Here is a 228,608-nt window from a genome sequence, read left to right on the forward strand (position 1 = left end):
CGAAGAAATAGCCGGCCGCCACCAGGCTGCCCACCCACAGGATGGCGCCGGTGATATTGAAGAGCTGGAAACGCGCCACGCTCATTTCCGCCACGCCGGCGACGAAGGGCGCGAAGGTGCGCACCAAGGGAATGAAGCGCGACAGCACGATGGTCTTGCCGCCGTGCTTTTCGTAGAACGCATGCGTGCGCATCAGCGCGGCGCGGTCCAGGAAGCGCACGTTCATGGAGAACACGCGCGGCCCGATATAGCGGCCGATCGCATAGTTCAGGGTATTGCCGGTGATTGCCGCCACGATCAGGAGCACGGCCAGCAGCATGGGGTCGATGTGGCCCGATGCGCCGAAGGCGCCGGCGATGAACAACAGCGAATCGCCAGGCAGGAATGGCAGAACGACGAAACCCGTTTCACCGAAGACGATCAGGAACAGGACCAGATAGACCCAGGCGCCATATTTGGCGACCCAGATCCCAAGCGTCTGGTCGACGTGCAACACCATGTTGAGTAGATCGAGCATGCCGGCGAAATCAGGTAAGTAAGGATGGGCGTAGCCCGCGACTATAGCCGACCCGGCAGCCCGGCTAAAATCGATCGCAAACCCTGAGTTATCTTTGTCCATGTCCGATCGCCGCCCCATCGCCGCCCTGCCCGACCTGTTGATCAGCCAGATCGCCGCCGGCGAGGTCATTGAACGCCCCGCCTCCGTGCTGAAGGAGTTGCTGGAGAACGCCATCGACGCAGGCGCGCGGGCCATTGAAGTGCGGCTGGAAGGCGGCGGGATCCGGCGCATCGCGGTCACCGACGACGGCGGCGGCATCCCGCCGGACGAACTTCCCCTGGCCTTGCGCCGCCACGCGACCAGCAAGATCGCCACGTTGAATGAACTGGAAGCGGTGGCGTCCATGGGTTTCCGCGGCGAAGCGCTCGCCTCCATCGCTTCGGTCGCGCAGGTCACCTTGATTTCGCGTACGCGCGACGCCTCCCACGCGTCGCAGATCGACGCCGGCACCGGTGAGATCGCGCCGGCCTCGGGGCCGGCAGGGACCACCGTGGACGTGCGTCAGCTGTTCGACGCGGTGCCGGCGCGGCGCAAATTCCTGCGGTCCGAGGCAACCGAGTTCGGCCATTGCCTGGACGCCATGGAGCGCATCGCGCTTGCTCATCCACGCATCGCCTTCCGCCTGTTCCACCATGACCGGGCGCACCGTCAATGGCTGCCGGCGGACCCACCGCAGCGGATCCGCGACGTGCTGGGAGCGGAATTCGCCGACCAGGGGCTGCTGATCAGCCGCGCGGTCGGGCCCGTTGCGTTGAGCGGCATGGTGACCCGGCCCACCGCGGCGCGGGCGCGCGCCGACCGGCAATACCTCTACGTCAACGGCCGCTTCGTACGCGACCGTACCGTCAGCCATGCGTTGCGCAGCGCCTATGCGGACGTGCTGCATGGGGATCGCCAGCCGGCCTATGTGCTGTTCCTCGACATCGATCCCGCCGCGGTGGACGTGAATGTCCATCCCGCCAAGCATGAAGTGCGTTTCCGCGATAGCGGCGCGGTGCATCGCTTCGTGTCGCAGTCCGTGGCGGATACGCTGGCGCAGACCGGCGGACAGAGCGTCCCGGGCGTGGCGGGGCCGGCTGACGCCCCGGATCGGGCGCCTGACGGCGCCGGCGAGACCGCCGCGGCCGGCAGCGGCGGGACGGGCTGGGCCGGCGGCGCCGCGGCGTCCCCGAGGACGAACCCGGCGAGTCCGGCATATCGGCAGCACACGCAAATGCCTTTCCGTCTGCACACGTCGCCCGCAAGCGGCGGCTCGAGCGACTGGCAAAGCCTGTATCGTCCCTTGGACGATGGCACGGGCGCTGGCGGCAATGGCGGTTTGGCAGGCGCCCATGGAGCGGCTGGCGCCAATGGCTTGGGCGGCGCAGGTGCGGCGCACGCGAAGGCTCCCATGCAGCACGGCGGCGGCGACATCCCGGCGGCGGTGGTCGACTACGCGGCGGCGATGGCGGAAGCCGCGGGCATGCAGCCCACCCCATCGCTGCGCGAACCCGCCCCCGGCGGCAGCGCCCTGCCGGCGGACGAGGAATATCCCCTGGGCATGGCGCTGGGCCAGTTGCACGGCATCTATATCCTGGCGCAGAACAAGCGCGGCCTCGTGCTGGTGGATATGCACGCGGCGCACGAACGCGTCGTATATGAACAGCTGAAGAACGCGCTCGACGCGCGCAGCATGCCGCGCCAGGACCTGCTGGTGCCGGTCGTCTTCAATGCGCAGGAAAAAGACGTGGCCCTGGTGGAGGAATGCGAAGAACAGCTCGAAGAGCTGGGTTTCCGCATGCGCCCCGCGGGGCCGGCATCCATCGCGGTACGTTCCGTGCCGGCGCTGCTGGCGCGCGGCGATGTGGAATCGCTGGCGCGCGCGCTTCTGCGCGACCTTGCGACGGTCGGTGTGTCGAGGCTGCTGACCGAACAGCGCAACGAGCTGCTGGCGACCATGGCATGCCACGGCTCGGTACGCGCCAACCGGCGCCTGACCATCGAAGAGATGAACGCCCTGCTGCGCCGCATGGAAGCGACGGAGCGCGCGGACCAGTGCAACCATGGCCGCCCTACCTGGGTGCAATGGTCGGTGGCGGAGCTGGACCGGCTTTTCCTGCGCGGGCAATAAGGGGCATGGCCATGTGTATGCGCGCCTGCGCGCACGGCGTCACGGCATGACCCGCCGTACCATCCTCTGCCTGACCGGCCCCACCGCGGCCGGCAAAAGCGCCGCCACGCTGGCGCTGGCGCGTCGCTGGCCGCTGGAAATCGTCAATGTCGATTCGGCGACCATCTACCGCGGGATGGACATCGGCACCGCCAAGCCCAGTGCCGAAGAGCGCGCCCGCGTGCCACAGCATCTGCTGGATATTCGCGATCCCGCGCAGGCCTATTCGGCCGCCGAGTTCCGCGCCGACGCCTTGCGCCTGATAGACGACATACATGCGCGCGGCCGCATTCCGCTGCTGGCGGGCGGCACCATGCTCTACTTCAAGGCGCTGCGCGACGGGCTGGACGATCTGCCGTCGGCGGACCCGGCGCTGCGGGCATCGCTGGAAGCACGCGCCGCGCAGGTGGGTTGGCCGGCCATGCACGATGAGCTGGCCCGCCTGGACCCGGTGACGGCGGCGCGGCTGAAGCCGAACGACAGCCAGCGCATCCAGCGGGCGCTGGAGGTCTGCATTGTCAGTGGAAGGCCGATGTCCTCGCTGTTCCGGCGCTCCGCCGCGCGACCGGCGCCGGCCGAGCGCAATGGTCAGGATCCGGCTCCGCATCGGGAGCCGGAGCAGGCGCGGGACCATCACTACGTCACCATCAGCATGGAGCCCGCCGACCGGGCCGCGCTGCATGCGCGCATCGCGCAGCGCTTCGACACGATGCTGGAACAGGGACTGGTCGATGAAGTCGCCGCGCTGCGCGCCCGTGGCGATCTGCATACGGGCTTGCCGTCGGTACGCTGCGTGGGCTACCGCCAGATCTGGGCCTACCTGGATGGCGAAATCGACCTGCCGACGGCGCGCGAGCAAGGCATCGCCGCGACGCGGCAGCTGGCCAAGCGCCAGATTACCTGGCTGCGCGCGCAGCCGGACCGCCGGATCGTGGATAGCCTGGCGCCGGATGCGACGCTGCAGGTGGAAAGAATCTGCGCGGAGATCCTGGCGCAACCCTAGGAGCGCATTCCCTGGCGGAGACAGGGCCTCGCCGGTTCGCGCGATTGCCCGTGGCAGGCTTGCCGTGGCAAGCTGACGATACGGCGTCGTGCCTGGCACGACGCCGGTCCGGCGCTCAGCGGACCACGGTCTGCGGCGCGTCGCCCTGGCGCGCGACCACGACACCGATACGGTCGACGGTTTCGCCCTGCTCGCGCAAGGTGGCCGCGACGGCATCGGCCTGCGCCGCGTCGACGACGATGGCCATGCCTATGCCGCAATTGAACACGCGATGCATCTCCGCGTCGGCCACGCCGCCCTGCTGCTGCAGCCAGCTGAACAAAGGCGGCATTTTCCAGGCGTCCCGGTGCAATTCGGCGGCAACGTCCGCCTGCAGGATACGCGGCACGTTTTCCACCAGGCCGCCGCCGGTGATGTGCGCCATGCCCTTGATGGCGGCGCCATGGCGCGCCAGCGCGGCCAGCACGGGCTTGACGTAGATGCGGGTGGGCGCCATGACGACGTCGCCCAGCGGCTGACCCTGGAAGTCCTGCTGAGGCGTGGCGCCGGCGCGGTCCAGGATCTTGCGCACCAGCGAATAGCCGTTGGAATGCGCACCGCTGGAGGCCAGGCCCAGGATGGCATCGCCGGGCCGGATCGATTTGCCGTCCAGAATGGCGGATTTTTCCACCGCGCCGACGGCGAAGCCCGCCAGGTCGTACTCGCCATCGGGATACATGCCCGGCATTTCGGCGGTTTCACCGCCGATCAGGGCGCAGCCGGCCAGCTCGCAGCCGCGCGCGATGCCGCCCACCACGGCCGCGGCCGTATCCACCGCCAGCTTGCCGCAGGCGAAATAGTCCAGGAAGAATAGGGGCTCTGCGCCCTGGACCAGGATGTCGTTCACGCTCATCGCGACCAGATCGATACCCACGGTATCGTGCCGGTTCCACTGGAAAGCGAGCTTGAGCTTGGTGCCCACGCCATCCGTGCCGGACACCAGCACCGGTTCGCGGTATTTCCCGGGGACTTCGAACAGCGCGCCGAAGCCGCCTATGCCGGCCAGCACGCCGGGCCGCATGGTGCGGGCCGCCAGCGGCTTGATGCGATCGACCAGGGCGTCGCCCGCGTCGATGTCGACACCGGCGTCGCGGTAGGTCAGCGGGGCGGAAGGTTGATTTGTCATGAGGAAAACCGTGGGGTATGTAAAAATTGCGGGATTTTTTCGAGTCAGCTTTCCGGATTTTACGATGAGCCCACCTTTTCTTCGCCAGCGGATGTCCGAACGGCGCCCCGAACGGCGTTCGGGTGCGGCCTCGCCAGCCGGAGGCGCCCCAGGCCGGACCGCGCGCAGGTCAGTGCCCGGCTGGACCGCGCGCCCACGCGCGGCGTCCTGCGCAGCCGCGCAAGACCGGGCCGCCCCGGGCCGAACCGCATTCCGCGCGAAGAATCGCCCGGTCAACCTGTCCACATGAATCGCCAGCTGCTGCTAGACGTTCTGCCCGAGCCCGCTCCCTCGCTCGGCAACTACATCCCGGGACCCAACGGGCAGGCGCTGGACGCGGCGCGCCGCCTGGCGCCCGGCCACGCGCTGTACCTTTGGGGCCCGGCCGGCTGCGGGCGCAGCCATCTGCTGCGCGCCATCGCCGGCGCGCCCGGCGGCCGCTATATTGGCGCCCAGGACGCGCCCGCGGCGCTGGCCGGCCTGGCGCAGGCCAGCCCCACCGACCCGATGCCGCGCATCGTGGCGGTGGACGACCTGCACCGCATGGACGAAGCCGGACAGGCGGCCCTGTTTGCCTTGTACAATCGCTGGCGCGAGTCGGCGGCCACCCAGCATGCATTCGCGCTGGCCGTCGCCGGAGACCGCGCGCCGCTGGCCATGCCGCTGCGCGAAGATCTGCGCACCCGGCTGGGCTGGGACCTGGTGTTCCGCCTGGATCCGCTGTCGGATGCCGACAAGCTGGCGGCGCTATCCGCGCAGGCCGCCGAACGGGGTTTGCACCTGGCGCCGGAAGTCATCAACTGGATGCTGACCCATTACGAACGCGACATGCGCCGCCTGGCCGCGCTGCTGGACGCACTGGACCGCTATTCGCTGGCGACGCGCCGGCCCCTGACCATACCGCTGCTGCGCGCGATGCTGGCGGACCCGGATACTCCTACTTCATGACTGCTGCACGCCTGGCCCTCTTCGATCTCGACCACACCCTTCTACCCCTGGATAGCGACTACCAGTGGGCCGACTTCCTGGCCCGCACCGGCCGCGCCGGCGATCCGGACGAAGCCCGGGCGCGCAACGAAGACCTGATGGCCCGCTACAACCGCGGCGAGCTGACCGCCGAGCAATCGGCGGAGTTCATGCTGGGCCTGCTGGCCGCCCATACGCCCTTCGAACTGGCGCTGTGGCATGAGGAATACATGGCGGACGTAATACGACCCGCCATCGAGGCGAGCGCCGTGCAGCTGGTCCGGCAGCACCTGGAAGCCGGCGACCTGTGCGCCGTGGTGACCGCCACCAACCATTTCGTCACCGCGCCCATCAGCCGCGCCTTCGGCATTCCGCACCTGATTGCCACCGATGCGGAATACATCGCCGGCCGCTACACCGGCCGCATCGCCGGCACCCCCAGCTTCAAGGAAGGCAAGGTGGTGCGGGTGAAGGAATGGCTGGCCGGCATGGGGCTGGGCCTTGCGGATTTCTCCGAAACGTTTTTTTATAGCGACTCGATCAACGACGTGCCGCTGCTCGAAGCGGTCACCCGGCCGGTGGCGACCAACCCCAGTCCCGCGCTGCGCGAGCTCGCGCAGGCGAACGGATGGCAGGTGCTGCAGTTGTTCGCCCATATGGAAGATGCGAAGTCCTGAATTCGATGATCACGGAAACCATAAAAAAATTCGTCGCCCGGCTATTCCCGGCGCGCGGCCCGCAGCGCATACCCAGAGAGCGCCACGGCATTGATCGCCGCAACGTTTCGCGGCACGCCATCAAGGTCTGCGAAGTCCTGCGACAGGCGGGCTTCGAGGCCTATATCGTCGGCGGCGCGGTGCGCGACCTGATCGTCGGCATGGAGCCCAAGGACTTCGACGTGGCCACCAACGCCACGCCGGAAGAAATCCGCCCCCTCTTCCGCCGCGCCCGCATCATCGGCCGCCGCTTCCAGCTGGTACACGTGGTGTTCGGCCAGGAGATCATCGAGACCTCCACCTTCCGCGCGCTGGCCACGGGCGACCAGGAAACCGACGAACATGGCCGCATCCTCCGGGACAACGTCTTCGGCAGCCAGGAAGAAGACGCCGCGCGCCGCGACTTCACCCTGAACGCGCTGTACTACGACCCGCTGACCGAGGTCGTCATCGACTATCACCACGGCGTGGCCGACCTGAAAAAGCGCGTAGTCCGCATGATCGGCGACCCGGCCCAGCGCTATCGCGAAGACCCGGTGCGCATGCTGCGCGCCGTGCGCTTCGCGGCCAAGCTGAATTTCGTCATCGACGAGGAAACGCGCGCCCCTATCCGTTCCATGGCCAGCCTGATCGAGAACGTGCCCGCCTCCCGGCTGTTCGACGAAATGCTCAAGCTGCTGACCTGCGGACACGCCATGGACTGCCTGCGCCAGTTGCGCGCTGAAGGCCTGCATCATGGCGTGCTGCCCTTGCTGGACGTCGTGCTGGAACAGCCCCAGGGCGAACAGTTCGTCGAACTGGCGCTGGAGCGCACCGATGCGCGCGTGCGCGCCGGCAAGACCATCAGCCCCAGTTTCCTGTTCGCGTCGTTGCTGTGGCAGCAGGTGGAAGTGCGCTGGCGCGACCTGTGCAAGCAAGGCGAGCTGCCCATCCCGGCGCTGCTGCAGGCGGCGGACTCCGTGCTGGATGAACAAACCGAAAAGCTGGCCATCCAGCGCCGGTTTTCCGCCGATATGCGGGAGATCTGGTTCATGCAGCCGCGCTTCGAGCGCCGCGTGGGCAAGACCATCTACCGCATGCTGGAGCAGCCGCGCTTCCGTGCCGCCTGCGATTTCCTGCAGCTGCGCGCGGCGGCCGGCGAATTCGACAGCGTGCTGGCGCAGTGGTGGATGGACCTGGCCAATGCCGACGACATCACACGCGCGCAGATGATAGACGAGGCGTCCCGCGCGCCCCGCGCCAAGGGCGAGGACGCGCCGCCCCGGCGGCGGCGCACGCGCCGGCGTAGCGGTAGTGGACAAGGCGGCCCGGCCGTGGCCGCGCACGGCGGCGACGAGTAGTCCTCATGGAAGCGTCCGCGCCGCCTACGGACGCCGCCGCGTCGACCAGGGACGACGCTGACCACGCGGGACGCCACCATCGCGGCGTCATCGCGTATATCGGCCTGGGCGCCAACCTGGGCGACAGCGCGGCGACCCTGCATGCCGCCTTGCGCGAACTGTCGGCCACGTCCGGCATCCAGGAATGCCTGGCATCGCCGTTCTACCGCTCGGCACCCGTCGATGCCACCGGCCCGGACTTCGTCAATGCCGTCGCCCGGCTGCGCACGAGTCTGGCGCCGCTCGATCTGCTGGAAGCCCTGCAAGCGATAGAACGCAAGCACGGCCGCGAACGGCCTTACCGCAACGCGCCGCGCACGCTGGACCTGGACCTGCTGCTCTACGATGACTTGCGCCTGGATACGCCGCGCCTGACGCTGCCGCATCCGCGCATGCACGAACGCGCCTTCGTGCTGCTGCCCTTGCGCGACCTGGCGCCGGGCATGATGCTTGGACAGGAAACGCTGGACGGCTGGCTGGCCCACTGTGGCGCGCAGGCCATACATCGCATGATGGACCCGACGGATCAACCGTCATCCGGGGCTGGCTGAACCCCGGGGCGGCACGCGCCCGGGGCTTTGGCGCATCAGGCCACGGCGACCGGGATCTTGCCGATCTTCGCCTGCCACTCGCGCGGACCGGTCGTATGCACCGACGTGCCCTGCGCATCCACGGCCACGGTCACCGGCATATCCTTGACCTCGAATTCGTAGATCGCTTCCATGCCGAGGTCTTCGAAAGCCAGCACCTTGGCGGCGCGTATGGCTTTGGACACCAGGTATGCCGCGCCGCCCACCGCCATCAGATACGCCGATTGATGTTTGCGGATCGCTTCGATCGCGACAGGACCGCGCTCCGACTTGCCGATCATGGCGATCAGCCCGGTCTTGTCCAGCATCATGTCGGTGAACTTGTCCATGCGCGTGGACGTGGTGGGGCCGGCGGGACCGACGACTTCATCGCGCACCGGATCGACCGGGCCGACGTAGTAGATGACGCGATTGCGGAAATCGACAGGCAGTTGCTCCCCCTTGGCGAGCATGTCCTGGATGCGCTTGTGCGCGGCGTCGCGCCCGGTCAGCATCTTGCCCGACAGCAGCAGGGTCTGGCCCGGCTTCCAGCTGGCCACTTCTTCCTTGGTCAGCGTGTCCAGGTTGACCTGTTTGGACTTGTTGTAGTCCGGCGCCCAGCGGACCTCCGGCCATTCCGACAGCGCCGGCGGCGTCAGGTGCGCGGGACCGCTGCCGTCCAGTTCGAAGTGCGCATGGCGGGTGGCGGCGCAATTGGGAATCATCGCCACGGGCAGCGAGGCCGCGTGCGTCGGGAAGGTGGCGATCTTGATATCCAGCACGGTGGTCAGGCCGCCCAGGCCCTGCGCGCCTATGCCCAGCGCATTGACCTTTTCATAGAGCTCGATGCGCAGTTCTTCCAGCTTGTTCTGCGGGCCGCGCTGCAGCAGCTCGTACATGTCGATGTCTTCCATGAGCGACTGCTTGGCCATCAGCATGGCTTTTTCGGCCGTACCGCCGACGCCAATGCCCAGCATGCCGGGCGGACACCAGCCCGCGCCCATGGTCGGCACCGTCTTCAGCACCCAGTCCACCAGCGAATCGCTGGGATTCAGCATGGCGAACTTGGATTTGTTCTCCGAGCCGCCACCCTTGGATGCCAGTTGCACGTCGATCTTGTCGCCTGGGACCAGCTCGACGTTGACGATACAGGGCGTGTTGTCCTTGGTATTGCGGCGGGCGAACAGCGGATCGGCCAGCACGGACGCGCGCAGCGGGTTGTCAGGATTGGTGTAGCCGCGGCGCACGCCTTCGTCGCACAGCTCCTGCAGGCTGCGCGACGTCTCGAAGCGCACGTTCATGCCGATCTTCAGGAAGACGTTGACGATGCCGGTGTCCTGGCAAAGCGGCCGCTTGCCTTCGGCGCACATGCGCGAATTGGTCAGGATCTGCGCGATGGCGTCGCGCGCCGCCGGACTTTCCTCGCGCTCGTAGGCGCGCGCCAGATGGCGCAGGTAGTCCACGGGATGGTAATAGCTGATGAACTGGATCCCATCCGCGATGGACTGGATGAAGTCTTCTTCCTTGATGACGGTCATGACGTGCTTTAGCGTAAGGTTGAGCGATGAAGGTTATTTGCCCTGCCAGACCGGCTTGCGCTTTTCGGCGAAGGCCAGTGCGCCTTCCTTGGCGTCGGCGGACGTGAATATATGCGCAATCAGGGGCCGCTGGCGATCGAACATGCCGGCCTGCTCCCAATCGACCGCCTGCGACACGATGCTTTTGGCGGTCTGGACGGCCAGGGGGCCGTTTTCAACGATGGTACGGGCCAGGGCCTTGGCGTCGTCCAGCGCCTTGCCCGGCTCGGCCAGGCGATTGACCAGCCCGTAGGCGTAGGCGCGTTCCGCGCCCAGCATATCGCCGGTCAGGATGATTTCCATGGCGATGTGGTAGGGCAGCCGGCGCGGCAGCCGCAGCATACCGCCCGAACCCGCCACCAGGCCGCGCTTGACCTCCGGCAAGCCGAAATTGGCATTGCGGGCGGCGACGATCAGGTCGCAAGCCAGCGCCATTTCGAAGCCGCCGGCCAGGGCGTAGCCTTCCACGGCGGCGATCAGCGGCTTTTTCGGCGGCGCTTCGTTCAGGCCGGCAAAGCCGCGGCCCGGGATCAGCGGCCGTTCGCCGCGCTGCCCGAAGGCCTTCAGGTCCATGCCGGATGAAAACGTATGGTTGGCGCCGGTCAGGATGCCGATGCGCACGGCCGGATCCTTGTCCAGCCGGTCCAGCGCGGCGGCCATCGCCTGCGCGGCTTCCAGATTGATGGCGTTGCGGGCATCCGGACGGTTGATGGTGATGGTCTGGATGCCGTCTTCGACTGCCACCTCGATCAGGTCGGCCATGTGTTGTTCTCCTTCCAATTGGCGGTATGCGCGCCGCGCGGCGGGCGCCAGGCGCGGAAATGGAATGATACGACCAACGCCGCGCGACGATTTCCCGGCAAGCCGGCCGGCTCCAGTAAAATGCCGGGTTTGTCATCGGCAGGCCCCATCGGGCGGTTTCCCCAGCACCATGCTCACCTTTCAGCAAATCATCCTAAAACTCCAGGAATACTGGGATAAGCAGGGTTGCACGCTGCTGCAGCCCTACGACATGGAAGTCGGCGCGGGAACGTCGCATACGGCCACTTTTCTGCGCGCGATCGGGCCGGAGCCCTGGCGCGCCGCCTATGTCCAGCCGTCGCGCCGCCCCAAGGATGGACGCTACGGCGAAAACCCCAATCGGCTGCAGCACTATTACCAGTACCAGGTCGTGCTCAAGCCCGCGCCGCCGGAAATCCTGGACCTGTACATCGGTTCGCTGAAGGCGCTGGGCATCGACCCGACCCGCCATGACATCCGCTTCGTCGAAGACGACTGGGAAAACCCCACCCTGGGCGCCTGGGGCCTGGGCTGGGAAGTCTGGCTGAACGGCATGGAAGTCACCCAGTTCACCTATTTCCAGCAGGTCGGCGGCTTGAATTGCACGCCGACCACCGGCGAAATCACCTATGGCCTGGAACGGCTGGCCATGTATCTGCAGGACGTGCAGAGCGTCTACGACCTGGTCTGGACGATCGGCCCCGATGGCCGCCCGGTCAAATACGGCGACGTGTTCCACCAGAACGAAGTGGAACAGTCCACCTATAACTTCGAATACTCATCGGCCGACATGCTGTTCGCGCATTTCAACGATTACGAATCCGAGGCCAAGCGGCTGATGGAAGTCCCGCTGGCCCTGCCCGCCTATGAGGCGGTGCTCAAGGCGGCGCACACCTTCAACCTGCTGGATGCGCGCGGCGCCATCAGCGTCACCGAGCGCGCCGCCTATATCGGCCGCATCCGCAATCTGTCGCGCGCCATTGCCCAGGCTTATTACGATTCACGTGAACGGCTGGGCTTCCCCATGCTGGCCGGCCGCGCCGCCGCGGAGGTCGCGCAATGAGCGACATTCGTCCGCTGCTGGTCGAACTGCTGACCGAAGAACTGCCGCCCAAGGCCCTGCGCAAACTGGGCGAGGCTTACGCCGAAGGCATCCGGCAGGGCCTGGAAGCGCGCGGCCTGTTGGGCCCCGGTTGCCGGATGCAGGCCTATGCGACGCCGCGCCGCCTGGCCGTGCACCTGTCCGCCGTGCTGGCGCAGGCCCCGGAACAGGCCTACGCGGAAAAGCTCATGCCGGTCAAAGTGGGCCTGGACGCCGAAGGCCGCCCGACGCCCGCACTGCTGAAGAAGCTGGCCGCCAAGGGCCTGGACAACATCGATGCCGCGGCATTGGCGCGCGAATCCGACGGCAAGCAGGACTACCTGGTCGCCCGTGGCACCGCGCCCGGCGCCCAACTGGCCGATGGGCTGCAACAGGCGCTGGACGCTTCCATCGCCGGCCTGCCCATCCCCAAGGTCATGAGCTACCAGTTGGCCGATGGCGTAACCACCGTCAAATTCGTGCGCCCCGCGCACGGCCTGGTGGCGCTGTTCGGCGCCGACGTGGTCGATATTGCCGTGCTGGGCCTGACGGCCGGCCGCGAGACGCTGGGCCATCGCTTCATGAGCGAAGGCGCGATCGCCATACGCGACGCGGACTCGTATGCCGGCCAGTTGGCGGACACCGGCCGCGTGATCGCGTCCTTCGACGCACGCCGCGACGAGATTTCCCGCCAGCTGGAAGCCCACGCGCGGCGGCTGGGCGCCACGCTGGGCGACGACCCGGAAGTCCCGGCGCTGCTGGACGAAGTCACCGCGCTGGTCGAGCATCCCACCGTCTATGTCGGCGAGTTCGAACCACGCTTCCTGCAAGTGCCGCAGGAATGCCTGATCCTGACGATGCGGCTGAACCAGAAGTACTTTCCCTTGTTCGCCCCGGACACCGGCAAGCTGACGCACCGTTTCCTGATCGTCAGCAATATGCAGGTGGCCGATCCGGTAAACATCGTCGAAGGCAACCAGCGCGTCGTCCGGCCGCGCCTGGCGGATGCGCAGTTCTTCTTCGAAACCGATCGCAAGACGCCGCTGGCCGCGCGCGTGGAACAGCTGGGCGCCATCGTTTATCACAACAAGCTGGGCAGCCAGCTGCAACGCGTGGAGCGCGTACGCGCCGTGGCGCGCGGCGTGGCCCAAGCCCTGGGCGCGGATCCGCAAGCCGCCGATCGCGCCGCGCTGCTGGCCAAGGCCGATCTGGGCACCCTGATGGTGGGTGAATTCCCGGAGCTGCAGGGCATCATGGGCGCCTACTATGCCGAAGCGGACGGCGAGGCCGCCGACGTGGTGCGTGCGCTGCGCGAACAATATCGCGTCCGCCTGGACGCCCCGGTGGACCGCGCCAGCCTGACCATGGCGGCGCTCTTCATCGCCGAGCGCGCCGAAACCCTGGTCGGCATCTGGAGCATAGGACTGGCGCCGACCGGCGAACGCGACCCCTTCGGCCTGCGCCGCGCGGCGCTGGGCCTGATCAGCGCCTTCGAACAACTGGCCGCGGGCGGTTGGCTGAAACCCAGCCAGAACGGTCCCTTGACGCTGCAAGGCGTACTGCGCCTGGCCGCCGACAGCTTCGGCGCCGGCCGGATCGCCGACAACGTACTGGCGGAGGTCGCGGATTTCACCTATGAGCGCTACCGTAACCAGCTGGCCGTGGAATTCGACCGCAACGCGGTCGATGCCGTGGTGGCGCTGGCGCCGCCGCTGCACCAGGTGGCCGCGCGCGTGCGCGCCGTCACGGCCTTCGGCGCGCTGCCGGAAGCCGCCAGCCTGGCCGCCGCCAACAAGCGGGTCGGCAATCTGCTGAAGAAGGCCGAAGGCGACATCCGCGCCGTCGATGCCGCCCGCCTGCAGGAGCCGGCGGAGCGCGCACTGGCCCAGGCCATCGAAAACCTGAGCCCGCGCGCGCAGGCGCAGTTCGACGCCGGCGATTTCGCCGGCAGCCTCAGCACGCTGGCCCAGGCCCGCGAACCGGTGGACGCATTCTTCGCCGACGTCATGGTCATGGCCGACGACCCGGCCGTGCGCGCCAACCGCCTGGCCTTGCTGGGCCAGCTCCATGGCCTGATGAACAAGGTCGCAGACATTTCCCGGCTCGCCCAGTGAAAATCATCATCCTAGACCGCGACGGTGTCATCAATCAGGACAGCGACGCCTTTGTGAAATCGCCGGACGAATGGATCGCCCTGCCCGGCTCGCTGCAGGCGATCGCCCGCCTGCACCAGGCCGGCTGGACCGTCGTCGTCGCATCCAACCAATCGGGCCTGGGGCGCGGCCTGTTCGACATGAGCACGCTGACGGCCATCCACGCCAAGATGCGGCGCGAACTGGCACAGATGGGCGGCGCCATCGACGCGTTTTTTCTTTGTCCGCACCTGCCGGAAGACAACTGCCGCTGCCGCAAGCCGCTGCCCGGCATGTACGAGCAGATCGCCCAGCGCTATGACGTCGATCTGGCCGGGGTCCCGGCCGTGGGCGATTCGCTGCGCGACCTCCAGGCCTGCGCGGCGGTGGGATGCACGCCGTGGCTGGTCAGGACCGGCAATGGCCTGAAAACGCTGGCGTCCGGACAGCTGCCGCCAGGCACACGGGTGGCGGACGATCTTGCCGCCGTCGTCGATACACTGCTGGAAGAAAGCGCCGCATGAAGGCCGTATTGTTCCTGCGCTCGCTGCTGTACCTGATCTTCCTGAGCGTTACGGTCATCCCGTACGCGGTGGCGTGCCTGCTGTGGGCGCCTCTGCCCCTGCACTGGCGCTATCGCCTGACGGTGGGCTGGCCGCGCCTGGCCATCTGGGGCGCCCGCGCTTTCTGCGGAATACGCTGGCAGGTGCGCGGCTGGGAAAACCTGCCGGACGGCCCGGCGATTCTGCTCTCCAAGCACCAGTCGGCGTGGGAAACCCTGTGCTTTCCCGCCCACATGCCGCGTGAAGTGTGCTTCGTCTACAAGCGCGAATTGCACTATGTGCCTTTTTTCGGCTGGGGCTTGGCGCTGCTGCGCATGATACCCATCGATCGCGCCAAGGGACGAGACGCCTTCGAACAGGTGGTGCGGCAGGGCCAGCGCCGCCTGAACGAAGGCCGCTGGCCGCTGCTGTTCCCGGAAGGCACGCGCATCGCGCCGGGCAAGAGCGGCCGCTTCAAGATGGGCGGCGCCCTGCTGGCGTCGCGCACCGGCAGCGTGGTGATTCCGATCGCGCACAACGCCGGTGAATGCTGGCCGCGCAACGCTTTCATCAAGCGCCCAGGCTTGATCACCGTTTCGATCGGGCCCGCGATAGAATCGCAAGGCAAATCCCCGGAAGACCTGAACCGCCAGGTGCAGGCCTGGATCGAAGCCGAAATGCGCCGCCTCAACCCTGAAAGGTATGTCTCGGAATAATCAGCTCGAACTGCTGTTCGATACGGCCGGTTCAGGCGCGCCGCCCGGCGATACGGGCGGCGGCGATGCCGAGTCGCCGCTTCACGAGCCGGGAACCTCGGCGCGGCATACGGCGGATTCGCCAGCGCTGGACATGTTGGATTCGTCGGCGCGGGCTACCTCGGATTCATCGGCACGCGTCGCGCCGGATGGCTTCGACCTGAAACCCTCTTCCGCCAGCCCCTTCATCGTCGCAACGCCCTGCCCGCCCAGCCTGCCGCCGAACGCGCGCTGGCGCGTCGTAACGACGCCGCAGCAGGATATCGGCTTCGTGCTGCTGCGCTCGCGCCGGCGCACGATAGGTTTCGTCGTCAGCGACGACGGTCTGCGCGTGACGGCGCCGAACTGGGTCACGCTGCGCCAGGTCGATGAATCGGTCGTCGAAAAATCAGGGTGGATCCTGGCCAAGCTGCGCGACTGGCAGAAACGCAGGGAGCAGTTGGCGCTGTCGCAGACCCAGTGGCGCGCCGGCGGCGAGCTGCCTTATCTGGGTAAACGCATCGTGCTGGAGCTGGGTTCGCGCGAACGGCATCCGATGCTGACCGGCGACGCGGACGCGCCGCGCGACGGCGACGCTCTGCGCCTGGCGCTGCCGGCCGACGCCGCGGCATCACGCATCCGCGATGCCGCCCAAGCCTGGCTGCAGCAACGCGCCGGCATCTGGTTCGGCGCGCGGCTGGCTCATTTTCTGCAAGCCAGCGGACTGAAGATCCGCCGCTGGCGGCTGTCGTCCGCGGCCACGCGCTGGGGATCGTGCACCAGCGACGGCAACATCATGCTGAACTGGCGCCTGATCCATTTCGGGCCGGCCATCATCGACTACGTGATCGCGCACGAGCTGGCGCATTTGCGCGAGATGAATCACAGCCCCAATTTCTGGACCGAGGTCGGGCATATTCTGCCGGACTACGAGCAGGCCCGCGATGTCCTGCGGCGCCACGACCCCGCCATGCTGCCGCAGCTCTGATTTCGGGGCGGACACGCCCCCAACATGGCCGCGATGCCTGCGTGACCACCGCGCTGCCGGATGACCGCGTAGCGCGCGGGATCAAGCTACGGCGAAGGCTGGACCTTGCGCGTTTCCAGGATGGCCGTCCACCTTTCCGTCTCCTTCGCGATCAAGTTGCCGAAGGCTTCGGGCGTGTCGGGCGACGGCGGCACGTAGGCCATTTGAAGAAGAGCCTCCCGCAGCTCCTGCCTGGCGAGCGCCGCGTTCATGGATTGATTGAGCCGAGCCACCACCCGCGGCGGCGTAGCGGCCGGCGCCACCAGCCCGTACCAGGCATCAAGCGCCAGGGAAGGAAAACCGGCTTCGGCGATGGTGGGAGTATGCGGCAGACTGGAAGTCCGCAGACGCGACATGACTGCCACCGCGCGCAGATTTCCAGCGACGATGTGCGGCAATGCCGCCGGCAACGGAGCGAAGAACATGTCCACTCGTCCGCCGATTACATCGGCAAATGCGCGCGCGCTGCCACGATAGGGAACATGCGCGATGTCCGTCCCGGTTTCCTGCTGGAACATCAAGCACAGGAGGTGATCGCTGGTCCCGACTCCCGCCGATGCGCAGGTAGGCGCACCTGGATAAGTTTTCGCCAGCGCAATGACATCGTCGAGGCTGGACATGGGCGTATCCTTACCGACGGTAACCACGTAAGGCATCGTCGCCACCAAGCCGACAGGCTGCAGATCTCTCACAAAATCGTAGTCGAGCTCCGGATACATTGCCTTATGGATCGTATTCGGACGGCCGCTCAGATAAATCGTGTAGCCATCCGCCGCCGCATTGGCCACGGCCTTCGCACCGATATTGCCCGCTGCTCCGGGGCGGTAATCGACGATCATGTTCTGCCCTAGTTCCTTCCCCATATGTCTTGCCACGAGACGGGCGAGCGCGTCCGCGCCACCACCTGGCGGGAACCCTATGACGAGAGTGATCGGGCGGCGCGGATATTCGAGGTCGGCGTCAGCCGCCATGGCGCCCAATGGAATGAAACTGCTCAGCAAGGCTACGACCGCGAGCCCTGGCTTGCAAAAATGCATTCTTGTCTCCTGTTCCGCTGTTGTGGGAACCCGCACCAACCGTGAACCGCTGACGCGCAGTCCATCGCGGCGGGTTGGGTGCCGGCGGGGCGGCACGGGTTCCTTGCGGGATGGGCGAGGAAACACGGAGCGGACTGGCAGCCTCTACAATGTCGAATACCCCGCGCACCCGCGCGGCCGCCATGATCCGCCCGCTGAAAGGAAACCACCATGCGACTGCTCCACACCATGCTCCGCGTCGGCAATCTGGACCGTTCCATCGATTTCTATACCAACGTCCTGGGCATGCGCCTGCTGCGCCGCAAGGACTACCCGGACGGCAAATTCACGCTGGCCTTCGTCGGCTACCAGGACGAAAAAGACGGCGCGGTGCTGGAACTGACGCATAACTGGGACACCGAGCGTTACGACCTCGGCACGGGCTACGGCCACATCGCCATCGACGTACCGGACGCCTATGAAGCCTGTGACCGCGTGCGCGAACGCGGTGGCAAGGTCACGCGCGAAGCCGGCCCGATGAAGCACGGCACCACGGTGATCGCTTTCGTCGAGGATCCCGACGGATACAAGATCGAGTTCATCCAGAAAGGATCGCAGAACGATTGAAGATGCGGGCTCGAAGGATTTCAGTGCGGTGATTTCAGTGCGATGACTTCAGCGCCATGAGCATTCACCGCGATTGATCCGACTTTCCGCGGCACATGGACGCGCTGCGACGTCGCCGCCTAGAATGCGCCGCTGAATTTTCTTCACTACTTGCGATCCCGACGCCATGATCCACGAAATCCTCAAAATGGGTGATCCGCGCCTGCTGCGCGTGGCAGCCCCCGTCCGCGACTTCGACACCCCCGAGCTGCATGCACTGGTCCAGGACATGTTGGAAACCATGAAGCACGCGAACGGCGTGGGGCTGGCGGCGCCGCAGATCGGCGTAGACCTGCAACTGGTCATCTTCGGCTTCGAACGCAGCGAACGCTATCCCGACGCCGAGCCCGTTCCGCAAACGGTCCTGTGCAACCCCATCATCACGCCGCTGTCGGACGACCGTGAAGACGGCTGGGAAGGGTGCCTGTCGGTGCCGGGACTGCGCGGGCTGGTGCCGCGCCATACGCATATCCGCTATACCGGCTACGATCCGGCCGGCAACATGATCGAACGCGAAGCCCGCGGTTTCCACGCGCGCGTCGTCCAGCACGAATGCGATCACCTGATCGGCCGCCTGTATCCCACCCGCATGACGGACCTGACCAAGCTCGGATTTATCGAGGTGCTCTTCCCGGGACTGGATCCCAAGAGCGACGACTGAGCACTTGATCGCCGGATCAATGTAGCGGCTTCCTATTGCCGGACCGAGTACATGCATTGTCAGTCTCCCAATCCACGGAGTTTCCGCGGTCGAAGGACGCCCCGCTAGCGGGGCGATGAGTACAGCCCCGGTTGAACGGATTCCTTGACCGTCATGACCCTCGTATAGAATGGGGTCGCAAAATTGACAGGTTTCCAAGGACGCGCCTACCGATGCTCAATCACGTATGGCTAGCTTTCTTTTTGACGAGCGGCCTGGTGGGCGCGATCCGGTGGCTGATCGGGGGACACACGGAAGTCTTCGCCGCCATGGTCGCAGCGCTATTCGATATGGCGCGCCTGTCCGTGGAGATCATGGTGCTGCTGTTCGGCACGCTGACCTTGTGGCTCGGCCTGCTGAAGATTGCCGAGCAGGCGGGAATAGTCAGGGGTTTGGCTTGGCTGCTCGGGCCGCTGTTTGCCAGGCTTATGCCTGAAGTGCCCCGAGGCCACCCCGCTGTCGGCCTGATCACGCTGAACTTCGCGGCGAATGCGCTAGGCCTGGACAATACTGCCACTCCCATCGGGCTGCGAGCCATGCGGGAGCTCCAATCGCTCAATCCGCGGCCGGACACCGCTACGAATGCCCAGATCCTGTTTCTCGTATTGAACGCCTCTTCGTTGACCGTGCTGCCCGTCACGATCTTCATGTACCGTGCACAGCAAGGCGCAGCGGATCCAACCCTGGTCTTCCTGCCCATACTTCTGGCCACGAGCGTTTCGACGTTGACCGGCCTGTTGACCGTGGCCGCATGCCAGCGCCTGCGACTCAATGACCCGGTCGTGCTGGCCTGGCTATTATCGGGGCTGGCACTGTTCGGAGGTCTCGCCGCGCTGCTTGCCACCCTCTCGGCCGCTGCCCTCACCACACTATCTTCGCTGCTTGGCAACCTGACGCTGTTCGGCGTCATTCTTGCATTCCTGCTGTTGGGCGCGTGGAAAAAGGTCCCGATATACGAGTCGTTCATCGAAGGCGCACGGCAGGGCTTTGATATAGCGAAGGATCTATTGCCTTATCTGGTGGCCATGCTGTGCGCCGTCGGCGTGCTGCGGGCATCCGGCGCCCTGGACGCGGTGCTGGACGGCGCGCGCTGGCTGGCGCATGCGGCGGGCTGGGATACGCGCTTCGTCGATGCCTTGCCCACCGCGCTCGTCAAGCCATTCTCGGGTAGCGCGGCGCGCGCCATGATGCTGGACACCATGTCGCATTTCGGCGTGGACAGTTTTCCGGCGCTGCTTGCCGCGACGGTGCAAGGCAGCACGGAGACCACCTTCTACGTACTGGCCGTGTATTTCGGCGCGGTCGGCATACGTCGCGCGCGCCACGCCGTGGGATGCGCGCTGCTGGCCGACCTGGCCGGGGTGCTGGCGTCCATCGGCGTGTGCTATTGGTTCTTCGGCTAGGCCGGCCGGGGCGCCGTGCCGGCAGCCGCTGGAGCTTCCCGCTCCACCGGCTACCGTTGGCCCAATCCGCTATTCCACCGGAAGCAGCTTCATCCCATTGGTGCCGCCGCTGTCGCGATAGAAGTCTCCCTTCGTCAGGATGACCCAGTCGCCGACCTCGACGCGGCCGCGCTGCTTCAGCTCCTTGATGGCGGCGTTGCTGAGCTCCGCGGGATCGTACGATGAGGGGTCGAAAGGCACGGTGTACACACCGCGGAACAGTGCCGCGCGGTTCTGCGTCACGGGATGCGGGCTATAGCAATAGATCGGCACGCCCGATCGGATCCGCGACATGATGAGCGGCGTATGCCCGCTTTCCGTCATGGCGATCACCGCCTTGACGACGGGGAAGTGATTGGCCGCGTACATGGCCGCCAGTGCAATGGTTTCGTCGCAGCGGGAAAAGGTTTCGCCCAGCCGGTGATGCGAATGCGTGGACGTGGGATGTTTTTCCGCCCCCAGGCAAACGCGCGCCATGGCCTCGACCGCTTCCACCGGATACTGCCCGGAAGCGCTTTCCGCGGACAGCATCACGGCATCGGTGTAATCGAGTACCGCATTGGCGACATCCGATACTTCCGCGCGCGTGGGCAAGGGATTGCTGATCATCGACTCCATCATCTGCGTGGCCGTGATGACGACCTTGTTCAGCGTGCGTGCGTGCTGGATGATGCGTTTCTGGATGCCGGCCAGTTCCGCGTCGCCGACCTCGACGCCCAGATCGCCGCGCGCCACCATGACGCCGTCGCTGGCCCGGATCAAGGCATCCAGGGCTTCATCGTCGGCCACGGCCTCCGCCCGTTCGATCTTGGCGATGATCCACGCCTGGCTACCGGCCGCCCGCACCAGTTCGCGCGCTTCATCGATGTCGGAGCCGTGGCGCGGAAAGGATACCGCCACGTAATCCAGCTGCAATTCCGCCGCCACCTTGATGTCGGCGCGGTCCTTGTCCGTCAGGCTGGGCGCCGACAGGCCGCCGCCGCGGCGGTTGATGCCTTTGTTGTTGGATAGGGTGCCGCCGACCATGACCGTGGTCTGCACGGAGTCGCGGTCTATGCTGTCGACGCGCAGCACCACGCGCCCGTCATCCAGCAGCAGCTCGTCGCCCGGCCGGCAGTCCTGCACCAGTTCCGGATAGTCGATGCCGACGATCTCCGCGTTGCCCTCTTCATAGGGATAGCTGTTGGACAGGGTGAACGTAGCGCCGACCTTCAGCGTGACCTTGCCGTCGGTAAAGCGCGCGATGCGGATCTTCGGACCTTGCAGGTCGCCCATCAACGCCACGAAACGGCCCTGTTTGGCGGCGGCCTCGCGCACCAGTTGCGCGCGCTGCCGATGGTCCTCGGTATCGCCGTGCGAAAAGTTCAGCCGAGCTACGTCCATGCCGGCCCGCACGAGCGCTTCGATCCGCTCCGGCGACGATGTCGCGGGACCCAGGGTGGCGACGATTTTGGTGCGACGCAGCACTGCCATGACGGGAATCCTCTGGAAGTTGAGCAAGCACACTATGGTACGCCTGCCGGACTGCAATGGTTATTGCAGGCACCGCGGGCGTTATCATGGGCGCCTCCCGGCCGGGCCCCGGCCACGCAGCCCGCATGCAACGAGACCAATCGTGAAAATCGTCATCGCGCCTGATTCCTTCAAGGAAAGCCTGTCCGCCCCCGATGCCGCCGCCGCCATTGCGCGCGGCGTGCTCGCGGCTTGCCCGCACGCCGACATCGTGGAAATTCCCATGGCCGACGGCGGCGAAGGAACGGTGGCGGCCGTGCTGGCGGCGGCCGGTGGACAATGGCGATCGACCGACGTGACCGATGCACTGGGCGCCACCGCATCGGCGGCCTGGGGCTGGCTGGACGACGACACGGCGGTCATCGAAATGGCGGCCGCCGCGGGCCTGGAACAAGTGCCGCCGGAACGGCGCGACGCCTTGCGCGCGACCAGCCGCGGCGTGGGCGAATTGATACGCGCGGCCCTGGATGCCGGTGCGCGCCGCATCATCCTGGGCCTGGGCGGCTCGGCGACGAACGACGCCGGCGCCGGCATGCTCTCCGCGCTGGGCCTGCGCATACTGGACGCGCGGGACCATCCCGTCGCCGACGGCGGCGCCGGCTTGGCCCAGGCCGCACGCATCGATACCAGCGGCCTGGATCCGCGACTGGCGAACGTACGTGTCGAAGTCGCATCCGACGTCGACAATCCATTGTGCGGACCGCACGGCGCGTCCGCGGTTTTCGGTCCGCAGAAAGGCGCGACGCCCGATCAGGTGCGGCAATTGGATGCGGCGCTCGCGCATTTCGCCGATCTGTGCGCGCACACGCTAGGGCATGACGAACGCGACCGGCCTGGCGCCGGCGCGGCGGGCGGGCTGGGCTTCGCGGCGCATGCATTCCTGAATGCAGCCTTCCGGCCCGGCGTCGAGGTGGTCGCGGAACTGGGCAAGCTCGCGCAAGCCATGCGGGGCGCGGCCTTGGCCTTTACCGGCGAAGGCCGTATGGACGAACAGACCTTGCACGGCAAGACCCCCGCCGGCGTCGCCCGCATCGCCAGCCATGCCGGCGTGCCCGTCGTGGCGCTGGCGGGCTCCTTGGGCGAAGGCTACGAAAAACTGTATGGCGTCGGCATCACCGCCGCGTATAGCCTGGCGGCGGGGCCGATGACCCTGGCCCAGGCCTGCGCACAGGCGGCGCAACTATTGTCCGATCGCGCCCGCGATGCGACGCGCCTGTTCCTGGCTGGAGCCCGGTTGCCGGCAACCCGATAGCGCGACCGGACGTAGCGACCTAGCGCCTCAGCCGTCCAGCTCCGCGCTATGCGGCCGTTCCGGCCCCACCAGGCCGGCATCGAACAGGACATCGGCCAGGGCAATGAACCTGGCCACCGGCACTTCTTCCGCGCGCGCGGTGGGTGCGATGCCGAGATCCTCCCAAGGCACGTGCGCCGCCCAATCGCCCAGCGCGCGCCGCAGCATCTTGCGGCGCTGCGCGAACGCCCGCGCCACCACCTGCTCCAGCGCGGCCTCGCTGCGCGGCCTGGCCCGGTCCGCCGGCAAGGGCACCATCCGCACCACGGCGGACACGACCCGCGGCGGTGGATCGAAAGCCTCCGGCGGAACGTCGAACAGCTTGTCGATGCGATAGCGTGACTGCAGCATCACGGACAACCGCCCATAATCCGAGGACGACGGCTGCGCCGCCATACGGTCGATGACCTCTCGCTGCAACATGAAATGCTGGTCTCGCACCGTATCGCTGACCGTCATCAGATGGAACAGGATGGGGCTGGAGATGTTGTACGGCAGGTTGCCGACGATGCGCAGGCCTGTTCCGAATTGCGAGAAATCCACGGTCAGCGCATCGGCTTCCACCACCACGAGCCGATCCGCCGAATGGTCGCGCCGCAGGCGTTGCGCCAGATCCCGGTCGATCTCGACCACATTCAATTGCCGGACGCGTTCCAGCAATGGCCGCGTCAGCGCGGACAGCCCTGGACCGATCTCCACCATGCGGTCATCGGGCGCGGGCGCGATCGCCCGCACGATGGCGTCCACGACGCCTTCGTCGACCAGGAAATGCTGTCCGAAGCGCTTGCGCGCCTGATGTTGGGGCATGGACTCTAAGGACCGGGGTTACCGCGTGCCGCTATCCTGGCTATTCTGGCGATCCTGCTTTTCCAGGCGATTGTCGATATATGCCTGATCACGCAGTTGCTCCAGATAGTCGTCGAAGGCCAGTTCGGAACGCCGCTCGAACAGCACGCGGCGAGCCTGCATACGCTGGACTTCGTCCCTCACGTCTTTTTCGCGACGCTCCAGGACCTGGATCAGGTGCCAGCCGAAGCGGGTATGGACGGGTTCGCTGATCTGGCCGGGCTGCAGGGCATTCATGGCCTGCTCGAATTCCGGCACGGTTTCGCCCGGATTCAACCAGCCGAGGTCGCCGCCCTGGGGCGCGGTGGCGTCTTGCGAGTTCTGGCGTGCCAGCGCCGCAAAGTCTTCGTGGCCTTCGACGATACGCTGGCGCAGCAGCTCCAGGCGCTGGCGAGCCTCATCATCCGTCATGACGGTGGAGGTCTTGATCAGGATGTGGCGGGCGTGCGTCTGGGTAACCTGCACCGGCCCTTGCGGCAGCGGGATCGCGCCGTCCGAGCTGGGATTGGGCGGCATGGCAGGCGGGGTGGCCGGCGTCTGGGCCGGATTGCGTGCCGGCGCGGGCGCACCGGCACTGCGGCGATCCAGCACCTTCAGGATGTGGAAACCATTGCCGCTCTGGACGATGCCGGACACATCGCCCTTGCGCAAATTGGCGATCGCATTGACGAACAGGTCGGGCCAGCCTTCCAGGGGACGCTCGCCCATCACACCGCCCTGCAGGGCTTCCGGGCCGTCCGAACTGGCGGCGGCAACGCTGGCGAAATCAGCGCCGCTTTTCAGGCGGGCGAGAATGTCTTCCGCCTTTTTGCGCAATGTGGCGACCGCGTCGCGCGTGGCGCTTTCGGGGACGCGGATCAGGATCTGGGCCAGGGCCACGACTTCCGGGCCGGCGGGCACCTGGGATTGGGGCGCGGCCGCGGCGGACGGCGCGGGAGCGGCTGGCGCGCCGCCCGCAGCGCCCTGACGGCGCTCCTGTTCCTTCAGAAAGGCATCGACCTCGGCGTCCGAGACCACCAGATTGGCGTCGACGGTGCGCTGGCGGAGCCGGTCCGACAGCACTTCGTTGCGTATATTTTTACGGTACGTCTGCCAGGTAAGACCCTGCTTTTCGATGGCCTGGCGCAATTGGTCGGTGGACATCTTGTTGCGCGCGGCAACGGTGCCAATGGCCTGGTCGACCTGCGCATCATCGACACGGATGTTCAGGCGCTGGGCTTCCTGGCGCTGCAGATCTTCCATGATCAGGCGCTGCAGGACCTGACGCTGCAGGACCTTGGGATCCGGCAGCTGGATGTTCTGGCGGGTCAATTCCTGCGTGGCGGTCTTCACGCCTTCATTGACCTCTCGCATCGTGATGACGTCCTTGTTCACCACCGCGGCGATGCCGTCGGCGAACTGGTCCGTCTGCGGCGCGGCCGCGGGCTGCCGTGCCGAGGTATCCGCGGGCGCGGGCGCAGCCGGCTTGGCGGCCGGCTTGCGCGGCTGCGAGGACGGACGTCCCTGCGATTGTGACTGCGACTGCGCGACAGCCGAGAGCGGCAACGCGGCGCACGCGACCACGACCACGATGTCGCGCGCCAGGCTGGCCGGCGAAAACACACTACGCATCATTCATACCTTTCGAAAGTCGTTCCGGAAGCCGGAGGCGGATTGACCGGCTCGTAACCCGGGATGCTGCGGCGCAAGAGCTTCAGGGGATCGGTTCCCAGCGCGCCTAGTCCGGTCAGCTCCAGCTGAAGGAAGAAGGCGGTGTTGGTCTCATCGGCCGCCACGGCATAACGCTGGAACACCGCCCGCCCGGTCCAGCAGCAGTCGCCTTTGTACTCCACGCCCAGGATAGCCTGCGTAATACGACGGGAGTCTTGCGTAGGCACGCCGTCGGAATTGGTGGTCGGCCCGGTGTGCAGAGAATAATCTATCCGGCCCACGCCAAATATCCGCTGGCTGAACGGCCACTGGAACGCCAGGCTGACCTGGTTCTGGCCTTGCACGTAGGATTGCTGGGCACCCGTGCTGACCGTCGGGGGGTCGCGCTGGTAGCGATAGGATGCGGAAATGGAGGTCAGGCGCTGCGGCGACCAGCGGGCCGACACCAGCCCCTGCTGGAAGCGGCTATTGTAAGGGTCGTATTGCGCGCTGATCGTCGTGGTCAGCGTATCGGTCAGCGCGGCGCTGGTTTCAGCCAGGAAGTTGGAACGGACGTTCGTACGCGGCGTCTCGTTCGGCAGCGTGACGCGCTGGTCCTGGAAGTAGATCTGCTGGCCTATCGAGGCGGACAGGCGCTCGAAGCCGGAATTGGCGTCCAGCCAGCGCGTGGTCAGCGCGGCCGTGATCTGGTTCGCATTGGCGATGCGATCCCAGCCGCCCGTGTAGATGTTTTCCTCAAAGGCTTGCGCGAAGCTGAAGTCCGCCAGCGCCGTGTCGTAGTTCGGCAGCTTCGACTGGTCGCGATAAGGCACGCGCAAATAGAAAAGGCGGGGCTCAAGGGTCTGGATGGAGTCTTTGCCGAACAGCGTGGTATCCCGTTCGAACGTCATGCCGCTATCGACGGAGAAGATAGGCAGGCCGCGGGACTGGCTGCGCGGATAGTCCGTCGTGCCTAGAAAATTCCAGTCGCCGCCATACCAGCTCGTGCTCTGGTACTGCGTGAAGTTGTAGCCGACCTTGGGCGTGATATACCACCCGGGGCGCACGATCGGGAATGCGATCGTGGGATACATCTGCAGGCGATCGCCGTTCGGCCCATAATGCCCGTCGATGGCGCCTGAAATATTTTCCGCGGGTCCCACCAGACTGCGTTCGAAGCGCGTCGCCGTGCTGGTGAAGTTCGCGTCGAATCCGTAGAAGTTGTAGCGCTGTCCGCGCAGGGATAGTTCAGGAACCTTGTCGTAAGGCGGCAGGATCAAGGAATTTACGTCCTGCAGCGTCTGGTACTTGTAGACCTGCGCAGAGGTCTGCCAATACTGATTGCTCCAGCCTACCATCCCCTGGCGCGGCAGATACGTCGTCGACGCCTCGTTGAGCCCGATCGCGGAAAAATCCCGGTAGTAGTCGTTATCGGACACCCCGTTGATATTCCAGCTGGCATAGAAGCCATTGCCCAGGGTCTGCCAATGCTTGCTGCTATACATCCAGCGGTTTTCGCCCGTCTGGTTGTCGCTGGGCAAGTAGGTACCCTGCAGAATTCCAGAGTACGAAGCACCAGCGTAGCGGAATTCACCGCCCAGTTGCAGCCCGCGCTTGGACAGATAGCGCGGATACAAAGTGGCGTCGTAATTCGGCGCGAGGTTGAAGTAATACGGCGCCGTGAGTTCGAAGCCGCTCCGGCTGGTGGAGCCATAAGTCGGGATCAGGAACCCCGACTTCCGCTCCTTCTTGACCGGAAACGTCATATACGGCGACGCAAGAATGGGCACGTCCTTGAAGTACAGCACCCCATTGCGCGCCACACCTTCGTTCTCATCGAAATCCAGGTCGGTCGAGTCGGACTTGATATACCAGGAATCGGCGCAGTTGCAGCCGGCATAGGTCATGTTCTGCAGCCGCATCGTCGAGCGGCTGAAAATATCGGCATGCTCGGCCTTGGCGTAGCCGCCGGAAGCCCCCAGCCAGAAGTTCGGCTCGGTCAGCTGGCCACTATCGGTGTCGACGTTGTACTGCAGGGCCGGGCCGGTGACGACCGTGCCGTCGCGCATCAGGCGCGCGCTGCCCTGGGAATCGACCAGGCCCGAGGCCCGGCGATAGGTGATCGTGTCGCCCTTGAGCACGGTATCGAGGCGGCGCACCTGGGCGCTGCCGGTCAACGTGACATTGGAATCCGGGTCGCCGTCTATGGTGTCGGCTTCCAGATAGGCCGGCATCTGGTCGCTGGTGAGGCGATGCACCCGCAAGCCGGGCGACGACCGCAAGCCCAGGACCTCGACGTCCTGGCTGGGGTTCTTGGAAACGGACTGCGTCGCCGACGACTTGGAATCCGCTGACGTATCCGTTGCGACTTGGGCCTGGGCGACAGAGACCGCGCCAGCAAGGAATAGGATCAACGACCGGACGATGCGCACGTACGAAGGAACCTGAAAAAAGGGCAATGCGGCCGGAAACGGCGATGGTCGCCCGCCCCGTGTAACCCGCGAAGAGCCGGTATTATAGATAAGCTCGGCGTCAGCGCGGCCGGCGATCGGCCGGCATGCGCGTTATTCCGTACGGCCGGCCTTCCACGCCCCGCAATCGCCCTTTTTTCACACAGGTCGCTTCCCTTGTCTTCAACCGCCGACTCCCGCCTGGATGCGCTGCGCCTATGGCTGCGCGGCCTGCCCGCCTCCCTGGCGCTGCAAACCGAAACCCTGCGCCCGGCATCCAGCGATGCCAGTTTCCGCCGCTATTTCCGCCTGGACGCCGGCGCCGGCTCGGTCGTCGTCATGGACGCGCCGCCGCCCCATGAGGACACCCGCCCCTTCCTGCACGTGGCCGCGCTATTGCGCGACGCCGGGCTCAATGTGCCGGCCATCCTGGCCGAAGACCAGGCCCGGGGCTTCCTGCTTCTATCGGACCTGGGCCCGCACACCTATTACCAGCGCATCCAGGAGGGCCTGGACGACGCCACGCTGCAGACCCTGTACCGGCAGGCGCTGGCCGCCCTGGTGCGCATGCAGCAGGCCTCGGTCAGCGGCCTGGCCGCCTACGACAGCGATAGGCTGATGGCGGAACTGGAGCTATTCCCGGAATGGTACGTGGCGCGCCATCACGGCCTGGCCCTGGACGCCGACAGCCGCGAAGCGCTACGGGGCGTCTTCACGCTGCTGTCCACGTCCAACGGCAGCCAGCCCACGGTACTGGTCCACCGCGACTTCCATTCGCCCAACCTGATGGCGTGCGAAGATCCGCGCCATGGCCCCAACCCGGGGATCATCGACTTCCAGGACGCCCTGGCAGGCCCCATCACCTACGATCTGGCATCGCTGGTGACCGACGCCCGCACCACCTGGGAAGAAGCGCAGCAGCTGGACTGGGCCATCCGCTATTGGGAAATGGCGCGCGCCGCCGGCCTGCCCGTCGCGGCGGACTTCGCCGAATTCCACCGCGCCTACGAATGGATGGGCCTGCAGCGCAACCTGCGCATCCTGGGCGTGTTCGCGCGGCTGCACCACCGTGATGGCAAACCGGGGTATCTGGCGCACATCCCGCGCGTCAATGCCTATGTCCGCCAGGTGGCGGGCCGCTACGGCCTATTCGCCCCGCTGCTCCGCCTGCTGGACACGCTGGACGATCGCCAGCCGACGGTGGGATACACCTTCTGATGCGCGCCATGATCCTGGCCGCGGGCCGCGGCGAGCGCATGCGTCCGCTTACCGACACCACGCCCAAGCCGCTGCTGCCCGCCGGGGGCAAGCCCCTGATCGCCTGGCATATCGAACGCCTGGTCGCGGCCGGCATGGACGACATCGTGATCAATCACGCCTGGCTGGGCGACCGGCTGGAAGCCGCCCTGGGCGACGGCGGCGCCTACGGTGCCCGCCTGCGCTATTCCCGCGAAAGCACGGCGCTGGAAACAGCGGGCGGTATTGCGCTGGCGCTGCCCATGCTGGGAGACGCCCCCTTCCTGGTCGTCAACGGCGATGTCTGGTGCGACTGGGACCCTGGCGTCGCGCCCGATCTGGCACGGGACATCGACGGCATCGGGGCGCAGGCCTGGCTGCTGCTGGTCGATAACCCCGATCATCATCCCGCGGGCGATTTCCACGTCCGCCCGGATGGCGTCCTGGACCCGGTCGTGGGCCAAAGGCTGACCTTTTCGGGTATCGGCATCTACCATCCGGCGCTGTTCGACGGCATTGTTCCCGGCACGGCGGCTCGCCTGGGGCCTTTGCTGAGCACCGCCATCGCCCGGCATGCGGTGCGCGGACGACGCCACGACGGGCGCTGGATCGACGTAGGCACGCCTGAACGCCTGGCCGCGCTGGACGCCGATCTGCGCAAGACGGTGGCGCCGCCACCGCGGCCCGCCCGAGCGGGATAGCCGGCCTGAACGGGATGCCGGGATGCCGGGATGCCGGGATGCCGGGATGGCCGGGATGGCCGGGTTGGGCGGCACGCTCGCCCGCCGCCCCTGGCGCGACGCGCTCCACCCCGGGAAAGCCGGTCAGGAAAGCCGCGCCCAATGGGCCGCGCGCCTTCCTGACCGGATATTTCACAATATCAAGGTAGGCAACCATGCTTGTCGAAATGGCTAAGCCATGGCCTGCCGGGTTATCCTTTCACGCTTTCAACGATCGGCCCGCCTCCGGCGGGCCGATCGCGTGACAAAGCACACTTGCTTCCGCGTCCGGTCAAGACCGCCGGCATGGCGACATGAGCCGCCGCGGAGTGATTTTTCTGTTTGGATGGATGGGGATGTTCGGACGCTCGCAGCGCGCGGTTTTCAAACCTTCGGTTTATCAACCTGGGAAACGTTCGCGGCGCATGCCGCGCTGGCTGGTCCTGCTGCTCGCCGGCATCGTGCTGGGCGCCGGCGGGGTATTGTTTCTGCAGACCAACTACGGTCCGCAGCGCCTGACGGTGGAACAATCCGAACAGCTGCACGGGGAACTCAGCGCCGCCAATATCGACCGCCAGCGCCTGCAGGGCCAGGTCGAGGAACTGACCCAGCAGCGTGACGCCGCGCGCGCCACGCACGACAAGCTGACCGCCGATCTATCGCAGGCGCGCCAGCAGATCCAGGCGCTTAACAAGGACCTGGCGCTGTTCCAGGACGCCGTGCCGCCCGATCCCCGCGGCGGTCCCATCGGCATACGTTCGGCCACGCTGTCGCGCCAGCCCGGCCAGTTGACCTACCAGGTGCTGGTCATGCGGGACAAGGACAATACCGGCGTGCCGTTCAAGGGCACCCTGGCCTTCGCGATCGAGGGCCGCTATCCGAATGGCCGCAGCGGCACCATCACGCCGGATGCCTTGCCCATCGATATGGATCGCTTCGACAACCTGAGCGGCACCCTGCAGCTGCCCGATGGCTTCATCGCGCGCGGCGTCACCATCAAGGTCCTGGATTCGGCGCAGAAGCAGCAGGCCATGCGGATTTATTACGTCCGCAGCTGACGCGGCCGCCTGCTCTCACAGCATCTTGCGCAGCGTGCCGTCCTTGCGCACGTACTGGTGCCACAGGGCGGCCAGCGCATGCAGGGCTATCAGGTAGTACAGCGCATTGCCCATGAACTCGTGGATCTCTTTCACGACGTCGCGGGCATCGCTGTTCGCGCCGGCAATGGTGATCGCGATGCCGGTGCCCATCAGCCTGACGGCATTGCCGCCGAAGTTGATCATCAGAATGCCCAGTAGCGGCTGAAGCAGCAGCACGATATAGAAAAGCCAATGCATTGCCCGCGCGAGGGCGGGCAGCATGCCGCCGCCCTGCTCAGCCGCGGGCACGCCGTGCACCAGGCGCCAGACCAGCCGTACCGCGGTCACACAGAGCACGGACACGCCCGCCCACATGTGTATGCCGGTCCAGAAAGCACGCGAATCGCTGCCACGCGGACCACGGATTTCGATCGCGAACAAGGCCAACGCGACCAGCAGAAAGACCAGCCAGTGCAGGATGATGGCCGGGCGGCTGTAGCGAACCGGCGCGAGCGAAGTAGCGGAAGGCGTGGCGGACATCGATGTAGCTCCTGTCTGTGGTGGAAAAATGAACCGTGCGTTACGACGCCCAGTGGGCGGCGCTGTCCAATAAAGCCTGGTCATGGCCGCGGGCCGCTATCAGTGACAGCCCGACCGCGCACTGGTTCCCCGCCATGGCCGGCATGGTCAACTGCGGCAAGCCCGCCAGGCTGGCGATACAAAGCAGGCACAGGGCACGCGTGCGATCCTCGGCGGCGGTGGTCGATCCCTTGACGGGAGCAACGAAGGACACCGTGGGGATGCACAGGACGGCGTCCTGCAGCAGATCGTCCAGCCGCGCCGCGATGCGCCGGCGTTGCACCGCGGCGGCATCGGCCTCGTCCGCGGCGATCGTGGATGCCCATTTGAAGCGTTCGGCGATGTCCGGGCCGAAGCGGGGCGCGTGGCGGCTTATCCATTCGCCATGCGCCGCCCAGACTTCGCGGCCCTGGATGACGCGAAAGACCTGTTGCCAGGCCAGCAGGCCTTCGGCCGCCAGCGTTACGTGTTCGACCTGGCCGAATCGCCCTTTCGCCCGGTCCAGCGGCGCCGCCAGGCCCTGTCGCACATCGTCGGACGCCAGCGACCAGGCGTCGTCGGCGATCAGCAACCGGCCGGATATGGCAACCGCCGCCTCGGGACGCTCTCTATCGCCTTGGGACGCCGCGCGCCCCGCGGGCGGCAACAGTGTTTGCCCCACGCGCGCCAGCGTAGCGGCATCACGCGTGATCCAGCCGACTACGTCATAACTGGGCGCCAGCGGAACGACACCCGCGCTGGAGACCGCGCCATGGGTGGGACGGAAACCCCAGGCGCCGCAGAACGTCGCGGGCAGGCGGATGGAACCCGCGGTATCCGTACCCAGCCCGATATCGCATAGCCCGCTGGCCGCCGCGACCGCCGAACCGCAGGACGAACCGCCCGGAATGCGTTGCGGGGTCACCGGATTCACCGGCGTCCCGTAATGGAAGTTCTCGCCATTCAGGCTGTAGGCGAGTTCATCGGTCAGCGTTTTGCCGATGACGTCCGCGCCGGCGTCCAGCAGTTGGCGCACGACCGGCGCATGCTGCCCGGCCGGCCCATGCGTGGCGCGCCAATCCGGATTGCCGGTGCCGGTGATGCGACCCTGCACATCGATCATGTCCTTGACGCCGACACGCAAGCGGGCCAGCGGGCCGGTGGCCGCGCCGGGCAGGTCGAAGCGGCCTTCCGGCGCGAAGGCGCCGCTGGGATTCGCCGGGTCGGACGGCCCCGGCTTGCCGCCGGTAGTGGCGGCGCCGGCGGCCTGGGCCGGCGCGATATTCGCTTGTGTCATTGGGTCACCGATACAAAAGAGTTCCGATTACGTTCACTTCATTGCGCAGCAAAGGATAGAGCTCGGCCTGACGCGCCGGTGTCATGCGGCTGGAAATCGCCGCGATGGCCAGCGCCGCCACGGGCGCGCCAAAGGGATTGCGTACGGCCAGGCCGATGGCCGTGACGCCCGGCACCGCCGTTTCGCCGATGGACGCATAACCCTGGGCCCGGCCGGCCGCGATCGCTTCCTTCAGGTCCCGCTCGTCCAGCTCGCCATATGCGCCTATGCGGGGGCGTATGGCTTCGACCACGCGGTCGACCTCGGCCGGCGCGAGGGCCAGCAGAATCGCCAGCCCGCCGGCGTTCACGCCCAGCGGCTGGCGGCTGCCGACCGTGACGACGGGAGTTTGTATGGGGTAATGGCCCTGCACGCGGCTGATGCATACCGCGTCGTTGCCGCGGCGTATGAACAGGAATGCCGTATCGCCCGTCGCTTCGGCCAGGCGCTGCAGCGATGCCGCGCACAGCTCGCGCAGATTGAACTGTGGCGCCGCCACCAGCCCCAGCTCGAAAACCAGCGTACCCAGACGATAGCGGCGGGCCCGGGCGTCCCTGGACACCATGCCTTCGGCCACCAGGGCCTTGAGCATGCGATGCGCCGTCGGCGCTTCCAGGCCGCACAGGCGTGCCACATCGACGAAACGCAGTCCGCCTTCCTGGTGCTGCGCCAGGACCTTCAGCACATTGACGACTCGGCGGATCGACTGGGTGCCCGCGGGCGCGCTGTCCGCCCGGGCGACCGCCGATGGCGCAGCGCCGGCCTCGGAGCCGGCGCCCAGTATGTCGCCGTTGTCCTGGGGTGCCAGGAAATCAGGGTTTACCACGACCATGAATTTCAATACGTGGATAGTTTATTGCACCGCATTGACAGCCCATTTCCTGCTAAATACATTGGCCTCGAACAATACATAGGCACAAGGCCCGGGTCAAACATCCATTATATGGACTATCAATGATACCCAAGCAACGTATCGATTACTCCGCGATCATCGATCGCAAGAAGCTGGCGCCGCCCGACGGCGCGCGCGTCATCGTCTGGCCCATCGTCAATGTGGAAGACTGGCAGATCGAGCGCTACATGCCGCGCCAGGTGCTGCCCCCACCGACCGGCGTCACCACCCTGCCCGACATCGCCAACTGGGCGTGGCATGAATACGGCATGCGCGTCGGCTTCTGGCGCCTGAAGGCCGCGCTGGACCGGCTTGGCATCGTACCGACGCTATCCATCAACGGCAGCGTCTGCCTCAACTATCCGCGCGTCGCGGAAGAAGCCAATAAATCCGGCTGGGAATTCATGGGACACGGCTTCATACAGATGCCCACGCATCAGGTCGAAGACCAGCGCGCCATGATCAGGCAAACCGTCGAAACCATAGCGCAGTTCACCGGCAAGAAGCCGGTCGGCTGGCTTGGACCGGGCCTGACGCAGACGCTGGAAACGGTGGACTACCTGCACGAAGCCGGCATCCGTTATATCGGCGACTGGTGCCTGGACGACCAGCCGTGCAAGGTGCGCACGGCCACCGGCGATATGGTCGCCATGCCGTACGCCCTTGAACTCAACGACATACCGGTCGTGGCGGTCCAGCATCATTCATCCGACGAACTGCTGATACGCGTCAAGGACACCTTCGACCGCCTCTACCAGGAAGGCGCCGAACACGTGCGCGTCATGGGTATCGCCGTGCATCCGTTCCTGAGCGGCGTGCCGCATCGGATCAAGTATTTCGAAGAAGCGCTGGCCTACGTCGCCGGCCACGAGCACGTGAAGTTCATGACCGGTGCTCAAATTCTGGAGTGGTATCAGGCGCAGCAGGCCTGAGCGCGGCCAACACCAGCGCTATCCGGACAGCGGTGCAGGCCTGCCAGGCCGTCACCGCGCCGAAAAAATCAGGGGGTCAGGGCGGTGGGGGAAAACAAAGGACGCTAGCGTCCAGATTCATTGCGCGGCGCGCCATGCGAGCCGCGTTACCGCCCTAGTTATTCAAATCAGTTCGGAGCTTTTATGCGTACCCGCAGTCTACTCGGCGCCTTCGCCTGCCTTTTCGCCTTATCGGCCAGCACGGGGGCATTGGCCCAGGCCGACGATTATCCCAACCGGCCGATCCGGCTGTTGGTGGGTTTCCCGCCCGGCGGCATTTCCGACGTCATCGCGCGCACGGTCGCATCCAAGGCCAGCGCCATCCTGAAACAGAACATCGTGGTGGAAAACCGGCCAGGCGCGGGCACCACCATCGCCGCCGATACGGTGGCGCGCTCGGCGCCCGACGGCTACACCCTGCTGCTGCAGGACACGACCACGCATGCCATCAACGCCAGCCTGTATCCCAAGCTGCCTTTCGATACGGTCAAGAGCTTCACGCCGATTTCGCTGGTGTCCAGCTCGCCGCTGATGCTGGTGGTCAAGGAAGACTCGCCGGCCAAGACGGTGAAAGAACTGATCGCCCTGCTGGCATCCAAGCCGGGCAGCTATGCCTACGGCTCGTCCGGCAACGGCACGATCATCCACCTGGCCAGCGAAATGATGGATCGCGCGGCGAACGTGCAGGCGGTGCACATCCCCTACAAGGGCAGCGCGCCGATCATCCAGGCGCTGCTCTCGGGTGACGTCGCCTATGCATGGAGCAGCATGCCGCCCGCCATTTCGCAGGTGAAGGCGGGTAAGCTGCGCGCGCTCGCCGTCAGCACGCCCAAGCGCATCGCGGCCGCGCCGGATGTGCCGACGATTGCCGAGGCCGGCGTGCCGGCGGCGGAAGTGGTGCTTTACAACGGCGTCCTGGCCCCCGCCAATCTGCCGCCCGCCATCGTCAAGAAGTTGAATGCCGCCTTCAACGAAGCGGCCAATAGCGACGAGGTCAAGACGGTGTACGCCACGCTGGGCGCCGAGCCGGTGGCCGTCACGCCGGAACAGATGCAGGCGCAGATCAATGCCGACATACCCAAGTACGGCAAGGTGGTGAAGGAAGTCGGCGCCAAGGTGGACTGAGAGGCGCCTTAATAAAAAAAGCCCGGATTCCAATTGGAACCCGGGCTTTTTCATATCACCGCGCCGCGCCGCCGGAATCAGCTGAAGAACTCCTTCACCCGATCCGTCCAGGACTTGCTTTGCGGCGAATGGCGGTCGCCGCCGTCGTTCAGCGACGCCTCGAACTGGCGCAGAATGCTCTTCTGCTCTTCGCTCAGGCGCACCGGCGTTTCCACCACCACATGGCAATACAGGTCGCCCGGATAGCTGCCGCGCACCCCGCGTATGCCCTTGCCGCGCAGACGGAAGGTCTTGCCCGACTGCGTGCCTTCGGGAATGGTGATTTCCGCCTTGCCCCCCAGCGTCGGCACTTGCAATTCGCCGCCTAGCGCCGCCGTGGTGAAGGGTATGGTCAGCTCGCAATGCAGGTCGTCGCCGTCGCGCTGGAAGATCTTGTGCTGCTTGATGTGGATTTCCACATACAGATCCCCCGGTGGCCCGCCGTTCAGGCCCGGCTCGCCGTTGCCGGCCGAGCGGATACGCATGCCATCATCGATGCCGGCGGGAATCTTCACCTGCAGCGTCTTATTGCGGCGGATGCGGCCCACGCCATCGCAGTTCACGCAGGGATCGGTGATCTCCTTGCCGCTGCCATGGCAGGTCGGGCAGGTCTGCTGCACGCTGAAAAAACCCTGCTGCATGCGCACCGCGCCGGAGCCGCCGCAGGTGCGGCAGGTCTTGGGCGTGGTGCCCGGCTTGGCGCCGCTGCCGTGGCAGACTTCGCAGTTCTCCCAGCTGGGCACGCGGATTTCGGTATCGAAACCGTTGGCGGCCTGCTCCAGGGTGATCTCCAGCGCGTACTTCAGATCCGCGCCGCGATAGACCTGTGGACCGCCGCCCCGCCGCGCGGCACCGCCGAAAATCTCGCCGAAGATGTCGCCGAACGCATCGGCGAAACCGCCGCCCATGCCAGCCCCCATGCCGCCCGCGGCGTTGGGATCGACGCCGGCATGGCCATAGCGGTCATAGGCGGCGCGTTTCTGGTCGTCGGTCAGGACCTCGTAGGCTTCCTTGGCCTCTTTGAACTTTTCCTCGGCCTCTTTGTTATCCGGATTGCGGTCCGGATGGTATTTCATCGCCAGCTTGCGATAGGCCTTCTTGATGTCGTCGTCCGAAGCGTTTTTGGCAACGCCAAGGATCTCGTAATAGTCACGTTTTGCCATGATCTTCCAAAGGCTTTTCTTCTGCGAGGGCGCCGATCAAAAACCCTGTTTTCATACGACCGCGCCCGGAGCCGGAAAACTTCCGGCCCCGGGCGTTTTACACCATCACTGTACGCGGTGGTTCATCACTGGTCGCGCTTGACTTCCTTGAAGTCGGCATCGACCACATTGTCGTCAGCCGGCTTGGCGTTGTCCGCCGCGTTTTGCTGCTGCGCGGCCTGCTGCGCCTGCATGTCGGCGTACATTTTCTCGCCCAGCTTCTGCGACGCGGTGGACAGCGCCTGCACCTTGGCATCGATCGCGGCCTTGTCGCCATCCTTCAGGGTGGCTTCCAGGTCCTTGATCGCCGCTTCGATGCTTTCCTTTTCGGCGGCATCCAGCTTGTCGCCATACTCCGTCAGCGACTTGCGCGTGGCGTGCACCAGGGCGTCGGCCTGGTTGCGCGTCTGCGCCAGCTCGGCGATGCGGTGATCCTCGTCGGCATTGGCTTCGGCGTCCTTCACCATCCGCTGGATCTCTTCTTCCGACAGACCCGAGTTCGCCTTGATGGTGATCTTGTTTTCCTTGCCCGTGCCCTTGTCCTTCGCCGACACGTGCAGGATGCCGTTGGCGTCGATGTCGAAGGTCACCTCGATCTGCGGCACGCCGCGCGGCGCGGGCGGAATGCCTTCCAGATTGAACTCGCCCAGCGCCTTGTTACCCACCGCGATTTCGCGCTCGCCCTGGAAGACCTTGATGGTCACCGCCGGCTGATTGTCGTCGGCCGTCGAGAACGTTTGCGAGAAGCGGGTCGGGATGGTCGTGTTCTTCTGGATCATCTTGGTCATGACGCCACCCAGGGTTTCGATACCCAGGGACAGCGGCGTGACGTCCAGCAGCAGCACGTCCTTGCGGTCGCCCGACAGCACGGAGCCCTGGATCGCGGCGCCGGCGGCGACGGCTTCATCCGGGTTCACGTCCTTGCGCGGATCGCGGCCGAAGAATTCCTTGACCTTTTCCTGCACCTTGGGCATGCGCGTCATGCCGCCAACCAGGATCACGTCGTGGATTTCCGAAACCTTGACGCCGGCGTCCTTGATCGCGATGCGGCACGGTTCGATGGTGCGCTCGATCAGGTCTTCCACCAGCGCTTCCAGCTTGGCGCGCGTGATCTTCAGGTTCAGGTGCTTGGGACCGGAAGCATCGGCCGTGATGTACGGCAGGTTGATTTCGGTCTGCTGGCTCGACGACAGTTCGATCTTGGCCTTTTCGGCGGCTTCCTTCAGGCGTTGCAGCGCCAGCACGTCCTTGGACAGATCGACGCCCTGCTCTTTCTTGAACTCGCCGATGATGTAGTCGATGATGCGCTGGTCGAAGTCTTCGCCACCCAGGAAGGTGTCGCCGTTGGTGGACAGCACTTCGAACTGCTTTTCACCGTCGACGTCGGCGATTTCGATGATGGAAATATCGAACGTACCGCCGCCCAGGTCATACACGGCGATCTTGCGGTCGCCCTTTTCCGACTTGTCCAGGCCGAAGGCCAGCGCGGCCGCGGTCGGCTCATTGATGATGCGCTTGACTTCCAGGCCCGCAATGCGGCCGGCGTCCTTGGTGGCCTGGCGCTGGCTGTCGTTGAAGTAGGCCGGCACCGTGATGACGGCTTCCGTGACTTCCTCGCCCAGGTAATCCTCGGCGGTCTTCTTCATCTTGCGCAGCACTTCCGCCGACACCTGCGGGGGCGCCAGCTTCTTGCCATGGGCTTCCACCCACGCATCGCCGTTGTCCGCCTTGGCGATCTTGTAGGGCATCAGGTTGATGTCCTTCTGCACTTCTTTTTCGTCGAACTTGCGGCCGATCAGGCGCTTGACGGCGTACAGGGTGTTCTTGGGATTGGTGACGGCCTGGCGCTTGGCGGGCGCGCCGACCAGGATTTCACCATCGTCCATGTACGCGATGATGGAAGGCGTCGTGCGGGCGCCTTCAGCGTTTTCGATGATGCGGACCTGGCCACCGTCCATCACAGCCACGCAGCTGTTGGTGGTGCCCAGGTCGATGCCGATGATCTTGCTCATGATGGTTTACCTTGAATGGATCTAAGGTTGAATTGGTAAAAAACTCGGTTAGCGGATAAGTGGGGCTGCCGTCAGGGTTTTCAAGCGCAATATTCAGCTCTTTTCCGACCGCAGCCGCTGCACGGCTTCGGTGAACTGCGGCAGGCCCGGCCAGCCGGTGATCCGGCCCAGCCGCTTGCCCGCGCGGTACATTACGAAAGTGGGGACGCCATGCAGGGAGAAACGCCGGCCCAGCGCCACGTCGTCGTAGACGTCCGCCTGGAACCAGCTCAGTCCCAGCGCCAGCAAGGCGTCCTTATGCAGCAGGGCCGTCTGCTTGAACAGATTGCAGTTGTAGCAATCCGTGCCCCATAGGAACACGCAGCGCAGGTCGTCGCCGGGCGCCTGCACGACATCGCGGTCAAAGCCGTCGCTGGCGACGGGACGCATGCCGAACAGCTCGAACACCTGGGAGGGGTCGAAAGCCTGGGACGTGGCCACGGCGCGCCCCGTCAGCCCTGCTGGCCCGCGGACACCACGACCAGCGCCGGACGCAGGACACGGTCGACGATCAGGTAACCCTTTTGCAGGGTCTGCACGACGGTGTTGGCGGGCTGGTCGGAGGGGACCGACGAAATGGCCTGGTGCTGGTGCGGATCGAACTTGTCGCCCGCGGCCGGCGCGATTTCCATCAGCTTGTTGCGCTCGAAGGCGGAGGTCAGCTGTTTCAGGGTGGCTTCGACGCCCTCGCGCAGGAACTGCACCGTCTGCTCCTGCTGGGCCAGGGCGGCCTCCAGGCTGTCCTTGACCGGGACCAGGCTCTCGGCAAAAGACTCGATGCCGAACTTGTGCGCCTTGGAGACATCGTCCTGTGCGCGGCGGCGGATGTTTTCCGCGTCCGCGCGGGTGCGCAACAGTTGATCGTAGTGTTCCGCGGCCTTGGCTTGCGCGGCTTCCAATTCGGCGCGCAGCGTCGCCAGCAAGTCCTGCTGGCCTTCGGCCGCGCCCCCGGGCGCGCCGGTACCGGCGGCGCTGGTGCCAGCCGCTGCGTCGATGTCGGGCCTTTTCTCGGCAGGCTCGTTCTGTGCCGTCATGGGATGGATCCTCCAGGTATTGAATAACGTTGGAGAGCAGTGTGGGGGCCAATGCCCCCATTTCAAGGGGGGTTTAAACAAGCGGTCGAACATTCCCGACGCGCCGCGTCGGGCGATGCGGCGGGCGCTAGAGGGGCCAGCCCTGCAAATGGCGTTGAACCAGCTCGGACAGCGCGGCGATCCACGCCTCGTCATCGTTGAGGGCCGGGATGTAGCGCAGGCGCTTGCCGCCGGCCTCGATGAAGGCATCGCGGCATTCCACCTGGACTTCTTCCAGGGTTTCCAGGCAGTCGGCCAGAAAACCGGGACAGACCACGTCCACCTCGGTCACGCCTTCCCGGGCCAGGGCCATCATGGTAGGAGCGGTGTAGGGCTCCAGCCAGCGAGCCGAGCCGAAACGGCTCTGGAAGGTGACCAGCGCCTGCTCGGGCATCAGCCCCAGGCGTTCGCGGAGTAGCCGGCCGGTGCGCAGGCAGTCCTGATAGTAAGGATCGCCCAGCTCCACTGAATAACGCGGCAGTCCGTGAAAGCTCATCACCAGTTTCTGGGGCCGGCCATGTTCGGCCCAGTAGCGCTCGATGCGCCCGACCACGGCCTGCAGATAGCCTGGATCGTCATGGAAACGCTTGATGAAACGCAATTCGGGCTGGTCGCGCAGCCGCGCGGCATGACGGGTAACGGCATCGACGGCGGTGGCCGTCGTGCTGGCCGCGTATTGCGGGTACATGGGCACGACGAGAATGCGTTCGCAGCCGCGGCGCCGCAGCTCGTCCATGGCCTCGGGCACCGAAGGACTGCCGTATCGCATGCCCAGCCCGACCTCCGCCTGCACGCCACGCTGCCCCAGCAGGCGGCTCAGGCCTTCGGCCTGCCGGCGACTGTAGACCATCAGCGGCGATCCGCCGTCCATCCAGATGCCGCGATAGCGGGGCACCAGTTTCCGAGGCCGCAGCGTCAGTATCAGCCCATGCAGGATGGGCCACCAGAGATAGCGGGGAATTTCGATCACCCGCGGGTCGGCCAGGAACTCGCCCAGATAGCGGCGGATTTCCACGGCCGTCGGCGCCTGCGGGGTGCCCAGATTGACCAGCAGCACGCCCGTCTTGCCCAGGCTGGGCACCGCGCGCTCGGCGAAAGGATCGGCCTGCTCGGGTTCCGGCAGGAACCGTTCGGGCCACAGATATTTGAACGCACGCAGGAACACGCGGATACCTCGCCAGCCGTACGCCCCCGCCGGGACGCCGGAATTATTTAGTGTTATGACTCAGGGCGTTGGACAGCAGGCGTGCCGTGATGTCCACGATCGGGATAACGCGTTCATACGACATGCGGGTAGGCCCGATTACGCCCAGCGTGCCTACGACCTGGCCGTCGACACCGTAGGGCGCGGTGATGACGGAGACCTCTTCCAGGGGAACCAGCTGCGAATCGCCGCCGATGTAGATCTGGACTCCCTGCGCGCGGCTGGACACGTCCAGCAGCTGCAGCAGGTCGGTTTTCTTTTCGAACAGCGCGAACATCTTGCGCAGCCTATCCATGTCCGACGCGATGTCGGTGACGTCCAGCAGCTTGCGTTCGCCCGAAATCACCACGGCATCGCCGTCTTCGATGGCCTCCGTGCCGGCTTCGACGGCGGCCTGCATCAGCCGCGAGATGTCGTCGCGCAGTTGCGCCAGCTCGGTCGCCAGCGTGCGGCGGACGGCGTCGAAGGACTTGCCGGCGAAGTGCACGTTGAAGAAATTGGCCGCCTCCAGCAGCTCATGTTCGGCATAGTCGCGCTGCACGAACAGGATCCGGTTCTGCACATCGCCATCCGGCGTGACGATGATCAGCAGCACCCGCTTTTCCGACAGGCGGATGAATTCGATCTGGCGGAAAACCTGCGCCCGCTTGGGTGTCAGCACGACGCCGGCGAACTGGGTCAGGTTGGACAGCAGGGCCGCGGCCGCATTCACCGCCCGGGCCGGCTCGGCGGCCGGCAGGCTTTCGCGGATATGCTCCGGCTGGATGGCGTAGCTGCGCACCGCAAGGAGCGAATCGACGAACAGCCGGTAGCCGCGCGGCGTGGGTATGCGCCCGGAGGACGTATGCGGGCTGTGGATCAGCCCGGACTCCTCCAGATCCGCCATCACGTTCCGTATGGTGGCCGGCGAAAGATCGAACACCTTCGATAGCGTGCGCGATCCGACCGGCTGGCCGTCGGCGATATAGCGTTCTATCAACGCCTTGAGCAGTGCGCGTGCGCGGTCGTCCATCTCGCTATTTTATGGAAACTTTTTTGCAACGGTGCCAATTTTGTCCCGCAAAGGCAAATATGGCCCCATATAATCGTTGAATCCTAGCCTAAACCCACACCGGACGCCGCTCCAGCATGCATTTCCCGACTGTCGCCCTTATCGGCAGATACCAGGACACCGGACTGGACGCGCCGCTACGCGCCTTGGCCCAGATGTTGACCGAGGAAGGCCGCAGCGTGCTTGTCGAAGAGGACACGTCGCGCAACACCGGCCTGGCGGAATTTCCTATTGCCGATATCGACGAGATCGGCCGGCGCGCCGATCTGGCCGTGGTCATGGGCGGCGACGGCACCATGCTGGGCGCCGCCCGCTACCTGGCCCCCCACGGCGTGCCGCTGATCGGGGTCAACCACGGCAGGCTGGGTTTCATCACCGACGTGCCCCTGCATGACGCCAAGAGTGCCCTGTCGCGCGTGCTGGCGGGCAACTTCAAGGCCGAGGACCGCATGCTGCTGGAAGGCAGCGTCTGGCGCGGCGACCAGCAATTGTTTTCCTCTTCCGCGGTGAACGATGTCGTGCTCAACCGCGCGGGTCGCGGCGGCATGATCGAAGTCCGTGTCGAACTGGACGGGATTTTCATGTACACCCAGCGGGCGGACGGGCTGATCGTCGCCACGCCGACCGGGTCCACGGCCTACGCCCTGTCGTCCAACGGGCCCATCCTGCATCCCGGCCTGCAGGCCATGGTGCTGGTACCGGTGGCGCCGCAGACATTGTCGAACCGGCCCATCGTCATCCCGGACAACGGAGAACTGGCGATGACCCTGACCGGCATGGGCCGCGTCGAACACGGAGCTTCCTGCCACTTCGATATGCAAACCTGGTCGGACCTGCAGCCGGGCGACCGGATCGTGGTGCGGCGCGCGCCGCACACCATCCGCTTCCTGCATCCCGAAGGCTATAGCTTCTTCACGACCCTGCGACGCAAGCTGCATTGGAACCTGATGCCGCAAGCCACGGATAGCGGAGAATGACGCCGCCATGCTGCGCACGCTGCATATCCGGGATTTCGTTATCGTCGAAAAGGCCGACATCCACTTCGGTGCCGGCTTTACCGTGTTTTCCGGCGAAACCGGCGCCGGCAAGTCCATCCTGATCGACGCGCTGGCCCTGACGCTGGGCGAGCGCGCCGATGCTTCCGTACTGCGCGAAGGCGCGGCGCGCGCCGACATCAGCGCGGTCTTCGACACGCCCGACCATCTGCGCGCGTGGCTGGCCGAACGCGCGATCGACGCGGAAGAAGAACTCGTCCTGCGCCGCGTGGTGGATGCGCAGGGCCGCAGCCGTGCCTTCGTCAACGGCGTACCGTCGACCATCGCGCAACTGCGCGAACTGGGCGACAGCCTGGTCGATATCCACGGCCAGCATGCCCATCAGAGCCTGATGCGGCCGGACGCGCAGCGCGACCTGCTCGATACGCAGGGCGGCCACGGCGAGTTGCGGCAGACGGTGGCCCAGGCCTGGAAGCGCTGGCGCCAACTGGCCAGGCAACTGGAAGGCGCCGAACGCGATAGCGCCACGCTGGAAGCGGATCGGGAACGCCTGCAATGGCAGGTCGACGAGCTGGACAAGCTCGATCCTCGCCCCGGCGAATGGGAGACCCTGCAAACCGAACACACGCGCCTCTCGCATGCGCAATCGCTGCTGGATGGCGCATCGCGCACCGTGCAGGCGCTCGACGGCGACGATGAATCCGCGCACAGCAGAGTGGTCGCGGCGGTGCACGTATTGGAACAGCTCAAGCGCCACGACCCCGAGCTGGCGGGGGTATACGACGAACTGGAGTCCGCCCGGATCGCCATCGCCGAGGCCGTGTCCGACCTGAACAACTATGTCAGCCGCGTCGAACTGGACCCGGCCCGGCTGGAGCAGGTCGAAGAAAGAATGACCGCGGTATTCGAGCTGGGACGCAAGTTCAAGGTCGACCCCGACGGCCTGCCCGAACTGCGTGAGTCGCTGCACGCGCAACTGGCGGACATGGCGGCGGCTGCCGACGTGGACGCCCTGCGGGCGCAGACCGAAGCCGCCCAGGCCGAGTACACCAAGGCCGCGACGAAGCTATCGACGGCCCGCCGCAAGACCGCCAAGGATCTGGGCAAACTGATTACCGAAGCCATGCAGACGCTGGCGATGCAGGGCGGTCGCTTCGAAGTGGCGGTGGAAAAAGCCTCCGCCCCGTCGGCGCAGGGGGATGACGTCGTGGAATTCCTGGTGGCGGGACATGCCGGCACCACGCCCCGGCCGCTGGCCAAGGTCGCGTCGGGCGGCGAACTTTCGCGCATTTCGCTGGCCTTGTCGGTCATCGCCAGCCGGGCCGCCCGCGTACCCACCCTGATATTCGATGAGGTCGATAGCGGCGTGGGCGGCGCGGTGGCCGAGGTCGTGGGCCGCCTGCTGGGAGAGCTCGGCCAGCGCCACCAGGTGCTGTGCGTGACCCACCTGCCCCAGGTCGCCGCGCGCGGCGGCGCCCATTATCAGGTCAGCAAGGCGGAAAAAGCCGGCACCACGCATTCGCGCATCGTGGAACTGGATGCCGAAGCGCGTGTCGAGGAAATCGCGCGCATGCTGGGCGGGATCAAGATCACCGCCACCACGCGGCAGCACGCCCGGGAGATGCTGGGCGCCTGAGGCACAGTCGCGCTACCGCGCATGGGCGGCGCGGCCCGGCTCCCGGGCCCTACGGCGCATGGTCCCGCCTGACGCCGGGCCATGCCGGCCGCCATGCGCCTAGCGGCGGGTGGCGCAGTCCCCGCACGTACCGTACAGCACCATCGCGTGGCTTTCCAGCATGAAGCCGTTGTCCTTGGCGATCTTGTGCTGGCGCTTTTCGATGTCGGTATCGTTGAATTCGACGACCTTGCCGCAGTTGGTGCAGATCAGGTGGTCGTGATGATCGCCGTCGTTCAATTCGAAGACGGCCTTGCCGCTATCGAACTGGCTGCGCGCCAATATGCCCGCCTGCTCGAACTGCGTGAGCACCCGGTACACGGTGGCCAGGCCGATTTCGACGTTTTCGGCGATCAGGGCGCGATAAACGTCTTCCGCGCTAAGATGGCGCTGCTCCGCTTTGCGGAAAATATCCAGGATCTTCAGGCGCGGAAAGGTGGCCTTCAAACCCATGGTCTTGAGGTCGCTTTGATCGCTCATTGGTCCAATAGGAAAATTTCCGGGCGGTCAGGCGGGACGGGAACGGACCGGCGCGGCCGCCGACCCATCCCCTGCGCTTGCGTTCGGCCGAGCGCTCCGGCGCCTGCGCCACGCGGAATGACTTGATAAGCCTTTATGATAACGGTTTTGCCAGTATCAATTACGGGGAACCCCGAGTGTCCACGATCCTACGTCCCACATCCCGCCGCTTGAAAGCGGTAATCGCCATAGGCGCGATCGCCGCCGCCCTGGCGGGATGCAGCTCCGGTAAATGGGGTTTCCCGTACAAAGCGCCGGTTCAGCAAGGTAACTGGATCACCAGCGAGCAGGTCGCCCTGCTGCGGCCCGGGATGACCCGCGAGCAGGTGCGCTTTGCCCTGGGCAGCCCCACGCTGACCAGCGTGCTGCATGCCGACCGCTGGGATTATCCCTACTACTACAAGCCTGGCTACGGCGCCGTCCAGGAACGCAAGTTCACGGTGTTTTTCGAGAACGACAAGCTGACCCGCTGGCAAGGCGACCAGCAGCCCGCCGTCCAGCCCTACCAGTTGGCCGACGGTCCGTCCAATTCGGCCGGCACCAATGTTCCGCCGCCGCAGGCGCCCGCCCCGGCAGGCACCGCGCCGGCCAGCCCGACGGGCGCCGGGCTGCCCGCCGGCGTCAGTGGGGGCAATGGCGCACCTGCAACCGTCAACGGCACGGGCGGCACGCCCACGACCATCAATAGCGGCGGCGCCCCCGCCGGCGGCGGCCAGCAGTAGCGGTTTCCGCGGTGGGCGGTTCGGGGGGCGGTCTCCTGACCAGCCGCCGACCCGCCTGGCATTCCGTTTCGACGGCTGTTTCGACAGCCGTCCACAGCAGTCAACGACGAGGATTTCACATGCGCATCGCCATTGCCGGCGCCGGCGGCCGGATGGGCCGCATGCTTATCGAAGCGGTCCTGAACCATCCCGACATGACGCTGGCCGTCGCCCTCGACCGCGCGGGCAGCGACCGGATCGGCCAGGACGCCGGTGCGTTCCTGGGCCGCGATACCGGCGTGGCGATCACCGGCGACCTGCAGGCGCTGGCCGGGGCCGACTGCCTGATCGATTTCACCCGCCCGGAGGGCACGCTGGTCCATCTGCAGGCCTGCGTCCGCCACGGCGTCAAGGCGGTGATCGGCACCACGGGCTTCGACGAAGCCGGCCGCGCCGCCATCGCCAAGGCCGCCGAAAGCATAGCCATCGTGTTCGCGCCCAACATGAGCGTGGGCGTGAACGCGACGCTGCGCCTGCTCGACATGGCGGCGCGCATCCTGAATTCCGGCTACGACGTGGAAGTGTTCGAAGCGCATCACAACAAGAAGGTGGATGCACCTTCGGGCACCGCGCTGAAGATGGGCGAAACGGTCGCCAATGCCTGGGGCGTGGACCTGCCCGATGTCGCGACCTGGACCCGCCACGGCGACACCGGTGTGCGCGAACCGGGCACCATAGGATTTTCCGTGGTCCGCGGCGGGGATATCGTCGGCGATCACACGGTGTACTTCTGCGGGATCGGCGAACGCATCGAGATTACGCATCGCAGCACCAGCCGGGCGACCTATGCGCAAGGCAGCCTGCGCGCCGCGGCTTTCCTGCGCGACAAGGCGCAGGGGCTGTTCGATATGCAGAAGGTGCTGGGGCTGTAAAAAGGCTCAGAGCCGTACCGGCTCGGGCTCCAGATCCACGCCATAACGTGCCCGGACGTCGGCGCGGATGGCGTCGGCCAGGGCCGTGATGTCGGCGGCCCGCGCGCCGCCGCGGTTGATCAGGACCAGGGCCTGGCGATCATGCACACCCACCGGTCCCAGGGAGCGCCCTTTCCATCCGCATTGGTCGATCAGCCAGCCGGCCGCCAGTTTGTAGCGGCCATCGGCCTGCGGATACGACACCAGATCGGGAAAGCGATCGCGCAGGGCGGCATGCTGTCCGGCCGTCACGATGGGGTTCTTGAAGAAGCTGCCGGCGTTGCCGACCACCGCGGGGTCGGGCAATTTCTGGCGCCGGATCCCGCATACGGCGTCGAAGATTGCCCGCGCCGCCACCGGCGCGCTGTCGCGGCCGGACGGCGTGGCGGTGGCGGCAGCGCTGTCGGACGACGCGCCGGCGGGAAGGCCGCCCGCCAGCGCGGGATGCCGGCGCAGATCGGGATAGTCCAGCACCGGCCGCCAGGGCCGCGGCAGCGCGAAACGCACCGAGACGATGGCCCAACGACCGGGCTCATCGTGCTTGAAGCGGCTATCGCGATAGGCGAAGCGGCAGTCTCGCGCCGACATCTCCACCATTTCGCCACGCGTGATATCCCAGGCGGTCAGGCTCAGGAAACGCTGATCCAGCTCGACGCCATAGGCACCTATGTTCTGCACGGGACTGGCGCCTACCGTACCCGGTATCAAGGCCAGGTTCTCCAGTCCGTCCCAGCCCTTGCGCAGGCAGCTCTCAACGAAGCCATGCCAGTTCTCGCCGCCGCCGGCTTCGACGATCCAGGCGTCGTCGCGCGCTTCCACCAACCGGATGCCGGGGATGGCCATGTGCGCCACCAGCCCTTCTATCGAGGACGGCAGCACGACGTTGCTGCCGCCGCCCAGGACGAAGACGCGTCCGTGCCGCCTGGCAAGCGCCGACAAGGCCGGCAGCTGCGCCGGCGAAACGATGCGGACGTAGGCCTGCGCCGTGGAAACCAGGCCGAAAGTATTCAGCGCGGTAAGGTCCGCTGCTATCGGCGTGAGTGCGTCGGTGTGGGGAGCTTGCACCGATGGGTTTGACATCGCTTTTCGTGATCTGATATAGTTTCTGTCTTCGCTGATTTTACGCGATGCATGTGAAACGCTGCATGCATAGCACTAGATGCGTGGCACTAGACACGTAGCACTACACGCGTAGCACTACACGTGCAGCAAACTCAGCACATGCGGGAATAGCTCAGTTGGTAGAGCGCAACCTTGCCAAGGTTGAGGTCGCGAGTTCGAGACTCGTTTCCCGCTCCAAATTCATGGCCTGCGGATATCCACTCGCATCCGCGGCTAGCTGAAAAAAGGAGCCTCGGCTCCTTTTTTCGTTTCAGCGCCACTGCGGAAACCCGGCCCTTCCTATCCGGCGGCCGACCCCTTATTGCAGTTTGACGTTCGCATCGCGCACGACCTTGCCCCAGTACGCGGTTTGCTCGGCCATCCAGGCGCCGACCTCGGCGGGACGCTTGCGCACCGGCTCCGAACCCAGGTCAGCGAACTGCTTCAGGACTTCGGGCTTGGCCAGGACCGATTCAATATCCCGGTGAATCTTGTCGATGACCGCGGCGGGCGTGCCGGCCGTGGTCATCAAGCCCTGCCACGAGCCGGTCACGAATCCCGGAATGGTTTCGGCGATCGCCGGCGTATCGGGAATCGGGCCGAAGCGCTGCGGACTGGCCACCGCCAGCAGTTTGATCTTGCCGCCCTTGACCAGCGGATAGGTGGCCAGGAAACTGTTCATCGTCGCGTCGATCTGGCCGCCGGCCAGGTCCGACAGCACCTGCGCACCGCCCTTGTAGCCGACGTAATTCCAGCTGAACCCTTCCTTTTGCGCCAGCACGATGCCGGCCAGGTGCGTAATGGCGCCCGAGGTCTCGCCAAAATTGAGCTGCCCCGGATGCGCTTTGGCATACGCGACCAGCTCGCTCACGTTGCTGACCGGCAGGCTGTTGCGTACGACGAGGATATGGGGCGAATAGGCGACGATGGCTATCGGCGCCAGATCCTTGGACGGACTGTAGCTCAGATCGGGATACAGGCTGGGCGAGATCGCCAGGCTGCTCATATCCATCATCAACAGCGTGTAGCCGTCCGGTTCGGACTTCGCGACAAAAGCGGCGCCGATGTTGCCGTTCGCGCCGGCGCGGTTCTCCACCACCACCGGCTGGTGCCATACCGCGTTCAGCTCTTTCGCCAGCAGGCGCGCCAGCACGTCGGACGCACCGCCGGCCGGATTCGGCACGACGATCCGCACGGGCTTGTCAGGGTAGGCGCCGGCCGCGATCGCAGGCGATGCCGCGCATGCCGCGGCGAACATTGCCGCCCCGGCCAGTAATCGCCGCAGGATGCGCGGACGTCTTCCCTTGCCATCAACCGTTTCGTACATCGTTGTCTCCTGTTTTTAGTAATGTCCGTCGCGCCTCGCGACCTTGGCTCAGCGTCCCTGGCGCACGACGTTCTCCAAGGGTTCGCCGGCCTGCAGGCGGCGGATATTCGCCGCCATGAAGTCGTAGCGGCGCTCAAGCAGTCCCGGGGTCATGGCCGAGATATGCGGCGTGGCCCGCACATTCGGCAATTGATGGAACGGCAACCGCGAAGGCGCGATCGCGGTTTCGCCCGTCTTGGGATAGCGGTACCAGACGTCCAGCGCGGCACGTCCCAGCCGTCCTTGCTCCAACGCGTCGTACAGTGCCTGTTCATCGACCACTTCCGCGCGGGCCACGTTGATCAGCAAGGCGTCGGATGGCAGCATGTCCAGTTCGCGCCGACCGATCAGGCCACGGGTCGTATCGTCGAGCGGGCAGCACAACAGCAGCACATCGGTGGCTGGCAGAACGTCCGCCAGATTCGCTATCGCGACGTGGCGGTCGACGGGAACATCGCCGCGTGGACGGCCCCCGCGCGTCAACGCGATGATCTTCATGCCGAACGCGCCGGCGCGGCGCGCGACCTCCTGGCCGATATGGCCATAGCCCACGATGGCCAGCGTCCTGCCGGCGACCTCGCCATGCAGGGCCCGCCGCGCGTAGGCGCGCGGCCAGGCGGCATCGTCCAGCACGGCCGGATAGCGCCACGGCGCCAGCGCGTGCTCCAGCATGGCATGCATGGCGAACTCGGCGATCGGGACTTCATGCCCGTGTACGTTGCACACCCAGCTATCGGGCGGCAAAGCCTGGACGGCGACCTGTTCGACTCCCGCGCCGGGCACCTGGAACAGGCGGCAGCGGGTCCGGGCGGCTTGTTCCGCCGTAATCTGGTTGGAGATAACGACGTCGCAGCGGATTTCTTCGCCGTCAGGAAAGGCTGTGCCGGCTTCGACGCGGTAGCCGGCGCCCAGCAGTGATTGCAAGCGAGGCGCATGCTGCGCGTGCAGGCCGACGATACGGATATGCATGGCGGTCTCCCGGTTCAGTCGGCGTTGCCGCCGTTGGGTTTCCGGCCGGCGTCCGCCGGCTTGCCGGCCTGGCTTCCAGCCGTTGCGGGACCGCTTTCCCGCACGATCATGCCGGCGGACTGCCTGAACGCCGGTGTCAGGGCGGTACCCAATCCGGGCGCGGCCGGCGCCAGCGCCATGCCATCCCGCACCACCGGCAGCGCGGTCACGAGATCCTGGTACCAGGTCGCCATCGATGCACGCACGACCTCCTGATAGATGGCCGTGGGCGCGTGCAAGGCCATATGCAGCCCGGCCATCAGCGTTACCGGTCCCGTGCAATCGTGCGGGGCCAGCGGCCGCGCATAGGCCTGCGCGAAAGCCGCGATCTTGCGGCCTTCGGTGAAGCCGCCGCACCACGCCAGGTCCAGCATGACGACATCCAATGCATCGGCGGCCAGCAGATCGCGGAACGCCCGCAGCCCGCCCAGCGTTTCGCTGCCGCAGATCGGCGTGCGCGTCTGGCGCCGCAGGTCGGCCAGGCCGTGCACGTCATCCATTTTGGCAATGGGATCCTCGGCCCAGAAAACGCCATAGTCCTCCAGCGCCCGGCAGATGCGGATGGCCGCGTGGCTGCCCCACAGGCTGTGCATCTCGCACATGACCTCGATGCGGTCGCCCACCGCCGCGCGGATCTTGCGGAACGGCTCCAGGCCCGCTTTCAGGTCCGCCAGCCCGATGTTCTGCCCGCCCGTCGCCGGCGCATAAATATCGAACGGCCATATCTTCATGGCCTTGTACCCTTCCGACAGCAGGCTCTCGGCCAGGGCGCCCGCGTCGCGCATGAACGCAACCTGGTCGTCGTAAGGACCGGCGCTGCGATCATCCGCGCCGATATCGCGGCGCACGCCCGTCGTGTTGTAGGCATAGCCGGCGCAGGTGTTGTACACGGGCACGCTCATGCGCGCGCCGCCGCCCAGCGCGATATAGAGCGGCACACCCTGGCGCTGCGCGGCCAGGTCCCACAGGGCGATGTCGATGGCGCTGGCCGCGCGCACTTCGGCACCGGAACCATTGAAGCCGACATAAGGGTTCAACAGATGACGGGAAATCGCCTCGATCTGGGCGGAATCGCGGCCCAGCAGCCAGGGCGCGATCTCCTCGTGCAGCAACGCTTCGACCGTGGGCGCGCCACGGAACGTCTCGCCCAAGCCCGTCAGGCCATCTTCGGTCTCCAGCTCGACCCAGATCAGGCTGGGCCGCTGCGGTGTGCGCAGGGTGCGCACGCGTGTGACTCTCGACATCCGAACCTCTGCATCAAGCGGCAGCCGCTGACTGCCCGTGGGCGCCTATCATCGGGATATCGCCACAAGTTGTCAACACATGGCAATAGGCATGCCATAATCTGTCTTACAGCTTTCCCGCATAACAAGAGGACTCCGCCATGCCGACCTCCACCACCGACTTGCTGCTCGGCGACAAGGTCTATCAACAACTATTGGCATTACTGGGCACAGGGGACTACACCACGGGCACGAGGCTGCCCGGCGAGATGGCGCTGGCCAGCCAGTTCGGCGTTTCGCGCCCGGTATTGCGGCAGGCCTTGGCCCGGCTGCGTTCGGAGGGCCGCATCCAATCGCGCAAAGGCTCCGGCCATTTCGTCGGCGACACGCAGCCGCAGACCAGCCTGGTCAGCTTCGGACAGCTGGCCAGCATCCCGGACATCCGCAACTTCCTGGAATTCCGCTGCAGCGTGGAAGGCGAAACCGCCGCGCGCGCGGCGGTTCACCATGGCGCGGAAGACCTTGCCCACATTGGGCGCCGCCGCCGCGCGTTCGAAGAGGCGCTACGGACCGGCGCATCCGGCATCGAAGAGGACATCGCCTTTCACCTTGCCATCGCGCGGTCCTGCGGGAATCGTTTCTTCGCCATGACCATGGAAGCGCTGGTGGCGCAAACCCGCTTCAGCATCGAACTGGTTCGCAAACTGTCGGACAGCCCCGCGGCGCAGCGCTATACGCAGGTCTGCGCGGAACACGCCGCCATCGAAGCGGGGATCGCATCCCGCGATGCCGACGCCGCCCGCGACGCGATGGTCGCGCACCTGCGTGGCGGCATCGCGCGCCTGTTCGGGCAGGCGCCCGATCAGGCGAGGCAGGTCTAAAACGGCGAGCCCAATTCCTGAAAGTCCGCTACCCGGCGCACATGCCGGCCATCGCCAGCATCACGCGACCGGTCCATCGTCTGGTGTTCAAGCAGGGTCCGATAGCGGCCCCCTTCGATCCGTACCAGCTCATCGTGGCTGCCCTGCTCGACGATGCGGCCTTTGTCCATCACCAGCAACCTGTCCAGGGCGCGCACCGTCGATAGACGGTGCGCGACCACCAGCGTCGTCCGTCCTTCCATCAAGCGGCCCATCGCCTGCTGGATCAGGCCTTCGCTTTCGCTGTCCAGGCTGGACGTGGCCTCGTCCAGGATCAGGACGGGCGCATCGGCCAGGAACGCCCGCGCGATGGCGACCCGTTGGCGCTCGCCGCCGGACAGCTTGACGCCGCGTTCACCCACCGGCGTGTCATACCCCTTGGGCAGGCGCATGATGAACTCGTGCGCGCTGGCCAAGCGGGCGGCACGCTCGATATCCGCGCGGCTGGCGTCGGGGCGCGCATAGGCGATGTTCTCCGCCAGCGTGCGATGAAACAGCAGCGGTTCCTGCTGCACCAGCGCGATCTGGCGGCGCAACGAGGCCTGGGTCACTTTGGCGATATCCTGTCCATCGATGGTGATGCGGCCCGCATCCACGTCGTACAGCCGCTGGATCAGCTTGATGAAGGTGGTCTTGCCGGAACCGGATCGGCCCACCAGGCCCACGCGCTCGCCGGGCTTGATATGGACGTTGAAGTCGCGAAACAGCGGCGTGGCGTGCGAGCCGTAGCGGAAGGTGACGTCCTCGAAGCGTATGCCGCCGGCTGTGATCGCCAATGTGGTGGCGCCCGGGCTATCGCTGACACCCAGCGGCTGGCGATCCAGCATGACGAGTTCTTCCATATCGTTGACGGCGCGCTGCAGGTCGTGCAGCTCCATGCCCACATCGCGCAGATAGCCTTGCAGGACGAAGAACATGGTCATGGCGAAGGTGACGTCGCCGACCGTCGCCTGGCCGCGCAGCCAAAGGTACAGGGATGCGCCTATCATGGCCATCTGCAACAGGGTCAGCAAGGCACCCTGCGCGCCTCCGGTCACCGTGGAGCGAAACCAGGTGCGGCGCGTACGGCGATGCCATTTGTCCATGACCCCGCGCAGATGCGCTTCTTCACGCTCCTCGGCGCCAAAGGCCTTGACCACGGGATTGCAGCCGATCGCATCCGCCAGCACGCCGCCCATGCGCGTATCCCAGGTGTTGCTCAGCGTGGCCGCCGGCGCGACATAATTGAGCGTCATCGACACGGCGACAGCGATGTAGGCAATGCAGCCGGCACCAACGATCAGGCCCATCAGCGGCCAGTAGATCGCCAGCAGCGCCGCCGCACCCACCAATACGGCGAAAGAAGGAAGCAGCGTAAGGAACAATGTGTCGTTCAGCGAATCGGCCGCCCACATGCCGCGAGTGATCTTCCGCACCGTGGAGCCCGCGAAGCTGCTGGCGTGCCATTCGGCCGACAGACGCTGCACATGGCGGAAACCGTTGGCCGCCATGCCGCGCATCATCGTCAACGTAAACGGAATGACCTGATGATAGGCGACCTGTCGCAGCAGCACGGCACTGGCGCCGAACGCCGCCAGCAACCCGAATGCGGACAACGCCGCCTGCTGGCCGCTGTCCGCGTCCGGCGTATTTCCGGAAAGCGCATCCATCAGCCTGCCGGCGAAGAGCGGAATCAATGCGTCCGCCAAAGCGGACAGCAGGATCAGGATGATCAAGGCCGAGGCGCGCCATGGCTGCTGGCGCCAGTATCGGGATGCGAAGCGCAATACCTGTATGAACGTGCGGCCGCGCCGCTCGCCGGGGGATAAGGTCGTATTCATATTGATTGCGGCGCGCTCGTGCGCGCCGGTCCTTCCATGCGTAAGGGCCGTGCACGTCCGTGCCGTAAGGCGCGGGCGTCAACTGGCAAGATGCATTGCAGCGGGGTCAGGCCGCCGGCCTACATGCTGGCGCACGCGTCGCCCGCTATGCGGTCGACACTAGCCGAGCAAGGATGTCGGATGTAGGGGCGTGGCGGACCCGTCGCCGGACAACAGACGGGCGACGGAACCGCGCGGCGGACGACTTAATGTCGTCGCGGAGACATGCGCGGGATGGCGGCTTGGACGATTGTGGTTTGCATCATGCGCCTCCCTGAGATGTTGGATGTATGACAGTGACGAGATGGGAAGCCGCGGGGATGGCTGTTTGGATACCCGCGGCCCGGCGACGAATTATGTGGCATCAGCATCAATGCCGTCAACAACGGGTAGGCCGAAAGCACCACGTTGCTTCCATGCGGCATCGCAATGAACGCTGCCTGACGGCGCGGCTGAACTCACTCGGCGACGATGCCTTTTTCCCTGATCAGTTTCCCCCAGACCTCGCTATCCGTGCGCGCGCGGCTCAAGAATCCGGCCGCGTCGCCTTGCCACAGGACCAGGCCCTGCGCGTCATAGAAGGCCTTGACCTTGGCGTCCTGCTGCGCCTTGTGCATCGCGCCGGCGAGCGTCGCCGAGATCTCCTCCGGCAAGCCCGCAGGCCCCACCAATCCTATCCAACCCGCGATCCGCGGCAAGGCATAGCCCTGTTCCGACGCCGTGGGCACATCGGGCAGTAAGGCACTGCGCTGTTCCGAAAAGACCACGATCGGTATCAGCTTGCCAGCCTTGACCGGACCCTGCACCGCGCCGACTACGTTCGAAAGCAGGTCCGTTTCGTTACTCATGACGCTGGTCAACGCGGGGGCGGTGCCCTTGTAAGGCACGTGCAGCAGCGACACCGCCGCGCGCTGTGCAAGCATTTCCACCGACAGCTGGGAAGCCGAGCCCACGCCGGAACTCGCGAAGGTAATACGTCCGGGCGCGGCCTGCGCCTTCTTGACGAGCGTCTCCAGGTTCTGAATGCCGCTACCGGCACTCGCGGTCAGCACCATGACGACGTCCGCCGCGGGGGCGATATACGTGAAATCCTTGAACGGGTCATAGGCCGCTTTCTTGAAAAGATGGGGCCCGAGGCTGAGCTGGGATGCGATGCCCATCATCAGCGTGTATCCATCGGGCTTCATCTGCGCGACGCTGGCGGCGGAGATCGTGCCGCCGGCGCCGGCCTGGTTCTCGACGACGAGGGGCTGCCCCAGGTACTTGCCCATCTCGGTCGCGAGCAGGCGTGCAACGCCATCCGCGGCCGAACCAGGGGATTGTCCGACTATGAGACGAATCGGCCGCTCCGGATAATGGTTATCGGCATGGGTAGACGGATGCATGGCGATCAACGCCCAAAATGCCGCGCAAACCACTGAACGTTTCATGATTTCCCCTTGTGTGGATCGGGCGGCGGACGAGAGCCGCCTCTGGCCGCCAAGATAAGTATTGTTGCAGCGATCGCCTTCGTAGATTCGTGACAACGTGCAGTACAAACGGGACAGGCAGCGGAAAGCGCGCATTGTTTGTGACACGGAGGCCTGATGGATTGGGAAACCCGATTGGAAGACTCGGTCCGCGAAACCGGCCGGCCCGACCTGGCCGTCGGCTTTGTCCTCCTCCCGAATTTCACGCTGATGGCGCTCAGCTGCTTTGTCGAAGTCCTCAGGCATGCCGCCGACAAAGGCGACCGCGGCGGCCAGCTGCTTTGTTCGTGGACCATCATGACGCAGGATGCCGCGCCGGTCCGCTCGAGTTGCGGCATACAGATCACCCCGACCTGCGGATTGCTCGACCCCGGCAATTTCGATTATGTCGTCGTCGTCGGCGGACAGCTGCCTGGCGGGCTTGAGTACGACGGCCGCATCCTGTCCTATGTGAAGCGGGCCGAACGCGAAGGCGTCGCCCTGATCGGCGCCTGCACCGGGTCGTTCGTCCTGGCCAAGGCAGGACTGCTCGACGGGGTGCGAACCAGCATACATTGGTACCACTACGAAGATTTCCTGAGCAACTTTCCCACTGCCCTGCCCGTCACCGACGAGATATTCACCCTGGACCGACGCATCATCACCTGCGCGGGTGGCGCCTCGACGGGCGATCTGGCCATGTATCTGGTGGAACGTCATTGCGGCGCCGAACGCGCATTGAAATGCATGAGGCAGCTGGTTCTCGGCCAGCTCCGGCCTCCCGCGCACCCGCAGTTCCACTCTGTCTCACGCGGCGCTGTCCCCCCCGATCCCCGGCTCAGAAAGGCCATCTTCCTGATGGAGAGGCACTTGCATAACCCGCTGTCACTGGAAGCCCTGGCGAAGAAGGTGAACGTCAGTCCGCGCCAGCTCGCGCGGCTTTTCAAGTGCCAGTATGCAGAAACCGTCACCCAGCACTACCGGTCATTGCGCCTGACGTACGCGCGCTATCTTCTGGAGAACACCCGCCACACGCTGGAGCAGATCGCACACGAATGTGGATTTACCGATGCCTCGCACATGAACAGGCTGTTCCGCGCGAAGTTCTCGCTGTTACCGAGCCAATGTCGCGCTTCGCGGCCCGGCAACGCGTAGCAATCCGCGGCTACGGACGCCTGGGCGCAGCGATCCTGGCCGCCGCCGGCCCCCAGGTATCGGCCAGCACGTAGCCATCGGGGTAGGGATCGTCCGGATCGCGGCCATACTGCTCCATCGAATAAATCCATGCCCGTCCCGATATTCCAGGGATCACCGCGGCACGCGACCCTACGCGCGTCGTGCGCGCGATCCGGCAATCGAAGCGGCTATCGATCAGGCTGTACATGGCGGCCTGGTCGCCCACGTCCAGAAGACCGCGTGCGTGCATCACCGCCAATCTGGCGGCGCTGCCGGTGCCGCAGGGAGAGCGGTCGATGCGGCCGGGAAAAATGATATTGCAGTTGCGGAACCCTTGGGGATGAGACCCGGCGAAGAGCGCATACTCGATTTCACTTGCTTGCTCCAAGACCGGATGCCGGACCGAGATCTGCGCGGCAGCAGCCTGTTGGATCGCCGCGCCGATCTCCACCAGCCGGCGCGCCTCCGTCCTATCCAACGCCAGGCCCAGCTGGCGCGGGTCGACCAGGGCGAAATAGCAGCCTCCGTACGCCACGTCCACGGTGATCCGGCCCAGCCCCGGCACCTCGATCGGGTGGTCGAGATATTCGACGAAACTGGGCACCATCTCCAGTGAAACGCGCTGGCATTTACCGTCCTTGCATTGTGCGGCCACCTGGATCAGTCCGGACGGCGTCTCAAGGATCAATCGGGTTTCCGGTTCGTGCATGGGCACCATGCCGGTTTCCAGCAGCGCGGTGGCGACGCACATGCAGTTCGAACCGGACAGGGCGTGCGCGCCGTCCGGTTGCAAGGGAATAAAGGCCGCATCCGCGTCAGGGTGCACCGGGGGCAATAGCACGTTCACCGTCATCTGAGCGGCGCCCCTGGGCTCGAACAGCAGGAAGCGCAGAAGCGCATCGTCGGCTGTGTTGATGTAATGCATTTTTTCCAGCAGCGTTCTGCCTGGAATATGCGGCAGCCCGCCGGTAATGACGCGGCCGATCTCGCCTTCCGCGTGCACACCCAGTGCGGAAATCACTCGGTTCCAACGCATGGCTCTACATCCTCATCGCGATTCATTGAACTGCCATCAGGATAAGAGACGCGGCATTATTCCTCGTTGGTAGATTTCGGCCATGTTCGAGTACCGCGGGGACGCCATGGCGCGCGCTAACATTGCTTGATATTGATGGCCAATCCGCCACGCGACGTTTCCTTGTATTTCGTCTTCATATCCTGGCCGGTCTGCCACATCGTCTGGATGACCGCGTCCAGCGATACATGGTGGGGAACGCGGCTGCGCAGCGCCAGCCGGGCCGCATTCACCGCCTTCGCGCTGGCCACCGCATTGCGCTCGATGCATGGGATCTGGACCAGCCCGCCCACCGGATCGCAGGTCAGGCCAAGGTGATGTTCCATTGCGATCTCGGCGGCCTGCTCGACCTGTCCAGGCGTACCGCCGAGCACCTCACACAAGCCGCCCGCGGCCATGGAGCACGCCACCCCCACCTCGCCCTGGCAGCCGACCTCCGCTCCCGAAATCGATGCATTCAGCTTGTAGAGCATGCCGATGGCCGCGGCGGTCAGGAGGAAACGGCGGACGCCGTCGATACCCGCGCCGTCGATGAAGCGCATGTAGTAATGGAGGACCGAAGGAATGATGCCGGCGGCGCCGTTGGTTGGCGCCGTCACCACCTGCCCTCCGGATGCGTTTTCCTCGTTTACCGCCATCGCCCAAACATTCAACCAGTCCATGGCATGCAGGGCATCCTTTGCGCCCGCGCTGCCCGAAAGGAGAAAGTCGTGAAGGTCCTTCGCACGCCTGCTCACCTTGAGCGGACCGGGCAATTCACCCTCGGCCGCCACGCCGCGGCGCACGCAGTCCTCCATCGCACGCCAGATCGCATCCAGGCGCGCATGGATTTCACCGGCGGGGGTCATGCACGCTTCGTTGGCGTAGACGAGCTCCGAGACCGAACATTGCCGATCCTGGCATAAGCGCAGCAATTCCTGGCCCGAGCCAAAGGGATGAGGAAGGCACACACGCGGCGGGCTCTCGTTGCCGCTATCGTCGCCATGGAGCAGCGCGCCTCCACCGATCGAGTAGTAGGTCCGCTGCATCAATTCAGCGCCCTCGACATCGAATGCGTGGAACGTCAGGCCGTTGGGATGTCTGTCCAGCGGCCTGACGCGAAAAACGATATCCGTGCGCGGGTCGAAGGCTATCCGCCGGCTTCCCGACAGCACCAGGGAAGATGTCGTGCGCAGCATGTCCAGAATGCCGCTGATCTCCGGTCCCGTGACCGTTTCCGGCATCTTGCCGGCCAGGCCCAGGATGACACCCCGGTCCGTCCCATGCCCCCTTCCGGTGGCACCGAGCGATCCATACAGCACAATGCTGACCCGGGCAACGCGTGGCAGCATGCCGGGGTCCTTTAGTTCACGAAGAAACGCGGCGGCGGCGCGCATCGGGCCGACCGTATGCGAACTGGACGGACCGATGCCGATATGAAAGATATCGAAAACGCTGAACCGCGCGACCGCGGTACCGCCAGGCGGCGCTGCCGAAGTCCGCATCACCAGGCCAGCGCGTAGGCTTCCCGACGCGGGTCGGCGCCGGCATGGAACAAACGGGTATGCGGATCGCGCAGCACGGCGCACACGGCGCCGCTCATCGCGGGCAGGACAGGGATAGTCTGCACATCATGCCCCAGCGCCCGCATCGCATCGAAAACCGCCTGCGGCATATTTGCCTCAAGGCAGAGGCGGCCCGGCATATAGTCGTGCGGCGCGAACGAATTGGGAAAGTTCGCGCTGGAGAATCGGGGCGCCTCGACGGCCTGCTGCACCTGCATGCCGAACTCCGTGATATTGAGGAAGACTTGCAGCATGGCCTGCGATTGCACATCGCCACCCGGGGTGCCGAAGCAAAGGTAAGGCTTTCCATCGCGTAGCGCCATGCCCGGACTCGGCGTCAAGCGCGGCCGTTTGCCGGGCTCGACCCTGGCCGGGTGGCCGTCCTGTAGCCGCGACTGATGGCCACGCGTGGAAACGACTATGCCCAGTCCCGGCACCACGGGGGCATCATGCGAGGTATCCGACAATGTCGCCGAATAGGCGTTGCCGTACTTGTCCATCACGCAGGCATAGATGGTGTCCGGCGACATGCCCACGGGTCCGGATGAAGGATGGTCCGCGACAGGACCGCCCTTCCACATTCCGTGGACATCGCCCGGATCGGGCATTTCGCCGAAACAGGCATCGGGCCGGATGCGTGCACGCTGCGCCCGCGCATAGGCATCCGAGAGCAGCGTTGCCGTCGGGACGTCCACAAATTTCGGATCTCCGATATACGCCTCCCGGTCCGCGAAGGACAGATTCAGGGCCTCGGCCAAGAGATGGACATAGGCTGGCGAGTTCCGGCCCAGCGCGCGCAGATCGTCGTGCTCGAGGAGCTTGAGCGTTTGCAGCAATACGATGCCCTGGCACCAGGTATCGCAGGAGTGAACCTCCGTGCCATGGTAGACGGCGTGAATGCTGTCTTCCGGCTCCACTTCGAACGCGGCCAGGTCCTCATGGCGAAGGAATCCCCCGCTCTCCTGCTGGAACCGGACGATCGCATCGGCGATCGGCCCGCGGTAGAAATGGTCATGCACGGCTCGCAGTTTTCTATCGCGATCACCATGCGTGCTACGTTCGGCGTCGGCCAGGCTCGCCAACGTCCGCGCAAGATCACGCTGGACGAACAGCTCGCCGACGTCGGGCGTCCGCCCGCCCGGCACGAAAATCTCCCTGCTGGAAGGCCAACGCTCGTATCTCCATTTGGCCTGGCGCAGGCTTTCGGCCAGGAAGGGATAGGTGGCGAAGCCGTCCCGCGCAAGCTCCAGGGCGGGCGCCACGGCCTCGGCGAACGAGATCGTGCCGTACCTGCGCAAGGCGGTAATGTGGGTAGCCGGGGCGGCCGGCACCACCGTGCGCAGCACCCCGTCCGGCACGGAAAACCCGTCCCCTTCGGCGAGCAGGCGCCGGATATCCGTGGCGGCCGGCCAGTGTCCCAGGCCTGGCAGGGATACGACGCGGCCCAGCTTCTGCACATAGATCAGTGTCGGCGCCACGCCGGCAACCGATACGATGTCCGGCTGCAGCACCGCCAGCGCGAAAGCGGCCGTCACGCCGGCATCGATCGCATTACCGCCGGCGTCCAGCACGCGATTCGCCGCAATGCTTGCAAGATAGTGCCCGGACGACACCGCATGCTGCCTGCCCATGGGAGTGGGCCGCATACTGACGGCGGGAATGGCCAGCGACACGGGTCCGCTTTCGGTTTGCTTGGGATGTTCCATGTGTCAACCCCTGGTGTTCAGTAGCGTAGGTTTGCCTGCTGGATCGGCTTATAGGCGTCAAGCAACATCAGCATGAGGTACTCCGCGAAGCTGCGCCTGATGATCAGGTCGTAGATGCCGGAGCCACCGGCGCAGACTATGACTGGCGCCTTGAAGCAAACGCTTTGCGCGCACGCTCCCATGGCGAACGCCCGTGCGCTCAGGTCCAGTGGGCAACCGCGCGCAAGGACAAGCGGTGCTTTCCTGCCGCTCAGCGTCACGCTGGTATAGCCGCTGGTCACGTCGACGACCGAATAGTGCCCTGGACCCAAAGCATGCCGTAGCCTGGATTCCATATCGCGTGCCGGCCAGACGGCGGATGCCAGCATCCATTCGTCCGGCCCCAGCCATATGGCGCGGGCATCGGCGCCTTGCGTGTACGTATTCGGCCGGAGCGGTAATCTGATGCCTATCGCGGAGGCCACGCCAGCGTGTAGCGCGGTTTCATCCGGCGAGGCCCGGAATATGCAGAAGCCGACCAACGGGCGGCTATCCACCTCGAACTCGCCATTCGGCGGCCCGTGTTCCGCCAGCAGTTGCCCAATACCCGTGAGCGGAGACTCATGCCGCGGAGCCGGCCAGGCGGCTTTCCGTTCATTCAACATTTTGGCGCAGCCCCTCTTTGTCGAAAAACACCGTGTCGCAGACTTTCGCGGCTACGCTGGAACCGTTCGCCAGCGCGACCATCACGGTCTGGCCCTTCATGTTCGATCCATCGCGCAACATGGCCAGCGCAATGGATCGCCGCAATATCGGACTGAAATAGCTGGACGTCACATGACCGGCGGACTTGAAGGCGTGTCCGGCGCCGGGGCCTTTTGCCGGCAGTATCTGGCTGCCCTCGGGCAACACAAGGGACGCATTCTCGGTCAGCAGGCCGACATACTGTCGTCTTCCTTCGCCGGCCGTATCCGCGCGGGACAACGATCGTTTTCCCAGGCATTCCTTGTTCTTCGATACCATCCCGCCCATACCCATATCGGCCGGCGTCATCGATCCATCCGTATCCTGGCCGACGATGATGAAGCCCTTTTCCGCGCGCAGAACGTGCAGCGCTTCGGTACCGTAGGGAACGATGTCGTACTCCGCGCCAGCCGCCATGAGCGCTTCCCATACCGCCCGGCCATAGTCCGCGGGAACGTTGACTTCATAGGCGAGCTCGCCGGAAAAGCTGATCCGCATGACGCGGGCGGAAACACCGGCGACAGTACCTTCGCGGTAGCTCATGAAGGGAAAGGCCGCATTGCCGAAGTCGATGTCATCGCAGACCTTGCGCAGCACCTCGCGGCTGCGCGGCCCGGGTACGGCGATCGTGCACCAGTGGTCGGTGACGGAAGTCAGGCGCACGCGCATATCCGGCCACTCGGTCTGCAACCACAGCTCCAGCCAGTTCATGACGGTAGCGGCATTGCCCGTGGTCGTGGTCATGAGGAAATGTTCCTCGCCCAGCCTCACCGTCACGCCGTCATCGAAGATCATGCCGTTTTCATTGAGCATCAACCCATAGCGGGCGCGCCCGACGGCAAGCTTGCTCCAATCGTTCGTATAGACCCAGTTCAGCAGTTTGACCGCGTCCGGTCCCTGGATGTCGATTTTTCCCAGCGTGGACGCATCCAGCAGGGCGACCGAGCGCCGCACGGCCAGGCATTCGCGCGCCACCGCGGCGTGCATATCCTCGCCGTTCCTGGGGTAATACCAGGGCCGTTTCCACGCGCCCACGTCTTCGAATACGGCTCCGTGTTCGGCATGCCAGTCATGCAGGCAGGTTTTGCGGACAGGCTCGTGATGTAGCCCCAGATCGCGGCCGGAGAACGCGCCGAAGCTCACCGGCGTGTAATTAGGGCGGAACGTCGTGGTGCCGACATCGGCGACCGGCTTGCCCAGCAGCCCGGCCAGAATCCCCATGCCGTTGATGTTGCCGAGTTTCCCCTGATCGGTACCGAAGCCGAGCGCGGTGTACCGCTTGACATGCTCGACCGATTCGAAGCCCTCGCGCACAGCCAGCATGATGTCGGCGGTGGTCACATCGTTCTGGAAGTCCACGAACTGCTTGGGACCCCGGCTGGCCGTGACATCATCGGTCACCCGCCACAATGGAAGAATCGGCATTCCCTGGTCTGCATCGACACGAGTCCGCGGTTCCTGCGCCGGCGGTTCGTAGCCGCATGTGGACGCCGCCGCGCGGCCCGCGGCGACGCCTTCGTCCATCGCGGCGGCCAGCGCGAAGGTGCCGTTGGCCGCGCCTACGCTCTGTTCCGCCTGTCTGCTCGCACCCGGAACGAAGCACGACCGTGCGTCGTCCCACCGCGCCTTGCCGCCCGACTGGCTGAACAAATGTATGGCCGGGTTGAGTCCGCCCGACACGGCAACCAGGTCGCACGGCAGGACGACGTCCTCTCCTTCACCGTCGTGGGTGTGCCGGCGCACCTTCACGCTGCTTACGCGCCTATCGCCCGAAGCCGCCACGACCACGGATTCATGGTAGACCCTGATGCGCGGCCGCAGCGCCGCGTCGATCAGTGCGCCGTGTCCCGCCTTGCGGGCGTCGACCAAGGCCACGTTCGCGCCCACCGCCGCCAGCGCGCCCGCGGTACGGTAGCCCTCGTCGTTATTGCAGAACACCACGACGTCGCGGCCGGGCAACACGCCATAGCGATGGATATACGATGACACGGCCGACGCCAGCATGATGCCGGGCAGGTCGTTGTTTCCGAACACGATGGGACGCTCGTGGGCACCCGTCGCCAGGATGACGCGCCTGGCGCGAATCTTCCACAACAGCTCGCGGGTACCGATGCGCTCGTCGAGCGGCAGATGGTCGTGCAGCCGTTGCGTCACCGTGACCAGGTTGTGGTCGTGATAGCCGAACGCGGTGCTCCGGTTCAGGATCGTGACGGAGGTCGAGGCCGCCAGTTGCCGCCGCGCCCTGGCGATCCACGCCGCGGATGACTGCGTCCCTATCGCACAAGGGCTGGATAACAGGAAGCCGCCCAGTTCCGCCTGATCGTCGACCAGGACAATCCGTGCACCGGTGCCTGCCGCGGCCAGCGCGGCGGAAAGCCCCGCGGCACCTCCCCCCACGATCAACAGATCGCAATGGGCGAACCGCTTGTCGTAGCGCGACGGATCGCGCGCCGACGGCGATGTCCCGAGACCCGCGGCATCGCGAATACGGCGCTCGTACCTGGGCCAGAAGGAGCGCGGCCACATGAATGTCTTGTAGTAGAACCCCGCGGGGAGGAGTCGCGCGATGCGCTGGTTGAACGCCATGCGGTCGTTTTCCAGCGTCGGGAATGCGTTGACGCTGCGCGCGACCAGGCCTTCATACAGCTCGATCTCGGTGGCCTTGGCGTTCGGTACGGTATGCGCGCCATCTTCCAGCTGCACAATGGCGTTGGGCTCTTCGGGACCGGCCGAGACGATACCGCGCGGCCGGTGATACTTGAAGCTGCGCGCGACGAAATGCACGTCGTTCGCGAGCAGGGCCGACGCCAGGGTATCGCCGTGGAAGCCGATATACCGCTTGCCATTGAAGGTGAACGCAACGGGCCGGGCCCGGTCGATGGTGCCGCCGCTCGGGATTCGATTTTGCTGCTTCATTATTTATCTTCCTGGGCGCCGTCGTCGGCGGTTGGACCCGAGCCGAACCGCGCTGTCCGCAAAATTTCGTAAGTCACCGTGTCCCGCTCCACCTTGAACCAGCGCCGGCAACCCTGGGCATGCAGCCATTGCTCCTCGCCTGGCCCGCGGTGGTTCTTGCGCATGAACAGGTAGTCGGCCCATTCGATGTCCGTCACTTCGGCCGCCGGCGCGGGACGGCGGATATTCGCCTCGCCACCGCAAGAAAACTCGATCTCCGCGCGAGGCCCGCACCAGGGACATTCAATCAATAGCACGTCTATCCTCCGTCAGTGCGCAACGTTCGCGGCGCCATACTCGTCGATCAGCCTGCCGGTGGTGAACCGGTCCAGGCTGAACGGCGCGTTCAAATCGTGGGGGCGATCCAGCGCCACCGTGTGGGCGAAGACCATGCCCGATACAGGCGTAGCCTTGAAGCCTCCCGTGCCCCAGCCGCAGTTGAAATAGAGGCCCTTGACGGGCGTCTTAGTGATGATCGGGCACGAATCCGGACTCAGATCCACGATACCGCCCCACTGGCGATTCATGCGGACCCGGGAGAAGACGGGAAACATCTCCACGATGGCCGTGATCGTGCTTTCTATGGTCTGGAAGCTTCCGCGCTGGCCATACCCCACATACTGGTCCGCGCCGGCGCCGATGACCAGGTCGCCTTTGTCCGATTGGCTGATATAGGCGTGCACGGCGTTGGACATCACCACCGTATCGAGCACAGGCTTGATCGGCTCCGAGACCAGCGCTTGCAGGGGGTGGCTTTCCAGGGGCAGGCGTATCCCCGCCATATCCGCCAGGACGGTGGTATTGCCCGCCGCGACCACCGCCACCTTTCTGGCCTTGATCGTGCCCCGTTCGGTTCTCACACCGGTGACCTGGTCGCCATTCCGGTCGATACCCAGGACGGCGCAATTCTGGATGATGTCGACACCTGCCCGATCCGCCGCCCTGGCATAGCCCCACGCCACGGCATCGTGACGCGCCACGCCGGCCTTCCTCTGCATGGCTCCGCCCCATACGGGAAAGCGGCAATCCAGATTCAGGATGGGGATTTCGCGCTTGAGCGCTTCCCGATCAAGGTATTCCACGTCGATGCCGAGCAGCCGGTTCGCATGAATGCGACGCTGCACATCACGGAAGTCCTTCTGGGAATGAACCAGGCTGACCACGCCACGCTGGCTGAACATGACGTTGTAGTTCAAGTCGGCGGACAGGTTTTCCCACAGCGCGATGCCGGCGTCATACAAGGCCGCCGATTCTTCCCATAGGTAGCTGGACCGGACGATCGTGGTATTCCGTGCGGTGTTGCCGCCGCCTATCCATCCCTTTTCGACGACCGCGACATTGGTGATCCCATGATTCTTCGCCAGGTAGTAGGCCGTCGCCAGGCCGTGCCCGCCGCCACCGACGATCACCACGTCGTATTCCGGCCGAGGATCGGGACTGCGCCATTGCCGCTCCCATCGCTCGTGATAGGACATGGCATTCCTGGCGATACTGAAAATCGAATACTTCATCCGTTACTCCCGGGCTGCGGCCCGACATGCCGTCGAGGATGCGTACGCCCCGGCCCGCAGGGCGGCGGCATACGTGTTTTTCATCAACATGGCGATGGTCATGGGACCGACGCCCCCAGGCACCGGCGTAATAAAGGATGCGACTTCGGCCGCCTCGTCATAGGCCACATCCCCGGCTATCCTGTGCGCGCCCGCCTCGCCGGCGATGCGGTTGATGCCGACGTCGATAACGACCGCGCCGGGCTTTATCCAGTCGCCCCGAACCAGTCCGGGAGAACCGGCGGCTACCACGAGAATGTCGGCGGTGCGGCAGAGTTGTTCGATATTCCTGGTATGGATGTGAGCGACACTGACCGTGCATTCCGCGTGCATCAATAGCGTCGCCATCGGCCGGCCGACGATGTTGGACTTGCCGACGACAACCGCGTTCAGGCCCTTGAGCTCATGCCCGATGGCCCGCCGGATCAGGTGCATGCAACCCAATGGCGTACATGGGACGAAGGCGGCGAGGGTCGACCGGATCGTCATGCGGCCGACATTGACCTCGTGAAAACCGTCGACGTCCTTCCCGGGCGCGATCTCGCAAGCGACCGCCTCGGCGGATAGATGCGGCGGCAGCGGCAACTGAACGAGGATGCCGTGGACGGATGCATCAGCATTCAGGCGCTGTATCACGGCGGACAGCTCCGCGCTGGATGTCTGTGCTGGCAGGCGGATCTGCAGTGACGCGAAGCCGATACGCTCGGCCTGCCTGGCCTTGTTCGCGACATAGACCGCGCTTGCCGCGTCCTCGCCCACCAGGACGACCGCCAGTTTTGGGATCACGCCCGACTCGCGCATTTGCCTGGCGACTTCGGCGGTCACTTCGGCCGCGGCCTCGATGCCGCTGAGCGCAACGGCAGTCCGGGCATCAGAAGATGATGGTGCGGTTTTCATTCAACAGGATCCGGTGTTCAACATGGGTCTTGACGGCCTTGGCCAGCACCTGGCATTCGGTATCCCTTCCGATCGCGACCATTTCGTCGGGACCGGTCGCATGGTCCACGCGCCGTATGTCCTGCTCGATGATCGGCCCTTCGTCCAGGTCGGCGGTCACGTAGTGGGCCGTCGCGCCTATGAGCTTCACCCCGCGCTCGTAGGCCTGGTGGTAAGGCTTCGCGCCCTTGAAACTGGGCAGAAAGGAATGATGGATATTGATGACCTTGCCCGGCAGCCTGCGGCACAGGTCATCGGACAGAATTTGCATATACCTGGCCAGCACGACCAGATCGACCTCCAGGCTATCCAGCAAAGCCAGGAAGATCCGTTCCTGCTCCGCCTTATTATCCGGCGTCACGGGCAGATGGTGGAACGGGATGCCCTCGTGCTCGACCCGCGCCCGGTATACCGTGTGATTGGAAACGACGCCCACCAGCTGCAAGGGCAACTGATCGATGCTATTTCGATAGAGCAGATCGTTAAGGCAATGGCCCAACTGGGAAACCATGATGAGAACCCGCGGCTTTTGCGACAGATCGAATGTCTCCATCCGCATCCGGTAACGCTGCACGACCGGTTCGAAATGCCGCTCGAGCACTTCCCGCGACACATCGCTGTCGAACTGGAAGCACACACGCATGAACAGGCGGCCGGTCGTCGGATCGACGAATTGGCCGCTTTCCGTGATGCAGCCGCCCAGCGCGGCAATGCACTGCCCTACCGCCCCGACAATGCCACGCTGATCCTGGCACGTCACCTTGAGTACGAATTTTTTCATGGCCCCGTGGTTACCCATTCCTGTCGAGAATGACTTTCTCAAGCTTTTTATTCGGCTTGACACTTGCTATGATGGCCTTCGCCGCGCCAAACCACTAGCGAATTGCGCGCACCACTCATTCCCTAATGGAATCGATACCTGGGTCTTGCCATGCTTGATATCAACGGTCCGCGCCTCTTCTCCAGGCTGCCCTCCATGGAAAACCTGGTCTGTTTCGAAGCGGTTGCGCGCTGCGGAAGTTTCACCCGTGCCGCCCAGGAGCTTGCCCTGACCCAAAGCGCGGTCAGCAAGCAAATGGCCATGCTGGAGGACAGCCTCAAGACCTCGCTGTTCGACCGCGTAGGCCGCGGCATACGCTTGAGCGCGAAGGGCCGGGAGCTGCAGGCGGAACTGCAGCCGCTGCTTCTCAGGCTGAACGATGTGGTGGCGCGGCTCCGCAGCACGAATGCCGAACAAACCGTTACCGTCCGGTGCACACAGGCTGTGGCGCATAGCTGGCTGTTTCCCCAGGTGGTTTACTTCAATCAGGACCATCCTGAAATCAACGTCAATATCATCGCCAGCAACTCGATCAACGAGGAGAGCTGCAGCGACGGTTCGTTCGGCATCCTGTATGGCGACGGCGACTGGAATTCACTGGACGCTACCCCGCTATTTCAGGAAGTCGTATACGCGGTCTGCCGGCCGGATCTTCCTTTGCCTTCCATTGAAACCGTCGAGCAGCTGCGGGAAGCGCCGCTCATCCAGCTCGACTCCCGAGAATGGAATTGCATGGATTGGCCGGCCTGGTTCGAGCAGTTCGGCGTCGAGTACACCGCGCCGACTCGCGCATTGACGTTCAACCAAGTCACGCTGGTGTTCAACGCCGCCCTGCAGGGACTCGGCGTAGGGCTGGGGTGGGACTACATGGTGCGCGAATCGATCGACCGGGGGCAGTTGCGCGCAATCGGCGATTTCGCCTGCCGTACGGGCCGCTATGACTATCTCGTGCACTCGCGCCACAGGACGCTCAGCCCCGCGGCCCGCTTGTTCCGGGATTGGCTGCTGCAAAGGAAGCCGCTTTGGACTCATTCGTAGGTGATCGCCAGTTCCTTGCCAAGCGGCACCCATTTCTTGATTTCCGTGTCGATGTCGGCCGCGAATTCGGCGGATGATTCCGGCGTCAGCTGAATACCCAATTGGGCAAACCGGCTCGCGACTTCTGGATCCGCCAGCACCCGATTGATCTTTGCATTGAGCAGCGCCACCACTTCCGGGGGAGTGCCCGCCGGCGCAACAAAACCGAACCACTGCATGACCTCGAAGCCCGGCAGACCCTGGGATGCAATCGGCGGAATGTCGGGCGCGATGGACGCAGGCGCCAAACTCGTCACGCCGAGCGCCTTTAGCTTGCCTGACTTGATAAGCGGCAGCGCTGCCGACAGGCTGGGATAATTGAGGCTGATCATGTGGCCCACGACATCGCTCATGGCCTGCGCCGCGGATTTGTAGGGCACATGCATGATGTCGATATCAAGCCGCTTATCCACCAGGGCGCCTATCAGGTGGGAATAGGTGCCTATGCCAGCGCTCGAATAGGTCAACTTTCCAGGATGCTGCTTGGCGTATGCCGCCATGCCGGCGATGTCTCCAAAGGGGGCGTCAGGCGCGGCCACGAGAACACTGGGCGCCGCGCCGACTTTGGCGACCGCGACAAAATCCTTGGTGGGCTCGTACGGTACCCGCTTGAAGAAATACGGCGTATACGCCCATGGAGAGGCGGCGAACATCAGCGTGTAGCCATCCGGTTTGGCGCGCAGGACGTACTGCGCGCCGATGAAGCCGCCGGCGCCGTCCTTGTTCTCCACCACGAGCGATTGGCCAAACGCCTCGCCCAGCTTGGCGCCTATGACACGGGCATAGGTGTCGCTCGCGCTACCGGCCGAGAACGGCACGACGACGGTAATCGCACGCGCAGGATAGGCCGGCTCGCAGCGAGCGGGGGTGGACAGGCCAAGGATGGCGAACGCAAGCGCGCCGCCGAGCAATTTGGGAATTCGGATGTCCAAGATAACCCCTTGTATGCGTGCATGACGGATCGTCGGTGCCCGATGCAATCTTTTCTTTATGTAGTGGATACAGCATACAAATGCAGGGCCGGCAGGACTAATGAAAGAATCGCACGACTCATTCCCGGGAGAAATGTGTCATTCGGCCCTGCGCGGAGCGACCGGGCGCTTGCGAGCGGCTGCCCCCCCCGCCGCACGCATGTTCTTCAAGGGGTCTATAGGCAATCTCGCCACCCCACCGTGAAATGCCTGAAAGCCTCGCTCCGGTCAGCCCATAGGAAAAGGCGAGACCAGGACTGGCTCCGTGCGCAGGATCTGCTCGATGAAATGCCGCACCGTGGGCGAGCGCTCATGACGCCGGTATATCGCGGCGATGGACGACGGGATGTCCGCGCCCGCGACCTGGCGGAACACGACGTTGGGCAAGGCCAGCACGTCCTTGACGATGGTGGGCAGGACGGCGACGCCCACGCCCAGCGACACATGCGTCACCACCGCCAGCAAGGAGCCGGGCACGGCGGCGATGCGCGGCGTGAAACGGCCGCGCCGGGCGACCTCGCGCAAGCCGAGATCCTGTTCGGGCACAATGAAATCCTCTCCTGCCAGGTCGCGCGCCTTGACCGCCGGACCGTGCCGGCGCCCGCCCTCCCCGGCCAGACGATGACCGGACGGCAAGGCCAGGCAGAATCCGTCGCGCACCAGCACATGGCTGGCGATGCCGTTGGGCAGCGGCACGGGCAGGCGAACGAAGCCGATATCCACCGTGCCGGCCTCCACGCAGGCCGCGATCTGGTCCATGAGCAGCTCGCGCGCATGCAGCGTGACGTCCGGCCACTCGGTACGGAAGCGTTGCATCTGATGCTGCAGCACACCCGAATAAGCCGCCGAGCCGACATAGCCAAGCGCGATACGGCCCAATTGTCCACGGCCCGCCCGACGTCCGACGTTGACCGCGCGGTCGAAGCGGTCGAGCACGGCCAGCGTCTCGTCAAGGAAGGCCTCGCCGGCCTGCGTCAATGCCACGGAACGCTTGGTGCGGTTGAACAGGCGCGCCTGCAGCGCGCGTTCCAGCTCCTGGATCTGCAGGGTCAGCGTGGATGACGAGACGCCGAGCGCTTCGGCCGCCCTGGCGAAGTGCAATTCACGCGCGGCGACGACGAAAGACCGTAGATGGCGCAGCTCCATGATGCATGCCTCCAACATGGGCGAGTCGTAATGGCCGAAGCGCCTCGATCGAGACACCGAGTCGTGACGTCGGGACGTGGTTCAAATATTCGATTTTCTCGAATTATCTCGCCAGAATACTTTATTGAACTCAATGATACCGTCGTGCTGCAATGAACGCTTTCAACCCCTTGTGCAAGGTATCCATGGAAGCCACCATCGCCGCGCGGCCGGCCAACAGGCAGACCGCCGTCCTGCTGATCGCGTCGTGCGGTTGCGCAATGACGGTGCTCGACACCAATGTCGTGGGCATCGTGCTGCCGACGATCGCGCGCGACCTGCAGGCGACCTTCGCCGAGATCGAATGGGTGATCAGCGCCTATGTTCTGTGCTTCGCGTCGCTCCTGCTGCCGGCGGGTTCGATCGCCGACCGCTATGGGCGCAAACGGGTGTTCCTATGGGGGATCGCACTGTTCGCCCTGTCTTCGCTTGCTTGCGGGCTGGCGCCTTCGCCGGCTGCGCTCTATGCGGCACGGGCGGCGCAGGGCGCCAGCGCGGCCTTCCTGCTGGCCCCGGCGCTGGCGATCGTCGGCCACACCTTTCATGACGAACATGCGCGGGGGCGCGCGTGGGCCGTATGGGGCGGCATCATGGGACTGACCATGGTGCTGTCGCCCTTGCTCGGCGGTGTCATCAACAGCCTGCTGGGATGGCGCTGGGCCTTCCACATCAACGTACCGATCTGCGCCGTGCTGGGCACGGCCGTATTGCGGCGCGTGGACGAATCGCGCGATCCCACGCCGCGGTCGCTGGACTTTGCCGGGATCGCGCTGTTCGCCGCCGCCATGTTCGCCGTGACCTGGGCGTTGATACTGGGTCCGGGGCTCGGCTGGGGCAGCGTTGCCGTGCTAGGCCGCGCGGCCGTCGGGCTGATGCTGTTCGTCGCATTCTGCCTGGTGGAGCGCGCGCGGCCGCACCCCATGCTGGACCTGACCTTGTTCAAGGCCTGGCCCTTCGTGGGCGCGGTTATCGCCATGTTCGCCTATGCCTCGTCGGCCCAGGTCATGGCCTCCGTGTTGCCGCTGTTCCTGCAGAACGGGCGCGGCGATACCGCGCTGATGGCAAGCGTCGGCATGCTGCCTTTCGCCCTGGCCATGCTGGTCTTTCCCCAGGTCGGGCGCCGCCTTTCCCGATGGCTGGACAGCAAGGGCATCCTGACGCTCGGCCTGGCGATCGTGGCCCTCGGCAACGCGCTGATGGCCTATGCGGCCTTGCAGTCCGGCCAGGCCATGGTGATTATCGGGATGGCATTGCTTGGCACCGGTGGCGGGCTGCTCAATGGCGAAACGCAGAAGGCCATCATGGGCAACGTGCCGCCGCATCGGGCCGGCATGGCGTCGGGCATCAGCACGACGGCGCGCTTTTCCGGCATCCTGCTGGGCTTTGGCGGACTGGGCGCGGTGCTGGCGAGCAATACCGGCGCGGCCATCCGCGCGGCGGCGGAAGCGGCCCACCTGCCGGTCGACGACGCCTTTATCGGACGCGTGGTGGCGGGCGACATCCAGGACGCCGTCGCGGCCTATCCATCCAGCGCGTGGGATGCGCTTGCCGACATCGCCCGCGTCGCCTACGGGGCCGGCTTCTCCGGCGCATTCCTGCTGGCCGCGAGTAGCGCGGGGATCTGCGCGTTGCTTGTTTTCCTGTCGATGAGGCGATCAGGCAAACGCCCTACGCTGGTCCGATAGGAAGGGCCGATCGATCTGGCGCTCCAGCGTCGCGATATCGGCCGGATTCACACCGAGCCGGACGCAATGGTCTTGTCAGTATTGTCGATCAGGATATTGAAAACCATGCGCCTGAAGAGCTCCTGCATCTGCTCCAGATTGCGATGATTTGCGGCCACCCCTATCGTGTTCCGGGGCCGCGATTTCGGTAAGCGCCTGCGAGCGACCCATCATCCATAGCGCCGTTGCGTAAACACCCATCGAAACGCTGGGATCGCCTTTCTCCATGCGTATAAGCGTCGGCTCGGAAACGCCTATCCGTTGGGCCCGGGACTTAAGGGCCTCCCGGCGTCGTTTCCGCGCGATAGCAAGTCCTCGCCCAGCGCACGCTTAGCTATGCGGCGACGAGGCTCGTACGACCCCTTGTGCCCGTACGCGAGTCACTTGCCCAGCCGTGCCGGTTGAGCCGCTACTGGACGCTACTGGCCGGCCACTTTTCGCCTATGACGCCGACTGCCCAGCGGCACGCAGCCATCCCAGGCCGGCGCGGGTACCGTTGGCGGGCCGGTATTCGCAGCCTATCCAGCCGTCGTAGCCGAGTTCGTCGAGCACGCGGAACAAGTGGGGATAGTTGACTTCTCCGGCGTCCGGCTCGTGGCGCGCGGGCACGCCGGCGATCTGCATATGCCCTATCCGGCCGGTGGGCAGGTATTGGCGTATGCGCATTTCCAGGTCGCCCTCCACGATCTGGCAGTGATACAGGTCCAGCTGGACTTTCAGGTTGGCCGCGCCGACGGCGTCGATGATGGCGTGCGCGTCGGCCTGGCGGTTGAGGAAATAGCCCGGGATATCGCGCGTGTTGATGGGTTCTATCATCACGTCGCGCCCTGCCTTGGCGGCGGCTTCGGCGGCCCAGGCCAGGTTATGCACATAGGTTTCGCGCAGGCGCGCGCGGTCGGCGTCCTGTGGGACCAGCCCGGCCATGACGTGGATGCGCGGGCATGCCAGCACATCGGCGTATTCCAGCGCCCGCTCGATGCCGGCGCGGAATTCCGCTTCGCGCCCGGGCAGGCAGGCCAGGCCGCGCTCGCCGGCGTCTTCCCTGCCGGGCGGGCCGTTGAACAACGCCTGGATCAAGCCGTTTTCACGCAGCCGGGCGGCGAGTTCGGACGCCGGCCAGGCGTACGGGAACAGGCATTCCACGCCCTTGAACCCGTCTTCCGCGGCGGCCTGGAAGCGATCCAGGAAGCCGTATTCGTTATAGAGCAGGCTGATATTCGCGGCGAACTTCAACATATGGGGTCCTCCAACCTTAGCGGGTGGCTTCCAGCACCGAGCCCAGCGCCGCGCCATCGACCGTCACGGATTGCTTGTCCAGCAGGCCCTGCAAATAAGCCTGCGCTGCCTGCTGCTGCCGTTCCTGCCGCATGCCCAGCCGGAGGCGGTCCCGCACCTGCGCGAAGGTGGCGGTCTGCTGCGGGCGTTCGTCCACCAGCTTCAGGATATGGAAACCTTGCGCCGACTGCACGGGCGCGGATACCTGACCCTTGCGCATCGTGGCGACCACGGGCCGGATCTCGGGCAGCAGCTGGGACAGGGCGATCATGCCGGTGTCGCTTCCCTGCTGGGCGCCCGGGTCCTGCGAGTACTTCTTCATCAAGGCGGTGAAATCCGCCTTCGGCGCCTGGGCCTGCCTGGCGACATCGTCCGCCTGCTTGCGGGCGCGCGCCACGGCGGCGGCGTCGTTGATCGGCGCCGGCAGGAAGATCTGCGCCACGCGATACATGGCGGGATCGACCCAGTTCGATCTGGTGCGCTCGTAGGCGGCGTTCAACTCTTTGTCGGAGGGATAGTCCGCGGGAACCGCGCTGACCGAAGCCAGATAGGAACGGAACACGATCTCGCGCGTGGCGGCCTCGATCTGTGCCTTTACCTCCGGACGCTGCGCCCAGTTCTGGCTCTGCGCCTGCTGCAGCAAGGCCTTTTCCGCCAGGCGCCCACGGACCATATTGTCCAGCAGCGTGCGGTTGGCCTTGACCTGCGCGCGGGCCTGCGGCGCCAGCGCGTTCAGCATGGCCTGGACTTCGCCACGCTGCACTTCCACGGAGCCCATCCTGGCCACGACCGCGCTGTCGGCGCTGTCCGCCGCCGAGGACGCCTTGGCGCCGGGCTTGGCGGCATCCGCCGCCTGGGCCTGCCCGGCGCAGGCCATGCAGATCGCCGCCGCGGCGATCCATCCGTAGTTCTGGATTTTCATCGGATTCGTGTCGATATGTGGACGCGGGAGCGGCAACGATAACGCGAATACGATAGGCCGGCCTCTGCCGTGTGTTGAAATCAAAACCCGGTGAACGCGACGCTGAGCGTCGATCCGCGGCCGCCACGCCGCCCCGGGCGGACCGCCGTCGGCAGAGCCATAGATATCGTTTTATCCAGGATAACCAGATATCTATAGCCGCCCATGGCAAGACATGGTGTTTGATTTCCGTCATAAAACTCGGTTTAATTGAAATAACCCGATATTTATGATGACCCAATGCCGAAGAAGATCCAATTGCCGGCCTCTGTACCCACTCTGGTGGCGGAGCGCCTCCGCATCTGGGGACGCTGCATAAGGACGCAGCGGGTGGCGCAACATATCCCCGCCGCTGATCTCTGCGCCCGGATGGGTATATCCGACGCCACGCTCCGTCGCGTGGAGCGCGGGGACCCCGGCGCCGGCGCGGCCGTGTATTTATCCGCCCTCTGGGCTCTGGGCATTCTGGACACTGCCGTCCCGCCGCTCGATCCGCGCTACTGGTCGGCCGATCCCAACGCGCGCGCGCGCACCCCGGCATCCGAGGCGGACGATGACTATTTCTAAGCCCCTGTATGTCTATCTGCAGCGCCCCGACACCGAAGAATGGGTCACGGTGGGGCGATACGCCAGGCGCGACGCAGTAGGCGTCTTCCGCTATGCCCCCAGCTATCTCGACGCCCGGCTGCCCTGGTCCATAGACCCGGTGAACATGCCTTTGCTGCGGGATGTCGATTTGCCGGCCCACCGCTACGGCGGACTGCACGACGCCCTGCGCGATACCTGTCCGGATTCCTGGGGCAGGCTGCTACTGCATCGCGAATACGGCATGGCGGACAACGCGCCCGACGTCGAATATCTGCTTCGCGCGCGCAACGGCGACTTGTGGGGAGCGCTCGCGGTCGGCACATCGCGTAAGCCCTCGATCGATATTATCCAGAGCCCGAAGCTGCCTCAACTGGAGGAGCTGACCACTGAGCTCCTGGCGTTGTACGATCGGCGCCCGTCGGTGCATCCCCGGTTGCGCAAGATGCTCATGGCTACGCCCAGTCTGGGCGGCGCGCGCCCCAAGGGCACGCTCAAGGACGGAGACGACTACTGGCTGGTCAAGCCTCTGCTCCCCAGCGATATCGTCGACATCCCCGCTCTCGAGCACTTCACGATGAAGTGGGCCGCGACGGCTGGTTTGAACGCGGCGTCCACTGTTCATCATCGGGAAGGCATGAGCGTGTTGCGCGTGCATCGATTTGACAGGCACGGCGGACGCCGGACCATGGCCGTCAGCGGTGCGACGTTATTGAGCACCGAGTATCCGGGCGCGGCGCGTGCATCGTGGAGCTACCCCCGCCTGGCGGAACAATTGCGCCAGATCGGCGCGCCACACGAAGACCAGGTCGAGGTTTTCGACCGCATGGTGTTCAACGCCATCGTCGGAAATGATGACGATCATCCGCGCAACCACGCGGCGATTTACTGCGTCAGTGAAAATCGCTGGCGCTTGTCGCCGGCCTTTGACATCGTGCCCAATGCGGAAGAAACGCCGCGTACGCTATCGATGCAATTGTCGGCGGGCCGCTTCGACATTGCGCGCGACGCCGTCCTGGCCGGCGCAGCGCAGTTTGGCCTATCGGATGAACAGGCGAGGGTACATCTGCACGCATTGATTCAACGTATTGCCAATGCGTACGGCACGGTGGACGCGACGCTGCCGAAGGACCTGCGCGAGCTGCTCGCCGCCAGGCTGGCACACAACGTCCATATCCTGGGGGCATAGCTCGCCGCGCCAGCACCGACCACCTGCGGGCGCCGACGGGCGTGAGGCGCCGCCCGGCAGCGCCGCACCAGTGCGGCCCCTGCGCGCCCCGAAGGCTGACGAAAGGGTCCCGAAAGCAAACATCGGGCACCAAACCGCGGCGTCGCAGGCACCACTATCGCGCCATCACGGGCATGACACGCCTCTTGTTGGTGCGCGATTTCACGATGACGTGCGTACCGCCGAGCATGGACCACGCCGCTGTCGACCGGCGCGCTCCCGATCCCTATCCATTGCCGTCCGACCGCGGCGCGCCCCAAAGACACGCCCGCTTTGCGACAAAAAATTGGCATACGTTTTGCTTTTCATGCTCGTGCCCCGCGCATCGACCGACGCGCGGGCAGCGGCTGTACGACGCTTTGCACGCACTCCTGCCGGCCCGGACCGGCTCACCGTTAAGGATCCCGACAACATGAACCGCAGACACGTACTCAAACAATTGACGGCCGCCAGCGTGATGGCGATGACGGGATGGCTGCCGGAGGCCCTGGCCGCCGAAGACACCATCAAGGTCGGCATCCTGCATTCGCTGTCCGGCACGATGGCCATTTCCGAAACGTCGCTGAAGGACGTCGCCCTGATGACGATCGAAGAGATCAACGCCGCCGGCGGCGTCATGGGCAAGAAACTCGAACCCGTGGTGGTGGATCCCGCGTCGAACTGGCCCTTGTTCGCGGAGAAGGCCCGCCAGCTGCTGTCGCAGGAAAAGGTCGCCGTCGTATTCGGCTGCTGGACCTCGGTATCGCGCAAGTCGGTGCTGCCCGTCTTCAAGGAACTGAATGGCCTGCTGTTCTACCCCGTGCAGTACGAAGGCGAGGAACTGGAACATAACGTTTTCTACACCGGCGCGGCCCCCAACCAGCAGGCCATCCCGGCGGTGGAATACCTGATGAGCGAAGACGGCGGCGGTGCCAAGCGCTTCGTGCTACTGGGCACCGACTACGTCTATCCCCGCACCACCAACAAAATCCTGCGCGCCTTCCTGCATTCCAAGGGCGTCAAGGACGACGACATCCAGGAGGTCTACACGCCCTTCGGTCACTCCGACTACCAGACCATCGTCGCCAACATCAAGAAATTCGCCACCGGCGGCAAGACAGCCGTGGTGTCGACCATCAATGGCGACTCCAACGTGCCCTTCTACAAGGAATTGGGCAATGCCGGCCTGAAGGCCACCGACGTGCCGGTCGTGGCGTTCTCCGTGGGCGAGGAAGAACTGCGCGGCGTCGACACCAAGCCGCTGGTCGGCCACCTGGCCGCCTGGAATTACTTCGAGTCCATCAAGAACCCGGTCAACGCCGAGTTCATCAAGAAATGGAAGGCCTACGCCAAGGCCAAGAACCTGCCCAACGCGGATACGGTCGTCACCAACGACCCGATGGAAGCCACCTACATCGGCATCCATATGTGGAAGCAGGCCGTCGAGCAGGCCAAGACCACCAACGTCGACAAGGTGATCGCGGCGGTGGGCGGGCAGAAGTTCAACGCGCCGGACGGCTACACCATCGAGATGGACAAGACCAACCATCACCTGCACAAGCCCGTCTACATCGGCGAAATCCGCGCCGACGGCCAGTTCAACGTGGTCTGGAAGAGCAAGGGCCCGATCCGCGCGCAACCGTGGAGCCCCTACATCCCCGGCAACGAAGGCAAGCAAGGCCTGTAAAGGTGATCCTTGCCGGGACGGCCCGCAAGGCCGGCCCGCAAGGACGCCGCCAGGTACGGAAACGCATAGGAAGGAACGGCATCGCCATGCGCCTAGCGCTCTTCGCAATCACGCTGCGCCGCCTGCTGGCCGCCTGGCTGCTCGCCCTGCCCATGGCGGCGGCGCTGGGCGCGGGGCTCGATGCCTCGCTGCTCGCGCCGCTGGCCGGCGACGATACCGACGCCAAGCTGGAGGCGATCGGCAAACTGGGCCAGTCCACCCAGCCCGAGGCCGCCGATGTGCTGGCGGCCATGGGTTCGGATCGCCTCTATGCGACCGCCGACGGTCGTGTGCTGGTCGACACCGGCAAGGGCGCGCTCGATCCGGCTACCGGACAGACCTTGTCCATGCCGGCCGATGCAAGCTCGGTCATGATCAATAACCGGCTGCGGCGCGCCATCGACGGCGCGCTGGCGGAGTCGCGGCTGCATGCCGCCGACCCCACCCAGCGCCTGGCCGCCGCTCAGCGCCTGCAGCAGACCTCGCAGGCCAGCGTGCTGCCGCTGATCGTGGCCGCGCTGGACAAGGAAAAAGACCCGCAGGTGCGGGCCGCGCTGGAAATCGCGCAAGCCAATCTCGAACTAAAAAGCCCGGACGCCAATGTGCGCCGCCACGCGGTCGACATCCTGGGCCGCAGCCTGAACACAGGCTTCATCCCCGTCCTGACGGCGATGACCGGCCGCGATGCGCAGGGCAACTACACGGAAGCGGATGCAGGCGTTCGCGATGCGGCGGCCGCCGCGCTGCGCGCCATCGATCGCCACCTGGCCGCCATCGAATGGGCCGGCAATCTGTTCTACGGCATCAGCCTGGGCAGCGTGCTGCTGCTGGCCGCGCTGGGCCTGGCCATTACCTTCGGCCTGATGGGCGTCATCAACATGGCGCACGGCGAACTGCTGATGATAGGCGCCTACGCCACCTTCGCCGTGCAGGGCGCCTTTCGCGCCTGGGCGCCGGCCTGGCTGGACTGGTATGTGATCGCCGCCCTGCCCGTCGCCTTCGTCGTGACCGCGCTGGTGGGCATGGCGCTGGAACGCACCGTCATCCGCTGGCTGTATGGCAGGCCGCTGGAAACGCTGCTGGCGACCTGGGGCATCAGCCTGATCCTGATGCAATTGGTGCGTTCGCTGTTCGGCGCGCAGAACGTGGAAGTCAGCAACCCTGGCTGGATGAGCGGCGGCGTCACCGTGATGGGCGGCCTGGTGCTGACCTACAACCGGATCGTGATCATCGTGTTTTCGCTGCTGGTGCTGTTCTTCGTGTGGCTGCTGCTGAATCACACCCGGCTGGGCCTATTTGTGCGCGCCATCACGCAGAATCGCCGCATGGCGGACTGCGTGGGCGTGCCCACCGGCCGCATCGATATGCTGGCCTTCGGGCTGGGATCCGGCATCGCCGGGCTGGCCGGCGTGGCGCTGTCCCAGTTGGGCAACGTGGGGCCGGACCTGGGCCGCGGCTACATCGTCGACTCCTTCATGGTGGTCGTGCTGGGCGGCGTCGGCCAGCTTGCCGGCACCGTCATCGCGGCCCTGGGCCTGGGCGGGCTGAACAAGATCATGGAGCCCTATGCGGGCGCCGTGCTGGCCAAGATCGCCATCCTGGTGCTGATCGTGCTGTTCGTGCAAAAGCGGCCGCAAGGCCTGTTCGCCCCGCGTGGCCGGAGCGTCGAATGAAGATGTCGCCTTCCATGGACCTGGCCGCGATGGCGCGGCCGCCCCTGTATTCCCGGCGCGCCTGGACGGCACTGGCGCTGGTCGCGCTGATCCTGGCCCTGCCCCCGCTGCTGAACCTGGCGTTTCCCCCGGGCAGTCCGCTGCACATGTCCTCGTACATGGTGGCGCTGCTGGGCAAATTCATGTGCTATGCGCTGGCCGCGCTCGCGCTGGACCTGGTCTGGGGCTACGCGGGCATCCTGTCGCTGGGCCACGGCTTGTTCTTTGCGCTGGGCGGTTATGCCCATGGCATGTACCTGATGCGCGCCATCGGCCACGATGGCGTCTACAAGAGCGACCTGCCGGACTTCATGGTGTTCCTGAACTGGAAGTCCTATCCCTGGTACTGGTCGTTCACCGAGCACTTCTGGTACGCCGCGCTGCTGGTGGTGCTGGTGCCCGGTGTGCTGGCCTTCGTGTTCGGCTACTTCGCCTTCCGCTCGCGCATCAAGGGCGTGTACTTTTCCATCATTACCCAGGCGCTGACCTTCGCCGCCATGCTGCTGTTCTTCCGCAACGATACGGGCTTCGGCGGCAACAACGGCTTCACGGATTTCAAGCGCATCCTGGGCTTCGACATTACGTCGGCGGGGACGCGGGCCACGCTGTACTGGATCACGCTGGCCTTCCTGGCCGGTTGCCTGGTGCTGGCGCGCGCGGTCACGCAGTCCAAGCTGGGGCGTGTGCTGACCGCCATACGCGACTCGGAAAGCCGCCTGCGCTTCATCGGCTACGAGCCGCTGGGGTTCAAGCTGTTCGTCTGGACGCTGTCGGCGGTGATGTGCGGCATTGCCGGCGCCCTGTATGTGCCACAGGTCGGCATCATCAACCCGGGCGAGATGTCGACGGAAAACTCCATCGAAATGGTGATCTGGGTGGCCACCGGCGGGCGCGGCACGCTGATCGGCCCCATCCTGGGCGCGGGCGTCGTCAACGGCCTGAAGACCTGGTTCACCAGCGTATTTCCCGAGTTCTGGCTGTACGCGCTGGGCCTGATCTTCGTGCTGGTCACGCTGTTCCTGCCGCAGGGCATCGTCGGCCTGGTGCGGCAACTGGCGGCGGCGCGGGCCGACCGGCGGGCACGCGCGCAAGGCACGCCACCATCCGTCGACGCGGGTCCGAACGGTGAAAGGAGGGTCACGGAATGAGCCGCGAAGCAATACCGCCGCACGTGCCGGTCGAGCCGCCGCTGATGGAAGGCGACGGCCCCAGCGGCAGCGCGAGCTATGGGCGCGTCAACCCCAAGGACGTCGACACCGCGCATGGCGCGATCCTGTATCTGGACGGCATCACCGTCAGCTTCGATGGCTTCAAGGCGCTGAACAACCTGACGCTGGACATCAGCGTGGGCGAACTGCGCTGCATCATCGGGCCCAACGGCGCCGGCAAGACCACGATGATGGATGTGATCACCGGCAAGACGCGCCCCACCTCCGGGACCGCCTTTTTCGGCCAGAACATCGACCTGACGACCTTGAACGAAGCGCAGATCGCGCATGCCGGCATCGGTCGCAAGTTCCAACGCCCCACGGTTTTCGAGAACCATACGGTGTTCGAGAACCTGGAACTGGCGATGAAGACCGACAAGCGCGTGCGGCCCACGCTGTTCGCGCGGCTGGACAGCGCGCAGGCGGACCGCATCGCCGACACGCTGGCGCTGATCCGCCTGACGGCGGAAGCCTACCGCCCCGCCGGCCTGCTGTCGCACGGGCAGAAGCAATGGCTGGAGATCGGCATGCTGCTGATGCAGGAACCGCGCCTGCTGCTGTTGGACGAGCCCGTGGCCGGCATGACGGATGCCGAAACCGAACGCACCGGCGAACTGCTGAACGAACTGCGCGGCCGCCATTCGCTGATGGTGGTGGAACACGATATGGACTTCGTCACCGGTATCGCAGGCGACGGCAAGGTCACCGTGCTGCATGAAGGCTCGGTGCTGGCCGAAGGCAGCATGGCCGACGTGCAGTCCCATCCGCGCGTCATCGAAGTCTATCTGGGGCGCTGAGGATGCTTGACGTACAAGCCATCAATCAATACTACGGCGGCAGCCATACGCTGCGCGGCGTGTCGCTGGACGTCAGGCAGGGCGAATGCCTGGCCCTGCTGGGCCGCAACGGCGTGGGCAAGACCACGCTGCTGAAATGCCTGATGGGCGTGCTGCCGCTGGCCAGCGGCAAAGTGCTGTTCGACGGGCAGGACGTTTCGAAGCTGCCGCCGCACCGGCGCGCCGCCATGGGCATGGCCTATGTGCCGCAGGGGCGCGACATCTTCGCCCGCCTGACGGTCGAAGAGAACATCGTCATGGGCATGGCGGCGTTCTCGGGCGCCAAGGCGCGCCGCATCAAGGACGAGGTCTTCGATCTGTTTCCCGTGCTGAAGACCATGCTGGCGCGCCGCGGCGGCGATTTGTCCGGCGGCCAGCAGCAGCAACTGGCCATCGCCCGGGCACTGGTCGCGGAACCTAAACTGATCATCTTCGATGAGCCGACCGAAGGCATCCAGCCTTCCATCATCAAGGACATCGGCCGCGTGATCCGGTTGCTGCGGGAACGCGGCGACATCGGCATCCTGCTGTGCGAGCAGTACTTCGACTTCGCGCACGAACTGGCGGATCGTTTCGTCGTGATGTCGCGCGGCGAGGTGGTGGCGCGCGGCGAACAGGCGGCGATGGGCGACGCGGAAGTCCGGCGCCATCTTTCCGTCTGAAGCTTAGAAATTCCAGCCCACGCCCGTACCGTAGATCGACTCATTCATGCTTTCGCGCGTACCGGTGACCAGGTCGCGCGCATATTTCACGTACAAGGACAGCGTGCTGTTGATGTTGTAGCGCAGGCCGACCTCGCCATTCAGGCCGAATCCCGAAGTGTCCAGGGCCCGATAGAACTCACCGCTGGTGTACACCTGGAACTGCTTGCCACGCAGATAGCGCGAATAATTCCAGCGCAAGCCCCCGGCATAGAAGCCGTCATGGCCGCCATCGCTATAGCCGTATTCCACCCGGCCCACCAGCGCCGATAGCGCGAACGCGCCCAGCTCGTCATCCCAGAACTGATAACCCGGTCCGGTGCCGTAGGCGGTCTGCCGGCTGACCTCTTCGACGAAATCGCGCTTGTAGCGGATGCGCCCTTGCCAGAAGGCCTTGTCGGTCAGGAAGCGATCCAGGGCGTAATCGCCGCCGTAGTTGTCGGTGCCGACATCGTCGCCATCCTTGCTGCGGTTGTACGCGGCGCTAAGGACATTGCGCCACAGGCCGCGGCGCGCATCCAGCGAGAACGCGCCCGCGAAGTTCTGTGAATTGACGGACGCGGTCTTCTGCGCCAGGGAAACGTCCAGTTTGCCTTTCACCGCGGTTTCGCCGAGCAGGGACTTGGGCGCCGTCATGCTGTCCAGCGATGACAGCGCCACGTCGGTCTTGACGTCGTTCTCGCCGTCGGGCCTGCGCTCCACGCCTTCGACCACCACCTTGCCCTGGTCGGCGCGCACCAGCTTGGCGTAGTAGTCGTGCTCCACGGACTTGTCGCGTATGACCAGCTCCTTGTCGCTCTGCAGGGTCTTCACGTGCTTGAATTGCAGGCGCACTTCCCCGCCGTAGGGAGTGTTTACCAGCAGGACGCCGCTGTCCAGGGACAGGATATCGCCGGTGATGCGGTCGCCGTTGTCCATCCAGACCGTAGCGGCCTGCGCGCAGGCGGCGAACAAGGCCAGCAAGGACAGGAGCAGGAAACGGGCAATGCGGCGGCACGTCGCCGCGTAGGCGTGATTCGGCATGGCGTATTCGAGAGGTGTGGCGTGTTTGGAAGGGCGAGCCGCGCGCTGCCAGGCAGCTCTGCCATCAGAGCCCACATCCTAAAGACTCCACAGGGATGGATGTAACGATAGGCTGAGCAGGTAAGCGGTCGTAGCCCGACGCGCGCCCCCGTTCCAAGGGGCATACGCGGCTGCTGATGCTTCTTGTATCTTCCCCGTTGCCCCTGTGTGACGCCGGAAAGACAGCCGCGAAGATTTATGTATAATGCCGGTCTTGCTGCTGACCGAGGCCCCGCGCCAGGGCAGCCAGTATGCGGGAATAGCTCAGTTGGTAGAGCGCAACCTTGCCAAGGTTGAGGTCGCGAGTTCGAGACTCGTTTCCCGCTCCAGATTCCAAAAAGCCCAGACTTCGGTCTGGGTTTTTTTATGCCCTGGCGACACTCAGAACCGCATCGCCACCTTGAACACCCCCGCCTGCTGCCGGTTGCCGCCGCCGAACTGCGCGTCGTAGCTGATGGCGGCCGTGGTGTTGCGGGTGATGGCCATTTCGATGCCCAGCCCAAGGACGGCGGCGTCGCGGGCGATGGGGACGCCGGCGACGGTGAAGGTACTGCCGCCGTCGAATGCCAGGTCCTGCCTGGGCGTCACGTCGCCCATGGCGTGGCGCCAGCCCAGCGTGGCGGTCAGACGGCCCGGCGCGCGGGCGGATTCGAACAGCCACGCGCCGCGCAGGCCGAGCGTGGTGCTGGTCACGTCGCTGGAATCCGCCGACCCATGCAGGGCCGCCGTGCCGCCCGACTCGTCGAAAGCGCGCGTGCGCAACTGGTTCCACGCCACGCCGGCGAACGGTTCTATGGTGTAGGCCTCGCCCAGCGGCAGGTTGTAGCCGAGCTCGCTGAACAACTGCGTCGACGATGCGTGATAGGAGGACTCCAACTGCTGGTTCAGGCTGCCCGCCGCCACGTCGCGCTTCGTGTCGATATCGTGCCAGGTGTAGGCGGCGCCGGCCGTGAAGCGGAAATGGCCGGGGCCGGCCGGGAAGTTCCTTCCGCCGAACACCGTCGCGGTATAGCTGTCGATGCTGCTGCGCGAGGACACATCATCGATGGAACTGTGGCTGCCGATGTAGCCCACCGCGCCGCCCAGTCGCCAGCCGCCACCCACCGCGCCGTCCCCGCCGACGAACAAGCCGCCATCGGATTGCCGCACGCGTGACGCGTTGCCGTCGCCCGAAAACGTGCGCCAATTGCCGAATACCTGCGCCCAGACCGGCAGCGCGCCGCTCTGCGGTAACGCATCGGATGACGGCGCTCCGAGTTGAGCCGTCGGCCGCCCCGCCACCGCCGGTGCGTCGAGATTGGCGCGCAAGTGGGCCATGGGCAGGGCGCGGACGGTATCGCTCAGGCCCTGCAGCACACTGGCGTTGCTGGCGTAGGCCTCGCCGGACAGCATGTTCAGGGCCGAGCGTGCCTGATCCGGCGTCATCGCAAGAACCGCCTCGGCTACCTGGCTGGCTCCGGTGCCGCTGGCCGCGCCGGCCACGGACCCGGCGAGGCCGTTGCCGCCAGCCGACCCGGCACCCGCCGCGCCCGCGCCGCCAGTCCCGCCGGAACCGCTTGCGCCGCCATTGCCCGCCGAAGGCGAGCCGCTCCCGCCAGCAGGCGGCGCTTCGTTGTCCAGCGCGCCGCCCACGCTGCCCTGGTTGCCGGTGTTGCCGACGCTGCCGATAGGCACGTCGTTGCGCGTCAACGTCATGAAGGCGTTCTTGGGATCGTAGGTCAGCGTCGGCGTCAGGAACGCATAGTTGCTGGATACGCCCGCAAACCGGCCTTGTATGCCCCCATCCGCCGTCAGGATGTTGTACGTGGCGCGTGGCGCATAGTTGCCATCGGGCCCCACATGCGCCACGGTGCCGTCCAGGTAGGCGATGCCGGTGACATGGATGTGGTCGCTGGCGCTGCTGGCCGGATCGGCGTGCACGCGATAGATCGAGTCCTGCCCGAAGGTGAGATTACCGTTGACCGTCAGCGTACCGATCGGGGAAGCATCGTTGCCCGGCGAAATGACGGCGGTGGGATAGAGCGTGGTGGTTCCCACCTGGCCCACACCCGCCAGCACTACCTCACGGCCGATATCGACGGGACCGTTCAGCTTGCCATTGATTTCCAGCGCGCCGTCGGCGATCAGGATGGGGCCGCTCAGCCCGCTGCTGTCGGCGTTCAGGATGACCGATCCAGGGCCGGTCTTGACGAAGCCGCTGGTGCCTTGCAGGGGGTTATCGATGGTATCGACGAACTGGCCCGAGGCGTAGGTGCCGTCGCCGACGACGATGGCCGGGGGATTGCCGCCGCTGGCGACCAATGTGATGGGAGCCCCCTGCAGCCGGTATCGGTCGGTGGCGAACTGCAGTCCCGACACGCGGACCGGGCCGGCGCCGCCATCGACGGTCACCAGGCCGGGCGCGCCGGTAAAGATGGCGTATGCCCCGTCAGGCAGCGCTCCGGTGGCGTTGGCGGGGCTGTTCCAATTCGTGCCGGATGCCGTCCATGTGCCATCGCCGCCGCCGGCGCGGGTGGCGGACGCCAGGCCATTGCCGTTCCACAGATTGGTCGTGCCTGGGCCGAGGATAAGGTTGACCTGCTTGTCGCCCGTCAGCGATTGGATGGTCGCGGCGGGCAGCGAGTCGCCAGTGACCGTGCCCAGGGCAAGGCCGCTACCGCTCAAGGTTCCGCCGTATGACAGGATGCGGTAATAGCCGGCGTTGACGCCAAGCGTATTCACCGAGACATTCAGCGTCGCATTATTGAGGGCGACGTTGCCGCCGACGGTGATGTTATCGCCGGTGCCGGGCTGCGTGATGGGCAGCCCCGCATAGCCGGTTTCGAAGTCGAATACGGCATTGTTCATCGACAGATTGCCGGTAACCACCATATTGCCGTTGGACACGCCCGTAGGCGTACCGACGGGATACCCGGGCGCGATACGTGAGCCCCCGGTCATGCTCAGATCGCCGTTGATCGAACCAAACCCGCCGATGGTCGCGCCGGACGTCGCCGCAACGCCGCCGGTGATGGAAACACCCGCGCCGGGACCATTACTGCCCACCACCAGCGTGCCGCCATTGACATCGACGCCGCCTGGAAAGCTGGCCGAGCCATCGAAGATGCGCGTATCGCCCGGTCCTATGACGAGGTCCGCGGCCATCGCGCCGCCGCAGCAGGATGCGCCGAGCGCGAGCGTCGCCTTGAGCAGTTGCTTCGTTTTCTTCATCGAGGTGGATCCCCTTCTACGCTTGCCGCCGCCTCCGCGGGACGGCGTCCATGGATTTGCCATACCCCCAACACTCCCCGGAAGGATGAGCATTCGCAAAAAAGCGCAATGTATATGTCTTTTTTGGCAATACCAAGCATTTAGTGCGTAGATACCATCCATTTCGTCGAAGATACATACTAGATAGCATCCGAACGATGTATGCGGGCACACTGGATACCATCCGGACCGGCCGGGCTGCGGCCCCTTGCCGGGGCAGTTCGGATTCCCGGATTGCGAGAACCCGGGGAGCACTCCGCGCAGGAAGGCGCGCCAGGACGCTAATCGTTTTCCCGAGAATTTATTGCTATCTGGGAAAAGCCCATATTCCCCTTTGACCGTGTTTTCGCCACGCCACTAGGATCGATTCCGACAGTGCAGCCGCCCGTCCCCACGCATGGAAACGCGACGCGACCGAGGCTGCCTCTCACCCATCCAAGCCTGGGAGTCGGCACATGGCGGAAGCGCTACTGATCGATCAAGTCACCGATGTCACGCATGGCGTATATCAGCCTTACGGCTGGCATCACTGGCCCAATTACCCCTGGATGAGCTATCAGTTTCGCCGCGCGCTCGGTGAAACCCAGGAAGGCGGCGGCGCGGTGTCCGAATGCTTTCTGGCGGCCAGCCGCATGGTGCCGGGCGACAAGGAAAGCTGGCACCGGGAATGGCAGCGGATCGCCGATTTCAACCAGGCGCGGGGCGACGAAGCCTATGCCAAGGGGCACATCCGCACCGCGATGAACTGCTGGCTGCGCGCCGCGAACTATTACCGCCACACCGAGTTCTGGCTCGAGTATTCGGACCCGCGCCGGCTGGTCGCCTTCACCAACATGGAGGAATGCTCGCGCAAATTCATCGAAAACCTGAACCCCGCGGGCGAGGTCGTGCGGATCCCCTACGAAGAGGGCAAGCCGCTGTACGCCTACTTCGTGCGCGCGCCTTTCGACAACGGCAAGCAGCCGGTCCTGATCTGCATGGGCGGCCTGGACTCCATCAAGGACGAGATGTGGTTCATGCAGGCGCACAGCGCGTTGCAGCGCGGTATCTCGGTCCTGATGATCGATGGTCCGGGCCAGGGCGGGACCCTGCGCCGCCACAAGATACCGACCCGACCGGACTACGAAGTACCGGTCGGCAAGTGCATCGATTATCTACTGACGCGCCAGGACGTCGATCCGGCGAGGATCGCCGTCTGCGGATCGTCGCTTGGCGGCTACTACGCCGCCCGCTCAGGCTGCTATGAGCACCGGCTGGCGGCCGCCATCTCGCATGGCGCGATCTGGTCCATCACCGAACTGTGGGCCAATGCCGGGGAAGACCATGGCCTTGCCGACCACATCAAGACCGTGTTCGGCGCGGCCTCCATGAAAGAGGCGCTGGAAAAAGCGCGGCCCTTCACGCTCGAAGGGCACCTCGATCATATGCAATGTCCTTACCTGATCGTCCACGGCGGCCATGATGTGCTTGGCGTCGCCGCGGCGCAAAAGGTCGCCGATTACGCGCAATCGAAGGGCGTCGACGTGACGTTGCGCTTCGTCACCGAAGACGAAACCGGCGCCGACCACTGCCAGCATGACAACCCGACCATAGGCCAGGAATTGATGATGGACTGGCTTGCCGACGTGTTCGGGATCGATGAGCGCGAACTGCGCAAGTCGGCGATGTATCCATTGATCTGAAGTCGACCAGCGGCGGCACTGGTCCTGCCGGCGTCGCCGACCGGCCGCGCCGCGAGCCGTCCCCAAGGGAGAAATATCATGCAGAACCGCTACGCCGCGCTTGCCATGTTCCTTATCCTGCTGTTGTCCTACGTGCTGAACGCCGTCGACCGCACCCTGTTCTCCGTCCTGGCCATCGAGGTGCGTAACGCGATGAATCTATCGCTGCCGCAGGTAGGCCTGGCGTCGACCTTGTTCACCCTGGGCATGGGCCTGGCCGCGATACCGACCGGCTATCTGCTGGGCATACGCTCGCGCAGATCGGTGGTGATCCTGGGCCTGGTGATTTTCTCCCTGGCCACGCTGATGACGGCCTATGCGCAAGGGCTGGCGGACCTGCTGGCCTATCGCTTCATCTCCGGCCTGGGCGAAGCCATGCAAGCCACGGCGATCATCGCCATCGGCGCCAGCTACTTCTACAAGCATCGCGCGCTGGTCACGGGGTCTGTTTCGTCCGCCTATGGCGTCGGCGCGTTCCTGGGCCCGACCAGCACGGCCGCCCTGCTGAACGCATACGGCTGGAAGCAGCCCTTCATCGTCTTCGGCGCGGTCGGCGTCGTTGCGATGGTGATGGTCTGGCTATGGGTCAAGCCGTGGTTCAGCGAAAGCCGTGCAAACGAATCGTCGACGAACAGCGCGGACAATCGCACCCCATACCGCGCCAATGAAACCATCTGGAATCCGACCACGGTCACCTTGGGCCTGGCCGCGATCTGCGCCGGCGTCGCGGTCTATGGCTTCTCGGGCCTGTACCCGACCTATCTGCGCAACGCGCTGGGGTTCACACCGGCGCAGGCGGCCTATGTAATGAGCGCCATCGGCATCGGGGGCTTCGTGGCGCCGCTCAGCGGCTGGCTGGGCGACCGTCTCGGCTATCACAAAGTGCTTTTCCTGGCGCTGCCGCTGGCGGCGCTGTCCGGGGGCATCGCGTTCACCGAACTGGACCGTTCGGTGTTTCTGCATGCCCTGGCCGCCGGCGTGTTCGGCGTGTCGGTGTTGAGCCTGCTCTATTCCAACCTGTCCGCCATCATCATCGAATCCATGACCCCGGCCAAGACGGCCCAGGGATCGGGCATGTTCATCGCCAGCTATTACATCCCCGCTGCCTTCGCCGGCTACCTGCTGGCCGAGCTGAAGGAAGTATTCGGCTGGACGGCGGCCGGCATTATCCAGACCTCGGGCTTCGCGATCCTTTCCATGATCCTGGTGCTGATCGCCACCACGATGCGCCACAAGGCCGCGCGCCCGTCCGCCGCGGTCGAGTTGAGCCCGGGACACCAGCCGGCGCACAGACTCTAGGTCCAAGCGCCACCATCCACAGGAGATCCACAATGGCGGAAATCGACGATCAAGCGCTTGCTTCAGGGACCGATGCCGAACGCATCGTCGGCGTCATGCCGGGTGGGGGCACGGTACCCCTGCGGCTGCCCGCCGGCGCCTTGAACTATCTGGACCGGAACCAGTACATCTCGAACATGGAGGTCATCGACTTCTTTCCGTCGATCAAGCTGACCATCTTCGGCGACGAACACTCCTGCATGTGGGCCAAGGGCGAACGTCGCCTGATCGCCTTCGAGGGCGGCTGGGTCGACATCACCGATCCCCGCAAGGCGACCGTCATTCCGGAAGGCAAGCTGTCGACCTTCCAGAGCTGCGTCTACAACGAAAACCTGAAGAAGTGGATACGCGTCGTCGCGCATCAGATGCCCTTAACGCCCGGCACGATGGAGTATCCCCGCGGCAAGTACCACCAGGAGTACGCCGACAAGGCGAAAAGCCATGCCGGCTTTCGCGGCATCAAGACGTATGACGTCACCGATCCCGAAAAAACGGTGCTGTTGAACGAGTTCGAAACGGGCAGGACCGGCCATGGCGTGCACCTGCCCTTCTACGACGGCGGCAAGTATGCCTATCTGGCCTGCGGCTGGGACGACCAGTTGCGCATGGAAAGCACCGAGCGCGTCTACAGCAACGGGCTGATGATCGTCGACATGTCCGATCCGGCCAACGTAAAGGAAGTGTCGCGTTGGTGGGCGCCGGGCCAGCGGCTGGAGGAAGAGGAGTATTACCGGGCGACCTATCCCTTCGCCGGCGACCAATGTTCGTGGACCTGCAACCGCACGCCCTGCATCGTGCCGGTCCGCGTCGAAGATGGCGGCACCGTGGGCTACGGCGGCTGGGGGCATTTCGGCATGTACGTCCATGACCTGTCCGACATCCGCAATCCCAAGGTGTATGGCAAGGTCACGCATCCGCTGGAAGCGATCGGCGGCATCCCCTACCACCATGTCGTGCCGGTGACCGCCGATCCGCGGCGCTATCCGCAATTGCAGAACCTGGTGATCGCGATACCCGAGTCGCTGGAATCCGACTGCCGCGAGCCCTTCCACACCAGCTACGTCGTCGACGTAAAAGATCCCGCCCATCCACGCATCATCGGCCTGTTCCCGCGTCCGATGCCGCATCCGGATGCGCCCTACAAGGACTTCGCGATGGCGCGCGGCCGCTTCAGCTCGCGCGTCATGCAGCATTGGATTGCACCTGGCCAGGCGCGCCCGGATATCGTGGCGTTGTCCTATCTGAATGCGGGCCTGCGTCTCTTCGATATTTCCGATCCGACGGCACCGAAGGAAGTCGCGTACTTCGTGCCGGCGCGCGACGGCGACATCCACGACTACATGAGCTGGCGCCGCGGCACATCGGAAGCCGTCTTCATCGAATGGGACCGCAAGCTGATCTGGCTATCGACGCATGCCGGCCTCTATCTGCTGTCCGCCCCCTTCCTGGGTACGCCGGTACTCAAGCCCATGGCCGTGAGCCAGTGGTCGGTGCCGCACGTGAACGTGGGCTGGGAAGGATAACGAGCGGGAGCGCCGCAACGCCATGCAGATCGATATCCATAGCCACGTCATTCCCGATCGCATCGTCGCCGCAATCGCCGCCGATCCCGGACGCTTCCAGGCGCGGATAGTCGGCGATGGCGCCGCGCGCAAGGTGATCCACGACCAGGGCTACGTCTATCCCCTGTTCGACGAATTCCACGTCGTCGATGCCAAGCTGGACGCAATGGACCGCAAGGGCATCGAGATGTCGGTGATCTCGCCGGCGCCGCCGATGTTCTATTACTGGGCGGACGCCGATCTGGCGCTGGAAGTCGCCGGGCTGGTCAATGACGGCATCGCCGACATGGTGGCCGAGAAGCCCGGCAGGCTGCGCGGGATGGCAACCGTGCCCATGCAGCATCCCGACGCCGCGGTCGCCGAACTGGAGCGCGTGGTCCGCGAATTCGGCTTCAAGGCGGTGGAGATCGGCACCTCCATCGAAGGCGCCCAGCTTGCCGAGGAGCGTTTCCGGCCTTTGCTGCGGCGCGCCGCCGAACTGGGCGTCTTTCTATTCGCGCATCCTTACTACGTCGGCGCCAAAAGCGGCCTGGAAAACTACTATCTGACCAATCTGATCGGCAACCCGCTGGACACGACCGTGATGCTGGCCAACCTGATGTTCTCCGGCCGGCTGGACGAACTGCCCGACCTGCGGATCGTGCTGGCGCATGGCGGCGGCTTCGCACCCTACCAGATCGGCCGGCTGGTCCACGGACACGCCGTGCGCGCCGAAACGCATGGCGCCAGCAAATCATCGCCCAAGGAATTGCTCAAACGCATCTACTTCGACAGCCTGGTGTTCGAACCCCAGGCGCTGCGTTATCTTATCGATCTGGTCGGCGCCGATCAGGTCTGTATCGGCACGGACGCACCATTCGACATGGCCGATGACGATCCGGCGGCTACGCTGGACGCGGTGCCCAGGATGACACCCATGGAGCGCCATTGCGTCTGCTGCGGTACGGCCTTGAAGCTGCTGCGCGAAGGTTGAAGCCATGCATCGGCGCCGCCCGGTGCGTCGGCATGAAGCAGGAGGAAAGCGTGACCGGCGCCACATCGACTTCCCAAACCGTCGGCCGGGCCATCCAATTGATCCGGTTGGTCGCATCGAGCAAATCGCACAACCTGCGCCTGATCGACATCGCTGAAATGGCGTCGCTGGACAAGTCCACGGCGCACCGGCTGCTGCAGCGGCTGGTGCAGGAACGCATGCTGGCGCGCGATCCGGGCAGGCGCGGCTACCGGCTGGGACCGCTGCTGCACGAGCTGGGCCTGGGCGCCCTGCCGGAAACGAATGTGGAAGAGGCCGCCGAGCCCGCCCTGCGGCAACTGGCCCGGATCACGGGCGACATGGCATTCCTGAGCGGCCGCAGCGGGCTCGAAATTGTCTGCCTGCGACGTATCGCCGGCAATTTCGAGATCCAGACCCTGGCTCGCAATGTAGGGGACCGGCATCCGTTGGGCATAGGCGCCGCCGGCCTGGCGATCCTGGCGGCGATGAACAATAACGACGCGGACGTCGCGATCGAGGCCATCGCCCCGCAACTGGGCCGCTACAACCTGACGGAAGAAGTCCTGCGCGAGCGGATCATACAGACCCGCCGGCGCGGCTACGCACTCGATGAAGGCAGCGCCGCGCTGGACATCGTTGCGCTGGGCCGGGTCGTGCGCAACCGCGGCGGCGTGCCGAGCGCGGTGGTCTTCGTGGCCTCCATCAGCAGCCGCATGACGGAAATGCGACAGCGCATGATCGACAAGCACGTCCTGGAATGCGTCGCTTCGATCGAGGCCGCGTTGGTCCGATAGCGATCCGGGCCGCGTCCTTGTCCGCCGCAGGTCAATCGTCTTGCTCGTCCTGCCAGGGAATGATCCGGGCGCGCAGCGCCACCAGCCCCCTGTCCAGCACGACACCGGACAGCAGCATCAACACAATGCAAACGAACACGGTAGGCGTTTCGAAGAAGCGCTGTGCATACATCAGCACCGCTCCCAGTCCGCCGCCGCCGGCGACCATTTCCGCCGTATAAGCGGTGATCAGGGCCACCGGGACGGTAACGCGTATGCCGCTGAAGATGGCGGGGACGGCCGCGGGCAGGACGACGCGCCACAGCACACGGCGCGGCGTGGCGCCCATGGCGCGGGCCGACCACAGCATGACTGGGGGCACCGAAATCGCGCCTTCGTACGCCGCGATAATCATGGGAAACACGCAGGTGAACGCCACCAGCAGCACCTTGGACAGGCTGTCTATTCCGAACCAGAGAATGAAGATGGGCATGAACGCGATCTTCGGCGCCGGAAAAGCCACCGCCACCAAGGGGTCCAGCACACGCCGGAACCAGCGGATGCGAGCCATGCCCAGCCCCAGCGCGATACCGGCGGCGACCGCCAGCAGCAGGCCCAGGAAGGCGCGATACAGGCTCAGCAGGACCGGCTGCACGACTTCCTGCGAGGACAACAAGGCAAGGAACTGGCGCGCCACGGCCATGGGCGAAGGCAGGAACATGGGACGCGCACCGCCCCACTCCGTCATCGCGAACCACGCGGCGATGACCAGGGCGAACGGATAGAGCCCGAGCAGCCCCCGCCATAGACGGCGCAGCACGGCGCCGCCGGACCGGTGGGCGGAGGCGCCGGCATCGACCTGCGCGGACATCACCGGGCGCTTCGATCCGGCCATCATGCGGCCTCCCGCGCCTGCGAGGATTCATGCCACCGCAGCAACCGCCCGGTCAGCAACACCATCAGCCTGTCCATGGCATAGGCCAGGATCACAATGGCCAGTATGCCGGCGAACATATAGGCATAGGAGCCGTTCTCGCCATACTGGAACACCAGTTTTCCGATGCCCGACTTCGCGGCGATCATCTCGGCCGACAGCGTGAGCACCCAGGAAAAACCCAGCGCAATGCGCACGCCGGTCAGGATATGGGGGGCGCTGGCGGGCAGCAGTACGCGCGTCAGTATCCGGTGGAACGGCGTCCCGAAGGCGCGCGCGCTCCACACCAGGGCGGATGGCACCGCCTTCACGCCGTGATAGGTATTGACTACCACCGGAAGCAGGCTGGACAGGAACACCGTCAACATATTCGTCGTGTCACCCACCCCGAACCACAACACGAATAGCGGCACCAGGGCTGCCTTGGGCAAGGAATAGGTCGCGGCGACCAGCGGCCCGAAGAAACCGTTCGCGCGGCGCGACGTCGCCATGAGCAGCCCCAGCATCACGCCCGCCGCGGAACCCAGCACCAACCCGCCCAGCGCGCGATACGCGGATATCGACAAGTCGCGCCAGATGTCGCCTTCGCCCACCAATTGCCAGAACGCCGCCGCCACCTGGTGCGCGGGCGGCAGGAAGGCCGGATTGACGAGGCCCGCCACGACCACGGCTTCCCATAACAGCAGCAGGCCCAGCAGCGGCAAGGCGCGGCGCAGATGGAATGCGGCGGAAGTCATGCGGGCTCCGTGTCCACCACGGCCTGTCGGCGCACCGACAGCCATACCCGGTTGCGCAAGGCGTTGAAGGCGTCGGACAGCATCAGCGCTTCGCGTCCCTGCGCGCGGTCGAGGTCGACGTCGAATTCCTCCACCACCGTACCGGGACGGCGGCTCATCACCACGATGCGGCTGGACAGGTATACCGCCTCGCTGACGTCATGGGTGATCATGATGACGGTGGTCGACGTAGCCTGCCAGATGCGCAGCAGCTCGTCCTGCAGGCCTTCGCGGGTTTGCGCATCCAGCGCTCCCAGGGGTTCGTCCAGCAGCAGTATGCGCGGCCCGCAGGCCAGCGTGCGGGCAATGGCCACGCGCTGCTTCATGCCGCCGGAAAGCTCCTTGGGATAGCGGTTCTCAAAGCCGGCAAGCCCGATCAGGCCGACGTAATGCCGGACGATGCGCTCGCGTTCCGGCGCCGGCTTGCCAGCCTCTTTCAGCCCGTATTCGATATTGCCCGCGACGGTCAGCCAGGGAAACAGCGCGTACTCCTGGAACACCACGCCGCGGTCCACGCCGGGACCGGTCACGGGCTTGCCGGCCGCCTCGATGGCGCCCTGCTCCGCTTGCAGGAAACCGCCGATCAGGTACAGCAGCGTGCTTTTGCCGCACCCCGAGGGACCGACGATGGAGACGAACTCGCCTTCCCGTATGGAAAGATTGACGTCGCGCAGGGCCATGACGTCGCCATGGCGGGAGCCGTAGCGCTTGGAAAGATTGCTGACGGCGATGAAGCTCATGACCCGCAGGTTCCTGGCAACAGGCTGGAATCCAGATAGTCGGCGATCTTCAAGGGCCTGGGTATCAGGCCTTGTTCCACCATCGCGTCCACCGGCCGCTGGATCAGGTCGGCATTGACGCAGGCATTGCGGTCGCGGTAATAGTCCTTGCCTGTCATGAAATACGAGTCCAGCACTTCGGGCGGCGACTTGGTGAACGCCGCGGTCAGCGCGATAGCCTGCTTGCGATTGGCGGGATCGTAGAACCACTGCAGTCCGCGCACATAGTCGGCCAGGAAGGCGGACACCGCGGCGCGGTTGGACTTGATGAAGCCGCGCGTCGCCACCTGGAAAATCGGCGCATAGGTGCCGAAGGCATCGCCGCCGTTGAACAACGCGCGCAGGCCGCCCTTGGCGGTTTCATTGACCATGAAGGGGATCACCAGGACGCCGCAGTCGATGCGCTTCTCGCGCAGCGCCGCGCCGATGTTGGGAAACGCCACCTCGACGATTTCCACGTCCTTGCGGGCATCCAGGCCGCTCTTCTTAAGCCGCACGCGCAGCCCCAGGTCCACCGCCGAGCCATAGGCATTCACGCCTATGCGCTTGCCGCGCAGGTCTTCCACCTTCCGGATCGGCGAACCGTCGAGCACGAAGAAAGTGTTCGCCGCATAGCCCGGCTTGGCGTCCTGGTAGTTGTCCGCGACGATGGACAGGCCGTCCGGCACCGCGCCTTTCAGCATCAGCGTCGCGAAAACGGAAAACGATAGGGTGGCCATGTCGGCCTGGTCCGCCGCCAGCAAGGTGGCGGCCTCGGGCGTGCCGCGCGTATAGGTCATGTCGACCACGTAGGCTTTACCGTACTGCCGCAGGACGTTCTTCTGCATCCAGTCCAGGAAAATCACGGTCTCCATTTCGTTGGGACCTATGCCGCCGCCGGTGGCGTAGCGGATTTTCACCGGTGACGGTTGGGCGACCGCCCATGCCGGCAGGCCCAGGGCCGCGCCGCCGATGGCCGTGGCGCCCGCCCGCAGCAGCGCGCGCCGGGACCGCATGATTCCACTGTTGTTTCCGCTCATCGTCGTTTTCCCTTGTGTCGTATTTTCTTCGGGCCCGGCCGCCTTGCCCGCGCAAATCGCGGCAGGGTTCCCGCTACTGGTTCCCGCTGCAATGCCGGGATATTTCCTATGGATGCGTCCGTTCCGCCGCTTACGCCGTCGGCGGCGCGAGGACGGCCATTGCTTCTATTTCCACCATGAAATCCGGATGCGATAGCCGGGTGACCTCGACGGTGGTGCTGGTGGGCAGACTGGTCCCCAGGTACTCATGGCGCGCATCGACGTGGCGGAAGAACTCATCGATCCTGGTGGTGTAGGTGGCCGTGCGCACCAGGTCATCCAGCGTCGCTCCCACCGACGACAAGGCAATCTTCAGGTTGGTCCCGACCTGGTGTATCTGCGCGGCCATATCACCGGCCCCGACGATATCGCCATCGGCGTTGCGGGCCAGCAGCCCCGACACGAACACCAATTTATAGCCGCCCAGATCGACCGAAACCACCGGCGAATAGAGCGTCCTCCCCCCTACGATGCGTTTGGACAGGCCGTCCGGAAACACATTGGCGCGCATGAAAATCTCCGCATTGGTGCGCCAGGCACTGATACAGTGCGGCGCGAGTCGCCGCGCGCGGCGGCATGGATGGCTTGCGGAAATTCTATGGGCGCGCGGCGGCTGCGATAAGCCGTCCGCCTGGAATTTATCTTTTTCCATTCGTTGACGAATCGGCGCACCGTTCGTAACCTTTGCGAGAGCTGAATGCCGCCGCCCTGCTCCGCCGATTCGCTTCGCCGCCGTTACGCCACGGGTACAAGCCTGTATGCACAATCCCATCGACATGATCGTGTTCGCCAAGGTCGTCGAACACGAAAGCTTTTCGGCTGCCGCCCAGCATTTGCAGATGTCCGCGTCGGCGGTCAGCAAGCATGTATCGCGCTTGGAGCAGTCGCTGGGCGTGCGGCTGCTGAATCGCACCACACGCCGGCTGAGCCTGACCGAAGTCGGCGAAGCCGTGTTCGCCCACTGTGCCCGCATGTCCAGGGAGGCCGAGGCCGGCGAGCGGGTGGCCGGCCATTTCGCGGCGGAGGCGCGCGGCCTGCTGCGCATCGGGGCGGCGTCGGCGTTCGGACGGCTGTACGTCGCGCCCGCCATCCCGGAATTCCTGCGTCTGCATCCCCATCTATCCATCGAACTGACGATGAGCGATCGCCTGGCGGATTTCGTGAAGGAGCGCTTCGATCTGGCCATCGGGGCCGACGTGATACCGGGCGCGAACCTGGTCGCCCGCAAGCTTGCCGACGTGCGGTGGGTCGTGTGCGCCAGCGATGAGTACCTGGCGCGCCACGGCACCCCACGCACGCCCGCCGACCTGGAGGCGCACAACTGCGTGTTTTATCGGTCTTCGGTAACGTCGGGCGAGGTATGGCGCTTCCGCGCCGGCACCGCGGAGTTCGCGATTTCCGTGCGCGGCCGCTACCTGGTCAACGATAGCGAGGCCGTCTACCGCGCCACCCGGGCGGGCGTGGGCGTCGGTCTGATGCCGACCTTCGCCATCGGCTCGGATGTCAAGGATGGCCGGCTGCGGGTACTGCTAAGCGAGTACGAGGCCCTGGGCACGTTCGGTTCGCATGTGTGGCTGCACTACGTCGCAGGGCCCTTCGTATCGCCCAAGATACGGGCATGCGTGGATTATTTCGCCGAACGCTTCCGGCATGACCTGTATTGGGACAAGCTGGAGTTGACGGCCGCGAGCTGACGCCGCCCATGGAGCCGGCCGCGACCGCCCGCGTCGCGCTGGTCACGCCTGGTCCGGCAAGGTTCTTGCCGGGTTCCACCCCATGGCGTTGTAGACATGGTAGCGCGCGATGCCGATGAATTCATGCAACGCGAAATCCGCCACGGCAAAGTTGTACGACAGCGGCAGCCAGGATCCCACCGCCTGCAGGTATTCCGCCCGCACCGGCACCGGGGCCACGCCAAAATGCGCGAAGTACATCAGGCCGCGGCGCAGATGTATGCCCGACGAAACCAGCACCACCCTGCCGGCGCCGTAATTGGCCAGCGTCAAACTGGAAAACTGCGCGTTCTGCCAGGTGTTCATGCTATTTGCTTCCGACAGAATATCCGCCGCGGGAATGCCGATATCCATAAGGGCGGTTCGGTAGACGGTGGCTTCCGGCATGCCATGGCGCCGGGCGTCGCCGCCGCTGACGATGATCTTGCAATCCGCCTGCGTCGCATGGCAGTTCCGATAAAGCGCGGCGGCCTCGACCAGGCGCGGGTATGAAAAGAAGCCTGGCTCTATGCCTTGCGAGCCGGGTATCCTGGCGGTGCCGGCCCCCAGCAGCACGATGGCGTTGCGTTCCACCCATTGCACCGTGGGCCGCGCCGCGTAGGGGGATTGCAGATCCCCCAGCAGCCAGGCGGGAATGGGACCGCAGCCGACCGCCAGGAATAGCGCGACCGCGCCGCCATAGCAGGCTTTGCCGGTGCGCCGCCATCCAAGAAAAAGAAACAAGGTGGCGATCGCGACGATGGCGACAAGCACAGTAAGCGTCATACGAATTCAGCGTGTTTAAAGGAAGAGCGCCTGAGTGCCGCGACTCCGCGCCGGGTTCATATCCGCGGCGCCGGAACTGACAGCACCATGAATCCATTTCAATCGCTGCTCAGCATTTTGACAAGGCCCGGGTCCATGGCGAGAATGTAGGCCGCCCGGGCCCGCCGCCCCCCGGCTGCGCGGTGCCCGGCGCCCAGGGAGCCCGGCCGTGGACCTTGAACCCCACCATAACGATCTGTGAATCCGCATAGCAACTTTCGCATCATCGCCGTGGTGGTCGCCACGACACTCTTCATGCAGAACATCGACAGCACCGCCATCGCGACGGCGCTGCCCGCGATGGCGCGCGACATGAACGTGAACGCCGTGCACCTGAGCGCGGCCATCACGTCCTATCTGGTCGCGATGACGGTTTTCATCCCGGTCAGCGGCTGGGTGGCCGACCGCTTCGGCGCCAAGCGGATTTTCATGTGCGCGATCTTTCTGTTCACCGCGGCGTCCTGTTCCTGCGCCCTGTCCAATGGCTTGGGTGAACTGGTCATCGCGCGCATCGTACAGGGCGCCAGCGGCGCGATGATGGTGCCGGTGGGCAGGCTGGTACTGCTGCGCGGCGTGCGCAGGGAAGACCTGCTGTCCGCGACCACCTGGCTTTCCATGCCGGCGATGGTGGGACCGGTGATCGGGCCGCCGCTGGGCGGTTTTCTGACGGACACGTTCTCCTGGCGCAGTATCTTCTGGATCAATCTGCCCATAGGGATACTCGGCCTGGCGCTGGTCTGGCGGCTGATTCCGCGCTCGGACACCGAGCGGCCGCCCAGGCTCGACATCCCCGGGATGACGCTGATGGGCATCGCCATCAGCGTCTTCATGATCGGCGTGGAGACCGTCGGCAGAGGCATCGTGGCGCCGCAGCTGCCCTGGCTGGCGATCACCGTGGGCCTGCTGTTCTTCGGTTTGACGGTATGGCATTGCAAGCGCGTGCCCAATCCGGCCATCGACTTTTCGCTGCTGTCCATTCCGACCTTCAAGGCGGCCACGGCGGCGGGCAGCCTGTTCCGCGCGGGGGCGGGCGCCCTGCCCTTCATGGTGCCGCTGACGCTGCAACTCGGCTTCGGGCTGTCGGCTTCGCGTAGCGGCATGCTGACACTGGCCAGCGCCGTGGGGGCGTTCTGCATGCGGCCGATGGCGCAGTTTTTCCTGCAACGCTATCGCGTGCGCACCATTCTGTTGGGCGGCTGCTATGCCTTCACCGCCACACTGCTGATCTGCGCGACGCTGACTTCCGCTTGGCCGGAGAGCGCCATCTTCGTGCTGTTGTTGTGCGGCGGCCTGGCGCGCTCGCTCAACTTCGCCTGCATGAATGCGCTGACCTATGCGGACATTCCACCGCCCAAATTGTCCGCCGCGACCTCGTTTTCCGGCACGGCGCAGCATCTGCCGCGCGCCGCCGGCGTCGCCGTGGCCGCGGGCGTGATGCAGCTTTCCATGCTGGCCGCCGGGCGCGACCATGCGGAACATTGGGACTTTGCGTGGTCCTTTATCGCGATCGGCGTCGTGGTGCTGGCTTCCGTGCCGGGCTATGCCGCGCTGGCGCCGGAAGCCGGCGCGGGCATTTCACGCGGGCGGTCACGCAAGGTGACCTGACCAGCGCCGCCTCTACCACCGTGCCACTTCGAGGATCGCATCCGCGAACTCGCGCGGCGCTTCCTGCGGCAGGTTATGGCCCACGTCGCCGGGCAGGTCGATGTGCCGGTACTTGCCCGTGAACTTCTTCGCGTAGGCGGCGGGCGGCGGGTGCGGCGCGCCATTGGCCGCGCCCTCCANTGGTGATGGTCGGCACGCCGATGGCCGGCAGCTCGGCCAGGCGCTTTTCCAGCACGTCGTATTGCGGCTCGCCTTCGGCCAGGCCGAGGCGCCAGCGGTAATTGTGTATGGTGATGGCCACATGGTCGGGATTCGCCAGCGAAGCCGCGGACCGTTCGAACGTCGCGTCGTCGAAGCGCCATTTCGGCGAGGCGGTTTTCCAGATCAGCCTGGCGAAGTCATGCCAGTTCTTTTCGTAGCCCAGGCGGCCGCGCTCCGTCGCGAAATAGAACTGATACCACCACGCCAGCTCCGCGTCCGGCGCCAGCGGCGCCTGGTTCAAGGCCTGCGTGCCGATCAGATAGCCGCTGACGGACACCATGGCCTTGCAGCGCTCGGGCCACAACGCGGCGATGATATTCGCCGTGCGCGCCCCCCAGTCGTAGCCGCCGATGACCGCGCGCCGGATCTGCAGCGCATTCATCAGCGCGATGATATCGGCCGCGACCGCCGCTTGCTGGGCCGTGCGCCCGGTATCGGCGGACAGGAAGCGCGTCGTGCCATAGCCGCGCAGATGCGGGACGATGACGCGATAGCCCTTGGCCGCCAGCATGGGCGCGACGTCGACATAGCTATGGATGTCGTAGGGCCAGCCGTGCAACAGGATCACCACCTGGCCGTCGCTCGGGCCCGCCTCCGCATAGCCGATGTTCAGCGCGCCGGCGTCTATCTGCTTGATGACGGGGAAAGAACCGGCGGCACGCCCCGTCCTGGCGTTCGGAACGCGGGCGTTGCCGGTGTCGGGGCTGCTCGCGGGTGGCGTGGCGTCGGCGCGCGCCAGTGCGGTCATGCCCAGCTCCACGGCGCCGATACCGGCGGCCGCGGTGCCCAGGAAACGGCGGCGACGTTTGTTGATCTGATCCGACATCGGTGGTGCTCCTGTACGTGGTGGTTGCGGTGCGAATCGCGTCTTGCGGATTGCAGGCATTACAGCGGGCCGATGTATCAGGCGTTTCTTCGGTTGGTATGGTGCCGGTATCGACGTGTACCGTCCCGGGGCGTCCGTATACAGTGCGATACATTGCGACGCGGCCAGCGGCTAAGATGGGCGGTCGTCCGCCGCGATGGCCGGTCACGTCCCACACAGTTGAGCGCGGGAGGATAAGCGCATGCATGCAACGACGGTATTCCCCCGGACCGGGCTGCCCCGGCTGACCGCATCGGCTGTTTTGGCGGCTTCGGCTGGATTGGCCGCTCTGGCCATGTGCGCCGGAAACGCCGCCCGGGCGCAGCCGGTAAGCTGGCAGGAAGCCATGGTGTGCGGCGCCGATCCGCAACGTCCCGACGCCCAGCCAGGTCGCGGCGGCCAGCTTTCCCAGCGCTACGTGATCACGCCGCAGGCCACCATCGGCTATTACCGCTTCGGCCAGGGTACTCCCATCGTACTGGTCACGGGCTATCGCGCCACCATCGCCAACTGGAATGCGTACTTCCTGGGCGAACTCGCCAAACGGCATGAGGTCATCGTGTTCGACAATCGCGGCATCGGCGCTTCGGCGCCGCGCACGGCGGACTACGGTATCGACGACCTGGCGCGGGACACGGCCACGCTGATGCAAACCCTGCGGCTGCGGGACGTGACCGTGGTCGGATGGTCCATGGGCGGCATGATCGCGCAGACGCTGTTGACGCATCAGCCCGAGCAGGTCCGCAATGCCGTGCTGATGAACACGGCGCCGCCCGGTCCGGCGGGCGTGCCGGTGCCGGAACAGGCCATGCACGTCCTGTCCGGCGGACCCGGCATCACGTTTTCGCAGGTCATGGCGGTGCTGTTCCCGGCGAATGTCCGCGAGCAGGCGGACCGCTGCTTCGTCCGCGACATGTTCCGCCCCGCCGACTATGGCGCGGTACAGGTTCCCGCACAGGTCGCCCAGGCGCAGGATGCCATCCTGCGGGCATGGACGGCGGACCGCCAGGCCTTTGCCGCGCTGGAGCACATCGGCGTGCCGGCGCTCGTCGCCTACGCAAGGGACGACGCCATCCTGGCGCCCCGCAATAGCGAGGCCTTGCTGCAGGCGCTGCCGGGCTCCGCGTCGCTGGAAGTCGACGATGCCGGCCACGCGATGATGTATCAGTATCCGCGCGCGCTGGCGCGCCGCATCAGCGAATTCGCCGATACGGGCCGCTAGGGTTGCGGGCTACCGCACCAGAAAGCCGTTCTTCAGCGGATCGCGATCGTCCAGCACCCAATTGGCAAATCCATGGATACTGGCCTGCCCGGACACCTCCGGGACCACGGCTTCGTACGGTCCCACCGCGGTACGACGGAGCGCCCGCCCGCGCATCAGGGTGCCGATAACGGACTCGTTCTGGAATGGTTCATCCATCGCCAGCTCGCCGCGCGCCACCAATTGCGCGATACGACCCGCGGTGCCGGACCCGGTCGGCGAACGATCGACCTGCCGGTCGGCGAAGATGCAGCAGTTCGCCTGCGTCGAGCCGGCATGGCGCGGCGCGCCACTGATGATGGTGCCGTAGATGTGATTCAGCTCCGGCACCAGCGGATGCACCACCGGATATGCCCGGTTGGCGGCGGCCTTCACCTCCGCGCCGAAGCGGATCAGTCTTTCGATATCGGATTCATTGACGACCAGGCCGTGCGGCGCGCCGTCGGTATAGAAATAGAAAGCGCCGCCGAAGGCGATATCGCCGGTGACCCGGCCAAAGCCGGGCGTATCCACCGATACATCGCGCATTACCAGGAAAGACGGCACATTGACGAAACGCACGTCGCCCGCGCGCTCGCCGTCCCATTGCACGAAGGCCTCGATATAGCCGCAGGGCGCGTCTATGCCTACGCGCGTTTCCGGCTTCGTGCGTGCCACCCAGCCCAGCTCTACCGCGGCCGTCGCCAAGGCAATGACGCCGTGGCCGCAGTGATCGCTATAGCCTTCGTTGTGCACGAAGATCACACCGAAGTCCGCGCCCGGCGAGACGGGGTCGGTCAAGTATCCGGCATACATATCCGCATGGCCGCGCGGTTCGAAGATCAGCGCCCGCCGCAGCTCGTCCAGGTTTTCCTTGACCCAGGCGCGCCGCTGCACGATGGAAGCGCCCGGAAAGCGCGGCAGCCCGCTGGTGACGATGCGGAACGGCTCGCCTCCCGTGTGCGTTTCCACGGTGCTGATCATGCGTTCGAATTTCATGCGGGTTTCCGGGCGGTCAGTTCGGCTGTATGCCGGCGTCCTCCGCCACCTTCTTCCACAAGGGGATTTCTTCGGCGATGCGCGCGGCGAATGCCTTGGACGTACTGCTTACAGGCGTGATGGACATGCCTTCCACCCGCTTGCGCACGTCGGGATCTTCCATGATGGTCTTCATGGCGGCTTCCAGTTTACCCACCACGGCGGGCGGCGTGCCAGCCGGCACGAACAGGCCGCTCCAGAGCTCCACATTCATGTCGATGCCCAGTTCTTTCAGCGTGGGCGTGTCGGCCAGGAAACTGGTCCGGCTCGGCGACGTGACGGCCAGAGGCCGCACACGGCCGCCTGACACGCCCTGCATGGCGGGCCCGGAATCCGCCAGCGTCATCGTGGCGTCGCCGGTGCTGACGGCCATCACCGATTCGTAGCTGCCCTTGTACGGGATGTACTCGAACTGCGTATTCGTGCGGCGCTTGAACAGCTCCGTGATCAGTTGGAACGATGCCGAACTGGCGCTGTAGTTCGACTCGCCGGGATGTCCCTTGGCATAGGCGATCAGATCGGGCAGCGACCCGGTGTCGGGATTGGACTTCTGCGTCAGCAGCACAAGGGGAAAGGTGCCGACCAGCGACACCGGCGTCAGGTCTTTCTGCGGGTCGTAGGGCAGCTTCTTGTACAAGGAAGGATTGAAGGAAATCGGGCCGCTCGCGCCCATCAGGAGCGTGTAGCCGTCGGGCCTGGCCTTGGCCACGAAATTCGCGCCGATGATGGAGCCGGCTCCGGGCTTGTTCTCCACGATCACCGGCTGTTTCAGCAAGGTGGACATTTTCTCCGCCACGACGCGTGCCAGGAGGTCGTTGGCGCCGCCGGTGCTGTAGCCGACCACGATCGTGATCGGCTTGGAAGGATAAGCGTCATCGGCGCGGGCCGACGGCGCGGCCAGCATGGCGCCGGCCAAGGCCAGCATGCCGAGGCCGCGCAGGGTGCAAAGCATCTTCATTCATGTCTCCAGGGTTTTGTATGGTTCGCCGTCTTATGGCGACGGCTTGGGTGACGGCTTCTTTGGCTGTCGTGCGTCTCGCGTCGGCCCGGCCGAGGTCGCGAGCTGGCGGACGGATCGGGATCGGGATCGGGATCGGAAGAAGGCTAAGCCGGTGGCGCGCCCTCCTCCAGCTGGATCCTGCGCGCCAGCTCCAGGCCCTTGACCAGGCGATAGACGGTACGGCATGCCGTCACGTCCACGCCCAGGCGATCACCCTCGCGCACGACAAAGCCGGTCAGCTCGTCGATTTCAGTCGCGACGCCACGCGCGATGTCCAGCGCCATGGAGCCCGCATGACGAGTAATCGGCCGCTCGCCCGCGCGCGTCTGCTTGACCAGCTGCATGGGGTCGAAGGCCAGCCGGCCGCCCAGCGCGGCAACCACATTGGTGCATTCGCGCGCCAGATCGTCGATCAGGTCGCGCACCTCGGGCGTTTCATAACGCGCGCGGTTGACGCCCAGCAGCAGGGCGCCGACGGGATTCATTACCGCGTTGAACACGAACTTGGACCAGACCGCATCCATGGGGTCGGTGATCGCCTGCGCCGGCATGCCGGCCTCGCTCAGCAACCGTGCCAGCCATGCGCAATCGTCCAAGGTGCCGCGCACGGGGCCGATCCAGGTCGTATTGCCGTGGATCAGGTGCTGGACGCGGCCGGGGCCCAGATAGCGGCCCGCGTCCAGCGTGACGCCGCGCGCCACCGGCGCATCGCCACCGTCCCGCAGGGTTTCGCTATTGCCCATGCCGTTCTGCAGCGTGAGCAGCAGCGGCGCGCCGGCCAGGACCCGCCGCAGCGCCGACCACGCGGCGCCGGTCTGGCCCGACTTGGTCAGGAAGATCAAGGCATCGAAGGACTCGCCGGCGATCTCGTCGGCCGACGCCACGGCGCGCAGCGGGACGGTACGCGATTCGGGGCCTTCCACGCGCAGGCCGTCCGCGCGTATCGCCCGGACATGTTCCGCGTTGACGTCCAGGGCGGTGACGTCCGCGACCTTGGCGAGATGGGCGGCGAAGATGCCGCCCATGGCGCCGCAACCCACGATCAATATGCGTCGCATCGCCGCTCCTTTACAGCGCCGCGATGCGCACGTGCATGACCGCGGCCTGGCCCGCGTCCACGGCGGCCAGGCAGCGCGCGATCGCGGCCTCCAGCTGTTCGGGCTCGGTGACGTACTCGCCATGCGCCCCGAAGGCCGCCGCCACCTGGTCGAAGCGGCGCTCGCCGTGGTCGGCCAGCCGGGCCTGGAAGTTGTCCACGCCGGCCGCCTCGCCGTCGGGATACACGCGCAGCACGGCTTCCTTGACGGCCTGCCAGCCGCCGTTGTCCAGCACCACCGTGAAGATAGGCAAGCGATATTGCTGCGCGACGGCGTAGACCGATGTCGGCGTGGAGAAATGGAAGCCGCCATCGCCGACGATCTGCACCACGCGGGCATCCGGGCGCGCCAGCTTCACGCCCAGCGCCATGCCGCCGCTATAGCCCAGGCCGCCGCCCGAACACCCAAGCAAGGTCAGGGGCTGGCTGCGCGGAATTTGTCCCAGCACCGCGGGCGAATTGCGGATCGCCTCATTGACGACCACATCGTCGCGCGCGATGGCGCGGCCGACTGCGGCGCAGACATACTGCGCGGACAGCGCGCGCGACGAGCCCGGCTGTGATGCGGCGCGCGCCAGCGTGGCGTTGCGCCGCTCGTTGTCCGCCGCCCAGCCGTCGCGGCGCTGCCGCGCGCGTGCATCGAATTCTGCCGTCGCCAGCCGCTCGACCGCCGCCAGCACCTGCTCCAGGGCGCGTCCGCAATCGGCCTGCAGGCGCCGGTGCGTGGCGAAGCCCCACATCGGAAAGTCCTGCTTGACCGCATCCACGTCGATGTGGGTCCACGCGGTGCGCGGGTTTGCCTCGGCGAAGGCCGGCAGCCATGGAACGTCGACGTCCAGCAGCATGCCGAAGTCCGCCGCCGCCAGCCCGGCCTTGGGATCGAACCCGCCGAAGCAGGCCGCGTCGCGCGGCACGCTCATGTAGGTCGGCATGAACTCATAGACCCGCATGCCGCAACGGTCGGCCAGCCGGGTCAAGGCCGCGACCGCCGCGGGATTGCGGCCCAGGTAGGCGGTCACGGCGATGGGCGATTGCGCGGCGATCAATTCACGCGCGATCGCCTCGGCCTGTTCGGCGTCGATGCCGCCGCGCGCCACCGCGCCATAACGATCGGCCGGGAAGGCCGGCATCTTCGTCTCCGGCCAGGACTCGGCCAGCGTTTCGCGCGGCAGCGTCATATAGACCGGGCCCGGCGGATCGCTTTGCATCATCGTATGGGCGCGGCGCAGCGCTTCCTTCGCCACCACGCCGGACGGCAGCGTGTACTCCCATTTGACGTAGGGCCGCACCAGGCTGCCGATATCGAAAGGATCCTGCACGAAATGCACATAGTTGTCGCGCGAGGCCGGCAGCTCGCCCCGCAGCGTATAGGGCGCCTTGCCGGCCATCAGCATGACGGGCAGGCGGCTGCGGAACATGTTGTGCATGCCCATGGCGGCGTTGGCGGTGCCGGCATCCACGTGCACCATGACCGCCTGTCCGCGCCCCGTCATGGCCGCATAGCCGGCCGCCATATGCATCGCGACGTTTTCGTGCGGGCACAGCACGGTGGCTGGCGCGCGCCGGCCTTCGCGCTGCCAGCGGGCCAGCTCTTCGATCAGCGTCACATGGTCGGTGCCCAGGTTCGAGAAAATATATTCGACGCCCGTATCGGCCAGGCCTTCCAGGAAATAGTGCGCCGTCGTGCGCCGGATTTCCGCGCTGGAAGCGGTTTGCTGCGTGTCCATGTCGTCTCCGCTGTGGTTGTTTTCGTTGTGGTCGTGTCGTTGTGGCTGTCGTGGCTCAGGCGCCCGTCTCGAAGTAGTAATGCTTGGTTTCGAGAAAATCGTTCAAGCCTTCCACCCCATGCAGGCGGCCATAACCGCTGTCGGCATGGCCGCCTGTTTCCGCTTCGGCGAACAGGCGGTTGTGGGTATTGGCCCAGACGGTGCCGAAGCGCAGCCTGGCGGCCACGCGCTCGCCGCGCATGGCGTCGGCCGTCCACACGCTGGACGCCAGGCTGTAGCGCGTGGCATTGGCGCGGCGGATGGCGTCTTCTTCGTCGCTGAAGCGTTCGACCACCAGCAGCGGGCCGAACAGCTCGCGCTGCACGTACTCCGATTCCAGGTCATCGATGGCGACCAGGCTGGGCGCCAGGAAAGCGCCCTTGCCCAGCGCGCCGCCAGGGATTTCGCCGTGGACCAGGACTTCGCCGGCATCGCCGGCGCGCGCCACGAGCGCCGCGACGCGGTCGCGGTTGGCGACATCGATCAGACTGCCCATCTGCGATCGGGGATCGCTGCCCGGGCCCACCCGTACCGCACGAAAGGCTTCCGCCAGGCGACGGGTGAAGTCGGCATAAATGCTGTCCTGCACCAGCACGCGGCTGATGGCCGTGCATTGCTGGCCGGCGAGTATCAGGCTGCCCGCGGTAATCCCCTGGACGGTGGCATCGGAAGCGCCATCCGCGAACACCAGGGCGGGGGCCTTGCCGCCCAGCTCCAGCGACAGCCGCTTGAGCTTGCCCGCCGCGGCGGCGGCGATTTTCTTGCCCACGGCGGTGGATCCGGTAAAGCTGACCACGTCCACCTCCGGCGACGCGCACAACGCCTCGGCGACCGCCGATCCGCTTTCGATCACGGAATTGACGATGCCCGCGGGCACGCGCGCATCCACGGTCAGGCATTCCAGCGCGAGGTTGTGAGCCAGCGCGGTCTGGAACGCCGGCTTGATGACCGCGGAGCAGCCGGCCGCCAGCGCCGGCGCCAGCGACCGCACCAGCAGCGTGATGGGCGCATTCCACGGCAGGATGATGGCCGCCACGCCCGCGGGCTCGCGCCGCAAGGAGGCATGGCAGCCCGGCTCCACTTCGATGATGCGGCCGAACACATTGCGCGCCAGGCCTGCGTAGTACTTGAGTTCGGATACACCCGCCAGGATTTCGCCCATCGCTTCGCGCCGCAGTTTGCCGTTCAGCGTCACCAGCCAGTCCGCGATTTCATCCTTGCGGGCGTCCAGGCGCATGGCGAAGTCCCACAGCACGTCGGCGCGCAGCCGTGGCGACCGGCGCCAGGTGGTCTGTTCGAAAGCGCGCCGCGCCGCGGCGATGGCGGCCTGGGCGTCTTCGGCGCCGCCGTCGACGTAGCGCGCCGCCGGCTCCGACGTCGCCGGATTTCCGGACAGGCCCTGCCGGTCCCGCCCGGCGATGGATTCGGTCCACGTCCCGTCTATGTAGTGTTTGGCAAGCTGCATGCGCATGGTCCTGTAGGTGTCTCGATGTAGAGGGCCGCGCCCGGCGTGGCGGCAACGGACGCACGTAGCCATCGCGCTCGACGCCCATGGATGGGCGCCCGAGGCACATGGCGTTCAGATAGCGGCGTGGCGATGCGGCACCGCGGGCGGTGCCATGTCGACAGGGTCGGGAGGACCCGGGATCAACTCCGCGGCCGTGGCGCGGCGCGCCTCGGCGACAGCAGCGCGGCGCGCGAGCGGTATCTCGGAATGAGCTGGGCGCGACGAAGCCGCGCGCGGCGAAGCATGGCCATGACTGTCTCCATATAGCCGGCCGCATGGCGCGGCTGCTATGTCCGCCACCTACGGCATTGCGCGCCGTGGTTGGCTTTCGCCGGACGGATCGCGTGCGCGGCCGTGCCGCCCCGATCCCCGTGCTGTTATGTCTTTCGTCTTCGCGGAATTATCCGGTCGGAGCCATGCAGTCTGAAATGAATTTAAATTATCAACCATAACGCCCCGCATATACCCCACGGAGCGCCATGGCTCACTTGATGACGCCCAGGGCCTTCAGGCGGGCATCGACCCAACTGGTGTCGTGCTTGCCGGACGCGATGTTGGCGAAGGTTTTTTCTTCGGCGGCGTGCTTGGCCTTGGCCGCTTCATAGACGGCATCGACCTGGTCGAACGGAATGCACAACAGGCCGTCGTCGTCGCCGACGATCAGGTCGCCTGGCTCGATGGTCATGCCGTCCAACGCGATGGTGCAGTTCACTTCGCCCGGGCCATCCTTGTATGGACCGCGATGGGTGACGCCCGCCGCGAACACCGGGAAATCGCCACGCCGCAGCGCGCCGGCATCGCGGATGGAGCCGTTGATGACGATGCCGCCCAGCTTCCGCGATTTGGCGTACGACACCATGATCTCACCGATGATGGCGTTGGTCAGATCGCCGCCGGCATCGACCACGATCACGTCGCCGGGCGCCGCCAGGTCCAGCGCCTTGTGCACCATCAGGTTGTCGCCCGGCCGCGTACGGACAGTCAGGGCCGGGCCGGCCATGAAACTGCCGTCGTGCATGGGCCGCAGCCGCGGACCGCCGGCGGTCATGCGCGACATGACGTCGCTGATGTTGGCGACCGGCAGGTCGACGTACCTGGCGACGATGTCGGCGGCGACGGCGCGGCGGCGGGCATGGATTTCAAAACCGATCATGGGAAGTTCTCCGTGTGTGGGACGACAGATTCGGGCAGGCGACGCGCCCATGCCGGCGCGGCCTCCTGGCCGCCATGCGGCGCATCCGCGACATCGTAATCGACGCAAGCTGGCAGCACGCTTGCAAGGGCGCGGACGTCGATCGGCGGCCGCGAACACCCGGCAATGGCAATGGCGGGATGTCAACCGACGTTCGATTGACAAGTTGTACTTGTCAATAAAATCAGCGTTCCGTGGCTAGGCCGGCCACGGCCCAACTCCTACAGTGGCATCCAACGCGGCACCGAGCTTCAGGCACATAACACGCCGCGCCCTTCAATCACGATCCCGATGCCTACTGGAGAATTGCCATGACGACCCAATCCTCTTCCTCTTTCAAGCGCGTGTGGTTCATCACCGGCGCCGCCCGCGGCCTGGGCGCGCTGATCGCCGACGCGGCCCTGGCCGACGGCAATGCCGTGGTGGTGGCCGGCCGCAACATCGCCACCCTGGCGGAACGTTTCGGCGAGGTGCCCAACGTGCTGCCGGTCCAGCTCGACGTTACCGACGAAACCCAGGCCCGCGCCGCCGCGAGCGCGGCCATCGCGCGCTTCGGCCGCATCGACGTCCTGATCAACAACGCCGGCTTCGGCCTGCTCGGCGCGGTCGAAGAAGCCGACGACGCCGACGTGCGGCGGATGTACGACACCAACGTCTTCGGCCTGTTGAACGTGACGCGCGCCATCCTGCCTTATATGCGCGAAAAGAAGGCCGGCCACGTCATCAACATCTCGTCCATCGGCGGTTACCGCAGCGCTGCGGGCTTCGGCGTGTACTGCTCCACCAAATTCGCGGTGGAAGGCCTGACCGAAGCGCTGCATGACGAACTCGCGCCCCTGGGCATCTACGCCACTGTCGTCGAGCCCGGCTACTTCCGCACGGATTTTCTGGATGCGACGTCGCTGGTGAAGTCGCCGACGGTCATCGCCGACTACGCCGAAACCGCCGGCCAGGTCCGCGAGCGGGCGGCGCGGCTCAACCACCAGCAGCCCGGCGACCCCAAGCGCCTGGCCACGGCCATGCTCAAGCTGGTCGACGCCCAGCGTCCCCCGCTGCGCATGCCGTTCGGCACCGATACGCTGGCCGCCATCGCCGCAAAGAATGCCTACGTCACGCAGGAAACGGCGGCGTGGCGCGAGCTGGCCGCGTCGACGGACTTTCCCAAGTAAACAGCTTGCGGGGCGCCGGCCCGGATCTCAGCCTGCGCGCTGCCGACGCAGGCGCGCGGGCTTGCCGGCGCGCAATTCCTCCGCGCCCAGATGCCACTCCGTACTGGCCAGCAGCCGCTCCGTCATGAAGTCGATGAACAGCCGCGCCCGTTTCGGCATCTGCGCACGGCGCGCGTAGTACAGGTACATCGCGATGCGCTGCACCGTATGGGGCAGCAACAGGGGTACCAGTTGGCCCGCGCGGATCAAGGGCACGGCGTTGAAGCTTCCCAACTGCCCTATGCCCAACCCCGCCAGCACGGCGCGCGTCTCCAGGTCGGGATCGTTCATGCACATGGCGGGCTGCAGGTCGCGGTAAACGATCTCGTCACCCACCTGGAATTCCCAGGGCGCCACCTTGCCCGTATTGGGCTGCAAATACCCGGTGCAGCGATGCGCGGCCAGATCGTCGATGACAGCTGGCGCGCCATGCCGCGCCAGATAGTCCGGCGACGCGCACACGATCAGTTGTATGGGCAGCACCCGCCGCGCGATGATGCGTCCGTCCGGCTGCTGCCCGGCACGAAACCCCACGTCGATGCGCTCGGCCACCCAGTCCTGCAGGCGATCCTCCAACTGTATGTCCAACTGCACATCCGGGTGCGTCCGAGCGAAGGCCTCGAACAGCGGCCACAGCACCGAATATCCCAGGCTGCGCGGCGCCGTCACCCGCAATGGCCCGCTGGCCAGATCGGCGTGCCGGGCGCTGTGCATGGCCTCGTTCAAGGCTTCCAGCGGCGACTGCACGGACTCCAGGAAGCGGCGGCCTTCATCGGTCAGGCTGATCCGCCGGGTCGTTCGATGGAATAGCCGTATGCCCAGGTGCTTTTCCAGTTGCGTGACGGCCAGGCTGGCCGCCTGCGGGGTCACGCCCTGCTCGATGGCGGCCTGGCGCAGACTGCCCAGCGTGGCCGTCCTGACGAAAAGCGAAATGGCGCGGATCTCGTTCACGGAATCCCCTCGGCTGTTCCGCGCGGATTTTATGCAAGCGGGCGGCGCGATTACATGCCGGACAACCGGCGCTGCAAACCGGCCACGGATGATGTTAGAATGCCGGGCTTCTCTCCGGTGATCCAAACGCCGGCGACGGATATTGCGGTACCGCGGTATTGAAGGGCAATATCCGAAGAGCAGTACCCAAGAGTACTCAAAGCAAGCTAAGCCATGGGCGACCACAGCCCACGGCAACAGCCAAGGCGCAATGGCAGAGTGGTTATGCAGCGGATTGCAAATCCGTGTACGTCGGTTCGATTCCGGCTTGCGCCTCCAGAATTCGTTCCCGGCACTTCGTCGCCGCGGACCTTAGCCCCAAAGCACGTCAAGAAGACGGCTTCCCCGCGGAAGCCGCCAGCAGCGCACGCCCGGAAAATTCCCTTACGGAAACTGTCACGGCCGTGCGACGCATAGGGGATTGTCAATGCCCCAGCACATTGCTCTTGCTGCCTCGCGTACCCGCCGTACCGCCGGCCGGATCGCCGACCGAACCCGGCGCTCCCTTGCTGCCCTTCACGGTGCCCTGCCCCGGCATGGAAGAGGATGGCGCGCCGGAGGGCACTTTGGACGTGGGCGGCGCCGTGGTGCCAGCCGCCGGGGCCGGCGTGCCGGGCCGCTGCCCGGTCGGCCCCATGGTTGAGCCGGGCACCGGCTGGTTCAATCCCGTTCCAGCCGGCTGGTTGCCCGGCATCAATGGACGCGACGAGCCGGAGGACGAACGCTGGTCGGCGGCCTGTACGCTGGAGGCCGCCCAGGGCGCCATGGCAAGCGCCACGGCCGTGGCGATATAGAGCGCGATCAGGACGGCCGGATGTTTTCTCGCCGGATGCTTTCTCGTCTTTTTCATGGTTGGGCTCCCTGCACATAATGACGTCGCACACCTGCTTCCCGCAACCTGCAAAACCTGTTCCCGCCGGGCGGAGGCGGGCAATCGAGCGCCAGGGGGATGGGCCATAATCCCGTCATGGACGACACCACACTGCGGCTGCAACACGGCGACGCCAGCGTCGATATCTGCCCGGCCCTGGGCGGCACCATCCTGCGCTACACATGGCGTGGCATCCCCATCCTACGCCCTAGCGACGGCGTGCCCGACATCGCCAGGCTGACCGCCTGTTACCCGCTGCTGCCCTACTCCAACCGCATCGCCGGCGGGCGACTGACTTTCGGCGGCAAGACTTACGCCATTCCGCGAACGGTCGATTACGCGCCATTGCCCATGCACGGTCTGGCCTGGCAGCGCCCCTGGCGCGTCGCCTCCCGCACGGACGACCGGATGGTGCTGGAGCAGAACCACGTGCCCGAGAGCGCGTCTCCAGCCTGGCCTTTTCCTTACGCCGCGCGGCAGAGCTTTCAACTGGACGCGGACGGATTGCACATGACGCTGTCCATGCGCAATACCGGCGCCACGCCGCAGCCGGCCGGCCTGGGCTGGCACCCGTATTTCCCGCGCACGCCGCAAACCTGGATACGCGCCGGCGTCGGCGACATGTGGGTCAACGACGGCGCCAACCTTCCCATAAGCCTCTTGCCGCCCCCGGCGTCGCTGGCTACCGGTATGCCGGCGGCGGGCACGGACTACGACAACGTGTTCCGCGACTTCGATGGCCACGCATACGTGGCATGGCCGGAACGCGACACCGCGGTGACGCTGCGCGCCGACTCGACGTTCAGCCATCTGGTCATCTTCACGCCGCCCGGCAAGCCGCATCTGGCCGTCGAACCGGTATCCCATATGACCGATGCCTTCAATCGATACGCCGGCGCTTCGGGCGGCCAGGCCGCCGCCACGGCCGGCGGCACCCTACCGGTGGTCGACCGCCACACCGGTACCTTCGTCCTGCCCCCGGGGGCAACGCTGACCGGCAGTATTTCGCTGTTGCCGTCGCCATTGCCTGAAGCCGGCATGGCCTGGACGCCGACACCATAAGGAAAGACCAGGAGCCCCCATGGACGCATCCGTGCTGGAAGCCATCGCCCGCTGGCCCAATGTCCCCGCCGTGGCCGGCTGGCTCTCGCTGGATGCGCAGGGACGCTGGAAACTGCATCCGCGGGGTGACGCCGCGAAAGGCGAACCGGGTGTCTCCATCGGCAATACGGCCATCCTCGCCTTCATGGACCGCAACTACGGCCATGACGATCAGGGCCGCTGGTTCTTCCAGAACGGCCCCCAGCGCGTCTACGTCCGCCTGGACGCGGCGCCCTACATTCTGCGCACCGGCGCGGACGCCTCGATGCTGGAAACCCATACCGGCCAGCCCGTGCGCGACGTCCGCGCCTGGTATCTGGACGAATCGCACCGGCTGTATGCCCGGACGGACGTGGGACCCGGCATGGTCGCGGGGCGTGACGTTGCCGTCACGATGGAATCGATGCGACTCGAGGACGGCAGCGACGCGCTGGAAGCGGCGGCCGCGCTGAATGAGGGCGCCATGCTGCGGGTATGCCACCCGGCGTCGAAAGCTTGCGTGCCCCTGCGCCGCATACCGCGCCATGAACTGCCGCGTGAAATGGGCTTCGTCGCCCATCCCGAACCCGGCGATGACCCAAGCCGGTAGAATCGGCATCATGAGTGAAAAGCCCCCACACTACTTCCCGGCGCCGCGCCGCGCCAAATTCTGTAGCCAGTGCGGATCGCCGGTCGACCGGCGCGTGCCCGAGGGCGACAACCGCGAACGCGACATCTGCGACCATTGCGGCGCCATCCACTACCAGAATCCGCGCGTCGTGGTGGGCACCGTGCCGGTATGGGAAAACCGCATCCTGCTCTGCCGCCGCGCCATCGAACCGCGCTACGACACCTGGACGCTGCCGGCCGGTTTCATGGAACTGAGCGAAACTTCGGCGCAGGGCGCCGCCCGCGAAACCCTGGAAGAATCGGGCGCCCGGGTGGAATTGGGGGAGCTCTTCACCGTCATCGACGTGCCGCAGGTGGACCAGGTCCACATCTACTATCTGGCGCGGGCCTTGGGGCCCGAGCTGGATCCCGGGCCGGAAAGCCTGGAAGCACGCTACTACGACGAAGCGGAAATCCCTTGGGACGACCTGTCGTTCCGCACTGTTGTCACGACGTTGCGGCACTACCTGGAAGATCGTCGGCGCGGCGTCTTCACCACCCACCGCTACTCGCTCGAACATCATTGAAACTGCCCTGGGTCGATCCCGACACGCCGCTGCCGCCGGTTGAGTGCGCGATGAGCGAGCCCGACGGCCTGCTCGCGGCCGGCGCCGACCTGTCGGTGGAGCGCCTGACCGAAGCCTATTGCCGCGGCATTTTCCCCTGGTATTCGGCAGGCGAACCGGTGCTGTGGTGGTCGCCGGATCCGCGCATGGTGCTGGCCTGCGCGGACTTCGCGGTGTCGCATTCGATGGCCAAGCTGCTGCGCCGCCTGGCGCGCGACGAACAGCAGCCTGATCCGCGCGTCCAGGTGCGCGTGGACACCGCGTTCGAGCAGGTGCTGGAAGCTTGCGCGGCACCGCGCGACCCCTTGTCCGGCACCTGGATCACGCCCGAAATGCGCGAAGTCTATACGGACTGGCACCGTGCCGGCGCCGCCCACAGTGTGGAAACCTGGATCGACGGCCGACTGTGCGCGGGACTGTACGGCATCAGCCTGGGCGCGATGTTCTTCGGCGAATCGATGTTCACACGCGTGACCGACGGGTCCAAGATCGCCCTGGCGCATCTGGTGCGCTTCCTGTCCGCTCACGGCGTGCCCTGGATAGACTGCCAGCAGCAAACCCGCCATCTCGCCAGCCTGGGCGCGCGGCCGCTCCCGCGCGCGCAATTCGTCGCCCGGGTGGCCGAACTGGTGGCGCGCCCCGCGCCGCCATGGCGTCCTGGCCGGCTCGACACCCAGGGCCGCCTGCTGCCGTTGCCGGCGGCGCAAGGCGATGGCGCGCGCTAGCGTCGTAGGCGTTATCATGTCCGCACCGCCGCCGGGCCTCACACCGGCCGGCGGGCGCGCATGAGCCAGCTAAAAGAACTCCCTTTTTCTACCCTACAGTTCTATGCCACGGCCCCCTACCCTTGCAGTTATCTGCCAGGGCGTCAGGCGCGCTCGCAAGTGGCCGCCCCCGGCCACCTGATCCATGCCGGCACGTATTCGCAACTGGTGGAGCAAGGCTTTCGCCGCAGCGGACTGTTCACTTACAGGCCGCACTGCGACGGCTGCCAGGCGTGTATTCCGGTGCGCGTCGACGCGAAGGGCTTCACGCCCAGCCGCTCCCAGCGCCGCGCATGGAAACGTCACGGCGACCTGCGTCCCTTCGTGGCGGAGCTGGCCTGGTCTCCGGAACATTACGACCTGTACACCCGCTACCAGCAAGGCCGCCATCCCGGCGGCGGCATGGACGAAGACAGCCGCACGCAATACGCGCAGTTCCTGCTGACCAGCCGCGTCAACACCCGGCTGGTCGAGTTCCGCACCCCGGACGGTACCCTGGCGATGGTTTCCATCATCGATGTGCTGGACGAAGGCTTGTCGTCGGTCTACACCTTCTACGATCCGGAAATCCCCGGCAGCCTGGGTACCTATAGCATCCTGTGGCAGATCGACCAGTGCCGCGTGCTGGATCTGCCCTGGCTGTACCTGGGCTACTGGATCGCCGCCAGCCGCAAAATGGCCTACAAGGCGGGCTTCCGGCCTTCGCAGTTGCTGATCGACGGCCACTGGCAAAGCCCGCCCGCGCAAGACGCCGCGCCGCGCTGATACGCGCCACGCCACGGGCGGATGGCTCTACAATGCCGCCCCATGTCTATCCTGTTCCATGCCTATCCCCTCGCGCGCCAGGCCTTGTTCGCCATGGACGCCGAAACCGCGCACGAAGTCACGCTGAAAAGCCTGCAGCGCGCCTATGAATGCGGCCTGACGCGCTCCCTGCTGCACGCCGCGCCGCTGGCGCCGGTGACGCTGATGGGCCTGCGCGTGCCGAACGCCGTGGGGCTGGCCGCCGGCCTGGACAAGAATGGCGCTTATATCGATGCGCTGGGCAATCTGGGCTTCGGCTTTGTCGAGGTCGGCACCGTGACGCCGCGTCCGCAGCCGGGCAACCCCAAGCCGCGGCTGTTCCGGCTGCCCAAGGCGCATGCGCTGATCAACCGGCTGGGCTTCAACAATCTCGGATTGGATGCCTTCATCGCGAACGTCACGCGCAGCCAGTGGCGGGCACGCGGCGGCATCCTGGGATTGAATATCGGCAAGAATGCCGATACGCCTATCGCGCAGGCCGCGGACGACTATCTCAAGGGTTTGCGTGGCGTCTTCCCGCATGCCGATTACGTGACGGTAAACATCTCGTCGCCGAATACGCAGAACCTGCGCTCCCTGCAGGGCGGTGACGAACTCAGCGACCTGCTGAGCCGCCTGCGCGATACGCGCAAGGAACTGGCCGACATGCATGGCCGCGACGTGCCGCTGGCCGTCAAGATCGCGCCTGACCTGACCCACGAACAAGTTGACGCCATTGCCGACATATTGACCCGCTATGGCGTGAATGGCGTGATCGCCAGCAATACCACCTTGTCGCGTGCGGCGGTGACCGGGCTGCCGCATGCCGATGAGGCGGGCGGGCTCTCCGGTCCGCCGGTGCATGAACTCAGCCTGGCGGTCATCGCCCGGCTGAAGCAGCGCCTGGGGTCCAGCCTATCCATCATCGGCGTGGGCGGCATCCATAGCGGCCGCCAGGCCGCGGAAAAGATGGCGGCGGGCGCGGATGCGGTACAGCTGTACACCGGCCTGATCTACCGCGGCCCCGAGCTGGTCCGCGAATGCGTGGACGCGGTAGCGAAGCGCGGCGGCTGACGCCTGTCCCCTCCGTGCAGGGAAAAGCCCCCGACGGGGGCTTTTCGCTTGTCGGGCGGCGAGCTGGCAACAGAGAAAGCCCCGGGTTCCGGTAAGCGGCCTACCCCGCTTCGGGCGCAAAAAAGGGCCGCCCATTGGGCGGCCCAGCTCCAGCTCTGCTCAAACTGGCTTACTTTCTTGACGCCGCAGTGCGGCGCGCCCTGTGCCTGATGAATCTCAGGCGGCGGCGCGGCGGCTGCGAGGCGTGGCGACCTTGTTCGCTACGTCGGCGGCATCCGAAGCAGCTTTGAAGGTCGCGTTGGCGGCGGCATTCAGGTTCGATTCGGCGACTTCGGCAGCCTGCTTGGCGGCCTTGGTCATCGAGTCATATGCGCTGGTGGCGGTCGCCAGCGACGACTTGATCAGGGCCACGGCGCCTTCGGTGCCGGTGGGCGCGTTCTTGGCCAGCTGGTCGATGGCTTCCGACAGCTGCGCCTGGTTGTCGGCGATGTGCTCTTCGCCGAGCTTGACCAGCTCGCCTTGCACGCCGGCGACGATGTCATAGACATGCTTGCCGTAGGCCAGCGCCTTTTCCGCGCTGGGCTGCACCAGGCCGGTGGAGAATGCCAGGGCTTCCTGGGGATCCTTCACATCGGCGGCTTGCTGCGAACGCAGGGCGACTTCATCGATCGTGGCCTTGATGACCTTCAGGTTCAGATCGACCAGCTTTTCGAAACCGGAGAACAAGGCCGACTGGGTGGCGATCAGGGTATTGACGCTCGCTTTCTGGCGGGCGAACACTTGTTGCGGAATAGCGCTCATAGGGATCTCCTCGAATGCCCCTTCGCGGGGGGCGGATTGACGTCGGATGCGGAAGACTAGGGGGGCCCGTACTGCTGGAAACACCCCCGGCTCGCGGCCTACCACATATCCCGAGCCGTTGTTGCACTGCACAATTCACATTGTAGGCAGTCCGGTTTCGATGTCAAGGCTTTTTGGTGCATCGCAACAAAGAAAAACAAATCCCTGGCGGCATAAAGCAAAAACGCCCCGACGAGCAAATATGGCGCCGCAATATGACGACCTCACTACTCGAACGAAAGATAGAGACAGCGTGGAGCAGGCGCAACATGGGGAAACAACTAAGGTGACGTGTCCCTGCTTATTCCCTAGACTGGCTGCAGAGTGAGCCTCGACGGGTGCCCCCCGGCGGGTAGTCCCCACAGGCGCTCATGACCATAATGCATCCGCAAATCCAGGAGACAACATGCCTTTTCCTACCCGTCGGCTAGCCGCCGTCCTCGTGGCCGTCACGCTGTCCGCCGCAGGCGCCGCGCACGCTGAATATCCGGACCACGTCATCAATATGGTGGTTCCGTTCGCCGCCGGCGGGCCGACCGACAACGTCGCACGATCGCTGGCCGAAGCCATGCGGCCCTCGCTGGGCCAATCGGTCATCGTCGAGAACAAGGGCGGCGCCGGCGGCACGATAGGCACGACCTTCGCCGCGCGTGCGCCCGCGGACGGCTACACCGTCCTGCTGATGCACGTCGGCTTTTCGACGGCGCCGTCGCTCTACAAGGATCCGGGTTACGACCCCTTCAAGAGCTTCGAGCCCATCGGCCTGGTGGTCGACGTTCCCATGACGATCCTGGCCCGGGATAACTTCCCGCCCAACAACATCAAGGAACTGGCGGACTACGTCAAAAAGAACGCCGACAAGATCACCCTGGCCAATGCCGGTATCGGCGCCGCCAGCCATCTGTGCAGCACCATGCTTAACGAAGCTTTCGGCGTGCAGCTGCTGACGGTGCCGTACAAGGGGACCGCGCCCGCCATGAACGACCTGCTGGGCAAGCAGGTGGACATGCTGTGCGACCAGACGACCAATACCACCCAGCAGATCAATGCCAAGAAGGTCAAGGCCTATGCGGTCACCAGCCTGAAGCGCGTGGCGACGCTGCCGGACCTGCCAACGATGGACGAATCGGGCTACAAGGGCTTCGAAGTCGGCATCTGGCACGGCATGTGGGTCCCGAAGGGCACGCCCAAGCCCGTCGTCGACAAGCTGGTCCAGGCGCTCCAGGCCGGTGTAAAGGATCCCAAGTTCCAGGAACGCATGCAGACCTTGGGCGCCGCCGTGCTGGTCGACCAGGCCAACCCGCAGGCGCTGGACGCCAAGGTGAAACAGCAGGTGCCGCAATGGGCCGAGCTGTTCAAGAAAGCCAAGGTCGAAAAGCAATAACGACCACGCCGCGCGACCCGCGAATCCCGGGCTCCCGGGGTTCGCGCCAAGCTAGATCAACCCCGCGTTCACCATGCCCGCATTGGCCAGCGCCTCGCGCAATCGAGGCACGGCCGGGTTGATGCCATCCTTTCGATAGGCCGCGTACAGGGTCGAACACGGCAGGACCTTCGCCCTCAGCGGCAGGTACCTGACACCGCGCGGCCGCAATTCGCTGATCGATGCCGGCACCACCGCCACGCCCACGCCGGCCTCGACCGGTGTCAGCAAGGTCGGCAGCAGGCTTTCCATGACGATGTCGGGCGCAACGCCGTTCGCCCTGAACAGCTCGTTCAGCAGCGCGTGGAAGTATTCCGATTTCGCTCGCACGAAGCCTACCAGCGGCATATCCGCCAGCTCGGTGATGTCGATCTCGTCCCGTGCGGCCAGGGGATGGCTCGCGGGCAGGGCCACGACCAAGGGCTCGGTATCGACCGGCTCCATGTGCAGGTCGTCATCCGCGATGTTCTCGTGGCGACGCGTCACGGCGATGTCCAGCCTGTCGCTGCGCAGCAGCGCATGCAGGTGCGCGGTATCGGCCTCGATCATGGATAGATGCACGCCCGGGTACTGCCGGCGGTACATCCCGACCGCGGCGGGCACCAGCCGATAGGCAGCCGTGGGCGTAAAGCCGATGCGCAGCAGGCCGGCTTCCCCGACGGCCACGCGCCTGGCGGCGGTGAGCGCGGCATCGCCATCGTCCATCAGGCGTTGCAAGGCGTTGCGCAGCGCCAGCCCCGCCGCCGTCAGCCTGACGGTGCGGGTGGAACGCTCGATCAGCGGCACGCCGACTCTTTCTTCAAACAGGCGGACTTGCTGGCTCAGGGGCGGCTGGCTGACATGCAGGCGTTGCGCCGCGCGGCCGAAATGCAGTTCCTCGGCCACCGCCATGAAGGCAATCATCTGACGGGAAAAGAGCGCCACGGGTTCTCCGGATCATTGGGCAAGGCTGCCCGGTCACGCAACGGCGCGAGCCGGCCGATTGAGACGATTATCGTATCAACGGCCGCAGAATTTTATATTGGATATATGGACGGCCCTTTCCTACCATGCCGGAATCTCAGGGCGCGAATCGTTCGGCCCATGGATCCAGCCATCAAGGGAAAACACATGTCCATCCGCAAACGCCGCCTGGCCACTCTCGCCGTCGGCCTGACGCTGGCCCTGGCCGCCGCGCCGGCCACCCACGCGCAGGCTCCCGCCTATCCCGCCAAGCCGATCCGGCTGATCGTGCCGTTCGGTCCCGGCAGCGTGACGGACCAGTTGGCGCGCATCGTCGCCTCCGGCCTGGCGGAACGCCTGGGGCAGTCCGTCGTCGTGGAGAACAAGGCCGGCGCGGGCGGCAATATCGGCGCAGGCTATGTGGCGGAGAGCGCCCCGGATGGCTATACCTTGTTGATGGGCGCGGCCAGCACGAACGCCATCAATCCCAGCCTGTACTCGAACCTGAAGTTCGACCCGATGAAGGATTTCGTTCCCATCGCGAATGTCGCGTCGGTCACCAATGTGCTGGTCGTCAATCCGCAAGTGAAGGCGCGCAGCGTCGCGGCCCTCATCGAGGAGCTGAAGGCGAACAACTACAGCTATGCGTCCGGCGGCGCCGGCGGCAGCCAGCATCTATCGGCGGAGTTGTTCAAAAACATGTCCGGGACCGATATGGTCCACATCCCCTACAAGGGAGGCAGCGAGCCCTTGCCCGACTTGATGAGCAATCGCGTACAGGTGATGTTCTGCAACCTGCCCGTCTGCCTGCCGCATATACAAGCCGGCAAGCTGGTGGCGCTGGGCGTCACGTCCACGCAGCGCTCGCCTTTGCTGCCGAACGTTCCGACGATCGCGGAGGCCGGCCTGCCGGGCTACGCCGTGGATGGCTGGTTCGCCTTGTTCGGACCGGCCAGGATGCCGCCCGAGATCGTCGCCCGCCTGCATGACGAGACCGCCAAGGTATTGGCCTCGCCCGCGACCGCGGAACAGATCCGCCGCCAGGGCGCCGAGCCGAACTCCGGCAGCCAGCAGGACTTCGCGCGCTTCGTGCAGGCTGAGCACGACAAGTGGGCCAAGGTCATCAAGGACGCCAACATCCGCCTCGAGTAGTAGAAGATGGAACGATCGAATGTATTGCCCGGCATCGCGGAGGCGCTGCGCCGGATGGAGGCTGGCCAGCTACGCGCGCGGGAATTGGCCGAGATATGCCTGGCGCGTATGGCGGCGCGCGATGCCCAGGTGCGGGCCTATGCCGCCTGCGATCCGGCACGCGTACGCGCACAGGCCGACGAGGTCGATGCGGGCCGTCGCCGCGGCCTGCTGCACGGCATCCCCTTCGCCGTCAAGGATGTTATCCAGAGCGCCGATTACCCCACGACCTATGGCTCGGCGATCTATGCCGGGCATCGCACCGGCCGCGACGCGGCCTGTGTGGCCCTGTCCCGCGAGCAGGGCGCGGTCCTCATGGGCAAGGTCGTTACCAGCGAGTTCGCCACGCAAACGCCCGGTCCCACGCGCAATCCCTTGAATCTGGCGCACACCCCGGGCGGTTCTTCCAGCGGCTCGGCGGCCGCGGTGGCGGACGGCATGGCGATGGTGGCCTGGGGCACGCAGACCACCGGCTCCATCACGCGTCCCGCCATCTACTGCGGCGTGGTCGGCTACAAGCCCAGTTTCGGCCTCGTGTCGACAGCGGGCGTGGGGCTGCTGAGTCCCATGCAGGACACCGTGGGGGTCCTCGCGCGCGATGTCGGCGATGCCGCGGCCACCGTGCTGGGCATCCATGGCCGCCGTTTCGAATCGGCGCCCGCGGATAGCCGCTACAGGCTCGGCATCTGCCTGTCATCGCAGTGGCGATACGCCAGCCCGCGGGCGGTTCAGGCCCTGCGGTCATGGGTCGACCGGCTGGCGTCCGCGGGTTTCGCGATCAGCGAGCGTTCGCTGCCCGCCGACTTCGAAGCGCTGATAGAGGACCAGGGCCGCCTGGTGGCCTATGACGCTCGCCACGCCCTTGCCCACGAGCGCCGCGCGGATGCCGGCCGGCTCAGTGCACGCCTGACCGCGCGCATGGCCGGCGGCGAGGACATTGATTTGCCCTCCTATATGGCCATGCAGCGGCGCGCGGCGCTGGCCCGCGCCCGCGCCGGGATGCTATTCGACGACGTCGATGCCCTGGTCTATCCGGCTACCGATGGGGAGGCGGAGGCCGGGCTGGAGAACTCCGGCTCGCCGCGCTATGGCGCACTGTGGACCCTGCTGCATCTGCCCACCGTGGCCCTGCCGGTCACGCGCGGACCGGGCGGTCTCCCTTTGGGCGTACAGCTGGTGGGTCGCTATGGAGAGGACGAAGACTTGCTGCGGATTGCCGAGCATGCCGCGGCACGCGGTGGAACCATCGACGGCTGATCCTGCGGGCGCGCGCGGGATCTTCCGCCGCCCTGCTGGGCCGTCCTCCGGCGTCATTTCCGACCGCGCCTGTTCTTAGCGGCCGTCGCCATTTCCCGCGGCACCGATCTGTCCGAACCCGGCGTCGACCGAACGGATGTCATAACCCAGCGACGCCGAAATCCGCGCGGCGGTATCCCTCAGCCGCCCGATCCATTCGTCCCGCATGCGCTCGGCAGGCGCGGAAATGGACAGGCCCGCCACCAGCTTGCCGCTGTCGTCGTGGATGCCGGCGGCGATACAACGCACGCCCACTTCCAGCTCCTCGTTGTCGCGCGCATAGCCGTGGCTGCGTACCGTGGAGAGCTCCTGCTCCAGCTGGTCCAGCCGCGTCAGGCTGTTCCCGGTATGGCCGGCCAATCCCGTGCGCGAGGCGTAGGCGCGCACCTGCCGCGGCTCCGCCATGGACAGGAACAGCTTGCCGGTGGACGTCAGGTGCAGTGGCGCGCGTCCGCCTATCGCGCGCACCACTTGCATGCCGGAGCGCTCGCTCCAGGCGCGATCGATATAGACGATTTCGTCGCCCTGCTGCACCGAAAGATTGATGGTCTGTCCGGTCAGCTCGTGCAGCTCGTGCATGGGCGCCTTGGCGGCATCGCGCACGTTCAGGCGCCCTTTCACCAGCGAGCCCAGTTCCAGCAACCGCATGCCCAGCTGGTAAACCCCGTTGTCCACCCGCTCCACATATCGGCCCACCACCAGATCGTTCAGGATCCGGTGCGCCGTGGACGCGTGCAGGCCGGTGGTCGATGCAAGTTCCTTCAAGGTCACCGGTTCCGGCTGCGCCGCCAGTGCGTCGAGCAGCCGCATGGCGCGCTCGATCACCTGGATCGCAATGGTCGTGTGACCATCGCCTTGCTGCTGGGCGGGGTTGCCTTGGGAGGAGAGGCGGGTCATAAGCTCTATGCGCCGGTCCCGCGTACCGGCCAGGGTGGCAGGCCTATGCGGCGGCGCAACAATTCGTTATTTCCCGTATTGTGAAATACGCGACCCGGTTTGGCAACTGGCCCGCGGCACCGTTCCCTGCTGCCCCGCCGCCCTGCATCTGCCCGCGCGCCCGCCGGCGCGCGGCGCGGGGACCGGGGATCGGCTCCGGCGCGAGACCCAGGCGAGGCTCACACGGGCGGCGTCAGCCGCCCGCCCAGACGTTCGACTTCCGCCCGCAGATGATTCATGGCTTCGGCGGCGGCCGTCGGCTCCCCCTTGACGCCCAGATCGATATGCGGCGATCGGCCGTCTTCGCCGACGCTGGGGAGGCTGAAGGCCTTCACGCCCGGCCAGCGCGCCTGGATTTCTTCCATGACCGGCGCGATGCGGGACTCCGGCAGCCCGTAGACCAGAAAGGCATGCTCGGCATGCGCCGTCTGGTGCTGCAAGTGGCGGTAGCGCGTATCCAGCGTCCATTCCAGCATGGGCCAGGCCATGACCGGAAAACCCGGCACAAAGGTATGGTCGCGGATGAAGAACCCGGGTATCCGGTTATAGGGATTGGGCACGACTTCGCAGCCTTGCGGAAATCGCCCCATCTCCAGGCGGCGCTGGTTCTCCGGGGTGCTCATATCCGCGGAGCCCTGCCCTTTCTCGGCCATCTCGGCACAGCGCAGGGCGATCTCCCGTTCGGCGTCCGGATGCAAGACCAAGGGCAGGTCCAGCGCGGCGGCCGCCGCCTGGCGCGTGTGGTCGTCGGGCGTGGCGCCGATGCCGCCGCAGGAAAACACGATGTCGCCACTGGCGAAGCTGCGGCGATAGCCGGCGATCAAGGCCTCCCTATCATCCGGCAGGATTTCGGCCCAGGCCAGGCGCAGTCCGCGCGCGGAAAGCAACTCCACCACCTTGGAGAAATGCTTGTCTTGCCGGCGGCCGGACAGGATTTCGTCGCCGACGATGATCAGCCCGATGCGGGGCGTGGCGGGATCGAGAGACATTTTGGATTCCGGTAGGGCATGAAAATGGGCCGGTGGCGCGATGGCCGCCGACCCGCATTATCGCCCCATGGCGGACGATCAGCGCGGCGCCATTTCGATGACCTTTTCCTGCCGCAGGCGCTGCAGCGCGTCCAGACCATAATGGGCGAATACCAGCGCCGAGAACACCGGCAGGAACACCCAGGCCGGCGGCAGCAGATTGATCAGCGAACATATCAATCCCACGGTCCAGAAGCCCAGGTTGTTCCGGCGCAGCAGGATGCGCCGTTCTTCCGGACTGGCGTGCTCGACGATGGCATCGACGCGCATCATGCGCGAAAACGCGAAGGCCCACCAGAAGACCGACAACAGCACGGCCATGGGGGGCACCAGCCACAGGGGCAGCGTCAATAGCCACCCCAGGGCGAAGGCCAGGCTCACCCACAAGGCATTCCAGACGCTGACCGCGGTGCCAAACCTGCCTTGCTTGCTGACCGCCGCGTATTCCCGTTGGCTCACGTGGCGCAGTACCAGGGGCATGACGAATATCGCCGCGATGGCCAGTCCCAGTATTCCCGACACCGGCAGCAGAATGGCGGCGGCGACCACCGGCACCAGATAGACCTTCAGCGAGAACAGTCCCACCGTGACCAGCCACTCGTCGACATTGTTGACGACGCTCCAGTGGGACGCTTCGTCGCGCAGCCAGTCCGTCAGCGGGGTCCAGCAGAACCACAACAGCAGGATCGCGCCCACCAGCGCGATCAGGAAAGGCAGCAGTACCGCGAACAGCATCGCCGGATGGCACTGCGACACAGCGGCACGTTTGAAGGCTTGCCACACGCCGGCCATGCCGGCGGAGAGCGGCGGCGGGTTCGGCGATGGATAGGAGGATGCGGGCATGAGGATGGTCCGGTTGTGCATCGCAGGTATGATAAATAAATACTCGTCCCGTCGCCCCGTATGTTCGATGCATACGTTCGACCCATATGCCCGCCCCCCATGCCCGCCCTAGAACCCGGTAACGATACGGCCGCCCTGCGCGCCCTGCTTCAACGCCCCGACATCGACCTGGTCGCTTGCTTCTGTGCCGCCTGGTGCGATACCTGCCGGGAATACCGGCCGAAATTCGACGCGCTGGCGGCGCAGACGCCGGCCGCGGCTTTCGTGTGGGTGGACATCGAAGACCATCCGGATCTGCTGGGCGACGAAGAGGTGGAAAACTTTCCTACGCTGCTGGTGCAGCGCGCCGGCAAGACGGTCTTCTACGGCCCCATGCTGCCGCACATCGGTCATCTGGAACGGCTGCTGGCTACGCTGGGACCGGATAGCGCCGCCGTGGCAACGGGCTTGCCGGACGTGCGCGCACTGCTGGCGGCGTAGCGTTGCGGCTCCGCCGCCGCCCGCACACGGGCGCCGGACGGTAGCGCCGCGCTGTGGCGCCGGACTCGTTGCCGGCGTCGCTGTCGGATCAGGAAGGCTTGCGGCTGCCGCCCAACAGCACGGCGACCTTGCGCTTGGGCGCGGCACGCTCGGACGGCGCCTCCGCCGGCGCCGACTCGGGCGCCGGATTGCTGGGCACGTAGGGCTTGAAGAAAAAGTCGTCCACCGGCGCCTGGCGCGGCCCCGATTGACGGGATCCCGATTGACGTGAACCGCCCTGGCGGGCGCTGGACTCGCCATAGCGGCGATCACTGGAACCTCGTCCCGAGGACTCGCGGCCTTCGCGGCCGCCGCGCGCGTCGTCGCCGTGTCCACGGCTGCGCGCGATCAGTTCGGCCGGCACGTCCAGATGGCCGCGCGGCACGGGCCGCTTGATCAGTTTTTCGATGTCCAGCAGCAGGCGTTCTTCGCTCGGCGTGAACAGGGCGATGGCCTCGCCCGAGGCGCCCGCGCGGCCGGTGCGGCCGATGCGATGCACGTAGTCTTCGGCGTTGTACGGCAGATCGTAATTGATGACGCAGGGCACGCCCGCGACGTCCAGTCCGCGCGCGGCGACGTCGGTGGCAACCAGTACTTCCAGCTGTCCCGCCTTGAATGCTTCCAGCGCCTTCATGCGATCGGCCTGGCTTTTATCGCCGTGGATGGATTCCGCCTTGACGCCGTCGCGTTCCAGCTGCCGGGCGAGCCGCGCCGTGCCGATCTTCGTATTCGAGAACACGATGACCTGGTTCAGGTTGCGCGACTTCACCAGGTGCACGACCGCGGCGCGCTTGCCTTCGCTGCTCATTTCGTAGGCGATCTGCGTCACGGTATCGGCCGTGGCATTGCGCGCCGCCACTTCGATTTCCACCGGCTGGTTCAGATACGAACGCCCCAGCTTGCGGATTTCATTGCTGAACGTCGCGGAAAACAGCAGGCTTTGACGCTGGGCCGGCAGCAAGCGGATGATGCGCTCCAGATCGGGCAGGAAGCCCATATCGAGCATGCGATCCGCTTCGTCCAGCACCAGTATGCCGACCTGTCCCAGGTTGACGTTCTTCTGCTCCACGTGATCCAGCAGGCGGCCCGGCGTGGCAACCAGGACTTCGCAGCCGTTGCGCAGCGCTTCCTTTTGCGGACCGATATCGACGCCGCCGAATACCACCGCGGAACGCAGGGGCGTGCGCTTGCTGTAGCGCTTGACGCTTTCGGCGACCTGATCGGCCAGTTCGCGGGTCGGCGTCAGGATCAGCGCGCGCACGGGATGGCGCGCGGGGGACGCGCTGCTATTGGCCATCGGCATCAGGCGATGCAGGATGGGCACGGTGAAAGCGGCCGTCTTGCCGGTACCGGTCTGCGCCGCCCCCATCACATCGCGGCCGGATATCACGACCGGGATGGCCTGGGCCTGGATGGGGGTGGGGGTGGTGTACCCCGTTTCAGTGATCGATGCCAGCAGCAGCGGATGCAGATCGAAATCCGAAAACGCCATAGTCGGCGCATCCGTTGAAGGCGCTGCGGAAGAAGTGGTTTCAGTCATGGAGTAGGCAGATTCCGAGGCCACGTGCAAGCACGAAAACAGAAGGAATCAGGCCCGGATTGCTGTGGATAACTGGATTTTAACGCAGGTAGCACCGCTTGACAGTCCGGCACCCGATTTATGAGGGACGCAACAGGCGCGACACCACGGCGGCGGAGGTGCGCGCCGGGTGGCGGCCGGCGCGGTGCCGCGCATCAAGCTGACATCAGGGCGCCAGCCAGCGCAGGCCCCACAACACTAGCATGCCCGCGACAATCACCAATACGGCGCTGCGGGTGCGCAGAAACACCAGCACCCCGACCACGCCGGCCAGCAGCCTCATGTCCAGCTGAGGGCCCACGCCCTCCTTCCAGGGCAACAGATCCGGGATGATGATGGCGGTCAACGCGGCGGCGGGCGCATAGCGCAAGGCACGGCGCACGCCATCGGACAGCGGCAGATAATCGCCGAACAATTGGTATCCCGCGCGCGTGATGACGCTGCAAAGCGTCAACAGCGCGATGGCGGCGTAGACATAGGCGTCTTCCGAGGCCAGGTCCAGGTTCATGCCCGCCCCCGCGCATAACGTTCGGCCAGCATGCCCGCCGCCACCCCGGCGACCACNGNCGCCGTCAGCCCCAGGCGCAGCGGGAATACCTGTCCAACCCAGGCGGTCGCGGCCGCGGCGATCATGGCCGCCAGCATGGGCCGCGTGGTGGCCAGCGGCACCACGATCGCCAGCAGCGCCAGCACCGCGGCGAAGTCCAGCGACCAGGCCGAGGGCACCAGCGCACCCAGGTAGATCCCGGCGATGGAAGAGCCCTGCCAGACGAACCAGCCCGGCGCGATCGCGCCGACAAAGAACCACAGCTGTTCGCGCGTGCCGCGCACGCGGGCGTCGCCGTAGCGCGGCACGAACATCACGAAGCCCATGTCGGTGGTGAAGTACCCCAGCGCCAGACGGCGCGGCCAGGACAGATGGCGAAAATAAGGATGCAGCGCCGCGCCGAAAATCAGGAAGCGCAGGTTGACGATGAAGCCGGCGGCGAAGATCAGCCACAGCGGGGCGCCGGAGGCGATCAGCGGCAGCGACGTCAACTGCGCCGAGCCGGCATACAGGGCCAGCGACATCAACAGCGCCTTCGATTCCGTCAGGCCTGACTTGACCATGGCGACGCCGGTCACCAGGCCCCATGCACCGGTCGCGATCAGCGTGGGCGCGACGGCCCGCACGCCTTGGCGGGCGGCGCTCCACCGCTCCTGCCGGATTGCTAGCGTATCGGTATCGGAAACTGTCGGCTCGGACGACAACAGCGGACCTGATCGAGTGGTTGATGCCGCTACCAGGGGCGGACAAAAATGGCGCATAGCGGGGCATGACCCGCACCGGAATGGGGCATATTGTAGCCGGCTGCTTGATACAATACCGGCCACTCAAGGAGAACGAACATGTCGATGGCCGACCGCGACGGATTCATCTGGTATGACGGCAAGCTGGTTCCCTGGCGCGATGCGACGACGCACGTGCTGACCCACTCGCTGCACTACGGCCTGTCCGTGTTCGAAGGCGTCCGTGCCTACAAGACGGCCAACGGTACGGCGATCTTCCGTCTGCGGGATCACACCAAACGGCTGTTCAACTCCGCCCACATCTATCAGATTCCCATTCCCTACGACGCCGAAACGCTGGAAGCCGCGCAGTGCGAAGTGGTGCGCGCCAACCGGCTGGAATCCTGCTACCTGCGTCCCCTGGTGTTCTACGGCTCGGAAAAAATGGGCGTATCGCCCAAGGGTGCCAAGGTGCACGTCGCCATCGCCGCCTGGCCCTGGGGCGCCTACCTGGGCGAAGAGGCCCTGGCCGAAGGCATACGCGTCAAGGTGTCGTCCTATTCGCGCCAGCATGTGAACGTCACCATGCCGCGCGCCAAGGTGGCCACCACCTACGCCAACTCCATCATCGCCAACTCGGAAGCGCTGCAGGACGGCTATGACGAGGCCCTGCTGCTGGACACCGAAGGCTTCGTCGCGGAAGGCGCCGGCGAAAACATCTTTATCGTCAAGGACGGCGTGCTGGTCGAACCCGAAATCGCCTCGGCGCTGACGGGCATTACGCGCTCCACCATCCATGCGCTGGCGGCCGACCTCGGCATCCAGGTGCTGACCCGCAGGCTGACCCGCGACGACGTCTACATCGCGGATGAAGCCTTCTTTACGGGCACCGCGGCTGAAGTCACGCCGATCCGGGAAGTCGACAATCGCCGCATCGGCGCCGGCCGCCGCGGCCCCGTCACCGAACGCCTGCAGAAAGCGTTTTTCGACCTGGTGCAGGGCCGCAATGCCAAGTACCAGGCGTGGCTGACCCAGGTATGACGCCCGCACCTACCCGTACACCGAATCCTCCGCTATCGTTGCGCTATTCGAAGCACCCATCGTTTCAGGACCTGCCATGACCGCTGCCGCCACTGCCTCCAAACATGAAATCATCGAGGTCGGCGCCGAAGACGTGCCCGTTTACTGCCCCGGCCCCAAGGCACCGCTGTGGAGCATGCATCCACGCGTGTTCCTGGATGTCGCCCATACCGGGTCGACGCGCTGCCCGTACTGCGGCGCCGAATACCGCCTGAAGCCGGGCACCGTGCTGAGCAGCCACGGGCACTGACCACCCTGCCCGCCTGCCCGCCCTTGATTCGCTGATCGCGATACGCCGGCCCCGGGCCGACCCTTTCGCCATCGGCGGCAAGCCACGCCGGCTTCGCTTTCCGTCCACTTCGTTTTCGTTCGACCAGCCCATGTTCGCCACGCCGCAAGAAACCGAAGACGCCTTCTACGAAGCGCTGGAACACGCCGACCTGACCCGCCTGATGCAGGTCTGGGCCGACGATGAGGAAATCGTATGCATCCACCCCGGCGGCATGCGCATCGTCGGCCACAAGGCGGTGGAAGAATCCTGGCAGACCATCCTGGCGGCGGGCCCGCTGCACGTACGGCCGATGCGGCCGCTGATCATGCAAAGCATGGGCAGCGCGGTGCACATCCTGGTCGAACACGTCGGCTCTTCCAGGGGGCCGCATGACGGCTATGTCAGTTGCTACGCCACCAACGTCTACCACAAGGGACCGACCGGTTGGCGCATGGTCATGCACCATGCATCCGCGGCTCCGGCGGAAGCCGGGCTGCTGGACCTGCACGACGTCCCCGACATGCTGCATTAGGCGGGTGACAGCTTTTGGCCTCCGCCCGCCTGGATACCACTCCCTGCCCCGTGCCCCGCTGGCTGCCCGACGGGCATAGCCAGACCTTGTACGCCGCCACGCTGGCGCGCTATCACCGCATTGCTTTCGTGCGGGAACGCGTCGACACGCCGGATGGCGACTTCATCGACATCGACTGGACCGGCCCCGGCCTGTTCCCCCATAAATCCGCGGACGGGCAACCCGCCGTGGCGCCGCCGGTCGTCACGGCCAAGACCGCGGCGGCGCGCTGGATCGTCGACGCCGATTGGGCGTCGCTGCCGCAGTTGCCCGGGACGCCGGCGCTGGTCCTGTTCCATGGGTTGGAAGGCGGCAGCCTGAGCCGTTATGCGCAGGCCATCGCGCACTATTTCCGCGCCCGCGGCTGGATTGTCGCGATTGCGCATTTCCGTGGCTGCTCCGGCACGCCCAACCGCCTGGCGCGCGCCTACTATTCCGGCGATTCGGAAGAAGTCGGATTCATGCTGGCCAGCGTGCGCGCGCGCGTGCCGCATGCCCGCTGGCATGCGGTGGGCGTATCGCTGGGCGGCAACGCGCTGCTGAAGTACATCGGCGAACAACAACAGGCGGTGGATTGGCTGGCGGCGTGCGCCGGCATTTCGGTGCCCCTGGACCTGGTGGCGGGCGGCAACAGCCTGTGCCGCGGCTTCATCAATCGCCGTATCTATAGCGCGTACTTCCTGCGCACCATGAAGCACAAGGTCCTGGAAAAGGCGCGGCGCTTTCCCGGCGCCATCGACGTCATGCGCATCGCGCATGCGCGCAACCTGCGCGATTTCGACGATGCCTATACCGCGCCCATGCACGGCTTCCGCAACGCACTGGACTACTGGACGCGCGCCTCCAGCAAGCCCTGGCTGGCCGCGATCGCGGTGCCGACGCTGGTGCTCAACGCCCGCAACGACCCGTTCTTCCCGGAGCCCGCGCTGCCGGGGCCGGCGGATTGCTCGTCGCAAGTGCTGCTGCACCAGCCGGCCAACGGAGGCCACGCGGGCTTTCCCACGGGAGCCTTCCCCGCGCATCTGGGCTGGCTGCCTCAACGGTTGGGGCGCTTCTTCGAAACCGGCGGCTGAGCCGCCGCCGGGCCGGTCAGCTCTTGAACCGCTGCAGCAGTTCGCGCTGCTCGTCCAGCTTGTCCCTGACCTGCTTGATCTGCACGTCGATCTGCGACGAAACATAGAAATCGCGCGACATATCGCGCGCCTGGCGCAGCTGCGCCTCGGCGGCGGGGAAGGCGCCGATCGCGGTGTAATAGGTAGCCATATCACGCCGCGCCTGCACGCGGTCGCCGGCCTTTTCCTCGCTTTGCGCCAATAGCTGGTAGAACACCGGCTCGTCTTCACCCCATTGCTTGATGCGTTCGCGCAGGAAAGCCTGCGCTTGCGTATCCCGCCCGGCCTGCTGCAAGGCCTGCACGTAGGCAATCGCGATCGCGTAGCGGCCCGGCCAGGCCTTCCACGCCGCCTCCGCCAGCGACAGCGCGCGCGCCGGATCCTTCTGCGCATTGGCCAGATCGATGGCCAGCCTGTCCAGTTCCGCCGAAGAACGGCCGCCCGCCATCGCCTGCTTCAGATAGCGGTCGGCGCCGGCCAGATCTTCGCGCCGCAAGGCGCCCAGCGCCAGGCCGTAATAGGCCGCCGATTGCTGCACGCCGGTGAGCGTGCGCGCTTCGTCCTGGAACTGCTGCGCCGACGTGCGCAGGCCCGCCGTATCCTGGCCCTGGATAACGCGCAGCTTGGCACGCACGTACCAATAGTCGTCGCTATCGATATGATGTCCCGGCGGCAGGTTGCGCACGCGGTTCTCGATATCGGACATACGGTCGATGGACAGCGGGTGCGTCGACGCCCACGCGCCGCCGCCTATGCCTTCGTTAAGGCGCGAGGCGTTCATCAGGCGCTCGAACATGTGCGACATACCGCTGGGGTTGTAGCCCGCGCTGGTCAGCATCTGGAAGCCGGCGCGGTCCGCTTCGCGTTCGGCATCGCGCGAGAAGCCCAGTTGGCGGTCGATCGCGGCCGCCTGCCCGAAAGCCGCCACGCCCACGGCCAGATTGCCCCCGCCTCCGGCCAGCCCCGCCAGCAGCGCCGCCGCCAGCGAGGCGAGCATGATGGCGCCGGTCTGCTTGCCCTGCGTCATGCCTCGTGCGATATGCCGCTGTACGACGTGGCCGATTTCGTGGGCCAGCACCGCGGCCAGTTCGGATTCGCTTTGCGTGGCGACGACGAGGCCGCTGTTCACGCCGATATAGCCGCCCGGCATGGCGAAGGCGTTGATCTCCGGATCACGTACCCCGAACAGATCGACGGTCGGGACCGTGCCGGGCGCATAGGCCGCCAGCTTGCGGCCCATGGAGGTCAGGTACTGGTTGACTTCCGGGTCGCTGATGTACGTCGGATCACGGCGGCCTTCAGCCATGATCAGGTTACCCAACTGCCGTTCCGCGTACGGCGACAACTGGTCCGCCGACGCGGCGCCCATCGAAGGTAGCCCAACCGGCTGAGCCCAAGCAGCCGATGGCGGCCCGGCCAATAATGAAGCACAAAGCAACAGCATGAGCGGCTTGCTTACGCCGAACGATGGCCGCGGGGTACGGCGTTTCATGCGAGTATCATAGCCACGCACAAAGATCCCTTTCCTAGCGATACCGATATTCCATCATACCGAGGTTCCAATGCGACCCATAAGAAAAGCTGTCTTCCCTGTTGCGGGCATGGGCACCCGCTTTCTTCCGGCCACCAAGGCCATGCCCAAGGAAATGCTGCCTGTCGTTGACAAGCCCCTGATCCAGTACGCCGTGGAAGAAGCCGTGGCGGCCGGCATCACGGACCTCGTATTTGTCACTGGCCGCAACAAGCGGGCCATTGAAGACCATTTCGACTCGGCGCCCGAATTGGAATCGGATCTGGAAAAGAAGGGCAAGGTCGAGCTGTTGAACATGGTCCGCGGCATTCTGCCCCCGGGCGTCAATTGCATTTATATCCGCCAATCCGCGCCGCTGGGACTGGGCCACGCGGTACTGACCGCCGAGCCCGCGGTGGGCAATGAGCCCTTCGCGGTGGTGCTGGCGGATGACTTGATCGACGCCGACACGCCGGTGCTCAAGCAACTGGTCAACACCGCCATCAAGTATGACGGCAGCGTGCTCGGCGTGCAGGACGTGCCGCGTGCGGAAACCAAGAAATACGGCATCGTGGCCGCCCGCCAGGTCGACGAGCGCACCGAGCGCGTCACGCATATCGTGGAAAAACCCGAACCGGATCAGGCGCCTTCGACCCTTGCCGTCGTCGGCCGCTATGTGCTGGAACCGGAGATATTCGAACACCTGCGCGCGACCAAGCTGGGTGCCGGCAATGAGATCCAGTTGACCGACGGTATCGCGTCGCTGATGCGCGAACGCGCTGTGTTCGCGCATCGCTACGAAGGCACGCGATACGACTGCGGCAACAAGCATGGCATGTTCGAAGCCACGGTGGCGCTGGGCCGCAAGTACCACGGGCTGGAGCCGAAGTAACGCAGCCACTGACGCCCGTCCCGGCTTGCAGGCGCGGCCGGGACCGAGCCGGCCTCGCCGAATCGCGGACGACTGCGCCCGGCAAAGCGTGGCCCGGTATGTCCAGGCTAACGGGCGGCCGGCGGCGCGGCCACTCCCATCCTTCCGCGCCGTCCGCGCACCGGCAGCCGGCCCTTGCCGGACAAGCGCATCAGATTGCCCAGGGCGACCAACAGGCCGACCAGCTCCACCAGCGCCGCGGGTATCCACATGGTCAAGCCGCCTATGCTCTGATCCATCAAGGCGGGCATCGGTATGGCGCGGCCGCACAATTCGAACAAGGGATACAGATCGTTCTGGGTCAGCGCGATATAGGCCCCCGCCACCATTTGCGGCGCCATCGTCAGGATGGGAGAGATGACGCGGCCTCCCGGCGACATCGCGGCGGGCGGGCTGGGACGGCGGTCCAGGATCAGATTCCAGTACAGGAAACCGGTGATCACGACCGACCAGTTCATCAGGCGGTACAAGCGCCAATCCAGCATGGAGTAGAACTGCACGGTGGGCAGCAGCCACACCACGACCAGGAACACGAATAAGGCCGGCACCAGGATCTTGTGCGTCAGCGTGGCTTCCACCAGGCGCCCCAAGCTTGTGGCGCGAAAGCCGTGCAGCCAGCGGCGCGCGCCAGCCGGCAAGCCGGCGCGCATCGCGGACCCAGGATAGGCGGCCATGATCACCAACGGACCGAGATGATGCAGGACCAAGTGCTGGATGCGATGGATGAAGAACATCCGCTCCGCGTAATAGTCCAGCCGCGTATGCAGCGACAGGTAGAGCAGCGCCATGCCGGACCAGAACAACGCCTTGCGCGTGGCCGACACGTGATGCACGCGACCGCCGCGCACGAACAGCACTCCGCCGGCGACGAACAGCGCCACCAGCGTCGGCGAAAATTCCCAAGGGGTGAGCCAATCGAGCAGCAGCAAGAGCGGGATCCCGAAATGCGCCGCGCCTGCATGGCGGCGGACGAAAAGCCATTGTAGTCGCCGCGACCGTCATCGCGCCGAGCGTCCTCAACCATGCCGCGCGACGGCGCCCCCGGCCAGTCACGGACCAGCCACGGTCAGAACTGATGCGTCATACCCACCGCGACACGCGTCGTGTGGGAGTTGCCCGGATCGAACTGATTGTCCAACGTGTAGTTACGCGCGTAGCCGACGAAGGAATACAGGCTGGTGCGCTTGGACAGCGGGTAGATATAGCCCAGCGTGGCCACCTGCGCGGTGCGGGCATGCTGGCCGTCTTCCCATGACCAGGACGGCTTGGCGGGAGACCATTGCGCGACCAGGCTGCCAGGCCCCATCGGCACCGTGGCGCCAAGGTACCAGGCATCGACCCGCCCGCCGTGCACGAAAGCGGCTGGCCCCAGATCCAGGCCCAGGCCATCCGGATCGGCGCCGTCCAGGCCCACGAACCCATCCTGCTGGCGCGTCCATGCCACGGCGATCTTCACCACCTCGAAGTCATAGGACAGGCCAAGCTGCAGCGCGCGCGGGCGCGCGCCACCGACGTCGGCCGCGCCCAGCCGCATCTGATCCCAGGTGGCGACCGCGAGCAGCGGTCCCTGCTCGTAACGCAGGCCGACACTATAGGCGCGGTTGTTGTCCGCGGTGCGGAAGCCCGATGCGCTGCCGTCGTCCGCGTTGAAGGAATAGCCCATTCCGAACTGCAGGCCGCCGAAACTGGGCGACAGGTAATTCACGGTGTTGTCGAACTGGAACGTGTCCGAAGCCTTGAACGTCGCGCCCAGGCCCATGTCCTTCCACCCCGCCTGTTCGAGATCGCCGGCGAACTGGTTGGCGATGGTCGCCTGCCGCCCCAGGCGCAATTCGCCGAAGGAGGCATGGCCCAGGCCGACCCAGGCGTTGTAATTGAAGAGGCGGTTGCTGTCGTCTTCCACCAGGCCGTTGGAAGCATTGAATCCCGTTTCGAGCTGGAACGACGCGCGCCACCCGTCGGCCAGGTCTTCCTTGCCGCGCATGCCCCACAGGGAGTCGGTCTGCCCGCCGGTAATCATGCTGTTGCGCGTGCCCTGCCCGGAGGTGTGCTGGCTGGCGACGCCTATATCGATCAAGCCGTACAGCGCGACGCCGGCAGGCATGTCGTCATCCGCGCCGGCATAGCCGACCGCGGGATAAAAGAAAGCCGCGCTGGTCAGCGCGGCGGATAAAACGTATTGCTTCATTGCACGCAGCCTCAGAAAAGCTTCCGGCCGCGGGCTTCCTATTGGCTCAAGATGCGGCGCGGCGAAGGTCACCGAAGTGTACGTGCTTGATGCTCGGATGCGCCTGCAATTGGCGCGCTTGAGACATAAGTATCGTTCTCATTTCCGCAGGGCATTTAACGGTTATGCATGCCGAAGCCAGTTGCCGGTCGCGGCCCTGGTCGACCTGCATCTGCGATACGGTCAACCCGGCCGCCTTGAAGTCGGAGACGATCTGCTTGCGCACCGCGCCCAACGCGTCGCGCGGACAGACCACCGTCAAGCGCGAACTCGCACCGCGACGATCGGGCATGGTGGCACGACCGACACCGGCACGGCGCAGGAACAAATCGAAAACACGCATGGTGGCCTCCTTGCTGAAGCGGGGTCCCGCGTGAACACGCGTCACGGCGCCACCCGGGTCATGTATGCATAAAGCAAGGCATGGCCGCGGATCTGACGACGGACGATTCAAACGACTGCGCTGCGCAAAGGCAGGCCGTACCGCTGATCCAGGTACGCGTATGCCTTGTCGCGGCACACGGCTCTGGCGGGCCTTGCGCCATCGAGTATGGGCAGGCCAGTGGAAGCGGAACGGGGAAGTGAGCGGTTTGGAAACCGCACCCTGCGAAATAGGGTGCGGCAGAGCTGATCTGCGTGAACCCTATCAGGCAGCGACGCCGACACTAGGTCGACTACTACTGTCGCCGGAATCTGTATTCACGTAGCAACTCCTGGGGATTCGAAGTCCCTATTGTAAACGGGTTTACCCCATCAGCTCAATGACGTAGCGTCTCTTCAGGCGTAGAAATGCCAGCCTATGTAACCGGCGAACAACGCATACAGGCCGCCGACGGCCGACAGCGTGCCCAGGCTCATGGAATTTTGCCGGAACCGCAGCCACAGGACGCCGATGGACAGCATGGTAAACAGGCCAGCGGCCAGCAGGGTGCCGTCGAGCATCCAGGGCGTCAGGAATATCCCCAGGGCGCTGGGGATGGTCGCCTGGATCATCATCGCGCCGGAAATGTTGCCCAGCGCCAGGCGCTCCTTGCCCTGCCGCACCCAGATGATGGCGTTCATGATTTCGGGCAGTTCGGTGGCGACGGGCGCCAGCAGCAGCGCCGCGACATGGGGCGAGACGCCAAGCAGCTCGCCGAGCGACTCGATCTGCAACACGAATACCCGTGAAGCGATGGCGATCGCCACCACGGCCAGGACGGTCTGGAAACAGGCCCAACCCATCGTGGGCCGCGGGTCGCGCGGCCGCAGCTTCAGCGGCTCCAGCACGTCGGCTTCCGTACAAGTCTCTTCCGCCGCCAGTTCGCGTTTGACGTACAGGGCATAGGCGCCCAGGAACAGAATGCCCAGCCACGGCTTCCAGGCGAATGCGATCAGGCCCAGTCCCACCTTGAATACGAAGATGCCCATGAACCAGCGCTGGTCGCGCGCCAGGCGTTGCTGGTCGGCCTTGATGCAGGCATCGTCCGCGCCCGCGGGACGCCGCCCGTGCAGGCGCAGCAGCGCCAGCCCCACCACCGCGTAGGCCAGGGTCGACAGTACCAGCGGACCGCCCATGGCCGCGCCGACGCCGATGTCTTTCTGGTCCGGCGTCGTGCCGAAGACGACCGCCATGAAGGTTACGGCGCTTTCCGGCAAGGCCGTGCCGAAGGCCGCCAACACGGTACCTACCGCCGTCGCCCCCAACTCCAGCCGATGGCCCACCCATTCGACGCCATTGACGAAATACTCGCAGGCGAAGTAAATCACCGCCGCCGATGCGAAAAACAGCACGATAGACGCAATCATGATCACGCAGCCGGACGAGCAGATTCCAATGGCGCGACGATACGGCTCGCCCGGCTGGGTTAGCGTATCGTGGCCAAAGGTCTCGCCTGGCGGGTCCGTCCGGCGCGCGAAAAGCGCGGCCGTTACGGAAGCCGTTTGCGCCATGGGGTCGTGGACCGCCAAGTGTGTTGACGCAAACTCCTTGGGGAAGGATGGCTACTCCCCGATGACAACGGGCCGGATTGTAGCAGCGAATAGATCATGCTGTACCGTGAAACTTGCATGACGCGCGGTAAAGTAGCCCATCGGACACAGCCGGATATGCCATGAGCCTGCCTCCACTAGACCCCGCCCCCCATATCGCCCGCCGCCAGCGGCTGCAGGACATCATGCGGGCGGCCGGCGGCGGCATCGCCCTGCTGCCCGCGGCGCGGCCGGCCATCCGCAATCGCGATGCGGAATATCCGTATCGGCAGGACAGTGACTTTCTCTATTTGACCGGCTTTCCGGAGCCGGAGGCATGGCTGGTACTGCTTGCGGGCGACACCGATCGCGCCGTGCTGTTCTGCCGCGACAAGAACGAAGACCGCGAACTCTGGGAAGGACGCAGCTTCGGACCGGACGCCGCCCTGGCGCATTTCGGCTTCGACGAGGCCTATCCGGTGGAAAGCCTGGACGATATGCTGCCCGCGATGCTGCTGGACCAGCCCACGCTATTCGCGTCGGTGCTGCGCGACAGCCGCATCGACGAATGCCTGCGCCGCGCCACGGAAGCGGCGCGCCGGCAATCCAGGACGGGACAACGCCCGCCCGGACGGCAGCAGGACCTGCTGCCCATCGTCGCCGAAATGCGGCTGGTAAAGGATGCGACGGAAATCGCCACCATGCGGCGCGCCGCGCGGATCTCCGCGGGCGCGCACGCGCGCGCCATGCGCCACGCGCGCCCCGGCATGCGCGAGTACGAAATCGAAGCCGAACTGCTCTATGAGTTTCGACGACATGGGGCGCAGTCGCCCGCCTACGGCAGCATCGTCGCCACGGGGCCGAACGCCTGCGTCCTGCACTATCCCGCGGGCGACGCGGTGCTGGAGGACGGACATCTGCTGCTGGTCGACGCCGGCTGCGAAGTGGACGGCTATGCCTCGGACATCACGCGCACCTTTCCGGTCAATGGCCGCTACAGCGGACCGCAGCGGTTGCTGTACGACCTGACAGTGGCGGCGCAGGATGCGGCCAGCGCGGCGACGCGGCCGGGCCTGACGTGGAACGACGGCCATGACGCCGCGGTACGGGTGCTCGCCCAGGGCATGATCGACGCCGGCTTGCTGCAGGGCTCCCTGGACGGCGTGCTGGAATCCAAGGCCTACAACCGCTTCTACATGCACCGCACCGGTCACTGGCTGGGGCTGGACGTGCACGACGTCGGCGACTACCGCATGCCGGATGCGCCCGCTGGAACCGAGCGCCCCTGGCGCGTATTGCAGAAGGGCATGATCCTGACGATAGAGCCCGGCATCTACGTGCGGCCGGCCGATGGCGTGCCGGAAGAATTCTGGAATATCGGCATCCGCACGGAAGACGACGCGCTGGTCACCGATGAAGGCTGCGAGCTGATTACGCGCGCGGTGCCGGTGGATGCGCGGGAAATCGAGGCGCTGATGCGGGAATAGGCGGCGTCAGAGCACGTAGCCTTCCAGCCAGCCCATGGCCTGCCAGACATAGACCACCACCATGGCGATGGCGAACATCGCGCAGATCGAACCGATCAGCAGCGCGCCCAGCGCCACCAGCACGGGTCCCCATCCGGTCCGCGGCGAGGCGGGCAGACCGGCGTTGTAGGCGCGGTCGAATTTTTCATCGGCGCGCAGGCACAGCACCGCGCTTTCGATGAAGCCGTCGATCATGGGAATGAACAGCAGGAAGAAGGCCGGGTTGTCGTACCAGACCGGAAACCAGCGCGTGGCGAACAGGCAGACGACCGCGTAAAGAGTGACCCAGACGGCGCCGCGGCGGCCCAGATACCACCAGTGCGCGCCCATCCAGCCGAAGAACAGGGCGAGCAGGCCGGCCCGCACCTTGGTGCGCGGCGCGCGGCGCGGCGGTTGCAGAACGGAAGAAGCATCGACCATAGGAAACCCCACGCGGACTAGGCAGCGTCGGCGATTGTAAGCGGATCACGCGCTGGCGGGCGGCGTGCGCGGGGGTGCGCCGAGGTGCCGAAGCCGCCGACGGGCTGCGCCACCGTAAGGTCCCACGGTTCGCGGTGCGGCGCGGGCCCGCCCGCGGCGGCCGGGATAGAATCGCCGCATGAACGACTCCGCATTTCCTATCGCGATTCTGGGCGCGGGCCCGGTGGGACAAGCGCTGGCGCTGATGCTGGCGAGAGTGACGGACGATGCGTCGCGCATCGTGCTGGTCCAGGGCGCCGCGCCGGCCAAAGCGCCATCCGCGGCGGCGGCCGCCCAGGCCGCCACGGCCGACTCGCGTGTCCTGGCGCTGAACCACGGCAGCCTGGTCCTGCTCGACACCCTGGGCGCGCGCCCCGCTCCGGCGGCGCCCATCGAAACCATCCATGTCTCCCAACGCGGACGCCTGGGCCGTACCGTCATCCGCCACACCGATTTCCAGGTGCCGCAACTGGGCGCGGTGGCGTCCTACCCGGCCGTGCGCGAGGCGCTGACGCGCGCGGTGGCCGGCTCGGGCGTCACCGTCGTGCACGCCGACGGCGCGCGGGTGGCCGCGCGCACCGGCGACGGTGTAATCGTGCGCGCCGCGGACGAGCGGGAGATTCGCTGTTCGGTGGCGGTCGTCTCCGACGGCGCCGCGACAGGGCAATTGCGCCGCGAATACGGCCAGGACGCCGTGCTGACGGCGGTACGCGCCGCCAGGCCGCGGCGCGGATGGGCATTCGAGCGCTTCACCCGCGAAGGGCCATTGGCCCTGCTGCCCCATCCCGCGGCGGCCGACTGCTACGCGGTAGTGTGGTGCTGCGCGCCTGAACGCGCGGCAGCGCTGGCGACGCTGGAAACGGCGGCTTTCTCGCGCGCATTGACCGAGGCCTTCGGCGATCGGCTCGGAACGCTCGACTGCATCGGCGAACGCCATGTGGCGCCTTTGTTCATGAGCATGCGGCGCACGCAGGTCGATGGCCGCGTGGTGGCGATCGGCAATGCGGCGCAAACCCTGCATCCGGTCGCGGGACAAGGCCTGAACCTGGGGCTGCGCGACGCCGCCAGCCTGGCTCAATCGCTGGCGTCCTGGCTGCGCGATCCGGCCGGGGACCCGGCCGCGGCCTTGCGCGAATTCGCCGGCGCCCGCCGCGGCGATCGGTGGTTGACCACCGCGCTGACGGATCTGCTGCCGCGCGTCTTTACCACCGGCCTGGCTCCCGTCGAGCACGCCTGCGGGCTTGCCCTGCTGGGGCTGGATCTGGCCGCGCCGCTGCGCGCGCCGCTCGCCAGGCATCTGCTGCAAGGATGGCGGGCCTGAACCGCAAGGCCCCTCGCTCGCGAGGCTGTCGGCGACCCGCTGTCGGCGTGGTGTCCTGGTCATGGTGATCGCCGCGTAGCGACTTCCCCGACGATAGCGGTCGGGGACTGTCAAAAAACAGGGGCAGCTACGCCGCTACCAAGGCAGCAAACCAGGCGTGATCCGACAGTTGTCAACTGCGTTGCGCCAACAGTCGCCAACCCGGCGTAATTCGGGCCATATCGGGCCCGGGTAAAATCCGCCGGATGCAGATCGGCTCCTGGACTCTTCCCAACAACGTGCTGGTCGCGCCCATGGCGGGCGTGACCGACCGCCCTTTCCGGCAACTGTGCAAGCGGCTGGGGGCGGGCTACGCCGTGTCGGAAATGGCGGCCAGCAATCCGCGCCTGTGGGACAGCGTCAAAACCTCGCGCCGCCTGAACCATGACGGCGAGATCGCGCCGGTGTCGGTGCAGATCGCCGGCGCCGACCCGGCCATGATGGCGGAGGCCGCCGTGTTCAACGCACAGCGCGGCGCCCGCATCATCGACATCAACATGGGTTGCCCGGTCAAGAAGGTCTGCAATGTGGCATCGGGGTCCGCCCTGCTCCGCCATGAAGACCTGGTGGCGCGCATCCTGGACGCCGTGGTGCGCGCCTGCCAGCCGCTGGGGGTGCCGGTGACGCTGAAGACCCGCACCGGCTGGGACCGCGAAAACCGCAACGCGCTGCGCATCGCCAGGCTGGCCGAGGAAACCGGCATCGCCGCGCTGACCCTGCACGGCCGCACCCGCGCCGATCTTTACACCGGCCACGCCGAATACGACACCATCCGCGCCGTCAAGGCCGCCATCCGCATCCCCGTGGTGGCCAACGGCGACATCGACAGTCCCGAGAAGGCGCGCCACGTCCTCGACTACACTGGCGCCGACGCCGTGATGATAGGCAGGGCCGCCCAGGGCCGGCCCTGGATCTTCCGCGAAATCGACCACTACCTGCGCACGGGGGCCAGACTGGCCCCGCCCACCTACGGTGAAATGCGCGACCTGCTGCTCGAGCACCTGGACGACCATTATCGGTTCTACGGCGAACACACAGGCGTCCGTACCGCCCGCAAGCACATCGGCTGGTACGTCGAAGGCCTGCCCGGCGCGGACGATTTCCGCGCCGCGATGAACCGCATCGACGATACCGCCGCGCAGGCGCGCGCCGTCGGCGCCTGGTTCGATCATTTTCCGCGCGACGGGCGGCCTGGGCAGGCCGGCCACGCGCAAACCCTGCTGGCGGCCTGACCGCCAGTCACATAAACAAAAATAGTTGTGCCTCGACATGAGTAAAAAAGATGGTTTGGAAGAATGCGTGCGCGCCAGCCTGGAGCGCTATTTCGAAGACCTGGGTGACGCCGAACCCCACGATATGTGGGATATGGTGATGCGTTGCGTGGAACGGCCGGTCCTCGAAATGGCAATGGAACGGGCGGGCGGCAATCAGTCCCGCGCTTCCGAAATGCTGGGCATCACGCGCAATACCTTGCGCAAGAAGCTGCTCGCGCACAACATCCAGGTTTGACTCCATCCGCCGCCCGCGATCCGCGTCGCGCTTTCCCGACTCCCATCATGAAAATCGAAACCGCCCTAATTTCGGTCTCCGACAAGACCGGTATCGTTGAATTCGCCCGCTCGCTGGCGGCGCGCGGCGTGCGCCTGCTGTCCACCGGCGGCACCGCGAAATTGCTGGCCGACGTCGGCCTGCAGGTCACGGAAGTGGCCGCGCATACCGGTTCGCCGGAAATCCTGGATGGCCGCGTCAAGACGCTGCATCCCAAGATCCACGGCGGCCTGCTGGCCCGCCGCGACAGCGAAGAGCATATGGCCACGCTGCAGGCCCAGGGCATAGACCGCATCGACATGCTGGTCGTGAATCTGTACCCCTTCCGCGAAACCGTGGCGCGCGATGACTGCACCTTCGCCGACGCGGTCGAGAACATCGACATCGGCGGCCCCGCCATGCTGCGCGCCGCCGCCAAGAATCACGGCACGGACGCCGGCGGCGTCACGGTGGTGATCGATCCCGCGGACTACACCCGCGTGCTGGCGGAAATCGATGCCAGCGGCACCACCTCCTACGCGCTGCGGCTGGCGCTGGCGACCAAGGTGTATGCGCACACCGCCGCCTACGACGGCGCCATCGCCGCCTACCTGAGCAGCCTGGCCGACGCCGCGCCGGCCCAGGAAGCGACGCCGGCGCGCAATGCCTGGCCCGAAACCTTGACGATCCAGATCCGCCAGCAGCAGGCCCTGCGCTACGGCGAGAATCCACATCAGTCGGCGGCCTTCTACGTCGACCCGCAACGCCCCGCGGGCGTGCTGGGCAACTACCGCCAGCTGCAGGGCAAGGAACTCTCCTACAACAATATCGCCGACGCCGATGCCGCGTGGGAATGCGTACGCACCTTCGACAGCGCCGCCTGCGTCATCGTCAAGCATGCCAATCCCTGCGGCGTGGCCGTTGCCGGGCATGCGCTGGAAGCGTATCGCAAGGCCTTCAAGACCGACCCCACGTCGGCCTTCGGCGGCATCATCGCTTTCAACCGGCCGGTGGATGCGGCCATGGCCGAAGCCGTCAGCGAGCAATTCCTGGAAGTGTTGCTGGCGCCCGCCTATGACGGCGCCGCGCTGGCGCTGCTCGCCAAGAAGAAGAACGTCCGCGTGCTGGAAGTGCCGACCGGCGCCGGCCACAACGCCTTCGACGTCAAGCGCGTGGGCGGCGGCTGGCTGGTGCAGACGCCGGATTCCTTCACGGTGGCGCCCGATGCGCTGAAGGTCGTGACCCGCAAGCAGCCCACCGAGCAACAGATGCTGGACATGATGTTCGCCTGGAAGGTCGCCAAGTACGTGAAGTCCAACGCCATCGTGTTCTGCGCCGACGGCATGACGCTGGGGGTGGGCGCGGGCCAGATGAGCCGCGTGGACTCCGCGCGCATCGCCTCCATCAAGGCGGAAAACGCCGGCCTGACGCTGAGCGGATCGGCCGTGGCGTCCGATGCGTTCTTCCCCTTCCGCGATGGCCTGGACGTGGTGGTCGCGGCGGGCGCGAACTGCGTGATCCAGCCGGGCGGCAGCGTGCGCGATGATGAAGTCATCGCCGCGGCCGACGAACACGGCATTGCGATGGTGCTGACCGGCACCCGCCACTTCCGCCACTGATGCGCATCCTGGGCGTCGATCCCGGCCTGCGCCGCACCGGCTTCGGCGTCATCGACGCCGACGGACCGCGCCTGCGCTACGTGGCCAGCGGCACGGTGGTCGTGCCGCCCATGAACACGCTGGCCGACCGCCTGAAGGTGATCCTGGACAACCTGCGCGAAGTCGTCCGCGAGACGCGGCCGGACGTCGCCGCATTGGAAATCGTCTTTCTGAACACCAACCCCGCATCCACGCTGCTGCTGGGCCAGGCGCGCGGCGCGGCGCTGTGCGCCATGGCCGACAGCGGGCTGGCGGTGCATGAGTACACGGCGCTGCAGATCAAGAAGTCGGTGGTGGGCACCGGCCGGGCGGCCAAGGAGCAGGTGCAGGAAATGGTGCGCCACCTGCTCGCGCTGGACGGCTTGCCGGCGCCCGATTCGGCCGACGCGCTGGCCTGCGCGATCTGCCATGCCCACGTCGGCCCGCTGGCCGATCGGCTGGCGGCGCTGAACCAGCCGCTGGCACCCGTTCGCCGCCGCATGCGTCTGCGTGGCGGACGGCTGTCGGGGTAGGATCGGATCCGGCCGCGCCTGGCCGGCCGCGCCTAGCCGGCCGCGCCTGGCCGGCCACACTTATTCAACACCTCAGAACGAATCGATCATGATCGGAAGACTCACCGGCACGCTCATCGAAAAATCGCCTCCCACCGTTTGCGTGGACGTCAACGGCGTGGGCTATGACGTCGACGTGCCCATGAGCACGCTGTACTCCCTGCCCGAGAACGGCGCGCGGGTCGCGCTGTACACGCATCTGACGGTGCGCGAGGACGCGCATCTGCTCTACGGCTTCGCCACGGTGGCGGAACGCAGCGCCTTCCGCGAACTGATCAAGGTGAGCGGAATCGGCGCTCGTACCGCCCTGTCGGTGCTGTCCGGATTGTCCGTGGCGGACCTGGCGCAGGCGATCACGCTGCAGGAATCCGGGCGGCTGACCCGCGTACCGGGCATAGGCAAGAAAACCGCCGAGCGCCTGCTGCTGGAAATGCGCGGCAAACTGGGCGCCGATATAGGCGCGACGCCGCATGCGGTGCCCGATAGCCAGTCGGACATCCTGAACGCCCTGCTGGCCCTGGGCTATTCGGAAAAAGAATCGCTGGCGGCGCTCAAGACCCTGCCGGAAGGGGTCGGCGTGTCGGATGGGATACGGCAGGCATTGAAGTCGCTGGTGCGCTGAAGCACGGCTCGTCTCCTGGGCGGGCTACATGCCGCGGGCCCGCGGCCGGCCCAGGTATCCCGGCACGACGGCTTCCATCGCGGTGGGTATGATGCCCAGCTCCGTCGACATGCTGGCGCGGCTGACGCTGTCCACCTTCAGGCTGTCCAGGTTGTCCGGCGTCATCAGCGGCCGCCCCGGCAGGCAAGCCAGGACGGCGGCCTGGAGACGGCCCAGGCCCATCGGAACGTCGATGACCATGCGCGGATGACCGCTCCATTTGGCGCACATACCGGCGATCGCGCCCATGGTGTGCACCTGCGGCCCGGCCAGCTCGTAGACCTTGCCGTAGGTGTGCGGGTCGGCGAGCATGGTGTCGATGGCGGCGGCGACATCCTCCACATAGACGGGCTGCATGCGCGACTGCGCGCCGGCCAGCGGGAGCACCGGCAGCCAGCGCGCCAGGCGCGCGAACAGGTTGGTGAAGTTGTCGTCGTGGCCGAAAACCACGGCTGGCCGCACGATGGTCCATGCGGGGTCCGGCACACCGGAGAAAGTATCGCGGACGGCCGCCTCGCCGGCGCCCTTGGACCGTAGATACATGCTGGGGCCATCAACATCGGCGCCGATCGCGCTGACGTGAATCATCCGCCGTACGCCATTGCGCAGACAGCCCTGCGCAATACGGCGTGGCAAATCCACGTGCGCGCGGGCGAAGCCGGGACCATACGGACGCCCCCGGCCATCGTGCAGGATGCCGACCAGATTGACGACGGCATCGCAATCGCCCAGCAGCTCGTCCAGCGTGGCGTCGTCGTAGACGTTCGATTGGGACAGGGTCACGGTGGGCACGACCTGCAGATCGCGGCCCCGCGCGTACAAGCGCGTCGGCACGTGCACCTGGTGCTTGGCCACGCCCAGGCGCGCAACCAGATGACGGCCGATGAAGCCGGTGCCGCCTATGACAAGGATGCGCATCCGCCGCTCCCGCGTCGATCCAAAACAGGGTCGATTCTGCGCCGTGGCGACCGGTTGATGCAAGCGGGACAAACGGCGCCGGCCGACCGCGGGCCTGGCCGATCGGCGGCATGGGCTGGCCCGGCCCGGCTGGACGGCCGCCTGGCCGCGCCGGCTCGGGCCACCATGCCGGGCGATCAGGAGCCCAGGAAGCCGGCGTAGGCTTTCAGGTCGACGTTGCCACCGCTGATGATGACGCCGACCCGTGCATCGCGGGTCGGAACAATCTGGTTCAGCACCGCCGCCGCGCCCAGGCAGCCGGTGGGCTCGACCACCATCTTCATGCGCTCGGCGAAAAACTTCATCGCATCGATCAGTTGCGCGTCGCTGACCGTCACGATGTCGGTGACGTGCTGGCGGATGATGGGGAAGGTCAGCTCGCCCAGATGCGTGGTCAAGGCGCCGTCGGCGATGGACTTGGGCGTGGGAATGGGGATGACGTGGCCGGCGCGCAGCGACTGCTGGCCGTCGTTGCCGGCCTCCGGCTCCACCCCGTACACCTTGCAGGAGGGACTGAGCGCGGCCGCCGACAACAGCGATCCCGACAGCAGGCCGCCGCCGCCCAGGCAGACGAACAGATAATCCAGCTCCCCGACCTCTTCGAACAATTCCTTGGCCGCGGTGCCCTGCCCCGCGATGACGTCGAAATGATCGTAGGGCGGAATCAGCGTGGCGCCGGTTTCAGCCTGCAGGCGCTTGGCGACGGCCTCGCGGTCTTCCTTGTAGCGGTCGTAGGTGACGACCTTGCCGCCGTAGCCTTCCGTCGCCGCGCGTTTGGCCGCGGGGGCGTCCAGCGGCATGATGATGGTGGCCGAGACGCCCTGCAGCCGGGCCGCCAGCGCGATGGCCTGGGCGTGATTGCCGGAAGAAAACGTCACCACGCCCGCGCGCCGCTGCTCGGGCGTCAACCGGGCGATGGCGTTGTAGCCGCCGCGGAACTTGAATGCCCCCATGCGCTGGTAGTTCTCGCACTTGAAATAGATGCGCGCACCCGCCCGGGCGTCGGCGGTGGTGGACGTCAGGACCGGCGTGCGATGCGCCGCGCCGCTCAGTCTTTCACTGGCGGCGGCGACGTCGGCATAGGTGGGCAATTCGCGGGACATGTTTTTTCCTAGGCGAGGAGTTTGGCGAAAACCGAAGGATGATAGTGCAGCGCGCCGTCGTTGTCCCGGCGGCAGCGTGGCGGCGGGCGCGGTGTGGCAGCGGGCGCGGCGTGGCGGCGCGGGTCGCGCCGGGCCCCGTGGTGTACGATAATCACGGCATTCTTCGCCGCTCCCCTCATGGCCATCCAGTCCGACTCCCTCTCATCCCGCCCAGACGCCGGCCGACTCGTCGCGCCGCAGCCCGTATCCCCGAACGAGGAGTCGATCGAGCGCGCCCTGCGCCCCAAGATCCTGCGCGACTATGTCGGCCAGGACCGCGCGCGCGAACAGCTGGAGATCTTCATCGCGGCGGCCCGCAAGCGCGGCGAGGCGCTGGACCATGTGCTGCTGTTCGGCCCTCCCGGGTTGGGCAAGACGACGCTGGCGCACATCATCGCGCATGAGATGGGCGTGCAGCTGCGGCAGACTTCCGGCCCCGTGCTGGAACGCCCGGGTGACCTGGCGGCGCTGCTGACCAATCTGGAAAAGAACGACGTCCTGTTCATCGACGAGATCCACAGGCTGTCGCCGGTGGTGGAAGAAATCCTCTACCCCGCGCTGGAAGACTTCCAGATCGACATCCTGATCGGCGAGGGTCCGGCCGCGCGCAGCGTCAAGCTGGACCTGCAGCCCTTTACGCTGGTCGGCGCCACCACCCGCGCCGGCATGCTGACCAATCCGCTGCGCGACCGCTTCGGCATCGTGTCGCGGCTGGAGTTCTATAACGCCACCGACCTGGCGCACATCGTCAGCCGCAGCGCCGCGCTGCTGCAAGCCGCCATCACGCCGGAAGGCGCCGATGAAGTCGCCCGGCGGGCGCGCGGCACGCCGCGCATCGCCAACCGCCTGCTGCGCCGCGTGCGCGACTACGCGGAAGTCAAGGCGCAGGGGCGCATCGACGCCAAGGTCGCGGGCGCCGCGCTTGCCATGCTGGAAGTCGACCCGCAGGGGCTGGACCTGATGGACCGCAAGCTGCTGGAGGCCATCGTGCACAAATTCGATGGCGGCCCGGTGGGCGTGGACAGCCTTGCCGCCGCCATAGGCGAAGAACGCGACACCATCGAAGACGTCATCGAACCCTATCTGATCCAGCACGGGTATCTGCAGCGCACGCCGCGTGGCCGCATGGCCACGCAAACGACCTGGCGCCACCTGGGATTGACGCCACCCGCGGGCGCCACAGCCGCCACGGGCGATCTCTTCGGCGGGTAAGCAAGGCGCCTCAAGCGCAGCCGGCCACGCACTCCAGGATTTCGTCGCCGTAGGCTTCCAGCTTGCGCGCGCCCACGCCGCTGATCCCGCCCAGCTCGTCGGCCGACCCGGGACGGGCCAGGGCGATCTCGCGCAACGTGGCGTCATGGAAGATCACATAAGCCGGCACGCCATGGTTGCGAGCCACGCCGGCCCGCCAGGCGCGCAGCGCTTCGAATACCGGCTGCGCATCGGCCGGCAGCTCCACGGCCGGCGCCCGGCCGCGCGTTCCGGCGCTCTTGGCGGCGCGCGCCGCCTTGGGCGATTCCCGCCGCAGCATTAACTGGCGTTCGCCCTTGAGCACCGCGCGGCTGGCTTCGGTCAGCGCCAGCGTCCCATAGCCCTCATGGTCGACGGTAAGCAGCCCCTGCGCCAGCAACTGCCGCAACACGCCGCGCCACGCCGAGTCCGAAAGATCCGCGCCGACGCCGAACACCGACAGTGTCTGATGCCCGTATTGGTTGACGCGGTCCGTGGTCTTGCCGCGCAGGATATCGATGATGTGGCCGGCGCCATAGCGCTGGCCGCGCTCCTTCCATAGCCGGTACACGGCCGACAGCACCTTCTGCGCCGCCACGGTGCCGTCCCAGGCCTGCGGCGGATCCAGGCAGACGTCGCAATTGCCGCAGGGGCCGATCTGCTGGCCGAAGTACGCCAGCAAACGCACGCGCCGGCATTCCACCGTTTCGCACAGGCCCAGCATCGCATCCAGCTGCTGGCCCAGCCTGCGCTTGAAGACGTCGTCACCGGGCGATTCGTCGATCATGCGGCGCTGCTGCACCACATCCTGCAGCCCGTAGGCCAGCCAGGCCGTCGCGGGCAGCCCATCGCGGCCGGCCCGGCCGGTCTCCTGGTAGTAGCCTTCCACCGATTTCGGCAGATCGATGTGGGCGACGAAGCGCACGTCCGGCTTGTCGATGCCCATGCCGAAGGCGATGGTGGCGACCATGACGATGCCGTCCTCGCGCAGGAAGCGCGACTGGTTGGCCGCGCGCACGGTAGCGCCGAGCCCGGCGTGATAGGGCAAGGCCTGGACGCCGTTGTTGCAGAGAAATTCCGCGGTTTCCTCCACCCGCGCGCGCGAGAGGCAATACACCACGCCCGAATCGCCGGCGTGTTCGTTGCTGATCAGGTCCAGCAGCTGCTTGCGCACCTCGTTCTTTTCGACGATGCGGTAGCGGATATTGGGACGATCGAAGCTGGCGACGAAGTGGCGGGCCTCATCCAGCGCCAGGCGCTGGGCGATTTCGGCGCGCGTGGCCGCCGTGGCGGTGGCCGTCAGCGCGATGCGCGGCACCTGCGGCCAGCGCTCGTGCAACAGCGACAGCCCCATGTATTCCGGCCGGAAATCATGGCCCCACTGCGACACGCAATGCGCTTCGTCGATGGCGAACAGGGCGATGCGGCCACGGTCCAGCAGGTCCAGGCAGCGGTCCGTCAGCAGACGTTCCGGCGCGACGTAAAGCAGGTCGAGCTCGCCGTCCAGGAATGCGCGCTCCACCTCGCGCGCGACGCGCCAATCCTGGGTGGAATTCAAAAAGGCGGCCCGCACGCCCAGTTCGGTCAGTGCATCCACCTGGTCCTGCATCAGCGCGATCAGGGGCGACACGACCACGCCGGTGCCTTCACGCACCAGCGCGGGCACCTGGTAGCACAGCGATTTGCCGCCGCCGGTCGGCATCAGGACGAGCGCATCGCCACCCTGGATCACGTGATCGACAATGGCCTGCTGTTCGCCGCGGAAGGACTCGTAGCCGAAAACGCGCCGCAGGACTTCCAGGGCGCGCGGCTCAGACATGAAGAAAAGCCGATAGCATCATGGCGGGCATTTTATAGGAGCGGCGGACCGGCGGCGCGGGCGCCGGGACATCGCGAACACGCGACCTCGCGGCCGGGCGTCGCCGCGGCGGCCTGGCGCCGGCCTAGCGTCCGCCCAGCGGCATGGTCAGTTGCATGTTCACGCCGTAATCGCCGGTGATCACGTCATGGTCCGCGCCCACCGCAAGACGCACATTGGGCGACAGCATCATGCTTTGCGAAATGCCGTAGCGGCGTTCCAGCATTTCGCCGCTGGTGTCGCGCAAGCCGGAATAAGTGCCGCTGAGTTCGCCCCAGCCGCTGATGGGCACTCCGGCGGAGAAAGTATTGCGCCACTGGCTGGTCGCCGAGGTCCCGTCCTGGTAGGTGGACAAATCGCCGTAGCCGCTGCTGGTCAATTCATTGCCATAGCCCAGCCTGACCGCGTCGAATACCTTGACGTTGTAGCCCAGGTTGTAGCGCCGGCCCTGCGCGGTATCGAAATGGCTTTGCGTCGCGCCGCCTTGCAGCGTGCCCCACTCTCCCATCGAATACGTGGTGCCCAGCCCCGTCGTGGTGAGCGCCCGCGCGCTCTGCACCTGCCCTTCGAGCGTGAGGTCCGGCGTCAGCCCATAGCGCACGGCGTTGCTGCCCGCGGGCGCCCCGTACTGGACGCCACCGGCCGTGACCGCCGGATCGGTGTTGTTGATGCGTCCCCACACGGACGAATAACCCAGCTTGCCTTCGGGCACGGTGCTGTCGCTGCTCGCCGTCAGGTTGGAGACCTGCACGCCGCCTATGGTGGCGGCGCTGCTCCAGGCAGGCGCGAACGGCGTCAGGCTGCCCAGCGATACGGAGGGACCGTCGACGCCGCGATAGGTCAGGCTGCGTTCGCCCAGTTGCATGCCGCCTTCGGGCGTCACGCTGGAGAACCACGGTTTCGGGGTACCCAACGGGCGGCCCCATTTGACGGGGGTGGAGCCCGGCGGCAGCGGGACATAGTCCAGGGCCAGACCGCCGGCCATGGAATCGGCCGCTTCCGACGCCGCGGTGGGCACGACCGGGCAACCCAGGAGTTCGCCTTCCGGGCCGGAGCCGCCCGGCTGCGCGTCCAGCCGGGATATGCCGGCGGCCGCACCCGCCTCGGCGGGGTCCGCCAAGGCGACGTTTCCCGACGTCGCGTCAGCCGACGCCGCATCCGCGGATGGTTCGTTCCCGGCGGCGACGCTTGCTGGGGCGGCGTCTGCAGAGCCAGCGTTTCCCGGGCCTGCATTTCGTGAGGCGACATCCGCGGAAGCGGCGCTCGCCGACGCGCCGTTCACCTCAGCGCCCGCGGCGCCGGCCTCGCCCGCCGGCGCTGTCACGGGCGGGCACGGCAGGAGCTCGGCGGTGACACCTACCGAAGCAGGCGGCTTGACCGGCATAGGGAGCGCGGGCGCCAGCACGCCCAGGCCGCGTCCGGCCTGCGCCAACAGCACCGGTTCGCGCGCGGGGCTAACGGTGCCCGTCACGGGCAATGTGGAGTTCGCGGGGACTGTCGCCGCTTGCGCGCCCGGCTGGGCGCCGCCAGCCACCGCGGCGGCAAGCGCGGCGCGACACACACGCCGCCAGACTAAAACATGCATAAGGCCAAATTCCGGTGCCAGGGGGCGTATTCATCCGCGCGGCGTCTAGGCCCGCTGTAGCGGAAGGCGTCGCCCTGGCCGTTACATATCCGCCTCCTCCTCGAACACCGCATTTTAATCGGCCCGACCCGCTGCTGTGCCTTATAGTTGCCGTCGATTACCGATTTCAGTTCATTTCCTCCCCTTGCCGGCGGGGCGCCGGCCTCGCAATATGCGGACATGGAAACGCCTCATACCAAATTGCTGGTCGTCGACGACGACCCGGCCCTGCGGCAACTGCTGGCCGACTACCTGAACCGGCACGGATACGACACCCTGCTTGCGCCCGACGCGGCCGACCTGCCGGCGCGCATCGCCCGCTACGCGCCGGACCTGCTGGTGCTGGACCGCATGCTGCCGGGCGGCGACGGCGCGGACGCCTGCCGCCGCCTGCGCGAACAAGGCGAGGACATTCCCGTCATCCTGCTGACCGCCCGCGACGAAGCCGTCGACCGCATCATCGGCCTGGAAGCCGGCGCCGACGACTACCTGGGCAAGCCTTTCGACCCGCGTGAACTGCTCGCGCGCATCGAGGCGGTACTGCGCCGCAAGAAAGGCCCGTCGGCGTTGACGCGCGACGCGGCCGTCAGCTTCGGTCCCTTTGTCTTCGAACCGGCCACACGGCAGCTGCTGCGCGACGGCGTCGCGGTCAAGCTGACCGGCGGCGAAATCAACCTGCTGGAAGCCCTGGTCCGCAACGCCGGCAAACCGCTGTCGCGCGAACGGCTGCTGGCCCTGGCCCGCGACGACGACGCCGGCGAACGCAATGATCGCGCCATCGACATCGCCATCCTGCGGCTGCGCCGCGCCATCGAGGAAGACCCCAAGCAGCCGCGCTGGATCCAGACCGTGTGGGGCATAGGCTACCGATTCTCTCCGTGATGAAATTTTCGCCGCGGTCACTGCTGCCGCGTTCGCTGCGCACCCGCCTGATCCTGCTGGTACTGGGCTGCATGCTGGTGGCGCAAGCCGGCACGCTTGCGGTCGGCTCGCACTATCGCGAACGCTTCATCGACGACGTGGTGATGGACTACATCGTCACGACCATACGCACACTGCGCGCGGCGGTGTCCGAAGTGCCCGCGGAAGACCGCGCCGGCTTCGTGCGCGACGCATCGGGCGGGCAATGGCATCTGTGGGCCCGCTCCCTGCCGGCCGAGGCGCAACTGGCCCGTTTCCATCGCGGCGGCCTGCCGCCGCCGCCCCCGCGCGACGGCGCTTCCGACGCGGATCGCGAAGCCCGGCTGGCCGAGCTGCGCGAATACCGCCGCCAGCGCCCCGACGGCCCGGACGACGACATCCGCCGCGACCTGCGCGGGCTGGTGCGCCAGCTCAACGAACGCCTGAACGACGGCACGCGCGTGGCGCTGTCGCGCGGTCCGCGCCCGGAGGTATTCATTTCGCTGGCGCCCAATCCCACCAGCGAAGATACGCCACAGCTGCGCGAGTGGCTGGTCATTCCGCTGGACCGCCTGGACCCGCCGCTGGCCACGCCCATGGTGATCACCTGGCTGGCGGTGTTCGGCGTGGTCCTGATACTGGCCGGCGGGTTTTCCTGGCACATCACGCGCCCCATCACGCGCCTGGCCGAAGCCGCGGACAAACTGGCCGCCGGACAGCCGCAGCGCGTCGAGCCCTCGGGCCCGCACGAAACGCGCGTGCTCGGCGAGCGCTTCAATGCCATGCTGGACGCATTGCAGGAGTCGGAGTCGGTTCGGCGCACATTGCTGGCCGGCCTGCCGCACGACCTCAAGGCGCCCTTGTCACGCATGTGGCTGCGCATCGAAATGTCCGACGACGCCGTGCTGACCGAAGGCTTGCGCAAGGACCTGCACGATATGCAGTACATGGTCGACCAGTTCATCGGTTTCGTGCGCGGCACCGATCCGGCCGGCTACCGCTATGCGCCCATCCCCCTGGCCGAGTGGCTGACGGAAAGGGTGCAGGGCTGGCAGGGCGCGGGTTCGCCGGTGACGCTGCGGATCGATAGCGACCCGTCCATGACCGTGCATGGCGACGCGGTCGCGCTGGCGCGCCTGCTCGACAACCTGATCGCCAATGCCCTGCATCATGGCGCGCCGCCGGTGGAAGTTTCTTTGGCGGAACAGGACGGGAAAGCGGTATTGCGCGTATCCGATCACGGCGCGGGCATACCGGCCGAGCGCCGCGCCGAAGCCCTGCGTCCCTTCGCGCGGCTGGACGATGCCCGCACCCGCACCGGCAACGTCGGCCTGGGCCTGGCGCTGGCCGACGCCATCGCGCGCGCGCATGGCGGCACGCTGGCGCTGGGCAGCGCGCCCTGGGGTGGATTGAGCGTCGAGATCGTTCTGCCCTTGCAGACCTGAGCCGCGGCGCGGCCATGCGCATGCGGGCCGATCCGCCCGATCCCGGGCGGACTGGCCCGCTTAGCCCGGCACCCTGCGCGCCTTGCCGAACACGGACCGGTACGCCAGGATGTTGAACACCAGGAGCAAGGGAATGGCCACGATCGCGCCGGACAGGACCAGGCGCATCGAACCCAGCGACGCGGCGCCGTCCCACAAGGTCATATCGTCCAGGATCAGGAACGGAAACATGCTATAGGCCAGGCCGCCCAGCATCAGCAGGAACAGGCCCACGCAGGTCACGAAAGGCACCCAGCTGAAACGTTCGGCATGGCGCGGCAGCCGTATCAACACCATTTCGGTGCCGACGAAGCCCAGCAGCATCGCGACCCACACGGCCACCGCCAGGCCAAGATGCGACAGGTTGCTCCATTTATAGAAGATGCCCGCATTCGCCAGCCCCAGCGTGACCGCGATCGCCACCATGCCGGCGGCCGTCCAGCGAATCGCATGACGCGCCCAGTTCACCGCGCGACGCTGCAGATCGCCATCCACCCGCATCGTCAACCAGGTGGCGCCCAGCAGCACATAGGCCGCCACCGCGCACAACCCCACGAACAAGGAAAAGCCGTGATAGCCGGCGGTATTCTGGTAGCCGGTGGCGATCCGTCCGAGCGCCATGCCCTGTCCGAACGCCGTCATCAAGGATCCGATCCAGAACGCCGTCACCCAGCGCGGCTTGGATTCCGTACGGGCGCGCAAGCGGAATTCATAGGAGACGCTGCGCAGCACGACCCCCAGCACCATCAATGTCAACGGCGCATAAAGCTGCCCCAGCACCGTGCCCCAGGCGAATGGAAACGCCGCCGCGAACAGGCCTATACCCAGCAGCAGCCAGAATTCGTTGGCGTCGCGCCAGGGGCTGAGCAGCCCCAGCATGCGCCCGCGTTCTTCCGCCGGCGCCAGCTGCAGGAGAATGCCCACGCCCAGGTCGAACCCGTCCAGCACTGTTCCCGCCACCACCAGCACGAACAGCATCCCCATGAACACCAGCGGCATCCAGAACGATGGATCGTCCGGACTGAGCCCCAGCGATGCGGCCAGCGTCGCGATCACGATACCGCTCCCGCCGCCTTGCGCACCGGCACCACGCCGTAGCGCGCCGCATGGAAAAGCATGCGCACGAAGGCTGTGAAAAGCACCCCGTACAACACCATATAGCCCAGGGTGCCGTACAACAGCGAACGCGGCGAAGCCGTGCCCAGGATTTCCGATTGCGTGATGGCCCCGTTGACCGCGTAGGGCTGCAGGCCGACGATGGTGAAGACCCAGCCGAAAACCACCAGCGCCCCGCCCGCGAACGTCATCGCCGCCAGCGTCCGCAGCCAACGCCGCGACAGGAAAGATGGATCGAAGCCGCGTTTGCGCAGCTTGAACAAGGTGGCCCAGGCGGCGCAAGCCATCAGGCCCGCCAGGATCACGATGGCGCGCAGGGACCAGAACGTCAGCGCCACCGGGGGCTGCATGTTGGCGTAGTTTTCCAATGCCAGGAAATGGCCGTTGACATTGCGGCCCAGCCAGCGCGCCGCGGCGCCCCGCACCGTCCAGGCGCCGCGATTGGCGGACAGGTCGGCGTCGGGCCAGCCCAGCAGGACCAGGTCCGGCGGATCGCCTTCATGCCAATAGGCCAGCGCGGCCGCCGCCTTGGCCGGCTGGTAATGGGCGGTCAGCTTGCCCATGCCTATCCCTACGGGCACCAGCAGCACGACCGAAATGCAGGCCAGGCCCAGCGCTGCCCGGAAGCCCAGGCGCTGGCCGTCGTCCAGCGGCCGGCGCAGGGCCTGCCAGGCGGTAATGCCCATGATCAGGAATGCCGCCGCCAACAGGGCGCCCAGCGTCGTCGAACCTATCGTCCATCCCAGCGAAGGATTGAAGACCACCTTGGCCCAGTCGTAGATCTGGAAACGGCCGTCCACCACGACGGCGCCGTCGGGCGTCTGCATCCAGGACACCAGCGCCAGCACCCAGAACGCGGTGGCCACGTGGCCCAGCGCCACCATCAGCACCGACAGGGTGTGCACGGCTTCCGAGACGCGCCGCTGGCCGAACAGCATGACGCCCAGAAAGCAGGATTTCAGGGCGAACACCGACAGCACGGCGAAACCCAGCAGCGGCCCGGCCACATTGCCGATCTTGTCCATCAGGCCCGACCAGATGGTGCCGAGCTGCAGCAGCACGGGCACCCCGGAGGCCAGCGCAAGAATGAAAGCCAGGGCGAAAATCCGCACCCAGAAACGATAGGCGGCGGTCCAGCCTGCGTCGCCGGTGGCGCGGGCACGCAGCTTGAAATACAGCAATAGCCAGGACAAAGCCAGCGCCAGCGCCATGAAAAGCGCCACGAAGGCCAGGCACGCGATGAACTGCAGACGTCCCAGGAATAAGGGGGGGATGCTCATGGTGGGCGCTAGTTTAGACGCGTTTGCGCCCGCCGGGCGGCCTTGCCGCGGCCCGGCGCGCCGGTTCGCCATGGAGGCTGCCGAGGCGGCCGCGGCCGAACGTGGCAAAATTGTCCCTTTGCCGCCGCCTTTACGACGCACAGCATGACCACTGCTTCCCCGCCCCCCGCCGCTGCCAACTTTCTGCGGCACATTATCGAGGCCGACCTCAAGGCCGAGCGCTTCAAGGACAAGCATTGGGCCGGCGTTCCCGGTCCGGCGGCGGTGCAGGCCCAGGGTGGCCTGGACCCGGCCCGCATCCGCACCCGCTTCCCGCCCGAGCCGAATGGCTACCTGCACATCGGCCACGCCAAAAGCATCTGCGTGAACTTCGGACTGGCGCGGGACTACGGCGGCACTTGCCATCTGCGCTTCGACGACACCAATCCCGAAAAGGAAGACCAGGAATACGTCGACGCCATCATCGAGGCGGTGCGCTGGCTGGGCTTCGACTGGAAAGCCGCCGACGGCCGTGAACAGCTGTATTTCGCCAGCGACTACTTCGACACCATGTATGCCTTCGCGCAGGCGCTGATCCGCGCCGGCTACGCCTACGTGGACCAGCAATCGCCCGAAGAAATCCGCGCCAGCCGCGGCACGCTGACCGAACCGGGCAGGAACTCGCCCTGGCGCGACCGGCCGGCCCAGGAATCGCTGGACCTGCTGGCGGAAATGCGCGACGGCAAGCATCCGGACGGCAGCATGGTGCTGCGGGCGCGCATCGACATGGCGTCGCCCAACATCAATCTGCGCGACCCGGTGATCTATCGCGTGCGCCACGCCACCCACCACCGGACGGGCGACAAATGGTGCATCTACCCCATGTATACCTGGGCGCATCCGATCGAGGATGCCCTGGAAGGCATCACCCACAGCATCTGTACGCTGGAGTTCGAAGACCAGCGGCCGTTCTACGACTGGACGCTGGACCGGCTGGCCGAACTGGGCCAGCTGGCGCGCCCGCTGCCGCACCAATATGAGTTCGCGCGCCTGAACCTGACCTATGTCGTGACCAGCAAGCGCAAGCTGCTGCAGCTGGTGCGCGACGGCCACGTGGACGGTTGGGACGATCCGCGCATGCCGACCCTGTTCGGCATGCGTCGGCGCGGCTATCCGGCCTCCGCCATCCGCCTGTTCTGCGATCGCACCAGTATTTCCAAGTCGGATTCGCGCATCGACTACAGCCTGCTGGAAGCCGCGGTGCGCGACGAACTGGACCCGGTCGCGCCGCGCTCCGTGGCCGTGCTGCAGCCCTTGAAGCTGGTCATCACCAATTACCCGGAAGACCGCGTCGAGATGTGCAACGCGCCGCGCAATCCGCATGATCCGGCGCAGGGCCAGCGCGAGTTTCCGTTCTCGCGCACCCTGTGGATAGAGCAGGATGACTTTCGCGAAGAGCCGCCCAAGAAGTATTTCCGCCTGTTCCCGGGCAATCTGGTGCGGCTGAAGTACGGCTACGTGGTCCGCTGCACCGGCTTCGTCAAGGACGACCAGGGCAATGTGATCGAAGTCCAGGCGGAGTATCTGCCGGAAACCAAGAGCGGCACCCCGGGCGCGGATAGCGTCAAGGTCAAGGGCAATATCACCTGGGTCAGCGCGGCGCACGCCATCGGCGCCACGATCCAGCTTTATGACCGCCTGTTCGCCGATCCGCATCCGGACGCCGGCGACAAGGACTTCATCGCGGCCTTGAATCCCCATTCGCGCCAGACCGTGTATGGCTGGCTGGAGCCGGGCACCGAACTCGTGCCGGGCGTCACGTGGCAATTCGAACGGCTGGGTTATTTCACCCTGGATAGCGCGACCTCGACGGCGGAAACGCCTATCCTGAATCGCGTGGTCACGCTGAAGGATTCCTGGGGCCAGGGCTGAGTCGACGATGGCGCGGCCCGGGCGGATGCCGGGGGCGCGCAACGCGATCCGGTGACGGACGTCCCCACCCTCCCCGGCCGGCGGCTACGGGCGGCGCCGGCCGGGATCCGGATCCAGGTTCGTGGGCGATGAGCCCGTGTCGTCGGGCCGGTCCATGGGTGGCGCCGCCACGTTATTGGACGGCAGCAGCCCCTTGCGCTCGGCCTCGCCCAATGGATCGGACGAGGCGGTCTTTCCGCCGTCCTGCCCGGCATGACGCGATGACCCGCCGTCCGCCGGGCGGCCGGAAGACGCCTTTTCACGGCCCCGCGGATCCATTGCATCGTCACCGGGCTTGCGGTCGCGATCGTCATGTACGGGCAATTCCTTGTCCGGCAAGGCCCCGCCATCCGGGTCGTAGCCCTTTTCCAGCGTGCGCAGCGCTTCTTCTTCCTGGCCGCTCAGACCGGTAGGGCGGCGCGGTGTATCGCGATTGCTCATGGAAATACTCCTGTTCAGCCGATGACGGTTCGCCAGCTGTCGCGCAAGGCATGTGCCCGTCCCACCGTCCGGCGCGCGGCAATGTCGCGGCAACGGTCGGGCCGGTGGCCGCTCGGTTATCATGCCCGTCGTTGCCGTAACCGGCGGCCATTTCCGGTTTTTCGCCGCAAAGATGAGCTCTGATTCCCTTGCCCTGGATTTCAAAAGCGCCACGCTTTATGCCGTGCGCGTCGTATTGCATAGCGCGGATATCGCCCGGCTGACCGCCGCCCTCGATCAGCGCATGGCTGACGCGGGCAGCTTTTTTGAAAACGAAGCCGTTGTGATCGACGCCAGCCGCGTCGATGGCCCGGTGGACTGGCCCGCGCTACTGGACGCCCTGCGTGGACACAACCTGCCGCCCATCGGCGTAGTGGCCGAAGGCGACAATCTGCAGGCCGCCCAGGCCGCGGGACTGACGCCGGTAGAGCTATCGACACCGCCTGCCCGGACGGCCCCGGCGGATGCCGGCAATTCGCCGCCGCCGATGCCCACGCAGCCGGCCGCCGCCCTGACCGCGGCGCCGGCGCCAGCGCCGCAAGGCGGCACTGAAGAAGCGACGCCGGCCGCCACGATCAGCGCATCGCCGGCCGCGACCGGACGCACGCGCGAGCCCGTGCCCTCGCGCGCGGCGCGGGAGACGACGTCGTCGCCCTCGCCCACGCCCGCCGACCCGCAATCTTCATCCGCCCTGGTGATCAGCCGCCCCTTGCGTTCCGGGCAGCGCGTCTACGCGCGCCACACCGACCTGGTGGTGATCGGCATGGTCAGCCCAGGGGCGGAAGTCATCGCCGACGGCAATGTCCACGTGTACGGGCCGCTGCGCGGCAAGGCCATGGCCGGCGCGCGCGGCGACACGTCGGCGCGCATCTTCACCACCCACCTGGACGCCGAGCTGCTGGCGGTCGCCGGGGTGTACCGCGTCGTGGAAGACAAACTGGACGCCACGCTGCACGGTCAGCCGGCCCTGGTCCGGCTGGACGGCGACACTTTGCGTATCGAAGCGTTGAAAGCGTGACGGCCTCGGCAGGCCGCCCCGCATGGGGACTTGGTGACCAAGGGTTGCCAGGAGCGTTGAAGAAGCGCTAAACCCGCAGTTTTGCTTTACGATACTGCGATTTATTTGCTCAGGACATAAGGGTTCTATCAACATGACGCGTACTGTTGTGGTCACTTCCGGCAAGGGCGGGGTGGGCAAGACGACTACCAGCGCCAGTTTCTCTTCCGGCCTCGCGATGCGCGGACACAAGACCGCCGTTATCGACTTCGACGTCGGCTTGCGCAATCTGGACCTGATCATGGGCTGCGAACGGCGCGTCGTGTACGACTTCGTCAATGTCATCCAGGGCGAAGCCTCGTTGAAGCAGGCGCTGATCAAGGACAAACAGCTGGAAAACCTGTTCATCCTGCCCGCTTCGCAAACCCGCGACAAGGATGCCTTGACGCAGGAAGGCGTGGGCAAGGTCATCGACGAATTGAAGGAGATGGGCTTCGACTACATCGTCTGCGATTCGCCCGCCGGCATCGAAACGGGCGCCTTGATGGCGGCCTACTACGCCGACGACGCCTTGGTGGTCACCAATCCGGAGGTCTCCTCGGTGCGCGACTCCGACCGCATCCTGGGCATCCTGGCGGCCAAATCCAAGCGCGCGGTGGAAGGCGACGAACCCGTCAAGGAATATCTGCTGTTGACGCGCTACAACCCCAAGCGCGTGTCCGAAGGCGAAATGCTGTCGCTGACGGACATCGAAGACATCCTGCGCATCAAACTGATCGGCGTCATTCCCGAATCCGAATCCGTTCTGCAAGCGTCCAACCAGGGCGTGCCGGCCATCCACCTGAAGGATACCGACGTCGCGGAAGCGTACAAGGATGTGGTGGCCCGGTATCTCGGCGAGGAGCGTTCGCTGCGTTTTACCGACTATGCGAAGCCCGGTTTCCTGAAACGCATATTCGGAGGCAAGTAATCGATGTCCCTTCTGTCCTTTCTGCTCGGTCAGAAAAAGTCATCCGCCAGCGTTGCCAAGGAGCGTCTGCAGATCATCCTGGCGCATGAGCGTTCGGGCCGCGACGGCTCGCCCGACTATTTGCCGCAACTGCAGCAAGAGCTGATCGCCGTCATCTCGAAATACGTGAAAATCAACCCCGAAGATATCAAGGTGCACCTGGAACGCCAGGACACGCTGGAGATACTCGAGGTCAAGATCGAGATGCCGCAGCCTTAGCTGTCGCATACGCTCAGGCAAGGACGCGAAAGGCCCGTCCCGCGCAATGCGGGACGGGCCTTTTTTTGATTGCCTGGCGGGCGCCGGCGAGCCGGCGCCCGCGCGCTTTACTTGCCGACCTGGTTGCCGATGACGCCGCCGATGGCCGCGCCGCCCACCGTGCCCAGCACACCGCCGTTGGTGATGACGGCGCCGGCCACGCCGCCGATACCCGCGCCCGTGACCGTCGCCTTCTGCCTATGGCTCATGCTGTCCCAAGTCGAGCATCCGGCGGCGGAGGCCGTGATCAGCGCAACCGCGCACAGTTTGGAAAGTGTTTTGATCTTCATGATTTCTTCTCCTGACATCGAAGGCGCCAAGCGGGGAATCAGCCTGCCCCCGCGCCGTCTTCGGCGATGCCGTCATGGACGACATGACCAGCATTGCAAAGGAATGACGCCCGGGGTGTGAACATTGCCCAACAGTTGTGTCAATACGTTCAGTCCCGCGCAAGCCGCGAGGCGCGGTGTTGCTCGACCGGCAGGCTATTTGACCAGACGTAACACGTCACGGAACCGCGGGTGACCGCAGCTGCCCAGCCATTCGAACAAGACCATCTCGACAGTGAGAACGTCGATATCGTGGGCCCTTGCGCGCTGCATCGCAAAATGGAAGTCGGCATGCCGGCGCGAGCCGCAGGCATCGGCCACCAGGCATACGTGCCGGCCCATGCGCCGCAGATCGAGCGCGGTTTGCAGTACGCAGATGTGCGCTTCGCAGCCGGCGACGAATACCGTGCCGCGGGCGTTCGGCAGCCAGCTGTCGAAACCCGCCTCGGCCGCCGCGGAAAAATGCATCTTCTGGAAGATGGCGCGGACATGGGCCGCGACCTCGGGCAGCGTTGGCCCCAGGGCGGCGCGATGGTGTTCGGTGGCCACGACGGGCACGTCCAGCAGGACCGCGCCGGCCGCCAGCTTCACGGCGGCGGCCAGGACCGTGTCGCCGTCTTCGATCACCGGCATCAGCCGCGCCTGCATATCCACGATCAAGAGAGTCGAATCCGCTGCGTCGTGGACAGGCATGGCGTTCTCCGAGGGTTCTTGTGCCGCGGCTGGCCTCAGCCGCGGCATCCCGGCCGCATTACAGAACGCGGCCCGTTCCTGCGCGCATTACTTCAGCGGCTTATAGCGCAGCCGCTTGGGCTTGGCGCCTTCTTCACCCAGGCGGCGCCGCTTGTCGGCCTCGTATTCCTGGTAGTTGCCATCGAAGAACACGACCTGCGAATCGCCTTCGAAGGCCAGGATGTGCGTGGCGATACGATCCAGGAACCAGCGATCGTGGCTGATCACCATGACGCTGCCCGGGAATTCGAGCAGGGCGTCTTCCAGCGCGCGCAGCGTTTCCACGTCCAGATCGTTGGACGGCTCGTCCAGCAGCAGCAGATTGCCGCCGGCGATCAGCGTCTTGGCCAGATGCAGGCGCCCCCGTTCGCCGCCCGACAGCTGGCCGACGATCTTGTTCTGGTCGCCGCCCTTGAAATTGAAGCGGCCCAGATAGGCGCGCGACGACATTTCGAACTTGCCGACGGTCAGCACGTCCGCGCCATCGGCGATGGCGTCGAACACCGTCTTGTTGTCGGTAAGCGAATCGCGCGACTGGTCCACGTAGGCCAGCTTGACCGTCTGGCCCAGGGTGACCTTGCCCGAATCGGGCTGCTCGCGGCCGGCCAGCATGCGGAACAGCGTGGATTTACCCGCGCCGTTGGGACCGATGATGCCGACGATGGCGCCCGGCGGCACCTTGAAGCTGAGGTTGTCGATCAGCAGGCGATCGCCATAGGCCTTGCTGACATTTTCGAATTCCACGACTTCATTGCCCAGCCGCTCGCCGACCGGGATGAAGATTTCCTGGGTTTCGTTGCGCTTCTGGTATTCGTAGGAAGACAGCTCTTCGAAACGCGCCATGCGGGCCTTGGCCTTGGCTTGACGGCCCTTGGGATTCTGCCGGACCCACTCCAGTTCTTTCTTGATTGTCTTCTGGCGCGCGGATTCGGTGGCTTCTTCCTGCTTGAGGCGGTCTTCCTTTTGCTCCAGCCACGAGCTGTAGTTGCCCTTCCAGGGGATGCCGTGGCCCCGGTCCAGTTCCAGTATCCATTCGGCGGCGTTGTCCAGGAAATAGCGGTCGTGGGTAACGCCGACCACGGTGCCGGGAAATTTCTGCAGGAACTGCTCCAGCCACTCGACGCTTTCGGCATCCAGGTGGTTGGTGGGTTCATCCAGCAACAGCATGTCGGGCTTGGACAGCAGCAGCCGGCACAGCGCGACGCGGCGCTTTTCACCGCCCGACAGATGCTCGACGGATGCGTCCCAGGGCGGCAGGCGCAGGGCGTCGGCGGCGATTTCCATCTGATGCTCGATATCGTCCGCGCCGCTGCTGGCGGCGGCGGCGATGATGGCTTCCAGTTCCGCCTGCTCGGCCGCCAGCTTGTCGAAATCGGCATCCGGCTCCGCATAGGCGGCATAGACCTCGTCCAGCCGCTTGCGCGCGGTGACCACGGCGCCCAGGCCTTCTTCGACCGCCTGCCGCACGGTGTGCGAGGGATCCAGCTGCGGTTCCTGCGGCAGATAGCCGATGTTCAGGCCCGGCATGGGCACGGCTTCGCCTTCGATGTCCTTGTCGACCCCGGCCATGATTTTCAGCAGGGTCGATTTGCCCGAACCGTTCAGGCCCAGCACACCGATCTTGGCGCCGGGGAAGAAAGACAGCGAAATATCGCGCAGAATCTGACGCTTCGGCGGCACGATTTTGCCGACGCGGTTCATGGTGTAGACGTATTGGGCCATGGAGGAAGCTTGAAAATATCCGATCGAATTGGTGATTGTAGGGCGTGTCGGCGCGCGGAGCGACCGTCACGCGTGCCGGCGACGACACGCCGCAATCAACGGCAAGAAAGAAAAAGCAGGGACGACCCATTGGCCGATTCTCCTTTTGCCGCTCTTTCGATATTCTTACAGTTCTCATTGGCGCCTCGCGAGGCGTCGCGCAGCAGCAGGAACACATAATGTCCGCCTCAGCCACTCCCCCCGATTCCGTTTCGCGCTTCCAGGCCGCGGAACTGGACATGCTGGCCAAAACCGCCGACGCGCTCAGCGCCTATCTGGGCAAGCCGGTGCTGGCCGAAGTCGGCACCGCGGACGACGGGCTCGAATGGGTCACCTTCGGCATACCGCTGGACGCCGACGCGCTCGAAGGCGGCGAGCACGACCCCGTGCGCGTGCAAATGGGCGGTCCCGATGCCAGGCTGCTGGGCAGTCGCGGCGGCCTGACGGGCACCGACGAGCAAGCCTACGATTGCCTGTACCTGTGGGCCATACAGATCACGCTGGCCGAAGGCGAACGTTTCGTGAAGCTGGACCAGGACGGGGAGGAATCCGCCTGGTCCGACACCTTGGCCGACGTATTGCCCTTTGTCCTTTCCGATGAAGACCTCGCCGCCCTCGAAGACGACGATGACGATGACGAGGACGAGGACGACGATGAGGATCACGGCGGCGCGCCGAACGGCGAGCGCGGCGGCCCGCCCCGCCATTGAGCGGCCGCGGGCATGATGACAGGAGTGTCGCGCGGCCATGCGCGGCATGCCCGCCGCGTGGTTCAATAGCGGCCGTTGCCTGATCCATCCCGATCCTGGAGCCCACCATGCCGTCCAAAGCCTTGCGTGCCGCCATGGCGCTGCTGGCCGCCTGCCTAACCCTGCCGAGCTTCGCGCAAATGAAGATCGGCGTCGTCACGTCCTCGACCGGCCCGACGGCGCTGGTCGGTATCCCGCAGAAGAACACCGTACCCCTGCTGCCGACGCGCATCGGCGACCTGACGGTGCAATACATCGTGCTGGACGACGCCAGCGACACGACGCAATCGGTCACCGCGGTGCGCAAGCTGATCAACGAAGACCACGTCGACGCCATCATCGGACCGCCCGGATCGCCCAATACGCTGGCCATCCTGCCCTTCATCGCGGAAGCCGGCGTCCCGCTGCTGGCGCCGGTCGGCACGGCGGCGGCGGTGCTGCCCATGGACGCGCAAAAGAAGTGGGTTTTCAAAACCACGCAAAACGACGACATCATCGCCCAGGCCCTGGTGGACCACATGGCGCTGACCGGCGTGAGAACGGTGGGCTTCATCGGCCTGAACGATCCCTATGGCGAAAACTGGCACAAGGTCTTCGCCGACCTGGCCGCGCGGCGCCGTATCGAGATCGTCGCCGACGAACGCTATGTGCGCACGGACAGCTCGGTCACCGGCCAGGCCTTGAAGCTGCTGGCGGCCAAGCCGGACGCCGTGCTGATCGCGGCCCCCGGCGGCGCCAGCGTACTGCCCGAAACCACGCTCGTGGACCTGGGCTACCGGGGCCGGTTCTACCAGACCCACGGTGCCGCGCTGCCCGACTTCCTGAAGCTGGGCGGCAAGAAGGTGGAAGGCACCATCCTGGCGGCCGGCCCCATGCTGGTGCTGCCGGAAATACCGGACGACAACCCGTCCAAGAAGGTTGCCACCGCCTACATCGACGCCTATCGCGAGCGCTATGGCGCGGCGCCGGCCACCTTTGGCGCGAATGTCTACGACGCCGGCCTGTTGCTGGAGCACGCCGTTCCCCAGGCCGAGAAAGCCGGCGAACCGGGCACGGCGGCCTTCCGATCGGCGCTGCGCGACGCGCTTGAGCAAACGCGCGACCTGGTCGGCACGCAGGGCGTGTACAACATGACGCCCCAAGACCATAGCGGTTTCGATCAACGCGGCCGCGTCCTGATCACGGTGAAGAACGGCAACTGGGCGCTGGTCAAGTAGCGGCGGCGATGAGTGCGCAGATCGCCCTGATCCTGGGCCAGGACGGCATTGCCAATGGCGCGGTATATGCCCTGCTGGCCCTGTGCATACTGCTGGTGTTTTCGGTCACGCGCGTACTGCTGATCCCGCAAGGCGAATTCGTCGTCTACGGCGCCCTGTGCATGGCCGCCATGCAGAGCGGCCGCATGCCGGCGCTGGTGTGGCTGCTGGCCGGATTCGCGGTGGCCGAAGCCATCGCCGACGCCGGCGCGCGCGGTCCGGAAGCCCATGGCATCGCATGGCGCCGGCTGCTGGCCAGGACCGCCTACCCTTTCCTGCTGGCGGGCGTGTTGTGGCTGCTGCCGCTGGCCTCGCTGCCTATCTGGCTGCAAGGCCTGCTGACGCTGGCCATCGTCGCGCCCATGGGCCCGCAGCTGTATCGCCTGTTCTACCAGCCCGTGGCGGACGCATCGGTACTGACGCTATTGATCATCTCGATCGCCGTGCACCTGGCGCTGGTGGGACTGGGCCTGCTGGCCTTCGGGCCGGAAGGCGCGCGCGCCGCGGCTTTCAGCGATGCGCGCTATCCCCTGGGACCAGTCACCGTCGCGAGCCAGACCCTGTGGATCGTCGCGGTATCGGTGGTGTGGATGGCCATCCTGTATCGCTTTTTCGGCCGCACGCTGGCGGGCCGCGCCTTGCTGGCCGCCGCGGACAACCGCCTGGGCGCGCGGCTGGTGGGGATTTCGCCGGCCTACGCGGGCCGCGCGGTGTTCCTGGTGGCCGCGACCCTGGGCGCGTGCTCGGGCATCCTGGTCGGCCCGGCCACCACCCTGTATTACGACTCGGGCTTCCTGATCAGCCTGAAGGGCTTCGTCGCCGCCATCGTCGGCGGACTCGTCAGCTACCCCTTGGCGGTGGCCGGGGCGCTGGCCGTGGGGCTGGTCGAGGCCTTCGCGGCGTTCTGGGCCAGCGCGTACAAGGAGATCATTGTCTTCACGCTGATCATTCCTTTCCTGCTGTGGCGCTCGCTGCGCCAGGGCCCCATCGAGGACGAAGCCGAATGACCGCCCGCGGCCCCGGACGCGCGATAGCCGGCTTCATCGCGATACTGGCCTGCGCGCCATGGCTGTTGCCGCCCTACTACGTCGGTCTGCTCCACACCATCGGCCTGTATGCGCTGGTGGCGCTGGGACTGGTGCTGTTGACCGGCATCGCCGGGCTGACGAGCTTCGGCCAGGCCGCCTTCGTCGGCGTCGGCGCGTACACCGCCGCGCTGCTGGCCACGCGCGCATCGGCGCTGCCCGGATGGCTGGCCTGGCTGGGCGCCACGCCATGGTTGTCGCTGGCGGCGGGCCTGGCGCTGGCCTTCGTGCTGGCCTGCCTGCTGGGAGCGATCACCCTGCGGCTATCCGGCCATTTCCTGCCGCTGGGCACCATCGCGTGGGGGCTGGGCCTGTATTTCGCTTTCGCCGCGGTGCCCGGCCTGGGCGGCTTCAGCGGCATCGGCGATATTCCTCCCATACGCATCGCCGGCTGGGCCCTGGGCGATCGCGGCATGTATTACCTGATCTGGCTGTTCCTGCTGCTGGCGGTCTGGACCACGCGCAACCTGCTGGATTCGCGGCTGGGACGCGCCATGCGCGCGCTGCGCGGCGGCCGCGTCATGGCCGAGGCCATGGGCGTGGACACGACGCGCATGCGGGCCGTCATCTTCGTCATTGCCGCGCTGCAGGCCTGCGCATCGGGCTGGCTGTATGCGTACCTGCAGCGCTTCGTGAACCCCACGCCGTTCGGCTTGCAGATGGGGATCGAATACCTGTTCATGACGGTCATCGGCGGCGCCTCGCACGTAGCGGGCGCGCTGGCCGGCGCGGGCATCTTCACGCTCGCCAGGCAGTGGCTGCAGGACTGGCTGCCGCGCCTGCTGGGGCAGAATGGCAATTTCGAGATCATCGTGTTCGGCTTCGGCATGGTGCTGGTGCTGCATCGCGCGCGCGGCGGGCTGTGGCCCGCGCTTGCGCGGCGCCTGCCCATCAAGCGGCAGCCTCGCAACGTCAATATGTCGGCCGAACCTTTGCCACGCCGGCCGTTGCCGCCGCGCGGCGACGTGGTGCTGGAAGCACAAGGCCTGACGCGGCGCTTCGGCGGCCTGGTGGCGAACGATGGCGTCAGCCTGGCTGTCGAAGCAGGACAGATCGTCGCGGTCATCGGCCCCAATGGCGCCGGCAAAAGCACCTTGTTCAATCTGCTGTCGGGCGTCGATGCGCCGACGGCCGGATCCATCCTGTTCCAGGGCGAAGCGGTCGCGGGCCGCGGCGCGCGGCATATCGCCGCGCAGGGGATGAGCCGCACCTTCCAGCACGTGCGCCTGCTGCCGCGCATGAGCGTGCTGGACAACGTGGCGCTGGGCGCGCATCTGCGCGGCACCCATGGCGTCTGGGCATCGGCGTGGCGCGCCGACCGCCGCGAGGAAGCCCGCCTGCTGGCCGAATCCGCCAGACAGGTGGAGCGCGTGGGCCTGGGCGCGCATATGCACGACGAAGCCGGCACCCTGCCGCTGGGCCGCCAGCGCATTTTGGAAGTGGCGCGCGCGCTGGCGGCGGACCCCTGCCTGCTGCTGCTGGACGAGCCCGCGGCCGGCCTGCGCCATCAGGAAAAACGCGAGCTTGCGGCGCTCCTGTCCAGGCTGCGCGCCGGCGGCATGGCCATCCTGCTGGTGGAACACGATATGGATTTCGTCATGGAACTGGCGGACCACGTGATCGTGATGGATTTCGGCCAGAAGATCGCCGAAGGCACGCCCGCGGAGATCCAGCGTAACCCCGCGGTCATGGAGGCTTATCTCGGCGCCATCGACTGAATACCGTAAAATCCGGCGCATTCCCGCGGAGCTTGCCGCTGATTCGCACGGGACGCGTATGGACGCCGCCACGGTTCAACTGAACGACATCGCGCTTTTCGTAGAAGTCGCGCGCCGCAAAAGTTTCAGCCTGGCGGCGCGCGCGCTCAATATTCCGACTTCCACGCTGTCGCGCCGCGTCAGCGAACTGGAACGCGCGGTCGGCATGCGCTTGCTGAATCGCAATACGCGCCGCCTGGATCTGACGGAAGCGGGCTCGCAGTATTTCGATCGTTGCCAGGGACTGGTGGACGAAGCCCGCTTCGCGCACGAGCAGCTGTTTTCGCGGACGTCGCGCCCTGAGGGCAAGCTGACGGTCTGCCTGCCCGGCAGCCTGGCGATGCTGCTGATGGCGGAGCCGCTGCAGGCATTCACCGACGAATATCCGGAAATCGAATGCGAGCTCGACCTGAGCCTGCGCTCGGCCGATCCGCATGCGGCGCCGTTCGATGTCATGCTGCGCTTTGGCGAACCCGCCTCGACCGATGGCATGGAAGTGCGCGAGCTGATGACGCTGAAACGGAACCTGTACGCGTCCAAGGATTACGTTGCCCGCCATGGCGAGCCGCAAACGCCGGCCGACCTGACGCGTTTCGAATGCCTGCGCAGCGGCTCCAGCGACGTAAGCTCCACCTGGATATTGAGCCGTGACAGCGTAGTGGAACGAGTAACCGTCTATGGGCGCATCATGGCGAACAACATGGGACTGTTGAGCGACTTCGCCAGTATGGGGCTGGGCATCGCGCCCCTGCCCGTCTATGCCGCCACGCACGGACGCATCTCCAGCGAACACAGCTTGCATCGCGTTCTACCGGAATGGTCGACCGCGCCGCTGCCGGTGTACGCAGTGTTCCCGTCGCGGATCCTGCCGGCCAAGACGCGGGCCTTCATGGAATTCATGATGCCCAGGCTGGCGCCGGTGAACGGCGACGGCGCCTGACAGACGGGGAAGGAAATAAAAAACCGCCGGCGAAGGCGGTTTTTCATTTCGTGCCGGTTGATCTCGTACGATCAGGCGCGCTTGATCTTTTCCAGCATCTTGAACACGCCCTTGGGGGCGTTCACGAACAGACGCTTGAAGGACTTGCCCAGGCAACGACGTTCCAGGGTATTACGACGCACACGCTTGCGCTCAGCCATGATGAATCTCCAATCTAGGGTCCGGGGTTCAGTCCGGGGGGTTCATTCCCGGGCCGCGGCAACGGCCCGGATACGACGCGCCCAGCGGAATTCCGTGGCGCCGAATGAGGAAAACCTGGCATTCTACCCGGTTTTTCGCCAGGCCGCCGCCGGGGCCTGCGTCCGGGCCGTGGCGGGGCACATCCGCTGCGCGACCGCCGGGGGACGTTGCCCCGGCGGAGGCGGCAAGGTCAGGCCCGCAGAAAGGCTTCCACCTCGACGGCCGTGGGCAAGGGCTGGACCGCGCCGAAACCGCGCGTGGACAGCGCCGCCGCCGCATTGGCATAGTGGACGGCAGCGCCCCAGTCGGCCCCGCGCGCGCGCTTTGCCAGCAGGCTGCCGGCAAAGCAGTCGCCCGCCCCGGTGGCGTCGACGGCATCCACGACCAGCCCGGGCACGATGATGCGGCCATGGCCGTCGTCCAGGATGGCGCCTTCCCGCCCCAGCTTCAGGACGATCACGCCCGGCGCGCCCGCCGCGCGTATCCAGTCCAGCGTGCGGCCGGGATCGGCATGGCCGGTCAGATGCCGCATATCGTCCATGCTGGGCAGGAAAATATCGGCCAGGCTCATGGCCTCGCGCAAAATGGCGCGAGCGCGATCCACCGGCCATAGCCGCAGGCGCAGGTTGGAATCCAGGCATACCTGCGTGCCGGCGGCACGCGCCCGCTCGATGGCGGCGAACACGGTGTCGCAGGCGGTGGCGCTGATGGCCAGGCTGATGCCGGACACGTGCAGGAAGGCCGCGCGCTCCACCAACCCATGCCGCAGGTCTTCCGGGTTCATGCGGCTGGCCGCGGACCCATGACGCATATAGCTGAACACATGGCCTTCCGGCCCATGCTGGACGAAGTACAGGCCGGTATGCGCATGCGGATCGATCATCGCCCCGCCGGTATCGACGTTTTCGTCGCGCCAGAGCTGCATGAGCTGCTCGCCGAAGACGTCGGCGCCGATGCGGGTCAGGTACGCGCAGCGCGCGCCCTGGCGCGCCGCCGCGATGATGGCGTTGGACGTATCGCCCCCATAGCCTTGCAGGAACTCGGGATGGCCGGGACGCGTCTGGTTGAACTCGATCAGCGGTTCGCCCAGGCCGACGATGTCGAAATCACGCATGGGCGGCCTCGCGTATGCGCAGGATCTGCGCGACCAGCGCCGCGGTATCGCGGGCGGCGAATGCGGCCTTGTCGTACAGATTGCTGCCTATGCCGACCAGCGACGCACCGGCCTTGAAGTAGTCGCCCATGTTCTTTTCCGTCACGCCGCCGGTGGGGCAGAACTCCGTGTCGGGAAAGACCGATTTGAGGGCCGCCAGATGACCGGGACCGCCGGTCTCCGCCGGGAATATCTTGACCACATCGGCGCCTGCCCGACGCGCCTGGATGACCTCGGATGGCGTAAAGGCGCCAGGCAGGCACAAGGCCGAAGCGGCATGCGCCAGCGCCACCATTTCCGGCACCAGGCCCGGCGACACCAGGAAATCGACGCCGGCCACCAAGGCGTCGCGCGCCTGCGCTTCCGTCAGCACGGTGCCCAGCCCCAGCAGCAGCCTGTCGCCGTGCTTGTCGCGCAGCGCCTTGACCAGGTCGATGACGTTGGGGATGGTCCACGTCAGTTCCAGCGTGGTGCAGCCCGCCGCGATGGCGACTTCCGCGGCATAGGCCGCGGTGGTGGCGTCACCGTAGCGCAGCACGGGCACCACGCGGGCGGCCATCAGCGTCTGGCGCTTGAAGGCACGCGCGTCTTGAGTGGGAGTGGTGGCGTTCATGAGTCCTCTCGAAAAAGTGCGCCGCCGGCAACCGCCGGCCAGGCGCTGAACCTGGCATGCGCCGCATCGCGCAGGCGGATGAGCGGCGTGATATAGCGTGCGGGCGGGATGGCCTGCCGGCCCGTCCGGCCGCCCGTGAACTGCAGGGTACTGACGCTGACGCAGGCCAGCGGCCGGCCGCCCTGCCCGGCGACGGCGACGCTATAACAGACGATGCCGCGCTCGTTTTCTTCGTCATCGACCGCATAGCCGCGCTGGCGGATACACGCCAGTTCCTGGCGCAGCGCCTCCTTGTCCGTGATGGTCGCCGGCATGCGCGCGGGCAGGTCCAGCGCGGCGATCAAGGCATCGGCTTCCGCCGTGGGCAGCGCCGCCAGGTAAGCCTTGCCGGCCGCCGTGCAATGCAAGGCCAGGCGGCCGCCGACCCGCGACGCCATGCGCACGGGCCCCTGGTTTTCCAGCTTGTCGATGTAGATCATTTCACGGCCCGCCGGCACTGCCAGGTGGATGGTCTCGCCGGTTTCGTCGCGCAGCGCCTGCAGGTCGTCGGCCAGGGCCGCGCGCAGGTCCAGCCGCGACCAGGCGCGGCTGGCCAATTGCAGCAGCCGCGGTCCCAGCGCGTAACGGGCCGCCGGACCGGCGCCGCCCGCGGCCTCGGCGATCAGGCCCTGTTGCAGCAAGGCGGCGACGATGCGGTAGACCGTGCCGCGTGGATAGCCGCAGGCCCGCACCAGCTCCGCCATGCCCAGCGGGGCGGCGGCATCCGCCACCACCTGCAATACGGTCATGAATTTGGAAAAGGCGGCGGTACCGGCCACCGGGGTCGGATTGTCCATAATATGGTCATCACATCCACAATATAGGCGATTATCCCATAGTGCCGGTTCTCGCCGGCTGTCCGCGCCCAGCCCTTGAAAGCGCTCCACGCGCCCCCAACCACCCTGGGGTACGCCGCGGCAGCGCGGCGGTCCCACCCCTTGGCACCTCCAGCCGCCGTCATCGACTGCCTTTATCCTGACACCGACAAGGGCATAGTCCGCCCCCTATTGACGCCCAGGCTACGATACGTACATGACATCCGAAATCCGCATTGTTGGCGCTCGCCAGAACAACCTGAAAAACCTGGACGTATCGTTCGCCACCGGCGAATTCGTCGTCGTCACCGGCGTATCCGGCTCGGGCAAGAGCTCCCTGGCCTTCGATACCCTTTATGCCGAAGGGCAACGGCGCTACGTCGAAACGTTTTCCCCCTATGCCCGCCAGTTCCTCGACCGCATGGACAAGCCGCAGGTCGATCGCATCGAAGGCATACTCCCCGCCATCGCGATCGACCAGACGAATCCGGTGCGCAGCTCGCGCAGTACGGTCGGCACCATGACGGAGCTGAACGACCACCTGAAGCTGCTGTTCGCGCGCGGCGCCCGGCTGTATTGCCGCGGCTGCGGCAACGTGGTCCGGCGCGACACGGCCGACTCCATCTTCCGCTCGCTGCAGGCGCGCACCGCCGGCGCGGATGACCGTCGCCTGGTGGTGACCTTCCCCATCAAGGTCCCGGCCAACTTCACCGAAGACGAGGTGCGCGGCTTCCTGGAACAGCAGGGCTATACCCGCGTGCATGCGCAGGAAGGCGAGCCCGCCGCGTCCGAAACGGAAGGCCCGACAGTCGATTCCGCCGCCAAAAAAGGCAAATCGAAAAAAACCAAGACCGGCGCCACCGGCCAAGCCGAGGCCCTGCGCGTGCTGCACGTCGTGCAGGATCGCTTCCGCTTCGGCTCGGTGGAACGCGATCGCGCGATGGAAGCGCTCGACACCGCCCTGCGCATGGGCGCCGGCCATCTATCGGTGCACGTGCTCGACGACGACGGCAAGGATGCCCAGGTCTGGAAATACAGCGATCGCCTGCATTGCGCGGACTGCGATATCGAATACACCGATCCGCTGCCCAGTTCCTTCTCGTTCAATTCGCCGCTGGGCGCGTGCGAAACCTGCCGCGGCTTCGGCCGCGTCATCGGCATCGACTTCGGCCTGGTCGTGCCGGACGAAAACAAGACCCTGCTGGAAGGCGCCATCAAGCCCTGGCAGACCGCCAGCTACAGCGAATGCCAGGACGATCTGCGCAAATACGCGCCCAAGGCGGGCGTGCCTTTGTCGGTGCCCTGGAAGAGCCTGACGCCCGAGCAGCGCGACTGGGTCCTGCACGGCGATCCGGATTTCAAGGGCGGCAGCCAGGCGTGGAAAACGCAATGGTATGGCGTGCAGCGCTTCTTCGCGTGGCTGGAAACCAAGGCCTATAAGATGCACGTGCGCGTACTGCTTTCCAAGTACCGCAGCTACACGCCCTGCCCCGTCTGCCATGGCTCGCGGCTGAAGCCCGATGCGCTGCTATGGCGCGTGGGCAGCAAGGAAGAAGCGGACAGCGTGCTGCCGCCGGACGACGGCCGCTACAAGCGCTTCAAGCCCGTGCAGGCCAATTGGTCGGATGACTTGCTGAACCTGCTGGACGGCCTGTCCATCCACGACCTGATGCTGCTGCCCATCGAACGGGTGCGCGGGTTTTTCGACAAGCTGAGCTTCGTGGGCGTGCTGGACGCCGCCACCGACCTGCTGCTGACGGAAGTGCGCGCGCGCCTGAAGTTCCTGTGCGACGTGGGGCTGGGTTATCTGACACTGGACCGCCAGAGCCGCACCCTGTCGGGCGGCGAAGTGCAGCGCATCAACCTGACCACCGCGCTGGGCACGTCCCTGGTGAACACACTGTTCGTGCTGGACGAGCCTTCCATCGGCCTGCACCCGCGCGATATGCATCGCGTGGTGGAAGTCATGCATCGCCTGCGCGACGCGGGCAATACGCTGGTGGTGGTGGAACACGACCCGCAGGTCATGGTGGCCGCGGACCGCGTCATCGATATCGGCCCGGGTCCGGGTGAACGCGGCGGCCGTATCGTGTTCGATGGCACGCCGGCGCAGCTGCGCAAGGCGCGCACCTTGACCGGCGACTATCTGGGCGGACGCCAGCGCGTGGAAGCGCCGCGCCCCATGCCGGTGGCGGCCAATACGCCGCGCCTGCTGTTGGAAGGCGTCAACGCCCATAACCTGAAGAACGTCTCCGTCGATATCCCGCTGGGCCGCCTGGTCTGCGTGACGGGCGTGTCCGGATCGGGCAAGTCCACCCTGGTCCAGGACGTGCTCTATCCGGCACTGCTCAAGCTCAAGGGCAAGCCGTCGGAAGCGCCCGGCGCCCATGCCCGGCTGCTGGGCGCGGAGCAGATTGCCGATGTCGTCATGGTCGACCAGGCGCCGATCGGCAAGACCGCGCGCTCCAATCCGGCCAGCTATGTCGGCGCCTTCGATGCCATACGCAAGCTGTTCGCGCAGGCGCCTGTATCGAAAGAACGCAGCTATACCGCGGGCATGTTCAGCTTCAACAGCGGCGAAGGCCGTTGCCCCACCTGCGGCGGCACCGGTTTCGAGCACGTCGAGATGCAGTTCCTGTCCGACGTCTATCTGCGCTGCCCCGACTGCGACGGCAAGCGCTTCCGCCCCGAAGTACTGCAGGTGCGCGTCGAGCACCTGGGCAAGAGCGCGTCGATCGACGAAGTGCTGGACATGACGGTCAGCGAGGCCATCGAGTTCTTCAAGGGCCTGCGCGACGTGCAGACCGGCCTGGCGCCACTGGCCGACGTCGGCCTGGAATACGTGCGCCTGGGCCAGCCGGTGCCGACCCTTTCCGGCGGCGAGGCGCAGCGCCTGAAGCTGGCGGGGCATCTGGCGGAAGCCTCGCGCAGCGGGATTTCGTCGGCCAGGGTCGCCAAGAAAGGCAGCCTGTTCCTGTTCGACGAACCCACCACCGGCCTGCATTTCGACGACGTCGCGCGGCTGATGCGGGCGTTCCGGCAGTTGCTGGCCGCGGGCCACACGCTGCTGATCATCGAACACAACCTGGACGTGATCCGCGCCGCCGATTGGCTGCTGGACCTGGGGCCGGAAGGCGGCGATGCCGGCGGCCTGCTGGTCGGCGTCGGCACGCCGGCCGACCTGATGAAGAATCCCGCTTCGCACACGGGCGCGGCCTTGCGCGACTACGAAGCTGCCATCGTGCCGGCGGCGCGGGAAGTCGCCGCGGCCACGGCCGTGGCGGAGCCGGCGCTGGCCTATGGCGAAGGCGACGGCAATGGGGCTGCCTATGGCGACGGCAATGGCGATGACGCCGATGCCGGCCTCGCGACCCGCGACGACGCCGACGCGGGCACGCCGCTGCAGACCGCGGTGCGCCGCCGCGCCACCCAGGCCATCGAAATCCGCAATGCGCGCGAGCACAATCTGAAGAACGTCAACGTCGAGATCCCACGCGACAAGTTCACGGTGATCACGGGCGTGTCGGGCTCCGGCAAATCCACGCTCGCCTTCGACATCCTGTTCAACGAAGGCCAACGTCGCTACCTGGAATCGCTGAACGCCTACGCCCGCGCCATCGTGCAGCCGGCCGGCAAACCGGACGTCGACGCCATCTTCGGCATTCCCCCGACGGTGGCCATCGCCCAGCGCACCAGCCGCGGCGGCCTGAAGTCCACCGTGGCGACGATGACGGAAATCCATCACTTCCTGCGCCTGCTGTACGTCAAGCTGGGCGTGCAATATTCGCCCGACTACAACGTACCGGTGGAACCGCAGACGCCGGACCAGATCGTCGCGCGCATCATGCGCGAGCGTCTCGGCCAGCACATCGGCATCCTGGCGCCGCTGGTTACCGCGCGCAAAGGCTATTACACGGATCTGGCGAAATGGGCCGGCGGCAAAGGCCACACGCATCTGCGCGTGGACGGCGTGTTCACGCCCGTCAGCCCGTGGCCGCGCCTGGACCGCTACCGCGAACACACGATAGAACTGCCGGTCGCCGACGTGCAGGTCAATGCCGCCAACGAGCCCGCCCTGCGCGACGCCATCAAGCGCGCGCTGGAATACGGCCAGGGCGCCTTGAGCGTGCTATGGCCGCTGGACAACCTGCGCGACAATCCCGCTACCCCGCTGGAGCAGGCGCACTTTTCCACCAAGCGCACCTGCCCCATCAGCGGCGTCAGCTTTCCCGAGCTGGATCCGCGCATGTTCTCCTATAACTCCAAGCATGGCTGGTGCCCGACCTGCTACGGCGCCGGCGTGGTCATCCCGGAGTTCGACGAAGAGCAGACCGGCGAGGAAAGCGCCTGGACCGAAGGCGCGGGCGAAGCCCAGGTCTGCCCCACCTGCCACGGCCAGCGCCTGAACCGCGTGGCGCTGGCGGTACGCTGGCGCGATCGTTCCATCGCGCAACTGGCCAGCATGGCGGTCAGCGAAGCCCACACCTTCTTCGAAGGCCTGGTGCTGCGCGGCCGCGAGGCCGAGATCGCGCGCGACATCCTGCAGGAAATCCGCAGCCGCCTGAACTTCATGAAGGAAGTCGGCCTGGACTACCTGGCCCTGGACCGTTCCGCGCCCACGCTGTCGGGCGGTGAAGCGCAGCGCATCCGCCTGGCCGCGCAGCTCGGTTCCAATATGCAGGGCGTGTGCTACGTGCTGGACGAACCCACCATCGGCCTGCATCCGCGCGACAACCGTATCCTGCTGGACGCGCTGAGCAAGCTGGAAGGCAACGGCAACACGCTGGTGGTGGTGGAGCACGACGACGACACCATACGGCGCGCCGCCCACATCATCGACATCGGTCCCGGCGCCGGCGTGCGCGGCGGCCGCGTGGTCGCGCAAGGCACGGCGCAGGACATCATCGATTCGCCCGATTCGGTCACCGGCCGCTATCTGGCGCAACCGCTGCGGCATCCGCTGCAAGGGCGCCGGCCGGTCGACAAGGACACGGCCTTCATCGAAGTGCGCAACGCCCATCTGCACAACCTGCGCAATGTCACGGCCCGCCTGCCCATCGGCCGGCTCAGCGTCGTGACCGGCGTATCGGGGTCGGGCAAGTCCACGCTGGCCCGCGAGGTGCTGCTGGACAACCTGCTGCAGGCCGTCTCGCAAGGCCAGGCGCCGGCATGGAAGGGATGCACCGCCATCAACGGCTGGGAAGTACTGGACCGCGTACTCGAAGTGGACCAGACCCCTATCGGCAAAACCCCGCGCTCCTGCCCCAGCACCTATATCGGTTTCTGGGACGAGGTGCGCAAGCAATTCGCCGACACGCGCGAAGCCCGCATGCGCGGCTGGACGCCGGCGCGCTTCTCCTTCAATACCGGCGACGGCCGCTGCCCGATCTGCGAAGGCCAGGGCATGCGGACGATAGAAATGAATTTCCTGCCGGACGTGAAGGTACCCTGCGACGCCTGCAACGGCGCGCGCTTCAACGCCGATACGCTGTCCGTGCAGTTGCGCGGCAAGCACGCCGGCGAAGTGCTCGCCATGGAAGTCGACGACGCGCTGGCCTATTTCGAAGCCCATCCCAAGGTGCGCCGGCCCCTGCAACTGATGCAGGATGTCGGCCTGGGCTATCTGACGCTGGGGCAGCCTTCGCCCACGCTGTCGGGCGGCGAGGCGCAGCGCATCAAGCTGGTGACGGAGCTTTCCAAGGCGCGCCTGACGGAAGGCGTCATCACCACTGGACGCGCCTCGCGCGCGCCGCATACGCTATACGTGCTGGACGAACCCACGGTCGGCCTGTCGATGGCGGACGTGGAAAAGCTTATCCACGTCCTGCATCGTCTGGTGGAAGCCGGCAATACCGTGGTAGTCATCGAGCACAACCTCGACGTTATCGCGGAAGCCGACTGGCTGCTGGACCTGGGCCCCGAAGGCGGCACCGGCGGCGGCCAGCTGGTCGCCCAGGGCTCGCCGGAGGAAGTCATGGCGCTGCGCGACCGCTCGCATACCGGCCGGGTCCTGGCCGAGTTCCTGGAGCGGCAGTAGAGGTTCCGATGTTCTGCCGTTTCGAAGACCGCCTGGCGGGGCGGGCCTTGCAGCTGGATGGCGCGCGCGACCGCATCGAGGCGCGCTCGCCGGATCAGCTGCAAGCCGCCCTGGATGCCATCGAAGACGCGCGCCGCGCGGGCCGCTGGGTCGCGCTGCTGCTGGATTTTGAATTGGGAGAATGGTTGCTGCCGGTACCGGCCGGCAGAAGCGCCGCTGTCGACCCCGGCCGGCCGCGCCTGCGCGCGCTGGTATTCGACCAGGCCCGCCACGAAGCACCTTGGGCGGCCGGCGCGGCGCCCGCGGGCGGCGCGCGCGCCATCGCCGCCATCACCGCGCGGCAGGATCGCGCCAGCTATCTCGACCGGATCCAGGCCATCCGCGACGGCATAGGCCGCGGCGCCTACTACCAGGTCAACTACACGATGCCGCTGGACCTGCGCGTGCAAGGCGACCCGCGCGACCTCTATCGCCGCATCGCCGACCGCAACCCGGTCGCGCACGCCGCCTATATCGAGGACGGCGGGCAAACCGTGCTGTCGTTCTCCCCCGAACTCTTCGTGCAGCGGCGCGGCGACGTACTGACCACGCGCCCCATGAAGGGGACAGCGCCGCGTGACGCCGATCCCGAACGCGACCATGCGCTGGGCCAGGCCCTGCTGGCCAGCGAAAAAAACCGCGCTGAAAACCTGATGATCGTCGACCTGCTGCGCAACGACCTGGGCCGCATCGCCGAGACCGGCAGCGTCCGTGTCGAAGCCTTGTTCACGCTGGAGCGCTATCCCACGGTGTGGACCATGACCTCCACCGTGACGGCCCGCGCGCCACGGGCCGGCCTGGGCGACGTGCTGCGCGCCCTGTTTCCCTGCGGTTCGGTGACGGGCGCGCCCAAGCTCGCCGCGCTGACCCACATCCGCCAGGCGGAGATCGCGCCGCGCGGCCTATATTGCGGCAGCATAGGCTGGCTGGCGCCGGACGGCGATTTTTCGCTGAACGTGGCAATACGCACCCTGGTGGTGGACGCCGACGGCCGCGGCGTCTATGGTGTCGGCGGCGGCATCGTCCACGACTCCGAGCCGGACTCGGAATGGCAGGAATGCCTGTGGAAGGCGCGCATACTCGACCCGGAGCTCCAGCAGGCATGATCACCCGCCGACATCCCCCCAGTCCCGACCTGATCGAGACCATCCGCATCGACGAAGACGGCCGTATGCCGCTGCTGGAGCGGCACCTGGACCGACTGCGGGCATCCTGCGTTGCGCTGGCCCATGCCTGGGACGCGGACGACGTCCGCGGCAGGCTGCTCGCCGCGGCCGGCACCGCGGAAGGCCCAGGACCCCATCGCCTGCGGCTGCTGCATCATGCCGACGGCACGCTGACCATCCGCACCGCGCCGCTGCCCCCGCTACCCGCCCCCCAGGGCGTCTGCCTGTGGACCACGCGCCTGTCGTCGGACGAAGCGCTGCTGCGCCACAAGACCACGCATCGCCCTTGGTACGACAGCATCACGGAATGGCTGACCCGGCATCCGGACCTATTCGACGTACTGTTCTGCAATGAACGCGGCGAACTCTGCGAGGGCAGCCGCACCAACGTCTATCTGCAACTGGGCGGTGCCTGGTTCACGCCGCCCATAGAATGTGGCTGCCTGCCCGGCGTACAACGCGCGGCGCTGCTGGACGCGGGCCTGGCCCGCGAGCGCATCCTGTACGAGGACGACGTGCGGCGCGCCACCCGCATCCGGCTGTCCAATGCGCTGCGCGGGTGGATGGACGTTGAGTTCCGCCTGGGCGCGAAGGCCTCGACGACCCGCTAGGGAAGATCGGCGCCGCGATCGCGGGCGACGGGCACGAGTTCGACCGCGCCGCCATCCGGGCACGGTGGAACGCCGGCATGGCGCGGCGTACATAGAGGGCTTCGTTCACGACGCCGCGAGTCCAAATGCCATCGCCCTTGTCCTGCGCTTCGAACAGCGCCCTGTTTCCTCCCGCGCAGCTTGCCGGTACGCAAGCGCCACCACAGCCGAACTACGGTGACCACCAGACGGCATTGCTGCAGTTGCTGGGTACCGCCTACAAAGAAGCCTTCGATCCGGCGCGGATGGCCGGACTGACGGCGGCGGTCGCAGGCCCGGGAACGTGCTTGGCCACCACGGCGATGCCCGGGGATGCGGCTACGCCCGGATCGCCTCATGGCCTCATGCACGCCCAGGCGCCGGCGGCCGATCCCGCGGAGATCGAGCGCATGCGTGCCGCCTGGAACGCGCATGTCTGCTACCACATTCCGCCGGAGCTGCAGGGCATGCTGAAGAAACCCGGCTTCGTGCCGACGCCCCCCGCGGGCCTGCTCCGATTCGCCGCCGCCCATCTGCGCGAACACGGCATCGATGATCCATCAGCCTTCTTCCAGCAGTTCCGTGTGCTCGTCCAGCGCGGCATCGCGATTCCGGGCGATATATCGGCGGCTTTCGAGCATGGCGTCCTGCCTTTCGACACGTTCAGCAAGCTGGTCTCGACTTACATCGCCGCGTTGCCGTTGATGATGCCCTCGCAATTCACGGCCTTCGGCTGGGATCCCGCTACCCGCTGGACGCACAGCCTTCAGGCCATCTGCTCGCCACTGGCCATTTCGCTGTTGAACAGCGGCCGGGTAACGGCCGATACGCTGCTGGACTGGGCAGGCCTGGAGGAATTGGTGTATCAGGTCACTTCCGGCGATCGCACCGAGGCTGCCCAATTGGCCGCGTCGCGCAACATCTATTCCATCCATGCCGCCAAACCCATTACCCTGCTTCTGGCCAATTGGTCTGTGCGCCGTTCGGATCCTCCGCCGGCGACGGCGTCCGCAGCCAACGCCGCCCATATCCAGGACCCCCGAAAACTGCGCCTGCTGAGCGACAGCCTGGTGCCTTTCGACCACATACGCTACCTGGTGTCATGCGCCGGCCGCCTGCCATGGCCGCTGCTGGCGCGCGAGATGGACCGCGTGGCGGCCGACCATGCCGGCCTGTACGCAAACCTGCAGGCCGCGCGCCGCTTCTATTTCTATAACCCGCAACCAAGCCCGATGACGCAGGAACAGACGCAGCGCCTGGCGCGCTCGCGCGAGGCGCTCGCGCCCTTCCTGATCGATGATGGGCAGCGGCAAACCGTGGACCGTTTCCTGGCACAGGGTTTCGATGAAACCTGGGCGCTGGAGACGGTGCGGGCCCATGCGGCCGATCTGGAACACTTGCAAGCGTGGTTCGCGCATGGCGACGGCCCGCGGCTGGACTACCACCTGGACAAAGAAATGAAGGCCGCGGTGCACACCTGGCTATCCAGCCATGCCATACCGCCGGAGACGATCGCGCTGCTGCCGCGCATGATCGAAAGCGATATGGGCGCCGAAAGGATAGATCGCATGCTCGTCGCGCCCATCCCGCCGCGCCGATTGGAGGCGGTCTTCGGCCCAGGGACGAACATACCGGAGCAGGTGCGGCTGGGCATGATCCTGCCGGACGAACTGTGCGAACGCATCATCAATGGCGGCGAATCGATGGAACAGCTCAGCGAAGCGGCACGCCAGGATCCGCCGCGCATGTCGGACCTGCGCCGAAGCGCCGTCGAGTTCCGGGATCGCCTGCGCGCCGCCCGGCATGCGGTACAGGCGCTACGCCGTGACGTTGCGGCCGGCAGCGCCCGCGATCAGCGATGCGCCAGCCTCTCACGAGCCTGGGATGGCGCGATCGCCACACTGAACGACCTGTTGCGGCCGTCGCTTGAAGACCGTCAGCAACAAGAGCCCGAAGCGCTGGCCATGACCTTGTCGTCCATGACGGCAGGACTGATCCACGACACCACGGATCTACGGGAACCGCGACCCGAGGCGGAACCGATGGTACGCGTGTAAGGACGGCAAGCGCGGGGCGGAGCGCCGCGCCTCATTTCCGCCGCGCTGACGGAGCTGTCGCCCGGCTGGGCTTCCAGACCACGAACCTGCACATGCCCGAACGGCGGACTGTCCCGCCGACGGAGCTGGCCTGAGCCTACCCGTGTTGCAATACCAGGCGCAGCGTCTGGTCCGCCGCCGCCATGCCCATGGTGGCGGTGATGGTGATGGATGATCCGTAACCGGCGCAGGACAGGCCTTGCGGCGCCAGGGGCTGGACCATGGCGCCGACATCGTCTTCGGCCTCCGCGCCGGACGTCCAGGCCGCCGGCAGGATGGCGGGCTGGTCGAACCACAGCGCCCGCACCTGCATCTTCGGCGTCCTCGACGGCGCCTTGCCCGCCTTGGGGGATGCCTTCGGATAGCCATGCTCGCGGCGCAGCTTGTTGCGCAGCTTGGCGAGCAAGGCATCATTGCAAGCCTGGGACAGGTCCCCGGCGCGCAGGGCCAGGGGATCGGTCTTGCCGCCGGCCCCGCCGCAGACCAGCAGCGCAAGGCCGCGTTGGCGCGCGTGCAGGATCATGGCGATCTTCGCGGCGGCCTGGTCGGTGCAATCGACCACCACGTCATAGTCTTCCGCAAGCAACTCCGCCACATTGCCCGGGGTGACGAAGTCATCGACCTGGCTAACGATGCATTCGGGATTGATGCCGGCCACCCGCGCCGCCATCGCCGCCACCTTGGCCTGGCCCAGCGTTTCCGACAATGCATGGATCTGGCGGTTGATGTTGGATTCGGCGATATGGTCCAGGTCGATCAGGGTCAATGCGCCCACGCCGCTGCGGGCCAGGGCTTCCGCCGTCCAGGAGCCGACGCCGCCCAGCCCGACTACCGCCACCCGCGCCGCGCGCAGGCGGGCGGGCGCCCCCGGGCCGTACAGGCGCGCCAGGCCGCCGAAACGGCGCTCGGCATCGATATCGCAAGCCACGGTCGGGATCGGCGTATTCATGATGACCGGCATTTTCGCATGCCTGCGTTGCGCGATGCCTCAGTGCATTTCCAGCTTGTACCCCACGCCGTAGATCGAACGGATCAAGTCATGTCCCGGCAGCACCGCTTCGAACTTGCGCCGCAGGTTCTTGATATGGCTGTCCACCGTGCGATCGGTCACGACGCGATGATCCGCATACAGGTGGTTCAACAACGCGTCGCGCGACAGGATCTTGCCTTCCGCCGCCGCCAGCGCCTGCAGCAGGCGGAATTCGACAGGGGTCAGCGACAAGGGCTTGCCGTCCAGCGTGGCCATGTGATGCTCGGGGCGTATCTCCAGCAGCGATTGGTGATGGCCGCCGTTGGTGGCGCCGCGCGCCCGGCGCAGGATGGCCTTGACGCGCGCGACGACCTCGCGCGGACTGAAGGGCTTGCAGATATAGTCGTCGGCGCCCATCTCCAGGCCGATGAGCCTGTCGATTTCCTCCACCCGCGCCGTCACCATGATCACCGGAACGTCGCTGAACGTACGCAGCTCGCGGCAGACTTCCAGGCCATCGCGGCCGGGCAGCATCAGATCGAGCAGCACCAGTTCAGGCTTGAGGCGGCGGATCGCCGCCAGCGCTTCCGCGCCGTCGGCCAGCGATTCGGTTTCGTATCGCGCGGCGCGCAGGTAGTCGGTCAATAGCGCCGCCAGCTTGGGTTCGTCTTCTACGATCAAAATCATGATGTGTCTCAGGACGCGGCCGCTTGGGCCAGGGGAAAAACGATGCGCACGCACAGCCCGCCCAGCTCGGACGGCATGGCCTGGATGCTGCCGCGGTGCGATTCGACGATGCGCTGGCAAATGGCCAGCCCCAGGCCGGCGCCGCCGCTCTCGCGCGAGCGCGACGGGTCGACGCGAAACAGCCGGTCGAACAGCCGGGGCAGGAATTGCGGCGGCACGCCCGGCGCGGAGTCCTGGCATTCCACCACGACGGTATCGCCTTCGGCGCGCACGGCCACTCGCACCACACCGCCCGGATCGGTATAGCGCAAGGTGTTTTCCAGCAGATTGTTCATCAATTGGGTCAGGCGCTGCCCATCGCCTTCGACGACGCAGGCATCGCCGCCGATATCGGTATCCACGCGCAGGCCGCGCGCGCCAAGACGCTCGCGATACGCATCCACGGACTGCTCGACGATGTCCGCCATGCCCACCGGGGCCATGCGGTAGGACAGCGCGCCGACGTCGGCCAGCGACAGCTCGTACAGATCGTCGATAAGTTTGCTCAGCATCGAGACCTCCGCCTGCAGCGAGGCCAGCGCCTCCGGCGAAAACGGCCGCACGCCATCCTGCAGCGCTTCCATCTCCCCGCGCAATACGGCCAGCGGCGTGCGCAGTTCATGCGAAATGTCGGCAACCATTTCGCGCCGCAGGGCCTCGTTGCGCTCCAGGGTATGGGCCAGGCGATTGAAGTCCTGGCCCAGGCGGCCCAGCTCGTCCGCCGAGGTGACGTTGACGCGGGTGGCATAGTCCCCCGCCGACAGGCGGTGGGTGGCGCTGGCCAGCCGCCGCACGGGCGCCAGGAAAATGCGCGCCAGGAAGATGCTGACCGCCGCCGCCAGCAGGGCCGCCAGCATGCCGATCACCCAGGTGGCTTCGGACTGTTCGCGCTGGAAGCGCTGGTCGGCCTCGCTGGGCAGACGATTCGGAAACGGCGTGACCAGCCAGCCCACGGTCATGCCGTCCACGTCGACGGCCCGGCGCGGCGCGCCGGGCGCCGGCGCCGAATAGCCGGCCACCACGCGCATCTGGTTGTCCAGCAGGGTGAAAGGCAAGGCCAGGAAATCGCGGCCGCGCGCCCAATCGGGTTCCGGAGGATCCACGGGCGGACCTGGCGGCGTCAGGTTGGGGTCCATATCGGAGAGCCATTCGAGCACGCCGCGGGGCGCCGGATGGCGGCGCGCGGTCGCGTCCGTGGCCGGGATCGTCAGGATATGGTTCCAGAGCGACGGGTTGCCGCGCAGCGCATCCCAACTGCCGCGCTCGCGGTACAAATCCGCCAGAGTTTGCCGCATCCGATCGACTCGCCGTAGTTCCCTTTCCTTGACGTACGAAAGGAAATGTCGCTCGAAGTTCCACCGCACGGCGGAGCCCATGGCCAGGGTCACCGCCAGGCTGGTGGCGAGGATGGCCAGAAAAAGTTTGAAGGTGATGCCTAATCTCATGGCTCGGGGCGTACGGTGCGCGGGACGGACGGCGCCCACGCCCGTGAAGGCAAATCGGGCAGATGTTAACCAGCATGGCGGCGCCGCGGGACAGCCTGCGCCACTGTTCCATAATCTTTACGCCTTGCCACAGGCCGCGCAGACGTATTCCTGCATACTGTTGCTTAAATGTTACTGACGACCACCATCTACCAGGCTGACTCGACATAGGGAGAAGTTAGGCACAGAATAAGACCAATTCACCGTGCCACAGCCTGATTCTTCCCCCTCGATCGCGCCGATTGCCGCCTCCGCCTCTGGAGCCGTGTCGCTTTGCCTGATCAATATGCTGAATCACGTGGCGCTGACCGGCGGCCGTGTAACGGTTTCTCTCAGCGCCCTGCATATTGGACTTTCGACCTTCACCGTCGGCGTGCTTATCGCGGTTTTCGCCGTACTTCCCATGGTTTTCTCGGTAAAAACCGGGAGATGGGTGGATAAAGTCGGGATACGGCGCCCGATGTTCATCGGCACGGGCCTGCTGGCCCTGGGGACGCTGGTCCCCGCCCTGGCGTCGACCCGCATTTCGCTGCTGTTTGCCTCATGTTGCCTGGGAGTTGGCTTCATGCTGCACCAGGTTTCCACCCAGAACGTGCTCGGCCAGGTGCGCTCGGACGAGCGCTTGCGCAACTTTTCATGGATGTCCGTGGCGCTGGCGGCGTCGGGTTTCTGCGGGCCGCTGGTCGGCGGCTTCGCCATCGATCATATGGGAGGCGCGGCGGCGTTCGCCCTGCTGGCCGCCGGCCCGCTGGGCGCCGCCACCGGCCTGTACCGCTTGCGCCGGCATCTGCCCCGCAAGCGCCCGCGCGGCGGCGAAGGCTACCAGCTGGAGCAGCGGCGGGTCACCGAACTGCTGGCGTCGCCACCCCTGCGCCGGATTCTCCTTGTAAACACCATCCTGTCGGGGGCCTGGGACAGTCACCTGTTCATCGTGCCGCTGTTCGGGGTGGCGATAGGCCTGTCCGCCACGACCATAGGCCTTATTCTGGCGTCGTTCTCGGCGGCAACTTTCCTTATCCGGCTGACTTTGCCGCTCATCCAGCGTCACGTGCGATCGTGGACGCTGATCCGGGTCGCCATGGGCACCGCCGCCGCGGACTTCATGATTTACCCGCTGTTCACCGATGTTGCGATCCTGATCGGCTTGTCTTTCGCCCTGGGACTGGCATTAGGCTCCAGCCAGCCTAGCATCCTGGCCCTGCTGCACCAGCACTCGCCACCGGGTCGCGCCGCCGAATCCGTCGGGCTGCGCATGGCCTTGATCAATGGGTCGCAGGTCTCCCTGCCGCTGACCTTCGGCGCCCTGGGCGGCCTGATCGGCATCGCCCCGCTGTTCTGGGCGTACGCGCTGACCCTGGCGGCGGCGGGCTGGTTGAACCGTATGCCGCCGGCCGGGTCCGATGGAAATGCCTGACCGGAAAAGCCTTGTCGACACGCCAGCCCGGGCGCCAGCCGCGGTGGTCGACCCCGCTGCGGCCGCGGCCGCGGCCGCGCCTGGCGCCGTGCGCGCCACCGCCATACCTTTCCGGCTGTGGACACAGGAAGAGCGCCATGCCTCGATGGAGGACGCGCTGAAGCATTGGCGGCCGGGCGAGGATGTATGGATCTTCGGCTATGGATCCTTGATCTGGCGGCCGGAATTCGAGTACGTCGAAAGGCGGCTCGCCACCCTGCATGGCTACCACCGCGCCTTGTGCCTGTGGTCGCGGGTGAACCGCGGAACACCCGAATCGCCGGGGCTGGTGTTCGGCCTGGATCGCGGCGGATCCTGCCGCGGCGTGGTGTATCGGCTGGACGGCGCCATGGTGCCGACCTTCTTCCCCCGGCTCTGGGCGCGCGAAATGTCGACCGGCGCCTACCTGCCGCGCTGGCTGTCCTGCGCCACGGACGAAGGCACAGTCCGCGGCCTGGTGTTCGTCATGGACCGCACCGGCCCGGCCTATATCCCGGCCTTGCCGGAAGAAGAGCTGGTGGCCATCGTGCGCCGCGCCAGCGGCCGTTATGGCCCATGCATCGACTATGTCATGCAGACCGCCGACGCCCTGCACCAGTCCGGCATCCACGACCGCCGGCTGATGCGCGTGGCGCGCCTGTTGGCGGCGCAACGTCATACCCTGCCGGATAGCTGAGGACCGCGTCCCCGCAAGAGCGGTAAACTGGCGGTTTCGCCCCCTCAGGCAAGGCCGCGACGCCCTCTTGTCCATGCAAGCGCGCGATGTCGGCCTCCTCCGTGAGCCCGCCATGTCCCTTGCAGATCTGCGCCAAAGCTACGAAAAGAAAGTCCTGCTGGAAAGCGACGCCGCCGCGTCGCCTTTCGACCAATTCACCACCTGGTTCGACGAAGCGCTGGCCGCCCAGGTACCCGAACCCAACGCCATGACGCTGGCCACCGTGGACGAGCGCGGCCACCCGTCGGCGCGCATCGTGCTGATCAAGGGCGCGGATCCGCGCGGTTTCGTTTTCTATACCAATTACGAATCGCGCAAGGGACACGAGCTGGCGGCGAACCCGCGCGCCAGCCTGCTGTTCTTCTGGCAGCCGCTGGAGCGGCAGGTCCGCATCGAAGGCACCATCGAAAAGACGTCCGCCGAGGAGTCCGACGCCTACTTCCATAGCCGCCCCCTGGGGTCGCGGCTGGGCGCCTGGGCTTCGCGGCAAAGCCAGCCGGTCGACCGGGAAACCCTGGAAGCGGCCTTGCGCGACTGCGAACAACGCTATGGCGACGCGCCGCCACGCCCGGGACACTGGGGCGGCTACCGCCTGGTACCGGATCGCTTCGAGTTCTGGCAAGGCCGTCCGTCGCGCCTGCACGACCGGCTCGTCTACGAACCGGACGGCAGCGGCGACGGCAAATCGTGGCGCATCGTCAGGCTGTCTCCCTGAAGCACATGTCCGCATCCGCTCCCGATTTCGACGCCGCCTACTTCCGTACCGCGCTGGGCCGCTTCGCCACCGGCGTTACCGTGGTTACCGCCAGCGGGCCGGACGGCAAGCCGCTCGGATTGACGGTCAGTTCCTTCAATTCCGTCTCGCTGGACCCGCCATTGGTGCTGTGGAGCCTGTCGGCCTTGTCCGGATCGCGCGACGCCTTCATGCGCTGCGAACGCTACGTGGTCAACGTGCTGAGCGCCGATCAGCTGCATCTGGCGCAGCGCTTCGCGCGCGGCAGCGTGCTGGAGCGCTATGCGGGCATGCGCGACGCCTACGCGCCGGGCGGCACGCGCATGCTGGACGAACACTGCGCGGCCTGGTTCGAATGCTATAACCGCAGCCGCTACGAAGAAGGCGATCACATCATCATGGTGGGACAGGTGGAACATTGCGGCCACAGTGGCGCCCTGCCGCTGGTCTATCACGCAGGCGGCTTCGACCTGACGCCCGATCCCGCCGCGACGGAACGAGGGTAGGCGCCGCATGAGCACCGATATCGATTGCGTCGTGATCGGCGCGGGCGTCGTCGGCCTGGCCATTGCGCGCGCGCTGGCCCTGTCCGGCCGCGAAGTGCTGGTCGCGGAGGCCACGGAAGGCATAGGCACGGGCACCAGTTCGCGCAATTCGGAAGTCATCCACGCGGGCATCTACTATCCGGCCGGCAGCCTGAAAGCCGAACTGTGCGTGCGCGGCAAGCACATGCTGTACGCCTATTGCGCCGAACGCGGCATCCCGCACCGGCGGCTGGGCAAGCTGATCGTCGCCACGGATGCGGCGCAGGCCGCCATGCTGGACGATATCGCGCGGCGCGCCGCCGCCAATAGCGTCGATGACATGGAACGCCTCTCGGGCGACCAGGCGATGCGGATGGAGCCCGCGCTGCGCTGCACGGCCGCGCTGTTGTCGCCATCGACCGGCATCGTCGACAGCCATGCTTTGATGCTGGCTTATCAGGGCGATGCGGAAAACGCCGGGGCCCAGTGCGTCTTCCACACGCCCCTGCTGTCCGGCGAGGTGCGGGCGGAAGGCGGCTTCGATCTGCGTTTCGGCGGCGACGACGCCATGGAACTGTCCTGCGCCACGCTGATCAACGCGGCGGGCCTGCATGCGCCCACGCTGGCGCGCAATATCGCCGGCGTTCCGGCCGACAGCATCCCCGCCGAATACCTGTGCAAGGGCAGCTACTTCACCCTGGCCGGGCGCGCGCCGTTCACGCGGCTGATCTATCCCGTGCCACAGCATGCCGGCCTGGGGGTGCACCTGACGCTCGATATGGGCGGCCAGGCCAAGTTCGGTCCGGATACCGAATGGATCACGCGCGAGGACTACACCCTGGATCCGCGCCGCGCGGATGTGTTCTACGATGCAGTGCGCAGCTATTGGCCGGGGTTGCCCGATGGCGCGCTGGCGCCGGGCTATACCGGTATCCGCCCGAAGATCTCCGGCCCGCACGAACCCGCGGCGGACTTCGCCATCGTGGGTCCCGCACGGCATCGCATTTCCGGCCTGGTGAATCTGTTCGGCATCGAATCGCCCGGACTGACCGCCAGCCTGGCGATCGCGGAACGCACGCTGGCCGCGCTACACGATTGAGCGTGGCCGCCACGATTTGCAACGAGCCCGCCTGGACGTATCCCCGACAAGCCCGCCTGGGCGCTACCTGATAAGCCCGCAGGGCCCCAAAAAACCAAAGCCGGACGCCACGTACCCATCATGCAGCACAACGACTACATCCTGACGCTTTCCTGCCCCGACCGCACCGGCATCGTGTATCGCGTCAGCGGCCTGCTCTTCGAGCTGGGCTGCAACATCCTGGATTCCCAGCAGTTCGGCGACGACGAAACGGGACGCTTCTTCCTGCGCGTGCATTTCGACCTGCCGGCGGCGACCGCGCCGGACGACCTGCGCGAACGCTTCGGCCGTCTGGCGCTGGACCATGCGATGGACTGGCAAATCCACGACGCGCGCCGCAAGGCCCGCCTGCTAATCATGGTCAGCAAACAGGGGCATTGCCTGAACGACCTGCTGTTCCGCGTACGCAGCGGCCACCTGCATGCGGAAGTGGCCGCCATCGTATCCAACCACCCCGACTACGCGGGCCTGGCGGCGTCGTACGACATTCCCTTCCATCACCTGCCGGTGACGGCGGATACCAAGGCCGCGCAGGAGGCCCGGATCCTGGAGCTGGTCGATGCGCTGAACATCGACCTGGTGGTCCTGGCGCGCTACATGCAAATCCTGTCAGCCGACCTGTGCCGCGCGCTGGCCGGCCGCGCCATCAACATCCACCACAGCTTCCTGCCCAGCTTCAAGGGCGCGCGTCCCTATCACCAGGCGCACCAGCGCGGCGTGAAAATCATCGGCGCAACCGCGCACTACGTCACGCCGGACCTGGATGAAGGCCCCATCATCGAGCAGGACATCGAGCGGGTGGACCACACCATGTCCGCCCAGGACCTGACCCAGGTCGGCAGCGATGTGGAGTCGCTGGTGCTGGCGCGCGCGGTGCGCAGCCATGTCGAGCATCGGATCCTGCTGAACGGCAACCGCACGGTGGTTTTCCGCTAGCGGACCATCGCTGTCACGCGCCGCCCGCCGCGCAGCCGCCGGGCGGTGGCATCCCGCCAGCCGCGGCGGCTACGCGCGCATCAATGCGACAGTATCTTCGACAGGAACTGCTGCGCGCGCGGCGAGCGTGCTTCCAGATGGCCGAAGAACTCGTCCTTGCCGCAGTCCTCGACGATATGGCCGCCGACGTCCATGAAAACCACGCGGTTGGCGACCTTGCGGGCGAAACCCATTTCATGGGTGACGACCATCATGGTCATGCCTTCGCGGGCCAAATCGACCATGACGTCCAGCACTTCATTGACCATCTCGGGATCCAGTGCCGACGTCGGTTCGTCGAACAGCATGGCGATCGGATCCATGGATAGCGCGCGGGCGATGGCCACGCGCTGCTGCTGGCCGCCGGAGAGCTGGCCGGGAAACTTGTCCTTGTGCGCGCTCAGGCCCACGCGATCCAGCAGCTTCAGGCCGCGGGCGATGGCTTCATCCTTGCCGCGGCCCAGCACCTTGATCTGCGCCAGCGCCAGGTTCTGCGTCACCGACAAGTGCGGGAACAGCTCGAAATGCTGGAACACCATGCCCACGCGCGAACGCAGCTTGGGCAGGTCGGTCTTGGGCGAACCCACCGACGTGCCGTCCACCGTGATTTCGCCCTTCTGGAAAGGCTCCAGGCCGTTGACCGTCTTGATCAGCGTGGACTTGCCCGACCCGGAAGGCCCGCACACCACCACGACCTCGCCCTTCTCGACCGAAGTCGTGCAATCCGTCAGCACCTGGAAATCGCCGTACCACTTGCTGACATTCTTGATTTCTATCATTGCCATTCAATGAACCCCTGAAGTGGCGGCGCGTCAGCGCACGATTGCCATGCGAGTTTGCATCCGCTTGACCAGGCGCGAGAGCGTGAAGCAGATGATGAAGTAGACCGCCGCCGCGAACAAATACATTTCCACCAGGCGGCCGTCGCGCTGCGCCACCTTGGCCGCCGCGCCCATGAAGTCCGTCAAGGACAGCACGTAGACCAGCGACGTGTCCTGGAACAGCACGATGGTCTGCGTCAGCAGCACCGGCATCATGTTGCGGAAGGCCTGCGGCAGGATGACGTGGCCCATGATCTGGAAGTACCGCAGCCCCAGGGCCTGTCCCGCCGCGATCTGGCCGCGCGGAATGGACTGGATGCCCGCGCGCATGATCTCGCAGTAATAGGCCGCTTCGAACAGCGTGAAGGTCACCAGCGCGGACGTAAAGCCGCCCACGGCCAGCGGCCGGTCGGATCCCGTCAGCCAGGCGCCGATATAAGGCACCAGGAAGTAGAACCAGAAGATCACCAGCAGCAGCGGCAAGGCGCGCAGTCCGTTCACGTAGACCGTGCCTATCCAGTTGAAGACGCGGTTGCTGGACAGCCGCATCATCGCCAGCAGCGTACCCAGGATCAGGCCGCCGATCGCCGACAGTATCGTCAGCTTCAGCGTGAATACCATGCCGTCGCGGAACAGGTAGGGCAGCGAACGTATGATGACGTCGAAATCGAATCCGTTGTTCATGGCCTTCCCCTCAATGGCCGCCGGTGCCGCTGGACTTCGAGCCGACGAAGCCCGGCACGGAGACGCGGCGCTCCAGCGCGCGAGCGCCGAGCTGCACGACCATGTTCAGCACGAAATACAGCAGCGTCGCGCCGGCAAAGGCCTCGAACACCTGGAAGCTGAACTCCTGCATCGAACGCGCCGCGCCCGTCAGCTCGAGCAAGCCGATGGTGAATGCGATCGAGGTGTTCTTGATCAGGTTCAGGAACTCCGACGTCATCGGCGGCAGGATGATGCGATAGGCCATGGGCAGCAGCACATAGCGGTAGACCTGCGCCGGACGCAGGCCCATGGCGGTGCCCGCCATGCGCTGGCCGCGCGGCAGCGAACCGATGCCCGAACGCACCTGCTCGGCTACGCGGGACGACGTGAAGAAACCCAGGCACAGGACGGCGGGCCAGAACATGCCCCACGGAGGCGGCATCTGCTTGATGGCGTCGCCCAAGGATACCGGCACCAGTTCCGGCATCACGAAATACCAAATGAACATCTGCACCAGCAGCGGCACATTGCGGAAGATTTCCACATAGCAGGTGCCGATGCGCTGCGCCAGCTTGCTGTCGGTGGTGCGCATCACCCCGATCACGGAACCCAGCGAAAAAGCCAGTATCCAGGCCAGCAGCGCGGTCGAGACCGTCCACCCCAGGCCGCGCAGCAGCGCATCCAGATAGGTACCGGATCCGTCGGGCGCCATCTGGAAAAAGATGGACCAGTTCCAGTTGTAATGCATGTGTGATCCTGCGGAAAAACCGCGCCGGCGATCATGCGCCGGCGCAGGGAATCGGCGTAGCCGCGCCGCGGTGGGCGCGGGACGGGCCTGGCCCGTCCACGCCGTTCATCGGGACAGAGCGGCTATTACTGCTTGTAGACCGCGGGGTCGCCCGAATCCGTGGGATTGGCCAGGACCTTCTTCAGCGCCGGGCTCATCGGCAGGTTCAGGTTGACGTTCTTGGGCGGGATGGGCGATTCGAACCACTTCTTGTACAGCTTTTCGACGGTGCCATCCTTGATCATGGCGACGACGGCGTCGTCCACCACTTTCTTGAAGGCCGGATCGTCCTTGGGCTCGATCATGGCGTACGGTTCGACCGAGTAAGCCTGGTCGCTGATCATCCATTCCTTGGGATTGCGCGAGGTGGCCACCAGGCCGGCCAGCAGCACGTCGTCCATGAAGAAGGCGGCGGCGCGCCCGCTTTCAACGGTCAGGAAGGCTTCGGCGTGGTCCTTGGCGGGGATGATGTTCATGCCCAGGGCCGGGACTTTCTTGCCGTCCAGGTAGGTGGCCTGGCCGCCATTGGCTTCCGTCACCCACTTGATGTTGCTGGTGCCGGCGGTCGAGATCACGGTCTTGCCCTTCAGGTCTTCCAGCGTCTTGTAGCCGGCCGACTTCTTGGCCACGAAGCGGTTGGCCGTCACGAAGGTGGTGGGCGCGAAGCTGACCTGCTTCTGGCGCTCCAGGTTATTCGTGGTGGAGCCGCACTCGAGATCGACGGTGCCGTTGGACACCAGCGGAATGCGGGTGGAAGACGTCACGGCGACCAGATTCACTTTCAGCTGCTTGCCGACATTTTTTTCCACGGCCTTAACGATGCCGTAGCAGATATCCATGGAATAGCCGATGGGCTTCTGGTTATCGTCCAGATAGGAAAACGGCAGCGAAGCGTCGCGATAGCCCAGCTTGATGGTGCCGGAAGACTTGATGTCGTCCAGGCGGCCGGCTTGCGCCGACAAAGACGTCAGCGTGGTGGCGGCGGCGACAGCAGCGAAGAGCAGCGTTTTTTTCATGAAGAAATTCCCATGGTCAGGAGAAACACTCGAACCACGCGGGTAACGCAGTCCGAGACTAGCCGGGTATTGTTTCAGAAAACGTCCACGAAACAATCGGTATTACCCCTTTGATAGCGGGCAAAACTCCAGCGTGATCGTTTATTCAACGGCGCGTAAATATAGACAAAAGCGCGCCGACGCGCTTGCGGAGCCGCGTTTGGCGCGATTGTCCGCAAAGGCATACTTTGGCATACGCGCGTGTCATGCGGCGACCATCGTCTGCAGCCAGCTCTGGAATATGCGCGGCGCGTCGCCGCGCGGGCCGCGGTCGGGATAGCTGAAGTAGTAGCTGTGGGGCACCGGCAGCACGCCGGGCGTGGGCATGACGACCAGCCCGGCGTCCAGCGACTCCTGCGCCAGGAAACGCGGCACCAGGCCCACGCCCAGTCCCGCCTGCGCGGCCGCCAGCACCATGGAAAACAGTTCGTAGCGCGGGCCGCCGGCGGCCTGCGGGCCGAATAGGAAGTGGTTTTCGGCATACCAGAGGCGCCAGGCGTCGGGACGCGAATTCAGATGCAGGTGCGGCATGCCCGCCAGCGGTCCGCCGCTCTGCGCGCGGCTCGCCTGCGCCAAGGCCGGCGCGCACACCGGCACCAGTTCGCGCTCGCGGAACAGCAGCACGCCGCGCGTGCCGGGCCAGACGTGGTCGCCGTGATACAGCGCGCCATCGAAAGGCTGGTCCTTGAACTGGAACGGCAGGGTACGCACCGACAGGCTGACCGTGATGTCCGGGTGCAGGCGGTTGAAGTCCGCCAGGCGCGGGATCAGCCAGGTGGTGGCCAGCGTGGGCACGACGGCAATGTGCAGGCTGCGGCCCATGCCGGTGCGGCTGACCAGGCCAAAGGTGTCCTTTTCGATCTGGTCCAGATGATGGCGGATGCGGCCGGCGTACTCCGCCCCATGATCGGTCAAGGCGATACGGCGCCGCACGCGGGTGAACAACTGCACGCCCAGGCGCGCTTCCAGGCTGGCCACCTGCCGGTAGACCGCGCTATGGGTCAACGAAAGTTCTTCGGCCGCCCGGGAGAATGTGCCCAGCCGGGCCGTGGCCTCGAAGGCTTGCAGGGCGCTTAGATTGGGAATGCCTTTTCTCATGAGCGGGGCGGCGGTGGCGGTGAAAACCGCGTGATGGGATTGTGCAATTTTATCAATCACGATGTGCACCCAACGCAATGAGCGCCGTGCTCCACCGCCCCCATGGCAACCCAGGATGGCCGCTACGTGCACGTACCTCGCCCAAGGCTGGCGCAAATCAGCACATTTCGCTTTATACTGAAATATTCTATTACTTTAACTGCACATAGCCATCATTATTCGTCCAACGAAAAGAGATTCCATGAACACACTGCTCCGCTTCTGCCGCCGTTTCGCTGTCCTCGCCGCCGTCACGTTCCTATTGGCTGCCTGCGCGTCACACAAGTACGCGGACGTCGCCGACGCCATGGTGCCCATGGCGGCCGGCGAAGGACGGATCGTGCTGTATACGCCGGCCACCAGCGTCAGCCTGGGGGCGAACGCGCAACCGCGTGTGCGCATCAACAATCGCCTGGTGGGACGCGCCAAGCCAGGCGGTTTCTTCTATGTGAACCGCCCCGCCGGCAGCTACACCGTCCTGGCGCTGCGCGGAAAGCCCCTGACTTTCGATCTGGCCGCGGGACAGACGCAATATGTCCGGTTCGTTCCGGATGGGCTGTTTTCGTCGAACGCGGGCGAAGCGGGCGCGAAGTATCTGCGCCCGGAGCTGGCGGCTTCGCCCGTGGACGCCCAGGCGGAATTGAAGACGATGCAGTTCTGGGGCGCGTCGTCGCGCACGCGTAACGAGGAAGGCATTGCACGGAACGGCGCGGCCGCGAACTGAAAGGCCACGGTCGCCAGGGCCCGCCGCACGGGTCCGAGGCGCGCTGCTGTAGTCAGTAGAAATATTTTGGAACACTGCCTATACTCCGCGCTTTGCGACCAGAGGTCCCCATGTATCTCCAGATCCCCGCGGAAAAAACCGGTTCGTCACTGCGTTTCATAGCGGCATGCGCCATCGTCCTGGCGCTGACGGCATGCATGTCGGTGTCCCTCCGGCCCACCGCCTACACACCCGTCAACGCGGCACAGGCCAAGCAACTCCAGCTTGCGAAGTCCGTTTCCGCGCCCTTGACCAACGACGCCACGGTGACACTTGCAGCGGGTTCGCAGTGGATCCTGGCCGGCTCGGTTCCGGAGGGCCAGGTGTACCGCAAGGCTGGCGGCACGCTGATGATCGATGCGAAGCGGCTGCGCGAAGCCTATTTGGTCATCGCCGACGGCAAGCTTGTCGGCTTCTACTTCCCCGGGGAATCGGCATTCACCCCCGTCGCCTACGCCCCCACCTTGAACCTGGAGTAATTGCATGACGCCCATCCGTCTGGCGGCCTGGATTGCCGGTCTTGCCGCGGCCATATTGCTCGCCGGATGCGCCGGCCCGCGCTACGCCAGCATGGCGTCTTCCCTACCCCCGCTGAAACCGGGCGACGGGCGCATCGTTTTCTACAACCCCATGCAGGACGCGGGCGCCGGGCCGTCGGGCCAGCCGAAGATCCGCGTGAACAAGCAGGTGGTCGGACGCTCCAAGCCGGGCAGCTTCTTCTACGTCGACCGGCCCGCCGGCAGCTACGTCGTGACCGACAAGCTCTGGACCGATGACGGCCTGAGCTTCATGCTCAACCCCGGCGAAACCCGTTATGTGCGCTTCCTGGCCCCCAGCCTGGGCAGCACGGGCATCAGCAAGCTGAATATCGAGCTGGTCGACTCCCAGAGCGAAGCGCAACGCGAACTGCTGCCGCTGCGTTATTTCGGCGCGACGCCGGCCGTGCAGGCCCAGGCACAACTGGCCGAGTAGCTGCCGGGACCGGTGCCGGCGATCATCCCGGGCGCAATGGCCCGGCATCGGACGTACCGTAGCCCCACCCTTGCGGCTGGCGTGTGTGCGAAGCGCACTTGATTGTGCATTTTTATCAATTGCGTTGTGCGCGTTTGGAACATTATTCTCTCGGATACCCTAGCCTGTATTCCGTGAAATAAAACTCCATGCAGACACCGCAGCCACCCCGCCTGGGCGGGCACATCCTTGTCGACCAACTCGCCGCGCACGGCGTCAAGCACGTCTTCTGCGTGCCCGGCGAAAGCTACCTGGCCGTGCTGGACGGCCTGCACGACGCCAGCATCGAAGTCACCGTCTGCCGCCAGGAAGGCGGCGCGGCCATGATGGCCGACGCCCATGGCAAGCTGACCGGCGAACCCGGCATTTGCATGGTCACCCGCGGTCCCGGCGCTTCCAATGCATTGGCCGGCGTCCATATCGCCATGCAGGACTCGACGCCGCTGATCCTGTTCGTCGGCCAGATCGAACGCGGCATGCGTGAACGCGAAGCCTTCCAGGAAATGGACTACCGAGCGGTCTTCGGCACGCAGGCCAAGTGGGTGACCGAGATCGACCAGGTGGAACGGATCCCCGAACTGGTGTCGCGCGCCTTCCATGTGGCGACCTCCGGCCGCCCGGGTCCGGTCGTAATCGCGCTGCCGGAAGACATGCTGGTGGAAACCGCGGAAGTCGCCGACGCGCCGCGCTACGAAGTCATCGACAGCGCCCCCACCCCGACGCAACTGGACGAGCTGCAAGCCCTGCTGAAATCGGCGCGCGCGCCCATCGCCATCCTGGGCGGGGCGCGCTGGGACGCCGAGGCGGTGAACCGCTTCGCCGATTTCGCCACGCGCTTCCAGCTGCCGGTGGCGGTGTCCTTCCGCCGGCAGATGCTATTCCCCGCCGACCATCTCTGCTTCGCCGGCGACGTCGGCATAGGCCTGAACCCTGCCCTGCTCAAACGCGTGCAGGACGCCGACCTGGTGTTGCTGATAGGCGGCCGCATGTCGGAAATGCCCAGCCAGTCGTACACGCTGTTCGACATCCCGGTACCGAAGCAGAAGCTGGTTCACATCCACCCCGACGCCGGCGAACTGAACCGCGTCTATCGCGCGACGCTGGCGATCAATGCATCGCCCATCGCCTTCACGCAAGCGCTGGCCCAACTGCAACCCGCGAGCGGCGCCGCCGGCTGGCCGCAAGATCTGCAAGCCGCCCACCAGGCCTATCTGTCCTGGAGCGACCCGACCGCCATCAAGACATCAGGCGCTCTGCAGATGGGCGCCGTCATGCAGACGCTGCGCGAAACGCTGCCGCCCGACGCCATCATGACCAACGGCGCCGGCAACTACGCCACCTGGCTGCATCGCTTCCATCGCTTCCAGCGCTACGGCACGCAACTGGCGCCGACATCCGGCTCCATGGGCTATGGCCTGCCGGCCGCCGTCGGCGCGAAGCGCGTGTACCGCGATCGCACCGTGGTCTGCCTGGCCGGCGACGGCTGCTTCCTGATGCACGGCCAGGAATTCGCGACGGCGGTGCAGTACGACCTGCCTATCCTGGTGCTGATCATCGACAACGGCATGTACGGCACGATCCGCATGCACCAGGAACGGCATTACCCCGGCCGCGTTTCCGCGACAGCCTTGCGCAATCCGGATTTCGCTGCCTATGCGCAGGCCTTCGGCGGCTACGGCGAACGCGTCGACACGACCGAGCAGTTCGCGCCCGCGCTGCGGCGCGCAATGGAGAGCGGCAAGCCCGCCATCCTGCATTGCCTGATCGATCCGGAAGTCATCACGCCGACCACCACGCTGGAAAAGATCCGCGATACGGCGTTGAAGGCCAGGCAGTGAATATCAGGCAGCCGCGGCGGCGTCCATGGCGGGCGCCGGCCGGCATGCCGATGACCCACGATTCAAAACCCGCGAGACCAGGAGTTTTTCATGTCATCCAACGCTTCCTTCCACTGGCAAGATCCGCTGCTGCTCGATAGCCAGCTGACCGACGACGAACGCATGGTGCGCGAAGCCGCCGCCGCGTACGCGCAGGACAAGCTGGCGCCGCGCGTGCTGGAAGCCTTTCGCCACGAGAAGACCGATGCCGCCATCTTCCGCGAGATGGGCGAACTGGGCCTGCTTGGCCCCACCATCCCCACCGAGTACGGCGGCGCGGGCCTGAACTATGTGTGCTACGGCCTGATCGCGCGCGAAGTCGAACGCGTCGATTCCGGCTACCGCTCGATGATGAGCGTACAGTCTTCGCTGGTCATGGTGCCGATCAACGAGTTCGGCAGCGAAGAACAAAAACAGAAGTACCTGCCCAAGCTCGCCAGCGGCGAATGGATAGGCTGCTTCGGCCTGACCGAACCCAACCACGGCTCCGATCCCGGCAGCATGGAAACGCGCGCGGTCAAGACCGGCGACGGCTACAAGCTGACGGGCAGCAAAATGTGGATCACCAATTCGCCGATCGCCGACGTGTTCGTGGTCTGGGCCAAGTGCGTGGGCGGCGACCACGACGGCAAGATCCGCGGCTTCATCCTGGAAAAAGGCATGAAGGGCCTGTCCGCGCCGGCCATCCACGGCAAGGTCGGCCTGCGCGCCTCCATCACCGGCGAAGTGGTCATGGACGAAGTCGAGGTGCCCGCCTCGCAAATGATGCCGGGCGTCAGCGGGTTGAAGGGTCCGTTCACCTGCCTGAACTCGGCGCGCTACGGCATCGCCTGGGGCGCGCTCGGCGCGGCGGAATTCTGCTGGCACACGGCGCGGCAATACACGATGGACCGCAAGCAGTTCGGGCGGCCGCTGGCCGCCAACCAACTCATTCAAAAGAAGCTGGCCGACATGCAGACCGAAATCACGCTGGGCCTGCAAGGCTGCCTGCGGCTGGGCCGCATGAAGGACGAAGGCACCGCGGCGGTGGAGATTACCTCCATCATGAAGCGCAATTCCTGCGGCAAGGCGCTGGACATCGCCCGCCTGGCGCGCGACATGATGGGCGGCAACGGGATCTCCGACGAGTTCGGCGTGGCCCGCCACCTGGTCAACCTGGAAGTCGTCAATACCTATGAAGGCACGCACGACGTGCATGCCTTGATACTGGGACGCGCGCAGACGGGCATCCAGGCGTTCTGCTAAGCGCGCGGCGCGGCGGAGCCGCCGTGAACAGCTCCGCTCCCCGCCTCCTCTCGCAACCTGACCGCGGGCGAGCGGCGGATTTTCGATACGAAAGATTACCCCCGCGCGCTGCGTATCCCTTAGCCATCGCAGTGTATTTTTCCTCAAACGACGCTGTGGCGGAAAGCACTGCGAGCCGGAAGGGGAATCGCAATGGAGAATTGGGAAAAAGAGCGAATCGAATTATTGCTCGTGGTCGGCAACGAAAAGCAGTTCTTCGGATTGCTGCATGAAATTGTGCAGCGATTGGGGTTTGAATACTATGCGTTCGCAATGCGCTTACCCTTGCCGCTGACCAATCCCAGGCTTATTGTCCATGACAATTGCCCTGACAATTGGCGATGGCCCGCGACATACGCGACGTACGCGACATCCCCATACGAGAAAGTCGCCACTGGCGGGACAAACGGTGCCAGCGATGCGCTCGTATGGTCCATCGATCTGCCCGTCGAATGCCCACCATTCTGGAGAGATGCGCGAGCGCATGGATTGAAAGCGGGCTGGAGCCAAGTCTGCCATGGCCCCATGGGTATCAGCAGCGCGCTGAACCTTGCCAGCGACAATGCGGAAATGCCATTGAGAGACCTGGACGGGCTGTCCCCCCGCCTGACTTGGCTGGCCCATACCGCGCATCGTGGCCTTGCCCGGCTTATGGTGCCCAAATATATGCCGGAAGCGCGAACCAGCCTTTCCCATCGGGAGATCGACATACTGCGGCTGACCGCTGATGGCAAGACATCGGAAGCCATCGGCCGGATCATGCATTTGTCCGCGCGCACCGTCAATTTTCATATGGGGAAAATCCTCCAGAAGCTGGCCGCGGCCAACAGGACGTCCGCCGCGCTCAAGGCAGCCATCCTCGGCCTGCTATAGCGCGGGTCAGAACAGGTACCGTATTCCGACATTGCCATAGACCGAACTGGTGCCATGTCCGAGGCGCTGTTGGCCAGCCAGCTCGCCGTAGACTGACAGGTTCTTCGTGAGGCGCCCCGTCGCGCCGACCTGGAGCTGCAAGGCGGTACCGACCGTGCCTGAACTGAACGAAGTGTCCGCCAGTTTGACGTCGGTGCCGCCGCCCCATGTCTGCAGCAGATTTGCCGCGACATAAGGCTTCCATTGCGGCGCGGACGGGACTGGAATCGACACTTTCACGCCACCGCGGGCCGTGAGGAAAGTGTTGGTATCCCAGTTGGTGCGCACGCCATCCACATCGGTGTGGTCGTCGAAGCGGAAGGTCTGACTCATCAACTGGAATTGAGGTTCGACGACAAAGCCATTGTCCAGGGCAAAAGCCTTGCCGGTCTCCACGGACGCCTCCAGACTGTTGCCCTTAATCCGGCTGGCCGTGCTGCTTTTGTCCGTCTTCACATCGCCATTGAACGTGCCGGCCGACAACACGCCGTCGACGTACCAACCGCTTTTGTGCTGCCAGGTGCCGGTCAGCGCCACGCTGTGCATATCCAGCCTGAATTTGCTGGACTCCGCATCCTGCGTCTTCGGACGTACCGAAGTGGAACCGATGGTGACCGCCGCGCCCAGACGCAGATTCTGGTCCCGGTCCTTCAGGTGCAGCCAGTTGCCGCCGATCTGCATGGCCTGGATGTCCTGGTGGAAATCGTAGCCGTAGTCATCGAAATCACGGTTCGACCGGTAGCTGCTGCTGGAAGCGATCACCCGGCTGAACATCTCGCCGCGATTGTCCGGCGGCGGAATATCTTCGCCTCGGATCTCGCCCAGGCGGCGATTAAGGCTGCCCATGACGGTGGCTCCATAATTCTGCAACGCCAAGGGGGCCACGAGGTCGGAGCTGCCCTGTGCCACAAGGGCAGGACGTCCGCCGCCTCCGCCCTGGCTCGGCGGCACTCCCGGAACCGGGTTGCCGTGGGGATCCAGGTAGGCGGTCTGCAAGCGGTAATCCCAATTCAAGGGGTCGGAGCCAAGCGCTGATTGAGAGGCCGCGGTCTGGCCGGGACCGTAAGCGAATACCCGATACTGGTAGGGACTGCCGTTTGCCGCGACATACCCGCCGGCGAGTTGGAAGGCATTGGCGGACGAATTGCCTGAAACCTGCACCAGCGAAATGCCTTCGGTCGGCACGGGAAGATTGTTCAGCGACGTATTCGTATTGGCGCCAGTCCCGGTCGTTTGAAGCTGCAGTGTTGTCGTCCCGCTCGCGTTGCCTTTTATCAGCAGGCGGTCGGTGCTCTGATCGGCCAGGGCCCCACCGGTGTTCAAGACGGTGTTCATGACGATGGTGCCACCGCCCCGATAATCGCCATTCACCGTCAGCGATTTATACGCGCCGTTGACTGGCGCGCCAAAAGCCACCGTACCGGAATTCCCCAGGCTGGTCACGCTGGTATCTCCCGTGACGTTCCAGACGCTGGACGCGTCGTTCACGTTGATGGCTGCCGTGCTGGAGGCGTCTCCCAGCGACGGCGTGCCCGTGTAGACGCTGCCGCCGTTCAGGTTCAGCGTCAAGCCGGCACCGGCATCGGCACGCAGGTCACCTGTCAGTACCTGACCATTCGCGTTGAGCGTACCCTGACCGCTGGCCACGCGGTAAAGAGACTTGCCGGCGGCGGCGTTCAACGTGGTGTTCGCCAGGTTCACGACACTGGAGCCGTCGGAAACGATGGTGTCGTCGGCGCTGTTGATAGTCCCGCCCGCGAAGCCTACGGTACTGCCATGGACGGCAACAGCCGCGGTACCCGCCGTCGTGCTGTCCACGGTCGCGGCGCCCATATCCAGCGTACCGGCATTGGCGATCACCCCGCCGACATGGCTCGCGCCACTGAAGGCCAGGCGGCCCGCGCCGTTCTTGGTCAATGTGTAGCCGGCGCCGTTGTCGACGGCGCCACGCCACGTCGTGTCCTGGCCGCTTTCGACCTCTACCGCCCCGGCAGCGCGTAATTCGATATTGCGGGCCGACACAAAGCTGCCGCCGATATCCAGGTTGCCGCCGTTCAGTACGACTTCACGCGCCACCGTGGTGTCGCCCAGGTTGGAATCGCTCGTCACCCTGAGCGTGCCGCCCTCGATACGCGTGTTGCCGACGTAATGGTTATCGCCGGTCAATTCCAGCGTGCCGGCCCCCTGCTTGACCACGAAAATGCCCTGGCCGTTGGGCGTACTGCCATCGCCGAGATGGTAGGCCACCGTCTGCGTCGCCCCCGCGGCGACGTTGTAGGTCATATTGTCATCGGCGCCGATGACCCCGCCCTGGTTGGCGTTGGCACCCTGGTTGATGACGATGTTGGGCCAGTTGTTCGCGTTCGATTCGTTGGGTGGGCCGACGTCGGATAGATCCAGCCAGCCTCCGTCCAACGTGAACGTCTTTGTAAACGTGGTAGGCGTGACATTGCGGATGGCCAGCACGCCGGATTGAATGTCCGTGCCGCCGACGTAGCCGAAGGCGTTGCTGCCCGACAGGATCAATGTGCCCGCGCCTTGCTTGATCAGTCCCATGCCGGTGGCATTGCCGCCGGTCAACGTGCCGGAGAAGGTGCCGGTATTCGTGCCGTCCAGGTTGTTCAGGCCATCGACGGTCAGGGAATTGGCTCCCAGGTTGATCGTGCCGTCGCCGGATATCATGCCCGCGGTGAAATTGCCGTTCGCGTTCGAGACCGCCGACACATCGAGCACACCAGGTCCGCTGACGTTGAAGGTCCGTTGGCTGGCATTGGTTTGTCCGGTCACCGCCAAGGTACCATCCTGCACCAGCACCCCGCCCCCCGTGCCCGCGCCAAAATTGAAGACATTGGCGCCGGACAGCGTCAACGTGCCGGTACCGGCCTTGGTAAGCCTGCCGCTACCCGTCGCATCCTGGATGGTCCCGCTGAAATCGGAAGGGAGGCTCGACGACACGGTGAGGTTGTTGGCGCCCAGGCTGATCGTGCCGTCCCCCGCCGCGATGCTGTTGATGCGACCGACCTGGACTCCCGATGCGGCGGTGGATCCGGAAATATCCAGGGTGGAACCTGGCGCCGAAAAATCGAACGCGATACCGGCACCCTGTGCGGCCCCGGCCAACCCCAGGGTGGCCGTATCCTGGATATGCGCCGTTCCGCTGAAACCCGTCAGGGCATTGGCACCGGTCAGCGTAAGACTGCCGGTCCCGCTGCGTATCAAATCCCCGTTGCCGGTGAGGCGACCGGCGTACGTCGTCTGCTCGGCACCGGCGATCTGCAGGTTGATGGGCCCCATCAGCACTTCGCCGGTACCGGCCGTGCCAACGCCTTCAAGGGAATCCAGTGTAAAGGTGCTGCCGTTGGTGCGAGGGCTGATGTCCAATTGGCCATAGTCGTCCACGCGGGCCCGCACGTTGGTGACAGTCGCATTAGGCCTGAATTGGATCAACCCGACCGCGCCTGGCCCTGAGCCTCTGGCCCACAACCCCACGCCAGTCAACGAAGTCGTGCCGTCGATGACGGCCGTACCGCCGTTTTCCGCCAGCACGCCCCATGAATTCGCTCCCAGATTGAGCGAGGCGGCCTGCGTTGCGTCCAAGGTCGCATTGTTGAGTCGCACCTGGCTATTGGCGCCATTGACGTCGATGGCCGCGCCACCGTCGCCGGTCACGCTGAATCGCGGCAGAACCGTCGTCCCCGCCGGGGCCGCTGGATCGAACGTAACGACCGCGCCATTGCTTACCGCTATGCCATGTGCGCCCGCTCCGGCCGCTTCGAGCAGCGTCGTGGGGGCGACGCTGATACTGCTGCCCGCCTGGTTCACGCGCACCGCGTCGCTGGCGTTCGCACCCGCGGAAACCGTCGCGTTGCCGAGCGTGGCGGTGCCCGCGGTGGTGGTGGAGCCGACGACCAGGCCCACCGCGCCGGCGCCAGTGGCGTTCACGGTCAACGGCGTGGTCGCACCCAGGTTGAGCACCGCGCCGCTTTCGACGGAGAGGCCGGTGGAACCGGCGCCGGCGGCATTGACCGTGGCGCCGTTCATATTGATGGTCGATGAACTGACGACCTGCGCTCCGATGGAAGAGCCGTCCACCGTGATGGAACCGCCACTGATGGTGACGTTCGTGCCCGAGCCGCCGCCGACCAGGAGCCCCGTCGCGCCAGCACCCGACGTGTGGATGGTCGTGTCCGATACGACCGGCGTGCCGCTCGTGGTGATCAACATGCCGATGGACTGATCCCCCGACGTGGTGAAACTGGCCCCCTGGATATTGAGGTTCTGCAACACGCCCTGTATGTCGGCGCCCAGTGCGTTGGTGCCTGTGGTAACGATGGTGGACCCGTTGACGTTCAGGGTACTCGCCTGTCCTGGGGTGCCGCGCATACGTATGCCGGAGATGGCGTTGTTCAGCCCGGTGCCGCCATTCCCGTGCACGTTCAATACGGTATTGGCGTCCATGGTCACGGAGGACGCACCGGAAAGGTTCACCGCGTTGGATCCATTGCCTTCCACGGTCACGGCGGTACCCACCAGCGTGACGTTGCCACCGCTCTGGGCCACCACACCGTCCGAATTGAGACCATGCGTCAGGATTGTGTTGTTCCCCGGCGCGGTCACGGTGACACCGCTGGCCGACAGGCCGGGTTCGGAGTCATTGCAGGTCTCGACGCTCTGGCCTATGGTCAGGCTGCCGGTCTGCGTCGGACCGCAGACCGCATAGGCGGCGTTCGATATCAGAACCAGGGATGCCGCGGTTCCGCCCAACCACCATGACCGGGACGAAGCGCGACGACGACCCGGGCGCTTGCGGCCGACCACGCCGGTCGACCGGACGCCATCCGGCGAGGGGTCGCCCTTCGCGATCTCCGATGCCGCCACCAACTGGCCGGTCTTTCTGCTCCGTATCAAACGATAGATTCGATTCATCCCTGTACGCCGTCCATGTGGTTCCGACACACTCGCCGGAATTTCCTTGAATGAAATATCGTAAAGCGCACGAGGTTAGAGACCATCCTCTCGACGTTGAATAAGAAAATTCTGATGTGCCCGCACCCAAAACGGCTACGTTTCGGCAATCAAGATGTCGAGAACGTCGCAAGCGGCACGGTCAAGGTATCGGAATAGAGCGATACACCGCTACGGCGGACTTCGTATTGGGCCGTCAGCGTGGCATCCGCCCCGTCGAACTCCATCAATTGATTCTCGGAGAATACGAAAGAGAACCCGCCCCACATTTGGTCGATCGGAATGGCGAATTCCGGGCTGGAAAGCGTGACGCTCCTGGGATTGCCGGTTTGAGGGAAAAGGCCGTTCAGGAACAGGCTCATGATCACCGTGTCGCCACCTTGGAAAGCGGTATAGGTCTGTGGCACGAATACCTGGAGGCCGCCCGCTATGGTCGTCTTGTCCGCAGTCTTGGCGTTCCCCGCCAGATAGGGTGCCAGGCCTTTCAGTGCCGGGCTGGGCCGTTGAGGCGCGGCAGGCGTCACGGCGCCCAGCACGTTGACCGGAAGATAATTTGAATCGAGACCGTTGCCGCTGACAGCGGGCACCACGGTATAGGCGACGACATTGGGGGTTTTCTCGGTGGCATTCAGCGACATGAAGTACGGTTTCGGGACCTTCACCGTATCGCCGACCTTCAGCTGATAGGCCGCCGTCATGAGATCATTCAGCCAGAAACCTACGTAGATCCTGGCGCCATTCGTCATCCATATGACATTTGGATCCGCATTGATGGTAATAGGCACGCCGGTGTCGTCATAGTCATCGAGGTTTACAGGATCGGTCATCTGGGGGACCTGCACACCCGAGTCCAGCCACGGCGTGCCCAGGGCGGAGAACGGCATGGGGAATGGGCGAGTCGTTACGCCGCCCCAGGTGCAGCTCATGACGATGATCGATGGGGCGGTGTTCGCGAACTTCAAGGCAGTGCGGCCCTCGGTATCCGTATAGGTAAGGAAGGTATTGCCGGTCACGTCGTTGGGATCCAGTTGCGGATCCTTGTTATCCGCGGTCAGCGCGTAGCTGGGATTGGCGGGCTGGCCTTTCCATGTCACTTTGCTGTTATTCAGAGGTGTCCCTTCGTCGGCATCGCTGAGCCAGAGCGTCAGCATCATGACCTGATCCGGATCCGGGTTGTTGGGATCGAACGGCGACACCTGGGGGTCCGCTGTCTCGCCATATGTTCTGCTGAGGCTGTATTGCATGCGCGGCCTGGCGCAGCGATACAAGGCCGTGCAATGCCCGGCATCCGGCGCATCGGTATCCCACACGGAGACCAGGACCATAAAATTGCTGTCGGTACCGGGCCTGCTTTTGATCCCGAAACTGAAAGTGGCCTGCCCGCCCTCGACGTTCGCCGTTCCGGACTTCGCACCGGACAGCGAAGCTACCGGAATCACCGACCATGAAACGGAAGTTCCCGTGATCCCGCTTACCAGCACCCTCAGGGTATTGACGGTGCCTACAATCAGCTGGGTATCGGGGCCTGGATTATTGAACTGGACGTCCATGAAGGTCACCTTGTAAAGGGGTCGTACCGCACCGTCCCGCGTGTCGCGCATGACGGCCATCGCGCGGCTATTGCGCCCAGGCCCGCCTACGTGGGCGGCCAGCCGAAAATGTTTACCGTGGCGGAATACACGTTCTGGTTTATGTCGTCGTCGTCCACCAGGCCGAACAAGGTGACGGTGTACTTGTACGCTCGATCCAATTGCATCGGCAGCGACACCGAAATGGCGGCTGGATCACGCACGTAATAGCTGTTGTATCCGTTCGGCCAATCGATGCGCACCCAGAAGCCGACGTTCCCCGCCAAGGTCAGCAAATCCCAGGTCGCGCTGACGATACCCTTGCGATCGTAGGTGGCCGTCTTCAGGTTTATCGCATAAGCCATGATTCATTCCGTCTTGAAAGACTTCAAACTTGATATGCGGTGTTCACCGGCGCGTCGTGCCGCCATGCGCGCCTAGTTCTTGCCATGCATCCTGTCGTTGGCGGCCTGCCGCATGACGGCGCCTTGGGCGGCATAATCCCCGACCAGCATGCCTCCTGCATAAAAGGCCCGGTCATTGGTATCCGCGATCCGGTTGCCGTCAGCGGCGGCCAGATGCAGGCTGTACACACGCGCCGGCGTATCGCGGTTGTCGGCGACCACCTGGCGCAGAACGGATGGACCACTGCGTCCGTACACGGTATCCCCCGCCTGCAGATCCCTTGCCCTGCGCATGCCGTTCTTGGTCAAGACGGGGTGGTCCAGCGTGACCACGACCGACTCCCCGGCCGCATCCACCAGTTTGATGAATTTCTTGTCGCGGCCCGGGCTGATCGCGCTCAGCCGCACGCTCTTTCCCGATGGCCCCAACAGAAGGTCTCCCTGTTTCAGCATCTCGATGGGCACGGTCCGGCCGTCCGCCAGCGTAACGAGGGTGCCTTCTATGATGCAGCCCCACTGAAAACCCACGGGTAGCACCTGCTTATTGACGTCGTAGCCGTCGAAACTCTTCAGCGAACCGAGTCCGATCGGAATGGGGTTATGGGGAGCACCGTCCTTCTGGTCGAAGAACATGGCGATCATGTACCAGTCCTGGACATCGTCGACACTCAGGTCCGTGCACGTCGATATCTTTCCCGCATCGAGATACTGGGACGAGTTTTGCCGGTTGGACGGATTGGAAAATTGCCACGAGAGCCTGTTATTGGCGACATAGAACCCCTTCCATTCCGGGATGTCGATGCTCGCATCGCATGCGCCACCCTCCATCTTGACCAGCTTGATCTTGAGAATCCCGGGTTTCTTGTCCTTGCCGTCCGGGATGGCGGGAATTGTTCGCCCGTCCGTACTGGTCATCGTATAGATGGGGTTCACCGTTGTAATCTCACCCGAGAAGGGGAAGACAAGATCCAGCTCGTCACTCTCCACGCCGGGCTGCGACGGTCCGTAATCGCAAAACGGGCCACCCTTCGTATCGGTCACGGCGCGATTCAGGCAAATCAGCGTCCTGTCCGGCTTGCCGTCGGTCGGCGGCGGATGTCCATTGGCGGGCGTAGGGTCCTGGACCAGGACGCTCATCGGCCCGGTGGCGGCATCGCGATCCATGCGCACATTCCAACAGAACGGTATGCCCCCCGCCTCGCCGACGAACTGGGTGTAGGCGATAACGTCGGCCTTGTTCGGATTATTGTTGCCATTCGCGGCGAGCGACTGCGCTACGACCGGCATATTGCGCATGTTGTCGTCGGAAGAATTGGTGCCGGAAGCGATCAGCGTCTCCGACAAACCCGCGATATTCTTCGTATATACGTTGGCAGTCTGGATTTCGAACTTGTCCTGATCCGTATCGGTTACGAACATGGAGCTGAAGGACAGCGCGGTCACATTCGTGAATGTCAGATTGCTGGAAGCAATGTGGACAACGGCATAATCGTCCGGTGCGTGCGTCATACCATATCGGCCAGGCTTGCCTGCCGACGTCATGTCCCGGAACTTCCAGTTGTTGGCCTTGAGTTTTTCGAGGACGCGATAAGCGCCCGGAGCATTCTTGGGATCACGTCCCCACATCCTCAGCATGGCGCGCACAGCTGCTTCGGAATTCGAATTGCAAGCCACGGGCAGACCAGTGGCCGGTGTGCTATCGGCATCCGCGCGAATCGCGGCATCGTCCGCGGCGCTCAGTGGATGAAAACCCTGCGCCGCGGATACTCGCAACGGCATTAGCGCCAGGAGCGCCGTGCAAACGACGCTTGCTACCACGGACCAATCATTTCGCATGTTCGCACTCCTCGGTTTTCACCCACACGGCTGATCAACCGCGATGCCGCGGATGACGTATGCGGGTACGCGCCGCTCAGCGCAGCGCGCCGCCGATCCACTATCCCCTAGTTAGCCCGTGGCCAACTTTAGGGCGGGGCTGAGGGGGGCGGAATACTGCGTGTCGTCGGTCGGTGGATCGGCCTGCCCCTTGTAGTAGTAGGCTTCGAAAGTGCCCGGTTCGAGGCCATTGGGCGCATATCCCCCGAGATCGTGCGCGGATACCGGCACCGTATTCGTACCGTCCTGCGTCGCCTTATACGGATAGGTCAGACTGGCGGCTTTTGCGGCTCCCGGATTGAGCGGGTCCCATGCGTTGAGGAAAACTACGAGCGTAATTTCGTCGTTGAGCTTCAGGTCGGGGACGTACACCGAAATATCGCCCTTCAGGAGCACGCCGGTATTGATGGTCGATAGACCTATCGTAAAGGGCCGGGCAAGCTTTCCGTCGAGCGGCGGATGCAGCCATGTGTCGCCTTTTACCTCGGCAGAAACTGTGCCGGACTGGATGGTCTCAAGCGCGCCCCCGGGCTGGGTCGCCATCCAGTTGATGACGTAGTCGGATGCCTGTACAAACGCCTGCTTTTGGATGTTGAAACCCTGAGCCAGCGCTTCGTATGAATCCACCGCGCTGGCCACCTTGCCATTCACCAGGGCGACAGTGGGCCAGCTTTTCCTGGTGTTTTCATCGTTGAGACTGCCCACAATGGTGGTACTGATCTGCGGACCTGAAAACGCGTCCAGGTTGATGGGCGACCAAAGATCGAATTGAGGCTCTCCCCCGCCCACCAACTCCGGCAGGAAAATGACGTGATCATTATCAGCACTGAAGTTGGAGCCGTATTTGATGGCGCAAGTGTATATGCCCTCGTATAACGCCGACATCTTGATCTCGACCGCCTCCCCGAGCGGGCCGAGGTTGAACCAATAGAGGCCATCCGGAGAGACTACGACCTCGATGAGCGTGGTGCCGCTCTTTCGGTACACATGGACGTTGCCCACGACCTCGATGCCGACCGGGTAGTTTTTCAACAGCGTGTTGCCGCGCCCAGTGGGCTGCGCGGTCACAGTCAGCGTATAGGCGGCTTCCCCTAGACCGGCAGAATCTGGTGCCACCGGAACGGCGTCGGGGCTGACCACCAGCTTCCCTATATTGACGAACGACGTCGTGTAGGTCGCAGTGATGTACGGAGCCCCTGTTCCGGGATTCACTACTTCCAGAGGCACGGAGACTCCGTCGGTTTGGGCGGTGTACGTCAACGTGGCGGAGGCCATGCCAGTCACGCTGTCCGTGGTTATGGGCATGACTTCGTCGAATTCGACGTTGCCGTCGCTGCTTTTGAATGTGACCGGTATATCTTTGGGGTCCGTGGGGGACGGCGGGTCATAGGTAAAGACGAAGTGCATCTTCGCGCGTATGCCCATGGGCGACCCAGAGGGCGGCATAATCGAATCGGCCATTTCTTATCTCCTGACAGCTGTACGCCTGAATCCGGAGACTTACCCCCGGGGCTGTGGCCAAGCGGCGCGGACCGCCTGTCTTGGAGATCATTCTATGGAGAGGCCGATGTAATACGAACTGGCAGAAATGCCAGTTTCTGTTTTGCTTTACGCGCTGATCAAGGCTGTGCGCGTGCTGGCATCGCGCCTACGCCGCGAAGCAGGAATCGCCAATAGCGCGGCCCTTTGCCGTTGTCCACGACAATCGCGCCCCCGACATTCACCCTGCGCTGGCGGGCGCACGAGGTGTCGCTCGTGATGATGACAGATGTGCTGACGCGACCGGACAGCACCGACCATTCGCCCGGCGCATAGCCTTGTGCAGCCGCGGCACCGGTGATGGTCAGACGCGTGCAGAGGCCGACGAAAGTTTGCTGCCCTAACAAGGAGAAGCGCACAGGCATCGAGCCGAGGTTTTCCACGCGCAGCCATACCGCGTTGCCATAAACAGCATCCTCACGCTGGCCCAGTACCGTGATACGCAGCGGCTGCTCCAGCGCCGTGTCGCGGGGCCATTGACGGTCGGCCCGGGCTTGCCCGGCCAGCACCTGGGTCGAGGTGTCGGCAACGAAGGCGGCACGTCCGCGCCATTCCCTAAGCGCGTCGGTCTTGCAGCCGCCAGCATTGGCAACGACGCGCACAGCCTGTTCGGGAGTCATCAGGACAGGGGGCACTTCTTCGCGGAGCTTATCCAAGACCCCCTTCGCGGATAGCTTCAGGCGCCGCGTCGCGACGACCTCCAGCTCGTCGAGGCGGCGGGCTTCCCCGTCGCGGTCGCCATCGGGGCATAGCACGTCGACCTTGGATAGCATGTCCCAAGCCATGACGGCTTGGCGCAAGGTGTAGTTTTCCACGGTGGCCGGCGACGCGGTGGACACGACCAGCGTAGTGGAAGCGGAAGGCGCGCCCGAGGCAGGTGTCGTGTATCCCAGCAAGAGCGCCGCGAAGCCGGGACACGCGGCCATGCCTATGCGCGTTGCGCGCGTCATGCTCAAGCAGACGCGTCCTCGCCCAGCTCGAACAGGCTGGTCGCATCCAGCTCCAGCACCGCTTCATCATGCTGGTTGTAGACGATCCAGGCCCAGTTAATGATGCCCAGGTCGCTGCGCGAGGAAGAAGTGCGAACGCCATGCACGCGCGCCTCCAGCCGCAGCCGGTCGCCCGGACGCACCGGCACGCGCCAGCGGACTTCGCCCAAGCCCGGGGAGCCGAAAGATTCGGAGTCATACAAGGCGGCATCGACGGCCATGCGCATGGCCATGGCGCAGGTATGCCAGCCACTGGCGATCAGCCCGCCCCAGCGACCTTCGTTGGCGCGCTTGACGTCGGTGTGGAACCACTGCGGGTCGTATTTGCGGGCGAAGTCAAGGATCTCGGCTTCGGTGACCGTGATCGGACCGGCGTGTATGACCATGCCCTGTTTGAATTCGGCGAACTTCATCTAACGGCTTCCCCATGGCGACCGGCCGGGACTTGCGCCGTGCCGCGCGCCATGCGGCGCCTGGGCGGGAAAGTCCGGTCGCGGTCAGTACGTCTCGAAATGCAGCCTGCCTTGGCGGCACAAGGCCTGGTGCAGGATAGACCAATCCTGCCCGGCTTGCACGGCGGCATGCTCCAGGGCGTCCAGCACGCCGGTCTCCATGCCCTTCAGGCCGCAGACGTAGACGCAGGTCTTGTCGTCGTTCAGGAGCGCCAGCACGTCGGCCGCGCGCTCCACGATCAGGTCCTGCACGTAGCGCTTGGGCTGGTCCGGCTCGCGCGACAGGGCCAGGTTGATGTCGATGAAGTCCGCGGGCAGCTTCATCAGCGGGCCGAAATAAGGCAGCTCGCGGCGCGTGCGGGCGCCGAAGAACAGCATCAGTTTGCCGTTCTCGCCGCCGGCCATGCGGCGCCGGCAGCGTTCGGTCATGGCGCGCATGGGGGCGGAGCCGGTGCCGGTGCAGATCATCAGCAGGTTGGCGCCGGCGCGGCCGGGCATCAGGAAGGTGTTGCCGAAGGGGCCGATGACGCGCACGGTCTCGTGCTTGGCCAGGTCGCAGAGGTAGTTGGAGCACAGGCCATCGTGGCTGTTGCCGTCCTGGCCGGCGGCGACGCGCTTTACGGTCAGGGAGAGATTGTTGTAGCCGGGACGCTCGCCGTCGCGCGGGCTGGCGACGGAGTACTGGCGGGCGTGGTGCGGACGGCCGCGGGCGTCCACGCCGGGCGGCAGGATGCCGATGGACTGGCCTTCCAGGACGGGGAATGGCGCTTCGCCGAAATCGAGGACGATGTGGCGCACGTCGCAGTCGGCGTCGTCGTCGGTGACGCGGTAGTTGCCGACGACGGTGGCGATGACGGGCTCCTTGTGGGTGTAGAGGTTGACGTAGGGGTGGGCGGCGGACCAGGGCGGGACGGTGGCGCCGCGGTTGACGGCGATGGCCGGGGCGGCGGCCGCGGCGGCGTCCGCCGGTTCAGCGCCAGTGATGGCGGAATCCACGGCGTCCAGATCCGCGCCGCCGCCGGAGCGGACCGTCCGCGAGTCCGCCGCGCCCGTTTGCGGGGACAGCGATCCGGCGCCGCCGCGTCCATGCGCGGCCGCCGCCTCGACGGTCGCCTGCGCCACCAGCGCCTCCACCGGCTCCTGCGGCGGCAGGGCGTCCCAGCCGAACTGCGCCTCCACGCTGTATGCCTGCGCGCGGGGGATCACGCGCCAGTTGTCGATCGATCCGGTGGGACACGGCGGCACGCAGGCCATGCAGCCGTTGCACACATCCGGGTTCACGACATAGTTATTGCCGTCGTGCGTGATCGCATCGATGGGACAGGTTTCCTCGCAGGTATTGCAGCGGATGCAGATCTCCGGATCGATCAGGTGCTGCTTCAGCAAGCTGGCGGGCAATGGCGCGTTCATCGTGACACCCTGGGGACGGCCGGCGGGCGGATCAATTGAAACGTACGTACTCGAAATCCACCGGCTGGCGGTTGACGCCCATGACCGGCGGCGCGATCCAGTTGGCGAACTTGCCCGGCTCGGTCACCCGCCCCATCAGCGAAGCGACGAAGGCGCGGTCATCGTCGGTGGGCAGCCAGCGCGGCAGGCCGGCGCGCCACTGCGCATCGTCCACCACCTGCCCTTCCGGCGTCACGTTGACGCCCGCCAGCGTGCCGATCTGCCGGTTGAAGGCCTTGTGCGGCACGCTCAGGCGGAACGGCAAGCCGCTCTTCTCGATGACTTTGTTCCACCGTCCCACCCCGGCCATGGAATCGCGGATGAAGTCATCGCGCAGCACTTCGTTCAGGGCGTTCAGCATGGGCACTTCCACTTCGCCCAGCTTGCCGCCTTCCAGCGACAGGATGCGGTAGGTATCGTTCTTGAGCTGATGGTCGTCCTTGCGCTTGCCTTCCTCGTAGCGGCCCTTCAGGCCGGCGCTGTAGAAAATCGCGGCATTGGACGACTGGTCGGCGCCGAACAAGTCGATGGTGACGCTGTAGTGGAAGTTCAGATAGCGCTGGATGGTGGGCAGGTCGATGACGCCGGCCGCGCGCACCGCCGCGGGGTCGTCGGTCTTCAGCTGGTTCATGACGTCGCAGGTGCGCTGGATGATGCGCGATACGCCGGACTCACCGACGAACATGTGGTGCGCTTCTTCCGTCAGCATGAATTTCGTCGTGCGCGCGAGCGGGTCGAAGCCCGATTCGGCGAGCGCGCACAGCTGGAACTTGCCGTCGCGGTCGGTGAAGTAGGTGAACATGTAGAAGGACAGCCAGTCCGGCGTCCTCTCGTTGAAGGCACCCAGGATGCGCGGGTTATCGGCGTCGCCGGACGTGCGCTGCAGCAGCGCGTCGGCCTCCTCGCGGCCGTCGCGGCCGAAGTAGCGGTGCAGCAGGTACACCATCGCCCACAGATGGCGGCCTTCTTCCACATTGATCTGGAACAGGTTGCGCAGGTCGTATTGGGAAGGCGCGGTCAGGCCCAGATGGCGCTGCTGCTCGATGGACGCGGGCTCGGTGTCGCCCTGCGTGACAATGATGCGGCGCAGGTTGGCCCGATGTTCGCCGGGCACGTCCTGCCACACGTCGCGGCCCAGGTTTTCGCCGAAGTGGATCTTGCGCTGGCCGTCCTGCGGCGCCAGGAAGATGCCCCAGCGGTAGTCGGGCATCCTGACGTGATCGAAATGCGCCCAGCCGTCGGGTTCGACGCTGACCGCCGTGCGCAGGTACACGTCATGGTTATGCGACCCGTCGGGGCCCATGTCGCGCCACCATTGCAGGTAATTGGGCTGCCAGTGTTCCAGCGCGCGCTGCAGGGCGCGGTCGCTGGAAAGATTGACGTTATTGGGGATACGGTCGGAGTAGTTCACGCCTGACATGTCGATGCTCCTAGACGCGGTTCCAGTCGAAAGCCGCTTGCTCACCCTTGCCATACAGCTTCAGGGCGCCCTTCTCCCCCGCGGCGTTGGGCCGGTTGAAGATCCAGTTCTGCCAGGCGGTCAGCCGGCCGAAGATGCGGGTCTCCATGGTTTCGTGCGGGCCGAAGCGCAGATTGGCCTCCATGCCCGTCAAGGCGTCGGGCGACAGCGCGCTGCGTTCTTCCAGGGCCAGGCGTACTTCGTCGTCCCAGTCGATGGCGTCCGGCGTAAACGTGACCAGGCCCAGATCCAGCGCTTGCGGCGCGGCCAGTTCCTGTCCGGCATGGGCACGCACCGCCTCCAGCGGCGCGGTTTCGCCGTGGAAACGCCGCTGCAGCCGGCTCTCGCCGCTGACCATGGGATAGGCGCCGAAGTTGCGTTCGCCGACCACGAGGCGCGTCGGCGCCGCGGCGTCCTCGTCATCCAGCATATAAATGCGGTCGGCCGCCAGGGCCAGTTCCAGCAGCGTGCCGGCGAAGCAGGAACCCGGTTCGACGAAAGCGAACAGGGTGCGCGACGTCACATCCAGCCGTGCGAGCGTACGCCGCAGCATGCCCGCGGTTTCATTGACGAACCAATGCCCCGCGTGTTCCTGCAGCGCGGCATCGGCGGCCAGTACGGCGCGCGCGTCGCCTTGCGTGCGCAGCACCCAGGTGCCGATGTCCAGTTCGTTCGCGCGCATCCACAGGATGGCATCGTCCAGTTCGCGCGCCATCCGTAGCGGCCACCAATCGGCGCCTTGCGCCAGGATGGCGTCCAGGTTGCCGGGCACGTCGCCGTCCGGCGCGCGCACCGTCCAGCTGGCCAGGCGGCGCTCGCGATCGATGGCCACGTCGACATAGCGGTAGGACAGGCCATCGGCCGTATCGCGGCGTTCCAGCGGCGTCAAGGCCACGCCCTGCCCTTGCGCCGGACGGCTGCTGCCTTCGGCCAAGGCCAACGCGCGCTCGCGAACCGCGGCGGCGAACTGTTGCGGCTTGATGACGTCGTCGACGAGCCGCCAGGCCTTGGCCCGCTCGCCGCGCACGCCTTCCACCAGGGTGCAGAAAATGTCGGCATGATCGTGCCGCACCTTGCGCTTGTCGATCACGCGAGTCAGGCCGCCCGTGCCGGGCAACACGCCCAGCAGCGGCACTTCGGGCAGCGCCACGGCGGACGAACGATCGTCCACCAGCAGGATTTCGTCGCAGGCCAGGGCCAGCTCGTAGCCGCCGCCCGCGCAGGCGCCGTTGACGGCGGCAATGAATTTCAAGCCGCTATGCCGGCTGGCGTCTTCCATGCCGTTGCGGGTTTCATTGGTGAACTTGCAGAAGTTCACCTTCCAGGCGTGGGACGACAGGCCCAGCATGAAGATGTTGGCGCCCGAACAGAACACGCGATCTTTCAGGCTGGTGACGACCACGGTGCGCACTTCGGGATGCTCGAAGCGGATGCGCTGCAGGGCATCGTGCAGTTCGATGTCGACGCCCAGGTCGTAGGAATTCAGTTTGAGCTTGTAGCCGGGGCGCAGGCCGCCGTCCTCGGCCACGTCCATCGCCAGGGTGGCGATGGGGCCTTCGGTGGTCAGGCGCCAATGGCGGTAGCGGCTGGGGTCGGTCCGGAAATCGACCGGGGGTACGGCGTTCGTCATGAGGGTCTCCTGCACCGTTCGCATGCAACATACTGCATGTCCTTTATTTGGATGCAGAATAGTGCAGTAAAGTGCATGCGTCAAGACGCTCATGCAACAAAGTGCGTGTCAGTTGCCCTGCGGTGGACGAGAACGCCATGCCGCAGATCGCGGGGCCCAGGCCCCACCGCGGCGGCGATTCAAAGCGGCAATCCGCCCGCCTTGCGGACCTGCGCGCGCAAACCGGCGAAGCATTCGCCGATGTCCATATGGCTGGTGTTCCACGTCAGGTCGGCCTTGGCATAGAAGGCCTCGCGCCCCGCCAGGATGCGCTTCAGATCCGCCATGGCTTCGTTATTGCCGGACATGGGCCGGAAATCGCCCTGCGCCATCACGCGGCCCATATGTTCTTCCGGCGTGGCGCGCAGCCATACCGTGTAGCAATGCCCCAGCAGCAGATTGAAGGTCGCGGCCTCCGACACCAGGCCGCCGGGGGTCGCCAGGACCATTTCCGGATAGAGCTGCACGGCTTCTTCCAGCGCGCGCCGCTCATAGCGGCGGTAGGCATTCGGGCCATACAGATTGTGGATTTCGAGGATGCCGCAGCCGGCCACCCGTTCGATTTCCACGTTGAGTTCGACAAAGGGGTAACCCAGGTCATCCGCCAGCATCTGGCCCAGCGTGGACTTGCCCGCGCCGCGCAGGCCGATCAGGGCGATGCGCTGGAAGCGGTTCGGCCGCGGCCCCCCGCCCACGCCGAACAGCTGGGCCAGGGATACCCGCGCGCGCTGCAAATCCCCTTCGCTACGGCCGCTGAGCAGCTCGCGGATCAACAGCCATTCGGGCGATTCGGTGGTGACGTCCCCGACCAGCTCCGCCAGGGCGCAATTGAAGGCCTTGGCGATCTGCAGCAGCACCAGGATGGATGCATTGCCGACGCCATGCTCCAGGTTGGCCAGATGACGCTCCGATACGCCGGTGGCTTGCGCCAGCGCCTTGCGCGTCATGCCGCGGATGGCGCGCAGGCGGCGCACACGCTCGCCGAGCGCCATCAGGAAAGGCTCGCGGCCGGGATCCGGGATCGCCTTGTCCAGTGCTTGAGTCATGAATCTCCTTGCTCCGAGATTACCCTAGGAGACGATGTTTTATGCATTATAGTGCTTGACGCTGATCGATTAGAGCACTATTTTTCCTGAAACATGAACGCAGGTGCGGCCCGCCCAGTGCGGCCGGCCTGTGATTCTAGAGGACGCGCCGGCCCGCGATGGGCGGCCCGCGCTGCGTTCCGCCCGATCGGCCGGCGCGCGCCACGCGCGACCGGCGATACGAAGCGCCGGCCCATGCCGCCGGCGCCGGCCGGGATAAGACCAGGAGACAACCGTGGAAAGCTGTCCGCAGGAATTGAACTTCGCCCAGCACCTCGCCGCCTTGAACGCGGAGCGGGCGGACAAGGTGGCCTATATCGACGACTTTCGCACCTTGCGCTACGGCGAGCTGGCGGACCGCGTGGTGCGCTTCGGCGGCGTGCTGAAGCAACTGGGATTGCGCCGCGAAGAACGCATGCTGCTGTTGATGCACGACACCGCGGATTGGCCGGTGGCCTTTCTGGGCGCCCTGCATGCGGGCATCGTGCCGGTGGCGGTGAACACGCTGCTGACCGCGGAGGACTACGCCTATATCCTGTCGCATAGCCGGGCGCGCGCCGCCATCGTGTCGGCGGCGCTGCTGCCGGTGCTGCGTCAGGCCACGGCGCTGGCCGACACGGAAGTCGAGCACATCGTCGTATCCCGTCCCGTGGGTGGGGTTGAAGACGGCGTGATTGAACTGGAGCATGCGCTGTCCAGCGCCCCGGCCATACCGGCCATCCGCACGCTGGCCGACGAGATGGCCTTCTGGCTGTATTCGTCGGGATCCACCGGCAAACCCAAGGGCGTGGTGCACACGCATGGCAATCTGTGGCATACGGCGGAACTGTATGCCAAGCCAGTGCTGGGCATACGCGAAGACGATGTGGTGTTTTCCGCGGCCAAGCTGTTCTTCGCCTACGGCCTGGGCAACGGCCTGACGTTTCCCCTTTCGGTGGGCGCCACCGTGGTGCTAATGGCGGAACGCCCGACGCCGCAAGCGGTTTTCCAGCGCTTGACGCGGCACCGGCCCACGGTGTTCTACGGTGTGCCCACGCTATATGCGGCGATGCTGGCCGCGCCCGAGCTGCCCGCGCGCGACCACGTCGCGCTGCGCGTCTGTACGTCCGCCGGCGAAGCCTTGCCGCGCGACATCGGCGAACGGTTCCGCCGGCACTTCGGCTGCGACATCCTGGACGGTATCGGCTCCACGGAGATGCTGCACATCTTCATCAGCAACCAGGCGGGCCGCATCCGCTATGGCACGACGGGCATGCCGGTGGCGGGCTACGAGGTGCAGCTGCGCGATGATCAGGGCCTGCCGGTGCCGACAGGCGCGATCGGCGACCTGTACATCAAAGGTCCCAGCGCCGCGCTGATGTATTGGAACAATCGCGAGAAGACCCGCCAGTGCTTTCTGGGCGATTGGCTGAAGAGCGGCGACAAGTATGTATGCGATGCTGACGGCTATTACACCTATGCGGGCCGCAGCGACGACATGATCAAGGTCAGCGGACAATACGTGTCGCCGGTCGAGGTCGAGAACGTACTGGTCCAGCACGAGGCTGTCCTGGAGGCCGCCGTCATCGGCGTGGCCGACGAGCAGGGGCTGGTGAAGACCAAGGCCTTCGTAGTGCTGCGGCCGGGCCATGCGCCGAATCCGGATACCGGGGCCGCGCTGCAGGCCTACGTCAAGCAGCATCTGGCGCCGTTCAAATACCCGCGGCAGATCCACTTCACGGAAGAACTGCCGAAGACGGCCACCGGCAAGATCCAGCGCTTCCGGCTGCGGCAGCTGGAAGAACGGGTATGAAGGGGGAGAACAAAGCAGCGCCCGGCGAACGTGCGTCTTCCCTGGTGTCCATACGCACCGCCGGCCGCGACGTGCGCGTGGAGTACCAATGGATCGCGCCGGAACGCCGCGACGCGCCCCTGCTGGTATTCCTGCACGAAGGACTGGGGTCCCTGGCGATGTGGAAGGACTGGCCGGCGCGCGCCTGCGACGCGGCGGGCTGCCGCGGCCTGGTCTACTCGCGGCCCGGCTATGGCCGGTCCACGCCGCGCCCGCATGCGGAAAAGTGGCCCGCCAGCTTCATGCACCATCAGGCCGCCGATGTGCTGCCCGCGCTGCTGCGGGCCCTGGACGTCGATGTACGCACGGACCCGCCCATGCTTTACGGACACAGCGACGGCGCGTCCATCGCGCTACTGTATGCCGCCCTGAATCCCGACGCCTGCGGCGGTGTGATCGTCGCCGCGCCGCACGTCTTCGTGGAAGACGTCACGGTGCGCAACATCGACGCGGCGCGCCTGGCATATCGGCAAGGCGACTTGCGCGACCGGCTGGCCAGGTACCACGACGACGTCGATTCCGCGTTCTGGGGCTGGAATGACATCTGGCTGACACCGGCCTTCCGCGAGTGGAACATCGAAGCGCTGCTGGGCGACATACGCTGCCCGTTGCTGGCGCTGCAGGGCGTCGACGACGAATACGGCAGCCTGGCGCAGATCCAGAGCATCGTCGACCGCGCACCGCGGGCAGCCATGCAGGTCTTGCCGGACTGCGGGCATTCGCCGCACCGCGATCAGCCCGCGGCGGTGATCGAGGCCATCCGCGGCTTTCTCGGCGAGGTGGCACGACCCGCGCCGGCCGCGGCAGGCGGCCCGGCACCGGATGCGACATAACAGCAAACATAAAAAACAAACGACAGGCATAAAACAGCCACCAGGAGACACACGATGAACACGCGCATCACCAAGGCCGCAATGGCGGCGGCACTGGCCATGTCGGCGGGCCTCGCCAGCGCGCAGCAAGGCCCCGTGAAGGTGGGCTTCATGCTGCCGTACAGCGGCACCTATGCGGCGCTGGGGACGGCCATCGAAAACGGCTTCAAGCTGTACGTGAACGAACAGGGCGGCAAGCTGGCCGGCCGCGCAGTCGCGTACTACAAGGTCGACGACGAATCGAATCCGGCCAAGGCGCCGGAAAACGCCAACCGGCTGATCAAGCGCGACCAGGTCGACATCCTGGTGGGCACCGTGCATTCCGGCGTGGCGATGGCACTGACCAAGGCGGCCAAGGAATCCGACACCACGCTGCTGGTGACCAACGCCGGCGCCGACGCCATCACCGGCCCCATGTGCGGCATGGGCGTGTTCCGCACCTCGTTCAGCAACTGGCAACCCGCCTATGCCATGGGTCCGGTGGCCGCGGAAAAAGGCTACAAGACCGCGGTGACCATCACCTGGAAATACGCGGCCGGCGACGAAGCAGTGGCCGGCTTTCGCGAAGGCTTCGAGAAATCGGGCGGCAAGGTCATCAAGGATTTGAGCCTGCCCTTTCCCAATGTCGAGTTCCAGCCCCTGCTGACGGAGATCGCCGCGCTCAAACCCGACGTGGTGTTCACCTTCTTCGCCGGCGGCGGCGCCGTGAAATTCGTGCAGGACTATGCCGCGGCGGGATTGAACAAAACCATTCCGCTGTATGGTTCCGGCTTCCTGACCGACGGCACGCTGCAGGCGCAGGGCCAGTCGGCCCAGGGGCTGCTGACCACGCTGCATTATGCCGACGGCCTGGATACGCCGCGCGACAAGGCTTTCCGCGCCGCCTACGCCCAAGCCTACCCGGGTGTCGCGCCGGACGTGTATGCGGTGCAGGGCTACGACGCCGCGCAGCTGCTGGCCGCCGGCCTGCAGGCGGTACAGGGCGACCTGTCCAAAAAGGCCGATATGCGCAAGGCGATGCGGGCCGCCACCATCGACAGCCCGCGTGGCGCCTTCACCCTGTCGCCCGCCGGCAACCCGGTGCAGGACATCTACCTGCGCCAGGTGGACGGGCTGGAGAACAAGGTCGTCAAGGTGGCGGTCAGGAAACTCGCCGACCCGGCGCGCGGCTGCCGCTTATAGGCAGTCGCCGATGGACGCCACCGTTTTCCTGATCCAGTGCCTGAATGCCGTGCAGTACGGGCTGCTGCTGTTCCTGGTCGCCAGCGGATTGACGCTGATCTTCGGCATCATGGGCATCATCAATCTGGCGCATGGCAGCTTCTATATGGCGGGGGCCTATATGGCCTTCGCGCTGGGGCCGTGGATAGAAAGGACGACGGGCGGCGGCCTGCCCCTGACCATCGTTGCCTGCGTGGCCCTGGCCGCGGCACTGGGCTATCTGCTGGAGCAGGCCTTCTTCAGCTTCCTGTATCGCCGCGACCATCTGCAGCAGGTATTGATGACCTATGGCCTGATCCTGGTATTCGAGGAAGCGCGCGCGATTCTGGTGGGCAACGACGTGCACGGCGTGCCCATGCCCGCATGGCTGCAAGGCAGCATTCCGCTGGGCGGCGTCATGACCTACCCCATCTACCGCCTGTTCGTCTCGGCGGTGGGCGCCGCGGTGGCGCTGCTGCTTTACCTGGTCATCACGCGCACCCGCATCGGCATGATGGTGCGCGCCGGCGCCAGCAATCGCGAGATGATCGCGTCGCTGGGCGTGGACATCAACCGGCTGTACCGGCTGGTGTTCGCGGCCGGCGTAGCGTTGGCGGCGCTGGCGGGCGCGATCGCCGCGCCGGTGTCGTCCGTCTATCCCGGCATGGGCAACGGCGTGCTGATCGCCTGCTTCGTGGTCGTGGTCATCGGCGGCATCGGCTCCATCCGCGGCGCCTTCGTGGCGGCGATGCTGGTGGGATTCGTCGATACCTTCGGTCAAGTGTTCTTTCCGGCGGTGGCGGGCGTGCTGGTGTATGTGCTGATGGCGCTGGTCCTGCTATGCCGGCCGGAAGGCCTGTTCAAGCAAGGCTGAGGACGGCCTGGGATGAGAAAAAA

General features: G+C 65.8%; 199 protein-coding genes, 3 tRNA genes, 2 pseudogenes and 1 riboswitch (1 of these 205 running past the window's edge). Of the genes and pseudogenes, 101 read left to right on the forward strand and 103 right to left on the reverse strand.

Features of this window, described 5'->3' with window-relative positions; all coding sequences use genetic code 11:
* Positions 1-517, reverse strand: the 5' portion of a protein-coding gene (locus ACNA0R_RS06195; protein WP_415825083.1) for a VTT domain-containing protein. Its footprint begins 125 nt before the window's first position; 517 of the gene's 642 nt are visible here — the first part of the coding sequence; it begins with the start codon at positions 515-517; its stop codon lies off the left edge, out of view.
* A 100-nt stretch (positions 518-617) separates the two neighbouring features.
* Here ACNA0R_RS06195 and mutL point away from each other — a divergent pair, with 100 nt between their 5' ends.
* Positions 618-2,669 carry a DNA mismatch repair endonuclease MutL gene (gene mutL / locus ACNA0R_RS06200; RefSeq protein WP_415825084.1) on the forward strand — a complete coding sequence of 684 codons (2,052 nt, stop codon included), beginning with the start codon at positions 618-620 and terminating at the stop codon, positions 2,667-2,669.
* Positions 2,670-2,715: 46 nt separating this feature from the next.
* Positions 2,716-3,711: a tRNA (adenosine(37)-N6)-dimethylallyltransferase MiaA gene (gene miaA / locus ACNA0R_RS06205; RefSeq protein ID WP_415825085.1), complete on the forward strand. Its 996-nt coding sequence runs from the start codon at positions 2,716-2,718 to the stop codon at positions 3,709-3,711.
* A gap of 115 nt (positions 3,712-3,826) precedes the next feature.
* Here the strand turns inward: miaA and purM are convergent, their stop codons facing one another.
* On the reverse strand, positions 3,827-4,876 hold the full coding sequence (purM, locus tag ACNA0R_RS06210; RefSeq protein ID WP_415825086.1) for a phosphoribosylformylglycinamidine cyclo-ligase: 1,050 nt from the start codon (positions 4,874-4,876) through the stop codon (positions 3,827-3,829).
* 285 nt (positions 4,877-5,161) lie between these two features.
* On the opposite strand from purM, the gene hda reads away from it, so the two are divergent.
* Genes hda through ACNA0R_RS06230 form a run of 4 tightly spaced genes read left to right on the forward strand, consistent with a single transcriptional unit; the run spans position 5,162 to position 8,527 of the window.
* Complete coding sequence (gene hda / locus ACNA0R_RS06215) at positions 5,162-5,863, forward strand: DnaA regulatory inactivator Hda (RefSeq protein ID WP_415825087.1); 702 nt, start codon at positions 5,162-5,164, stop codon at positions 5,861-5,863.
* A complete protein-coding gene (locus tag ACNA0R_RS06220) occupies positions 5,860-6,558 on the forward strand; it encodes an HAD family hydrolase (RefSeq protein WP_415825088.1) in 699 nt (232 codons plus the stop codon). The genes hda and ACNA0R_RS06220 overlap by 4 nt, the downstream gene beginning before the upstream one ends.
* 5 nt (positions 6,559-6,563) lie before the next feature.
* Entirely contained in the window at positions 6,564-7,937 is a 1,374-nt protein-coding gene (gene pcnB, locus ACNA0R_RS06225) for a polynucleotide adenylyltransferase PcnB (RefSeq protein ID WP_415825089.1), read from the forward strand.
* 5 nt (positions 7,938-7,942) lie between these two features.
* Positions 7,943-8,527, forward strand: a complete 585-nt coding sequence (locus tag ACNA0R_RS06230) for a 2-amino-4-hydroxy-6-hydroxymethyldihydropteridine diphosphokinase (protein WP_415825090.1) — start codon at positions 7,943-7,945, stop codon at positions 8,525-8,527.
* Positions 8,528-8,562: 35 nt separating this feature from the next.
* Here ACNA0R_RS06230 and ACNA0R_RS06235 read toward each other — a convergent pair whose 3' ends face one another.
* A complete protein-coding gene (locus tag ACNA0R_RS06235) occupies positions 8,563-10,083 on the reverse strand; it encodes a fumarate hydratase (RefSeq protein WP_415825091.1) in 1,521 nt (506 codons plus the stop codon).
* A 33-nt stretch (positions 10,084-10,116) separates the two neighbouring features.
* Positions 10,117-10,884, reverse strand: a complete 768-nt coding sequence (locus tag ACNA0R_RS06240) for a crotonase/enoyl-CoA hydratase family protein (protein WP_415825092.1) — start codon at positions 10,882-10,884, stop codon at positions 10,117-10,119.
* Positions 10,885-11,053: 169 nt separating this feature from the next.
* On the opposite strand from ACNA0R_RS06240, the gene glyQ reads away from it, so the two are divergent.
* From glyQ to ACNA0R_RS06265, 5 genes are read left to right on the forward strand one after another with little or no spacing between them, the layout of a single operon-like run.
* Entirely contained in the window at positions 11,054-11,965 is a 912-nt protein-coding gene (gene glyQ, locus ACNA0R_RS06245; protein WP_415825093.1) for a glycine--tRNA ligase subunit alpha, read from the forward strand.
* Complete coding sequence (glyS, locus tag ACNA0R_RS06250) at positions 11,962-14,097, forward strand: glycine--tRNA ligase subunit beta (protein WP_415825094.1); 2,136 nt, start codon at positions 11,962-11,964, stop codon at positions 14,095-14,097. Before glyQ ends, glyS begins: the two co-directional genes overlap by 4 nt.
* The gene (gene gmhB, locus ACNA0R_RS06255; RefSeq protein ID WP_415825095.1) at positions 14,094-14,639 is read left to right on the forward strand and encodes a D-glycero-beta-D-manno-heptose 1,7-bisphosphate 7-phosphatase; all 546 of its coding nucleotides are present in this window, start codon (positions 14,094-14,096) and stop codon (positions 14,637-14,639) included. Before glyS ends, gmhB begins: the two co-directional genes overlap by 4 nt.
* Complete coding sequence (locus tag ACNA0R_RS06260) at positions 14,636-15,373, forward strand: lysophospholipid acyltransferase family protein (protein WP_415825097.1); 738 nt, start codon at positions 14,636-14,638, stop codon at positions 15,371-15,373. The genes gmhB and ACNA0R_RS06260 overlap by 4 nt, the downstream gene beginning before the upstream one ends.
* Positions 15,360-16,379 carry a M48 family metallopeptidase gene (locus ACNA0R_RS06265; RefSeq protein WP_415825098.1) on the forward strand — a complete coding sequence of 340 codons (1,020 nt, stop codon included), beginning with the start codon at positions 15,360-15,362 and terminating at the stop codon, positions 16,377-16,379. The genes ACNA0R_RS06260 and ACNA0R_RS06265 overlap by 14 nt, the downstream gene beginning before the upstream one ends.
* Positions 16,380-16,465: 86 nt before the next feature.
* Here the strand turns inward: ACNA0R_RS06265 and ACNA0R_RS06270 are convergent, their stop codons facing one another.
* Positions 16,466-17,455: a Bug family tripartite tricarboxylate transporter substrate binding protein gene (locus tag ACNA0R_RS06270; protein ID WP_415825099.1), complete on the reverse strand. Its 990-nt coding sequence runs from the start codon at positions 17,453-17,455 to the stop codon at positions 16,466-16,468.
* Between the two features lie 210 nt (positions 17,456-17,665).
* Between ACNA0R_RS06270 and gloA the strand changes: the two genes are divergently transcribed.
* From gloA to ACNA0R_RS06285, 3 genes are all read left to right on the forward strand, one after another.
* Positions 17,666-18,061, forward strand: coding sequence for a lactoylglutathione lyase (gene gloA, locus ACNA0R_RS06275; protein WP_086063714.1), 396 nt, complete (start codon positions 17,666-17,668; stop codon positions 18,059-18,061).
* A 166-nt stretch (positions 18,062-18,227) separates the two neighbouring features.
* Positions 18,228-18,761 carry a peptide deformylase gene (gene def, locus ACNA0R_RS06280; protein ID WP_415825100.1) on the forward strand — a complete coding sequence of 178 codons (534 nt, stop codon included), beginning with the start codon at positions 18,228-18,230 and terminating at the stop codon, positions 18,759-18,761.
* A 212-nt stretch (positions 18,762-18,973) separates the two neighbouring features.
* A complete protein-coding gene (locus tag ACNA0R_RS06285) occupies positions 18,974-20,203 on the forward strand; it encodes a nucleoside recognition domain-containing protein (protein WP_415825101.1) in 1,230 nt (409 codons plus the stop codon).
* Between the two features lie 69 nt (positions 20,204-20,272).
* Here ACNA0R_RS06285 and pyk read toward each other — a convergent pair whose 3' ends face one another.
* Entirely contained in the window at positions 20,273-21,715 is a 1,443-nt protein-coding gene (gene pyk, locus ACNA0R_RS06290) for a pyruvate kinase (protein WP_415825102.1), read from the reverse strand.
* 142 nt (positions 21,716-21,857) lie between these two features.
* Between pyk and ACNA0R_RS06295 the strand changes: the two genes are divergently transcribed.
* On the forward strand, positions 21,858-23,006 hold the full coding sequence (locus ACNA0R_RS06295) for a glycerate kinase (RefSeq protein WP_415825103.1): 1,149 nt from the start codon (positions 21,858-21,860) through the stop codon (positions 23,004-23,006).
* A 27-nt stretch (positions 23,007-23,033) separates the two neighbouring features.
* Here ACNA0R_RS06295 and rsmA read toward each other — a convergent pair whose 3' ends face one another.
* The 3 genes from rsmA to ACNA0R_RS06310 are packed head-to-tail and all read right to left on the reverse strand — an operon-like array spanning position 23,034 to position 27,952.
* Positions 23,034-23,852 carry a 16S rRNA (adenine(1518)-N(6)/adenine(1519)-N(6))-dimethyltransferase RsmA gene (gene rsmA / locus ACNA0R_RS06300; RefSeq protein ID WP_415825104.1) on the reverse strand — a complete coding sequence of 273 codons (819 nt, stop codon included), beginning with the start codon at positions 23,850-23,852 and terminating at the stop codon, positions 23,034-23,036.
* 18 nt (positions 23,853-23,870) lie between these two features.
* Positions 23,871-25,505, reverse strand: coding sequence for a peptidylprolyl isomerase (locus ACNA0R_RS06305; RefSeq protein ID WP_415825105.1), 1,635 nt, complete (start codon positions 25,503-25,505; stop codon positions 23,871-23,873).
* On the reverse strand, positions 25,502-27,952 hold the full coding sequence (locus ACNA0R_RS06310) for an LPS-assembly protein LptD (RefSeq protein WP_415825106.1): 2,451 nt from the start codon (positions 27,950-27,952) through the stop codon (positions 25,502-25,504). The genes ACNA0R_RS06305 and ACNA0R_RS06310 overlap by 4 nt, the downstream gene beginning before the upstream one ends.
* Before the next feature lie 195 nt (positions 27,953-28,147).
* On the opposite strand from ACNA0R_RS06310, the gene ACNA0R_RS06315 reads away from it, so the two are divergent.
* From ACNA0R_RS06315 to ACNA0R_RS06325, 3 genes are all read left to right on the forward strand, one after another.
* Entirely contained in the window at positions 28,148-29,188 is a 1,041-nt protein-coding gene (locus ACNA0R_RS06315; protein ID WP_415825107.1) for an aminoglycoside phosphotransferase family protein, read from the forward strand.
* Positions 29,188-29,907 (forward strand): N-acetylmuramate alpha-1-phosphate uridylyltransferase MurU, encoded by a 720-nt coding sequence (murU, locus tag ACNA0R_RS06320; RefSeq protein ID WP_415825108.1) that lies wholly within the window; start codon positions 29,188-29,190, stop codon positions 29,905-29,907. The genes ACNA0R_RS06315 and murU overlap by 1 nt, the downstream gene beginning before the upstream one ends.
* Before the next feature lie 374 nt (positions 29,908-30,281).
* Positions 30,282-30,983, forward strand: a complete 702-nt coding sequence (locus tag ACNA0R_RS06325) for a DUF6776 family protein (protein WP_415825109.1) — start codon at positions 30,282-30,284, stop codon at positions 30,981-30,983.
* Positions 30,984-30,998: 15 nt separating this feature from the next.
* Here the strand turns inward: ACNA0R_RS06325 and ACNA0R_RS06330 are convergent, their stop codons facing one another.
* The 3 genes from ACNA0R_RS06330 to ACNA0R_RS06340 are packed head-to-tail and all read right to left on the reverse strand — an operon-like array spanning position 30,999 to position 33,730.
* Positions 30,999-31,544, reverse strand: a complete 546-nt coding sequence (locus tag ACNA0R_RS06330; RefSeq protein ID WP_415825110.1) for a cytochrome b — start codon at positions 31,542-31,544, stop codon at positions 30,999-31,001.
* Between the two features lie 40 nt (positions 31,545-31,584).
* Positions 31,585-32,859 (reverse strand): amidase, encoded by a 1,275-nt coding sequence (locus tag ACNA0R_RS06335; RefSeq protein WP_415825111.1) that lies wholly within the window; start codon positions 32,857-32,859, stop codon positions 31,585-31,587.
* A gap of 4 nt (positions 32,860-32,863) precedes the next feature.
* The gene (locus ACNA0R_RS06340; RefSeq protein ID WP_415825112.1) at positions 32,864-33,730 is read right to left on the reverse strand and encodes an IclR family transcriptional regulator; all 867 of its coding nucleotides are present in this window, start codon (positions 33,728-33,730) and stop codon (positions 32,864-32,866) included.
* 122 nt (positions 33,731-33,852) lie between these two features.
* Between ACNA0R_RS06340 and ACNA0R_RS06345 the strand changes: the two genes are divergently transcribed.
* Entirely contained in the window at positions 33,853-34,722 is an 870-nt protein-coding gene (locus tag ACNA0R_RS06345; RefSeq protein WP_415825113.1) for a polysaccharide deacetylase family protein, read from the forward strand.
* Between the two features lie 183 nt (positions 34,723-34,905).
* Positions 34,906-35,886 (forward strand): Bug family tripartite tricarboxylate transporter substrate binding protein, encoded by a 981-nt coding sequence (locus tag ACNA0R_RS06350; RefSeq protein WP_415825114.1) that lies wholly within the window; start codon positions 34,906-34,908, stop codon positions 35,884-35,886.
* A 77-nt stretch (positions 35,887-35,963) separates the two neighbouring features.
* On the opposite strand, the gene dnaJ is transcribed toward ACNA0R_RS06350, so the two are convergent.
* The 6 genes from dnaJ to hrcA all read right to left on the reverse strand — a co-directional run bounded on the left by dnaJ (position 35,964) and on the right by hrcA (position 42,467).
* The gene (gene dnaJ, locus ACNA0R_RS06355) at positions 35,964-37,088 is read right to left on the reverse strand and encodes a molecular chaperone DnaJ (protein WP_415825115.1); all 1,125 of its coding nucleotides are present in this window, start codon (positions 37,086-37,088) and stop codon (positions 35,964-35,966) included.
* 125 nt (positions 37,089-37,213) lie between these two features.
* Positions 37,214-39,139 (reverse strand): molecular chaperone DnaK, encoded by a 1,926-nt coding sequence (dnaK, locus tag ACNA0R_RS06360; protein WP_415825116.1) that lies wholly within the window; start codon positions 39,137-39,139, stop codon positions 37,214-37,216.
* 93 nt (positions 39,140-39,232) lie between these two features.
* On the reverse strand, positions 39,233-39,568 hold the full coding sequence (locus tag ACNA0R_RS06365) for a thioredoxin family protein (RefSeq protein ID WP_415825543.1): 336 nt from the start codon (positions 39,566-39,568) through the stop codon (positions 39,233-39,235).
* Positions 39,569-39,630: 62 nt separating this feature from the next.
* Positions 39,631-40,212, reverse strand: coding sequence for a nucleotide exchange factor GrpE (grpE, locus tag ACNA0R_RS06370; protein ID WP_415825117.1), 582 nt, complete (start codon positions 40,210-40,212; stop codon positions 39,631-39,633).
* A gap of 127 nt (positions 40,213-40,339) precedes the next feature.
* The gene (gene hemH / locus ACNA0R_RS06375) at positions 40,340-41,416 is read right to left on the reverse strand and encodes a ferrochelatase (protein WP_415825118.1); all 1,077 of its coding nucleotides are present in this window, start codon (positions 41,414-41,416) and stop codon (positions 40,340-40,342) included.
* A 43-nt stretch (positions 41,417-41,459) separates the two neighbouring features.
* On the reverse strand, positions 41,460-42,467 hold the full coding sequence (gene hrcA / locus ACNA0R_RS06380; protein ID WP_415825119.1) for a heat-inducible transcriptional repressor HrcA: 1,008 nt from the start codon (positions 42,465-42,467) through the stop codon (positions 41,460-41,462).
* A 116-nt stretch (positions 42,468-42,583) separates the two neighbouring features.
* On the opposite strand from hrcA, the gene ACNA0R_RS06385 reads away from it, so the two are divergent.
* Both ACNA0R_RS06385 and recN read left to right on the forward strand, forming a co-directional pair.
* Entirely contained in the window at positions 42,584-43,483 is a 900-nt protein-coding gene (locus tag ACNA0R_RS06385; RefSeq protein WP_415825120.1) for an NAD kinase, read from the forward strand.
* Positions 43,484-43,490: 7 nt separating this feature from the next.
* A complete protein-coding gene (gene recN, locus ACNA0R_RS06390; RefSeq protein WP_415825121.1) occupies positions 43,491-45,137 on the forward strand; it encodes a DNA repair protein RecN in 1,647 nt (548 codons plus the stop codon).
* A 99-nt stretch (positions 45,138-45,236) separates the two neighbouring features.
* Here the strand turns inward: recN and fur are convergent, their stop codons facing one another.
* The gene (gene fur / locus ACNA0R_RS06395; protein ID WP_415825122.1) at positions 45,237-45,656 is read right to left on the reverse strand and encodes a ferric iron uptake transcriptional regulator; all 420 of its coding nucleotides are present in this window, start codon (positions 45,654-45,656) and stop codon (positions 45,237-45,239) included.
* A 185-nt stretch (positions 45,657-45,841) separates the two neighbouring features.
* On the opposite strand from fur, the gene ACNA0R_RS06400 reads away from it, so the two are divergent.
* Both ACNA0R_RS06400 and dapB read left to right on the forward strand, forming a co-directional pair.
* The gene (locus ACNA0R_RS06400) at positions 45,842-46,417 is read left to right on the forward strand and encodes an outer membrane protein assembly factor BamE (protein ID WP_415825545.1); all 576 of its coding nucleotides are present in this window, start codon (positions 45,842-45,844) and stop codon (positions 46,415-46,417) included.
* Between the two features lie 119 nt (positions 46,418-46,536).
* Positions 46,537-47,328 (forward strand): 4-hydroxy-tetrahydrodipicolinate reductase, encoded by a 792-nt coding sequence (gene dapB / locus ACNA0R_RS06405; RefSeq protein ID WP_415825123.1) that lies wholly within the window; start codon positions 46,537-46,539, stop codon positions 47,326-47,328.
* A 6-nt stretch (positions 47,329-47,334) separates the two neighbouring features.
* Here dapB and murB read toward each other — a convergent pair whose 3' ends face one another.
* Positions 47,335-48,447: a UDP-N-acetylmuramate dehydrogenase gene (gene murB / locus ACNA0R_RS06410; RefSeq protein WP_415825124.1), complete on the reverse strand. Its 1,113-nt coding sequence runs from the start codon at positions 48,445-48,447 to the stop codon at positions 47,335-47,337.
* A gap of 143 nt (positions 48,448-48,590) precedes the next feature.
* Between murB and ACNA0R_RS06415 the strand changes: the two genes are divergently transcribed.
* A tRNA-Gly gene (locus ACNA0R_RS06415) sits at positions 48,591-48,666 on the forward strand.
* A 121-nt stretch (positions 48,667-48,787) separates the two neighbouring features.
* Here ACNA0R_RS06415 and ACNA0R_RS06420 read toward each other — a convergent pair.
* From ACNA0R_RS06420 to ACNA0R_RS06430, 3 genes are read right to left on the reverse strand one after another with little or no spacing between them, the layout of a single operon-like run.
* Positions 48,788-49,795: a Bug family tripartite tricarboxylate transporter substrate binding protein gene (locus ACNA0R_RS06420; protein ID WP_415825125.1), complete on the reverse strand. Its 1,008-nt coding sequence runs from the start codon at positions 49,793-49,795 to the stop codon at positions 48,788-48,790.
* Positions 49,796-49,843: 48 nt separating this feature from the next.
* The gene (locus ACNA0R_RS06425) at positions 49,844-50,803 is read right to left on the reverse strand and encodes a 2-hydroxyacid dehydrogenase (protein WP_415825126.1); all 960 of its coding nucleotides are present in this window, start codon (positions 50,801-50,803) and stop codon (positions 49,844-49,846) included.
* A 14-nt stretch (positions 50,804-50,817) separates the two neighbouring features.
* A complete protein-coding gene (locus tag ACNA0R_RS06430) occupies positions 50,818-52,086 on the reverse strand; it encodes a mandelate racemase/muconate lactonizing enzyme family protein (protein WP_415825127.1) in 1,269 nt (422 codons plus the stop codon).
* 140 nt (positions 52,087-52,226) lie between these two features.
* Here ACNA0R_RS06430 and ACNA0R_RS06435 point away from each other — a divergent pair, with 140 nt between their 5' ends.
* Positions 52,227-52,946, forward strand: a complete 720-nt coding sequence (locus tag ACNA0R_RS06435; RefSeq protein WP_415825128.1) for a FadR/GntR family transcriptional regulator — start codon at positions 52,227-52,229, stop codon at positions 52,944-52,946.
* Here ACNA0R_RS06435 and ACNA0R_RS06440 read toward each other — a convergent pair.
* Together ACNA0R_RS06440 and ACNA0R_RS06445 are read right to left on the reverse strand one after the other, a co-directional pair.
* Positions 52,943-54,805 (reverse strand): ABC transporter ATP-binding protein, encoded by a 1,863-nt coding sequence (locus ACNA0R_RS06440; RefSeq protein ID WP_415825129.1) that lies wholly within the window; start codon positions 54,803-54,805, stop codon positions 52,943-52,945. The genes ACNA0R_RS06435 and ACNA0R_RS06440 overlap by 4 nt on opposite strands.
* Before the next feature lie 497 nt (positions 54,806-55,302).
* Positions 55,303-56,274, reverse strand: coding sequence for a Bug family tripartite tricarboxylate transporter substrate binding protein (locus ACNA0R_RS06445; RefSeq protein WP_415825130.1), 972 nt, complete (start codon positions 56,272-56,274; stop codon positions 55,303-55,305).
* A 156-nt stretch (positions 56,275-56,430) separates the two neighbouring features.
* On the opposite strand from ACNA0R_RS06445, the gene ACNA0R_RS06450 reads away from it, so the two are divergent.
* Positions 56,431-57,447: a GlxA family transcriptional regulator gene (locus ACNA0R_RS06450; protein WP_415825131.1), complete on the forward strand. Its 1,017-nt coding sequence runs from the start codon at positions 56,431-56,433 to the stop codon at positions 57,445-57,447.
* A 10-nt stretch (positions 57,448-57,457) separates the two neighbouring features.
* On the opposite strand, the gene ACNA0R_RS06455 is transcribed toward ACNA0R_RS06450, so the two are convergent.
* From ACNA0R_RS06455 to purU (ACNA0R_RS06495), 9 genes are all read right to left on the reverse strand, one after another.
* Positions 57,458-58,504 (reverse strand): proline racemase family protein, encoded by a 1,047-nt coding sequence (locus ACNA0R_RS06455; RefSeq protein ID WP_415825132.1) that lies wholly within the window; start codon positions 58,502-58,504, stop codon positions 57,458-57,460.
* Between the two features lie 116 nt (positions 58,505-58,620).
* Positions 58,621-60,027 carry an L-serine ammonia-lyase gene (locus tag ACNA0R_RS06460; RefSeq protein WP_415825546.1) on the reverse strand — a complete coding sequence of 469 codons (1,407 nt, stop codon included), beginning with the start codon at positions 60,025-60,027 and terminating at the stop codon, positions 58,621-58,623.
* Complete coding sequence (locus ACNA0R_RS06465; RefSeq protein ID WP_415825133.1) at positions 60,027-61,793, reverse strand: gamma-glutamyltransferase family protein; 1,767 nt, start codon at positions 61,791-61,793, stop codon at positions 60,027-60,029. The genes ACNA0R_RS06460 and ACNA0R_RS06465 overlap by 1 nt, the downstream gene beginning before the upstream one ends.
* A 17-nt stretch (positions 61,794-61,810) precedes the next feature.
* The gene (locus tag ACNA0R_RS06470) at positions 61,811-62,437 is read right to left on the reverse strand and encodes a sarcosine oxidase subunit gamma (RefSeq protein ID WP_415825134.1); all 627 of its coding nucleotides are present in this window, start codon (positions 62,435-62,437) and stop codon (positions 61,811-61,813) included.
* The gene (locus tag ACNA0R_RS06475; protein WP_415825135.1) at positions 62,427-65,432 is read right to left on the reverse strand and encodes a sarcosine oxidase subunit alpha family protein; all 3,006 of its coding nucleotides are present in this window, start codon (positions 65,430-65,432) and stop codon (positions 62,427-62,429) included. Before ACNA0R_RS06475 ends, ACNA0R_RS06470 begins: the two co-directional genes overlap by 11 nt.
* Positions 65,432-65,728: a sarcosine oxidase subunit delta gene (locus ACNA0R_RS06480; RefSeq protein ID WP_415825136.1), complete on the reverse strand. Its 297-nt coding sequence runs from the start codon at positions 65,726-65,728 to the stop codon at positions 65,432-65,434. The genes ACNA0R_RS06475 and ACNA0R_RS06480 overlap by 1 nt, the downstream gene beginning before the upstream one ends.
* 12 nt (positions 65,729-65,740) lie before the next feature.
* The gene (locus ACNA0R_RS06485) at positions 65,741-66,982 is read right to left on the reverse strand and encodes a sarcosine oxidase subunit beta family protein (RefSeq protein WP_415825137.1); all 1,242 of its coding nucleotides are present in this window, start codon (positions 66,980-66,982) and stop codon (positions 65,741-65,743) included.
* A gap of 3 nt (positions 66,983-66,985) precedes the next feature.
* Positions 66,986-67,918 carry a bifunctional 5,10-methylenetetrahydrofolate dehydrogenase/5,10-methenyltetrahydrofolate cyclohydrolase gene (locus tag ACNA0R_RS06490; protein WP_415825138.1) on the reverse strand — a complete coding sequence of 311 codons (933 nt, stop codon included), beginning with the start codon at positions 67,916-67,918 and terminating at the stop codon, positions 66,986-66,988.
* Positions 67,893-68,738, reverse strand: a complete 846-nt coding sequence (gene purU, locus ACNA0R_RS06495; protein ID WP_415825139.1) for a formyltetrahydrofolate deformylase — start codon at positions 68,736-68,738, stop codon at positions 67,893-67,895. The genes ACNA0R_RS06490 and purU (ACNA0R_RS06495) overlap by 26 nt, the downstream gene beginning before the upstream one ends.
* 150 nt (positions 68,739-68,888) lie before the next feature.
* Here purU (ACNA0R_RS06495) and ACNA0R_RS06500 point away from each other — a divergent pair, with 150 nt between their 5' ends.
* Positions 68,889-69,815 (forward strand): LysR substrate-binding domain-containing protein, encoded by a 927-nt coding sequence (locus tag ACNA0R_RS06500; protein WP_415825140.1) that lies wholly within the window; start codon positions 68,889-68,891, stop codon positions 69,813-69,815.
* Here the strand turns inward: ACNA0R_RS06500 and ACNA0R_RS06505 are convergent.
* Together ACNA0R_RS06505 and ACNA0R_RS06510 are read right to left on the reverse strand one after the other, a co-directional pair.
* Complete coding sequence (locus tag ACNA0R_RS06505) at positions 69,806-70,786, reverse strand: Bug family tripartite tricarboxylate transporter substrate binding protein (RefSeq protein WP_415825141.1); 981 nt, start codon at positions 70,784-70,786, stop codon at positions 69,806-69,808. The two genes, ACNA0R_RS06500 and ACNA0R_RS06505, sit on opposite strands and share 10 nt — an antisense overlap.
* Positions 70,787-71,053: 267 nt before the next feature.
* On the reverse strand, positions 71,054-71,971 hold the full coding sequence (locus ACNA0R_RS06510; protein ID WP_415825142.1) for a LysR family transcriptional regulator: 918 nt from the start codon (positions 71,969-71,971) through the stop codon (positions 71,054-71,056).
* Positions 71,972-72,123: 152 nt separating this feature from the next.
* On the opposite strand from ACNA0R_RS06510, the gene ACNA0R_RS06515 reads away from it, so the two are divergent.
* A complete protein-coding gene (locus tag ACNA0R_RS06515) occupies positions 72,124-73,695 on the forward strand; it encodes an MFS transporter (RefSeq protein ID WP_415825143.1) in 1,572 nt (523 codons plus the stop codon).
* Between the two features lie 480 nt (positions 73,696-74,175).
* Here ACNA0R_RS06515 and otnI read toward each other — a convergent pair whose 3' ends face one another.
* Both otnI and ACNA0R_RS06525 read right to left on the reverse strand, forming a co-directional pair.
* Positions 74,176-74,970: a 2-oxo-tetronate isomerase gene (gene otnI / locus ACNA0R_RS06520; RefSeq protein WP_415825144.1), complete on the reverse strand. Its 795-nt coding sequence runs from the start codon at positions 74,968-74,970 to the stop codon at positions 74,176-74,178.
* A 16-nt stretch (positions 74,971-74,986) separates the two neighbouring features.
* The gene (locus ACNA0R_RS06525; RefSeq protein ID WP_415825145.1) at positions 74,987-75,931 is read right to left on the reverse strand and encodes a peptidylprolyl isomerase; all 945 of its coding nucleotides are present in this window, start codon (positions 75,929-75,931) and stop codon (positions 74,987-74,989) included.
* 279 nt (positions 75,932-76,210) lie between these two features.
* On the opposite strand from ACNA0R_RS06525, the gene ACNA0R_RS06530 reads away from it, so the two are divergent.
* From ACNA0R_RS06530 to urtE, 7 genes are all read left to right on the forward strand, one after another.
* Positions 76,211-76,537, forward strand: a complete 327-nt coding sequence (locus tag ACNA0R_RS06530) for a helix-turn-helix domain-containing protein (RefSeq protein WP_415825146.1) — start codon at positions 76,211-76,213, stop codon at positions 76,535-76,537.
* A gap of 49 nt (positions 76,538-76,586) precedes the next feature.
* On the forward strand, positions 76,587-77,744 hold the full coding sequence (locus tag ACNA0R_RS06535) for a type II toxin-antitoxin system HipA family toxin (protein WP_415825147.1): 1,158 nt from the start codon (positions 76,587-76,589) through the stop codon (positions 77,742-77,744).
* A 451-nt stretch (positions 77,745-78,195) separates the two neighbouring features.
* Positions 78,196-79,449 (forward strand): urea ABC transporter substrate-binding protein, encoded by a 1,254-nt coding sequence (urtA, locus tag ACNA0R_RS06540; protein ID WP_415825148.1) that lies wholly within the window; start codon positions 78,196-78,198, stop codon positions 79,447-79,449.
* Positions 79,450-79,535: 86 nt separating this feature from the next.
* Positions 79,536-81,161: an urea ABC transporter permease subunit UrtB gene (gene urtB / locus ACNA0R_RS06545; protein ID WP_415825149.1), complete on the forward strand. Its 1,626-nt coding sequence runs from the start codon at positions 79,536-79,538 to the stop codon at positions 81,159-81,161.
* Between the two features lie 2 nt (positions 81,162-81,163).
* Complete coding sequence (gene urtC / locus ACNA0R_RS06550; RefSeq protein ID WP_415825547.1) at positions 81,164-82,348, forward strand: urea ABC transporter permease subunit UrtC; 1,185 nt, start codon at positions 81,164-81,166, stop codon at positions 82,346-82,348.
* A gap of 44 nt (positions 82,349-82,392) precedes the next feature.
* Positions 82,393-83,205, forward strand: a complete 813-nt coding sequence (urtD, locus tag ACNA0R_RS06555) for an urea ABC transporter ATP-binding protein UrtD (protein ID WP_415825548.1) — start codon at positions 82,393-82,395, stop codon at positions 83,203-83,205.
* Between the two features lie 2 nt (positions 83,206-83,207).
* Positions 83,208-83,906 carry an urea ABC transporter ATP-binding subunit UrtE gene (urtE, locus tag ACNA0R_RS06560; RefSeq protein ID WP_415825150.1) on the forward strand — a complete coding sequence of 233 codons (699 nt, stop codon included), beginning with the start codon at positions 83,208-83,210 and terminating at the stop codon, positions 83,904-83,906.
* A gap of 3 nt (positions 83,907-83,909) precedes the next feature.
* On the opposite strand, the gene ACNA0R_RS06565 is transcribed toward urtE, so the two are convergent.
* Positions 83,910-84,968: a DUF481 domain-containing protein gene (locus tag ACNA0R_RS06565; protein WP_415825151.1), complete on the reverse strand. Its 1,059-nt coding sequence runs from the start codon at positions 84,966-84,968 to the stop codon at positions 83,910-83,912.
* 292 nt (positions 84,969-85,260) lie between these two features.
* On the opposite strand from ACNA0R_RS06565, the gene ACNA0R_RS06570 reads away from it, so the two are divergent.
* A tRNA-Gly gene (locus ACNA0R_RS06570) sits at positions 85,261-85,336 on the forward strand.
* Positions 85,337-85,388: 52 nt separating this feature from the next.
* Here ACNA0R_RS06570 and ACNA0R_RS06575 read toward each other — a convergent pair.
* Positions 85,389-88,217, reverse strand: coding sequence for an autotransporter family protein (locus tag ACNA0R_RS06575; protein ID WP_415825152.1), 2,829 nt, complete (start codon positions 88,215-88,217; stop codon positions 85,389-85,391).
* Positions 88,218-88,711: 494 nt separating this feature from the next.
* Between ACNA0R_RS06575 and ACNA0R_RS06580 the strand changes: the two genes are divergently transcribed.
* From ACNA0R_RS06580 to ACNA0R_RS06600, 5 genes are all read left to right on the forward strand, one after another.
* Positions 88,712-89,938 carry an alpha/beta hydrolase family protein gene (locus tag ACNA0R_RS06580; protein ID WP_415825153.1) on the forward strand — a complete coding sequence of 409 codons (1,227 nt, stop codon included), beginning with the start codon at positions 88,712-88,714 and terminating at the stop codon, positions 89,936-89,938.
* A gap of 78 nt (positions 89,939-90,016) precedes the next feature.
* On the forward strand, positions 90,017-91,276 hold the full coding sequence (locus ACNA0R_RS06585) for an MFS transporter (RefSeq protein ID WP_415825154.1): 1,260 nt from the start codon (positions 90,017-90,019) through the stop codon (positions 91,274-91,276).
* A gap of 32 nt (positions 91,277-91,308) precedes the next feature.
* A complete protein-coding gene (locus tag ACNA0R_RS06590; RefSeq protein ID WP_415825155.1) occupies positions 91,309-92,838 on the forward strand; it encodes an LVIVD repeat-containing protein in 1,530 nt (509 codons plus the stop codon).
* Positions 92,839-92,860: 22 nt separating this feature from the next.
* Positions 92,861-93,850 (forward strand): amidohydrolase family protein, encoded by a 990-nt coding sequence (locus ACNA0R_RS06595; RefSeq protein WP_415825156.1) that lies wholly within the window; start codon positions 92,861-92,863, stop codon positions 93,848-93,850.
* Between the two features lie 32 nt (positions 93,851-93,882).
* The gene (locus ACNA0R_RS06600) at positions 93,883-94,665 is read left to right on the forward strand and encodes an IclR family transcriptional regulator (RefSeq protein ID WP_415825157.1); all 783 of its coding nucleotides are present in this window, start codon (positions 93,883-93,885) and stop codon (positions 94,663-94,665) included.
* Positions 94,666-94,696: 31 nt separating this feature from the next.
* On the opposite strand, the gene ACNA0R_RS06605 is transcribed toward ACNA0R_RS06600, so the two are convergent.
* From ACNA0R_RS06605 to ACNA0R_RS06625, 5 genes are all read right to left on the reverse strand, one after another.
* Positions 94,697-95,542: an ABC transporter permease gene (locus ACNA0R_RS06605; RefSeq protein ID WP_415825158.1), complete on the reverse strand. Its 846-nt coding sequence runs from the start codon at positions 95,540-95,542 to the stop codon at positions 94,697-94,699.
* Positions 95,539-96,315, reverse strand: a complete 777-nt coding sequence (locus ACNA0R_RS06610; protein WP_415825159.1) for an ABC transporter permease — start codon at positions 96,313-96,315, stop codon at positions 95,539-95,541. The genes ACNA0R_RS06605 and ACNA0R_RS06610 overlap by 4 nt, the downstream gene beginning before the upstream one ends.
* On the reverse strand, positions 96,312-97,094 hold the full coding sequence (locus ACNA0R_RS06615) for an ABC transporter ATP-binding protein (RefSeq protein ID WP_415825160.1): 783 nt from the start codon (positions 97,092-97,094) through the stop codon (positions 96,312-96,314). The genes ACNA0R_RS06610 and ACNA0R_RS06615 overlap by 4 nt, the downstream gene beginning before the upstream one ends.
* Complete coding sequence (locus ACNA0R_RS06620) at positions 97,091-98,152, reverse strand: ABC transporter substrate-binding protein (protein ID WP_415825161.1); 1,062 nt, start codon at positions 98,150-98,152, stop codon at positions 97,091-97,093. The genes ACNA0R_RS06615 and ACNA0R_RS06620 overlap by 4 nt, the downstream gene beginning before the upstream one ends.
* 130 nt (positions 98,153-98,282) lie before the next feature.
* Positions 98,283-98,702, reverse strand: coding sequence for a RidA family protein (locus ACNA0R_RS06625; RefSeq protein WP_415825162.1), 420 nt, complete (start codon positions 98,700-98,702; stop codon positions 98,283-98,285).
* Positions 98,703-98,949: 247 nt separating this feature from the next.
* Between ACNA0R_RS06625 and ACNA0R_RS06630 the strand changes: the two genes are divergently transcribed.
* Positions 98,950-99,885 carry a LysR family transcriptional regulator gene (locus ACNA0R_RS06630; RefSeq protein WP_415825163.1) on the forward strand — a complete coding sequence of 312 codons (936 nt, stop codon included), beginning with the start codon at positions 98,950-98,952 and terminating at the stop codon, positions 99,883-99,885.
* 42 nt (positions 99,886-99,927) lie between these two features.
* Here ACNA0R_RS06630 and ACNA0R_RS06635 read toward each other — a convergent pair whose 3' ends face one another.
* Positions 99,928-100,689, reverse strand: coding sequence for a YdcF family protein (locus ACNA0R_RS06635; protein ID WP_415825164.1), 762 nt, complete (start codon positions 100,687-100,689; stop codon positions 99,928-99,930).
* 237 nt (positions 100,690-100,926) lie between these two features.
* On the opposite strand from ACNA0R_RS06635, the gene ACNA0R_RS06640 reads away from it, so the two are divergent.
* A complete protein-coding gene (locus ACNA0R_RS06640; RefSeq protein ID WP_415825165.1) occupies positions 100,927-102,333 on the forward strand; it encodes an MFS transporter in 1,407 nt (468 codons plus the stop codon).
* 73 nt (positions 102,334-102,406) lie between these two features.
* Here ACNA0R_RS06640 and ACNA0R_RS27260 read toward each other — a convergent pair.
* On the reverse strand, positions 102,407-102,512 hold a 106-nt coding region (locus ACNA0R_RS27260), incomplete at its 5' end, for a hypothetical protein (RefSeq protein WP_462935912.1).
* Between the two features lies 1 nt (position 102,513).
* A pseudogene (locus tag ACNA0R_RS06650) lies at positions 102,514-103,420 on the reverse strand (alpha/beta fold hydrolase); the annotation flags it as partial.
* Positions 103,421-103,661: 241 nt separating this feature from the next.
* Here ACNA0R_RS06650 and ACNA0R_RS06655 point away from each other — a divergent pair.
* Entirely contained in the window at positions 103,662-104,681 is a 1,020-nt protein-coding gene (locus tag ACNA0R_RS06655; RefSeq protein ID WP_415825166.1) for an alpha/beta fold hydrolase, read from the forward strand.
* A gap of 9 nt (positions 104,682-104,690) precedes the next feature.
* On the opposite strand, the gene lhpH is transcribed toward ACNA0R_RS06655, so the two are convergent.
* The 6 genes from lhpH to ACNA0R_RS06685 form a co-directional block, all read right to left on the reverse strand.
* Positions 104,691-105,698, reverse strand: coding sequence for a trans-3-hydroxy-L-proline dehydratase (lhpH, locus tag ACNA0R_RS06660; protein ID WP_415825167.1), 1,008 nt, complete (start codon positions 105,696-105,698; stop codon positions 104,691-104,693).
* A gap of 16 nt (positions 105,699-105,714) precedes the next feature.
* The gene (locus tag ACNA0R_RS06665; RefSeq protein WP_415825168.1) at positions 105,715-106,695 is read right to left on the reverse strand and encodes a Bug family tripartite tricarboxylate transporter substrate binding protein; all 981 of its coding nucleotides are present in this window, start codon (positions 106,693-106,695) and stop codon (positions 105,715-105,717) included.
* Between the two features lie 146 nt (positions 106,696-106,841).
* On the reverse strand, positions 106,842-107,795 hold the full coding sequence (locus ACNA0R_RS06670) for a ketopantoate reductase family protein (protein WP_415825169.1): 954 nt from the start codon (positions 107,793-107,795) through the stop codon (positions 106,842-106,844).
* Between the two features lie 10 nt (positions 107,796-107,805).
* A complete protein-coding gene (locus ACNA0R_RS06675) occupies positions 107,806-109,560 on the reverse strand; it encodes a thiamine pyrophosphate-requiring protein (RefSeq protein ID WP_415825170.1) in 1,755 nt (584 codons plus the stop codon).
* A 55-nt stretch (positions 109,561-109,615) separates the two neighbouring features.
* Complete coding sequence (locus ACNA0R_RS06680) at positions 109,616-111,064, reverse strand: aldehyde dehydrogenase family protein (protein WP_415825171.1); 1,449 nt, start codon at positions 111,062-111,064, stop codon at positions 109,616-109,618.
* Positions 111,065-111,590: 526 nt separating this feature from the next.
* A complete protein-coding gene (locus tag ACNA0R_RS06685; RefSeq protein WP_415825172.1) occupies positions 111,591-112,259 on the reverse strand; it encodes an RraA family protein in 669 nt (222 codons plus the stop codon).
* Positions 112,260-112,609: 350 nt separating this feature from the next.
* Here ACNA0R_RS06685 and ACNA0R_RS06690 point away from each other — a divergent pair, with 350 nt between their 5' ends.
* Positions 112,610-113,467: an oxidoreductase gene (locus ACNA0R_RS06690; RefSeq protein ID WP_415825173.1), complete on the forward strand. Its 858-nt coding sequence runs from the start codon at positions 112,610-112,612 to the stop codon at positions 113,465-113,467.
* 27 nt (positions 113,468-113,494) lie between these two features.
* Here the strand turns inward: ACNA0R_RS06690 and ACNA0R_RS06695 are convergent, their stop codons facing one another.
* Complete coding sequence (locus ACNA0R_RS06695) at positions 113,495-114,457, reverse strand: LysR family transcriptional regulator (RefSeq protein WP_415825174.1); 963 nt, start codon at positions 114,455-114,457, stop codon at positions 113,495-113,497.
* Positions 114,458-114,701: 244 nt separating this feature from the next.
* Here ACNA0R_RS06695 and ACNA0R_RS06700 point away from each other — a divergent pair.
* Positions 114,702-114,775: transfer RNA gene (locus ACNA0R_RS06700), tRNA-Cys, on the forward strand.
* A 145-nt stretch (positions 114,776-114,920) separates the two neighbouring features.
* On the opposite strand, the gene ACNA0R_RS06705 is transcribed toward ACNA0R_RS06700, so the two are convergent.
* On the reverse strand, positions 114,921-115,346 hold the full coding sequence (locus tag ACNA0R_RS06705) for a hypothetical protein (protein WP_415825175.1): 426 nt from the start codon (positions 115,344-115,346) through the stop codon (positions 114,921-114,923).
* Between the two features lie 117 nt (positions 115,347-115,463).
* Between ACNA0R_RS06705 and ACNA0R_RS06710 the strand changes: the two genes are divergently transcribed.
* The 6 genes from ACNA0R_RS06710 to ACNA0R_RS06735 are packed head-to-tail and all read left to right on the forward strand — an operon-like array spanning position 115,464 to position 120,303.
* Positions 115,464-116,429, forward strand: a complete 966-nt coding sequence (locus ACNA0R_RS06710) for an aldose 1-epimerase (protein WP_415825176.1) — start codon at positions 115,464-115,466, stop codon at positions 116,427-116,429.
* Between the two features lie 19 nt (positions 116,430-116,448).
* Entirely contained in the window at positions 116,449-117,057 is a 609-nt protein-coding gene (locus ACNA0R_RS06715) for a DUF2946 family protein (protein ID WP_415825177.1), read from the forward strand.
* 10 nt (positions 117,058-117,067) lie between these two features.
* Positions 117,068-117,643: an NUDIX hydrolase gene (locus ACNA0R_RS06720; RefSeq protein ID WP_415825178.1), complete on the forward strand. Its 576-nt coding sequence runs from the start codon at positions 117,068-117,070 to the stop codon at positions 117,641-117,643.
* A complete protein-coding gene (gene aat, locus ACNA0R_RS06725) occupies positions 117,640-118,407 on the forward strand; it encodes a leucyl/phenylalanyl-tRNA--protein transferase (RefSeq protein ID WP_415825179.1) in 768 nt (255 codons plus the stop codon). Before ACNA0R_RS06720 ends, aat begins: the two co-directional genes overlap by 4 nt.
* A 60-nt stretch (positions 118,408-118,467) precedes the next feature.
* On the forward strand, positions 118,468-119,211 hold the full coding sequence (locus ACNA0R_RS06730) for an arginyltransferase (RefSeq protein ID WP_415825180.1): 744 nt from the start codon (positions 118,468-118,470) through the stop codon (positions 119,209-119,211).
* 42 nt (positions 119,212-119,253) lie between these two features.
* Positions 119,254-120,303, forward strand: a complete 1,050-nt coding sequence (locus tag ACNA0R_RS06735; RefSeq protein WP_415825181.1) for a quinone-dependent dihydroorotate dehydrogenase — start codon at positions 119,254-119,256, stop codon at positions 120,301-120,303.
* 216 nt (positions 120,304-120,519) lie between these two features.
* Here the strand turns inward: ACNA0R_RS06735 and phaP are convergent, their stop codons facing one another.
* Positions 120,520-121,104 (reverse strand): TIGR01841 family phasin, encoded by a 585-nt coding sequence (gene phaP / locus ACNA0R_RS06740; protein WP_415825182.1) that lies wholly within the window; start codon positions 121,102-121,104, stop codon positions 120,520-120,522.
* A 445-nt stretch (positions 121,105-121,549) separates the two neighbouring features.
* On the opposite strand from phaP, the gene ACNA0R_RS06745 reads away from it, so the two are divergent.
* The gene (locus ACNA0R_RS06745) at positions 121,550-122,527 is read left to right on the forward strand and encodes a tripartite tricarboxylate transporter substrate binding protein BugD (protein WP_415825183.1); all 978 of its coding nucleotides are present in this window, start codon (positions 121,550-121,552) and stop codon (positions 122,525-122,527) included.
* Between the two features lie 51 nt (positions 122,528-122,578).
* On the opposite strand, the gene ACNA0R_RS06750 is transcribed toward ACNA0R_RS06745, so the two are convergent.
* The gene (locus ACNA0R_RS06750; protein WP_415825184.1) at positions 122,579-123,490 is read right to left on the reverse strand and encodes a LysR family transcriptional regulator; all 912 of its coding nucleotides are present in this window, start codon (positions 123,488-123,490) and stop codon (positions 122,579-122,581) included.
* A gap of 186 nt (positions 123,491-123,676) precedes the next feature.
* Between ACNA0R_RS06750 and ACNA0R_RS06755 the strand changes: the two genes are divergently transcribed.
* Together ACNA0R_RS06755 and ACNA0R_RS06760 are read left to right on the forward strand one after the other, a co-directional pair.
* Positions 123,677-124,660 (forward strand): Bug family tripartite tricarboxylate transporter substrate binding protein, encoded by a 984-nt coding sequence (locus tag ACNA0R_RS06755; protein ID WP_415825185.1) that lies wholly within the window; start codon positions 123,677-123,679, stop codon positions 124,658-124,660.
* Positions 124,661-124,666: 6 nt separating this feature from the next.
* Positions 124,667-125,956, forward strand: a complete 1,290-nt coding sequence (locus tag ACNA0R_RS06760; protein ID WP_415825186.1) for an amidase — start codon at positions 124,667-124,669, stop codon at positions 125,954-125,956.
* Positions 125,957-126,031: 75 nt separating this feature from the next.
* Here the strand turns inward: ACNA0R_RS06760 and ACNA0R_RS06765 are convergent, their stop codons facing one another.
* The 3 genes from ACNA0R_RS06765 to ACNA0R_RS06775 form a co-directional block, all read right to left on the reverse strand.
* Positions 126,032-126,892: an IclR family transcriptional regulator gene (locus tag ACNA0R_RS06765; protein ID WP_415825187.1), complete on the reverse strand. Its 861-nt coding sequence runs from the start codon at positions 126,890-126,892 to the stop codon at positions 126,032-126,034.
* 218 nt (positions 126,893-127,110) lie between these two features.
* The gene (locus ACNA0R_RS06770; RefSeq protein WP_415825188.1) at positions 127,111-127,920 is read right to left on the reverse strand and encodes a competence/damage-inducible protein A; all 810 of its coding nucleotides are present in this window, start codon (positions 127,918-127,920) and stop codon (positions 127,111-127,113) included.
* A gap of 78 nt (positions 127,921-127,998) precedes the next feature.
* Positions 127,999-128,802, reverse strand: a complete 804-nt coding sequence (locus ACNA0R_RS06775) for an EI24 domain-containing protein (protein WP_415825189.1) — start codon at positions 128,800-128,802, stop codon at positions 127,999-128,001.
* A 99-nt stretch (positions 128,803-128,901) separates the two neighbouring features.
* Between ACNA0R_RS06775 and ACNA0R_RS06780 the strand changes: the two genes are divergently transcribed.
* Positions 128,902-129,282 (forward strand): thioredoxin family protein, encoded by a 381-nt coding sequence (locus tag ACNA0R_RS06780; RefSeq protein WP_415825190.1) that lies wholly within the window; start codon positions 128,902-128,904, stop codon positions 129,280-129,282.
* A gap of 88 nt (positions 129,283-129,370) precedes the next feature.
* Here ACNA0R_RS06780 and ACNA0R_RS06785 read toward each other — a convergent pair whose 3' ends face one another.
* From ACNA0R_RS06785 to ACNA0R_RS06795, 3 genes and pseudogenes are all read right to left on the reverse strand, one after another.
* Complete coding sequence (locus tag ACNA0R_RS06785; RefSeq protein ID WP_415825191.1) at positions 129,371-130,861, reverse strand: DEAD/DEAH box helicase; 1,491 nt, start codon at positions 130,859-130,861, stop codon at positions 129,371-129,373.
* Between the two features lie 205 nt (positions 130,862-131,066).
* A complete protein-coding gene (locus tag ACNA0R_RS06790; RefSeq protein ID WP_415825192.1) occupies positions 131,067-131,408 on the reverse strand; it encodes an AzlD domain-containing protein in 342 nt (113 codons plus the stop codon).
* Positions 131,409-131,467: 59 nt separating this feature from the next.
* Positions 131,468-132,073, reverse strand: a pseudogene (locus tag ACNA0R_RS06795) (AzlC family ABC transporter permease); the annotation flags it as partial.
* A 216-nt stretch (positions 132,074-132,289) separates the two neighbouring features.
* Here ACNA0R_RS06795 and ACNA0R_RS06800 point away from each other — a divergent pair.
* The 4 genes from ACNA0R_RS06800 to ACNA0R_RS06815 all read left to right on the forward strand — a co-directional run bounded on the left by ACNA0R_RS06800 (position 132,290) and on the right by ACNA0R_RS06815 (position 135,164).
* A complete protein-coding gene (locus ACNA0R_RS06800) occupies positions 132,290-133,210 on the forward strand; it encodes a branched-chain amino acid transaminase (protein ID WP_415825193.1) in 921 nt (306 codons plus the stop codon).
* Positions 133,211-133,286: 76 nt separating this feature from the next.
* On the forward strand, positions 133,287-133,499 hold the full coding sequence (locus ACNA0R_RS06805; protein WP_415825194.1) for a zinc-finger domain-containing protein: 213 nt from the start codon (positions 133,287-133,289) through the stop codon (positions 133,497-133,499).
* Positions 133,500-133,629: 130 nt separating this feature from the next.
* Positions 133,630-134,052: a YybH family protein gene (locus ACNA0R_RS06810; protein WP_415825195.1), complete on the forward strand. Its 423-nt coding sequence runs from the start codon at positions 133,630-133,632 to the stop codon at positions 134,050-134,052.
* Positions 134,053-134,066: 14 nt separating this feature from the next.
* Positions 134,067-135,164, forward strand: coding sequence for a YheT family hydrolase (locus tag ACNA0R_RS06815; RefSeq protein ID WP_415825196.1), 1,098 nt, complete (start codon positions 134,067-134,069; stop codon positions 135,162-135,164).
* 16 nt (positions 135,165-135,180) lie between these two features.
* On the opposite strand, the gene ACNA0R_RS06820 is transcribed toward ACNA0R_RS06815, so the two are convergent.
* The gene (locus ACNA0R_RS06820) at positions 135,181-136,647 is read right to left on the reverse strand and encodes a M48 family metalloprotease (protein ID WP_415825549.1); all 1,467 of its coding nucleotides are present in this window, start codon (positions 136,645-136,647) and stop codon (positions 135,181-135,183) included.
* Positions 136,648-136,765: 118 nt separating this feature from the next.
* Here ACNA0R_RS06820 and galU point away from each other — a divergent pair, with 118 nt between their 5' ends.
* Entirely contained in the window at positions 136,766-137,605 is an 840-nt protein-coding gene (gene galU, locus ACNA0R_RS06825) for a UTP--glucose-1-phosphate uridylyltransferase GalU (RefSeq protein ID WP_415825197.1), read from the forward strand.
* 107 nt (positions 137,606-137,712) lie between these two features.
* On the opposite strand, the gene ACNA0R_RS06830 is transcribed toward galU, so the two are convergent.
* The 4 genes from ACNA0R_RS06830 to ACNA0R_RS06845 all read right to left on the reverse strand — a co-directional run bounded on the left by ACNA0R_RS06830 (position 137,713) and on the right by ACNA0R_RS06845 (position 141,659).
* A complete protein-coding gene (locus tag ACNA0R_RS06830) occupies positions 137,713-138,573 on the reverse strand; it encodes a cytochrome c oxidase assembly protein (RefSeq protein ID WP_415825198.1) in 861 nt (286 codons plus the stop codon).
* Between the two features lie 137 nt (positions 138,574-138,710).
* Positions 138,711-139,832, reverse strand: a complete 1,122-nt coding sequence (locus ACNA0R_RS06835) for a porin (protein ID WP_415825199.1) — start codon at positions 139,830-139,832, stop codon at positions 138,711-138,713.
* Between the two features lie 46 nt (positions 139,833-139,878).
* Positions 139,879-140,214 carry a hypothetical protein gene (locus ACNA0R_RS06840; RefSeq protein WP_415825200.1) on the reverse strand — a complete coding sequence of 112 codons (336 nt, stop codon included), beginning with the start codon at positions 140,212-140,214 and terminating at the stop codon, positions 139,879-139,881.
* 434 nt (positions 140,215-140,648) lie between these two features.
* Positions 140,649-141,659, reverse strand: a complete 1,011-nt coding sequence (locus ACNA0R_RS06845; protein WP_415825201.1) for a sodium:calcium antiporter — start codon at positions 141,657-141,659, stop codon at positions 140,649-140,651.
* A gap of 43 nt (positions 141,660-141,702) precedes the next feature.
* A riboswitch (yybP-ykoY riboswitch) is annotated at positions 141,703-141,875 on the reverse strand.
* Positions 141,876-141,964: 89 nt separating this feature from the next.
* Here ACNA0R_RS06845 and ACNA0R_RS06850 point away from each other — a divergent pair.
* Positions 141,965-143,308, forward strand: coding sequence for an aminopeptidase P N-terminal domain-containing protein (locus ACNA0R_RS06850; protein ID WP_415825202.1), 1,344 nt, complete (start codon positions 141,965-141,967; stop codon positions 143,306-143,308).
* A gap of 6 nt (positions 143,309-143,314) precedes the next feature.
* On the opposite strand, the gene ACNA0R_RS06855 is transcribed toward ACNA0R_RS06850, so the two are convergent.
* Positions 143,315-143,767, reverse strand: a complete 453-nt coding sequence (locus ACNA0R_RS06855; RefSeq protein WP_415825203.1) for a TM2 domain-containing protein — start codon at positions 143,765-143,767, stop codon at positions 143,315-143,317.
* A 178-nt stretch (positions 143,768-143,945) separates the two neighbouring features.
* On the opposite strand from ACNA0R_RS06855, the gene ACNA0R_RS06860 reads away from it, so the two are divergent.
* The 6 genes from ACNA0R_RS06860 to ruvA all read left to right on the forward strand — a co-directional run bounded on the left by ACNA0R_RS06860 (position 143,946) and on the right by ruvA (position 149,524).
* Entirely contained in the window at positions 143,946-145,127 is a 1,182-nt protein-coding gene (locus ACNA0R_RS06860) for an FAD-dependent monooxygenase (protein ID WP_415825204.1), read from the forward strand.
* Positions 145,128-145,372: 245 nt separating this feature from the next.
* Complete coding sequence (gene dusB / locus ACNA0R_RS06865; protein WP_415825205.1) at positions 145,373-146,398, forward strand: tRNA dihydrouridine synthase DusB; 1,026 nt, start codon at positions 145,373-145,375, stop codon at positions 146,396-146,398.
* Between the two features lie 37 nt (positions 146,399-146,435).
* Complete coding sequence (locus ACNA0R_RS06870) at positions 146,436-146,675, forward strand: helix-turn-helix domain-containing protein (protein ID WP_415825206.1); 240 nt, start codon at positions 146,436-146,438, stop codon at positions 146,673-146,675.
* Between the two features lie 47 nt (positions 146,676-146,722).
* The gene (gene purH / locus ACNA0R_RS06875) at positions 146,723-148,312 is read left to right on the forward strand and encodes a bifunctional phosphoribosylaminoimidazolecarboxamide formyltransferase/IMP cyclohydrolase (protein ID WP_415825207.1); all 1,590 of its coding nucleotides are present in this window, start codon (positions 146,723-146,725) and stop codon (positions 148,310-148,312) included.
* The gene (gene ruvC / locus ACNA0R_RS06880) at positions 148,312-148,863 is read left to right on the forward strand and encodes a crossover junction endodeoxyribonuclease RuvC (protein ID WP_415825208.1); all 552 of its coding nucleotides are present in this window, start codon (positions 148,312-148,314) and stop codon (positions 148,861-148,863) included. Before purH ends, ruvC begins: the two co-directional genes overlap by 1 nt.
* Before the next feature lie 88 nt (positions 148,864-148,951).
* Positions 148,952-149,524, forward strand: coding sequence for a Holliday junction branch migration protein RuvA (gene ruvA / locus ACNA0R_RS06885; RefSeq protein ID WP_415825209.1), 573 nt, complete (start codon positions 148,952-148,954; stop codon positions 149,522-149,524).
* A 24-nt stretch (positions 149,525-149,548) separates the two neighbouring features.
* Here the strand turns inward: ruvA and ACNA0R_RS06890 are convergent, their stop codons facing one another.
* Positions 149,549-150,481, reverse strand: coding sequence for a complex I NDUFA9 subunit family protein (locus ACNA0R_RS06890; protein ID WP_415825210.1), 933 nt, complete (start codon positions 150,479-150,481; stop codon positions 149,549-149,551).
* Positions 150,482-150,657: 176 nt separating this feature from the next.
* Positions 150,658-151,623: a threo-3-hydroxy-L-aspartate ammonia-lyase gene (locus tag ACNA0R_RS06895; protein ID WP_415825211.1), complete on the reverse strand. Its 966-nt coding sequence runs from the start codon at positions 151,621-151,623 to the stop codon at positions 150,658-150,660.
* Positions 151,624-151,800: 177 nt separating this feature from the next.
* Between ACNA0R_RS06895 and ruvB the strand changes: the two genes are divergently transcribed.
* Complete coding sequence (gene ruvB, locus ACNA0R_RS06900; RefSeq protein ID WP_415825212.1) at positions 151,801-152,874, forward strand: Holliday junction branch migration DNA helicase RuvB; 1,074 nt, start codon at positions 151,801-151,803, stop codon at positions 152,872-152,874.
* Positions 152,875-152,884: 10 nt separating this feature from the next.
* On the opposite strand, the gene recQ is transcribed toward ruvB, so the two are convergent.
* Both recQ and ACNA0R_RS06910 read right to left on the reverse strand, forming a co-directional pair.
* Entirely contained in the window at positions 152,885-154,711 is a 1,827-nt protein-coding gene (recQ, locus tag ACNA0R_RS06905; protein ID WP_415825213.1) for a DNA helicase RecQ, read from the reverse strand.
* Between the two features lie 124 nt (positions 154,712-154,835).
* On the reverse strand, positions 154,836-155,870 hold the full coding sequence (locus ACNA0R_RS06910; protein ID WP_415825214.1) for a fimbria/pilus outer membrane usher protein: 1,035 nt from the start codon (positions 155,868-155,870) through the stop codon (positions 154,836-154,838).
* 684 nt (positions 155,871-156,554) lie between these two features.
* Between ACNA0R_RS06910 and ACNA0R_RS06915 the strand changes: the two genes are divergently transcribed.
* The gene (locus ACNA0R_RS06915) at positions 156,555-157,256 is read left to right on the forward strand and encodes a response regulator (RefSeq protein WP_415825215.1); all 702 of its coding nucleotides are present in this window, start codon (positions 156,555-156,557) and stop codon (positions 157,254-157,256) included.
* Complete coding sequence (gene risK / locus ACNA0R_RS06920) at positions 157,256-158,719, forward strand: sensor histidine kinase RisK (RefSeq protein WP_415825550.1); 1,464 nt, start codon at positions 157,256-157,258, stop codon at positions 158,717-158,719. Before ACNA0R_RS06915 ends, risK begins: the two co-directional genes overlap by 1 nt.
* A 60-nt stretch (positions 158,720-158,779) precedes the next feature.
* Here the strand turns inward: risK and ACNA0R_RS06925 are convergent, their stop codons facing one another.
* Together ACNA0R_RS06925 and ACNA0R_RS06930 are read right to left on the reverse strand one after the other, a co-directional pair.
* Complete coding sequence (locus ACNA0R_RS06925) at positions 158,780-159,814, reverse strand: cytochrome d ubiquinol oxidase subunit II (protein ID WP_415825216.1); 1,035 nt, start codon at positions 159,812-159,814, stop codon at positions 158,780-158,782.
* Complete coding sequence (locus ACNA0R_RS06930; protein ID WP_415825217.1) at positions 159,811-161,154, reverse strand: cytochrome ubiquinol oxidase subunit I; 1,344 nt, start codon at positions 161,152-161,154, stop codon at positions 159,811-159,813. Before ACNA0R_RS06930 ends, ACNA0R_RS06925 begins: the two co-directional genes overlap by 4 nt.
* A gap of 144 nt (positions 161,155-161,298) precedes the next feature.
* On the opposite strand from ACNA0R_RS06930, the gene ACNA0R_RS06935 reads away from it, so the two are divergent.
* A complete protein-coding gene (locus ACNA0R_RS06935; protein WP_415825218.1) occupies positions 161,299-163,065 on the forward strand; it encodes a glutamine--tRNA ligase/YqeY domain fusion protein in 1,767 nt (588 codons plus the stop codon).
* Positions 163,066-163,149: 84 nt separating this feature from the next.
* Here the strand turns inward: ACNA0R_RS06935 and ACNA0R_RS06940 are convergent, their stop codons facing one another.
* Positions 163,150-163,545: a hypothetical protein gene (locus ACNA0R_RS06940; protein ID WP_415825219.1), complete on the reverse strand. Its 396-nt coding sequence runs from the start codon at positions 163,543-163,545 to the stop codon at positions 163,150-163,152.
* A 172-nt stretch (positions 163,546-163,717) separates the two neighbouring features.
* Between ACNA0R_RS06940 and minC the strand changes: the two genes are divergently transcribed.
* The 3 genes from minC (at position 163,718) to minE (ending at position 165,809) form a co-directional block, all read left to right on the forward strand.
* Positions 163,718-164,602 carry a septum site-determining protein MinC gene (minC, locus tag ACNA0R_RS06945; RefSeq protein WP_415825220.1) on the forward strand — a complete coding sequence of 295 codons (885 nt, stop codon included), beginning with the start codon at positions 163,718-163,720 and terminating at the stop codon, positions 164,600-164,602.
* A 133-nt stretch (positions 164,603-164,735) separates the two neighbouring features.
* The gene (minD, locus tag ACNA0R_RS06950) at positions 164,736-165,551 is read left to right on the forward strand and encodes a septum site-determining protein MinD (protein ID WP_415825221.1); all 816 of its coding nucleotides are present in this window, start codon (positions 164,736-164,738) and stop codon (positions 165,549-165,551) included.
* Positions 165,552-165,554: 3 nt separating this feature from the next.
* Positions 165,555-165,809: a cell division topological specificity factor MinE gene (gene minE, locus ACNA0R_RS06955; RefSeq protein WP_086063572.1), complete on the forward strand. Its 255-nt coding sequence runs from the start codon at positions 165,555-165,557 to the stop codon at positions 165,807-165,809.
* 107 nt (positions 165,810-165,916) lie between these two features.
* On the opposite strand, the gene ACNA0R_RS06960 is transcribed toward minE, so the two are convergent.
* The 3 genes from ACNA0R_RS06960 to ettA all read right to left on the reverse strand — a co-directional run bounded on the left by ACNA0R_RS06960 (position 165,917) and on the right by ettA (position 168,631).
* Positions 165,917-166,138, reverse strand: coding sequence for a glycine zipper 2TM domain-containing protein (locus ACNA0R_RS06960; RefSeq protein ID WP_415825222.1), 222 nt, complete (start codon positions 166,136-166,138; stop codon positions 165,917-165,919).
* Between the two features lie 195 nt (positions 166,139-166,333).
* The gene (locus ACNA0R_RS06965) at positions 166,334-166,870 is read right to left on the reverse strand and encodes an isochorismatase family protein (protein WP_415825223.1); all 537 of its coding nucleotides are present in this window, start codon (positions 166,868-166,870) and stop codon (positions 166,334-166,336) included.
* Between the two features lie 87 nt (positions 166,871-166,957).
* Complete coding sequence (gene ettA / locus ACNA0R_RS06970; protein ID WP_415825224.1) at positions 166,958-168,631, reverse strand: energy-dependent translational throttle protein EttA; 1,674 nt, start codon at positions 168,629-168,631, stop codon at positions 166,958-166,960.
* 218 nt (positions 168,632-168,849) lie between these two features.
* Between ettA and ACNA0R_RS06975 the strand changes: the two genes are divergently transcribed.
* The 5 genes from ACNA0R_RS06975 to ACNA0R_RS06995 all read left to right on the forward strand — a co-directional run bounded on the left by ACNA0R_RS06975 (position 168,850) and on the right by ACNA0R_RS06995 (position 174,457).
* On the forward strand, positions 168,850-169,380 hold the full coding sequence (locus ACNA0R_RS06975; protein ID WP_415825225.1) for a hypothetical protein: 531 nt from the start codon (positions 168,850-168,852) through the stop codon (positions 169,378-169,380).
* A 107-nt stretch (positions 169,381-169,487) separates the two neighbouring features.
* A complete protein-coding gene (locus ACNA0R_RS06980) occupies positions 169,488-170,636 on the forward strand; it encodes an ABC transporter substrate-binding protein (RefSeq protein WP_415825226.1) in 1,149 nt (382 codons plus the stop codon).
* A gap of 8 nt (positions 170,637-170,644) precedes the next feature.
* Positions 170,645-171,682: a branched-chain amino acid ABC transporter permease gene (locus ACNA0R_RS06985; RefSeq protein ID WP_415825227.1), complete on the forward strand. Its 1,038-nt coding sequence runs from the start codon at positions 170,645-170,647 to the stop codon at positions 171,680-171,682.
* A complete protein-coding gene (locus ACNA0R_RS06990) occupies positions 171,679-173,478 on the forward strand; it encodes a branched-chain amino acid ABC transporter ATP-binding protein/permease (RefSeq protein WP_415825228.1) in 1,800 nt (599 codons plus the stop codon). Before ACNA0R_RS06985 ends, ACNA0R_RS06990 begins: the two co-directional genes overlap by 4 nt.
* A 58-nt stretch (positions 173,479-173,536) precedes the next feature.
* Positions 173,537-174,457 (forward strand): LysR family transcriptional regulator, encoded by a 921-nt coding sequence (locus ACNA0R_RS06995; protein WP_415825229.1) that lies wholly within the window; start codon positions 173,537-173,539, stop codon positions 174,455-174,457.
* Between the two features lie 71 nt (positions 174,458-174,528).
* On the opposite strand, the gene ACNA0R_RS07000 is transcribed toward ACNA0R_RS06995, so the two are convergent.
* From ACNA0R_RS07000 to ACNA0R_RS07015, 4 genes are all read right to left on the reverse strand, one after another.
* Complete coding sequence (locus ACNA0R_RS07000) at positions 174,529-174,657, reverse strand: hypothetical protein (RefSeq protein WP_256987965.1); 129 nt, start codon at positions 174,655-174,657, stop codon at positions 174,529-174,531.
* 230 nt (positions 174,658-174,887) lie between these two features.
* The gene (locus ACNA0R_RS07005; RefSeq protein ID WP_415825230.1) at positions 174,888-175,811 is read right to left on the reverse strand and encodes a sugar kinase; all 924 of its coding nucleotides are present in this window, start codon (positions 175,809-175,811) and stop codon (positions 174,888-174,890) included.
* Positions 175,804-176,463, reverse strand: coding sequence for a bifunctional 4-hydroxy-2-oxoglutarate aldolase/2-dehydro-3-deoxy-phosphogluconate aldolase (locus ACNA0R_RS07010; protein ID WP_415825231.1), 660 nt, complete (start codon positions 176,461-176,463; stop codon positions 175,804-175,806). Before ACNA0R_RS07010 ends, ACNA0R_RS07005 begins: the two co-directional genes overlap by 8 nt.
* On the reverse strand, positions 176,460-177,299 hold the full coding sequence (locus tag ACNA0R_RS07015; RefSeq protein ID WP_415825232.1) for an IclR family transcriptional regulator: 840 nt from the start codon (positions 177,297-177,299) through the stop codon (positions 176,460-176,462). Before ACNA0R_RS07015 ends, ACNA0R_RS07010 begins: the two co-directional genes overlap by 4 nt.
* A 235-nt stretch (positions 177,300-177,534) precedes the next feature.
* Here ACNA0R_RS07015 and uvrA point away from each other — a divergent pair, with 235 nt between their 5' ends.
* From uvrA to ACNA0R_RS07035, 4 genes are all read left to right on the forward strand, one after another.
* On the forward strand, positions 177,535-183,354 hold the full coding sequence (gene uvrA / locus ACNA0R_RS07020; RefSeq protein WP_415825233.1) for an excinuclease ABC subunit UvrA: 5,820 nt from the start codon (positions 177,535-177,537) through the stop codon (positions 183,352-183,354).
* 8 nt (positions 183,355-183,362) lie between these two features.
* Positions 183,363-184,499, forward strand: coding sequence for an aminodeoxychorismate synthase component I (locus tag ACNA0R_RS07025; protein WP_415825234.1), 1,137 nt, complete (start codon positions 183,363-183,365; stop codon positions 184,497-184,499).
* Complete coding sequence (locus tag ACNA0R_RS07030) at positions 184,496-185,170, forward strand: aminotransferase class IV (protein WP_415825235.1); 675 nt, start codon at positions 184,496-184,498, stop codon at positions 185,168-185,170. The genes ACNA0R_RS07025 and ACNA0R_RS07030 overlap by 4 nt, the downstream gene beginning before the upstream one ends.
* A 125-nt stretch (positions 185,171-185,295) precedes the next feature.
* Positions 185,296-187,245, forward strand: coding sequence for a hypothetical protein (locus ACNA0R_RS07035; protein ID WP_415825236.1), 1,950 nt, complete (start codon positions 185,296-185,298; stop codon positions 187,243-187,245).
* A 136-nt stretch (positions 187,246-187,381) separates the two neighbouring features.
* On the opposite strand, the gene ACNA0R_RS07040 is transcribed toward ACNA0R_RS07035, so the two are convergent.
* From ACNA0R_RS07040 to ACNA0R_RS07050, 3 genes are read right to left on the reverse strand one after another with little or no spacing between them, the layout of a single operon-like run.
* Positions 187,382-188,233, reverse strand: a complete 852-nt coding sequence (locus ACNA0R_RS07040; RefSeq protein ID WP_415825237.1) for a tRNA threonylcarbamoyladenosine dehydratase — start codon at positions 188,231-188,233, stop codon at positions 187,382-187,384.
* A 39-nt stretch (positions 188,234-188,272) separates the two neighbouring features.
* The gene (locus tag ACNA0R_RS07045; protein WP_415825238.1) at positions 188,273-188,941 is read right to left on the reverse strand and encodes a response regulator; all 669 of its coding nucleotides are present in this window, start codon (positions 188,939-188,941) and stop codon (positions 188,273-188,275) included.
* Between the two features lie 8 nt (positions 188,942-188,949).
* Complete coding sequence (locus tag ACNA0R_RS07050) at positions 188,950-190,425, reverse strand: ATP-binding protein (protein ID WP_415825239.1); 1,476 nt, start codon at positions 190,423-190,425, stop codon at positions 188,950-188,952.
* 325 nt (positions 190,426-190,750) lie between these two features.
* On the opposite strand from ACNA0R_RS07050, the gene ACNA0R_RS07055 reads away from it, so the two are divergent.
* The 6 genes from ACNA0R_RS07055 (at position 190,751) to purU (ACNA0R_RS07080) (ending at position 195,963) form a co-directional block, all read left to right on the forward strand.
* Positions 190,751-191,878 (forward strand): MFS transporter, encoded by a 1,128-nt coding sequence (locus ACNA0R_RS07055; protein ID WP_415825551.1) that lies wholly within the window; start codon positions 190,751-190,753, stop codon positions 191,876-191,878.
* 145 nt (positions 191,879-192,023) lie between these two features.
* The gene (locus ACNA0R_RS07060) at positions 192,024-192,593 is read left to right on the forward strand and encodes a gamma-glutamylcyclotransferase (protein WP_415825552.1); all 570 of its coding nucleotides are present in this window, start codon (positions 192,024-192,026) and stop codon (positions 192,591-192,593) included.
* A gap of 112 nt (positions 192,594-192,705) precedes the next feature.
* Positions 192,706-193,347 carry a pyridoxamine 5'-phosphate oxidase gene (pdxH, locus tag ACNA0R_RS07065; protein WP_415825240.1) on the forward strand — a complete coding sequence of 214 codons (642 nt, stop codon included), beginning with the start codon at positions 192,706-192,708 and terminating at the stop codon, positions 193,345-193,347.
* A gap of 5 nt (positions 193,348-193,352) precedes the next feature.
* A complete protein-coding gene (locus tag ACNA0R_RS07070) occupies positions 193,353-193,871 on the forward strand; it encodes a flavin reductase family protein (RefSeq protein WP_415825241.1) in 519 nt (172 codons plus the stop codon).
* A 7-nt stretch (positions 193,872-193,878) separates the two neighbouring features.
* On the forward strand, positions 193,879-194,988 hold the full coding sequence (locus tag ACNA0R_RS07075) for an NAD(P)/FAD-dependent oxidoreductase (RefSeq protein ID WP_415825242.1): 1,110 nt from the start codon (positions 193,879-193,881) through the stop codon (positions 194,986-194,988).
* A 120-nt stretch (positions 194,989-195,108) separates the two neighbouring features.
* Positions 195,109-195,963, forward strand: coding sequence for a formyltetrahydrofolate deformylase (purU, locus tag ACNA0R_RS07080; RefSeq protein ID WP_415825243.1), 855 nt, complete (start codon positions 195,109-195,111; stop codon positions 195,961-195,963).
* An 80-nt stretch (positions 195,964-196,043) separates the two neighbouring features.
* Here the strand turns inward: purU (ACNA0R_RS07080) and ACNA0R_RS07085 are convergent, their stop codons facing one another.
* The 5 genes from ACNA0R_RS07085 to ACNA0R_RS07105 form a co-directional block, all read right to left on the reverse strand.
* Positions 196,044-196,781, reverse strand: coding sequence for an amino acid ABC transporter ATP-binding protein (locus tag ACNA0R_RS07085; protein WP_415825553.1), 738 nt, complete (start codon positions 196,779-196,781; stop codon positions 196,044-196,046).
* Between the two features lie 33 nt (positions 196,782-196,814).
* Complete coding sequence (locus ACNA0R_RS07090; RefSeq protein WP_415825244.1) at positions 196,815-197,507, reverse strand: amino acid ABC transporter permease; 693 nt, start codon at positions 197,505-197,507, stop codon at positions 196,815-196,817.
* A gap of 10 nt (positions 197,508-197,517) precedes the next feature.
* On the reverse strand, positions 197,518-198,276 hold the full coding sequence (locus ACNA0R_RS07095) for an amino acid ABC transporter permease (protein ID WP_415825245.1): 759 nt from the start codon (positions 198,274-198,276) through the stop codon (positions 197,518-197,520).
* A gap of 125 nt (positions 198,277-198,401) precedes the next feature.
* Entirely contained in the window at positions 198,402-199,331 is a 930-nt protein-coding gene (locus tag ACNA0R_RS07100) for an amino acid ABC transporter substrate-binding protein (RefSeq protein WP_415825246.1), read from the reverse strand.
* Positions 199,332-199,574: 243 nt separating this feature from the next.
* Positions 199,575-200,468: a LysR substrate-binding domain-containing protein gene (locus tag ACNA0R_RS07105; protein WP_415825247.1), complete on the reverse strand. Its 894-nt coding sequence runs from the start codon at positions 200,466-200,468 to the stop codon at positions 199,575-199,577.
* Between the two features lie 241 nt (positions 200,469-200,709).
* Here ACNA0R_RS07105 and ACNA0R_RS07110 point away from each other — a divergent pair, with 241 nt between their 5' ends.
* The 6 genes from ACNA0R_RS07110 to ACNA0R_RS07135 all read left to right on the forward strand — a co-directional run bounded on the left by ACNA0R_RS07110 (position 200,710) and on the right by ACNA0R_RS07135 (position 206,315).
* A complete protein-coding gene (locus ACNA0R_RS07110) occupies positions 200,710-201,231 on the forward strand; it encodes a DUF2846 domain-containing protein (protein WP_415825248.1) in 522 nt (173 codons plus the stop codon).
* A gap of 110 nt (positions 201,232-201,341) precedes the next feature.
* Positions 201,342-201,749, forward strand: a complete 408-nt coding sequence (locus ACNA0R_RS07115) for a hypothetical protein (protein ID WP_415825249.1) — start codon at positions 201,342-201,344, stop codon at positions 201,747-201,749.
* A 4-nt stretch (positions 201,750-201,753) separates the two neighbouring features.
* Complete coding sequence (locus tag ACNA0R_RS07120) at positions 201,754-202,242, forward strand: hypothetical protein (protein WP_415825250.1); 489 nt, start codon at positions 201,754-201,756, stop codon at positions 202,240-202,242.
* 188 nt (positions 202,243-202,430) lie between these two features.
* A complete protein-coding gene (locus ACNA0R_RS07125) occupies positions 202,431-204,119 on the forward strand; it encodes a thiamine pyrophosphate-binding protein (RefSeq protein ID WP_415825251.1) in 1,689 nt (562 codons plus the stop codon).
* 90 nt (positions 204,120-204,209) lie between these two features.
* Positions 204,210-205,403 carry an acyl-CoA dehydrogenase gene (locus ACNA0R_RS07130; RefSeq protein ID WP_415825252.1) on the forward strand — a complete coding sequence of 398 codons (1,194 nt, stop codon included), beginning with the start codon at positions 204,210-204,212 and terminating at the stop codon, positions 205,401-205,403.
* A gap of 192 nt (positions 205,404-205,595) precedes the next feature.
* A complete protein-coding gene (locus tag ACNA0R_RS07135) occupies positions 205,596-206,315 on the forward strand; it encodes a LuxR C-terminal-related transcriptional regulator (protein WP_415825253.1) in 720 nt (239 codons plus the stop codon).
* A 6-nt stretch (positions 206,316-206,321) separates the two neighbouring features.
* Here the strand turns inward: ACNA0R_RS07135 and ACNA0R_RS07140 are convergent, their stop codons facing one another.
* The 11 genes from ACNA0R_RS07140 to ACNA0R_RS07190 all read right to left on the reverse strand — a co-directional run bounded on the left by ACNA0R_RS07140 (position 206,322) and on the right by ACNA0R_RS07190 (position 223,769).
* Positions 206,322-211,280, reverse strand: coding sequence for an autotransporter outer membrane beta-barrel domain-containing protein (locus ACNA0R_RS07140; protein WP_415825254.1), 4,959 nt, complete (start codon positions 211,278-211,280; stop codon positions 206,322-206,324).
* A 149-nt stretch (positions 211,281-211,429) separates the two neighbouring features.
* Positions 211,430-212,869 (reverse strand): hypothetical protein, encoded by a 1,440-nt coding sequence (locus ACNA0R_RS07145; RefSeq protein ID WP_415825255.1) that lies wholly within the window; start codon positions 212,867-212,869, stop codon positions 211,430-211,432.
* Positions 212,870-212,955: 86 nt separating this feature from the next.
* Complete coding sequence (locus ACNA0R_RS07150; RefSeq protein ID WP_415825256.1) at positions 212,956-213,252, reverse strand: hypothetical protein; 297 nt, start codon at positions 213,250-213,252, stop codon at positions 212,956-212,958.
* Positions 213,253-213,324: 72 nt separating this feature from the next.
* A complete protein-coding gene (locus ACNA0R_RS07155; protein WP_415825257.1) occupies positions 213,325-215,127 on the reverse strand; it encodes a Hint domain-containing protein in 1,803 nt (600 codons plus the stop codon).
* A 111-nt stretch (positions 215,128-215,238) separates the two neighbouring features.
* Positions 215,239-216,627, reverse strand: a complete 1,389-nt coding sequence (locus ACNA0R_RS07160; protein WP_415825258.1) for a hypothetical protein — start codon at positions 216,625-216,627, stop codon at positions 215,239-215,241.
* Between the two features lie 158 nt (positions 216,628-216,785).
* A complete protein-coding gene (locus ACNA0R_RS07165) occupies positions 216,786-217,661 on the reverse strand; it encodes a hypothetical protein (protein WP_415825259.1) in 876 nt (291 codons plus the stop codon).
* Positions 217,658-218,107 (reverse strand): MaoC family dehydratase, encoded by a 450-nt coding sequence (locus tag ACNA0R_RS07170; protein WP_415825260.1) that lies wholly within the window; start codon positions 218,105-218,107, stop codon positions 217,658-217,660. The genes ACNA0R_RS07165 and ACNA0R_RS07170 overlap by 4 nt, the downstream gene beginning before the upstream one ends.
* A gap of 84 nt (positions 218,108-218,191) precedes the next feature.
* Positions 218,192-219,556, reverse strand: a complete 1,365-nt coding sequence (gene boxA, locus ACNA0R_RS07175) for a benzoyl-CoA 2,3-epoxidase subunit BoxA (RefSeq protein WP_415825261.1) — start codon at positions 219,554-219,556, stop codon at positions 218,192-218,194.
* A 31-nt stretch (positions 219,557-219,587) separates the two neighbouring features.
* Positions 219,588-221,015, reverse strand: coding sequence for a benzoyl-CoA 2,3-epoxidase subunit BoxB (boxB, locus tag ACNA0R_RS07180; RefSeq protein WP_415825262.1), 1,428 nt, complete (start codon positions 221,013-221,015; stop codon positions 219,588-219,590).
* A gap of 10 nt (positions 221,016-221,025) precedes the next feature.
* Positions 221,026-222,684, reverse strand: coding sequence for a 2,3-epoxybenzoyl-CoA dihydrolase (gene boxC / locus ACNA0R_RS07185; RefSeq protein WP_415825263.1), 1,659 nt, complete (start codon positions 222,682-222,684; stop codon positions 221,026-221,028).
* Positions 222,685-222,863: 179 nt separating this feature from the next.
* Complete coding sequence (locus tag ACNA0R_RS07190; RefSeq protein WP_415825265.1) at positions 222,864-223,769, reverse strand: helix-turn-helix transcriptional regulator; 906 nt, start codon at positions 223,767-223,769, stop codon at positions 222,864-222,866.
* Positions 223,770-224,043: 274 nt separating this feature from the next.
* Here ACNA0R_RS07190 and ACNA0R_RS07195 point away from each other — a divergent pair, with 274 nt between their 5' ends.
* From ACNA0R_RS07195 to ACNA0R_RS07210, 4 genes are read left to right on the forward strand one after another with little or no spacing between them, the layout of a single operon-like run.
* Positions 224,044-225,600, forward strand: a complete 1,557-nt coding sequence (locus ACNA0R_RS07195) for a benzoate-CoA ligase family protein (protein ID WP_415825266.1) — start codon at positions 224,044-224,046, stop codon at positions 225,598-225,600.
* Positions 225,597-226,472 carry an alpha/beta fold hydrolase gene (locus tag ACNA0R_RS07200; RefSeq protein ID WP_415825267.1) on the forward strand — a complete coding sequence of 292 codons (876 nt, stop codon included), beginning with the start codon at positions 225,597-225,599 and terminating at the stop codon, positions 226,470-226,472. Before ACNA0R_RS07195 ends, ACNA0R_RS07200 begins: the two co-directional genes overlap by 4 nt.
* A 54-nt stretch (positions 226,473-226,526) precedes the next feature.
* Positions 226,527-227,693, forward strand: coding sequence for an ABC transporter substrate-binding protein (locus ACNA0R_RS07205; RefSeq protein ID WP_415825268.1), 1,167 nt, complete (start codon positions 226,527-226,529; stop codon positions 227,691-227,693).
* Positions 227,694-227,703: 10 nt separating this feature from the next.
* Positions 227,704-228,585: a branched-chain amino acid ABC transporter permease gene (locus ACNA0R_RS07210; protein ID WP_415825270.1), complete on the forward strand. Its 882-nt coding sequence runs from the start codon at positions 227,704-227,706 to the stop codon at positions 228,583-228,585.
* Positions 228,586-228,608 lie beyond the last annotated feature (23 nt).

It is taken from the genome of Bordetella sputigena (assembly GCF_965137885.1).
In the GTDB taxonomy this organism is placed as follows: Bacteria; Pseudomonadota; Gammaproteobacteria; order Burkholderiales; family Burkholderiaceae_B; genus Bordetella_C; species Bordetella_C sputigena.

Bases quoted from the DNA above. Each gene is read 5' to 3' on its own strand.
- ACNA0R_RS06425 (WP_415825126.1), bottom strand. From the start codon at position 50,803: ATGCATATCCGTATCGTCGGCCTGCACGCGCAGCATGCGCCTCGCTTG.
- ACNA0R_RS06490 (WP_415825138.1), bottom strand. From the start codon at position 67,918: ATGAAAACCGCACCATCATCTTCTGATGCCCGGACTGCCGTTGCGCTC.
- ACNA0R_RS06445 (WP_415825130.1), bottom strand. From the start codon at position 56,274: ATGAAACGTTCAGTGGTTTGCGCGGCATTTTGGGCGTTGATCGCCATG.
- ACNA0R_RS06850 (WP_415825202.1), top strand. From the start codon at position 141,965: ATGAGCCTGCCTCCACTAGACCCCGCCCCCCATATCGCCCGCCGCCAG.
- gloA (WP_086063714.1), top strand. From the start codon at position 17,666: ATGCGACTGCTCCACACCATGCTCCGCGTCGGCAATCTGGACCGTTCC.
- ACNA0R_RS06820 (WP_415825549.1), bottom strand. From the start codon at position 136,647: ATGCTGTTGCTTTGTGCTTCATTATTGGCCGGGCCGCCATCGGCTGCT.
- ACNA0R_RS06440 (WP_415825129.1), bottom strand. From the start codon at position 54,805: ATGAATACGACCTTATCCCCCGGCGAGCGGCGCGGCCGCACGTTCATA.
- ACNA0R_RS06800 (WP_415825193.1), top strand. From the start codon at position 132,290: ATGTCGATGGCCGACCGCGACGGATTCATCTGGTATGACGGCAAGCTG.
- ACNA0R_RS07095 (WP_415825245.1), bottom strand. From the start codon at position 198,276: ATGCATTACAACTGGAACTGGTCCATCTTTTTCCAGATGGCGCCCGAC.
- glyS (WP_415825094.1), top strand. From the start codon at position 11,962: ATGAGCGACATTCGTCCGCTGCTGGTCGAACTGCTGACCGAAGAACTG.
- ACNA0R_RS06305 (WP_415825105.1), bottom strand. From the start codon at position 25,505: ATGATGCGTAGTGTGTTTTCGCCGGCCAGCCTGGCGCGCGACATCGTG.
- ACNA0R_RS06385 (WP_415825120.1), top strand. From the start codon at position 42,584: ATGCATTTCCCGACTGTCGCCCTTATCGGCAGATACCAGGACACCGGA.
- otnI (WP_415825144.1), bottom strand. From the start codon at position 74,970: ATGTTGAAGTTCGCCGCGAATATCAGCCTGCTCTATAACGAATACGGC.
- ACNA0R_RS06670 (WP_415825169.1), bottom strand. From the start codon at position 107,795: ATGCGACGCATATTGATCGTGGGTTGCGGCGCCATGGGCGGCATCTTC.
- ACNA0R_RS06755 (WP_415825185.1), top strand. From the start codon at position 123,677: ATGTCCATCCGCAAACGCCGCCTGGCCACTCTCGCCGTCGGCCTGACG.
- ACNA0R_RS06710 (WP_415825176.1), top strand. From the start codon at position 115,464: ATGGACGACACCACACTGCGGCTGCAACACGGCGACGCCAGCGTCGAT.
- ACNA0R_RS07075 (WP_415825242.1), top strand. From the start codon at position 193,879: ATGAGCACCGATATCGATTGCGTCGTGATCGGCGCGGGCGTCGTCGGC.
- recN (WP_415825121.1), top strand. From the start codon at position 43,491: ATGCTGCGCACGCTGCATATCCGGGATTTCGTTATCGTCGAAAAGGCC.
- ettA (WP_415825224.1), bottom strand. From the start codon at position 168,631: ATGGCCCAATACGTCTACACCATGAACCGCGTCGGCAAAATCGTGCCG.
- ACNA0R_RS07105 (WP_415825247.1), bottom strand. From the start codon at position 200,468: ATGAGAAAAGGCATTCCCAATCTAAGCGCCCTGCAAGCCTTCGAGGCC.
- ACNA0R_RS06810 (WP_415825195.1), top strand. From the start codon at position 133,630: ATGTTCGCCACGCCGCAAGAAACCGAAGACGCCTTCTACGAAGCGCTG.
- dnaK (WP_415825116.1), bottom strand. From the start codon at position 39,139: ATGAGCAAGATCATCGGCATCGACCTGGGCACCACCAACAGCTGCGTG.
- ACNA0R_RS06455 (WP_415825132.1), bottom strand. From the start codon at position 58,504: ATGCGTTGGAACCGAGTGATTTCCGCACTGGGTGTGCACGCGGAAGGC.
- ACNA0R_RS06860 (WP_415825204.1), top strand. From the start codon at position 143,946: ATGAACGACTCCGCATTTCCTATCGCGATTCTGGGCGCGGGCCCGGTG.
- ACNA0R_RS07205 (WP_415825268.1), top strand. From the start codon at position 226,527: ATGAACACGCGCATCACCAAGGCCGCAATGGCGGCGGCACTGGCCATG.
- ACNA0R_RS06345 (WP_415825113.1), top strand. From the start codon at position 33,853: ATGATACCCAAGCAACGTATCGATTACTCCGCGATCATCGATCGCAAG.
- ACNA0R_RS07115 (WP_415825249.1), top strand. From the start codon at position 201,342: ATGTATCTCCAGATCCCCGCGGAAAAAACCGGTTCGTCACTGCGTTTC.
- ACNA0R_RS06935 (WP_415825218.1), top strand. From the start codon at position 161,299: ATGACCACTGCTTCCCCGCCCCCCGCCGCTGCCAACTTTCTGCGGCAC.
- ACNA0R_RS06760 (WP_415825186.1), top strand. From the start codon at position 124,667: ATGGAACGATCGAATGTATTGCCCGGCATCGCGGAGGCGCTGCGCCGG.
- ACNA0R_RS06465 (WP_415825133.1), bottom strand. From the start codon at position 61,793: ATGGAACATCCCAAGCAAACCGAAAGCGGACCCGTGTCGCTGGCCATT.
- purH (WP_415825207.1), top strand. From the start codon at position 146,723: ATGAAAATCGAAACCGCCCTAATTTCGGTCTCCGACAAGACCGGTATC.
- ACNA0R_RS06330 (WP_415825110.1), bottom strand. From the start codon at position 31,544: ATGTCCGCCACGCCTTCCGCTACTTCGCTCGCGCCGGTTCGCTACAGC.
- ACNA0R_RS07145 (WP_415825255.1), bottom strand. From the start codon at position 212,869: ATGGACGTCCAGTTCAATAATCCAGGCCCCGATACCCAGCTGATTGTA.
- ruvC (WP_415825208.1), top strand. From the start codon at position 148,312: ATGCGCATCCTGGGCGTCGATCCCGGCCTGCGCCGCACCGGCTTCGGC.
- ACNA0R_RS07015 (WP_415825232.1), bottom strand. From the start codon at position 177,299: ATGGACAATCCGACCCCGGTGGCCGGTACCGCCGCCTTTTCCAAATTC.
- ACNA0R_RS07090 (WP_415825244.1), bottom strand. From the start codon at position 197,507: ATGAACAACGGATTCGATTTCGACGTCATCATACGTTCGCTGCCCTAC.
- boxC (WP_415825263.1), bottom strand. From the start codon at position 222,684: ATGACGAACGCCGTACCCCCGGTCGATTTCCGGACCGACCCCAGCCGC.
- ruvA (WP_415825209.1), top strand. From the start codon at position 148,952: ATGATCGGAAGACTCACCGGCACGCTCATCGAAAAATCGCCTCCCACC.
- hrcA (WP_415825119.1), bottom strand. From the start codon at position 42,467: ATGGACGACCGCGCACGCGCACTGCTCAAGGCGTTGATAGAACGCTAT.
- ACNA0R_RS06585 (WP_415825154.1), top strand. From the start codon at position 90,017: ATGCAGAACCGCTACGCCGCGCTTGCCATGTTCCTTATCCTGCTGTTG.
- ACNA0R_RS06765 (WP_415825187.1), bottom strand. From the start codon at position 126,892: ATGACCCGCCTCTCCTCCCAAGGCAACCCCGCCCAGCAGCAAGGCGAT.
- ACNA0R_RS06775 (WP_415825189.1), bottom strand. From the start codon at position 128,802: ATGCCCGCATCCTCCTATCCATCGCCGAACCCGCCGCCGCTCTCCGCC.
- ACNA0R_RS06580 (WP_415825153.1), top strand. From the start codon at position 88,712: ATGGCGGAAGCGCTACTGATCGATCAAGTCACCGATGTCACGCATGGC.
- uvrA (WP_415825233.1), top strand. From the start codon at position 177,535: ATGACATCCGAAATCCGCATTGTTGGCGCTCGCCAGAACAACCTGAAA.
- grpE (WP_415825117.1), bottom strand. From the start codon at position 40,212: ATGACGGCACAGAACGAGCCTGCCGAGAAAAGGCCCGACATCGACGCA.
- ACNA0R_RS06685 (WP_415825172.1), bottom strand. From the start codon at position 112,259: ATGATCGGTTTTGAAATCCATGCCCGCCGCCGCGCCGTCGCCGCCGAC.
- ACNA0R_RS06270 (WP_415825099.1), bottom strand. From the start codon at position 17,455: ATGCATTTTTGCAAGCCAGGGCTCGCGGTCGTAGCCTTGCTGAGCAGT.
- minE (WP_086063572.1), top strand. From the start codon at position 165,555: ATGTCCCTTCTGTCCTTTCTGCTCGGTCAGAAAAAGTCATCCGCCAGC.
- ACNA0R_RS06730 (WP_415825180.1), top strand. From the start codon at position 118,468: ATGAGCCAGCTAAAAGAACTCCCTTTTTCTACCCTACAGTTCTATGCC.
- ACNA0R_RS06420 (WP_415825125.1), bottom strand. From the start codon at position 49,795: ATGTACGAAACGGTTGATGGCAAGGGAAGACGTCCGCGCATCCTGCGG.
- ACNA0R_RS06980 (WP_415825226.1), top strand. From the start codon at position 169,488: ATGCCGTCCAAAGCCTTGCGTGCCGCCATGGCGCTGCTGGCCGCCTGC.
- glyQ (WP_415825093.1), top strand. From the start codon at position 11,054: ATGCTCACCTTTCAGCAAATCATCCTAAAACTCCAGGAATACTGGGAT.
- ACNA0R_RS06915 (WP_415825215.1), top strand. From the start codon at position 156,555: ATGGAAACGCCTCATACCAAATTGCTGGTCGTCGACGACGACCCGGCC.
- ACNA0R_RS06940 (WP_415825219.1), bottom strand. From the start codon at position 163,545: ATGAGCAATCGCGATACACCGCGCCGCCCTACCGGTCTGAGCGGCCAG.
- ACNA0R_RS06265 (WP_415825098.1), top strand. From the start codon at position 15,360: ATGTCTCGGAATAATCAGCTCGAACTGCTGTTCGATACGGCCGGTTCA.
- ACNA0R_RS07120 (WP_415825250.1), top strand. From the start codon at position 201,754: ATGACGCCCATCCGTCTGGCGGCCTGGATTGCCGGTCTTGCCGCGGCC.
- ACNA0R_RS06790 (WP_415825192.1), bottom strand. From the start codon at position 131,408: ATGAACCTGGACCTGGCCTCGGAAGACGCCTATGTCTACGCCGCCATC.
- hda (WP_415825087.1), top strand. From the start codon at position 5,162: ATGAATCGCCAGCTGCTGCTAGACGTTCTGCCCGAGCCCGCTCCCTCG.
- ACNA0R_RS06235 (WP_415825091.1), bottom strand. From the start codon at position 10,083: ATGACCGTCATCAAGGAAGAAGACTTCATCCAGTCCATCGCGGATGGG.
- ACNA0R_RS06965 (WP_415825223.1), bottom strand. From the start codon at position 166,870: ATGCCTGTCCACGACGCAGCGGATTCGACTCTCTTGATCGTGGATATG.
- dusB (WP_415825205.1), top strand. From the start codon at position 145,373: ATGCAGATCGGCTCCTGGACTCTTCCCAACAACGTGCTGGTCGCGCCC.
- rsmA (WP_415825104.1), bottom strand. From the start codon at position 23,852: ATGCCCCAACATCAGGCGCGCAAGCGCTTCGGACAGCATTTCCTGGTC.
- ACNA0R_RS06460 (WP_415825546.1), bottom strand. From the start codon at position 60,027: ATGCGGACTTCGGCAGCGCCGCCTGGCGGTACCGCGGTCGCGCGGTTC.
- ACNA0R_RS06745 (WP_415825183.1), top strand. From the start codon at position 121,550: ATGCCTTTTCCTACCCGTCGGCTAGCCGCCGTCCTCGTGGCCGTCACG.
- ACNA0R_RS07040 (WP_415825237.1), bottom strand. From the start codon at position 188,233: ATGAATACGCCGATCCCGACCGTGGCTTGCGATATCGATGCCGAGCGC.
- ACNA0R_RS06240 (WP_415825092.1), bottom strand. From the start codon at position 10,884: ATGGCCGACCTGATCGAGGTGGCAGTCGAAGACGGCATCCAGACCATC.
- ACNA0R_RS07135 (WP_415825253.1), top strand. From the start codon at position 205,596: ATGGAGAATTGGGAAAAAGAGCGAATCGAATTATTGCTCGTGGTCGGC.
- ACNA0R_RS06605 (WP_415825158.1), bottom strand. From the start codon at position 95,542: ATGATGGCCGGATCGAAGCGCCCGGTGATGTCCGCGCAGGTCGATGCC.
- ACNA0R_RS06665 (WP_415825168.1), bottom strand. From the start codon at position 106,695: ATGAAGATGCTTTGCACCCTGCGCGGCCTCGGCATGCTGGCCTTGGCC.
- ACNA0R_RS07035 (WP_415825236.1), top strand. From the start codon at position 185,296: ATGCCATCGCCCTTGTCCTGCGCTTCGAACAGCGCCCTGTTTCCTCCC.
- purU (WP_415825243.1), top strand. From the start codon at position 195,109: ATGCAGCACAACGACTACATCCTGACGCTTTCCTGCCCCGACCGCACC.
- ACNA0R_RS06930 (WP_415825217.1), bottom strand. From the start codon at position 161,154: ATGAGCATCCCCCCCTTATTCCTGGGACGTCTGCAGTTCATCGCGTGC.
- ACNA0R_RS06485 (WP_415825137.1), bottom strand. From the start codon at position 66,982: ATGAAGTATTCGATTTTCAGTATCGCCAGGAATGCCATGTCCTATCAC.
- purM (WP_415825086.1), bottom strand. From the start codon at position 4,876: ATGACAAATCAACCTTCCGCCCCGCTGACCTACCGCGACGCCGGTGTC.
- ACNA0R_RS06720 (WP_415825178.1), top strand. From the start codon at position 117,068: ATGAGTGAAAAGCCCCCACACTACTTCCCGGCGCCGCGCCGCGCCAAA.
- ACNA0R_RS06365 (WP_415825543.1), bottom strand. From the start codon at position 39,568: ATGCGTCCCGTCGCCAGCGACGGCTTTGACCGCGATGTCGTGCAGGCG.
- ACNA0R_RS06715 (WP_415825177.1), top strand. From the start codon at position 116,449: ATGGACGCATCCGTGCTGGAAGCCATCGCCCGCTGGCCCAATGTCCCC.
- ACNA0R_RS06805 (WP_415825194.1), top strand. From the start codon at position 133,287: ATGACCGCTGCCGCCACTGCCTCCAAACATGAAATCATCGAGGTCGGC.
- ACNA0R_RS06990 (WP_415825228.1), top strand. From the start codon at position 171,679: ATGACCGCCCGCGGCCCCGGACGCGCGATAGCCGGCTTCATCGCGATA.
- ACNA0R_RS06475 (WP_415825135.1), bottom strand. From the start codon at position 65,432: ATGAAGCAGCAAAATCGAATCCCGAGCGGCGGCACCATCGACCGGGCC.
- ACNA0R_RS06525 (WP_415825145.1), bottom strand. From the start codon at position 75,931: ATGAAAATCCAGAACTACGGATGGATCGCCGCGGCGGCGATCTGCATG.
- pcnB (WP_415825089.1), top strand. From the start codon at position 6,564: ATGATCACGGAAACCATAAAAAAATTCGTCGCCCGGCTATTCCCGGCG.
- ACNA0R_RS06600 (WP_415825157.1), top strand. From the start codon at position 93,883: ATGAAGCAGGAGGAAAGCGTGACCGGCGCCACATCGACTTCCCAAACC.
- ACNA0R_RS06515 (WP_415825143.1), top strand. From the start codon at position 72,124: ATGAACGCTTTCAACCCCTTGTGCAAGGTATCCATGGAAGCCACCATC.
- ACNA0R_RS07160 (WP_415825258.1), bottom strand. From the start codon at position 216,627: ATGGCCGATTCGATTATGCCGCCCTCTGGGTCGCCCATGGGCATACGC.
- mutL (WP_415825084.1), top strand. From the start codon at position 618: ATGTCCGATCGCCGCCCCATCGCCGCCCTGCCCGACCTGTTGATCAGC.
- dapB (WP_415825123.1), top strand. From the start codon at position 46,537: ATGCGCATCGCCATTGCCGGCGCCGGCGGCCGGATGGGCCGCATGCTT.
- ACNA0R_RS06620 (WP_415825161.1), bottom strand. From the start codon at position 98,152: ATGAGCGGAAACAACAGTGGAATCATGCGGTCCCGGCGCGCGCTGCTG.
- ACNA0R_RS07010 (WP_415825231.1), bottom strand. From the start codon at position 176,463: ATGAACGCCACCACTCCCACTCAAGACGCGCGTGCCTTCAAGCGCCAG.
- ACNA0R_RS07025 (WP_415825234.1), top strand. From the start codon at position 183,363: ATGTTCTGCCGTTTCGAAGACCGCCTGGCGGGGCGGGCCTTGCAGCTG.
- ACNA0R_RS06625 (WP_415825162.1), bottom strand. From the start codon at position 98,702: ATGCGCGCCAATGTGTTTCCGGACGGCCTGTCCAAACGCATCGTAGGG.
- ACNA0R_RS06635 (WP_415825164.1), bottom strand. From the start codon at position 100,689: ATGACGCTTACTGTGCTTGTCGCCATCGTCGCGATCGCCACCTTGTTT.
- ACNA0R_RS06855 (WP_415825203.1), bottom strand. From the start codon at position 143,767: ATGGTCGATGCTTCTTCCGTTCTGCAACCGCCGCGCCGCGCGCCGCGC.
- ACNA0R_RS06985 (WP_415825227.1), top strand. From the start codon at position 170,645: ATGAGTGCGCAGATCGCCCTGATCCTGGGCCAGGACGGCATTGCCAAT.
- minC (WP_415825220.1), top strand. From the start codon at position 163,718: ATGAGCTCTGATTCCCTTGCCCTGGATTTCAAAAGCGCCACGCTTTAT.
- ACNA0R_RS06960 (WP_415825222.1), bottom strand. From the start codon at position 166,138: ATGAAGATCAAAACACTTTCCAAACTGTGCGCGGTTGCGCTGATCACG.
- ACNA0R_RS06260 (WP_415825097.1), top strand. From the start codon at position 14,636: ATGAAGGCCGTATTGTTCCTGCGCTCGCTGCTGTACCTGATCTTCCTG.
- murB (WP_415825124.1), bottom strand. From the start codon at position 48,447: ATGTCAAACCCATCGGTGCAAGCTCCCCACACCGACGCACTCACGCCG.
- ACNA0R_RS06590 (WP_415825155.1), top strand. From the start codon at position 91,309: ATGGCGGAAATCGACGATCAAGCGCTTGCTTCAGGGACCGATGCCGAA.
- ACNA0R_RS06430 (WP_415825127.1), bottom strand. From the start codon at position 52,086: ATGTCGAGAGTCACACGCGTGCGCACCCTGCGCACACCGCAGCGGCCC.
- ACNA0R_RS06450 (WP_415825131.1), top strand. From the start codon at position 56,431: ATGGATTGGGAAACCCGATTGGAAGACTCGGTCCGCGAAACCGGCCGG.
- ACNA0R_RS07210 (WP_415825270.1), top strand. From the start codon at position 227,704: ATGGACGCCACCGTTTTCCTGATCCAGTGCCTGAATGCCGTGCAGTAC.
- ACNA0R_RS06845 (WP_415825201.1), bottom strand. From the start codon at position 141,659: ATGATTGCGTCTATCGTGCTGTTTTTCGCATCGGCGGCGGTGATTTAC.
- ACNA0R_RS07200 (WP_415825267.1), top strand. From the start codon at position 225,597: ATGAAGGGGGAGAACAAAGCAGCGCCCGGCGAACGTGCGTCTTCCCTG.
- ACNA0R_RS07100 (WP_415825246.1), bottom strand. From the start codon at position 199,331: ATGAAAAAAACGCTGCTCTTCGCTGCTGTCGCCGCCGCCACCACGCTG.
- recQ (WP_415825213.1), bottom strand. From the start codon at position 154,711: ATGTCTGAGCCGCGCGCCCTGGAAGTCCTGCGGCGCGTTTTCGGCTAC.
- ACNA0R_RS07055 (WP_415825551.1), top strand. From the start codon at position 190,751: ATGCTGAATCACGTGGCGCTGACCGGCGGCCGTGTAACGGTTTCTCTC.
- ACNA0R_RS07150 (WP_415825256.1), bottom strand. From the start codon at position 213,252: ATGGCTTATGCGATAAACCTGAAGACGGCCACCTACGATCGCAAGGGT.
- minD (WP_415825221.1), top strand. From the start codon at position 164,736: ATGACGCGTACTGTTGTGGTCACTTCCGGCAAGGGCGGGGTGGGCAAG.
- ACNA0R_RS06285 (WP_415825101.1), top strand. From the start codon at position 18,974: ATGCTCAATCACGTATGGCTAGCTTTCTTTTTGACGAGCGGCCTGGTG.
- urtE (WP_415825150.1), top strand. From the start codon at position 83,208: ATGCTTGACGTACAAGCCATCAATCAATACTACGGCGGCAGCCATACG.
- ACNA0R_RS06595 (WP_415825156.1), top strand. From the start codon at position 92,861: ATGCAGATCGATATCCATAGCCACGTCATTCCCGATCGCATCGTCGCC.
- ACNA0R_RS06230 (WP_415825090.1), top strand. From the start codon at position 7,943: ATGGAAGCGTCCGCGCCGCCTACGGACGCCGCCGCGTCGACCAGGGAC.
- ACNA0R_RS06350 (WP_415825114.1), top strand. From the start codon at position 34,906: ATGCGTACCCGCAGTCTACTCGGCGCCTTCGCCTGCCTTTTCGCCTTA.
- ACNA0R_RS07045 (WP_415825238.1), bottom strand. From the start codon at position 188,941: ATGATTTTGATCGTAGAAGACGAACCCAAGCTGGCGGCGCTATTGACC.
- ACNA0R_RS06780 (WP_415825190.1), top strand. From the start codon at position 128,902: ATGCCCGCCCTAGAACCCGGTAACGATACGGCCGCCCTGCGCGCCCTG.
- ACNA0R_RS06975 (WP_415825225.1), top strand. From the start codon at position 168,850: ATGTCCGCCTCAGCCACTCCCCCCGATTCCGTTTCGCGCTTCCAGGCC.
- ACNA0R_RS06655 (WP_415825166.1), top strand. From the start codon at position 103,662: ATGCATGCAACGACGGTATTCCCCCGGACCGGGCTGCCCCGGCTGACC.
- ACNA0R_RS06785 (WP_415825191.1), bottom strand. From the start codon at position 130,861: ATGACTGAAACCACTTCTTCCGCAGCGCCTTCAACGGATGCGCCGACT.
- ACNA0R_RS07190 (WP_415825265.1), bottom strand. From the start codon at position 223,769: ATGACTCAAGCACTGGACAAGGCGATCCCGGATCCCGGCCGCGAGCCT.
- ACNA0R_RS07170 (WP_415825260.1), bottom strand. From the start codon at position 218,107: ATGAAGTTCGCCGAATTCAAACAGGGCATGGTCATACACGCCGGTCCG.
- ACNA0R_RS06615 (WP_415825160.1), bottom strand. From the start codon at position 97,094: ATGAGCTTCATCGCCGTCAGCAATCTTTCCAAGCGCTACGGCTCCCGC.
- ACNA0R_RS06680 (WP_415825171.1), bottom strand. From the start codon at position 111,064: ATGCAGCTTGCCAAACACTACATAGACGGGACGTGGACCGAATCCATC.
- ACNA0R_RS06340 (WP_415825112.1), bottom strand. From the start codon at position 33,730: ATGGTCGTGGTAAACCCTGATTTCCTGGCACCCCAGGACAACGGCGAC.
- ACNA0R_RS07070 (WP_415825241.1), top strand. From the start codon at position 193,353: ATGTCCGCATCCGCTCCCGATTTCGACGCCGCCTACTTCCGTACCGCG.
- urtD (WP_415825548.1), top strand. From the start codon at position 82,393: ATGGAAGGCGACGGCCCCAGCGGCAGCGCGAGCTATGGGCGCGTCAAC.
- ACNA0R_RS06895 (WP_415825211.1), bottom strand. From the start codon at position 151,623: ATGTCCCGCGAATTGCCCACCTATGCCGACGTCGCCGCCGCCAGTGAA.
- ACNA0R_RS07110 (WP_415825248.1), top strand. From the start codon at position 200,710: ATGAACACACTGCTCCGCTTCTGCCGCCGTTTCGCTGTCCTCGCCGCC.
- urtA (WP_415825148.1), top strand. From the start codon at position 78,196: ATGAACCGCAGACACGTACTCAAACAATTGACGGCCGCCAGCGTGATG.
- urtC (WP_415825547.1), top strand. From the start codon at position 81,164: ATGTCGCCTTCCATGGACCTGGCCGCGATGGCGCGGCCGCCCCTGTAT.
- boxA (WP_415825261.1), bottom strand. From the start codon at position 219,556: ATGAACGCGCCATTGCCCGCCAGCTTGCTGAAGCAGCACCTGATCGAT.
- ACNA0R_RS07050 (WP_415825239.1), bottom strand. From the start codon at position 190,425: ATGAGATTAGGCATCACCTTCAAACTTTTTCTGGCCATCCTCGCCACC.
- ACNA0R_RS06840 (WP_415825200.1), bottom strand. From the start codon at position 140,214: ATGCGTGTTTTCGATTTGTTCCTGCGCCGTGCCGGTGTCGGTCGTGCC.
- ACNA0R_RS07060 (WP_415825552.1), top strand. From the start codon at position 192,024: ATGGAGGACGCGCTGAAGCATTGGCGGCCGGGCGAGGATGTATGGATC.
- ruvB (WP_415825212.1), top strand. From the start codon at position 151,801: ATGGCCATCCAGTCCGACTCCCTCTCATCCCGCCCAGACGCCGGCCGA.
- pyk (WP_415825102.1), bottom strand. From the start codon at position 21,715: ATGGCAGTGCTGCGTCGCACCAAAATCGTCGCCACCCTGGGTCCCGCG.
- ACNA0R_RS06770 (WP_415825188.1), bottom strand. From the start codon at position 127,920: ATGTCTCTCGATCCCGCCACGCCCCGCATCGGGCTGATCATCGTCGGC.
- purU (WP_415825139.1), bottom strand. From the start codon at position 68,738: ATGAAAAAATTCGTACTCAAGGTGACGTGCCAGGATCAGCGTGGCATT.
- ACNA0R_RS06705 (WP_415825175.1), bottom strand. From the start codon at position 115,346: ATGAAAAAGACGAGAAAGCATCCGGCGAGAAAACATCCGGCCGTCCTG.
- ACNA0R_RS07125 (WP_415825251.1), top strand. From the start codon at position 202,431: ATGCAGACACCGCAGCCACCCCGCCTGGGCGGGCACATCCTTGTCGAC.
- ACNA0R_RS07030 (WP_415825235.1), top strand. From the start codon at position 184,496: ATGATCACCCGCCGACATCCCCCCAGTCCCGACCTGATCGAGACCATC.
- ACNA0R_RS07000 (WP_256987965.1), bottom strand. From the start codon at position 174,657: ATGGCTGAGCGCAAGCGTGTGCGTCGTAATACCCTGGAACGTCGTTGC.
- galU (WP_415825197.1), top strand. From the start codon at position 136,766: ATGCGACCCATAAGAAAAGCTGTCTTCCCTGTTGCGGGCATGGGCACC.
- ACNA0R_RS06835 (WP_415825199.1), bottom strand. From the start codon at position 139,832: ATGAAGCAATACGTTTTATCCGCCGCGCTGACCAGCGCGGCTTTCTTT.
- ACNA0R_RS06500 (WP_415825140.1), top strand. From the start codon at position 68,889: ATGCTTGATATCAACGGTCCGCGCCTCTTCTCCAGGCTGCCCTCCATG.
- ACNA0R_RS06735 (WP_415825181.1), top strand. From the start codon at position 119,254: ATGTCTATCCTGTTCCATGCCTATCCCCTCGCGCGCCAGGCCTTGTTC.
- ACNA0R_RS06630 (WP_415825163.1), top strand. From the start codon at position 98,950: ATGCACAATCCCATCGACATGATCGTGTTCGCCAAGGTCGTCGAACAC.
- ACNA0R_RS06575 (WP_415825152.1), bottom strand. From the start codon at position 88,217: ATGAAGAAAACGAAGCAACTGCTCAAGGCGACGCTCGCGCTCGGCGCA.
- ACNA0R_RS06870 (WP_415825206.1), top strand. From the start codon at position 146,436: ATGAGTAAAAAAGATGGTTTGGAAGAATGCGTGCGCGCCAGCCTGGAG.
- dnaJ (WP_415825115.1), bottom strand. From the start codon at position 37,088: ATGGCAAAACGTGACTATTACGAGATCCTTGGCGTTGCCAAAAACGCT.
- ACNA0R_RS06470 (WP_415825134.1), bottom strand. From the start codon at position 62,437: ATGTTGAATGAACGGAAAGCCGCCTGGCCGGCTCCGCGGCATGAGTCT.
- ACNA0R_RS06220 (WP_415825088.1), top strand. From the start codon at position 5,860: ATGACTGCTGCACGCCTGGCCCTCTTCGATCTCGACCACACCCTTCTA.
- ACNA0R_RS07130 (WP_415825252.1), top strand. From the start codon at position 204,210: ATGTCATCCAACGCTTCCTTCCACTGGCAAGATCCGCTGCTGCTCGAT.
- ACNA0R_RS06565 (WP_415825151.1), bottom strand. From the start codon at position 84,968: ATGCCGAATCACGCCTACGCGGCGACGTGCCGCCGCATTGCCCGTTTC.
- ACNA0R_RS06995 (WP_415825229.1), top strand. From the start codon at position 173,537: ATGGACGCCGCCACGGTTCAACTGAACGACATCGCGCTTTTCGTAGAA.
- ACNA0R_RS06530 (WP_415825146.1), top strand. From the start codon at position 76,211: ATGCCGAAGAAGATCCAATTGCCGGCCTCTGTACCCACTCTGGTGGCG.
- ACNA0R_RS06510 (WP_415825142.1), bottom strand. From the start codon at position 71,971: ATGGAGCTGCGCCATCTACGGTCTTTCGTCGTCGCCGCGCGTGAATTG.
- ACNA0R_RS06610 (WP_415825159.1), bottom strand. From the start codon at position 96,315: ATGACTTCCGCCGCATTCCATCTGCGCCGCGCCTTGCCGCTGCTGGGC.
- ACNA0R_RS07085 (WP_415825553.1), bottom strand. From the start codon at position 196,781: ATGATAGAAATCAAGAATGTCAGCAAGTGGTACGGCGATTTCCAGGTG.
- phaP (WP_415825182.1), bottom strand. From the start codon at position 121,104: ATGAGCGCTATTCCGCAACAAGTGTTCGCCCGCCAGAAAGCGAGCGTC.
- ACNA0R_RS06675 (WP_415825170.1), bottom strand. From the start codon at position 109,560: ATGGACACGCAGCAAACCGCTTCCAGCGCGGAAATCCGGCGCACGACG.
- def (WP_415825100.1), top strand. From the start codon at position 18,228: ATGATCCACGAAATCCTCAAAATGGGTGATCCGCGCCTGCTGCGCGTG.
- ACNA0R_RS07005 (WP_415825230.1), bottom strand. From the start codon at position 175,811: ATGCGTGATTTCGACATCGTCGGCCTGGGCGAACCGCTGATCGAGTTC.
- lhpH (WP_415825167.1), bottom strand. From the start codon at position 105,698: ATGAAATTCGAACGCATGATCAGCACCGTGGAAACGCACACGGGAGGC.
- boxB (WP_415825262.1), bottom strand. From the start codon at position 221,015: ATGTCAGGCGTGAACTACTCCGACCGTATCCCCAATAACGTCAATCTT.
- pdxH (WP_415825240.1), top strand. From the start codon at position 192,706: ATGTCCCTTGCAGATCTGCGCCAAAGCTACGAAAAGAAAGTCCTGCTG.
- urtB (WP_415825149.1), top strand. From the start codon at position 79,536: ATGCGCCTAGCGCTCTTCGCAATCACGCTGCGCCGCCTGCTGGCCGCC.
- murU (WP_415825108.1), top strand. From the start codon at position 29,188: ATGCGCGCCATGATCCTGGCCGCGGGCCGCGGCGAGCGCATGCGTCCG.
- miaA (WP_415825085.1), top strand. From the start codon at position 2,716: ATGACCCGCCGTACCATCCTCTGCCTGACCGGCCCCACCGCGGCCGGC.
- ACNA0R_RS07155 (WP_415825257.1), bottom strand. From the start codon at position 215,127: ATGCGAAATGATTGGTCCGTGGTAGCAAGCGTCGTTTGCACGGCGCTC.
- ACNA0R_RS06690 (WP_415825173.1), top strand. From the start codon at position 112,610: ATGACGACCCAATCCTCTTCCTCTTTCAAGCGCGTGTGGTTCATCACC.
- ACNA0R_RS06335 (WP_415825111.1), bottom strand. From the start codon at position 32,859: ATGACACAAGCGAATATCGCGCCGGCCCAGGCCGCCGGCGCCGCCACT.
- ACNA0R_RS06435 (WP_415825128.1), top strand. From the start codon at position 52,227: ATGCCGACCTCCACCACCGACTTGCTGCTCGGCGACAAGGTCTATCAA.
- ACNA0R_RS06890 (WP_415825210.1), bottom strand. From the start codon at position 150,481: ATGCGCATCCTTGTCATAGGCGGCACCGGCTTCATCGGCCGTCATCTG.
- ACNA0R_RS07140 (WP_415825254.1), bottom strand. From the start codon at position 211,280: ATGAATCGAATCTATCGTTTGATACGGAGCAGAAAGACCGGCCAGTTG.
- fur (WP_415825122.1), bottom strand. From the start codon at position 45,656: ATGAGCGATCAAAGCGACCTCAAGACCATGGGTTTGAAGGCCACCTTT.
- risK (WP_415825550.1), top strand. From the start codon at position 157,256: ATGAAATTTTCGCCGCGGTCACTGCTGCCGCGTTCGCTGCGCACCCGC.
- ACNA0R_RS06325 (WP_415825109.1), top strand. From the start codon at position 30,282: ATGTTCGGACGCTCGCAGCGCGCGGTTTTCAAACCTTCGGTTTATCAA.